Below are 230686 nucleotides of genomic sequence, written 5' to 3' on the forward strand. Positions count from 1 at the left end.
TCAGATGTTTTTTGAGATATTGCATTCATTGAGCTTGACATTTGCTCTACTGCAGCAGCAGATTCTTGAAGTGAGCTTGCTTGTACATTTGCGCCTTGAGTTAGTTCTTTCATTGACTGACTTAAAGCCTCAGCCTTTTCTTCTAGTACGTGGGCTTGATCTAAATTTGCCCTTAACATCTTGGCTATCTCTTCACCAAGAGCGTTTATACCAACCGCCATTTTACCATCATCTTCAAGCCTTTTAGTAAAGTCTTGTTTTTTAAAGCTTTCTAATAGATTTAACACATCATCGCCATTTTCCGCAATAGCATGTTTTAGTGCGATTTGTAAGTCTTTGAAAGTTTGTTTTAGCTGGCTAAGTGCAGGATTTGAAGTATCTGCGTTAAGCTGAGCTACGTAGTTACCTTTGCCAATTTGATTTACAAAAGTATTTGCTTCTTTAATGAAATTATTTTGCTCAGATAAATTTGCCTCGATTTGTTTGATATTCTCATTTATCAGTGCACTCATCTGTCCGATCTCGTCGCTACCACTACGATCTAAAAATTCAGCCTTATTAGATTTATAATTTAAGAAGTCAAAAAATCTAACTAAGCCATTTTTAGTCTGATCTATACCAGAGATCAAATTTTTACCTATCAATGTAGATACTAGCAACATAAGCAAAATACAAATCGCAATTACAATAGAACTTATAATAAGTTCGGTATTTGCATCACCCTTAATACTTCTTGCATCTTTTTGCATATTATCAAGTAGTTTAAGCTCAAGCTCTCTCAATGCATCTATTGAAATGCTTATCTTTGAAAACCAGTTCGCTGCATCATAAGATACATCTTCAGTGGCAACTACATTTTTAATAATATTCATCGCATCTATAAAATCAGCCTTTTTTCTAGCGATAGCATCAAATTCGTCACTAAATTCTTTTGGATTGTAATCGTAAAAATCCTGCATAAATTTATTTATAACGCTATTTAGTGCAACTACTTTATTGTAGTCCTCTTTGCTTATGCTCTTTTTAGTAAAAACCCCATTTAAAGTAGCACGCAAAATACCAAGAGACTCTTTTATCTCACCAACAATAATGATACGCTTTAGATCATCTACCAAGCTAGGCTCGAGCTTATCGCTATATCCATTTATAGCAATAACCTCTTTTCTTAAAATTTTTGTTATACGGCTAATTAGATCATTGCCACTTTTTTGATCTACATTTGAGCGGATACTATTTATCTCTGAAACTATTTCATTTTTCTCTTCAAGCTTATCAAGCGCAGCATCTACTTTTTTACGCTGCTCTAATAAATTTTTATTATCCCCTCCTGCTAGCACACCTGAGCTAAATCCGCGTTCTTTTTGCATCTCATGGATAAAATTATTTTGATTGATTATTGTATCCACGATTTTCTCGCTAAATTCTGCTTTTGAGCGAGTTTCTAAGATACCATTTAGCATGTATGCACTCATGATACCAAGGCCAATAAGACTGACGATAACTATCGCCATAATCTTAGATTTAATACCTAGATTATTCATTTTCTCTCCTTTTAGTTTTTCTTAATATCTGCTTCAAAAAATAAAGTCATACGACTTTAATACTTAAAATTTATCAACCAAAAAATACTTTTGGTTATTTTTATAAAAAATATCAATTAACGCATTTATGTAAAATTTTAATTTATATTTAGCTTTATTAAATAGTAGGAATTTTTTAACAAAGTTGTTATGCAAGTAAATAGAAAATAGCACATTTAAAATAAATGCCGTTCTCATCCTGAGAAGCTTCATTTTTTCTCCTTGAAAATAATTAAGTCATTTTATTAATTTTACTTTTAAAAGATGTTAAATTTTAAAAATTAGAAAAAAGTGAGTTTTTGCAGAGAATTCCTGCTTCTCTGCAAATTTTGTATTTAGATTTATTTCTTTAATCCATATTTATCTAGCATTTTGTCAAATTCGCCAGATTTTTGTAGCTCATTGATTGCTGCGTCTATCTTCTTGATAAGCTCAGTGTGTTTGCCTTTATCAAACGCCATCGCAAATCCTTCTGTGCCATCAGGAACTCTTAAAAATTCTTCCAAATCTGGATTTTGTTTTAAATACTCAACCCCTATCGGACTATCAGTTAGCACAACGTCGATTTTGCCAGCGTTTAGTGACATGATAGCAGCTGCTACATTTTCAGCAGGTATCGCCTTGGTAGTTATGCTTTTGGCTGCTTCTTCTTGCAATGTTCCAACTTGAGCTGAAATTTTCTTATCCTTAAGGTTGTCTTTATTTACATCTGAGCCTTTTTTGCGGATAAATAAATTTTCTGAAAAATAATATGGCTTGGTGAAATCAACCGATTTTCTTCTCTCATCAGTTGCACTCATTCCACTTATGGCAATATCAACTTTACCGGTTTTTAATGCTGATATCAGTCCATCAAAGCTCATATTTGCAACATCAAATTTTATTCCAGTTTTTTTGGTGATCTCATTTAATAAATCTATCTCAAAGCCAACAATTTTATTGTTTTCATCAAGATATTCAAAAGGTGGATAATCAGCACTCGAGCCAACTTTATAAACTACATTTTTACTAGCTTCTTCGGCATTATTTACTGCATTTTTTTTGTTAGCATCATCGCCACAACCTAGTAAAAATAAAACCAAGCTTGCCATCAAAAATTTTAAAATTTTACTCATTTTCTACTCCTTTAATGATTTAAAATTTTGCCTAAAAACTCTTTTAAGCGCTCATGTTGCGGATTTGTAAAGATATTTTTCGGTGTATCATCAACTGCGATTTTGCCTTTATCCATAAAGAAAATTCTATTTGCCACATTCCTTGCAAAGCCCATTTCATGGGTAACCACAAGCATCGTTATGCCCCTTGCAGCAACATCTTTCATAATATCAAGTACCTCTCCGATCATCTCAGGATCAAGCGCACTTGTCGGCTCATCAAAAAGTATCACTTCTGGCTCCATTGCTAGGCTTCTAGCGATCGCAATACGTTGCTTCTGTCCGCCTGAAAGCTTGTGCGGATAGGCAAATTTCTTATCACTTAGCCCAACACTTTTTAGCAACTCATCGGCTCTTTTTTCTGCGCTTGCTTTATCTAAAATTCCTGCTTTTATCGGAGCTAAAGTTAAATTTTGCAAGACGTTTTTATTTGCAAAAAGATTAAAGTGCTGAAAAACCATGCTCACTTTTTGGCGAATTTTATTTATGTCTGATTTTTTATCTAAAATATCTTCGCCATTTATCTTTATGTGTCCACTATCTGGCTCCTCAAGGCGGTTTATACAACGTAAAAACGTACTTTTACCGCCACCACTTGGACCAATTATCGCTATAACTTCACCCTTTTTTATATCTACGCTAATATCATTTAAAACTCGCAAATCGCCATAACTTTTGTTTAAATTTTTAATCTCAATCATGGCGATTTAATCTCCTCTCAAGTAATTTCACCAAAAAGGTGAAAAATTTAACACTCACATAGTAAACGATACCTGTAAAAATGACTGGCTCTGGGCTGTAAAATACCGCTTGAAGGCTCTTACTTTGCATTGTGATATCAACGACGCTTATATAGCCCACGACTGATGTTTCTTTAAAAAGTGAGATAAACTCATTTGCAAGTGCTGGTAAGATATTTTTTGTAGCTTGTGGAAAAACTATCTCGCGCATCGAAACATAGTAGTTTAGTCCCATCGCCCTAGCTGCCTCCATCTGCCCTTTATCAACGCTATTTATGCCACTTCTTACGATCTCAGCGACGTATGCTGAGCTATTTAGTCCAAGTGCGATGAGAGCTACATAAAAATTATCACTCCATGTTGCAAAAATGACAACTGAAAATATTAAAAGTTGAAGTATTACAGGTGTTCCACGTAAGATATCGATATATTCATCGATTATAAAATTTAAGACTTTGATATTCAAAAATTTAATAAACGCCAAGGTAAATCCAAGCGTTATGCCTATGGCAATACCGCCTATCGTGAGTCCTAAAGTCACTCCGTAACTTTTGATATAAGCGATCTCTTGAGCCTCACTAAGATCTCTTGGATAGAAAAAATATGCTCCAAGTGAGACGATTATCATAAAAAATAGAAATTTAGCTAAATTTTGAGCCTTCAACTTCGTCCTTCTCTTTAAAATATGGCTTTAAATAATACGAAAAAATTTATATCATTTTGCTTAAAAGCGTTTAAGGATCGGCGCTGAATGTTGTAATTTAAAAAAATTTATATTAACATAAGCCATTTATCTTAATTTGAAAGGAAATTTATGAGCTTTGGGTCTTATTTAGCCATCGCCATCTATTTTGGCTTTTTGCTCTTTATCGGACGATATTTCTACGATAAAAATGCAAGTATGAACGAGTATCTGCTAGATAACCGTCGAATGGGTCCAGTAGTTACTGCACTTAGTGCTGGTGCTTCTGATATGAGTGGTTGGATGCTACTTGGCGTGCCCGGAGCATTATACGCAACTGGCATAGCAAATGTGTGGATGATAATCGGTCTTATTATTGGAGCTTACTGCAACTATTTATTTTTAGCAAAGAGGCTTAGAATTTATACTGAGGTTGCGAGTGATAGCATCACGATACCAGACTTTTTAGAAAATCGCTTTAAAGATAGGACTAAAATTTTAAGAATTATCTCTGGTCTTATCATTTTGATCTTTTTCACACTTTATGTAAGTAGCGGCATTATCGCTGGCGGAAAGACATTTGAGAGCTTTTTTGGTTTAAAATTTGCCTACGGAGCGGTCTTTACACTTGTCATTGTGGTCTTTTACACATTTTTTGGTGGGTTTAAAGCAGTTAGTATAACTGACGCATTTCAGGGGCTTTTGATGTTTTGTGTCCTAGTCTCGATCCCAGTCGTGGCATATCTAAATTTAGACTTGCCAAGCGATACAAATTTACTAAAAGAGATAAGCAAGCTTGATGCAAATCACCTAAATCCATTTAGAGATCAAACTTTTTGGGGAATTTTAGGACTTATGGCTTGGGGATTTGGCTACTTTGGACAGCCACATATCATTGTTAGATTTATGGCGATACGCGACTCAAAAGAGCTTGCTAAAGCAAGAAGAATAGGCATTGGCTGGATGACGATCGGCCTACTAGGCGCAATTATGAGCGGACTTATCGGCTTTGTCTACTTTAGTCAAAGAGGCGGACTTAGCGATCCTGAGACTGTATTTTTAAAGCTTGGCGAGTTACTTTTCCCACCATTTTTTATAGGCATTATCATCTCAGCTGTGCTTTCAGCGATTATGAGTACTATCTCAAGTCAGCTTTTAGTTACATCTAGCTCGGTAACAAAAGACTTTATCTTTGCATTCTATAAAAAAGAGATTAGTCAAAATACACAAACGGCGATCAGTCGCTATGCTGTCGTAGTAGTGGCCATAGTTGCTACAATACTTGCCTTTATCTCGACAGATAATGTCCTAAACGTAGTTGGCAACGCTTGGGCTGGATTTGGTGCGAGCTTTGGACCAGTGCTACTTTTTAGCCTTTACTGGAAGCGCATGAGTGCACTTGGAGCACTTGCTGGCATGATAGCTGGAGGTGCAACCGTAATATTTTGGATCACTTCAGGACTAAATGTTTATGTTTATGAAATTTTGCCTGGCATCATAGCCTCTTGTATAGCGATCATTAGCGTAAGTATCTGGGGAGATGCGATAAATAAAATGACAAGCGAACCTCACGAGCAAGTCATAAAAGATGAATTTGAAAAGATGAAAACAAGGCTTTAGACCTAAACTTATAAGAAATTCCTGGTATCTTGTGCTAGGAATTTCTGCTAATTCTCTCTTAAAATTTTAATCCATTTTTCAGTTTTCTTATCAAAAACCTAGCTGGATGAAGCTCGTGAAATAGCGATCTTTCTATACAAAGTGGGCGAGCAAGCACAAGATCGGCTATCAAATTTGCTCCAAGTATCGCTGTGCCAAGACCTCGTGAGCCGTGGGCAAAATTCACAAAGACATTCTTTTCATAGTTTGCTTTTGGATTGTTATCTTTATTTTTGCTCCAAAATAGCCCTTTGTAGTTTTGCTTGTAAAATTCTTCATCATGCAAGGCGCCAATTATCGGAAACCTGTCTCCACTATAACTTCTATAGCCTACACGTGAGCCGATAATGGTGGCTTTTGTGGTGTCAAAAAACTCGCTTACATCGCTTAAATTTTTAGCATTATCCTCAACTTTAGGCGTATCGCAAATTTCATTTCTGGCATAAGTTGCACCGATAACTTGCAAACCTTTGACAGCTGGGCAGATGTAGCCTTTTGCGCTTAGCGGCATGGCATTTTTTAGCACTGGTTTTAAGTGGGTTACTTGGCCACGGACACTACTTATTTGCATATTGTAGCCATTAAAAATTTCACTGCTCTTACTGCCAGTGCAAAAGACCAAGATGTCAGCCTCCAAGCTTTTGTCGTTTTTAAATTTAACGCTGATCTTGCCATTTTGAAGGTGCTCTCTGCTCTCGTACTCATGGTTAAATAAAATTTCAAAGTTGCTTGAGAGAAATTTACAAATTTCTCTTGGCCTAGCGTATGCACCATCTTTTATAAATACCCCAGGATATGGCTTTAAGTTCTCATCAAATTTAAAAATATCCTCTATGCTTTGAGTTTGCCACGAGCCATATCTTTTAATAAGTTCATCATCAAATGCGTAGTCTATGCAGCCGTTAAATTTAATAAGGCTTTTTGGCAAAGTTGCCTTGTAAAATCTCACTGCTTGCAAAAATGCGTTTAAGTGCATGCGGCCTAAATTTACCCCGGGCTTTGTAACTAGTGGCATCAAGGCGCCACAGTGATTACCTGAGCCATTTGTAGCCACTTCGACCTTTGCCTCGGCGATCACCACTTTAAAGCCATTTTTGGCTAGCTCGCCAGCTGTTGCAAGTCCAGCCACGCCAGCTCCTATGATAAGCGCTGTTTTACCATTTACACTAGCAACTGGTTCGCATCTCACAAACCAAGCATCCTTTAAATTTTCATCCTTTTTCTCTAGCACGGCACTACTCATCTGACGTTTTCTAGCGTAACCCTCTTTTAGGCTTAGCAAAAAGCCAGCGCCCTTTAGCCCGTCTTTTACTATTTTTGCGCATGAATAGGTTCTAGCAATCGTACCAACCCTGCTTAGTCTTGCGATCTGTCTAAAAATTTCTTCGCTCCAGATCGAGTCATTTTTACTTGGAGCAAAGCCATCTAGAAACCAGATGTCAGCGCTAAAATCAAGCTCAGGTAAAATTTCTTTAGCCTCGCCGTAGCAAAGATCAAGTGTGATATTTGGGGCAAAATTTATACGGTGTATGCCCTCAATAAGAGGTGGATAGAGCGAAACCAGCTTTCTAGCATAAGCTTTAAAAATGCCTAAATTTTCATAAATTTTTAAAATATCTTCTTTTTTAATAGGGCTTTTTTCGATGCTAACAAAGTGAAGTTTTTTAGAACTATTTTTAAATTTCTTACAAAGTGTGAAGAAATTTAGCCCGGCACCAAATCCTGTCTCAGCGATGACGAAGCTATCTTTACTCTGCCAAATTTCATCAAGTGCACTTGCAAAGACAAATTCGCTCTCAAGCCAAGGTTTGTCGGTATTGAAATAGATATCGCCAAACTCCTCGTTAAATGGAATTTGCCCTTTAAAGCTTAAATTTGCATTTTTCATCTATTTTTTGCAAAATATCCATCTATGCCGTTTGCGATGCCGTTTGCAAGAGCGTTTTGGTAGGCATCATTAAAGAGCTTTTCGCCCTCGACTGGATGCGTGATATAGCCGATCTCAACAAGAACTGCTGGCATAAGGGCACCTACGAGTACCCAAAACGGCGCTTCTCTCACACTACCATCACTTGCAGCATAGACTTTTCTGGCACTTGCTAAAATTTCTTTTTGGATATCGATGCCAAGCTTGTTTGAGGCGATGATCTTCTCGCGGTTTAGCACATTTAAAAATGTCTGCTGCGAAAAGTAGTTCATCTCTTCTATATCTGATTTATTTTCAAGTGCGGCTGCGTTTTTACTACGTTCGCTTCTTGCAGGCGATAAGAAAAATGTCTCAATGCCGTGCATACTTTTTGCCTTTGTAGCATTTGGAGCGGCATTTGCGTGAATAGAAACAAAAAGATCAGCCATCTTATCATTTGCAAATTTTGTTCTTGTTCTTAAATTTATAAAGACATCGGTTGACCTGGTAAAAAAGACCTTGTAGCCACGCGCTTTTAGTATGTCACCAAGCTTTTTGGCTACGCCTAAAACGGCTGTTTTTTCTTGCAGTTTGCCATTTACTGCACCTGGATCAGTGCCACCATGACCCGGATCGATGACGATCGTTTTGTTGCGTGAAAATTTACTAGCCGTAACTGGTGGTAAAGGTGCTGCCGCTGGCTCACTTTGTGCTGGCTGCGGCTTTAAATTTGGCTCAGACTCTTTGTGTGGCACTTCTTCGTTTTTGTTTTTAGTTTTATGAAGTGGTGCTTTTACATTTTCGTTTGAGATAAAATTTTGTGTACTTATTATGAGTAGATCGCCTGTCGCATTTGCTTTTATAGTCTTTTGGATCTTATCAGAAAAAATAACTCTAACAGTGTTTTTATCATACTGCGAGATGTGAATATAATCAGATATAAAATTTTTATAAGTTAGCGAATTGCCATTTAATCTACCATCGATATCCATAATGTTTTTATATGTATTTTGCTGCTTCAAAAAGGATGTTTTTAGTTTTGCAGTATCAATTTTTGTATTAAACTTAAGTACTAAAGTGTCATTTACCTTGGTTGCACTAAGCAGAGTCAAAGTAGCAGTACTAGGCGTACTGGCGCTCTTTATGCCATTTAGTGCATTTAGATCTTTTATATACCCACTTGAATCAAAACCAAGCGATTTTGAGCTGGTTATAAGTCTTGTGAGTGCTTGTTTTTTTATATTTTTATCGTTTTTGATAATCGCGTCGACATATATATCTTTTATATCGTTGTGAAATTTAATCTTTGCACTTCTGCTTGAGCTAGCAAAATTTTTATCAAATTTTGCAAATATCTCAGAATTTGTCGCAGCAAAAAGAAAATTACAAACAATAAAAAAGAGGATTATCGCTCGTTTCATTCACCATGTACCAGCTTGTGCATTAGCTCTTTTACGCTTATTAGCTCTTTTAGTTTATACCCATTTGCTCCCGTGAAAAATAACCCAGTCTCTTTTTTGCCACTAAATGAGTCAAATAGTCTATCAGCGATGCAATATCCAACCTCTTTAGCTCCTTTGCCCCTTTGACAAGGGCTCACGCAGTTGCTTATACACTGAATCTTTGGCCCCATCCTTTTTTCTACCAAATTTATCAAATTTGTTCTAATCCCACGAGCCGGATAGCCAACTGGACTTTTTATAAGCTCTATGTCCTTTTCCTCGGCTGCTAGTATCACTTCTTTAAAGCCAATATCTGCGTCACACTCATGAGTGCCGATGAAGCGTGTACCCATTTGAACGCCATCTGCTCCAAGTGATATCGCTTTTTCTATATCATTTTTATCCCAAATTCCACCGGCTGCGATGAGCGGAAAGTCGCCCCACTCTTTTATCTCGGCCTTTACTTGTGGGATTAGATTAAATAGCGAAAACTCAGGATCAAGGCACTGCTCGTAAGTAAAGCCTTGGTGTCCGCCGCTTAGTGGCCCCTCAAGCACGACAGCATCTGGTAAGCGATCATATCTTTGTAGCCAACGTTTGCAGATGATCTTTAGTGCTTTTGCACTTGAGATAATAGGAACTAGCGCGACTTCTTTAAAATTTTGTGTAAATTCTGGCAAATTCGTAGGTAGTCCAGCACCTGATACGATGATATTTATACCGGCTTCACAAGCATCTTTTACCACTCTTGCGTAGTCATTTGCAGCATACATTATATTTACACCAAGTGGTAAATCTCCACAAATTTTTCGGGCATTCTCAATAATTGCTCTAAGACCTCTTGTTGAGTAGAAATTTTCACTTCCAAATGGCTTTGCATTTAGCTCTTTGTTTATAAATTTACGATTTTCATAATATCCTGTGCCAACTGAGCTGATTATTCCAAGACCGCCTTCAAGGCTGACGTTGCCAGCTAGTTTGTCCCAGCTGATACCAAGTCCCATACCGCCTTGAAATATCGGATACTTTATCTCATATTTTCCTATTTTTAATGGCTTTAACTCCATCTATTCAACCTTTACTTTTGCAAATTTACGCTTACCGACTTGCAAGATATATTCACCTGCCTCTAATTTTAACTGCTCATCACTGATCTTTTCTTGATTGACGCTAACCGCATTTGCCTTTATGTCGCGTCTTGCTTGAGAATTTGACTCACTTAACTCACACTGCGATAAAGCTTCCACGATCCAAACTGGTGCTTTTAGGCTAAATTCTTTGATATCAGTTGGGAGCTGATTTTGAGAGTGCACGCTATTAAACTCAGCCTTTGCAGCTTTTGCAGCTTCCTCGCCGTGATACCTTGCTGTTATCTCGTAAGCAAGGTCCTCTTTTGCTTTTTTTGGATGATACTTGCCGTTTTTTACATCGTTCATTAAATTTTCTATCTCGCCAAGGCTTTTTGTACTTAAAAGCTCGTACCAACGCCACATTAGCTCATCGCTTATACTAAGCGTTTTTGCAAACATATCATTTGCATTTTCAGTTACGCCGATATAATTTCCAAGACTTTTGCTCATCTTATTTACACCATCAAGCCCCTCAAGAAGTGGCATCATGATGACAGCTTGCTCTTTGCCGACGTTATAAGTTCTCTGCAAGGTTCTACCCATTAGAAGGTTGAATTTCTGATCCGTACCGCCCATCTCGATATCGCACTTCATCGCAACGCTATCATAACCTTGAAGAAGTGGATACATAAATTCACAAATTGAAATTGGACTGCCAGCTTTTATCCTTTTTTCAAAATCATCGCGCTCTAGCATTCTAGCGACTGAAAATGTGCTAGTTAGCTCTATCATTCCAGCAGCTCCAAGTTTATTTGACCATTTTGAGTTAAACATGATCACGGTCTTTTTTGGATCTAAAATTTTAAAAACTTGCTCTTCATAAGTTTTGGCATTTTTTAAAACAGTCTCTTGATCTAGCTTTTTTCTAGTAGCTGATTTGCCAGTTGGATCGCCTATTTGAGCAGTGAAGTCGCCTATTAAAAACTGCACGATCGCACCATGCTTTTGAAGTAGTGCCATCTTGCTTAAAACGACTGTGTGTCCTAAGTGAAGGTCTGGAGCAGTTGGATCAAAGCCAGCCTTTACATAGAAATTTTCACCTTTTTCATAATAGTTTTTTATTAAATTCTCAACTCTTTCAAAGTCAATAATCTCGGCAACACCGCGTTTTATCTCTTGTAAAATTTCAGCTATATCTTGCATTATCTTTCTCCTAGTTATGGTATGGATCGCTTTGCGAAACGAAATCTATAATCTTATATCTATCTTTGATCTTCTCTTTTAGCTCGTTTGCATCGATATTTTCAGCTATCTCAACACTTATTTCAAATGTATCACCGCTAAGGTCATTTGCTTCGTTTAGCGAGATTGTAGCCAAATTTACATCTAATCTAGCAAGATATGTTAAAAATTCAGCCAACACGCCTTTTCGGTTCTCAAGATTTAATAAAATTTTATATCTATGTGGGGCATTTCTAGTCCATTTGACAAAGATGATCTCATTGCCCTTATCCATAAGTTTCCCGGCACGCTCACAAAGCTTGTGATGCACTGTCACATTGTGTCCATTTTTAAAGCCAACTATACTATCGCCCCTTTTTGGGTTACAACAATAGTCAAACTCGACATTTGAAATTTTATGATTTGAATAGATTACGATATTTTCAAATTTTTGCTTTTTAACCTGATATTTGTCGCCCAAAGAGATCATAAAAGGACGCTCTTTTTTTATATACTTTTTAAGCATATTTACGACCTCTTGAAAAAAATCGCTCTCAGTTGCAGCACGAAAAACTTTTTTGCCTAAATTTTCATGCTCTATCCAGTCTAAGATTCTATCTTTCGAAACGCCAAAAACCGACTTTAAAATGTCAACTGCGATTTTATAATTTATATCTTTTATCTTTTGTTTGCAATATGTCCTTATCGTAGCTCTTGCTTTACCAGTTCGAACGCTATTTATCCATGAACAGCGAAATTTTGCCTCTTCGCCAGTTACAATCCTTACAATATCGCCGTTTTTTAGCTCTGTTAAAAGTGGCATTCTGACGCGATTTATATAAGCTTCTTTTGCGTAAAGTCCGATCTCTGTGTGAATCTCATAAGCATAATCAAGTGCGGTAGCCCCGCGTGGAAGCGTAAAAACCTCACCTTTTGGCGAATAGACCGCAATATCTTCTATGTAAAGACTATCTTTTGCATATTCATAAAGCTCTTCGACATTACTTTCAGCTTCATTATTTTGCATACCAATGTCGTTTAGCCAGTCAAGCTTTGGATTTAAAAGACTACCCTCGCCGTTTTTGTATTTCCAGTGAGCTGCGACACCATATTCAGCGGTTTTGTGCATATCGTAAGTACGAACTTGTGCCTCAAAAATACTCTTATTATCAAAAATAGTTGTATGTATCGTTTGATAGCCATTTTGCTTTGGAAGTGCAATATAATCCTTAAATCTCGAAATAAGAGGGTTAAAATTTATATGCAAATTTCCAAGCGCAAGGTAGCAATCAAGTGGCTTTTGCACAAGAATTCTAATAGCGAGCAAATCAAGTACCTCTTCAATCGAAATACCTTTTCTTTGCATTTTTAAATAAATCGAATAGTAATGTTTTATACGTTTTTGAATCTCGAAAGTGCCCTCAATAAAGCCATTTTCAAGCAAAATTTGATTTACTTTCTCGTAAAAAGCATTTAGTTTAAGGCTAAGCTGCTGCTTATTTTTATTTAAAAAGCTATCAATCTTGGCGTATTCTTCTGGCATCGCATATTTAAAGCTTAGATCTTCAAGTATGTTTTTAATCGATGAAATTCCAAGCCTATGAGCGATCGGAGCGTAGACCATAAGCGTCTCTTCAGCAATGCGTTTTTGTTTTTCTACTTTTAATGCATCAAGGGTTAGCATATTATGAAGCCTGTCACAAAGCTTAACCACAAGAACTCTAACATCCTCAATGGAGATTAAAAGCATTTTTCTAAAAGTTAGTGCCGAGCTTGCTAGTTTTTCATTACTACTCGAGCTTGCAAGCTTGTTTTCTCTTATAGCAACTATCTTTGTAAGCCCCTCAACCAGTTTTGCCACTTCATCACCAAATTCAGCCTGAACTTCGCTAAGTGTAACTTCAGTATCTTCAACTACATCGTGAAGTAGTGCAGCTATGACCATGCTCTCATCGCCACCCATATTTGCCACTATTGATGCTACCAAGATAGGATGAATTGCGTATGGCTCGCCACTTTTGCGGTATTGACCAGCATGAGATGTGACACAGTTATCTATAGCTTTGTCTAATTTCTCGCTTCGTTCGCAAAGAGAAAAGAGCAGCGTTATAGCTTCTGACACATTTTTACAAGGTAAAATTTGTTCTATTAGCTGCTCTAAAAAAAGACTATTTTCCTTCAACTATTGCCTCTAAGCCTATTTTGCCCTCAGCTACTTCAAGTAGCGCAATGTCAGCAAATTTCATCTTTGAAGTATCGGCTTCTACAAGCACTACTGCTCCATTTGCTAGTGCTTCTGCACGCTTTGCTACAATAAGTGAAAGTTTATATCTATCATCACCAACTTGCTTTAACGCTCTTGCTGTTATTTGTTCTGTTCTCATATTTATCCTTTTTAAAATTTATTTTACTACTGAGTATAGGGCTGCTTCTTCTTCATTTATTATTTTTAATAAATTTCCAGCCTTAAACATGTTACAAACCAAAATCGGCAGTGAATTATCTTTTGCTAAAGCTATGGCAGTATCGTCCATAACCTTGATATCATCGCTCATTGCCTTTTCATAGTTTAGTGACTTTAAAAGTTTTGCATCTTTGAATTTTTTAGGATCTTTATCATAAACGCCATCAACCTTTGTAGCTTTTATGATCATATCTGAGCCGATTTCAATAGCTCTTAACGTGGCTGCTGTATCAGTTGTAAAGAATGGATTACCAGTACCTGCAGCAAATATAACGACTCTGCCTTTTTCCAAATGGCGCTGCGCACGTCCAACGATGAAAGTCTCACAGATCGCCTCCATCTTGATCGCGCTTTGCACTCTTACCTCTAGCCCGCTTCTCTCTAAAGCTTCACGCATCGCGATTGAGTTGATAACAGTTGCTAGCATGCCCATGTGATCGCCACTCGTTCGTTTAATGATACCATCTTTTGCGGCACTCACACCGCGTATAATGTTGCCACCACCTATTACGATGCCAACCTCGATACCATTTTCGACAAGCTCTTTTATCTCATTTGCTATAAATTTAAGCACCGCCGTATCTATGCCAAAACCATTTTCTCCCGCTAAAGCTTCGCCTGAAAATTTAACCAATACGCGTTTTCTTTTACTCATTGTCATGCTCCTTGAAATTCACGCATTCTAGCCAAAAAGGCTTTAAATTTAGCTAATAATGCTTACAAAGTGGCTATTTTGAGATCATTTCAAGTGGATCAATGTGGTAGTTTCTTTGCGTTACTTCAAAGGTTAGATCGTTTCTTACTCTACCTATGACGTAGCCTTTTTGCACGACTGAGCCTACTTTGACTGTCGGTGCGATTTGGCTTAGGTGAGCATAGATCGTGTGTATACCATTTTCATTTTCTATAATGACTACATTTTCAAGCATTGGTGTCGCTTTTGCAAAGACCACTTTGCCATTTAGTACGCTTTTGACCTTGGCATCTGGCGTGGTTGAGCGAAGCGTGACTGACTCATTAAAAATTTTGATGTTATATATTGGATCTACGTAATTTCCAAATTTTTGCTTTACGGTGTAGCTATCAAGAGGAGCGATTGTCTTTTCACCTGAATATTTTTTTACCGAGCTTGTTTGATAGCCTCCACCCATTGGTTGGCTTTTTTCACCTTTTTTAGCACCTTTGCTTGCAGCTGCTTTTTCTTGTTTTTCTCTAGCAGCACGTGCGGCTTCATCTTCTTGTTTTTGCATGATAGCAAGCTGCTCTAGCGTCTTTCTTAGCTCATCTTGCTGAGCTTGAAGTTTGGCTAGCTTTTTACTATAAATTTCCTTATCTCGCTTGAGCCCATTTATAGTATTTTTTTGCGTACTTTCTAAATTTTGCAAGTCACTTTGCTTGCGTCTATAGTTTTTGATGCTTGAGTTTATCTCGCTTATTTTGTTTGATTTATTTTTTATCTTCTCAATCGTATCTTCATAGTTTTGGCTAAGTCTCTTAAAATCCTCTTTTGCAATGGCATTTAGCTTGGTTAAAATTTGAGACGAGATAATGCTCTCCTCGCTTTGCTTGCCCTCAGTTGCAGACATCAAAAGATCAAATGACAAATCTTCTGCGATGATTCTTATCATGTTTTGCTCAAGCTCTTTTTGCGTGCGTTCTAGCTCTTTGTTTTGTTTCGTTAGATCATCAAGCTCAACAAGTGCTTTTGAAGCATTTGTCTCAAGCACAGAAATTTGACCTTTTAAATTTGTGATATCACCACTTATACCTCGAAGTTTTTTCTCGCCACTTACGATGTCGCCAGCTAAATCATCTAGCTTTTTACTAAGCTGCTCGCTCATCGCCTGACTCGATCTTAGCGAGTTTTTAGAGTCTTTGATCTTCTCTTTGGTATTTGACGCAAAAGCTAGACTAAAAGCTAGCAAAAATGTAAAAATTCCCTTTCTCATATCGTGCTTTTTCTAGCCTTGCTCATCACCAAACTAACAGCAAAAATACTTAAAAACATAGCCACGCCAAATAAAATAAAAATATCCCTTGAAGGATCGAGACTAGGCAATACCACATCAATACTTGCGGCATTTTCTCTAAAAATTTCAATACTAGGCAAGAAAAAGAAGAATGCACCGACTGCAACGGTAGCAACTAGGCTATCAACCATAGCCGATTTGTAAAGCATAGCTGATTTTAGCCAAAATGGTGCTCCAAAAAGCGTCATAATCTCGATGCGCTCTCTGTGCTCAAATAGCCAAATTTTAGCCTGCTTTAGCATAAGCATAAGCCCTATTACGCAAAGTATCGCCATAAAAGCATACGATATACTTTTGGCTAAATTTAGTATTTTAAAGACCTTATCGTGAGTCTTTGAAAATGTCTCAACCTTTGTGATGCCATCAAATTTTAAAAGTTTTTGCTTTAGATCATCCATGTACTGCGGCGTCGGAAATTCGCTAAGTTTTAGTGAGTAAAATTTAGGTAGCGCATTTTGCAGTATGGATAAATTTTTAGCAGAGATATCATTTGAAAGGCGGTCAATTATCTTTTGCGGACTTAGTGGCTCGAGGCTAGATAGATTGCTAACCACAGGCTTTAAAATAGCATCACTAAGCTCTTTGCTTGAAACTATGACGATGTTGTAGTCATTTCCCATGAGTCTTTCATAATCTCTCACAACCTTATCAGCAGTTAGACTAAACTGCACTGAAAACAAAAGTGCGATCAGTGGCAAGATAAATCCAAGATGATTCTTAAGCGATCTCATACACGCCTCCATTTTCTATGACGAAGTGACGGTATGGGATACGAAGTGTAGATGGGATGTGGTGCGTGACAACAACCACGCTCGTGCCTAAAAATTCCCTAGCTGATTTTAGAAGCGACCAGATAACATCGCTTGAGTACTCGTCTAAATTTCCAGTTGGCTCGTCGCATAAAAGCAAATTTGGATTATGTGCCAGTGCCCTTGCCATCGCTACTCTTTGCTGCTCACCACCGCTTAGCTCCATTGGATATTTGTCAGCTTTATGAAGCATATTTACATGCTTTAAAAGCTTTGCTACTTGCTTTTTACTCACATTTTGATTGATGCCTTTGATGATGAGGGGCAACATGACGTTTCTTTCGACATTCCATTCATTTATCAAACGATAATTTTGAAAAATAATGCCAACTCGTTGCCTAAGCTCACAAAGTCTTTTATCATCGATGTCATCCATTTGTGTCATGCATACATTTAGCTCTCCAGCAAGGGGTGAAATTTCTCCGTAAAATGATTTTAAAAGCGTGCTTTTTCCACTTCCACTCTTGCCTGTGATAAAGACAAAATCATTTGCATAAATATCTAAATTTACGCTATTAATTACGATTTCATCGCGCTCATAAGCTAGGCTCAAATTTCTTGCACTAATTATCTCTTGCATCAGCCAAATACTCCTTCAAAAGCTCGTGTGCAGCTAAACTCTCACGAATTAAGATCGGTTTTTTTATAAAATATTCGCTTTTTTCATCGCTTATTTTGATAAAACATTGCTCAGGTTTATTGAATGCTCCAAAAGCAACTTTTAGCAAAATTTCATCTTCATTTATGATGTAAATTTCTTCAAAATGTAAAAAATAGTCTTCTTTTTTGATGATAAAATTTTTAAAATTTTTAATAATATTTTTTACGCTTGTCTTTTCTTTAAAGGTAAAATCTCCAGCCAAAATACTCTCGCCACTTTCAATCTCACAAGTATAAACAACATCGTAAATATCCTTGTCTTGACGTCTCCATCGGTCTTCATACTTACTAGTTACTTCTAAATTTCTATTTTTAAAAGCTTCTATTTTTGAGTTTGTAGGCTCTAAAAATTTACTTAAGCTAAAGTCGCAATACTCCTTACTATCAGTCCTTAGCTCAAATTTACCACCCACTTTTAGTATCCTCTCGCACTCAAGTGCAAACGCCGATGAAACCACACGTCTATGCTCTGCTTTATCCCATGGCACTGGAAAATGCAAAAATACCCTATCAACTAAATTTGAGCCAACGAGAGAGAGTAAAAGTCTGGCGTCGGTATTTATTAGACGCACGTTTTCTAGGTCATTTGCCTTGGCTAGCTTTGCTACTTGCTCGATACTTGGCTTATACACCTCTATGCCTATAACCAAAGCTTTTGGATTGTTTTTGGCTTGATAGAGCAAGTGTCTACCAGAACCAAAGCCGATCTCTATAAAAATTTGATCAAATTTATCTTTTAGCTCGCAAAATGCTGACACAAATTCTTCAAGGCTTAAAATTTCACTCACTTTTTTAGTCAAATTTGTCTTTTTTACAGCAAATGCTTGACTGATTACGTCATTGCAATTTTGCTCCTTAAAAAGCTCCAGCGCCTCTTGTAAAAGACCAACTTTAGCTGGCTTTGTAAGCTTTTCTCCCTTTACGACGATACCTTTTTTACCATCTTTTACGACTAGAAAAAAACTCTCTTCTTCATTTTTTGTGTAGATGAGCCTCTCGTTTCGTCCATTTGCCTGCCAAAGAAATTTGACCTTGTCATTTCCAAAAGGAAATGAGATATCTTTTAGAGATGAAGTTATAAAATTTGGCATTATTTTATGCTAACTTCTGCTTTTGATGATTTATCAGAAGCAATTCCGTATTCATCGATAGCTACGACACTATAAGAGTAGCTTGCCCCTGCTTGCACGCTATTATCATATAAACTATTTTCGCTTATGCCGCTAAAAATTTTCTCGCTTGCACCGCTTCTATAGACCGTGTACGAACTAGCTCTATCTACTGCACTCCAGCTTACATTTACGCCACTTCCATCATATTTCGCACTAATATTTGGAGTCTTTGGTGCACCAAGCGTACTACCAACGATTGGCTCTTCTTGTTTTAAGCTCTCAAGGCCGTCTTTATCAACAGCCGTAACTCTATAATACCTTGTTGCCGCATTTGTATTTATGAGATCTTCATAGGTATTACTAGTAGTTTTTGCTAGATACGTATAAGGTAAAAATTTACTAGTCGTTCTATAAACTTTATAGTACGAAAAATCCTCAGCCGGCATATAATCCCACGTTAGGATTATCTTTTTTGGTGCATTCTTTGTTGCCTGAAGATTCGTTACTGGTTTAGGGTAACTCCTTTGTTGTTGCACTGATATTTTGGCTTGGTTTTGAGACAACGCCTGAAGATGTTTTTACTAAAATTCTATACTCATAAGAACTTCCAGCTTTTACGTCAGTATCGATATACTCGGCATTTAGCCTGCCATTTATCTCTGCTATTTGGCTAAATTTATTACGTCCTGCATCGCTTCTTTGGATGATATAGCTTGCTACAGTATTGTCAGGATGTGGTCTCCACACTATTTTTACACGTCCAGGAAGTCCTGTGATGGCTTGCGAAAACGGTACCGAGTCAAGCAATGGCCTTGTAGTTGCAGTTGCGATTGTGCCTGGTTGAGAGATGGCGTTGCTTGAGTAGGTCCTCATCTGGTATGAGTATGTGGTCTCCGGTGCTAAGTTGCGGTCTACATAGTGCGTTGCAAAGCGGTCTTTGATGTCTGCAACTAGCTGCATTTTTGAGTTGGCATCATTTGGATTTGAGCGGTAGAGATAGTATCCAACAACGCTTTCATCGGTTACTGGATTCCATTCAAAACCAACTTCTGTCATGTCTGAAATGGTTTTTAAGCTTGTGATAGTTGGTAGCGACATGCTTTGCTGAGTAGGTACGCTAGAGCCGCATCCCGCCAAGAAAGCTGCTAAAAATGGTGTCAATATGCGTAGGGCAAATTTTTTCATCAAAAATCTCCTTGGGAATTTTTTTGTAAATTATCTGGTTAAAGTCATCATACGTTTTTGCGATAAATTCCACCCTTTTGCCAGTTCGTGGATGGATAAAATAAAGCATATAAGCGTGAAGCATAACTCTGCTTATTTTATCGCCTTGGCTCTTAAATCCGTATAAATCATCGCCTAAAATATGGCGGTTTATGCTAGATAGATGCACTCTTATCTGATGAGTCCTGCCTGTAAAAAGTTTTGCTGCTATTAAATTTATGCCATTTTCGCTTAGTAAATTTACAAAGGCACTTTTTGCAAATTTAGCGTCCGCGACGATCGCCTTTTTTAGACGATTGTTTGGGTTCCTGCCAATTGGCTTTTCGATGATGACGTCCTCTTTTAGCGACAGATCTGTAAGTGCTAGATAAATTCGCCCCATGCTCTTATCACTTAGCTGCTCGCTAAGTTTTGCGTGAGCAAAGTTGTTTTTAGCAACGACGATAGCACCACTTGTGCCTTTGTCTAGGCGGTGGACAATACCAGCTCTTACGTCGCCATTTAAATTTGAGAGCATAAATCCTTTTTTATTTAGCCACTCAACGAGCGTGGCCTCTTTGACGCTTGGGGCTTGGTGAACGACGATTTGTGGGGGCTTATTTAGCACTATTAGATCATCATCTTCGTAGATGATTGGGATATCAAAATTTACTTCATACTCATTTTGTACCTCTTTTTTTGGGGGAAAATTTACGCAAACTTCATCATTTTCGCTTAAAACAAAACTTGGTTTTGAGACTGGTTTTAAATTTACGCTTACGAGAGAATCTTTTATCAAATTTAAAGCTTGATTGCGTGAAATTTGAAGTTCCTGCGCTACTGCAACGTCTAGTCTTGAGCTATTTAAAACATTAAATTTAACCAAAATCAAAGCCTTGTTTGTGATATAATCTAGCCCAAAAATTAAGGTTTGCTTCTTGATAAAACTAGATCGGCGTATTTTAACACATTTTGATTTTATTCAGCCGTTTTTAATAATCCCAATCATAGCCATCTCTTACATCCTAGTTTCCGAAGCAAACGACGTCTTAGCAAACAAACAGCTTGTATATTTTGGCATTGGTTTTATTTCATTTTGTGTAGCATTTTTACTGCCCATTAGGCGTATCGACTGGATCATTCCGATGTTTTACTGGGTCTGCATCGTGCTACTTTTAAGCGTTGATCTCTTTGGCGTTAGCAAACTAGGAGCTAGGCGCTGGCTAGAAATTCCCTTCGTTCACTTCACACTTCAGCCATCAGAGCTGATGAAGCCAGCCTTTTTGCTGATGCTAGCCTATCTCATTAAACAGCGTCCTCCAGAAGCTAATGGATACGGAGTAAAAGATTTTTTAAGACTTAGTTTTTATATACTTTTACCATTTGTGCTCATCATGAAAGAGCCTGATCTTGGCACTGCACTCATACTTTTGATAGTTGGCTACACTATTCTTTTTGTCATCGGCGTAAATAAGAAAATTTGGATAACTATCATCCTTGCGATAGGCTTTTTGGTACCAGTTTTGTATGAAAATTTACATGACTATCAAAAAAAAAGAATTCACGATTTCATCGCTGAAGAGCCAAGCTATCACGTCAAACAAAGCATCATCGCCATAGGTAGCGGCGGACTCAAAGGCAAGCCAAAAGATGAGGCAACTCAGACGCACTTTAAATTTTTGCCAATCGCCACTAGTGATTTCATCTTTGCCTACAATATCGAGCGTTTTGGTTTTTATGGTGGATTGTTTCTACTTGGGCTTTATGGAGCACTTATAACACATCTTTTAAGTTTAAATTACGGCCTAAAAAACGACTATTTTACACAAGTTACCACCACGGGGATTGCTGCGCTAATCTTCGTTTACGTTGGTGTAAATGTCTCGATGACGATCGGTTTTGCACCAGTTGTGGGCGTGCCACTGCCATTTTTTAGTTACGGCGGAAGTAGCTTTGTTACATTTATGGTGCTTTTTGGGATTTTGCAAAATTTGCTAACTTTTAGATTTGATAGAACTTATAGCTTTATAAAAATTCACTTCTAAAATTTTCTCCACAAGTATTAAATATATAGTTTTTACTCTATCTTTTTTTGTATTTTTTGATGCAAGAATTTATGGCATTTATAAGATATTTTATATCCTCTTTTGTATGCGTGTAGTGAATGCTAACACGTACCCAGCCAGGTTTTTCGTCAAAAATAGTATTATCTTTTAAATTAAGCAAATCATGTCCATACGGCCCAGCACAATCACAGCCTGCACGTGTTTGGATACCAAAATCACTACTTAAACTAGCAGCAAAATCATAAGGCGAAATGCCTTTTACATTAAATGCAAAAATGGGCAATCTATCTAAATTTTCAGGGCAATAATTTATCACCTCATCTATCTTTTCTAGCTCTTTGCAAAACATCTCGCCTAGCTCACATTCAGCTGCTTTTATATTATTAAGTCCGATTTCATTTCTTAGCTTGTAGGCTAAATTTGCACGCATTAGTTGCACTATCGGTGGCGTGCCGCCCTCTTCTAAATTTTCAACTTCACTAGTAAAAATATGTGATGTCCTGCTTACATACTTGACTGTGCCTCCAGCTGCAAATGTAGGCAAATTTTTACAAAGCTCTTTTTTGATAGCCAAAAGCCCGCAACTCCCAACTCCGCCAAGTAGCTTGTGAGGCGAGAGAAACAGTGCGTCAAAATATCTGCAATCAACATTTTCATAAGCACTAAGAGTGGCCACGTCAAGAGCCAAAACGCCATTATATTTTTTAATCAGCGAGTAAATTTTTTTATAATCAGTTTTAACGCCAGTGACGTTTGAGGCGGCACTAAAGCTAGCTATTATCTTTCTTTTTGCATTTTGCTTTAATGTGTTCTCAAGCATCGCATAATCTATCTCATTATTTTCATCAAGCTCTATACGTTTTATATCACAAAGCCCTTCTCTTAAGCTAACTTCAACAGAGTGATGCTCATAAGGGCCAATGATCGCTAATGGCAAGTTTAAATTTCTTAAATTTGCTTCACCGATCAAGGCTCTTGTAGCTGGTGAGATATAAATTCCCACTATCTCCTGAAATTTCTTTATCGCAGCCGTTGCTCCTTGACCAGTCGCGATAAGATAAAAACTATCGTCAAGGCCCAATAAGCTTTTTAACTCAGCTCTTGCGTTTTCATAGCATTTTTGCGTTAACGCTGCGCTTGAACTACTATCAGAGTGAGTGTTTGCGTAGGTTTTTAAAAATTTTAAAATTTCATCTTCAATGGGCTTGTAAGCAAGACCTGAAGCCGTGTAGTCAAAATAGTAAAGGCCTTCTTTTAAAATGATATTTTTTCTTACTTCATCGATATTTAGCAATGTTTTCCTTTTTTTAAAGTAGGGATTATAATGAAATTTTCATAAAAAAGCTTGCAAAGCGAGTGTCTTTTAAAGTAATAATTTTCTTTGTAAATTTTCTATATTTTTCTTTATCGTGCCATCTTTATAGATAGCAGATATTAAGGCGATCATGTCTGGTTTTACTTTAGCAACACTTGCAATGTTGCTAGAGTTTATGCCGCCTATTACGCAAACATTCATTCCCATTTCTTTTGCTTGTGATATAGTTTGAGCCTTGCAAAGTGGCGCATTTGGTTTTGTTGGGCTTTTAAACATCGCTCCAAAAGCCATATAGCTAGCACCATTTTGTTTTGCCCTAATGGCAAGCTCCAAGCTATCATAGCAGCTAACTCCCACGTAAGCATCATCTCCTAAAATTTCAAACGCCTCTTTTATGCTCGCATCATCTTTTCCCAAATGCACGGACTTTGCCCCTATATGAGCAGCAAATAAAATATCATCATTTACGATAAATCTAGCTCCAAATTTTTCGCATAGGTTGAAAATTTCACTAGCTAGCCTCTTATCTTTGGGTATTTTTTTAGAGCGAAATTGAAAAAATTTCACCCCACACTCTAAAATTTCTTTAGTGTATTGCAAGGCTAAATTTTCAGGCATCAGCACATCGTCGCTAATCGCGTAAATTTCAATCACTTATGCCAACTTTATGATTTAGTAGACGTTTGCCAAATTTTGTCGTAATTGCATTTTTAATAGCATTTAAAATGTATCTTTTGGCTAGTTTTATGGCCTCTTCTTTGGTGTGTCCATTTGCCAGCAAGCAGGCCAGCGCACTTGCAAAGCTACATCCAGCCCCGTGCATGATCTCTGGTTTTATCAAAGGTTCGTTAAATTTAAGCACATCACCATTTTTTTTAAAAAGAGTATCTTCGCAAATTTCTGCAACCATGCTTCGCTTTAAGATCATATCGCAAGGCAAATTTTTGCTATCAAGCTCTAAAACTTTAGCTTCATCGATATTTGGTGTGATGATATCTGCAAATTTAAAAAGCTCTTTTAAGCTTACTATCGCATCGTCTTCGAGAAGTTTTGAGCCTGATTTTGCTACGCAAACTGGGTCTATTACTATTTTGATGCCTTGCTTATGAAATTTTTCAAGCCAAAAACCAACGCAGGATATAAGCTCTTTATTAAAAAGCATTCCAACCTTGATAGCGTCTATATTTAGCTCCTCGTCTACCATTTTGATCTGTTCATTTAGATTTGTAACATTTGTAGCAAAGATATTGCTAACGCCATTTGTATTTTGTGCCGTAAGAGCCGTAATAGCTGTCGCTGCGTAGCAAGAAAATGCCTCGCATGTCTTAATATCAGCCTGCACGCCAGCACCACCAACACTATCACTTCCTGCAATAATTAATATATTTTTCATCTATCTCCCATACAACCTGAAATTTTATCAACACTAAAAGGATCATCGACTTTCCAAATGCTTGAATACTTCTTAATGCTATTTTTTAATGCATCCACTAGATAATTCACCTCTTCTAACGTATGCGTATAGTGAAGTCCGGCCCTTACCCAGCCTGGCTTATGGGTAAATAGTGCATCTTCTTTTAAATGAAGCAAATCATGCCCATACGGTCCAGCACAAGAACATCCTGCACGCGTTTGAATGCCATATTCTTTGCTTAAAACTTTGGCTAGTTCATAAGGTGAAACACCATTCACATTAAAAGCAAATATCGGCAAACGCTTTATGTTGTTTGGATGATAGCACGTAAGCTCAGAAATTTCTGCTAGTCTTTTCTCAAAATACTCTCCAAGCTCGCTCTCGTTTTCATATATTGTCCCAAACCCTATCTCATTTCTCAGCCTATAAGCCAAATTTGCTCTTATGAGTCCTAGAATAGGCGGTGTACCAGCCTCTTCTAGCTGTTCGCTATCTTTTACAAATATAGCATAGTTTTTGCTAACATAACTTACCGTTCCACCGCCAGCAAACGTCGGTTCATCTGAGTTTGCAAGTATCTTTTTTATAGCAAGTAGCCCACAACTTCCTACTCCACCAAGCAATTTATGTGGCGATAAAAAAAGAGCATCAAAATAGTCGCAATCAATATTTCCATAAGCACTAAAGCTTGCCGCATCAAATGCCACAATGCCACCATAAGACTTTACAAGAGTATAAATTTTTCTATAATCACTTAAAACCCCTGTCACATTTGAAGCCACACTAAAGGTTGCGATGATCTCACGACCGACATTTATCCTTAAAATTTGCTCCAAATGATTAAAATCTATTTCTCCATTTTTATCAAGCCTGATACGCTCAACCTCGCAAAGTGCTTGCCTAAAGCTTATCTCATTTGAATGGTGCTCATAAGGCCCAAGCACTACGAGCGGAGAATTTTCATTTGGCTTTAACGCATATCTTTTTTTTAATGCTGGTGATGCATAAATGCCTAAAATTTCTTGGAATTTCTTTATCGCACCGGTAGCTCCATTGCCACAAGTAAAAAGATAAAAGCTCTCATCAAGTCCTAGCAAGCTTTTTAATTCACGTCTTGAATCTTCATAAGTTTGAGCGGTTTTATAGGCGTTTGATGAGCTGATAGAGTGCGTATTTGCGTATGTTTGGAGTATTTTTGCCATCTCATCTTCGATAGGTTTATAAGCTAGCCCTGAAGCTGTAAAGTCAAAATAATAAATACCATTTTTTAAAATTATATTTTCTCTAATATGCTCTAAATTTACCAAATCACAACCCTTGTTTTTTGCGTAGCATTATAGATTACTTTAGCTAAAATATACTACAATGCCCAAATAAAGGAGCCAATATAAAAGCTTTAAAATCAACATTTGAGCGAATGAAACACCTTGATATAAATGAACTTATTAAATTTCATCTCGTCTTTGATGAGTTTGATTTAAAGCACTCATATTATGATGTTTTTGAAGCGATCGAGGCTGAAATTTTAAATAACTTCTTAGCCTTGATGCCAAAATTTTACTTCGAATCCGATACAAACGATGCTATAAAATCTGCCCTCATAAAACTCGCACGAAGCGATAGAAAAAAATTTAGCGTACATAAAATTTTACCTCAAAGCCTAGCTAGCAAAGTCTATGCAAAGCTTTTTGAAAAAAATTTTTTACTGCTTGAAAAAAGCAGAGAAGTACTTCCAAAAAGATCAAAAAACCAAATGCTAAAAAAAGAAGAAAGGGGCTATAAAGTTGAGGATAAAATACATTTTAATAGCCATTTTTCAAGGTTTTGGTTTAGATTTATAGAGCCAAATTTAAGCTTGCTAAAAGCTGGCAAAAATGATGAAATTTTAACCATCATAAAAAAGGAATTTGACGAATATGCAAGCCTTGGATTTGAAATTTTATGCGGTGAACTTATGGCAAAAAAATTTCTGATTAATGGCGTATTTTTAAGTAGCTTTTGGAGCAGGAATATAGAGCTTGATATGCTGTTAAATATAGGTGGCAAGATCATAGTCGGCGAGGCAAAATACAAAGAGAGAAAAGTTTGTAAAAACGTGCTAAATTTACTATTGAAAAAATGTGAAAAACTAAATATCAAGCCAGATATTATTGCTCTTTTTTCGAAGAGTGGATTTAGTAGCGAGCTAAGAAATCTAAAGGATGAAAGGCTAAGGCTTTATGAAATTAGCGATTTTGAGGAACTTTTAAAATGAACGAACACGATATCCAAGCTGGCTTAAAAAGCCTGATAGAGCAGACTTATCTGATAGAAAACGAATATAAAAATTTAACATCATCTTACGCAAACTTGCAAAATTTCATTAAAGATATCGTGGAAATTTTGCCAAATGCTATCTGGGTGTTAGATGAAAATGATGAGATTTTTTTACAAAACTCAGAAGCAGTAAGACTTGGTAAAATTTTTAAAGAGATACCAAAAAAAGAGGGCGAGATAAATGTAGATGGGCAAATTTATCTTTTTAAAACAAGCTCTAAAGACAATAAACTAATAATCTCTGCAACAAACATAACAGTAGAAAAACGCACCGAGCGTCTTGCCTCAATGGGTCAAGTAGCAGCTCACTTAGCCCACGAGATCAGAAATCCGGTAGGCTCTATCTCGCTTTTAGCTTCGACACTGCTTAAAAGAGCCGATGAACGCATACAACCTATCGTAAATCAAATACAAAAAGCTACATGGCGAGTCGAACGCATAATAAAAGCTACACTACTTTTTACAAAAGGTCTTAACATAAATGCACAAATTTTTGACTTTTCGCAACTTAAAAAAGAGTGCGAAGAGGCTATAAATTTTTATGACTATTCAAAGGATATTAAATTTAGCCTAGAATTTCCAGATGGCAAATATACGGGCGATCTTAATCTACTAGCCATCGTCTTTCAAAATATTTTATTTAACGCTATTGATGCCATCGAAGAGAGCGATGATGATGAAGGAGAGATCATTTTAAGCTACGAAAAAACACCAAGTGAGCATAAATTTATCGTTTACGATAGTGGCGAGCCTATCAAAGACAAAGCCATAGTCTTTGAGCCATTTAAAAGTAGCAAGCTAAAAGGAAACGGCCTTGGACTACATCTTTGCTTACAGATCATAGAGGCTCACAAAGGCAGTATCGAGATCACACTAAATCCAAAAACATTTTGCATAAATTTACCAATAAAGGAGAAAGAATGAACATACAAAACGAACTTGAGGCTTTTAAAAAATCTCTTCAAACGCTTGATTTAAGAGAAATTTCAAACGATGGAGCAAAAAATGTTGCATTTATCTGTATCGATATGATAGAAGCATTTGCTGGCAGTGGTGCGCTCGCCAGTCAAAGAGTAGCCGCCTTATCAAAAGGGATCGCGACACTTTTTGATAGAGCGTGGAGAGATTTTGGTTTTAGAAATTTTATCCTTATAGAAGATAGGCACACCAGTGATTCAAAAGAATTTGAGAATTTTCTACCACATGCCATACTTGATACAAATGAGATAAAAACCGTAAAAGAGATAGAAAATCTAAGCTTTTTTAAAGAGTTCAAGACATTTTATAAAAACTCTTTAAGCATTGCGTTTAATAAAAAATTTGAGAAATTTTTAGAGCAAAACCCACAAATTGACACTTTTGTTATTACTGGAGATTGCACTGATATGTGCGTTTATCAGTGTGTTAGTTATCTTAAACTACGAGCCAATGAATACAATAAAAAAGCAAGACTTATCGTACCGTTTGATCTTACGCAAACGTACGATATACCAGGACACAATGGCGATTTTTACCACGAGATGTTTTCTCTTCATATGAAGCTAGCACTTGGCGCTGATGTGGTAAAGAGTATTAAATTTTAAAGCTTGCTTGAAATATTTATGAGCCTGTTTAGCTCGTCAAATTTAAAGCTAAGCTCGTATTTATCCGATACGATTTCATTAGGACTTTCGCTAAATTTCATATCACAGCTTAGCAAAAGTCCTTTTATAAAGATTTTATGATCCAGCTCGTAACTGCTTAAACACTCATTTACTACGCTCAAAATCTCATTTGCTAGCACTGGCTCTTCAAAGACTATATCCGCTCTAAATGCCACATACGCCGCTCCTCCCTCGTACTCTATCCTATAATAATTTTGCTCATCAAAAGCGGTGCAAAGAACCATACTAATCGTGTGACCATTAAAATTTTCATCCAGCTCAAATCGTGGCGTGCTAAATGCACTAAGTCCAAATTTCTCGCCAAACTCCCGTGCTTTATTTGCAAGCTCGAGCAAACGCTCATCAAAGCCATTTATATTTTCATAACCCCAAAGCCACGTATTTGACGAGAAGCTTTCAGAGCCAATAAACTGCATGTCAAACTCACGCCCATCAAAGTAAATTTTGCCACTATCAAAATCAACCTGCCAGTTGCTACCTTCAACAAGTAGCTTAAATGCACGTTTTTGAAGTAATGTCGATTTGCCGACACATGCGCTAAAAAGCTCGCTCCAGTTACTTTTATCTATGCCAAGCTTATCTAAAAACATCGCTTCTCCAGGCATTAGCAAGCTATTGCTTGAAGTGCTTTTTCTTTAAAGCTGTCATTTACAACAAATTTTGTCTTATAGACAAAAATTTGAGCCGTATTTTCATTTTTTATCTTAATAACAAGGCGTTTATCGTTGTGTGTGCCACTTTTTATATGTTCGTTATAGCCAAGATTATAAAGATTAGTGATCTTATCTTTGCTAAGCTCACTAAGGCATAAAAGTACCTCTAGCTCAGCATACTCTCTTGCTTTTTGAGGGGCGCTCGCCTCTTCATTTTTAGAAAATTTAGAGTTTTGTTTTAGCTTTCTTGTTTTAAAGTCTAAATTTTGCGCATCTTCTAGGCTATAAACCTCGTTTAAATTTGTCCTTACAAATTGATCATCTTTTGTGATATTTATCCTAAAAGCATAAGGTAGGTCGCGTTTTGCTTCATCTTTTACTATATCTTCGATGTTGCCAAGCTCTCTTTCAAAGACTGCGATCTCGATATTTCCGTGAAAATCAAGCACGTTTATAGTGCCCATTTTCTTGCCACTTTTGGTTATCCTTGTGCTAAAGTCCTCGATCTTACCAACGACTAAAATTTCAGCGCTTTGCGGCAAGCTCTCAAATTCTGAGCTTAGAGTGTATTTTATCTTGTTGATCTCGTCTTTATAATCATCAAGCGGATGGCCTGAGAGGTAGATACCAACGCTCTCTTGTTCAAATTTTAAAATTTGTTTGATGTCAAATTCATCATTTATAGTGACAAAATTTATCCTCACATCGTTCATGCTCTCATCTTCGCCGAATAAACTCTCAACTGCATTTTTACGGATCTGCGCAGCACTTTTGCAAGCTTCTATGATATTTTCTACATTTTGCATAAGCATCTTACGACTAAAGCCAAACTCATCAAAACATCCAGCTTTTATAAGGCTTTCAAAGACCTTTTTATTTACTTTAAAAGGATCTATCCTTGAAACAAAGTCATCCATACTCTTAAATTCGCCATTTGCTTCACGCTCAGTGATAATATTTTCAATAGCCGCTCCACCAACGCCTTTAATCGCGCCAAGCCCAAATATAATGCCGTCGTGACCCTCATTTTTCACGACGCTAAATTCCTTGCTTGATTTATTGATAGATGGCGGCAAAATTTCTATATTTATGCGCTTGATCTCATCGATATAACGCACAATCTTATCGACGTTGCTCTCTTCGCTTGTAAGAAGTGCAGCCATAAATTCAGCCGGGTAATAAGCCTTAAGATAAGCCGTTTGAAATGTGACGTAGGCGTAGGCGGCGGAGTGAGATTTATTAAAGCCATATCCTGCAAATTTTACAATTAGCTCGAAAAGATCGTCTGCTTTTTGTCCATTTAGCCCTTTTGCCTCAGCGCCTTTTACAAACTCGCCCTTTAGCCTGTCCATCTCTTCTTTGATCTTTTTACCCATCGCACGGCGTACAAGGTCCGCCCCGCCAAGGCTAAAGCCGCCTATGGCTTGAACGATTTGCATAACTTGTTCTTGATAGACGATCACGCCGTATGTTGGCGCAAGGATCGGCTCAAGCTCTTTAAATGAGTAGGTTATCTCCGCCTCACCATGTTTTCTTTTGACGAAGTCATCAAGCATACCACTTTCCATCGGTCCTGGGCGGTAGAGCGCTAGCATCGCGACGATATCCTCGAAGCAGTCCGGACGCAAGCTAGTTCCTAGCTTTCTCATGCCCTCGCCCTCGATTTGGAAAATTCCTATCGCTTGGCCGCTTTGTATCATTTTATAAACATTAGAATCGTTTTTATCGATCTGCTCCCAAATAATATCCTTGCTAGTTCGTTGTTTTACTAGCTTTATGGCATTATCGATAACCGTTAGCGTTTTTAGTCCAAGAAAGTCAAATTTAATTAAATCAACATCCTCAAGATATTTAAGGCTATACTGCGTAACATAGCGATCTTCTGGGCTGTTTGGCTGACGAAATAGCGGAGTTTTGTTCCATAACTCCTCATTTGAGATAACGACACCTGCTGCGTGCTGGCCGGCATTTCTATTTAGTCCCTCAAGGTCAAGTGCAAATTTCCAAATTTTAGCTGCCTTTGGATTTTGACTTATTAGTTCAGCTATCTTTGGCTCTTTTTCATAAGCATCTTTTAGCGTAATGCCTAGTTCATCAGGTATTAACTTTGCCATCGCATCAGCTTCGGCGTAAGGCATATCACAAACCCTAGCAACGTCTCTAATGACACCTTTTGCGAGCAATTTACCAAAGGTAATAACGCCAGCAACGTTAAATTTTCCATATTTTTGCGTAACATAGTCAATTATCTCGCCGCGTCTACTTTGACAAAAATCCACGTCAATATCTGGCATGCTAACACGCTCTGGGTTTAGAAATCTCTCAAAAAGTAGGTTGTATGGGATCGGATCAAGGTCAGTGATCTTTAGTGAATAAGCGACCAAGCTGCCAGCCGCAGAACCACGTCCTGGACCAACTGGCACACCTCTACTTTTAGCCTCATTTATGAAGTCCCAAACGATCATCATATAGCCTGGGAAATTCATTTTATTTATGATGCCAATCTCTATCTCAAGGCGCTTTTTGTATTCGTCATGTAAATTTTCAGGGACAAATTTTAGCCTCTCTTCAAGCCCCTTTCTACATTCATATTCAAAAAATACAGCATCATTTTTAAAACTATATCTATTTTTAGGCTCTGGAAGTGTTAAATTTCTCTCCTTGGAGCACTCAAGTGTAAATTTAAAATTTGGCGGAGTTGGGTTGCCAAGTTTGATCTCAAGATTGCACTTATCCACGATCTCTTGGGTATTTTCTATCACTTCAGGGATATCTAAAAATAGCTCACTCATCTGCTCTTTGCTCTTAACAAAAAACTCATGAACGCTGTGACGAAGTCGGTTTGGATCATCTAAAGTTTTGTTCATCGCGATACACATAAAAACCTCATGCGCGTCAGCTCGCTCTTTAAAAGTGTAGTGAGTATCGTTTGTGGCGATGACCTTTATGCCAGTCTCTTTGGCGATGCGCAAAATATCATCATCAATGCGTTTTTGATCGCCGATGCCATGACGCATGATCTCAAGATAAAAGTCATCTCCAAAAATTTCTTTATACTCAAGCGCGACCTCTTTTGCTCTCTCATAGCCCTTTGCGCCAAATTTGACGTTACGATCGCTTAAATTTAAGTGCCAACTCACCTCACCCTGCAAGCAAGCAGAGCTACAAACCAAGCCCTCGCTATGCTCTTTTAATATCTTTTTATTAATGCGAGGATAGTAGTAAAAGCCCTCGATGTAGCTCATGGAGCTAAGATACATCAAATTTTTATAGCCAGTCTCGTTTTTGGCGATTAGTATAAGGTGAAAACGCTGCTTGGTGCTCTTATCATCAAGCTGCTCGCCGTTATGCACGTAGGCTTCGATGCCAATTAGCGGTTTTATCCCCTCTTTTTTCATCGCCTTGTAAAAATCTATCGCTCCAAACATATTGCCGTGATCAGTAATCGCCGCTGCTGTGTCGCCTCTATCATGAAGTACGTGGGCTAGCTCTTTTATCTTGTTCGCTCCGTCAAGAAGGGAGTATTCGGTGTGTAAATGCAGGTGTGTAAAGCTAGAATTTTCACTCATTTTTTATCCTTTTTTAATGAGTGGATTTTACAAAATTTTGGCTAATAAGGTGCTTGATGAAAACTTAATGGGAGCTTTAAAATTTATAGAATTTGTAGTTTGTGGCTAAGAACGAAGCGCGCTATCATCTGACACACTATGCTATTAAGGTCTTGTAAATTTTAAAATTTATGAACGAGTAATTTCAACTCTAAAATTTTAGTTAAGCGGTCAGTGAAGCCAAAATTTAGTAGTCAAATCTTGCGAGTGAGTGGAATTTTAAAATCTATAAAGTGAAAAAGAATTAGATCGCGGACTAAGCCGCAATCCATTATAAATAAACTGGGATATTTGTGTGTTCTAAGAAAAATCTCGAAGTGCCACCAAGCACCATTTCCATAAGACCATTTTCACCATATCTGCTAGCAACGATTAGATCAGCATTTCTATCAATAGCTGCTTTTAAAAGTGCTTCACCAGGTATCATCGTGGTAGCGATCACTTCAAAAGTGGCTGATATGCCATGAATTTTGAAGTACTCTTCAAGCTTTTTAAGATTTAGCTCGGCATTATCACCAAGGCTTGCTTTTGAGGTAATGCACTGAACCTTTTTTGCCTTTTTTAAAAGATCGATCGAGCCTGTTAATGCTCTTGAGCTTTGTGTCGTACCAGTCCAGCTTACAAGGATATTATCGGCTTTAAACTCACGCATTTTTCTAGGGATTACAATCGCATTTTTACCGCTTTTTAAAACAGCTGACTCAAATGTGCCAGTGATCTTTCCATCAAGTGGCACAGCAGCCACCACTAGATCGCAAAATTTACTCTCTTGCTCCACTATCGCGCTTCTTTTGCCACTATGAATAGTAAAATTTGCAGTGCAAACATCTTCAATGATTTCACTAGTTACTTTTATGCCAAGCTCAGCACAAATTTTATTGAAAATTTTCTCATTCTCTTCATGCTCGACAGCTAGTTCAGATTTAGCTGATTTTAGAAATTCTTCAAAAAGCACTCCTCCACGAAGCGTCATTTTCATATTATAAACTACGCTTGGGTCAAGCTGACAAGTCATAATTTCCATATGTGTGTTAAACCACTGAGCAACCTTTAGGGCACCATAAATTCTTGGCTCGATATCGTCTCCAGCTCCTATTGGAAAAAGCAACTTTTTGTATTTCATCATCTGTCCTTTAAAATTTATTCAACCAAAGAGAGCGAAATTTTATTTCCTTTTTGCTCGCTCACACATACTTTGACCTGATCACCTACATTTAATGGAGCTTTTATCTTCGAGATATGAAGCAAGCCATCAATGCCATCTTTTAGCTCGATAAACACACCAAAATCAACCACACTCTTTACAGTTCCAAAAAACTCATCACCGATATTAAAATTTGGTTTTGAACGCTCTTTGTCGTGTTTAAACGGCTTTTTGCCAAATGAACGTCCATTGTCTTTTGAAGTGATAGAGATGATGTAATCTTTTGCGGCATCGACATTTTTCTTTGCTCCACCAGCGATTTTTACCTCGCCTTTTTCTCTATCAAGATCGATTGAAACTTCAAATTTTTCAATGATCTCTTTTATGGTTTTTCCAGCTTGTCCGATGATGTCTACAATTTTGCTTGGATCAACACTAAATAGCTCAAGCTTTGGAAGCACATCTTCATTTATTTCTATATTTTTATCAGCTTCTGTCATCAAAGATAAGATATGCTCTCTACCACGTTTTGCTTGATAAAGTGCCTCTTTTAGCACTTCTAAACTAATGCCACCAAGCTTAATATCCATCTGAAGTGCTGTGATACCATCGCTTGTACCTGCTACTTTAAAGTCCATATCGCCATCGTGATCTTCAAGTCCCATGATATCTGTTAGCACTGCGTGTTTATCGCCTTCAAATATTAATCCCATAGCGACACCAGCGACAAGTTTTAAAGTATTTACGCCAGCTGCTCTAAGTGCAAGCGAGCCACCGCAAACGCTAGCCATAGAGCTTGAGCCGTTACTCTCTAAAATTTCTGAAACGACTCTTATTGTGTATGGCGAAGCTAGATCGATACTTGGCGCAAGGGCACGTTTGGCTAAATTTCCATGTCCAAGCTCACGTCTACCAGGAGCTTTTAGTGGACTTGCCTCACCTACGCTAAAGCCTGGAAAGTTGTAGTTAAACATAAATTTCTCTACAAAAGGTACTTTTTCAGTTAGGATGTCATACATTTGAGCGTCACTGTCAGTGCCAAGAGTAGTGACAACTAGGGCTTGTGTCTGTCCTCTTGTAAAGAGGCATGAGCCATGTGCATTTGGAAGCACATTTGTTTCGATACTAATAGGCCTAACCTCTTCAAGACCACGTCCATCGGCCCTTACACCCTCGTTTATGATCTGCTCTCTAACGATTTTCTTTTTATATTTGCCAAGGACATTTGTGATGACAGCCTCATCCCAGCCCTCTTTTTGAGCGACCTCATCGCTTGAAATTTGTTTCGCGATCTTGCTAAGTTCGCTCGCGCGCTCGCTTTTTGCCATTTGATTGATAGCATTTTTGACTTCAGCTTTATAAAATTTATCGATGTAAATAGCGATATTTTCATTTTCTATCTCAGGTTTTAGCTCAAGCGCAGCGTCCTCTTTCTTATGCTCTTTGAAAGCTTCTTCGTAAGCACTGCTAGCTCTTAGTATCGCCTTACCAGCAAAATCAATCGCCTCAACCATCATATCTTCGCTAAATTCATTCATCAGCTGTTTTTGAGCCATACTATCACTTAAGCTTGGATCTATCATCGGCTCGATCGCAACCATCGGGATAAGCTGCGTAGTTTGCTGAGGCAAGCTTCTCATCTCGATCATCAAAAGCTCACCTTTTGTGCCAGCTACATAAAGATCTATCGCACTTTGTTTTAGTTCAGAGTTGCTTGGATTGATCACAAATTTTTCATCTATGTAACCAACTCTAACACCACATACTGGGCGATTTACTGGGATGTCGCTAAGATATAGTGCAACTGAAGCCGCATTTAGACTTACAACTTGTAAATCAACCTCAGGATCGGCTGAAAGTACCATTACAACTATTTGAGTTGGATAAGCATAACCTTTTGGAAAGAGCGGTCTAAGAGATCTATCGATGATGCGAGCTGTTAGCGTTTCAAAGTCGCCTGGCTTTGTCTCGCGCTTAACATAACCGCCAGGAATTTTACCAGCGGCGTAAGCTTTTTCGATGTACTGCACCGTTAGAGGTAAAAAATCCTCCTCAACTTGTGTGTCTTCTCTGGCAACAGTTGCTAAAACGACGGTATTTTTTACCCTTAAAAGCACTGCTCCGCTAGCTTGTTTTGCTACTTTATTAAGATCAAAAATTTCAACCTGATTATTGACTTCTATACTATATTGCATTATTTTTATCTCCTTGTTGTTTTTGTAACGGCAAATAATGAGGGCTCTCTTCTAATATTGACATGATACGCTCACTCGTAGCTTCGATCTTTTTCTCGTAATACGAATCCACATCGATAAAATCGACTATCTTATTTATCGTGTAAATTTCATCGACCATATCATTTAAATTTGTAAAGACATCAGTAGCAATCACTGGCGTCGCGTATGAGATGGATTTTACCTTCACATCAAGCAACGTCTTTATGCAAATGAGTGCCGTCATACCAGTCTCGCACCCCTCATCGATTAGTAAAATATTTTTATCTTTTAGCTCTCCTATCAAATTTCCTTTTCGGTATTTATAAACGTTTTTTAAAATTTTTTCTTCATATTTTCTATGCGCTTCGCCATAAATATAGTCATAGCTTATATTAAAAGCTTTTATAAGCTTATCGTTTAATACTATATCTTCTGTCTCACTAACTATTGCAACGTCGCATTCGCTATTATTTGGCGCAGGTATTGGCTCGCTAAAGAGCATCTCGTAGCTTAAATTTAAACTTCTACAAACTGCATCTGTGAGTATAACTGACTCAAGAGACATACAAACAACTATCGTCTTTTTATCTACGAGCTCTTTTTTTGGCAAAATTTCAATTAGCTTGCTAGCTGCCTCTAATTGATCCTTAAATTTAGCCGTTATCATTTAGTTGGCACTCGATTTTGTACTGCTTTGCGAAAAGTCATAGTGCAAACCGCCCATTGGATAGAAATTTATCGTGAAATAAATACCATTTTTTCTAGTTGATGCTGAGCCGTTTATTGTTGTTGTTGGCTCGACATCTTGTTGATAAATTATCCCGTAATTCCAGCATTTTCTTTGATGAAGCACGCCAACTCTCCAGCTTTTTGTGTAGCTTCGCTCAATATCATATTGCCAGCCGCCAATAAGGCTGTATTGATGAGGTAATTTTACTCCAAGACCACTGGTAAAATAGCTATCTTTTGTTGCACTATTTTTTATTTTGCTATCATTTTTCTTCATCGTATGAAGCATATTTAGCCAAAATAAATCATTTGTGTATGAAAATCCGCTTTGTACCTTTTTAAGCTCTTTACTCTTGTGTGAATACTCAAGCTTATTATAAAGGCTTAAATTTTCAAATGGATATAGATAGATAGCATTTTTTAAATTCGAATATTCATCTTCTTTTGTGTAATATCCTTGAGAAATACTATGTTTTATAATCTTTCTACCATTAGAGTTAAAGAAATACTGAGTCAGATAACCAGAAATTTCTTCCTTGCTCTGCCCTTGAGTCAAGAAATTTTCATACTCATTTAGATTTTTATCATAGATAAACTCATCATCTAAATTTCCTTTTCTATAGCCTGGCAGTAGGTATTCAGCTCCAAAATTTAAAGTGTGATAAAAGCTTTCATACGCTTTTGCAAGATCAGTGTGAATGGTAAATTTGTGGTAATTATTTACAAAATTTGTATGCTTATCTTCTCTTTTATCATCAAATGAATTTATCTTATTCTCGTAATTTATTCTTGAAGCGTATAGATACTCATAAAATGAAAATGTTAAGCTATCATCAAGCAGTGGCACATGCACTGAAGCTGGAAGTGTAAATTCATACTGAGTCGCTCTAACGCCTATCTTTCTATCATATCTATGTGACTGAAGATCGAGTGAATATAAGATATTTGGCAAGACAATATTATCTGTAAATTTATGATACTGAAGCGATGGAAGCTCTTGAAGCGTGTCTTTGTTCTCATTTTTTGAGCCAATCTTTTCAGTGTCTATGTAGTATTTTGCATAAGCACCAAAATAATGATCGTCATTTGCGATGAAGTAGTTAAATTTAGAAGTTACAAGCGAATCATAATCATCATCCCTGCCCTTTAAATTTAAATAATCTATATCATTTAGCTTCGTTGCATCTATCCAAATTCCCTCTTGTAAATCAGCTTCACTAAGGTATCTTATAAGCTTATCTCTTTCGTATTTTAGTCCAATGCCTTTATGTGTTTTATTTTTTAGTTCAGCTTTATTTGAAGTCTCTCCTTTTTGCTTGGCTTGGTAGCTGTTTTTATCAGTAAATGAGCCAAAGCTGATTTCGCCCCTTGAATCAGGCGACTCAGTAAATCTAAACGCACCATAAATTCCAGCACCTCTGTTTGTTCTTATCTGCGGATCAAGCTCGAAGTCCCACTCATTATAAGGTGCAAAATAAATCGGCTGCTTGTAATAAAAACCTTCAGATTTTCCGTATCCAAGCTCAGGCGGCAAAAGACCTGTTCTTCTTGTGGTATCTGTTGAAAAACCAAAATATGGCAAATAAAAAACTGGCACATTAGCTATACGAAAGACTGGGTTAAAAAGATGTAAAAATTTGCTTTGTTTATTTAGCATAGCTGAGCTTGAAGTGATACTCCAGTCAGGATCTTGGACATTACAGCTTGAAACCATCGCTTTTTTAACTCTATAGTACTCACTATCAGAGCTACTTTCATTGCTTCTCATCCATACTTCCATGTCTTTATTCATCATAAAAAGCGACTCAAAAGCAGTGTCATTATTTTTTAAATTTAGCTTTGCATAGTTTGAGCGAGAGACTTCACTCTTGCCCTTCATCATGTTGACGTTACCAAATAGCTCGATAACCGAATCATTTTGATCATAAACTGCACAATCAGCTGTCACAAGGTAATCTTGTGAATACACAACAACATTTTTATTGGCCGTGACAATGCCTTTATCTTGCTTCACATCATCAGCTAATAGCTGCACATCTTGCACTGCTGCACTTAGATTTAAAATACAAACCGGAACTAAAAATAAAATTTTACGCATTTATCACCACTGTTTTTGCTATTTTGTCTTGCCAAGTCTGCCTAGCTGGATTTGCAAATGCCCATGCAAAACCAAGATAAAAACAAGCTTCACTAACTAACCTAAAAATCGCCCTTACTAGGCTTGAAATAAAATTTGGTCTATCTAAAATTTCTACATTAATACACATCGTCTTTGTTAGCATTTGCCCAAGACTCGCACCATAATACCAAACAAAAAATGCATGATAAATAATCTTTAGTGAGACTATTTGCCAAAAGAAATTTAAGGTCAAATTTCTGGCTTCATCATAGCTCATAACCGACAAAAAGGCATCCCAGTAAATGATCAAAAACAAAAAAGAAACAATACATTCATCAATTGAGTAAGCTAGCACTCTTTTTGAAAATGGCGCTAGCGAAATTTCTTCTTTTTCAAGTTTTTCAATTATCTGCATACTCATTTTAATGCCTGCCAGGCAATATCTTTTCTATAATGTGCTCCGTCAAATTTTACATTTTCGCAAAGCTCATAAGCTCTATCACGTGCCTCTTTTATGCTCTTCGCAGTGGCCACGCAGACTAATACTCTGCCACCATCTGCATAAATTTCTCCATTTTGCTCGCTAACACCAGCATAAGCGATGTGAACATCTTTTACATCATTTAAAACTGAAATTTTAGCTTTTGGACTACTTTTATACGGATAGTCCTTACTAGCCATTACGACACCAACTGCAAATTCATCTTTTAAGCTAATAGGCTTTAGCTCGCCCTTTGCAGCATTTAGTAAAATTTCGCTTAGATTTCCGTCAATTAATGGCATCAATACTTCGCACTCAGGATCGCCAAATCTGACGTTAAACTCAAGCACATAAGGCTCATTTTTCACGATCATCAGTCCCACAAAAAGTACTCCACAAAACGGACTGCCCTCGTTTTTCATTCCTTTTAAAGTTGGCTTTACAACCTCTTCTTCGACCCTTTTTATCAGCTCTTTTGAAGCAAGTGGACTTGGAGCATAAGCACCCATGCCACCAGTATTTGGACCTTCATCGTTGTCAAGTAGGCGTTTGTGGTCTTGTGCCACTGGCAAGCTTACAAAATTTTCGCCATCGCAAATGGCAAAAAAGCTTAGTTCAAAGCCGTCCAAAAACTCTTCAACTACCACAAATTTACCAGCATCACCAAAGCTAGCTCCGCTTAGCATGTCACTAACTGCCTCTTTGGCTTCCTCTTTAGAATTTGCGATTATAACGCCTTTTCCAGCGCAAAGTCCGTCAGCTTTTACGACCATCGGCGCGCTTAAGGTATCAATAAATTTAAATGCTTTTTCTTTATCATCTGTGTTTAAATATCTTGCGGTTTTTATATTATTTCTAGCTAAAAAATCCTTCATATACGCCTTGCTAGCCTCAAGTCTAGCAGCTGCCTTGCTTGGTCCAAATATAAGCAAGCCCTCTTTTTTAAAGATATCCACTACGCCTTCACTAAGCGGTGCTTCAGGCCCTACGATAGTTAGGGCAATATCATTTTGTTTAGCAAATTTTGCAAGCTCATAAAAGTCTTTTATCTTTAAATTCTCGCCAAGGCGTGAGGTCGCACCATTTCCCGGTGCAAAGTATAAATTTATATTTTTTTCTTTTTTTAGTTTTAGAGCAATGGCGTATTCGCGGCCGCCACTTCCTATTATGAGAATATTCATTTCATCTCCGTAAATTTAAAAACCCGAGTGGGCGTCGCATAGAAGAGTGGCCCATAAACAAAGCCAATCTTGCAAATAGATGGATACCAAACGGTTGCAACTTCTCGCCTTTTCAGACTCAAACGAAGCCACATCACAAGGCACCCATACCTTTTCGCTAACAAAAAAGTGTTGGACCCCGTAAAATGCTGACTCGCTTCACTCAGGCAATAAAATTATATAAATTCTTTGCTTAAAGTAATGTTTTGGCAAGCGCGATACAGGCGTTTATATCTTGACTTTGGCTCACTATTGGCTCGGTAAATTTTAGCTCTTTTGCAGTGACCTTTCCAATGCTTATCGCTTGATAGCTCTCATCCCAACCAAAATTATTAAGAAAATTTTTGACATTTAGCGGAGAAGCAAAGATCAAAATGCTATTTTTTGGTGGTTTTAGCTCCATTTTGCAAGGATTTAAGACATTTTCATAGGCGACAATCGCTTTTATATTTACGCCGCCATTTTGCAAAATTTCTAAGAAATTTGAAGCACTATCTTTACCTTTTAGATAAAGAACTTTTTTGCCTTTTAAAAGTAGCAAAATTTCTCTTGCGAAGTCATCTCCGTGAGCGTTCTTTCCGGTATAAATTTCACTAAATCCAAACTCTCTTGCGGCTGCCGCACAACTATTTGCGATGGCAAAGACTGGCAAATTTATAGCTTTTATATTGTTAAATTTTAATGCATTAAAAGCATTTTTAGAAGTGGCTACCAGCACGTCATAGCCGCTTAAATTTAGTTCAAATTTTAAAAACTCTATCTTGCTAACGCTTAAATTTACAATGCTCTCATCAGTCGTTTTTGTATTTGAAATAAGATAAATTTTACGCAACTCTTTTTAACCTAAAAAATGATATCAACGCAAGTAATGTGCAAGCTAAAATAACAATAGAAGTCGAATAAAATATATCACCAAGCCCAACTAGCGGAGAGACTACGCCACCTAAAAAAAATGGGCAAAATCCAAGTATCGCTGAGGCTGAGCCTGCGTATTCTCTGCCTTCATTCATGGCTAGCGATGAAGCAGTTGGCAAGACAAATCCTGTAAAAAGAAGTAATAAGAAAAATGCGATAATGATGCCGATCACTTCAAATTTAAAACAAAGCATGAAAGCAATAAAAACGCTAGCAAACAAGGTGCCAAAAAGTCCAGTTTTGAGCGCTTTTCTCTCATTTAAAAGACTAGCAAGCCTTGCTCCTATAACAAGTCCTAAACCATTTGAAGCAAAGCAAAAGCTATAGCTTACTGGACTTAAAGAATAAAATTCTTGAAATATAAACGAAGATGACGCTATATAGGCAAACATCGCACCCATCGCAAATGTCTGAATGCTTACAAAAAGCATAAATTTTTTCTTTCTTAAAATTTTGCCAAAAACACTATAAGTCACTAGCAAAGGCATTTTTAAGCGATTTGACTGACTTAAGCTCTCTTTGAAATAAAAATTTGCTATAAAAAGCAAAATACCAATGATAGTAAGTGCCATAAAGATACCACGCCAGTCGGTAAATTTAAGTAGCAAGCTGCCACCAATTGGCGAGAGTATCGGAGCAAGACCATTTACAACCATCATAAGACTAAAAAATTTAGTCATTTCATGACCCTTATAAAGATCACTCACAACAGCCCTTGAGATGACTAAGCTGCCGGCACTTGCAAGCCCTTGAATAATTCTCATAAAGATAAAAAACTGGATATTTTGTGCAAAAAATATAAAAATAGTGCTTATAGTATAGACGATGAGCGAGATGGTAAGGGGCAATTTTCGGCCAAATTTATCGCTTATTGGACCAACTATGAGCTGACCTATGGCTAAGCCTGCCATCGATGTCGTGATCGTTAATTGTGTAGCTGTAACGCTTGTTTTAAACCACTCAGTAATAGCCGGAAGTGCTGGCAAATAAAGATCTGTCACAAATGGTCCAAAGGCAGAGAGAGCACCTAAAAATAGCAATAAAAATAGTTTGGAATTTTCTTTTTTCATAGTTTTTCTTTAAATTTTAAAAGAGATTATATTATGACTTTGCTTTTTGGGTTATTAAGGGTAAATTTAACGTGATTTATAAAATATAAAAGCCCCAAAATTAGGGCTTAGTATTACATTTTGTCTTTAGTAACGATTAAGAGCATTTTAAATTTATCTTTTATCTTTAATCCGTGTGGTATTTTGCCTGGAAGCACTATGGTATCGCCTTTTTTGATATCAAAATGTTCATCACCAATAGTTAGCTTCATCTCGCCATCAAGTGCGATAAGTAGTGCATCGCCTGGAGCTGCGTGAGTTGAGAGCTCTTGGTCTGTGTCAAAACTAAGTAATGACATTGAGCCGTTTTCGTTCTTTACGAGCGTTTTGCTCACGATTTTGCCTTTTTCGTATTCCACTGCATCAACTAAGCTAAAAATAGCTGCCTTAGGTAAATGATCTATCATTAAATCCTCCTTAAAATCAATTGAAATATATTTCGTTGGTTCGTTAAAAACTAGCTTGCGCCACACTTTTTTCTCTATCAGGCAAGCTTGCTCATTGCATATATGTATCTGCTTTTCGCCGTAGTATAGGCTAGCACCACCCTCCACAACCCATGCGAGGCTGTCGCAAAACAGCATCTCATGATCTAGCTCCTCGTCCTCGTCAAATGCGTATATATCGACGCTTGCGTTTTTGTTTTGAAAGAGCCTTTTACTAACGACGCTTTTTTCTACTATACTTGTGTCTTTGTCTAGACTATAGATTTGACTCATTTTATATCCTTTTTTTGCAAAATTATAAAAGGTTAAGAGCCAAATTTCATTGACCAATGTTAATAAAAAGAGAAAATATATCCTAATTAAAACTAGTGCATATCAAGAAGTTCCCTTTACAGAAAATTCCATAAAGGAATTTGGCCACTCAATAATTACCATATCATATTTGTTTCTTTGATTCTATAACGGTATCTTTTTAGTTTCTGTTTTTAATATGCATAGCCCGGCTTCCTTGCCGTAGTTTCGTAAGCTTCGTTAAGTACTGATCCAATACCCATTTGATGGAATTTTTTATGCCAATTACAAAAAATATCTGCACAATCCTTGCTGGTTGAGGTTAATACAACAAAACCAACCGACTCATCATTTTATATGACAAGCAAGAAAATATTTTTCTGTGAATCACAAATATACTCTTCTGTGCTTTCCGGCATTCCAAACCATTCTGAAAGGTCATATAATATCTCTCTTGATGCACCTTCCTTTTCCAGTTCATCTTCAACTTTTTTTATTTTTATATCAATTTGCTCTTCCACAACTTCTATACTTTTAAATGTATACCTTTATTTCTTAAATTTTCTATGCAATCAGCCAGATATTCAATATTATGCTCTTTGTAAATTGGACTGCTTATAATTTCCTCTTTAAGATTATTGTACTTTTCTGCCGTCCTTCCTCTATAATTTTTATCTTTCCATTCCACAGAAACATTATATCCCCTTTTTTCCATCTCCTCCATAACCAATACATGGTAAATAAAAAGATGATACGGGGAATATGTAAACACATAGTCCACAGTTTTATGTTTCTTTTTCCATCCATTGCCCCTCAAAGCACAACATTCCCTATGTTGTCCAAGCAGCTGACTTTTGGGCAATAAGTGGATAAGTTTTTCATGCCATAGTCTCATATTTTTCTCCTGTTAAGAAGGTTGATTTTTCTAAATATTCATTAGGGTATCTTTTTAGTAAAGTGTTAATGTATTCAATTACAACATCTTGATTATTTTTCCCCTCCATATATTCATTTAATATATCAAATAATGCCTGTTTTTCAACTGTACTTGCATTTTTTTTGAAATATCCCCATATGTGAAGAATGGCATTACTAAAATCTTTTTTACTCTCCTTCATATCTCTTGTTTCCTGTATTTTTTTATTTATCCATAAAACATCCGGTTCTTTTTCCCTCAAATACGCCCTTATCTCCAAATATGCTTTATGCGATTTGCTTAGTACAAAATATTTATTTTTTGCCCATAACTCTTCACATTCTATTTTTGTATCTTTGTGTCTCATATTGACACCTCTTTAAAAATATTCAAACTAAAATAAATCCCATATAATGTACCACCATTTAAGCATTTATTAATAGCATTTAAATTTTTATTTAGGTCAGGTATAAATGAATATCCCGCATTACTGTATGTTAAAGTGGTCTCCGATGCAAAGAAGTTTCATTGCTATAACCTCTTCAAATTCAAATTTATCAACCGCTGTTTCCACAAAAGCCTCCCAGCAAAATAATGGAAGGCTTTCTAAACAATTTATCTAAATTTAAAACTCCCTCTTAAACCTACTTTTTCTCATTTTTAGTATCAAAACAGTATCACTAAGGAGCTTTTTGCTTCAATAAACCGTTGCAATATTGTATTTTCAACGGTTTTACAGCAAAAATATTTTTACTCTATTCCCACTCAATAGTTGCAGGTGGCTTGCTTGAGATATCGTAAACTACGCGGTTTATACCGTTTACCTCGTTTATGATGCGGCGGCTTACGTTTTCAAGTAGATCATAAGGAAGCCTTGAAAAGCTTGCAGTCATGCCATCACTCGCATCTACCACGCGCACGCAAACAGCGTTTTCATAGGTGCGGTTATCGCCCATTACTCCGACAGAATTTACATTTAAAAGTACGCAGAAAGCCTGCCAAGTTTTGTTATACCAACCAGTACTTTTTAGCTCATCACGCAAGATCACATCAGCTTTGCGAAGTAGCTCTAGGCTTGGTTTATTTACTTCGCCCATGATGCGGATAGCAAGGCCAGGTCCCGGAAAAGGGTGGCGGAAGACTAGATCCCGGCTTAGTCCAAGCTCAAGACCTAGCTTTCTAACCTCGTCTTTAAAAATTTCTCTTAGCGGTTCTATAAGCTCAAATGTCATCCAATCAGGCAAGCCTCCAACGTTGTGGTGGCTCTTTATCGTCTTGCTTGATCCAACTACGGAGCTTTCGATGATATCAGTATAAAGAGTGCCTTGAGCTAAAAATTTCACATCGCCATGCTTCTTAGCCTCTTGTTCAAAAATTTCTATAAAGGTCTCACCTATGATCTTGCGCTTTTTCTCAGGATCAACTACACCAGCTAAGCGACCAAGGAAGGTCTCGCTCGCATCTATGCTAACTAGCTCAACGCCAAGCTTTGTTCTAAATGTAGCTTCAACTTGCTCTCTTTCGTTTGTTCTAAGAAGTCCGTTATCAACAAAGACAAGGATCAAATTTTCAGGCACGGCGGCCGCTAAAAGTGCCGCAGTCACGGAGCTATCCACGCCACCGCTAACTGCACAAAGTACCTTATGAGTGCCTACTGTTTTTCTTATCTCTTCTATCTTATTTTTAGCGAAGCTTCCCATATTCCAAGTGCTCTCGCAACCGCAGATATATTTAGCGAAATTCTTTAGAATTTGCGTGCCATATTCGCTGTGTTGCACCTCTGCGTGAAACTGGATTGCATAAAATTTACGTTTATCATCGCCAAAAGCACAATAAGGCGAATTTTCACTAATAGCGATCACTTCAAAACCTTCTGGCAAGTCCTTTACGTAGTCACTATGGCTCATCCATACGATTTGTTTTGAAGGTGTATCTTTAAATAGCTCATGCTCTTTAATAACGTTAAGCTCGGCCTTGCCATACTCTTTTTGATCAGCCGCTAAAACCTCAGCCCCATGTGTGTGAGCAAGTAGCTGCATACCGTAGCAAACGCCAAGTATAGGGATGTTTAGCTCAAAGACACCACTATCACAAAAATAAGCATCTTTAGCATAAACACTAGCTGGGCCGCCACTTAAAATGATACCTTTTGGCTCTTTCGCCTTTATCTCACTAAGCTTTGCATTAAATGGCAAAATTTCAGTGTAGACGCCCTCTTCTCTTAGCCTTCTAGCTATTAGCTGAGTGTATTGCGAACCAAAATCCAAAACTATAATCGTATTGTTCATTTATAACCTTTTAAAAATAGATATGAAAAATTTCAAACTGCACATACCAAACAATGATCGATACGATATATCCTAGAACCACCATCCAAGCGTATTTCATATGTGCGCCAAAGGTATAAATTCCTTTTAATTTACCCATTACTCCAACACCAGCTGCTGAACCAAAGCTGATCATCGAACCGCCAATACCAGCAGTTAGTGTCACTAATAGCCACTGACTCATTGCCTCGCCTGCATCAGCTCCCATTGCTGGATTTGCTTTCAAAACAGCTGACATAACTGGAACATTATCAACGATCGCTGAAAGGAAGCCAACGCCGATATTTACAGCAGTTGAGCCAAATTTATCATAAAGTGATACAGCGTAATTTAAAAATCCAGCAAAATGAAGAGCGCCAACTGCAGCTAAAATTCCAAAGAAGAAAAATAGTGTATTGTTTTCGATCTTTGACATATAGTGAAATACATGCATTGGCTCTTCGCTTTTGTGAGCTTTTTTAAAATAGTAAGTATAAAGACTAAGTAGTGAGAAGCCAAACATCATTCCCCACATCGCTGGTAAGTGAAAAAGCTGGTGCATCATAACAGCACAAAAGATAGTAAATGCACCTATAAAAATAACCGCTTTACCGCCCTTTTTCATAACCACTTTTGGCTCGTTTGCTACGTCAAAATGCGGTGCAGTACTTGGCACCACGCGAGAAAGTAAAAATGCCGTTACAAACCAACCTACGATAGATGCTGGAAAAAGTGCGAAAAAGTCGACAAATGGTGCTTTTCCAGCAGCCCAAGCCATAAGCGTAGTGATATCGCCAAACGGACTCCATGCTCCACCTGCATTTGCTGCAACGACAATGTTTATCGCACCAGCAACTAAAAAATTTGTATTATTTCTATCTATTGTTAGAAGAACGGTTGAAAGAATAAGCGCTGTTGTTAGGTTATCAGCTACTGGGCTTATAAAAAATGCCAAAATACCAGTTAGCCAAAACAGCTTTCTATAAGTATAGCCTTTTGATACGAGATTATATTTAAGTGCATTAAATACATCTCTTTCGATAAGTGCTTCGATAAAAGTCATCGCCACCATCAAGAAAAATACAATCTGAGCGATCTCTAAAATCAGGTGATTTACCTCATGTTCAAGCGAATGCACATCCATGCCATTTATAAGCATATAAACGCCGATAAGCAGGAACATAAACGTACCGATAAAGATAGCAGGTTTTGCTTTGTCGATATGGAAATTTTCTTCTGCTGCTATGAAAAAATATCCAACAATAAAAATTATAAGTGATAAAATTCCTGCCCACGTAGTAGTTAAGTCAATAGCTGCGGTTTCTCCATCAGCACCAAAAGCCATCGCGAAAAACAAGCCTAGAAGTCCAAAAAACCTCATTATACTCTCCTTGTAGAATAAAAAATCTTGGTATATTACTTAAATGAGCCTAAAAATTAGGTTAGTTAAAATTATTAAGCTTACATTACATTTTTATTTAAATACGAAAATTTTACTAGATTTTGTTTATCTTATCAGTTTTCTTTTCTTTTACGGGAGCATTTCCATAAAATGGATCATCTTTATAGCCACAACCGCTAAATGCAAAAAGAGTAAAAATTAAAATAAAAGATGATAAGATAAGCCCATGAAAAACGCTAAATTTTTGATAAATACTATTCACGAAAATCCTTTGTATAAAGAAAAATTAAGCATGGCAAATGAGTGCCAACAGCTTTTAGAGCTTATGGGGAAAGCAAAACGATTTTATATAGCTTTTTGCTACGTTAGAGAAGGTGTTTTGACCTTTGTTCTTACTCATCCCACTGGGCTTTTAGAGCTTAGGCGTGATAGTAGTATAAATGATATAAAAAGGTTATTAAAAACCTTTTGCAATTTTAATAAAAATAGCGTTTTTAACAGCATTCTTACTCCAAAACCTCTTAACGAAATCAACTATACAAAAAATAAAAAAGAAGAAAATATAAGATTTGTCGTGAGCAAATTTTTAAAATTTTTTAATCAAAAAGAGCAAAGTGCCATCTTTTATGCGCCAGCTAGCAAAGGTAATTTTAAAAATTTAGCAAAAGACGAGCAAATACACCAAAAATTTGAAGAGCTAAGAGAAATTTTGCTCAAGAAAAATGAGCAGGCAAGATGCTAATAGACGAGATCAGAACGCTTCCAAACGAGCCTGGCGTATACCAGTATTTTGACGCACAAAATAGACTCTTATACGTTGGCAAGGCCAAAATTTTAAAAAATAGGGTCAAAAGCTACTTTAAATTTACCCCAAGCCTAGCTCCGGCTGAAAAACTAAGCCCAAGAATTTCAAAGATGATAAGCGAGGCGGTGCATCTTGAATACATTGTCACACCAAGCGAAGCAGACGCGCTGATACTTGAAAATTCATTCATCAAGCAGCTTAAGCCAAAATACAACATCTTGCTTCGTGACGACAAGACCTACCCTTATATCTTTATAAATTTAAATGATGATTTTCCAAGATTTGAGATCACTAGAAAGGTGGTAAAAGGCTCAAATATCCGCTATTTTGGGCCATATTTTAGTGGAGCTAGCGAGCTACTTGAGGCACTTTATCTAAATTACAATCTCGTTCAGAAAAAGTCCTGCATCAAAGGCAAAAAAGCTTGCCTTTTTTATCAGCTAAAACGCTGCTACGCCCCGTGTGAAGGCAAAATTTCAAAAGAAAACTACGCTAAGATCGTAAATGAGGCTATCGCGGCCTTACAAAATCCAAATTTACTCATCACTCGCCTTGAAGAGCTCATGCTAAACTACGCCAAAGCCGAAGACTACGAGCAAGCAGCCGCGACTAGAGATAAGATACAAACACTTAAAAATATGCAAACAAAGGTTGAAGTTGATCTTGCTAAACTTGAGGACTTTGAAGCCTACTCGGTCGCTTGTGTGCACGATATGATCTGCGCGGTGAGATTTAGCGTGCAAAGCGGCAAGATAACAGGCGTAAAAACCGATATCACGCAGGCTAAAAACGCTCAAAAAGACGAGATAAACGAGGCTTATAAGCAGGCTATTTTAAAAAGCTTTATCGCTGGTCAGCCAATAATCAGCACCAAAATTTACGTCCATGAGGACTTTGAAGATAGCGAGCTGGTGGAGGAAATTTTAAACGAGAGATTTGGGCGTAAATTTAGCATCACTTGCCCAAAAATAGGCGATAAGCGTAAAATTTGCGAGATAGCTACAAAAAACGCTGAAGTTAGCATCGAAAAATACCTAAAAACGCACGATAACGAGCTATTAAACGAGATAAAAGAGTACTTTGACCTAGCTCACACGCCTTACGTGGTCGAGGCTTACGACAACTCGCACCTTTTTGGCGAGGCAAGTGTCGGAGCGATGGTGCGCTACGAGCATGGCGAGTGGGCAAAGCAAAACTACCGCCACATGCACTTAAACTCCAAAAACGACTACGATCAGATGAAAGAGAGTTTGACAGCCAGAGCACTTAGATTTGACAAGCTTAGCCCGCCTGATCTTTGGGTGATTGACGGGGGCGAAGTGCTTTTAAATTTAGCCTGTGAAATTTTAGCAAGCAGTGGCGCAAACGTAGATGTGATAGCCATTTCAAAAGAGAAGATCGATGCCAAAGCTCACCGCGCAAAAGGCGAGGCGAAAGATAAAATTTACACAAAAAATGGCAGCTTTAGCCTAAGCACGAGCGATAAAAAGCTTCAGTTTTTCCAAAAAATGCGTGACGAAAGCCATAGATTTGTCATCAGCTTTCACAGAAAAATAAGGCAGAAAAATGATATGCAAAGATCAATTCTAAAGCAAGCTGGCGTATCTGAAGGAAGTATCGCGAAATTAATCAGCTTTTACGGAAGTTTTGATAAAATCAGCGAAGCGAATTTAGACGAAGTGGCAAAAATAACAAATAAAAGCGTAGCAGAAAAGCTTGCAGTGCTCAAAGAAGGAAATTTGAAGTGATAATATATGATGAAAATTTAAAAATATCTGCGATAACGCAAGATTCACTTGAGCTATTGGGTTTTGATAGTCTAGATGATTTTTTATCGCAATACAAAGATATAAGTGAGCTAGTCATAACAAGCCAAAAAAGTCCAAACTACAGCTTCTTGGAATTTTTACAAAATACGAAAGATAATAGTGCTAGAGTAAATTTAAAAAGAAAAGATGGTGGTGCGATCTTACTGGAAGCGAGATTGCAAAATGCCATTTTAAAAAATGGTGAGAAATTTTTTATCGTGCTTTTAGAGAAGCAAGACATAATAAACAACCAAAATCTAATAGCAGCAGTAAAAGTAAAACCTACATTAAGACTACCTGTTTTTAAACTAAACGCATGGTATCTTTTTGACACACAGACACAATCACTTATCGATGATTCCTGGTTTGAAACATCGCTTAAAATACTAAATTTAAATAAAAAAGATTTTGCATCCTATTTAAATATCTTTTTGCACAACGCAAGAGAAATTCTTATCCAGATCCAATCAGCCATAATCGCAAAAGACGAGATAATGCTCAAAAAATACGTAGATGAGATAAGGGAAGCTGCATTAAATTTAAAGCTTAATAATCTTGCAAATGAGCTTAATGCTCTTTTAGATAACAATCAAAATGGGAAGATGAAAGAGATGTCTCTTTTTACCAAAAGACTAATTGAGATAGAAAATATCGTCAAAAAATATAGCAAAAAGAGTGTCTATGAAAAATAATAAATTTTATATATTACTAGCGCCAATAATAATTTCAGCGATCTTTTGCGCATATAGCGGAAATGAAAGCTATAAAAAATTTACAGAACTAAAAGATCTAAATGAGAAACTATATAAACAATCCTTGGTATTTCAAACTATAAAATCCGTAATACAAGAGCACGATACTCTAATAGGCAAAAGCCAAGAAGATATAAAAAGGTTGCGGGATAACACCTTAAAAAATACACAAAAATTTATAAATTCTATAAGAAAAGACGATCGTATCGAGATACGAAATATAAATAAATTAAAAGAATTGCTAGCAAATATAAATCAAAATGATAAATTTGATGAACTATTTTATGAATTTTTCCAAAATATAAATGGAGAAATAGATAGCGATTTTAAACAGGACTTAGACCGAAACTTTCCGCTTATAATAAAAGCTTATGCCGCAACTTTAAGTAAAATTTACAATCAACTCTCTTTAGCAAACAACACAAAATACTACGTAAAAAATATCTTTATAAATGGTCCTTTATTTTCAATAAACAGTAATGTGAGAGAAAATATATATTCCGTAAAGGACAACACGCCAAATCTTGATATGCTTCCAAAAAGTGAGCTAAAAGAGAATATTTACAAAGACTTTAACCAGTTTGAAGCCAACTATCAAACTAAAAAGATAAGAGAAGTTAAAGCCAAGATCGCATTTTCTGAGAAGCTAAACATCGAAGATATTATCTTAATCAAACAGTATGAAGATGATAAATTTATACTTTTATTAGATAGTGCCATAAACATAAAAAATGAGCTACTAGAACTTACCGAGAGTGAAAAAATAAGCTTTGGCATAAAGACCTTTTTCGAGTTTTTGCTTTGTGGCTTGCTCATTTTATCTTTGCTTGGCATTTCTGCTAGGTTGAAATTTTTAAAGGTGCTTATCGATAAGTCAAAATACATATCGAGTTATATCCTATCATCAAAAGAGGCAAGTGCGGATAATGCGATATCAAAACTCATAAAAACTTATGAAGATCTAAAAGAAACCTATATAAAAGATAGCAGCTTTTTTCAGATAAAAGATAGATATATTTTATCAGTTAGCAAGAAGCTAGAGTCTATCAATAAAGAAATTTTTACATCGACCGCGGCTTTAAAAATAGAAACAAATAATAGCAAAAAGCAAGTATTTATAGACACGATAGAAAAAAATGCAAATATCATGACCTCGCTTTATAACAATGCTAAAAATATCTCAAATGTTAAAAAATATAGCGAATGCAATAAAACCGAGATATTTGATCCTCAAAAAAGCTTTGAAGAAATTTTGCAAGCAAATATCGTCTATTCGCAAAGCAAAAAGATAAATTTTATAAGCTACCTTGATCCAAGCCTTACAAATGAACTAGAAGGAAATCTAAATTCATTAAAAACCGCATTTAACTCTATCTTTTTGGCATCTTTATCAATGTCTTTAAGACATCAAAATATTATCATCGCTATCAAAAAAGTTCAAAAAGAGTTTGATAGAAGCGGACTTTGTTCTGTAAGCTTTAGCATAAAAAATAGCTCGGCTGCCATGAGCGAAAAGCAAATTTCAGATATATTTTCAGATGATGAGAATAGCTTAAATAATGATGAGAGCGAGTTTTATCTAAAAATCGCTCAAATTTATTTAAAAAATTTAGAAAGCAAGCTGGAGATTAATTCGTTTCCAAGTATTGGCAATGAGTTTAAATTTGTAGTCATTTTTAAAACAACATCAAACTATAAAGACTTTGATATAAAATGCGATCATAAACTAGCATTCTTACAAGATATAAATGTCGCTTACAACGAAGCTTTTGAGCAGACTACAAAGGACCTTGGGCTCAAAGTGGATATGCTAACAAGCACTAGCCCATCTATTACAAAAAATTATGATGCTATATTTTTAAGAAATACCAATAAGCAAGGCCAAGATATTAAAAATCCGCTCATTTTAAAAGACCCGCTAACTCCATTAAGCATCACAAGACTACTTTGCTTAGGTGAAGCTGATATTATGAATAAAAATTTAAACGATAAACCAAAAATTTTAATCTGCGATACTAATGAAATTTACATAGATATAACAGCAAGTGGTTTTAGTAAATTTAACTGCGAGGTTGTGGGGGTTTGTAATAAAAAAGATCTAAAACAAGCCATAAAGCAAGGCGATTTTGACCTTATATTTGTTGGCTCGAAATTTTTCGAAGCTGAAAAAAATAGCCTTCAAAAAAATCTTGATCTTATAAAAACAGCTATACAAAATGCGAAAATTCCAATTATACTAATGCTTTCAAATACTTCAAATATAGATGGAGAGAGCGTCAAAGAATACTTCAATGCCTATATAAAAACGCCAATAAATAGCGACGAACTGGCTCAAATTTTTAGAAAATTTTTGCCAAATTTTGGCGAGATTGCAATAGACGAAAGCTATCTAGCAAAAAGCGAAAATATTATTTTATTTAAGAAATCGCCAATGGAAAATAAAATATTTAGCTCAGCTTTAGGAGAATTTTACAACACACTTGAAACCACAAATAGCTTTGATGAGCTACTAACAAAAATAAAAAATAAAACTTATGGCATCGTTCTTATAGATGAAAACGTAAAAGACTTCAACTACGAAGAGCTAACAAGAGTTGTTGATAAGATAAGACAAAGCCAAAAGGTTGATACAAGAGTGCTGATATTTGGCGCACAAGAAAAAAGTGAATTTTCTTTTGTAAAAGTGCTAGCCAAAAATATCACAAAAGCAGAGCTTTCAGCTACCGTAAGAGAGCAAATCGATTCTATGGGCACTAGCTACGCTAAAAGCTCTTATGAATTTATTAAGTTTAACGCCTAAAACTCTTTTGCGTTATTTTTAAATACATTTAGTACGCTTGCTCGCTTATGACAAATTTCGGCGTATTCTCTTTCGCTCTTTGAGTCATAAACTATACCAGCTCCAGCCCCCACAAATACATCACTAAAGCCATTTTTACCTGGCACAAAGATGGCTGAGCGAATAAGAATAGCAACCTGAGCATCGCCATTAAAATGTAAAAATCCAATACCGCCGCCATAGATATTTCGCTCAGAAATTTCAAGCTCGTTTATGATCTGCATCGCTCTGATCTTTGGCGCACCGCTAAGCGTGCCAGCTGGGAAGATGCTAGCTAAGACATCAAAAAGATCAAGCCCCTTGGCGCACTTGCCATAGACATCACTTACGATATGAATTACTTTTTCATATTTTTGGATATGCATCGCATTTTTTACGGATACACTTTTTGGTTCTGAAACCCTGCCGATGTCATTTCTAGCAAGATCGATTAGCATCTTGTGCTCAGCTAGCTCCTTTTCGTCACTTAATAGCTCATTTTCAAGTGCCGCATCAGCATTTGCATCACTTCCTCTAGGCCTTGTGCCTGCGATCGGAGCTACAAAAATTTGCTCACTTTTCATCTCAAAAACAAGCTCTGGCGAAGAGCCAACTACATCGCCATAAGGTGTAGGAAAATGAAACATATATGGGCTTGGATTTGTAAGTGAGAGCTTTTTATAAAAGTCTAGACTACTCATATTCGTTAAAATTTCAAGTAATTCACCAAGCACCACCTGAAAGACATCGCCACTTCTTATATACTCTTTTGCTAACTCAACCATATCCTCAAAGTGTTTCTTTTCTTTACTAAGATCAGTTCTTATACTAAATTTACTCTGCTCTTTATTTTTGCATTCAACTTTCGCATCAAGCAAAAAGTCATAATATTTATTCTTATCTCCATAAAATGTATAAATTTTACTCATCTTGTCAAAGTGTAGATAAGCTTTTGCATCGGCATAGATAAATTTTGGAAATTCGTACTTTTTAGCTTTCTCTTCTCCGATATATTCAAAATATCTCACACCATCATAAGCAAAAACACCAAATAGACCCGCAAATGGAGCTAATGATTTATTACGATTTGTATCAAAATAACTTCTAAGTCCATAAAAATCCATATCCTTTTCATCTATATAATCGCAATCAATGCCGATTATCGTCTGTGTCTTGTCTTCAGCTAAATAGCTATTTTTAAATTTTTCTCTAATCGCTTCATAATAAAAAAGCGGCTGTTCTAAAAGCATTTTTTCCCTTTTTAATTTTTGGGTGATTATAAAGAAAAATCGCTTTTAGTTTTTAAAATTTTTATCAAATTTCTAAATTTATGCCCAAATTTCACTTTTTTACTATTTTTTTAACACCGCTTGGCTAAAATTTGGCACTCGTAAAAGGAAATTTATGCTTTTTGTTGAACTTTTTATAATTGGTATCGGCGTTGGATACATCGCTGGCTTTTTTGGTATCGGTGGCGGCACAGTCGTTGTTCCTATAATGGTCGCCTTTGGATATGACATAAAAACCGCTATTGGCATAAGCATCATGCAAATGATCTTTAGCGCGACGTTTGGCTCGTATCTAAACTACAAAGCTGGGCTTTTAAAACTAAATCGCGGTGTATTTTTAGGTCTTGGAGGTCTAGTAGGAGCCAGCTTTAGTGGCATAATCGTATCTCATGCACCTGATCTCTTACTCGAACTGCTCTTGCTTGCAACTTTTATCTTTTCACTCATAAAACTATACTTCACGCCAAATAGTGATGGTACAAATGCGAACAACTCAGTGTTTTTGCTATTTCTAGTTGGTTTTTTCATAGGTGCACTTGCCATTAGTATAGGCATAGGTGGTGGGGTTTTTATAGCTCCTATTTTAGTTGGCTTTTTGCGCTATGATATAAAAAAAGCCGTTTCAATGGGTGTATTTTTCGTGATGTTTGCAGCCATCGCTGGCTTCATCTCACTCTCACTAAATGGTCATATCTCATATGCTGAGGGCGCATTTTTAGGTCTTGGCTCGCTAATAGGCGCATACTTTGGCACCAAAAAAACGCAAAATACCGACAAAAAAACACTTAAAAAATGGTTTTTGGTCTTTTACATAGCGATGATATGTTTGATATTAAAAGATATGTTTTTTGAGTAAGAGCATGGCTAAATTTGCCACGCTCTTTTTTTAAATTTCCTCAAAAAAGTAGGCTTCGCTTAATTTAAAAGCAAGCTTATCTAGTTCGTCTTTACTTAAATTTACGCTCTTTGCGATATCTTTTAAACTAGCTTTGCCATCAAATTTTAAGGCGATTTTGATCTCTTCATGGCTTAAGCTTAGCTTGCCATTTAGCTCATTTGCCAAAGAGATAACTGGTGAGCTAGCATTTAAAAAATACTTAAGATACGCAGCAACTCTAGGCTTTAGTTTGGTTTTACTAGGCTCATATGTGAGTGCTTTGAGTTTTGAGGAAGAAATTTTAGTATTTTGATCGTTTAAAATTTCAAGTAGTCCCACAAAAGCTTCATTTGCATTCTCGCCAAGTGCCACCTTTACTTCACTTAAATTTAAGCTTTGTGGATAGCTTTTGCTTAAAATTTCTTGCGTTTTTGTCCTTGGCTGCTCGCTAAAATATGAAAAATAAATTCTATCGAGCTCGCTCTCTCCAAGTACCGCATCAAAGTCCTCAGCACCGCCAAGCCTCTCCTTGTGAGCGATGAGGCTTTTTCTAAATGATCTATTAAATAAAAAATCGTTTAGTTGCTCTTTTTTGATGCGAGAGTTGTAATTTTGCTCGATATGTGCGTCAAAGCGGTAAATTCCAGTTGAGCTTGCAAAGATATCATTTAGCGAAGCGTCTATGACGTAGCAAAGTCCATGCTTATCGATATGTTTAGCAAATTTATGAAAGTAGATTGGCTCGTTGCTAGCCTCCAAAAAATCATGCAATATATAATAATCATTGCCTTTTGCAATGATGCTTTGTAAGAAATTTAGCTGTGTTAAAAGCAACTTCATGCTATCTTTGTATACGACATCGCTTTGGTTTTGCAGGCTAAATTTCAAATAATCCTGTAAGAAATTTAACTCGCTTTTTACGTGAGCAAGTGCTTCTTTGCTGTCGTTGCCTGAGCTAACAAAAAGCATAAAATCTCTTAAAATATCAAGGCTCTTCCAGCCAGGATAGGTATTATACGAAACATAAGCGATACCATCCTTGCTAAGTAGTGCCTTAATCGTGGCAAGCAGCGCATCTCTTACATTTGGGCTCACCCAGCTATAAACGCCGTGGGCAATGATGTAGTCAAATTCCCCAAGCTCTTTTATATCGCTTTCGTTCATGTGCAAAAAATTTCGCTCAAGCAGAGTAAAATTTTCTAAACCTATCTGCTTTGCTACCTTGTTACCTTCAGCCACTTGATGGCTTGAGATATCGATACCAACGACTTTTACGTTTTTATGCGAAATAGCAAATGGCAAGATATTGCCACCATATGATGAGCCAAGCTCAAGCACTCTAGTCTCTTTTAAGCTAGCTACTTTAAGCCCCAGAAATTTAGCAACCGCTTCTATCCTAACTGGCGAGCAGTCGCTAAATGCAGCCGAGAAATAAGGAATTTCATCATAAGCTTTCTTTGTTTTATTCATCAGCTATGTTTTCTTGCAAATTCTCTCATAAACTCGCCAAGTTTTTCAACATCACTTTGGCTAACGGCATTGTAGATAGAGGCTCTTATGCCACCAAGATGTCTGTGACCTTTTAGCCCTAGCATGCCCTCTTTTAGCGCTTCTTCGACAAAAACTGGTTCAAGCGCATGATCTTTTGGTATCGTAAAGCTCACATTCATATCTGATCTGCTTGATTTTTTAGCGTGACCTAGATAAAAGCCGTTTGAGCTGTCTATAATGTCGTAAAGCGTGCTTGCTTTTTTGGCATTTATCTTCTCAACCTCAGCAAGTCCGCCAAGATCAAGCAGATGCTGCATGGTTAAATTTAAAAGATAAATTCCAAAAGTTGGCGGTGTGTTATAGAGTGAGTTTGCCTCTACGTGCGTTTTGTAGCGCAAAAACATAGGGACATTTTGACTGCTCACGCGATCAACTAAGTCTTTTCTTAAAATAACGATAGTCACGCCACTTGGACCTGCATTTTTCTGAGCGCCACCGTAAAGCAAGCCGATACTGCTAAAATCAAGCGGTCTAGCGAAAAAGTCGCTCGAAGCATCAACAACAAGGGGCGATTTGGTCTTTGGCATAGCCCTATACTGCGTGCCATAAATCGTGTTGTTTGAGCAGATGTAGGCGTAGTCGGCGTCATTACTAAATTTTACCTCTGGGATGTAAGAGAAATTTTCATCCTCGCTACTTGCGACGACATCCACATTTACGCCAAGCACTTTTGCCTCTTTGATGGCTTTGTTTGTCCAAACGCCGGTGTTTGCGTACTGCGCCTTGCCGCCTTGATATAAATTCATTGGTATCATGCTAAATTGCAAGTGTGCGCCACCTTGCAAAAATAAAATTTCATACTCATCGCCGATTCCATAAAGCTTTCTTATCTTATCCATCGCGCCAAAGTGGATCTCCTCAAAGGTCTTGCTTCTGTGGCTGATCTCCATGATCGAGTAGCCTTCACCTCTGTAGTCGGTAAATTCGGCTTTTGCATGCTCTAAAACGTCTAATGGTATCGCGCTTGGGCCTGCGCTAAAGTTGATTTTTCTACTCATTTTTACTCCTTGATTATTGCTTTTTTATGTGTATTTTGTGAGATGAGCTCGATCTCATCATTGAAATTTAAATCCCTAAGATCGGCTCTCTTACCATCTTTTCTAACCTCGATAAGCCCTTTTGTGCTCTCAAAAAAGAACTCTCTCATCTCATAAGCCTTCTCTAGCGAGCCAAGTGCCGAGCCAAGGACTAAAATTTTTCTTTGCACAGCGTTTGCTAGGGCGTTTTGCTTATTTGCCACCTCGCTAAATTTTAGCTCGATCCTAGCTTTTAGAGCGTTTGATGAAAATTTAGAAAGAAGAACATTTAGCAAATTTTGCTTTTTGGTGATCTTGAAGCTTAAAGCGCTATCAAGATCGTCGCTGAGCCTATCAAGATACTGAAAAAAGGCCTCTTCATCAGGCAAAAGATCAAGCATAGCTGCACTTGGCGTAAGCGACCTGCGGTCTGCTACAAAGTCGCTTATAACATAGTCGATCTCATGTCCGATAGCGCTTATGACTGGCGTTTTTGTAGCGTAAATTTCACGAGCCAAGCCCTCATCGTTAAAGCACCAAAGATCTTCTTTGCTGCCGCCTCCACGAGCCAAAACGATCACATCTACGCCGTATTTATCGGCTCTTTTTAAAGCTTTTGTGAGCGAGCTTGGAGCATTTTCACCTTGAGTTAAAGCATCAAAGATATAAATTTCGCTTAGTTTCCAACGGCTCGTCACGACCTTTAGCATATCCTGAAGTGCTGCCGAAGTGGCGCTTGTGACAAGGGCTATTTTCTTAGGTAAATTTGGTATCTCTTTTTTTGCAGCAATGTCAAAAAGGCCCTCATTTTCGAGCTTTTCTTTAAGCTGTCTAAACGCAAGCTCAAGCTCACCCTCGCCATCAGGCAGCATCGCACTAGCCACTAGCTGATACGACCCACTTGGCGAATAAATGGTCACTTTGCCATAAATTTTTACTTTTAGGCCATCTTTTGGTAAGAATTTCACCTTTTGGTTGTTCATGCGATACATCACGGCTGAAATGCTTGACTTTTCGTCCTTTAGCGTGAAGTACCAGTGCCCAGAAGCGTGCTTAGTAAGGCGCGAAATTTCTCCACTTACCTCGACATAGTCAAGTGTGGCTTCAAGTAGTGCCTTTGCTTTCTCATTTAGCTCAGAAACACTAAGCATTGATTTCTCTTACTTTTTTAGCGATAAATAGCGTCGAGATATCCATGCTAAAGCCCTTGCAAAGTTCTATCTCAAAGCCAGCTTCGACTAGTTCATCACAAAAGCTCTTTGCGTCCAAGAAATTTTCGATCGAGCTTGGCAGATACTCGTATGCCTCTTTATTTTTTGAGATAAAGCCACCAATTTTTGGCAAAATTTTACTTAGGTAAAAATCCCTTAGTGAGGTTATAAGCCCCTTTTTCTGGCGTTTAGTAAATTCAAGCACGACTACGTAGCCATTTAAAGCAAGCACTCTATTAAACTCCCTAAGTGCCGCCTTTCGCTCGACCACATTTCTTATGCCGTAGCTTATGCTTAAAATTTGAGCCTCACCACTTGCGAGCGTCGTGTTGTCAGCATAGGCCTCTATAAATTTAAAATTTGGAAATTTCGCCCTAGCCTCTTTTAGCATACCACTTGAGGGATCGATGCCAGTAAGGCTTTTTATCTGCACGCCAAATTCTTTTGAAATTTCACTCCAAAGCCCCATCATATCGCCAGTACCACAAGCCACGTCTACAATATTTATGCTTCTTTCTTTAAAAATTTCTAGCATATATCTGCAGGCAAATTTCCTCCAACTCACGTCCACACCAAGACTTAGCACTCTGTTTGCGACGTCATAAGTCGGAGCGATCTGGTTAAACATATCAACGATTTTTTCTTGTTTTTGCATAAATTTGCCCTTTTATATGTAGTAAATTTTTAAATTTCTTGAAATTTTGCGAGTTGCTTTTATAAATTTAAGACGCTTTTTTAGTATCTCTTCTCTACTTTTATAAATTTGCTTGTAAATTTTACTCTCAAGCCTCTCTTTATCTGGCATTTCTGGAAGCCTTTTAAGGATACCGAGCCAGACGTCATAGTCTTGAAGATTGCCAAAAATTTCTTGCATCTGCTTTAGCTTCTCTTCATACTTTTTAAACCCTTCAAAATAGAAAATTTCACATAAAAACTCATATATGTATCTCATCTTTTTAAGCTCTATTCTAAGATCATGAAAGCTCTCATTTGGGCAGTCTTGATTAAGGCCTTTTAGCCTTTTTTGAGCTAAAACCAAAAGCGTTCTAAGCTTAAACGAACCAAGGCGCGAAAGGCTTACGTCAAAGAGTTTTGACTTATAAAATTCACCCTCATTTAAAAATATCTCCCACTCTTTTAAAAATGCGTAGTTTTCTTCGTCGCCAAGATAGCTTTTTACATTTTCATACTCTAAATCTAGAGCCTTTCGCACAAAATAGATAGGCTCGTTTGCATGTTTTTGCTCGTTTAAAAAGCTCAAAAATACATCCAAATCTCGCTTTTTGTTTGTCGAGTTTGCAAGCATTTTAAAATTCTCACCAAAAAAAAGTGTCACTTTCTCATCGAAAACGCCACTAAAAATTTTAAGGATCGATCTAACCTTTCTTAAATTTACGCGAAGCTCATGCAAAACTTCTTCATCTTTATCTATCAAATACTGGCTTTTTAGCCTTTTTATTACTTTAAAAATACTAACAAAAAGGACTCTTAGCGCCTCACCACTTTTTAGATTTGCAGCAAAATTTGGTAAAATTTCTTTTTCTTTTATGATCTTATAGGCTCTTTTGTAGTCAATTTGTTCATTTTCATTAGCATGGATGGCAAGAAATTTGTTTTTATATCTTTTATCGCAAGTTACGTCACTTAGGCAAAAATTTTCTAAAAATGGTGGCAGTTTGAAAAAGACGGCCTCATTTTCATCGCTAAATTCGATTTCAAATGTACAAAGCCCGTTTAATTCATTTTTAAAAATATCGATATTGCAAGGATTGTTATTTAGTTTAAAAATATATCTATCTTTTAAGATGACGCTACCAATACGGCTTTTAAGAGCCTTTTTAAACTCCGCTTTTTCACAAAATTCTTCATTTTCTTCTCTGATTAGACCTTTGCCGATCTTTACAGTTTTTATAAATTTATCTTCTTCACTTCGAAAGCGGATCTCTTTATTTTGCGTTATCTTGGTATAAAATTGAGAAATTTCAAGATGTTTAAAGACTACTCCAGCTTCTTTTAAAAAATCTAGAATTTGAGAATTTTTGAGTAAAAATTTACGCTCTATCTCCAAACTCACATTTTTCTCCAAAATTTTTTGTTCATTTTAGCAAGTTAGTGCTTAAAACAATGAGAAAAATGCTAAATTTAGGCTTATTTTAAAAGTATTTTTATAAGAAAAAAGATGGAATTTATGCTGCTAAATAGCAACATAAATTTTATTTACAGTGTTTACAGCTTTTTACGCTAGCAACGATATTTAGGCGCTCGATGATATTTCCGATCTTTTTTTCAAGCGCCTCTTGGTATTTGCCAAGCTCTGAGTCATCATAGCTCATATCCTCGACGCTACCGCAGTTCTCGCAAACCACGTGGATGTGCGGATGCTCGTAAATGTCGTATCTCGCCTTTTGATTTACGATATTTACTTCAACCACAAGACCCTCATCTTTTAGAGTGTTTAGGTTTTTATAAACAGTTGCGAGCGAAACTGATGGATTTTCTTTCAAAATTTCATCATAAAGCTCATCGATCGTTGGATGTGTGTGACGATCAAGAATTCTCAAAACGCTAAGACGCTGCGGCGTTACTTTAAGCCCAGACTGTTTTAGCAACGATACATATTGCATAATTTTCCCCTATACAAATTTTTACTTTATGCTAGCAAAAGTAATATTAAACGTTTCTTTATTAAATGATATTAATTATTCTCTAGTAATTTTTGGGTAATTTGCACAACGCTTATGCCAAGGCTCTTTTCGACCTCTGATGTCGAGCCATGCTGGATAAATTTATCATCATACTCAAAGCTAACAACGCTTACATTTGATATGCCATTTTCTTGTAAAAAGGCACTTACGATCTCGCCAACACCGCCTTTTTTAGCGCTATCACTAAAGATATACCACTTTTTGGTGCGTTTTGCAAGACCTAGTAAAAGCTCACTGTCAAGTGGTTTTACAAAGACTAGATCAACAAGGATAGCTTCGAGCTTGCCAGCTAATAAATTTCTAACCAAATTTGCCTTGCCAACACCGTTGCCATAGCCTAAAAACGCGATGTCACTCTTTGCGTCAGCTAAAATTTCACCCTTGCCAAACTCAAGTGGCTTAGCTTTAAACTCATCTCTTAAGATAAACGCCCCACGCGGATATCTAAACGCACTCACACCCTTGTAAGAGTAGGCAAATTCCATAACATTTTTCAAGCTCTCTTCGCACCTTGGAGCAAAAAGAACCATGTTTGGCACAGCGTTTAAAAAGCTAATGTCAAAAGCACCCTGATGCGTCTCGCCGTCCTCACCCACGATGCCCGCCCTATCCATCGCAAAAGTTATGTTTAAATTTAGTATAGAAGCGTCGTGAATGACCTGATCGTAGGCTCTTTGCATAAAGGTCGAGTATATCGCAACAAATGGCTTAAAACCCTCTTTTGCCATGGCTGACATAGATGTAACTGCATGCTGCTCGGCTATCGCCACGTCCCAAAAGCGGTCTGGAAACTCATGTATGAGTGCGTCCATGCCAGTGCCTGTTGGCATCGCAGCCGTTACGCCAACGATATCGCTGTGCTCTCTTGCCATCTTTAAAAGTTGCTCGCTAAAGATCGCCGTGGCTGACTTGTTTGACTGTCTTTTGATAAATTCGCCACTTTTTAGATCAAATGGCCCAACTCCGTGCCAATTTTCATAGTAACCCTCGGCAAATTCATACCCTTTGCCCTTTAGCGTCTGCACATGCACGATGACTGGCTTTTTCATGTTTTTGGCTGTTTCAAATGTGCTAAGAAGTGCTGAAAGGTCGTGTCCATCGACTGGGCCTATGTACTCAAGCCCAAGCTCTTCAAAAAACATGCCAGGAGTGATGAGTCTGATGCCCTCCTCCATGCGTCTAGCCATATAAGCTGCCGAGTCTGGCATGTAGCTTAAAAAGCGCTCAACCCTGCCTTTAAATTTTTGATAAAACTGCCCCGCCATCATCTGACTTAGATACTTGCTAAGTGCGCCTATTGGCTTACTTATGCTCATCTCATTGTCATTTAGGATGATGACGCAAGGATATTTTCTGTCTCCCAGCTCATTTAGCGCCTCGTACGCCATACCGCCACTTAACGAGCCATCACCTATGACAGCCACTGGCAAGCGGTCTTCATTTTTTAGTTTTATTGCCTTTGCAGCACCAACTGCAAGCGATATAGATGTCGAACTATGCCCGGCTACAAAGTAGTCAAATTTACTCTCACTTGGCTTTGTATAGCCGCTGATACCATTAAATTTTCTAAGCGTATCAAAGCTCTCCCAGCGTCCAGTTAGTAGCTTGTGTGCGTAGCTTTGGTGGCTTACATCGAAGATAAATGGATCTTTTGTCACATCAAAAATTTTATGCATTGCTACAATGATCTCAACTGCACCGATATTTGAGCTAAGATGACCGCCATTTTTGCTAACAGTGGCTAAAATTTTATCCCTGATGTCATGACAAAGCGCGTTTAGTTCATCAACATCTAAACTTTTAACGTCTTTATTCATTATTTACCAGCATTTTTAGTTTTTCTAGCCTTGTTTGCATAGTCGCATCAATATTGCCACCATCACTTATAATAACCACACCACCTTTACTTATAGCATCATCAGCGCTTATCTTGACGTGTTCATTCTTGCTAAATTGCTCTTTTATATATTCGCTATCTTCGGGATTTACGCGAATTTCTATATTTTTAACATTACTTAGCTCTTTTATAAGAGAGCTTGCTAGATGATGAGCGATCTGATTTGAAGAGGTTGAAATTTCTTTATCGATTACTTCTTTTGCGATTTTTATAGCAGTTTGTCCAAGCTCTTCTTCGATCTTCTTTAAAAACTCATCAAATTTAATATATTGCTCTTCAAGTTTTGCAGCTGAAGTGCTAAATCTAGCCTCTAACTCATTTATCCTTGCTTCATTTGCCGCATTTGCTTGGGCGATACCCTCATTTTTGCCATCCTCTTTTGCACGAGAAATTTCAGACTCAAGGCGTTTAGCAAATTCGCTCTCTTGATTTTCTATTTGCATTTGAAGTTTGATGATGTTGCTACTTAGCTCATCTGTTTTTTTAAGTAACTCTTCAACAAAGTTCGACTCGCCTCCTTGCTGTATTTGTGGACTTTGAGTCTGAGAAGCAAAGTGGTTTTGCGGGCTTGCTTGCGTTTGGTGGCTAGCTTGAGGAATGAAATTTTCACCCTTTTGCCCAAAATTTTGCTCGCTTAGCTCTTCACTAAGATTATTTTCTTCTATCAATACAGGAGCACTATCTGCGGCTCGCTCTCCAACTCCAAGCACCTTAAATCTGTAATTTTCTATAAAGTGAGCTGGAGAAGTCTCACTGGTTATTACGCTGCTTTTCATTCTATCATCTCATCTGCTTCGCCGACTTGGAATACACCTTGATCAGCTAGAGTTTGCACTGTCTCTACTATGCGTCTTTGAGCCTCTTCAACATCTTTTACACGCACCGCGCCAAGATATTGCATCTCCTCTTTGAAGGCTTCTGCTGCACGTTGAGACATATTTGATAAAAATTTATCCTTTATGCCGTCGCTTGAGCCCTTAAACGCGACCATAAGGTCTTTTTTATCGACATTTTTAAGAATTTCTCTAATCGCAGTTGCATTAAGATTGATAATATCTTCAAAGGTAAACATAAGCTCTTTAATCGTTGTTGCGAGCTTATCATCGCTTTGTTCAATGCGTTCAATCGTGCTTTTGCTGGCTTTTTGTCCAAGTCTATTAAGCACTTCTGCCACAGCTCTTGGACCGCCAACTTCGACTTTATAAGATGTAAGACTTTCAAGCTTGCCTTCAAGTACAGTTGAAACACGCTTAATTACCGATGGGCTAATATCACCAAGATTTGCCATTCTAATGACAACTTCGCTTCTTAACTCATCTGAGAAAAAGCTAAGCGTTTCAGCAGCACTTGTTGAGTCCATGTGAGCTAGTATTAGCGCTATGGTTTGAGGGTGCTCTTTTATGATAAAGTCTGCAAGCTGTTGTGGTTTTATCTTATCAAGATAGCCAAAGCTTTTTGAGTTTTCCATGCTTTTTGCAAGCTTGTCTAAAATTTTCTGAGCAGCCTCTGGACCAAATGTGCGGTAAAGAATTTCTTTTGCGTACTCTAAACCACCACTTCTCATATATTGATTTGACTGCATTAGCGCGTAAAATTCTTCTAGTACGGCACTTGCGACTTGTTTGTCTATGTTTTTTGCGGTTGCGATATAGCCTGAAATTTCAGTGATGACATCAACATCCATGTGAGAAAATATAAGAGCAGTTGCCTCTTCGCCAAGCTGGATCAGCAAAATAGCAATCTTTTCAGGCATCGATAGATCATCATAAATCATTTTTTGCTTATCATTTAGCTTTATTGACATCAAATTTCCTTACGCATATTAAAGTCGCTGTCATTTTTTACCATATCTTGAAGTAGCATTGCTATCTCTTCATTTCTTTCTGTGATGACCGCTCTCATTTTCTCAAGTAAAACATCATATTTTAGTTCATCTTCATTAAACTCGCCACTAAGTCCTAGTTGCTCTTCGACCTTTTTGCGAGCAGCTTTAAATTTCTCAAGCGTATCTTCAGCATCTACCTCAATATCTTCAAGGCCATCTTGAACTTGCTCTTCTTCTTCTTTTGTCTCTTCAAGCATCTTTTGCATAAATGGCACAATGACTTTTTTGTAGAAGATGTAGAGCAACAATGCTGCAAAAATATATTTTAGTAGCGGCATAAATGGCACTACATAGTTATTCACAAAGCCATCCATCTTCTCACTAGTGCTTATATCTTTGCCAGTTTTAAACTCAAAGTTATCTAAGCTTACTTCATCGCCTCTATTTTGGTTATAGCCGATTGATTGTTTGATTAAATTTGTGATTGACTCTCTTTGCTCTTTGGTAAGTGGGGCAAATTCAAGCTCGCCAGTTGGCTTGCCGTCTTTGTCTTTTTTACTCTGATAAAGTCCGTCTATAACGACAGCCGCACTCACTCTATTTATGCTAGCAAACTGCCCTTTGACATTTGTTACTTTCTTTGAAATTTCGTAGTTTGTCTGCTGCGAGCTTTTGTTGTACTGCTCTTTTAAAGTGCTGTCATCTAGCCCTTGAACAGGGCCTATGTTGCTAACCGCACCTGGTACGCCGCCCACTTCATTTGGAGCTGAGCCTTGGCGTTTTTCCTCGATATTGCTTTCACTTCTTACGACGTTATTTGGGTCATAAACTTCACTTTTTGTATCTTTTTTGTCAAAGTCAAAGTCGATATTTACCTTTGCTACGACCTTATCTGCTCCGCCCACGATAGGAGCTAGTACATTTACGATCTTTTGCTCGTAATTATTTTCAAACTCACGTTTATAGCGTATCTGCTGGGCTATAGCGTCACTATCAAACTCACCATCTTCATCGCCAAGTGCGACGCCGTCTTGATTTACGATTTTTACATTTTCTGTGCTTAAGTTTGTAACAGAAGCAGCGACAAGGTTTTTAATACCAAAAATTTGCTTTGCGTTTAGGCTAACGCCTGGCTTTAACTCAACAACGATAGAAGCTGTTGGAAGTGCTTGACGTTCAGTAAAGACACTCTCTTTGGGGATAGCGATACGCACGGTCGCTTTTTGGATGGACGAGAGACTCTCGATCGTTCTAGCCAGCTCACCTTCTAGTGCTCTTTGAAATTTTACCCTTTGCTCGGCATCAGTCGCACCAAATTCTTGCTTATCAAAAATTTCAAAGCCGATTTTACTCTCTTTTGGTATTCCAAGCGTTGCAACAGCGATACGCTCTTTATAGACATCGCTCGTTGGCACAAGGATAGTGCCTTCGTTTGCTAATTTATATTTAATGCCATCTTTGTTTAGCTGATCGACTATTAAGGCTGAGTCGCTTGGGCTTATGTTTTCAAAAAGGACGCTGTAGCCTGCAAAATTTTCATTTTTGCTTTTATACAGTGTTAAAAATACCAAAAATGCCACGACCAAGACGATCGAGCTAGCTGCAACGATTTTTTGCTTTAATGAAAGCTTTTGATAAATTTGACTTATTTGATGAAGTAATGCCTTAAAATCCATATCCCTACTTTAAAATTTGCTTTAACTCTTCAAAAACCCTATCGTTTTGCCATGCCTGACCGATGGTGATTCTCACCGCATTTAAAGCGTAGCTTTTTAGATCTCGTAAAATTATACCTTTTTTTAGCATCTTTTCGCATATCTGGCTTGATTTTGGCTCGTTAAATTTAAAAGTGATGAAATTTGTGTAGCTTGGGATAAACTCAATGCCATTTTGCTTTGCAAATTCTTCATATCTCTTCATTTGCTCGAAGTTATTTTGCATGGTTTGCTGCACAAACTCATCATCACCAAGTGCTACTATCGCAGCTCTTAGGCTTGGAGTTGTGATGTTAAACGGAGCTCTTAGTTTTGAGAGAGCGCCTATGATCTCTTCATTTGCCACGCCGTATCCAACGCGCATGCCACCAAGTGCATAAGCTTTAGAAAATGTTCCAAGATAGATGACATTTTTAAATTTCACCACCTCGCTTGATTTTATCTCTTTTTTGCTATCTTTAAATTTAGCAAATTCATTGTAAGCACAATCAAGCACAATAAGCGTGTTTTCATCAATGTTTTTTATAAATTTATAGACCTCATCTGCGTCCAAACACTCACCTAATGGGTTATTCGGCAAGCAAAGAAAGATTACTGAAATTTCATCTTTATGCGCATTATAAATTTCTAAAAACTCGCTCAAATTATGCTCCACGCTCTTTGTGCGGTAAATTTTAGCTCCAGTTTGCTTTGCATAAATTTCATACATTGCAAATGTCACGCCAGCCATCAAAACACCACTTTGCTTATTTGCCTTTGCATGAAGCGCATACTCTATGATCTGGTCACTTCCAGAGCCGATGATTAAATTTTTACTAGTTACGCCAAATTTCTTAGCCAGTCCTTCTTTTAGCTCAAAGTAGCTATCATCTGGATAGAGATGTGCTTTTTTAGCGACCTCTTTTAGCGCCTCCTCTACGCGTTTGCTCGTGCCAAAAGGGTTTTCGTTGCTAGCTAGCTTGATCACATCTTTTGCTTCGATACCAAATTCTCTAACTACAAGCTCGATTGGCTTTCCAGCCTCGTAATTTACTAGATCATCTAAAAAATTATTAAATTTCATCACTCATCTCCATTTAAATAGCTTCCCAGCCACGTTATCTCAGCACCGCTCTCTTTTGCAAGCTCAAAGGCGTTTTGCACCTTCTCATCGTCGATATGCCCTTCAAAGTCAAGATAAAAAATTGACTTAAATTCGCGCTGTTTGATAGGACGTGACTCAAGTTTTGTGATATTGATATTTTCATTTTTAAAGATAGAAAGCAGATCCGCAAGGCGTCCTGGGCTGTGATCAGTCTTTGCTAGGATCGAAGTTTTCGAGTTTTCAACCTTGGCATTTTTAAAATCACTTAAAATCAAAAATCTCGTTCTATTTGCCATATTATCTTCGATCGTCTCATAGACGATTGGCACATTGTAAATTTTAGCTGCAATTTTTGAGCAAATGGCGGCCGATTCTCTATCCATTGATGCCATATATGCAGCTGCGGCGGTTGATTTGGCTGGGATAAACTCAACCTCATTTAGCATATGATCTTCCAAAAATTTACGGCACTGGTTGTAACCTTGCGGATGCGAGTAAATTCGCTTTATCTCTTTTAAATTTTCATTTATGCTAACAAAGCTGTGATGGATATCCACATAAAGCTCAGCAACTATTTTTATATCACTAAATTTACTCAAACAATCAAGCGTAGCGCCAACAGCACCTTCAGTGTTGTTTTCGATAGGTACGACGCCGTATTTCGCCTCTTTTTGAGCTAGCTTCGTAAAAACTGCCTCGATAGTAGCAAGTGGCAAATATGCACTCATCGCACCAAATCTACTCTGAGCCGCCTGATGCGTGTAAGTGCCTTCAGGCCCTAGATATACGATCTTTTGAGGCATTTCTAAATTTCTACTTACAGCAAAAATTTCAAGATAAATGGCTTCAATAGCGGCTTTATTTAAAGCTTTGTCTTTGCTAAGACTAGTTAGTCGGTTTATGATAGCTCGCTCACGCTCAGGACGATATATAGGCGTTCCGCTAGTTTGTTTTAGCTTGCCGATTTGTTCAACTAAAATCATTCTTTCATTTAGTTTATTTAAGATGAGATCATCAATCGCATCGATCTCTTTTCTAAGCTCATTTAGCTCTTGCATCAGCGCTCTCCAAAAATTCTCTCTCAAGTGCCACGACATCTTCAAAGCTCTCACGTCTTCTTATAAGCCTATCTTTGCCATCAAGCACGCAAACTTCAGCAGCTCTGTTTCTTGTGTTGTAGTTTGAACTCATACTAAAACCATAAGCTCCAGCACCTTTTACCACGATGATATCGCCACTATCGCACTCTGGCAGCTCTATATCTTTTGCTAAAAAGTCGCCACTTTCGCAAACTGGACCAACCACATCACATGGGCCTAAATTTTTATCCTTGCCATAAACAAAAATTTCATGATGAGCACCATAAAGGCTTGGTCTAATAAGATCATTCATCGCACCATCAATTATGACAAATCTCTTTTTGCCATTAAATTTTTCATATAAAACGCTTGCAACAAAATAGCCAGCATTACCTACGATAAAGCGTCCTGGCTCGCATACGATGGTCACATCTTGACCTTTTAGTGCGCCTAAAATTCCTTGTGCGTAGTCGTATAAATTTATCTCTTTTTCGTCGTTATAGATGATGCCAAGTCCGCCGCCAACGTCAAAAAATTTGATATCAATTTCAAGCGCTCTTAGCTCTCTTAAAAGCTCGCTAACAATATTTGCAGCATCGATTATCGGGCTAAGTGATGTTAGCTGCGAGCCGATATGAAAATGTATACCAGTTGGTTCAAGAGAGTCTGAAGCTTTAGCGTGGATGTACATTCTTTTGGCTGTTTCAGCATCAACGCCAAATTTATTTTCATTTAGCCCTGTTGAAATGTAAGGGTGAGTTTTTGCATCAACGCCTGGATTTACCCTGATACTAATTCTTGCCTTTAAGTTTAGCTCTTTTGCGATCTTTTCAAGCCTTAAAAGTTCAGCAAAACTCTCGACATTTATGAGTAAAATTTCATTTTTCAAAGCCTCTTTTAGCTCATCATCGCTCTTGCCAACGCCACTAAAAATGATCTGATACCTCTTCGCGCCTGCTAAAAGCGCTCTTTTTACTTCGCCAATACTAACACAATCAAATCCAGCTCCAAGATCAGCTAGAAATTTTAAAACACTTAAATTTGAGTTTGCTTTCACTGCATAACAAATGAGAGATTTTCTAGCAAAAAATGCATTCTTTAGTGCTTCATAGCGGTTTTTTATGTGGTTAAAATCATAAATGTAAAGTGGGGTTTTGTATCTATTTGCAAGCTCTTTAAAATCCATAAAATAGCCTTTTTTAAAATGGCTTGATTTTACAAAAAGCTTGCCAAAATTTGGCTTAACGATGCGATTTTATGAGATAAATGGCGTATGCAAAAAGTAAAATGACCGGTAAAACTATACCAATCTCTGGCAAGATTACAGAAGTTTGTGCAAATTTTGCAAGAATAAAGAGAAGCCCCCAAACGACAAGAGTTATCACAACAAAGATAAAAGTCGAAAGTGCAAGATTAAAAAATCTACCAGTTACAGGCAAATGATAGTAAAAAATGAGCAACAAAAATGGTGCAAAAAATGGTGCAATAGCAAGGTTGTAAAAAGCTGTTTTTGCGCCATCAAGGCCGATACCTTCATTTTTAAATGTTTTTATAAAATTTATCGCATCTGGGATATTAAATTTTGAGTTTTCAACACTAACAGCGCTTTCAATACTCTTTGGCTTAAAGCCTTTTAGTGCATCTAAATTCTCGCTTTGTATTTTATTAAAACCAGCCTCACCAAGCTCTAAAATTTGCGGCAAAAGGGTTTGATTAACATCTTTTAAAATCCACTCATTGTCTTTAAAATTAGCATAATTTGCAAATGTAGTTGAAAGTAAATTTGTGCCATTTATCTCAAAAATTCTAACATCATTTGCTATTTGATTCACAGAATTTAGCTCTTTTATGTAGATAAATTTGCCTTCAAATTTTAAAAACGAATCAGTCGTGCTTTTTGAGAAAGCCGTATTTTTAGCGATACTTTTTTGATAGTCGTGCGCATAGGCAAATGGAGTAAAATTTAAGCCAACATAAAAAATAGTTATAAAAAGTGCAATAAAAAATGGTGGAAAAATTAAGCTATTTTTACTAATGCCAAGCGCATAAAAACTGATTAGCTCATTTGATCTGACCATATTTACATGTAAAATAATGAGTGCAAAAATAAGCGAAAGTGGCAAAACATAACCAATAGCGCTAAGTGATGTAAGCCCAACATAAAGGAGCTGAAGGTTAGCAGATGGTGGCAGATCTTTTAAATTTGTAAGCAGATCAATGCCTACATAAAATAGTTCAAGTGCTAAAAATACGACAAGAAAAGATTTTATATAGACCCAGCCAACGTATCTGGCGTATAGTTTCATTTGATAAGACCTTTTTTTATCGTAAATTTTTGCGAAATTTCATTGATGTCACTCTTTAGTAGCTCGCAAACTGCATTTTTTGTGTAGGCTAAAATTTCATCTAAAGCCTTTTTCTCCTCATCACTAAACTCTCCAAGAACAAAATTTTTAGCATCACCAAGGTGCCCAATGCCAACACGCACCCTTTCGTAGTCGTTGCCAATTAATCCATCGATTGATTTTATACCATTATGCCCGCCACTACTGCCGCCTTTTTTAAATTTAACAGAACCAAAACTAAGATCAAGATCATCATGTATTACGATTATTCTATCTGGTTTATAAAAATCTTTGACTGCTTTTACACTTTGTCCCGAGAGGTTCATAAAAGTTGTTGGTTTTAGCAAGATAATGTCATTGAATTTAAAAACTTCGCCTTGAAATTTGGCTGAGCTAACATCTTTGTAATTTGAGTCTTTTAGGAGATCTATAAGCATAAAGCCTATATTATGTCTAGTGTTTTCATATTTGGAGCCAGGATTTCCCAGCCCCGCTATTAGTGTCACAAAAGCCCTTTTTATTTAGCTTTAATAACCCCAAGTACCGCAACACGGTCAGCGTCTACAATAGTAACGCCTTTAGGAGCTGTGATGTCACGAACCAAAATAGTATCGTCGATGTCAAGTTTGCTTACATCAACGTCAAATGAATTTGGTAAATTTTCAGCTGTGCATTTTACACAAAGACGTCTTTTTGATTGGATCAAAACACCCTTATTTTTAAGACCAATAGGTGTTCCAACTGGCTTAACTGGGATCATATATTTTGATAAAACGCCTGGAAGTGCTACTTTTAGATCTACGTGTTTAAGATCACTTGTAACAACATCTCTTTGGTAATCAACAATAACGACATTATAAACTTTTCCGCCTACTTTTACATCAAAAGCAAGGCTCTCTTTTTTGCGTGCTTCTTTAATAAAGTCATTTACTTTAAAAGCAGCTGCAACATTCTCTAATCCCTTGCCATAAATGTTGGCGATTAGATAACCATCTCTTCTCAAAGCCTTTGCAGACTTCTTACCGATACTCTCTCTAACGATTCCTTCTAACATCGTTTTCCTTTCATAAAAAAATAGGTGCTGATTTTATCCAATGCTTTATAAATTTCACATAAAGCTTATTTAAGAATGATCACTTTTACTGTTTGTGTATTAGCTTGGACTTCTTTGTCTAAAGTGATTTCATAATATCATCAAATGCTGACACAAACTGCTTTAAGCCATCGCTTAATAAATCTTTATAAACGACATTTATATCTATATCATTATTTTTTATAATCTGAAAAAAGCTTGAGATATTTTCTCTACTAGGTACATTTTTTGCCTCTGCTTTTTCTTTTATAAATTCTTTTATTGTCTCTATTGGCGCTGTATTTATAGAATTTTTATACATTAGCTCTCTAACGTAATAATCCTCTCTTAAACCACCACCTTTTACACCTGTGCTTGCAAAAAGCGTTCTTACATTTTCTAGTCCAAAATCTTCAATTAGGTGGTATATATTTGCAGCATTCATTATGCCAATTTGTCCCATTGGCAAACTCTTTGCAGCCATAGCTTCATCAAGCTTTCTATCAAATCTACTTACAAAAACACTTATCACACCTTTTGGCATAGTAGTATCTATAAAGCGACTTGCATAAGCTTTACTGCCTTCTTTAAAAGCTTCAAGGCAGTTTTTGGCCTGATCTGGTGAGAATATAAGCGTAGCATTTACGCTAATCCCCCTTGCCATAAGCGCGCTCATCGCCTCATAGCCATCTTTTGTAGCTGGAATTTTTATCATAACATTTGGCATTGATATTAGATTATAAAGCCTAATACCTTCTTCTATCGTTGCGGCTGTATCGTCACTTAAATTTGGATCAACCTCAATGCTTACAAAGCCATCATCGCCATTTGCATAATTTTTTAACATTTTACATGCGGCGATTTTTATATCTTGAGTAGCCAAAATTTCATAAATATCTTTTGGGTGGCGTTTATTGCTAGTTTCTATGATCTTTTTATAAGCAGGTGAAGCAAATGCTGTTTTAAAAATAGCTGGGTTGCTTGTAGCACCGTTTATAACATTGTTTTTCAATAAAGAGTTAAAGTCGCTTTGTAAAAAATTTCTCTCTATAAAATCACACCAAAGAGAGAATTTAGCTTCGTTGTCATACATTAATTTCTACCTTATAAATTTTAAAATTTCACGCAAGTCTTTAACATCAACACAATGTGTCGCTTCTTTTTTTAAGATATCTTTTGCACAAAATGCAATGCTAAGGTCGCACTTTCTAAACATCGATATGTCATTGGCCCCGTCCCCAACACACATTATCTCGTCCTTGCCTAAATTTAATAGTCCACACAAGCGGTCAATCATATCTCCCTTTGAACTACTAAACATCATTTCTCCGCCAACTTCACCACTTAAAATTCCATCTTTATGATGCAAGATATTTGCAAAATTTGCATCAAAATTAAGTTTTTTTTGCATTACATCGGTTGCATTGTGAAATCCACCGCTAAAAACCACGACTTTGATACCTTTTTGCTTTAAAGCTTCTATTAGCTCGCCAGCTCCTGGCATAATGGGTAAATTTTTGCAAATTTCATTTACTTTTAAAAGTGGCAATCCTTTTAAAAATTTTACTCTTTTTGTAAGACTTTCAAAAAAATCAAGCTCACCGTTCATCGAACGCTTAGTTATATTAGCTACTTCTTCACTAGCATTATTAGCGGCGGCGAGAATATCTATCGTCTCGCCGTCCATTATTGTAGAGTCAAAATCAAAAACACAAAGTTTTATCAAGCTATACCCTAAAAATCACGTTTCAAAAGACTTTCGACCTTCAAGATCGTAAGGATATTTTGATCGCGCTTACCAATACCATAAATCATGCCTTTGTCTTTTACTAAAGTCTCTGGTGGCGGATCGATCCTATTACGGTCTATTCTGATAGCCTCCGTCAAGCGGTCTATCACAAAGCCAGCGATATTATCCGCATCTTTCATAACGATATATCTTGTGCTTGGGCTTTGTTTTGTGACATTTAGTGAAAAACGCTTACGCAAATCAATAAGCGGAATAACATTTCCACGTAGGTTAAACACGCCAAGAACGTAATCAGGCACACTAGGAACACGTGTATATTCAATAGGTTTGATTATCTCTTGGATATTTAAAATAGGTATTGCGTACTCTTCCTCACCGACAACAAATCCTACTAGCTGAACTATATCCTCATTATTTTTTAACTCAGGACCATTCATTTGCTGTTTTTGTTTGCTTAAAACTTGATTTAGTTTATTATTCATCCCTTACCCCTAAGCTAATTTTATATTCTTTCTAACGACATTTTCTAAGTACTCGGCTGAATATGGTTTTGTAATATACTCAGTCATTCCAACTTCTACACCACGCAATCTATCTGTTTTTGACGTCCTTGATGTAACAGCAATAAGTGGTAAATTTCTATACTTAGAGTATTTTCTAATTTCGCCAGCTAGTGTATATCCATCCATTCTTGGCATCTCAATATCTATCAAGATCGCATCAAAGGAGTGCTCTCCAGATTTTACGATATTTAATGCCTCAACACCGTTTGTGGCTTCTATTATTGTTACCCCGGTTGGTTCAAGTGCTTTTTGCATGATAGTTCTATCCATTTTTGAGTCATCAACTATCAAGACTTTGTAATCGCTTGGTTTTTCCTTTGCTTTTGTACTATCTTCTATTTCGGCTCTAATGTCTACCTTGATATCTTTTGCCATCTCCATCATAGCGCCAACATCGATAATCAATGTCACACGGCCATCACCTCTAATAGTGGCACCGGCAATACCTGGGATATTTTGTAGATAATCACCCATTGATTTAATAACAATCTCTTCTTGTCCAACCAAAGTATCAACTATGATGCCTAGTTTTGCTTCGGCGACACCGATTATTACGACATAGGTTTGCTCTCCACTATCAAATGCCTTTTCAACACCAAATACGTCAGAAAGTCTAACAAGAGATAAAACTTCATCTCTTAGCCTTAGTACATTTTTGCCATCGATCGTGTAGATATCATCAATTGGCACGCGAACAGTTTCAAGAACACTAGCAAGTGGAATAGCATAAAATTCTTCTTGTGTTCCAACAAGTAGCGATTGAATAATCGCGAGTGTAAGTGGAATTTTAAGCTTCATAACTGTGCCTTTTCCAACTTCACTTTCAATATCAATGATACCGTTTAGTTTTTCGATATTAGTCTTAACAACGTCCATACCAACACCGCGACCAGATACGTTTGTAACTTTTGCCGCAGTTGAAAATCCTGGTCTAAAAATAAGTCCAAATGCCTCTTTTTCGCTCATCGCATCAGCTTCGCGCTCAGTGATGATGCCTTTTTCTATCGATTTAGATTTAAGCATATCAGCATCTAGACCCTTACCATCATCAACTATCTCAACAACAATATGATTGCCTTCATTGTAAGCTTTTAGCTGAACAAGGCCTTTTTCAGGCTTACCTGCTGCCTTTCTTGTCTCAGGATCCTCGATACCGTGATCGCATGAATTTCTGATGATGTGAACTAGTGGATCGCCGATCTCTTCTACGATTGACTTATCAAGCTCAGTCTCTTCACCTGAAATTTCAAGATCGATTTGCTTACCAAGGTCGCGGCTAAGATCACGTATCATACGTGGGAATTTATTAAAGACTTTTGCTATTGGAAGCATTCTTGTCTTCATAACGGCAAGCTGAATATCAGTCGTAACTAGACTTAGGCTTGAGACTACTTGATTTAACTCTTCAAGGAATTTCTCACCCTCATATCTCTCTTCCACGTCATCATAAATTTTTAATAAGCGGTTTTTACCAAGAACAAGCTCACCGATTAGATTCATCAAATGATCAAGTCTTTTTACTTCAACGCGTATAGTTTGTTCCTGCGCTACTGCACCGCTGCTTGCTGCTGGGACCTTTTTATCTCCGTCTTTTTCTTTACTCTCTGCTTTTGCAGCTGGAGCTGAAGTGCTACTTGCAGCCGGAGCTATCTCGCTAGGAGATTTTGGAGCTATACCTTTTGAAGCACGCCTTGCTTGATCCTCAGCCTTTCTAACTTTTAAGAGTCTTTCTATTTCTGCTTCAACTTCTGAATCACTTAGCTTTGAAAGCTCGGCATCACTTATCTCTGGTGCTTCTTCAGTAGGTGCAGCTGGTTCTGGCTCTTTTGCTGGCTCTGGCACTGGCTCAGCTACTGGTGTAATAGGAGCTTCAGGAGCTGCTGCTGGGGCCTCGCCTTCAGAAATTTGAGTAAGTCTTGCACAAATGTTTTTAATATCAATACCAGCAGCTGTATCATTTCCATGATCTCTAATGCTACTTAACAAGCCTTTCATCATATCAACTGACTCAAGAACTACGTCCATAATGTCTGGAGTGATCTTTAGCTCGCCTTTTCTAGCTTTATTTAAAACATCCTCCATATGATGAGTAAGCTCTGTTAAAACATCAAAATTTAAAAAGCTTGAACTACCTTTTACTGTGTGAGCAACACGGAAAATTCTATTTAATAGTTCCAAATCTTCAGGGTTTGACTCAAGCTCAACAAGGTCGTGATCTATCTGCTCAATAAGTTCGAAGGCCTCTATTAAAAAGTCTTCCATTATTTCTTTCATATCATCCATGTTTCACCTCATTTTGCAGATTTAGAATGTGCTTCAATGACTTTTAGCACTTCTTGATAAAATATACTCGCATCAAATTTAGTAAGATACGCAGCACCACCAGCTTCTTTGCTCTTGATTTCGCTAAAATCATTACTCAATGAGGAGTTAAATACTATTGGTACTTCTTTAAATCTTTCATCGTTTTTAAGAGTTGAAGCAAAGCGGTATCCATCCATCTGTGGCATTTCGATATCACTTAAGATAACTCTAAGCTCTCTTGATAGGTTATCTCCATATCTTTGATAAAGCTCTTCCATTCTCTCCAAGCCCTCAACACCATTTTTGGCCTCAACTACGCTAAGTCCCATCTTCTCAAGTGCGTCTTTTACTAGTTTTCTAGCAGTCGAGCTATCATCTAAAACTAAAGAAACACCTTTTAATTTTTGATCGTCTGTTACATCAAATTCGATCTTTGGTGAGTAAATTCCAAGCTCTTCTACTATGCTTTCAAGATCAAGAATAAGCAAAACTTCATCATTTTCTATTCTTGTTACGCCTGTTATTTTGCCTTTATCTAAAGCCCCAGAACCTGAAGCAAAATTTGCAGGTTCGATATCTTTCCAGCTTATACGTCTGATTCTTTTTGCCTCATGAACGATAAAACCGATCAAAATACCGCTAAACTCAGCAATAATAACACGTGGCTTTATAACTACGCCTTCGGTTGGCTCGATAATATTCATCCATCTTGCCAAATTTATGACAGGGATCACCACGCCCCTTAAATCAAAAATTCCCTCGATATACTCGGGAACGCCAGGAAGCTCTGTAAGATTTGGCATCTTAATGATCTCCCGCACCTTTGCGACATTGACTCCGTATATTCCTTCATATACTTTGTTTTCGGTCTTTTTAAAGATACGAAAATCAACAAGTTCCATCTCGTTTGAGTCCGTTTTTAGTACGTTATCTCCAAACATCAATGTCCTTTCAAACTCATTTTGAGCAAATTTAATTTTTGCTGGGCGTATTCTACAACAAAATAACTTTGCTCGCATGCAAAACAAGGTAAATTTATATAAAATCTATCATAAATATTAAATTGCCTACCTTGATGATAGTGCCCTTCTATTATTATATTGGCGTTGTAGCCGCTTAAATGCCTGCTCATCAACTCTTCAAAATTAGGAATTTTGTAGTCTAAATTTTTCTTAGTAAGTCTAGCTAGTATTGCTTTTGATATTTTAAAATGCAAAAATTTATCCAAAGCATTCATAAATTTTAAAAACCATCTTACACGTAAAAATCTAAGTGCGTATTTATCTATAAAAGGTAAAAATATATCACCATGTGCGATCTGGACGCGCTCTTCATTGATTGTCTTAAAATTTGCAGGCTGTGCAGAAATGTCATAGATTTTTACATTTTTATAGCTTTGCACCTCATGCCCATCCCAAAAATCTCTTGTTTTATTAAATAAATTTGAAAGTCTAAAGTCGTGATTGCCTTCAAAATAAAAGATCTCTATCTTTTCTGAAATTTTATTTATAAGTCTCAAATGCTCGGCGTATAAATTTATAGTGAATTCGCTCTCGCCACTTAAAAAATCAAACATATCGCCTAGTAAAAAAATTTGTGGTGGCTCAGGGATTTTTCCGCTATCAATGGCGTGCAAAAATTTTAAAAAACCATCTCGATTTACATTTTCGTGTGCGTCGCCTATGAAAATCGCACCATATTTAATAACGGGTGTGTATAAATATTCACTCAAATTTGGCCTTAACTAAAAGATATAAATTTAATCCATTTATGAGTCAAAAGCTTGCATACTGGCTATTATCAAGCATGACTTTTGACTCTAGTGATATCACTTTTTAAGATTTTTAATTAAATTTTATAGGCTTGTAGCAGATCTTTACGATCTCAACGTCGCTTCTGCCTTTTGGTAAATTTAGCACCACTTCATCGCCCTCAGCCTTGCCCAAAAGTTGCTTTGCAAGTGGTGAATTTATAGAGATATAGCCTTTGTCAATGTCACTTTCACTAATACCAACTATCGTGTAGGTATGTTCTATTTCAGTTTCCTCGTCCATTATCGTAACACTTGAGCCAAACCTAACTCTATCATGCTCGTAGCTACTTGGATCTATCACTTCTGCGTTTGCCAAAAGCGCGCTAAGCTCAGCGATCCTAGCGTCGATAAAAGCTTGCTTTTCTTTAGCAGCATGGTACTCGGCGTTTTCTTTTAGGTCGCCGTGGCTTCTTGCGATATCTATCTCAGTTACGATTTGAGGACGTTGCACGAGTCTTAAATCCTTTAGTTCACCTTCTATTTTTTCATATCCGTATATTGTCATTGGTTCACTCATTTTTTACTCCATATTCTTTAAAATTTTTACTACATTTTTACTGCTACCATGTGACAAATACGCTCTTAACTCGTCACAGCCTTTTAAAAATTTCTGCCTATCACAGCTCTCATAAGCTCTTAGTAAATTTTCAACTGTCGCAAATTCTTGGATAAATTCCTCATGAAGTGGCTCTTTGCCCATGAAGTCAAACATTATATTTGCAAGTCCTGCGTGCTTGATCTTTACAAATTTTCTAGCGATGAAGACATCTATCGCTTTTGCTTTGTAAGCTAGCACAAATGGTGTGCCAATGAGTGCCGCTTCGAGCGTAGCCGTGCCTGAGCAAACAAAAGCAAAATCGCTCTCATACAAAGCTTCAGGCGTGTTTGAGATGATCTCAAAATCGCTCACATCACCATAAATTTCGCCCACTTTATCAAGCAAAAATGGCGGCACGACAAGCAGCCTTGTAGCCTCTATCTTTTTAGCAAGCTCTCTATAGACTGGCATAAGTCTTGAAATTTCAGACCTTCTTGAGCCTGGCAGAAAAGCCACTTTGCCACTGCTACTTAGACTAGTTTTCTTAAGCTTTATCTCATCCATCAAAGGATGTCCCACGTAGGTCGAGCGGCTATAAAATTTCGCATCAAATGGCAGGATCGAAGCTAGGTTGTCACAATACCTCTCAACCACGCTCACTCTTTTTGGCTTCCACGCCCAAACTTGAGGCAATATGTAGTATGTCAGGGCTGCTTTTGCGCCGGCCTCTTTTATCGCCTTTGCAAGCGGCAGGTTAAAGGCTGGACTGTCTATTAGCAGCACTGCATCAGCCTCTTTTGCCATCTGGCTCATCACTTTCATCGCCTTTTTTGCCTTAAAAATGAGTGGCAAAACCTCGACAAAGCCCATCGCTGAAAACTCGCTACTTTTCATATATGGCGTGCCAAGCTCTTCGCTAAAAATTCCCATTAGCTCAAATTCGCCATCGAAATTTTTCAAAATTTCTTTTAAATGCAAATTTGCCGATGGCTCAAGAGCGGAGACTAAAATTTTCATTTTCACACTTTCATCAGGTCTTTTTTGGGGGCATTATACGCAAAAATTCTTTAAAATTTTAAGAAAGCTGTGATAAAATCCAACCCTTTAAAGGATAAAATTTGAAAGAAATTTTGATAACAAATGACGATGGATTTGAGGCGACTGGACTGCTTGCTTTAAAAGAAGCTTTGAGTGAATTAAAAGACGTAAATGTCACGATTGTAGCTCCAAGCTCAGAAAAGTCAGCCTGCGCTCACTCGCTAACTCTCACAAGACCGCTTAGGTTTATCAAGCTTGATGATAACTTTTTTAAACTCGATGACGCTACGCCAAGTGATTGCGTCTATCTCGCACTTCACGCACTTTATAACAAAAAACCAGACCTAGTGATAAGTGGTATAAATCACGGAGCAAATTTAGGCGAAGATATCACCTACTCTGGCACGTGTGGAGCGGCGATGGAGGGGGTTTTGCAGGGCATTAGAAGTATCGCCTTTTCGCAGTTTTATACCAACAACTCACTAAATGAACTTGGCTTTAATCTAGCAAAAGAGGTTGTAAAATTTATCGTGCCAAAGGTGTTAGAGGGTGAAATTTCGCTAAATCAAAGAGAATTTTTAAATGTAAATATCCCAGCCACAACTAGTAAAAATTTTAAAGGCTACTCCGTAGTACCAGCTGGCAAACGCACCTACGCCACGCATGCTACGCTTAATCGCAACCCAAGAGGTATCGAGTACTACTGGCTTGGAAACGCTGCGCTTGAATACGAAAAAGGCGAGCCAAGTGACATCAGCAAGGTAAATGAGGGCTTTACCACGATAACGCCCATAAAACTAAATATGACTTCGTATGAAAGTTTGGAGGGCTTAAAAGGGAAATTTGATGCAAAATGATAGATTTACAAGGATAAGATGGCTCTTTGGTGATGATGGATTTGAAAAGCTTCAGCACTCAAACGTCCTAGTTTGCGGAGCTGGTGGTGTTGGTGGGATCTGTGTGGACGCGCTTGCTAGAAGTGGAGTTGGACATATCACATTAATCGACAAAGACACCTTTGACGTGACAAATCAAAATCGCCAAATTTATAGCGAAAATACCGGAAGCGTAAAGGTAGATGAATTTGCAAAGGTTTATCCTTGTATAACGCCTATTCAGACGCTAATCACGCCAGAATTTATTGCTAGCTTTGACTTTGGTAAATTTGATGTGGTTATAGATGCGATAGATGATATAACAGCCAAGATCGCCCTTGCAAATGCGGTAGACCCTAGCAAATTTATAGCCTCTATGGGTGGGGCAAAAAGGGTTGATCCAACCAAGATAAAGGTGGCTAGCGTGTGGAAAACCTCGGTCGATCCACTAGCTAGAAAATATAGATATGAGCTCAAAAAATCAGGCTTTAGCGGTAAATTCGATGTGGTCTTTTCAACAGAAGAGCCACGTTGCAAGCCGCTTGGAAGCTTCATGGGCGTGACTGCTTGCTTTGGGCTAAATTTAGCTTCACTAGCTGTTAAAAAGATAGTTGGGTAGTAAGTCAAAAATTTACTCTCTGAGCAAAATTTCAAATTAAAGCTGGTATTTTTTGGATATAAATTTAATAGCCAGCTCTACAAAACACGAATTTAACAATCCAAGATGAGAATCTAGCAAATTTTAAAATTTATGAGCGAGTAATTTCGGCTCTAAAATTTGAGATAAGCGGTAAGCGAAGCCAAATTTTAGTAATCAATTCTTGCGAGTGAATGAAAGTTTAAAATTTACAAAATGGCTTGATTAAATTTGTAAATTTTTTATTCAAAAGGGAGGCAAGTGGACTTAATTTTTTTACTTCTCAGGCTAGCAACTGCATGACAGACACGAAGTCCATCCCCCTTATCCCCCCGCCCCTTTTTTTAATCCACCCCCCCTCGCACATTTAAGGGGCATGCGCTAGTACTTCGCAATGCATGCGGTATAAACTCTATCAAATTTTAAAATTTATGAGCGAGTATATCACACTTCTAAATTTAGTGGCGAATGTTTATGAGCCCTAAAATTAGTAAGTTGCTAAGGTTAGTGAGTAAGATTTTAAAATTTGTAAAGATAGTAAAATTCTATTTTTTTAAATAAAGACTTTGAATTTTAAAAATTTATATATTTTTTGGATTAAATTTAAAGTAGCCAGCTGCAAATTCAGCAGCCAGCTAAAAATTTAGTTTTTATGTATGCGAAAGTAGCTATTTAGTGCGCCAACATAGGCTTTTGCGCTTGCCATCATTGTGTCGATATCAAGTCCGTGACCCATTACGGCTGTTTTGCCCTCAAATTCAACTTTTACATCGACCTTTGCAAGAGCGTCCTTACCCTGAGAGACAGCTGTAACCTTATAGTCTTTGAGCGTGCCATTTATGCCACTAATGCGATCAACTACCTTAAATATTGCATCAGCAGTGCCATTGCCAAGAGCTGAGTCGCTAACGATCTCGTCGTTGTGCCTGATGCTCATAGAAGCACTTGCTAAGCTGCCACCGCTACTTTGAAGAAGAGCCGTGATCTCATAAGCTTGTGGAATTTTTGTAATCTCTTCAGCCACAAGAGCTCTGATATCATCATCAAATATCTCTTTTTTCTTATCAGCTAGCTCTTTAAATTTTTCAAAAGCCTTATTAAGAGCATCGCTATCAAGGCCAAATCCAAGGCTAGCAAGCTTATCTTTAAATGCGTGGCGACCGCTATGCTTACCTAAAACAAGAGAATTTTTCTCAAGGCCTATACTCTCAGCGCTAATTATCTCATAGGTCTCTTTGTGTTTTAGCACGCCGTCTTGATGTATGCCACTCTCGTGCGCAAAGGCGTTTTTACCAACGATAGCTTTGTTTGGTTGAGGCTCAATGCCTATAATACTAGCGATCAGTCTTGAAGTTGGATAAATTTCTTTTGAGATAATGTCTGTATAAAGTGGAGCAAAGACGTCTTGGCGAGTTTTGATAGCCATCACGATCTCTTCAAGTGCAGCATTTCCGGCACGCTCACCTATGCCATTTATCGTACCTTCAACCTGCCTTGCACCAGCTTTTATAGCCGCTAACGAATTTGCTGTAGCCATGCCTAAGTCATTGTGATTATGCACAGAGATTATTGCCCTATCGCCTACAAATTTTACTATTTCACTAATGCGAGTAGTTATCTCTTCAGGATATAAATAACCAACCGTATCAGGGATATTTAAAGTTTTTGCACCCGCATTTATGGCAGCATCACAAATTTCTTTTAAAAAGCTCATTTCACTTCTACAAGCGTCCTCGCAGCTAAACTCTACATCATCGCAAAATGTTTTTGCGTATTTTATAGACTCTATTGCACGTTTTATTACTTCATCTGGGCTCATTTTTAGCTTGTACTGCATATGGATCGGACTTGTTGCTATGAAGGTGTGAATTCTCTTATTTTTTGCAGGAGCTAATGCCTCGCCAGCTGCCTTGATATCACGCTCAACTGCGCGTGCAAGAGAGCAAACCATGATATTTGAGGCTTGCTTTGCTATTTGATTTACCGCATCAAAATCCCCTGGGCTTGCTGCTGCAAATCCCGCCTCCATAACATCCACACCAAGCCTTTCGAGCTGAAGTGCGATCTGTAATTTTTCAGCTGTATTCATCGATGCACCAGGGCTTTGCTCACCATCTCTTAAAGTCGTATCAAAGATTATAATTTTATTCTTATCCATTTTTGTCCTTTTTTATTTTTTATATTTAAATTTGATGAGTTAAATAAAGAGAAATTTGCTACCTAAGTAGCAGCAGTAGAGAGTTTTTGATTTCGATTTTTGGTAAAAATTTACGTGATTTTATGACGCCATTTTCGCTCATTCGCTCTCCTTTTTTTTGGAATTTTTACTAAACATTATAGTGGCTCTTACTATACCATAAAGCATATAGATGCTCATAACCAAAGTCGCACTTTCAAATGGATATAGATAAAGCATCGAAAACGCAACGACAAGAGCTACTAAAATTCTTATCACATGGGTTTGTTTTAAATTTATTTTTTTAAAACTTGGATAGCGTATGTTGCTAACCATTAAAGCTGCCAAAGTAGCTTCAAGTAGCATCAAGCACCACTCAAATCCCTCTAAAAAAGTATAGTCGATATAAATTCCAACCCAAAGTACGCTCACAATAGCTGCTGATGGTATAGGAAGTCCGATAAAAACATTTGGCTCATATGTACCAGTAGTGACATTGAAGCGAGCAAGCCTGATAGCTCCAAAAACCACAAACATAGCAGCTATAAGCGCTCCAAATCTGCCAAAATTTTTACCAATAGTCAAATAAAATAAAATCGCTGGCGCTACACCAAAAGCAACAAGATCTGCAAGACTATCAAACTCTACTCCAAATTTACTAGTTGTCTTTGTAAGTCTAGCCACACGTCCATCAAGTCCATCTAAAATAAGCGATAAGATTATATAAATAATGGCTTTAAAATAGTTACCTTGAATAGATGAAATAATACTAATAACACCCAAAAAAGCACTAGCTGCTGTAAATAAATTTGGCAAGATATACATTAGTTGCATCTTTTGTATGTTATTCATCTCTTTTTCCCTCTTCAAAATATCCCAAAAGTGAAGCAGCCTCTACGCTTTCTCCAACGCTTACACATATTTTAGTCTCTCTTGGTAAGTATAAAATCACCTCACCACTTCCTAAAAAACCAAATTTTCTAGATGCTTTTAGGCTAGTAACATTTGAAATTTCTAAACTTCGACTGAAAGCTCCAGCTATAATTTTCATGGCAAATCTAATATTTTCTTTTTCAAAACGAATAATCGCTCTTTCGTTTAATATCTCTGAAATTTTTATTGCTTGACATAAAAATAGTCCGTGTCTTCTTTTGATATCAGCGATTTTAGAGTCACTAACCGCCCTTAGTGTACCTACACCAAAAAATGTCTTTTGTATGACTATTTTGGCGACCTCATTATCATCAAATTTTGAAATACTAATCTCTTTTATCTTGCCATCTATCGGTGAAAGCAAAGCTAGCCTGTCGTCTGCAAATGGCTCCCTTTCAGGATCTCTAAAAAAATATAGAAAAAATAAAAACAAAAATGTAAAAAGAAGCGGCAATATCCCAAACAGCAAAGACAAAACAAACAAAATCAAAAAGATAAATATATATTTATACCCTGCTTTTGCGATATAACCGTTCATTTTTATTCCTCTTTTTTGCCTTTTTCGTCTTCTTCATGCTCTACAAGCCTACTCTCAAGACCATTTTCTTCTTCATAATTTCTAATTATCTCTCTAACTCTTTTTCCTTCGATCGTCTCTTCTTCATAAAGAGCTGAAACCATATTTTCAATAGCACCTTTATAAATTTCTAGCAAACCAAGTACGGCTGTATATCTTTCATGAAGCAATGTTTTTACAAAGTCATCGACTTTCTCAGCCATTTTATCACTATAGTCTTTTATGCTCTGTCCGCCATTTAAAAATGTCGCACGTTGCTTTTCAAGCACCATAAGACCAGCAACATCACTCATACCGTACATACTAACCATAGCTTTTATGATATCAGTTGCACGCTCTAGGTCGTTACTAGCCCCAGTTGAAATTTCCTTTATAAACACCTCTTCAGCCGCTCTACCAGCTAAAAGCACATCCACTTCAGCTAAAAGCTCGTGCTTTTGCATCATAAATTTATTCTCTTCAGGTGTATTTAAAGTATAACCAAGTGCTGCAAGGCCACGTGGTACGACAGAAACCTTTGTAACTCTCTTTGCACCTTTTGTCACTTCAGCTATCAAGGCGTGTCCGCACTCGTGATATGTGACTATCTTTTTCTCTTTTGGATTTACACGACGAGACTTTTTCTCAAGTCCAGCTATTGATCTCTCGACAGCCTCAACTAGATCAGCCTGCTCAACAAATACCTTTGACTTGCGTCCTGCAAGAAGCGCAGCCTCGTTTATGATATTTTCAAGATCAGCTCCGGCTAAACCAGTAGTTAGCCTTGCTATGTCTTCGATGCTTACATCTTTGTCAATCTTAACATCTTTCATATGAACTTTTAAAATATCACAACGTCCTTTAAAGTCAGGCTTATCTACAAGAACTTGCCTGTCAAATCTACCCGGTCTTAAAAGCGCAGCGTCCAAAACCTCAGGTCTGTTTGTAGCAGCTACAACGATGACTGGCGACTTATCCGCGTCAAATCCGTCCATCTCAGAAAGAAGCTGGTTTAGCGTCTGCTCCCTCTCGTCATTTCCGCCCATTGGGCCAGAATTTCTGCTTTTACCAATTGCATCAATCTCATCTATAAAGACGATTGCTGGAGCTTCTTTTTTAGCATTTTCAAAAAGATCCCTAACCCTACTTGCACCAACACCGACAAACATCTCGATAAAGCTTGATGCTGACATAGAGAAAAATGGCACACTAGCCTCGCCTGCAACTGCTCTTGCAAGAAGTGTTTTACCTGTACCTGGAGGGCCAACTAGTAAAATTCCTTTTGGAATTTTTGCCCCAAGTCTTAGATATTTATCGGGACTTTTTAAGTAATCAACTATCTCCTGAACCTCTTCTTTTGCCTCTTCAACGCCTGCGACGTCATCAAATTTAACTTTTGGCTTTTCAGAATTTATAAGCTTTTTTGCACTTCCTATGCCAAGTATGCCGCCGCCAATATTCTTTTGCATACGACTAGCAATAAACATCCAAATGGCAAAAAATATAAATACTGGGATGATCCATGAAAATATAAGATCACCAAACCAGCTATTTTCACTATAAACACTATAAGTTATGCCATTTTGCTCAAGTATGCCAATGAGCGTTGGATCATTTATACGTTTTGCAAGATAGATAGTTTTGTCACTACCTATGCCTTTTATTGTAGTTTCTGAGATAGCAACCTCATTTAGTTGCTTATTTTTTAACATATCTTTAAACTCAGAATAAGCTACCATTTTACTCTGAGCATTACTATTTAGCCCAAAAGAGCCACCTAGTCCGTCTCCACTAAAGCTTCTAAAAGCTAAAACTATAACTATTGCAAAAATGGCAAAAATAAAAATAGGATTTTTATTAAAAAAACCGTTATTGTTGCCATTGTTTTGGTTATTATTTTGGTTATTCATCTATTTCCTTATAAACAAAGCTACTCCAATCGTTACTCTGTTTTATCTCAATTAGCTCCAAATCCTTAAACGTATCTTTAATTCTATCTTCGTATTTGTTTAAAATTCCTGACAATACCAAGTAGCCGCCTTTTTTGAGCGATTTTTTTAAGTCATTTGAGAGCATAAAAATGACATCAGCAATGATATTTGCCACTACGATGTCATATTTTTGTTCTAAATTTGCGATAGAGCCTGTCCAAATTTTATTAAATTTAACCTCATTTAACTTGGCATTACTAAGTGAGCTTTGTGTGGCTTGTTCATCAGTGTCGCAAGCATCTACTATACAACCAAGCTTCGATAAAGCAATGCTTAATATCCCACTTCCACAACCTACATCTAAAGCAGTATTGCCACTTTTTGCATATTTTTGTAAAAGTTGCAAACAAGAATTTGTGCTTTCGTGGTGCCCTGAGCCAAAGGCTAGAGCTGGGTCGATTATGATATTTGTTACGCCATTAAGTGGCTCTTCCCAACTAGGTCTAACATAAATTTTATCAACCAAAATAGGCTTAACTGCCTTTTTATATTCGCCTAGCCAGTCTTTATTTTCTTTTAAATTAAGAGAAATTTTTAAATCATTTGAAATTTTACGAACACTAGAGAGCCCTTTTGCATACTCTTCGATACCCCAAGCTATATCTTTTAGATCATACTCTTCCCTGATGATGATCTCGTGATCTAGCTCTTCAACACAGGTAACTCCAAAAGAGAAAACTAGCTCTAAAATTTCATCATAAAAATTTGATGTTTTTATGCTTAATTCGTAGAATTTATCTTTCATTAACCAAGAACGTCTTCAAGCTTCTCTTTTAAAACTTGTGGCGTAAAAGGTTTAACGATGTAATTATTAACACCTGCTTTTAAAGCTGTTATAACTTCGGCTTTTCCGCCTTCTGTTGTTACCATTATGATAGGCATATCAACATACTTTTGCTCAGCTCTTACCTTTTTAACAAGCTCAAGGCCATTCATCTCAGGCATGTTCCAATCAGTGATAAGAACTTCGATACCTTCATTTTGAGTTAAGATATTCCAGGCCTCAAGACCGTGCTCAGCCTCAAGAATTTCTTGATGTCCTAACCTTTGTAAAGTATTTTTTATGATTCTTCTCATTGTTGAACTGTCATCTACAACCAAAATCTTCACATAATATCCTTTTAGTAAAAATTGCCCTATTCTAGCTAATTTAAATTTATAAAAGCTTTAACGCTATCTAAGTATTTTAAAGGCCTCTTTTAGGTCAAGCAACCCTTCATAGTAGGCTTTCCCAACTATTACGCCACTAATCTCATTTGTGGCTTTTAGCATCAAAATATCATTTATATCACTCACGCCACCACTTGCTATTGTTTCAAGCTTGCTATTTCTAGCTATTTGCAAGCTAAACTCAACATTGACTCCGCCAAGCATTCCATCCTTGTTAATATCGGTGCAAATCACAGCCTCCACGCCGACATCTGCAAATTTTCTTGCAAGATCAACTGCTTTTATATTTGAGATCTCACCCCAACCTTGCACGGCCACATAGCCATCTTTTGCGTCAATGCCAACTACAACTCTATAAATTTCAGCCATTTTTGCTGTAAATTCTGGATCTCTAAGAGCTACTGAGCCAAGGATCACTCTGCTAACTCCAAGGTCCAAATAGCGCTTTATACGATCTTCATCTCTTATGCCACCACCCACTTGGACGCTTAAATTTGTAGCCTTTGTAATTTTTTCAATTGTTTTAAAATTTATCGTCTCTCCAGCAAATGCACCATCCAAATCAACCACATGAAGCCATTTTGCGCCATAATCTTCAAATTTCTTAGCAAGTTCACTTGGCTCGTTGCTATAAATTTTTGCACTTTGCATAAGACCTTTGCTAAGTCTAACCGCTTGCCCCTCTTTTAAATCAATCGCTGGAAAAATTTCCATCACAACCTCGCAAAATTCTCTAAAATTTTAAGTCCAGCTTCATGACTTTTTTCTGGATGAGGCTGAAAGCCAAAGATATTTTCATGCCAAACCGCACTTGTAAATTCATATCCATAAGTCGTCTTTGCCAGTGCAAATTTATCATCACAAACCACGTGATAGCTGTGTACAAAATATAAATACTCAAGCTTTTTTATTCCTAAATTTAATGGGCTATTTTGCTTAAATTCCAAAGCGTTCCAGCCAATGTGAGGTATTTTTAATGGCTTATCGAAATTAGTTTCATTAAATTTTACGACCTCGCCGGGCAAAAGAGAAAGTCCCTTATGCTCGCCAAACTCGAAGCTTCGCTCAAATAAAAGCTGCACACCAAGACAAATGCCAATAAAAGCTTTGCCACTTTTTACAGCCTCTTTTATTGCTTCATCCATGCCGTTATTTTTTAGCTTTGTCATCGCCTCACCAAAAGCTCCAACGCCTGGCAAAACAATGTGCGAATACTCCTTTAAATTTTCAGGCTTACTTACTAAGGCACATTTTTTGTCAAGAAAATCAAAAGCATTTATCACGCTTTTGATGTTTCCAGCTCCATAGTCAATTATCGCTATCATTGTTCTTTGCCTCTAATTAGCCTTTTAGATTTAGTGCATGATTAAACTCAGGCACGATCACCTTAAGAGCAGGTGCTACCTCGTCATCTTCAAGCTGCAAAAGCCCATTTATCTGTGAATTTAAAAGAGTTAGGTCGTATGGCTGTGAGTGCGTCACAAAGATCGATTCATACTTAGTTTGAACGTCATCTTTGTTGATAAGCAGCTCCTCATAAAGCTTCTCGCCAGGTCTAAGCCCTACAAATTCGATACCCAGATGCTCTTTGTTTGAAAGCAGAAGCATCTTTTTAGCAAGATCAACGATCTTGATTGGCTCGCCCATATCAAGCACAAAAAGCTCTCCGCCTTTTGCGATAGAGGCTGCTTGAAGGACTAGCTGACACGCTTCAGATGTAAGCATAAAGTACCTTGTGATCTCTGGGTGAGTGACACTTAAAGGCTTGTTTGCAGCGATCTGCGCTTTAAATTTAGGTATGACAGATCCGCTTGAGCCAAGGACATTTCCAAAGCGCACGCAAACTATCTCACACACGCCAGCTTCATTTGAATTTAAAGCATAAAGCTCACAAACACGCTTAGTTGTGCCCATTATATTTGTTGGGCGTACGGCCTTGTCTGATGAGATCATGACAAATTTTTTAACACCATATTTTTTTGAAAGATCGACAGCATTTTTTGTGCCAAGGATATTGTTTTCGACAGCCGAGCGAGGGTTTAGTTCACAAAGCGGCACGTGTTTATATGCTGCTGCGTGGATAACAATCTCAGGTTTAAAGTCAGCAAAAACTTCTTCAAAGTCCTTTAAATTTGTGATGTTTACAAGCTTACTGATAGTCCTTTTATCTTTTGTATCTTCGCCTATTTTATAAAGGTTAAACTCACTGTGCTCAACCATTACAAGCTCGCTCACTCCAAATTTTAAGCACTGCTTACAAATTTCACTTCCTATGCTACCACCAGCTCCAGTGACAAGCACTCTTTTATCTTTTAAGAAATTTGAGATAGCTTCAGGATTTAGGTCTTTTGGCTTTCTAGCAAGCAAGTCTTCGATAGAGATATCCTTGATCGGCTCGTTTTCGATAAGTGAAAATAGCTTCATATCTCTTATGCCATATCCTGTTAGTTCATCAACTAAGGCTTGAAGTCCATCTTGATCAAGTGCAAGTGCGATAATAGCAGTCTTTACATCGTAATCTTTTATCAAATTTGGTATCTCTTTTTTATCTTGCACCAAAAATCCATCACAATAAGTGCCCACAAGATCACTCCTGCCATCTACCACGCCAACTGCGTAATAATCAAGATACCCTTGCTTTAAGCCACGTAAAACATGAAGTGCTTTTGAGGTAGCACCTATAACAACACAAGGCTCGCCTTTGTGAGGTTTGTTTGAAAAGTCAAGCACCATACGCTTTGAAATTCTCAAAAGTCCAATAAGTAGGCATGAAATTAGAAGATCAATGAAAATAACGCTTCTTGGGTATGGATTAAAGAAGTCTTGTATTATGAAAAATATGATCGTAAACAAAACCGCTGAGCAAACGTGAGCTAAGAAAATTTTGCGAGCTTCATTTAGCCCAAAAAATCTCCATGGCACCTTGTAAATTTTAAACATCCATAGAAAAAATAGCTTAAAAATAATCAAAAATCCAGCCGTTACAAAAAGGCCCTGAACGTAGATATCTGGGATATTTGCGTTAAATCTCAAAAGATAAGCCGCATATATCGAAAACGCAAATATAAAAACATCGCCAGTAAGGAAAAATATAAGCCTTTTTAACTTTGTTGCATGAAACATTTAGGCGTTTTCCTTGACTAGTTTGATCACTTTTGCTTGCGTTTCCTCGCTCATATCACTACCGCTTGGCAAGCAAATTCCTCTTGAAAATAGATCTTCGCTGCAACCATCAACAAAGCTTAGCGCGCCCTTAAATACAGGCTGTATATGCATAGGCTTCCAAAGTGGACGGCTCTCGATATTCTCATCAGCTAGAGCTTTTATCACCTTTAAATGTGCGTCTTTTTTAGCAAAAACGCCAGTTGTGAGCCATCTGTTGCCACGAGAATTTGCTAGCTCTGGCATAAATTCTAAAATACCGCCAAGCTCTTTTTCATAAATTTCAAATACTTTTCTCTTTTGCTCGACTCTTTTTTCTAAAACTTCCATCTGTGCCACGCCAATAGCGCCTAGAACGTTGCTTAAACGGTAGTTGTAGCCATACTCTTTGTGCTCGTAGTGAAGTAGCGGCTCTCTTGCTTGCGTGCTGTAAAATCTAGCTTTTTCGACAAATTCGCTATCTCCAACTAGCATACCGCCACCTGAAGTGGTGATGATCTTGTTGCCATTAAAACTATATGCACCCATCACACCAAACGTGCCAAGTGCCTTGCCAGCGTAAAACCCACCAAGTGCCTCAGCTGCGTCCTCGACCAAAGCGATACCCTCGTTTTGGCAAATTTCGCAAATTTCTTTCATCTTTGAAGCTTGGCCGTAAAGATGAGTAACGACTAACGCCTTTGGCTTTTTAGGTAAATTTGATATCGCTTTTTTAAGTAGCTCTGGGCTTAAATTCCAGCTCTCATCGCTATCTATAAAGACTGGTGTCGCTTTTTCGTAAAGTATAGGCGAGACCGAAGCCATAAATGTAAAGCTAGAAGCCAGTACAAAGTCGCCCTCTTTCACGCCAAGGACGCGAAATGCTAGGTGAAGTGCCGCAGTTCCTGCAGATAGTGCTAGCGCATCTTTTGCTCCAGTGTAGTTTTTTATACTTTCTTCAAATTTATTTACATACTCACCAAGTGGCGCTATATAGTTGCTTTCAAAAACTTTTTTTATATATTCCTGCTCTTTTCCACTCATGTTTGGCGGAGATAAAAAAACCCTATCCATGTTCATACCTTTCGTGATTTTTTAGCGATTTTAGCACTTATTTTTAAATTTTATATCTTAGCGCGCTCGCATGCTGGCACTCCGTACGCCTTTGTGCCATCTTTTATATCTCTAACAACGACGCTTCCAGCGCCGATGATACAGCTGCTGCCGATACTTATACCTTGAATGACGCTTGAGCCTATGCCAACATGCGTAAATTCGCCCACTCTAACGTTTCCAGCAAGGGCTGCATTTGGGCTGATGTGAGCAAATTTACCTATCACACACTCATGCTCTATTACCACACCAGAGTTTATTATAGCGCCCTCTTTTATGCAAGCTTTTGCGTTTATCACAGCATTTGGCATGACAACTACGCCTTTTTCTATCACAGCACTTTCGCTCACAACCGCGCTTTTATGGATCAAATTTACTATCTCAAAGCCAGCAGCCTCTACTTTTTGGCTGATCTTTTGCCTTATTTTGTTTTCGCCAATAGCTATTATGATATCGGCTTTTTCGAGCTCTGGGCTAAATTTGAACTCACTAGCATCGTCTAAAAAAACTATCTCATCATAGCCGTTGCTTCTAGCGATATCAGCGACCACAAGACCATGCCCACTCGCTCCGTAGATGTAAATTTTCTTAGTTTTTGCCATTAAATTTCTCCGTCGTCGCCTGCCCCTCTTTGCTGACGTCACTTCGTTTTAGTACCTTTTCGATAGTCTGTAAGGCAATCTTTACATCAAGCATAAAGCTTAAATTTTTAGCATAATAGACGTCGTACTCAAATTTTTTCTCCCAGCTTATGGCGTTTCTACCATTTACTTGCGCTAGGCCCGTGATACCAGGGCGCACGTCGTGGCGGTGCTTTTGTGTTTCGTTATAGATGGGTAGATACTCAACCAAGAGTGGCCTAGGACCTATGAAGCTCATGTCGCCCTTTAGCACGTTAAATAGCTGTGGTAGCTCATCAAGGCTAAGCGAGCGGATCAGTTTGCCAAATCTACCAAGACGCTGCTCATCTGGCAAAAGCTCGCCATTTGTGTCACGCTCATCGCTCATTGTCTTAAATTTATAAATTTTAAAAATTTTCTCATTAAAACCTGGTCTTTCCTGCGTAAAAATGACATCACGACTTACCTTAAAATAGACAAAGATCGCCGTTGCTATGATGATAGGTGACGTTAAAATGAGCAAAAACAAAGCCCCCAAAATATCAATCACCCTCTTTAAAAAATTTCTATACATCTATAAATTTCCTATAAATTTCTATATATCTTTTTGCGATTTGCTTCTCGTCAAACTCGCTAACCGCCCAGTTTCTGCCGTTTTGCCCAAGTCTATTACAAAGCGCTTCGTCATCAAGCAAAATTTTTATTTTACTGGCAAGATCGCTTGCATCTTTTACCTTGCATAAAAGTCCGTTGTAGCCCTCTTTTACAGCTTCATTGCAGCCTGTAACATCACTTGCAACGACTGCTTTAGCCATACTCATCGCCTCTAAAACCGTTCTTGGGAAGCCCTCTTTATAACTTGGCAAAGCTAGCAAATAAGAAGCCTTTAAAAGCTGCGGTATGTCGTTTCTAGCGCCAAGATACCGCACTTTGCCACCTTTTAAAAAGCTATCATCTGCGGTTGATTTATTGCCAGCAAAGCCCTCGCCCACAAAGATAAATTCGCAGTTTTTGTAGCCATTTAAAATTTCAGCTGCCTCGTAAAATTCGCGAACACCCTTGTGCCACATAGCTCTTGCGATCATTAAAATCACCTTTTTATCGCCAAGATCAGCCGCTTGCGTGATGGCTGGGTCAAATTTGATAGTATCCACGCCGACACTTTTTATACGGCATACTTTGCTTTTATCTATCAAATTACGAGAGATCATATAATCAGCATCCGAGTCGTTTACAAACACGCAAGCATCGGCCTTTGCGAATGAAAATTTATAAAGGCTCTCCATGACAAAACGCACTGCCTTTGTCTTAATATCATCATCGATATAAAAGCTACCAAGGCCTTCAACTAAATTTATCACATGCTTTATACCAGCGTTTTTAGCGGCAAATGTGCCAAATACATTTGACTTGTGAGCGCCAGTTTGCAGCAGATCCAAATTTAGCTCGCCCAAAATTTGAGATAGTTTTTTTGAGTTATTTATAATAGTTAGCGGATTTAGACTGGCCTTGTCAAGCTCGTATGTAACAGCGTGAAAGCTTTTAGCAAGCTCGTCAGTAAAGTCACCTTTTGGAGCGATAGCAAAAACTTCATGCCCCATATCTTTTAAAGCCTGCATAATAGGGCGTCTAAAAAAGTGTATGCTCATATCAGCGTGGCTCAAAAACCCTATCTTTGCCATTTTTACCTCTTTAGTTTATAAATTTTTGCCGCCCCATCAAGTATGACTGGCTCAAAGACCTTAGGATCGTACCTTTCAAGCACAAAAAGCTGTATATAAGTGCTATTTAAAATACTTTCATCAAGGATGATAAACCTACCATAATCTCTCATAAAAATGACAGAAATATTTGAGCTTTCGTTATTTTTATACTCTTTGACATTTAGCTTGCCAGCCTCGTTATAATCAGTCTCTATGAAAGATTTAAGAGGCAAGATATTGCCATCATAGATTAAATTTGTGACATCACTTGTGAGCGTAAATCCACCATTTAGTCTAATGCCATTTTCATTTTGAGAGATCGCTCTTGTGACGATAAAAAGGCCGTTGTTTAAATTTTTACCGCTTTTTAGATCGATCTTGCTAAATTGCAAAATGGTCGGAAAAATACCAAGCATCCTATCTGGAAGATAGTAATAAATATCCCTTGTCTTTGCTGGCAAGCTAAAATTTGCCTCTTTTATATCGCTAAAAAACTGATCGATGCTTGCATTTCTCTCTTTTAAAATTTGAGCCAAATTGCCATTAAATCTCTCTTTAAAATTTCTCTCTGTGTACTCAACATCAAGCCTTGCCATATTTGCTGAGCTTATCTCATCGCTTCCAAGCGCAAAACTCACGGCAAAATTTTCGCGTCCAAGGTGCTTTCCACCGTCAATGAGCGTCTTAACATCGCTGTAATATCTGATCGGATATCCATAGTCCCACCACGCAACCACGTAGTCCTCGCGTCCTGCGATACTTTTTAGCTTGTTTAAAATTTCAACCTCTTTGTGTACAAAAACCGGCTCAGCTTTGTAACCATAGATATGAATGAGCGCTGGAGTAAGAGCAAACACGGTTATAAAGGCTCTCGCAAGATTTAGCACCGCACCTTTTAGCTTTAAATTTGAAAGTATAAACTCCACCAAATAGCCAAATCCAAGCGCCATGATAGGCACAGCATAAATAGTAAATCTAAGGCCACTTTTAAATGCCAAAAAGCCAAGTGCCAGCATGCCAAGTGAGACGGCAAATGAGCGGTTTTTAAAGCAAAATAGAGCAACACCAGCAAGTGAGATCAAAAATGTGATGACATTTGCGCTGATCCTCTCGCAAAATAGCATAAAATCAACGATGCTTGACTCTTGGATGGTTTGATTGACATTAAAAAAGTGAAAGCTCATGCCTCCAACTTCAGGCGCATCTCTAAAAACGTAAAATTTAAGCTGAAAAATAATCGGATTTAGTCCGCCACGAATTACAAAAACAATAAAAACAACTGCCAAAATGCCAAAAGCAATTTTTAAATTTATCACCTCTTTTTTAAAGAGGCAAAGTGCATAAAATGCAAATATCACACCAAATTTAAGTGATAGATCAAGGTTTGAAATGGCAAGTAAAAGCAGTAAAATTTCAAGATAAAAAAGTGGATTTTTCCTATCAAAAATGAGCGTGTAAAGTAAAAATAGCCCAGTTAAAATACTAATAAGCGAAAACGCACTCGCATACCACCACATATAAATAAGCACGCTTAAGGGTGCGATTATTAGGCTCTTTGCGTCCTTTTTCTCAAGCACCCTAACAAGTCCCCAAACGACAAAGACGCTAAGTGGGATGATGAGCATATCAGTATCGTAGTAGCCTGCCATAGTGCGGTTGTAGTAGCTATTTGCGACCACTGCAAGAAGTGCGGCGATAAAGCCAGCAAATTTGAGCTTATACTCATTTGCGATCAAGATGACCGGCACAGCCACTAGCGATGAGAAAAATACGCTCATATAAATCATCGCCGTCTCAAGCTTGACGCCCAGAAATTTCACGATCCAGTAAGTAAGCGTCGAGAGCGGATAGCCGTAGTAGCTAAGGTCGTTTTCTTGGTGAAAGCCAGCCAGCATATCCCTTGCGCCCTCGGCAAATGCGTAGCCGTCGTTTGTGCTGATCATCAGCTCGTTGTTCCAGAAAAATATTGGATATTCGCTCGCCCAAAAGACCCAGTAAAGCCTACAAATCACACTAAAAAGGACTGCGATAAATATCATCAAGTATAAAGAGTAATTTTTAAAAAACAAATTTCTATTCATTAGGATTTTCCAAAAATTTTATAAGCTTGCTCGCTATATTTTCACTATCAAAAAATTTAGCCCGATTATACGCAATATTTTCAAAATTTTGCCTTATTTCAGGCGTATTAAGCACCTTTATCATCGCCTCTTTCATCGCATTTTCGTCATCAACTGGCACCAAAATGCCAAACTCACTCTCGCCCAAAAGCTCCTTTGCGCCGCTTTTATGCTCAGTCGAGATGATAGTTTTTTCACATGCAAGTGCCTCTAAAAGGACATTTGAAAAGCCCTCAAAACGCGAAGCGCAAAGTAAGCAAGAGGCGTTTTTTATGTGCCTAAAAGGATTTTTATCAGTGCCAAGGAGCTTTACTCGCTCACCCACGCCAAGCTTGTCGATTAAATTTTGTAGATCATCCTTTAAAGGCCCTTTCCCTAAAATGCCAAGCGTTGCACGAGGGTCATTAATAGAGGAGATTATTTTTATCAGCATGGCTTGATTTTTACCGCTATCAAGGCGACCTATGTTTATGAAAAATGGCTTAAAACCACTCTCAAGCGGCTCATCTTTTAGCAAATTTATAGTTTTTAGATCAAGGGCGTTATAAAGCACCTTTGTTTTTGCCTCGCTCATGCCAAAATTTCGCACCAGATCCTCTTTATTGCCAGCTGCATTTGCAAGAATTAGATCAGTTTTTTTATAAAGATGAGTGAGTAAAAATTTATTAACTCGCCCGCTTAGATCGTCTTTATATAAGATCGACGGACAGCTTCGCTCGCTGATAACTAGCCTTTTTTTAAAGCCCAAAATTCTAGCAAGCCCAGCAATATAACAAGGGCGGTTCATCAGCACAAACTGCGTGTCTATGCCTAAGTTTTGACAAAGCTTTTTATACTTAAAGGCAAGCATTGGCATCGCCAAAAAGAGCCTTGCAAGCTTTTTTAGCCCACTTTCATAAGGATCGCTATTTTCTATAAAGTGGATCTGCACCTCACTTGGGATCTCATAGGCGATGACCTTGCTCATTAGGATGAGATGAACTTCATAACGTTTGACCAAAAACGGCAGTAAATTTGCCACATTTCGCTCAGCCCCACCAGGCCCCATCGAGTATAAAAAAACGGCTAATTTCTTCACTTGCTAACAACCTTTTTTATAAATTCTCGCCACTGCTTAATGATATTTTCTTTGCTAAATAAATTTGCATTTTTACTGGCGTTTTTTGCTAATTTTTGCCTTAAATTTTCATCTTTTAAAAGCATCTCAAGCTTATCTTTTAGATCATCGCTGTTGCCATTTTTAAAGATAAGCCCGTCTATGCCGTCATTTATAAGCTCTCTTGCGCCCACGGTGTCGCTACTTAGCCTAGCGCAACCAAAAGCACCTGATTCGATTAGCACGTTTGAAAGCCCCTCGCTTCGTGAGCTAAGAGTAAAAATTTTTGCCTCATTATAAAGCTTTGTGACGTCGCTCATATGTCCTAAAAATTTGATGTTAAGCCCTAAATTTGACGCCATTTGCTTCAGTTCGGCCTCCTGCCTGCCAGTGCCTGCGATCTTTATCTCCCAGCCTTCAAGCAAACTCTTATCCACCTTGCTAAGCGCCTCAAAATAGACATCATAGCCCTTTACTGCCTCCAGCCTCGCCACGCTTAAGATGACGTTTTGCTTCTCGCAATTTTCAGGCACGTCGATAAAAAGTGGGTTGTGAATGACCTCGCAATTTTTAGCAAATTTATAGTAGTCGTAGTCGCTTTTGCTTAGCACGCTTAAGCCATCGACAAAGCGGTAGCTAAGATCACGCATAGCGCTTGCAATTTTGCTTTTTAAGTAGCTATGCTCGTGGTGCTCGGTTGCTATTAGTTTGCTTTTTAGCCCAGCATTTGCGATCGCGCAAGTGACGTTTGTCCAGTCGATAAAGCTCATTATTAGATCAGCCTTTTGCTCTTTAAAAAGAGCTCTAAGGGCGAGGATTTTCTTAAATTTTAAAGCCACACCTGAGCCAGTGACGTTAAGGTTTATGATATTTATCTTTTCACTAAATTTATAAAATCCAAAGTCCTCTTCAAGCAAGGCGATAGTGATCTCGTTGTCCCTGCAAAACTTATTTGCAAGCACATTTAGCACACGCTCGGCTCCACCATTTCTAAGTGCGGCGATGATAAAAAGAATTTTCACTTCACACCTCCAAGCCTTAAAAGCTCCAGCCATTTTTTATAAATTTGCTCCACGCTAAACTCATCAAGTCTAGCTCTTGCGTTTTTGCTAAATTCACTCATCTTTGCCTCGTCTTGCAGCAAATTTGCAAGTTTTTCGCTCATCTGCCTAGCATCATTTATCTCACAAAGCAAGCCATCAAAACCATCTTTTATAAGCTCTTTTGCCCCACTAGTCCTTGTCGCAACCCGCACGCAGTCATAGTTTATCGCCTCTATCAAGGTATTTCCAAGACCCTCGAAATTTGAGCAAGAAAGCAGCACCTTTGCCCTTTTATAAAGCGAGGCGATGTCGCTAACGTTGCCTAAAAACTCTACATCAGCGCCCAAGCTTTTGGCTAAATTTTCTAAATTTGCCCTCTCGCCACCATCTCCAGCGACAGCAAATTTATAGCCGCTTTGCTTTAAGCTTGCAGCCACTCTTACAAACATTTCGCAGTTTTTTATCTTATTTAGCCTGCCAACAAAGATGACTAAATTTTCTTTCGTAAAGCTCTCACTGCACATATCTTTAAAGAGTGGGTTGTAAATTTTCATCACATTTTTACAAAATTTAGAGTAGTAGCCAAGATCCTCGTCGCTTAAGACGCTAAGTGCATTTGCAAATGGGTAGCTTATGCGTCTTAGCACCTTAAAGATCGCCCTTTTTGGCGCAAGATAGTTTGTGTGCTCGCTTATGATTATAGGCGTTTTTAGCCCAGCTGAGCTAAAGAGTACCAAGGTATTTACGGCGTCTAAAAAAGATATCACAGCGTCAAATTTGCCCTCTCTTATGAGCGCTCTTAAAGCAAGCATCTTTGAAACTCTCTTTTTTAAATTTCCAAAAAAACCAAGCTCATCAGCCCCAACGCCTAAATTTATGAGCTCCACTCCACTTGCCAGCTCGTAAAATGGCTCATCTTTGTCAAATTTAACAAGGCTCACCTCATGATCCATACTAAATCGTGATGCGATCACCGCGCAAACTCGCTCCGCACCACCACTTCTAAGTGTTGATGTGACAAATAATATCTTCATATGCCAAACCTTTGCTTGACCTTTACACGTAGCTTTGAGAGTGCCGGTAAAATGCCACTTGGAAACGGACTAAGCAGCAAAAAAATAAACGCCTCTTTACTAAATTTAATGCTAAGACTTTTAAAGATACACCTTAGCATAAGGCCATATTCGCCTGCTATTTTGGCGTAGTAAGCGGCATTTTTATACTGGATAGCTAGAAATTTTGGCTCATTTTTTATAGCGATGTCGTAGTGCATATTTGCCGTTTTGATGTAAGCGTTTGCGACGCTTAACGCGTGTTTGCTGGCATTTAGCGTAGCACTATCGCTTCTTGCGATGCGGTAGATGTAAAGTGGCTTTTTAAGATAGAAGACATTTTTTTCAAAAAAGCGGATATAAAGCTCATTTTCGCCACCAAAACTGCTCTCATCAAATCTAAAGCCGTCTATAAATTCACGCGAAAAAAGCTTAAAATACTCGCCATTTATCCGCCCGCAGTGATAATCAACCTTACTCATCACCCCGCTTTGCTTATATGGACTCCTGCCAGCTATCACCTCAGTCATCACGCCATCTTTTTCGCAGATCGCGTCTGCAAAAACGCACGAATACTCGCCACTTTTTAAAATTTCATAGCACAAAGCAATCGCCTCTGGTAAAAGCTCATCGTCATCATCAAGCAAGCAGACAAACTCGCCTGTTGCGTTGTCAAAGCCGTTATTTTTGTTACCATTTGGGCTCTTTTTGTGAGTGGTGTTTTTTACAAATTTGATCCTTGCGTCGTTAAAACTCTTGCAAATTTCACTCGCACTCTCGTCATCGCCGTCATCTGTTACTATGATCTCTAAGTTTTTATAGCTTTGAGCTAGGGCGCTTTTTATGGCCTTTTTTAAAAGCTCCGGACGCTTATAAGTTGCGGTTACGATGCTGATTAATGGCTCGCTCATTTAGCCCCTTTTAAAAATTCTCTCATAGCCTTGAAGCTTTTCAAGCCGTGAGAAAAGTATAAATTTAATTGTCTTGATATAGGCCTTTAAATTTGCGCTATATCCTCTCTCAAGGCGCTCGCCCTCGATGTTTGAGCCACTTAGATCGGTTGGGTGCGCAAAAAGGTCGCAAAAATACATCTGCATATCATTAACGCCAAGCAAATAGTCCCAAACATCGGTCGTACAAAGCGCATTTTTGTGGATTTCAAGCAAATTTCTAGCGCTTTTTTTAGTTAGCACATAAGCCCCTGCTCTATAAATGCTCGAAAATGAGTGCTTTGAGACCTGCCAAAGCGGCCTACTTAGGCTAGCATCCACCTTTTTGCCAAAGGCGCTAAATCTGCCCTCTAGCCCATCTTGCATGCCACATATCAGCACGCTGTTTTCTGGCATCTTACTAGCTGCCAAAAAGGCCTCTTTTATGGCCTGATCATCTCCTATCACGTCATCTTCAAAGATGAGGGCAAATTTGGCTTCACTCGCCAAAAATGCCTCGTAGGCCTTAACATGCGAGAGCGAACAGCCAACCTCTGCTGGGCTTAAAACCTTGCCGTAAGCTTTAAATGATGGCGAAATGATCTTGTAATATTCTCTCGCGTTTAGTTCCCTACCATCAACTGCGTCTATTAGCTTAAAGCTATCATAAAATCCAAATTTCTGCTGTAAAAGCTCGCGCCTTTTGGTATCTTTTGCCAAAGAGATCAGATAAATTTCATCCATTTAAGACCTTTTAAATTTTTTTAAAATTTTACGCCAAACTATGCCTCTCTCGAAGCCATTAAAAAATAAGAAATATCCCAAAACATAAGCTGCGCTGGCGTAGATCGCAGCAAAGATAACAAATTTTAGCCAGTTATCTAAGCTCACAAAGTCCTTGCAGGCAAACATCGCAAGCACACAGAGCGCAAAAACGGCTAAATTTTTAAAATAAACTCCATAAAATGTGGTGAGCTTTACCTCTAAATTTAAAGCAGCGTTTATAAGGTCAAAGCCAAGAATTCTTATGCTATAAAAAATGGCTGCGACGATGACGATGCCATAAACGCCGTAGTCACTAAATTTAAGCAGTGCGATCTGTGCTATAATCGTGCTAACGCCAAGGATAGTGTTGGCAATGGCTGGTCGGCGAAGCTTGTTTGTCGCGCTATCAAGGTTAAAAAGCGAAAAAACAAAGCTTATAAACACAATCGGCACTAGCGTGATCATCGAGACGTTGTAGATAAATTTGACCTCATCTACGCTTTTAAAAGGTAGCCAAAGCGTGTAGAAATCCAGCCCAAAAACGACAAAAAATGCGGCTGGAGCGTTCATCACAAAGGCGATCACCTTCATTGAAAATTTAGCCTCTTTTATGAGGTCCGTGATCAAATTTTTAGAGTAAAGCTCGACAAATTTTGGCGCAAAGATACCGCTAAGCTGCGCTACAAAACTCTCAAGTATGATAGGAGCGGCCTTGGCAACTGAAAGAAGTCCTGTGGCGTTTGCATTTACGAAAATATTGCAAATAAATAGGTCCATGCCCGTTAAAAGTATGCGATTTAGCGCATTAAAGCTGTTCCAAATGCCAGAGCTTAGAAGCTCTTTTATCTTAGAAAAGTCAAATTTACTAAGGCTAAATTTTAGCTCTGGCGTGATGCGAGCTGACATAAAAATAGTGCTAAAAAAGACAAAAAGGCTAGCCACAAGCGCCGAAATAGCAATATATGAGATAAATGGCTTAAAAAAGAAAAAGAGCGCCACGATGAGGATCGCTAGGATCGCGCTAGAGATGGCGTTTCTAATGGAGAGTAGGTAGAGCTTATTTGTCACAAAAGCGCAGACCGTCAAAACGCCGTTAAATAGCCCAACGCAGAAATTTATAAAGTAAAAGACAAGGGTTATTCTCACATCAAATAGCAAATTTTCAGGGACATTTAAAAAGCTTTGCAAATTTAGTATGAAAATGGAGCTTAGCACCACAACAACGGCGCAAAAAAAGATATTTACAACAAGCACCGATGAGTAGTAGGTGTTTGCAAGGTTTAGATCCTTTTTGTGCCACGCATGAGCGACAAAGCGCCCGCTAACCGAGTTTATCGCCACACTTACGACCGCTGCGTAGCTAACGATGGCGTTGCTAAGACCTACAAAGCCAAATGCCTCGTTGCCAAGGCTTTTTAAGATAAATGGCGTAAGAAAGAAATTTATGCCCATAGATACGACAAAAACGACGATTGAGCTTATTAGATTGATTAGCATTAGACCTTTAACCTGTAAATTTTTACGCCACTTGAAATAATAAATGGCTCAAAGTATCGCTCATCAGCTTTCTCAAATATAAAAAGCTGTACAAAAGATGAGTTAAAAGCATTTTCATCAAGCAACAATATCCGCGCATAATCTTCCAAAAAAATGACATAAATTTTGGCGTTTTCGTCTATGATTTTTTCATCTATTCGCAAATCTCTTCCGGCACCTTTTACTTTATAAAATGATTTTACGGCTATTTTCTCACCGTTATGTATGATAAATTTTTGTTCATTTGTAGGCAAAGTATAGCCATCTCCAAGGTCGATACCAGCTTCGCTAACGCCATTTAATGCACTAACATGATAAAAATACTCTTTTTGCCTTTTACCAGTTGTAATATCGATATAGCTATATCTAAAGATATTTGGTACGATGTCAATCATATTTGGTACAAGATAGTAAAAAATATCTTTTTTTGCAGCTGGCAGAGTGAAATTTTCGCTTTCAAGCTGACTCAAAAAAGTATTTATATTGCTTGTGTTGTAGTCTTTTAAAATTTTATCTATTGGCCTTATATTTTGCTCAAGCGAGATGTCATTATACGTAACTGCCACTCTTGCAAGTCTAGCCAAAAATGCCTCATCTTTTCTCAAAGCAAGGCTAACAAAATAATTATTTTCGCCACCTTGTCTACCAGGATCGTTTAAAGTCATAACATCAGCAAAATATCTTATGGCATACCCGTAATCCCACCACGAAAATACATAATCATCGCGCTTTGTGACCTTTTTGAGTTCATCAAGCGCCACTGCTTCATCATGGTTAATCACAGTGTTTGGCCTATATAAATAAGCAAAATCTAAATTTATAGCAAGAGTGGCTACGACAAAAACCAAAAGTGATAAATTTTTAATAGAATTTCTAAGATCAAATAAATTTAAAAAAAAATGCAAAAAATACCCAAAACCAAGCGCAACAAGTGGTGTTACGTACATAACAAATCTAACTCCACCAAAGAAAGATAGGAGTCCAAGTCCAAGCATTGGCAATGTAAGTAAGAATGGACGAAATTTCAAGCAAAGTAGCAAGTATCCAATAATAGCTGCCAGCAATATAAGAATATTTCCCGACATGAAATAGATAAAATACAAAGGACTGGCACTTTTTACTTCGCTGATGAAATTATACTCATTTATAAAGTGAAATTTATCGCTAAGAATTTCATTGCCTTTAAAAACATAAATACCCATTTTTGAAGTAATGAAATCAAAACCACCAAAATAGATAAAAATAGCTAGCATTAAAGTAAGAAAAATGGCTAATTTTCTAGCTGAGAGTAAATTTTTATATTTGCAAAAAAGAGAGAAAAATAAGGCAATAACTGCTAAATTAAAAACCAAAATTTTATTTGCTATTAGTGGATCTTTAGTAAAAGCATTTGAGCTTACGATGCTTATAAACATAAAAAATATCGCTTGATAATTTTGCAATCTATCTCGCATAAAAACTAGCGTATATAGTAAAAACATAAAGAAAATACTTAAAATAAGTGCATATGAGCTTTGATACCACCAAAGATAAAGCGACACAAATACTCCAGGCAAAACAATAAATTTTTGTTCATTTGTGTTTAAAAGCCTGATCAAAAAATAGATAATAAAAAGCGCAAATGTGACATTTAACATGTCACTATCAAAATATCCAGGCGATGTCCTTGAAAGATAGCTTGGCAAGATAACACTCATAAACGCTGCCACAACCCCAGCTTTTAGCGCCTTAAGCTCATTTGATATCAAAACAACTGGAAGTGCGATAAGTGGAGCTAAAAAGACGCTCATGTAAAACATCACGCTTTCGATCTTAAAAGGTAAAATTTTGCAAATATAAAAAACTATAGTTGAGATTGGGTGATTAAAGGGGCTAAAGTCATTTTGCTGATGAAAGCCAGCCAGCATATCTCTAGCACCCTCTGCGTAATAGTATGCGTCATTTGTCGTAAGCATAAACTCGCCATTAAAGTAAAACTCTGGCATCTCCTTTGCCCACAATACCCAGAGTATCCTAGCCGCAAATCCAAACAGATAAGCAGCCAGAAATATAAGTAAAATTTTACAATTTACGCTTACTTTGTGCACTAAATTCCTTACAGCCTAGCGTCAGCCTCTGGGTAGATATTTTTTATATCGTAAACTAAATGACCTTTTAAATTTAGCTTTTTAAACTCATTGTGAGCTACGGCAATCACTATGCAGTCGTAGTCATCTAGATTATACTCTTTTACTAGATCAAAGCCGTACTCGTGTTTTACCTCAGCGCTATCAGCCCAAGGATCGGTCACATCAACCTTGCAGCCAAAGTCTTTTAGCTCATCAACTACGTCTATAACACGAGAATTTCTTATATCTGGGCAGTTTTCTTTAAATGTCATACCAAGGACAAGCACGCGTGCTTTGTTGATAAGCACGCCTTTTCTTATCATTAGTTTTATCACTTGATCAGCTGCGTATCTGCCCATATCATCGTTGATACGGCGGCCTGCTAGGATCATTTCAGGATGATAGCCTACCTCTTGAGCTTTGTGAGTGAGGTAGTATGGATCTACGCCGATGCAGTGACCACCAACTAGACCTGGGCGGAAATTTAAGAAATTCCATTTCGTGCCAGCAGCTTCAAGCACGTCAATGGTGTTGATATGAAGCTTTTCAAAAAGCATCGCAAGCTCGTTTATAAAGGCGATGTTTATATCACGCTGTGTGTTTTCGATGACCTTTGCAGCCTCGGCTACTTTGATACTTGAAGCTTTGTGAGTGCCAGCTGTGATGATCGAGCGATAAATTTCATCAACCTTGTCAGCGATCTCTGGAGTTGAGCCACTTGTGATCTTTTTGATCTTAGTTACAGTATGCTCTTTGTCACCTGGGTTTATACGCTCTGGTGAGTAGCCGCAGAAGAAATCTTTGTTAAATTTAAGCCCACTTTTTTCAAGAAGTGGTACGCAAATTTCTTCTGTAACGCCTGGATAAACGGTGCTTTCATAAACAACGATGTCACCTTTTTTAAGCACTTTTGCCACACTCTCAGTCGCTTTTACAACTGGAGTTAGATCAGGGCGTTTATTTTTATCTATCGGAGTCGGGACGGTCACGATGAAGAAGTTGCAACTTCTAATGTCATCTAAATTTAGGCTAAATTTCATGCCATTATCGATCGCTTTTTTCATCTGCTCATTGCTAAGTTCAAGCGTTCTATCGTAGCCACTTTTAAGCTCTTCTATACGTTTTGCATTCACATCAAAGCCCACTACTTCGTACTTCTCACTAAAAGCTGCTGCTAGTGGAAGTCCAACATATCCAAGTCCTACTACTGCTATTTTCATTTACTTTTTCCTTTCTTTTTTTGCTTCTATCTTTTTTACGCGTTCATACATTCTTATTTCCGCACTTACACCTTTTGGAGTTATGATTCTAATAGGGCTAACGCCTGGTAAAATTTTAGTAAATTCATAATAAACCCGCCTCTTTTTCTTTCCGTCCTTGCAGAGCATCATCGTTTGCGCTAGCTCGTCACCGCCGCTAAATTCATAGTAAATTCCGCGCGCGTCCTCTTTTTGTTTAAGCTTTCCGCCGAGCAAAAAGGCGAAGTTGCAGTCGATTTCTATCTCTTTAAAAAATGCGACTTCGTATTTAAAATAATCAGGCGGCATCTTTGAGATAGGTAGCTCAAAAATATTTTCCTCGATTTTCGCCGCATTTTCGTTCGCCAAAAGCGTAAACGGCAGCATACAAGCTGCGATAAAAAGTAAAATTTTTCTCATGCCTTTACTCCGATTTGGAAATATTTAAATCCGTGTTCGGTTAAAATTTTAGCATTGTATTGGTTGCGTCCGTCAAATATGACAGCATTTTTTAACCTTTGTTTAATCTCCATAAAATCAGGCGATCTAAACTCGCTCCACTCAGTCACAAGCACCATAGCATCGGCGTTATCAAGCGCATCGTACTTATTTTTAGCATATTTTATATCTAAATTTGGTATATATTTTTTAGCTTCTTCGCTTGATTTAGGATCATATGCCACCACTTTTGCGCCAGCTTCGTCTAAAAGCTTTATCAATGTTATCGAGCTAGCCTCGCGCATATCGTCTGTGTTTGGCTTAAACGCAAGCCCCCAAAACGCAATTGTCTTGCCCTTTAGATCGCCGCCAAAAAAGTTATAAATTTTCTCAAACAGCACTCTTTTTTGAGCCTTATTTCTTGACTCGACCGCATTTAAAAGCTCTGGCTCAAAGCCATTTTGTCTGGCGGTATAGATAAGCGCCTCGACGTCTTTTGGAAAGCAGCTACCGCCGTATCCGCAGCCGGGATATATAAAGCTATATCCGATCCTCGAGTCGCTGCCGATACCTTTTCTTACTAAATTTACATCAGCGCCCACGCGTTCACAGATATTTGCTATCTCGTTTATGAAGCTTATTTTGGTTGCCAGCATCGAATTTGCAGCGTATTTTGTCATCTCGGCTGACTTTACGTCCATACAAATGAGCCTGTCATGATTTTTCATAAATGGCTCATAAAGCTCTCTCATCACGCTAAAGCCCCACTCACTACTAGCCCCGATAACTACGCGATCTGGCTTTAAAAAGTCCTCAACTGCCGCACCCTCTTTTAAAAACTCTGGGTTTGAAACGACTTCAAATTTAACCTCTATATTTCTCTTTTTAAGCTCAGCCTCGATCACCTCATGCACCTTAGCTCCAGTGCCCACTGGAACGGTTGATTTATCGACTACGATTAGCGGTTTGCTTAAATTTTCTCCGATAGATTTTGCCACCGAGAGGACATATTTTAAATCCGCCTGTCCATCAGCGCCCATAGGAGTACCAACTGCGATAAATAGCACATCTGCATGCTCTAGCGCCTCAGTTATCTGCGTACTAAATTTAAGCGAACCATTTTTGTAGCACTCGCTCACGATATCAGCAAGGCCTGGCTCATATATAGGCACGACACCGTTTTTTAGTGCCTCGATCTTTTTTTCATCAACATCGACGCAGATCACGCTGTTGCCCATTTTAGCAAAGCATGCACCACTCACTAGTCCAACGTATCCGGTTCCAATCACAGCTACTTTCATGCTTATCCTTAAATTTTCTTTTCCCATTCAAGGGCGGTTTTTATGATGAGCGCTAGATCGTCTCTTTTTGGCTTCCAGCTTGTTAGCGAGCGCAGTTTACTTGCGTTTGAGATAAGGATAGCTGGGTCGCCATCCCTTCTTGGCGCATTTAGCACTTTAAAATTTACTCCGCTTACTTTTTTTGCAGTTTCGATGACCTCTTTTACGCTAAATCCTCTGCCATATCCCACGTTAAAAGTTTCGCTGCCATTTTTACCAATATACTCTAGTGCGCTAATGTGAGCATCTGCTAGGTCACTAACGTGAATGTAGTCTCTTACGCATGTGCCATCTTTTGTCGCGTAGTCATCACCAAAAATACCCATACTCTCGCGCTTGCCAAGTATAGTTTGCACAGCCACCTTGATAAGGTGCGTGGCATTTGGATAGTTTTGACCGATAAGCCCATCTTCGTCTGCGCCTGCCACGTTGAAATAACGTAAAATCGCAAATTTAAAATTTTTATTTGAAGCGGCGTAGTCTTTGATGATCTGCTCGCTCATAAGCTTGCTTCTGCCGTATGGATTTATCGGATTTGTAGGCGTTGTTTCGCTTACTTCTGCCACGTCTGGCTCGCCGTAAACTGCGGCAGTTGAGCTAAATATAAATTTATTTACATTGTAAGTTTTTGCGTATCTTAGTACTCTTGCGACGTTTGCGGTGTTATTTAGATAGTATTTTAGTGGCTCACTCATACTCTCAAAGACCTCGATAAACGCTGCAAAATGGATGATCGCATCAAATTTGCCGTTTGCAAAAATTTCGCTTAGATCATCCTCTAAATTTGCGTTTATAAATTTAAAATTTCCTATCTTTTTAAGTGCGTCAAGTGCTTTTTGTGAGCCTTTGCAGAGATTGTCGATGATGGTTATCTCATCCTTGCCTTGTTTTAAAAGTGCTTTTACTACGTGGCTGCCGATGTATCCAGCACCACCTGTTATTAAAATCTTCAAGTTTAAGCCTTTCATAAAAAGTGGTTAATTTTATCAAAAATAGGGTAAAGCAAAAGTAAAGCAAGCCTTTGAATGAAATTTAATCCTCTCTAACCCTCAAAAATATAGGAAATCTTGGCTTGCCATTAGAGGTTAAATTTTGAAATTTATATGTGATTATGGAGCCTATCTTTGGGGGATTTGTGCGTTGCTCGTCGCTTAGTCCTGAGCCTATTTTAAAGATAGTGCCAGCTTTTGGCTCGCCATCCTTGCCGCCAAGCGCCCTGCAAGTGAGCGAGCCAGCAAGATTAGCGTATTTGCCGCTGCCTTTATTTATGGAGACTACCTCGCACTCGGCGTCTGTAAATTTCTTAAATTTAAGTGCATTTTTGCTTCGTTTTCGCTCATACGGCGCATTTGGCTCACGCACGACTGCTCCCTCTCCACCCTTTACAATAATATCCTCTGTAAATTTTAAAAACTGGGCATTATCACGCATTTTTATCTGTTTTATGATGATCAAATTTTGATTTGGCTCATTTTTTAGAAATTTAGCCAAAACTTCAAGTCTGGTAAGCAAGCCACCACTCGCCTCAGGCACATCAAAAACGTGAAATTTTAGCCTGTTCCATGCCTTTTCGTCTGGCAGCTTATCCATCACGGTAGCTTGAATTTCTTCAAATTTAAGCTCTTTTGCGTAAAGCTCGCCATCAAGTGCAAATTTTGGGAAATTTTTAGTAAAACTTAGCGGTGCATTCAGTTTTTTACCCTGCCTTGAGAGTAAATTCTCTCCGTCCCAGTAGGCACGCACACCATCAAGCTTCTCGCTAGCCAGCCAGCCTGAGACGTTTTGCTCTTTATACTCGCTAAGGCGCAGCAAGTCAAGAGAAAATGCAAAATTTAAAAGGAGTAAAACCGCAAAAATTATTCTGATCAGGCTTTTACCTTGCAAAAACAATAGTCCAGATGATCGTCTACAACGCCCACACTTTGCAAAAAAGCATAGGTGCTAACAGAGCCTAAAAATTTAAACTCTCGCTTTTTTAGCTCCTTTGCCACAAAGTCCGACATAGGCGTAGTAGCTGGCACTTGTTTGACATCTTGATAGTGATTTATGATCTGTTTGCCGTCAAATTTGGGATCAAATTTTCTTAGCAAATGCCCCCACAGATACTCGTAAAAGCTGCCAAATTCTTTGGTTACGGATAAAAATGCAAGGGCGTTTACAGAAAGCGATTTTAGTTTTAAGCGGTTTCTGATCAACCTCTCATTTTGCATAAATTTCGCTATTTCGTCCTCACCGTAAAGCTTGATCTTCTCTGGATCAAAGCCATCAAACGCCTCTCTCATAGCCTCTCTTTTTTGAAGCACCCCATGCCACGAAAGTCCCGCCTGAAAGCCCTCCAGAACTATCATTTCGAAAAATTTTCTATCATCTTTTACGACTTTGCCCCACTCATTATCGTGGTAAGCTATGTCAGGCTCGCCTTTGGCCCATTCACATCGCCTCATCTGCTTTCCTTAAATTTTAACTCCGTAAAACTCGCAATACCACTCGACAAATTTAGCCACGCCGTCGTTTACTTTTGTATTTGGCTTGTAGTCAAAGTCAGCCACCAAATCACTCACATCAGCAAATGTTGCTGGCACGTCGCCTGCTTGAAGTGGGAGAAAATTTTTCTTGATCTCACGGCCGATCTTTATCTCAACTGCCTTGATGTAGTCCATGAGCTCGACTGGGCTATTGTTACCGATATTATAGACCTTAAAAGGCGCTTTTGAAGTGGCAGGATCTGGGTGTTTAGCATCCCAAGATGGATTTGGCTTAGCAGGGTTGTCTATGCATTTAATGATACCCTTTACGATGTCGTCCACGTAGGTAAAGTCGCGCTTCATCTTGCCGTAGTTGAAAACATCGATGCTCTTATCTTTAAGCGCAGCATCAACAAACAAAAATAGTGCCATATCAGGGCGTCCCCATGGTCCATACACCGTAAAAAAGCGAAGTCCGGTCGTTGGCACGTTAAATAGATGGCTATAAGTGTGTGCCATCATCTCGTTGCTCTTTTTAGTCGCTGCGTATAGGCTTATAGGGTGATTTACCGCCTCATGCGTAGAAAACGGCATGTTTTCATTTAGACCATAAACCGAGCTAGAGCTTGCATAGACTAAATTTTTGATCTCATTGTGACGGCAGCACTCGAGGATGTTCACAAAGCCCGTGATATTGCTATCAATGTAAGCTTTTGGGTTTATTAACGAGTAGCGAACGCCAGCTTGTGCGGCTAAATTTACCACTACGTCAAATTTCTCTTTGGCAAAAAGCTCTTTCATTGTCTTTTCATCAGCGAGATCTGCTTTTATAAATTTTAAATTTGGATGCGTTTTTGAGACGATAAGCTTGCCATAATCTATCTCGCTAGTCTCAAAGCCAGCCGTTTTTAGGCGCGCGAGCTTTAAATTTACGTCATAATAGTCATTTATCACGTCATATCCGACAACCTCGTCGCCCCTTTTTACTAGGGCATTTGCAAGGTGAAATCCTATAAATCCAGCTGTTCCAGTTACTAAAATTTTCATATTTTTCCTTTCATTTTTGGCTTATTTTAGTGCAAAAATATAAATTTACGTATTTAGATCAGGGTAGTCCCAAGCGTTAAATTCAGCTTTCAAATCGTCATTTTCCCAACCTTTGCAACATAACCACTCAAGCCCTGCACGTCTTTCCATAACGACCTCTTCGTCAAGTCCAGCAACCTTTTTACCGTTTATCCTTGCGTCCACACATGCCCAGTGGTAGCGATAAACTAGGTCAAGTTTGCTTAAAATTTCATCTAAACTGCGCAGTTTTGAGCGGTTTTTGAGCCCACCCTCTTTAAAGACATCCATTACAAAATCACAGTCGCAAATTTTATCCATTTCACCGATATCTTCAGCTATGCCAAGCGCCCAAAGCAAGATCCAAAGCGACTCATACTTCCAGCCCATATTTACGGCCAAATTTATATCAGCCCTGCCCTCTACGACCTCTTTTTCTTTTACACTTAGATTACCATAAAAATCGCCCAAAAAGTCTTTAGCCCAGGCTATCTCATCTTCACTTAGGTGGCCATTGTCGCGGATAGTGCAAGCACACATAATGGCCGTAAATGAGCAAACCGCACGAGCAATGATCTCATCAACGCTTCTTGGCGTAACTTCACTATTGTCATACCTTAGTGGCAGGCTCTCAAGCACAGCCACACCCTCTTTTTTTAAAATTTTTATACTCTCATCTTTTCTTTGTTGTGCTGTTTTTGGCATATCCGCACCTTTTTTAAAAATATCAAACACTCCCATTTTTATCCAAAAAACTCAGCGTTAAATTTCTCTTCGTTAAAATTTTTACCTAAAAATTTACAGGCTTCGATCATATCAGTTCTTGCTATTTCAAAGCAACTCGTAGCCCCAGGGCTTGGAGTCATATTAAAACTTATGCCCTCGCCTGTGCTTATCTTGCCCTCGCCAAGCTCAAGGCACTTTTTATTACGGTCAATAACTTGCGGTCTTACGCCGCCAAAATTTATAGCATAGCTCAGATCGTTTTCACTTAGGCTTGGCACGATCTTTCTAGCATCTTTTACAAATTCTTTTTTATTGATAAATGGCACTTCAAATAAGAAATTTCTTAAAATATAAGATCTGATGTCGCTATCTTTTAAGAGATTTGTAAAGACTTCAAAGACGTTTTTATCAAATTTTAGGCATTTACAAAAGTCAAAAAAGCTTGAACAGCCGTGGTATCTCTCTAGTTTTGGTATGACTAGAGCTGTTGGTCCAAAGCGAGTGTTGCCGTTAGCTAAGATATCTGGATCGCCATGAAGCGCGGCAAATGGTAGCTTATCGTTTTGCACCATATAAACTTTGCCGTTTAGCAGGCGTTTTTTTGCGAAATAAAAGCTTCCAGCAACGGGCAGCGTGCTAAGATGAAGCCCATAACCCATTTTGTGAGCCAAAAATAGCGAGTGTCCTCCAGCATCTACTACAACGTAGTTTGCAGTGATCACTTCGCCATCATTTATCTTTATGTGAAATGTATCGCCCGCCTTTTTTATATCAGTCACTTCTGAGTTTAGACTGATCTCATAGCCATCTGCGCCTAAATTTATGGCATTTTGCACAAGTGAGTTTGCTAAGCCACCAAAGTCCATTGTCGTAAACTGCCCATTTTGCGTGCCTATGGCGATGATGTTTTCTGGCCTCTCATTGCCATTTGCGTCAAAAACGACGTTTGGCTCGATCTGTTTTAACTTCTCTTTGTCATAAATTTCAAGGTAAGGAAAAAGCTCTTTAAAACTCTCATATCTCTCTTTCATGCGCTCTACTTCGGCATCTCCGATAGCTAGTGCCATTTTTTGATGAGCGAACATATATTTGCCATCAAGATTGTATTTTAGGGCATATTTTACTGGCATATTTGCCACACGAGAGACTTTTTTTGCTTTTTCTAGCGTGTAGTTTGTCTCGATATCGCCACAATGAATGGTTTGTGAGTTACCTTTGCCGTTTGAATTTAGAGTAGCTACGCCGTCATATTTTTCTAAAAGTGCAACCTTTTTTATATCACTAAATGCAGCCAACTCGTAAAAGAGCGCCGTTCCACTAATGCCTGCTCCGATAATTACCACTTCAAAGTGCTTCTGCCTCATTTTTTCTCCCAAAAAAGTTTAGTCGCCAAAATGATACTATATTAATTTTAAAACAAACAGCATGGTGAAAAAAGCTAGAATTTTTATATAAAAGAGAAATTTGGCAAGGCTTTCACCTTGCCTTGAAGTTAAAATTTATAAGATACGTTTACTTTGAAATTTCTACCCGGCTCCCAGTCTACATAGTCTGGATTGCCTGTATAATCAGCCATTCTTTGAGACTGCGAAGCATAAGTTTTATTAAAGAGGTTGTAAATTCCAGCATTTATCTCAAGTCCTTTAAATTTACCGCTACTTGGCGTATAGCTAGCGTAGATATCGCTAACTGCATAGCTTGGTATCTTGGCATTTTCATTATCGCTAGCTGATATGGTATTTTTTGAAGCGAAGTAGATTAGGTTGTAGCCTATTAGCGTATCAATGCTAGAAAATGCATACTCTGCATTAAATGTATATTTGTCGCCCTGATCGCGGTAGCCAATGACGTTTGAGGTATAGTAACTAGTGGCACTTTTAGCAACCCTATCTTTATATTTTACATTTTGATGAGTGTAGCTAGCAGCTAGGCTTAGTGCGTCTAAATTTAGCCTTGCAAGTAGCTCAACGCCACTTATATCAGCACCACCAGCGTTTTTTCTAGTCATGATCGGATTTGTTCTACCACCTGCTGCGTTGTTATCGACTATTAAATTTTTATATTTTGTCATGAAGTATTTTGCAGAGAGGCTGTATGAGCTAGCTTCACTTATATCCCCATGGTATTTAAGGCCAGTTTCATAGCTATTGCCAGTTGTAGGTTTCAGATCTTTGTTAGCTTCCCAGCTTCTGCTTCCGCCTGCCATCATAGACTCCATGACGTCAGGTCCTCTAAAGACCCTCGCATAGCTTGCAAACGCATGTAGCCCTTTAAGGATCTCATAGTCAAGCGCAAGCGCTGGGGTAAATTCGTTAAATTTATAGGTATAACTCTTTACATTTCCGGCTCTGCCGTCGTAACTTTTTAGCTCATGACGAGTGTATCTGATGCCTGGAGTAACAGTTAACGAACTAAAATTTAGCGCATCTTCTGCATAGATTGAGTAGTTATTTACCTTTTCAGGATAGTGATTATTTGGCTTGTTAAAATTTTTACTTTGGTAAAACTCAGCACCATATCTAAATGTCTGCGTCAAAGCGCCGGTCTCGACTATACTCTTAGCCTTTGCATTTATGCCGTTTGTCTTTACGCCTAAAATTTTTAAGACTGGGTCATCTTTTTTGTGCTCGGTGTTGTATACTGTTACATCTAAATTTAGAAGATCACTTGGTTTGTACTCATATTTTAGCGTTGTAGTATCACGTTCATATTTTCGGTTATCAACAGGAAATTGACCAGTGTACCAGCTGCCAAACTCGGCTCTCATAGGATACATGCCCTTAAATTCATTGTGCTCTCTTGAAATAGAAATTCTATGCGCATCAAGGAAGCTGTACCCAAGCTTTAAAAGATAGCTAAGGTCATTTCCGTCACCGCCTATCTTTCTTTTATTACCGCTTTTGCCGTAGTCGTAGCCCTTGTGATTAATAGCGGCTATAAAGTCGAGCCCATCAACTGGAGCCGTAAAGAGCATAAGACCTTGAGAAAATTCGCTGTTATTTGAGGCGTAGCCTGTCTTTATCTTTGCACCGATGATCTCACCACTTTCTAGCAAGTCTTTTGCGTCAACCGTTTTAAAGGCGACCGAGCCACCAAGTGCGCCTGAGCCATTTACTACTGACCTTGAGCCAACTTCGACATCAACGGCTTTTATAAGATCTGGATCGATTAGTAAGTCAGCGTTGTGGTGAAATGTATTTCCGTTTTGTTTAGCACCATCTATCGTGATATTTAGACCGCGGTCGCTAACGCCTCTCATGTAAATTTTTTGGTTCATGCCGTTTGTGCCGCCCACATAAACGCCAGGGATGTCTCTCATCACGTCTTTTGCTAGGCCAGCATTTCTGGTTGAAATTTTGATGTCATCAACGCCATATCCGCCACTGCTACTTGTTACCTCAACTCCGCTTAATACGCTCTCGTCTGCCCCATTTGCACAAACTGCTATGCTTGCTGCAAGAGAGAGTTTAAATAAGCTTTTAAATCTCATATTTCCTCCTATTTTGGTTATTAAAATTACTATTTCAATTTTATGGCATAATTTTGAGATTGAATATTATAATTTTAAGTATAAATTTTGGATAAATTTTTGAGTTTTTTGGTAAAAATATAAACTATTTTTAAATTTTAATTATCTAATAAATTAATTAAATATCGAGATAAACAGCTAAATTAAATAATTTTATCAAAGTAATAAATAAGGTTAATTTTTTTAATAGAAAAATTATTATAAGTATAAAAAAATTCTTAAATTTTTGTAGATAATTTTTTTATCAAGAGAGGCTTAAGAAATTTAAAAATAAATTTTTACTTTTTTAGCGCTCAGAATTGTTTTTATAAACACTCTTAAGTAGATTATGAAAAAATTTTATAAATTTTAAATAAGGTAGAGCGAAACTCTTGGATCTAATGGAAGCATCATATAAATTTATTAGACGCCCCTTGAAGGCAAAATTGAAATATTCATTCATGCAAATAATATCTTTTTTCATATCTTTTAGCCTTAGACTTATGTTGGTGTCTTGCCAAAGTATCGGCAGTAGTACAAATATCATCCTATCAAGGCTAAAATTTTTCACATCTTCACGCCAGTCATCCCAGTGGTAAAGCTCATAAAATTTCGATATTTCCCCACAAAGCGCTAAGTAAAAACCGCAAGTAGCTAAGCTGCGCATCTTCCCATTTGCCGCTTGTCTGGCACGCAGTAAAAGACGTTGCCAGCTTTGCCACCAAAGGCGACGCCATTTAGCAAGAAAAATTTATCCAAAATAACGTTTGTCACGAGTAAGTTGCTAGGCATATGCTCTTCTTCACTAAAGCTCTTTCAAGATTAAATCTATAAATTCCATACTTCATCTGCTCGCATCCTGAGCCAAGCATACACAGCCAACCTTCATCCATCACGATGCCACCGCACCCATAAACAAGCGCTCCCATCGGTGAGCAAGTAGCTACCTGAAGCCCTAAAAGCTCGCTTTGCGCCCTGCTCTCATCACGCAGTAAAATTTCACCCATTTTTAGCTTATTTAGCCGTTCTTCGACCAAGCTCCCAAGCCTGGCTCATTTGCATCTATAAGCTCATCTAAAGCTCTCATTGCGAATTCTTGCGATAAATTTGATTAAATTTAAAAGAAGATTTTGGCGAGTCACCCCGCCAAATTTGTATTAGAGGATTATTTTGCATCCCAAGCTAGGATCGTGTTGCCTTCGGCGTCGGTAGCCACATCGCCCATGCCCATGATGTTGTAGCCGCAGTCTACGTAGTGAACCTCGCCTGTTACGCCGCTAGCTAGGTCGCTAAGCAGATACATCGCGCTGTTACCGACGTCTTCGGTAGTAACGTTGCGTTTTAGCGGGCTATTTACTTCGTTGTAGCGTAAAATCATCCTAAAGTCGCCTATTCCGCTTGCGGCAAGTGTTTTGATAGGACCTGCACTGATCGCATTTACACGGATGTTTTTAGCGCCAAGGTCATGTGCTAGGTAGCGAACTGAGCTCTCAAGTGCTGCTTTGGCAACGCCCATTACGTTGTAGTGTGGCACAAATTTTGGTCCGCCAAGGTATGTAAGAGTTAGCACCGAACCGCCCTCTTTTAGCACTGGCAAAACCGCGCGAGTAAGGCTTAGTAGCGAATAAACACTAGTGCCCATCGCTATATCAAATGCCTCTTTTGTCGTATTTACAAACTCGCCTTCTAGCGCTTCTTTTGGTGCGTAAGCCACTGCATGCACGACGAAATCTATCTCGCCAAGGTCTGCTTTGATACGATCCGCAAGACCGTCAAGGTGAGCTGGGTTGTTTACGTCAAGCTCATAGACGAATTTGCTCCCAAACTCCTCCGCGATTGGCTCTACGCGCTTTTTAAGAGCGTCATTTAGATATGTAAACGCCATTTGCGCACCTTGATCGTAACAAGCTTTTGCGATGCCGTAAGCTATTGATTTAGCATTAGCAACGCCGACGATAAGGCCCTTTTTTCCTTTTAAAATCATTATTTCTCCTTTAAAATTTGCTTGGCTTTTGAGCGCTTTTTGGTAATTTTGTTAAAATTTTGCTTGGCAGACCATCCGTATAACCTACACAAATTTTAACTGCAAAGCCACAAAAATCAACTCAAAATCCTTCGCAATTTGAAATTTATAAATTTACAAAATTCAATAAAACACCAAATTTGATAGCGGCAGTATCGCGAAGCTAGACTAGGCGGCTTAAAATTTTGCGACGGGAGTTACCATATAGGTAATGACCGAGCAAAATTTTAAGACAACGAAGTATAGCGATGCGAGTGGGCGCGTATAAGCTCTAAAAACTTTGAGGCGTCCCAGCTTGCCGTACCCACTAACACCCCATCGCAACTCGCAATACTCGCTATCCCGCCGATATTTGCGACATTTACGCTTCCGCCGTAAAGTAGCGGCGCGCTCGTCTGCTCGCGGATGAAATTTAAAACTCCTTCAATCTGCTCCGCATTCGCACTCTTGCCCGTACCTATCGCCCACACGGGCTCGTAGGCGATCAGCAGCCGCTCGTAGCCAAGGTCGATATTTTTTAGCTGTTCCGCCAAAAACTCCTTCGTGCCGCCAGCTTCGTTCACGCTCAAATTTTCGCCAATGCAGTAGACGATCTGCCAGCCCGCCTTTACGGCAAAATCAAATTTAGCTCGCAAAAGCTCCTCACTCTCGCCAAGCTCGCGTCGTTCGGAGTGCCCGATCAGCACGCTTTTTACGCCAAACTCGTCCAGCATCGCCTTACCGATCTCTCCGGTGTGAGCGCCGCTTTCGCATGGGTAGAAATTTTGCGCGCCGAGTTTAAATTTATGAGCCGCGCCATCAAGCGCGCTAAACGGGGGGAATACCGTCACGTCGTCGTTTGCGCTTAAATTTGCGTCTAAAATTTCAGCGTATTTAGCAAAGCTAGCTCTCGTGTGATTGCACTTCAAATTTGCTAAAAACCTCACTCCGCAGCCTTTCTAAGCGGTTTTATGCCAGGTAGCTCCTTGCCCTCGATAAGCTCCAAGCTAGCACCTCCGCCCGTGGAGATAAAGGTCATCTCGTCGGCGTCTCCCGCGCGCTCGACGACGTCGGCCGTATCGCCACCGCCAACGACCGTAGTCGCGTGAGTGTCGATGATAGCGTGGCTCATTTTGATGCTACCTTTGCTAAATTTATCCATCTCAAAAACGCCCATCGGCCCGTTCCACCAGATGGTTTGCGCGTCGGCGATGACCTCTTTAAAGAGCCTAATCGACGCCGGTCCGATATCTAGCCCCATCCAGCCGCTAGGTATTTCTTGGGCAGGGACAAATTTCACGGCGCTTTCGGCCGAAAAGGTCTGAGCCGCGACGACGTCTACTGGCAGGTAAATTTTAACGCCGAGCTCCCTGCCCTTGCGTAAAATTTCGCGCGCGTCCTCGATGAGATCCTCTTCGAGCAGCGAATTTCCGATATTTTCACCCATTGATTTTAAAAACGTAAACGCCATACCGCCGCCGATTATCAGCTTATCCACGCGCGGAAGCAGGTTGTGCAGGGCTTGTAGCTTGCCGCTAACCTTACTACCGCCCACGACCGCCACAAACGGACGTGCCGGGTGTTTGATGAGATTTTGAGCGAAATTTATCTCTTTTTGTAGCAAAAATCCCGCCGCTTTGTGCTTCTCGTCGTAAAATTTAGTGATCGCCTCGACCGAGCTGTGAGCTCTGTGACAAACGCCAAACGCGTCGTTTATGTAAAATTCGCCGTATTTAGCGAGCTCGGCGGCTAACGCCTCGTCGTTTTTGGTTTCGCCCTTTTCAAAGCGCAAATTTTCAAGAAGTAAAATTTCGCCCGGTTTTAGCGCGGCGACTTTAGCTTTAGCATCCGCGCCGACGACGTCCTCGGCAAATATCACGTCTCTATCAAGCAGCCTTGAAAGCCTCTTTGCCACGCCTCGTAGCGAAAATTTCTCCTCAAAGCCGTTTTTAGGTCGCCCCAAGTGACTAGCCAAAACCACGCTGCAGCCGTTATCTAGGCAGTAGCGGATAGTAGGGATCGCCGAGCGGATACGGCGGTCGTCGGTGATGTTTAAAAACTCGTCCATCGGCACGTTAAAATCGCACCTTATAAAGACTTTTGCGCCGTTAAGCTCAAGGTCGTTTATCGATAAAATTTCACTCATTTTTCACCCTTTAAATTTACTTTGTAGCCACGATCTTAGCAAGATCTACAAGCCTTGTTGAGTAGCCCCACTCATTATCGTACCACGCAAAGACCTTCACCATATCATCAGCGATGACCTGCGTAGTGTCGCTCGCTACGATACTGCTGTATGCGCTCGTGCAAAAGTCGCTGCTAACTCTGTAATCGTCATCGACAAATAAAATGCCCTTTAAATTTGACTCCGCAGCCGCTCTAAACGCCTCGTTTATCTCCTCTTTGCTAGCAGGTCTTTTTAAAACCGCTGTTAGATCGACCATAGAGACGTTAGCGACCGGTACGCGCACGCTTTGTCCGTGCATCTTGCCGCTTAGCTCGGGAAGTACTTTTGCGATCGCCTTTGCGGCTCCGGTAGTTGTAGGCCCGATATTTAGGGCCGCAGCGCGCGAGCGGCGGAAGTCTTTAGCCTTTACGTCGACTAGGCTCTGACCGTTGGTGTAGGCATGGATCGTGGTCATGAGCCCTTTTACGATGCCGAATTTATCGTTTAGCACCTTTGCCACTGGAGCTAGGCCGTTTGTGGTGCAGCTTGCATTTGAGACGATCGCTTCGCCTGCGTATTTATCGTCGTTTACGCCGACTACAAACGTAGCCGTGTCGTCTTTTGCCGGAGCGCTCATGACGACTTTTTTGATGCCGCGAGCAAGATATGGCTCACATTTTTCAGTGGTCAAAAACTTACCCGTACACTCCAAAACCACGTCTGCGCCGTAATCTGCGTAGCTAAGCTCGTTTAGATCCCTTGTTGAAAAAACTCTTATCTTTTTGCCGTTTACTTCTATAAAATCATCGTTTATCACCTTAACGTCTTGCTTAAATTCGCCGTGTACGCTGTCGTATTTGAGCAGATAGCGCGTCATGTCGCGCGTCGCCGTGTCGTTGATAGCGACAAGCTCAACGTCGTTTCGCTCTAAAATAATACGAGCAGCGCACCTGCCGATACGCCCGAAGCCGTTTATTGCTACTTTAACTGACATCTTAGCTCCTTTTGATATAATTACGCCTAATTCTACAAAAAAGAATTTTAAAACAAATATAAACAAGGCACTTTAATAGATGAAGTTAGCACTTTTTGGCGGGAGCTTTGATCCGGTTCATTTAGGACATGATAGTATTGTGAAAATGGCACTAAGCGGCCTAGATATCGACAAGCTCATCATCATGCCAACTTTTATAAGTCCCTTTAAGAGCGAATTTTCAGCTCCACCAGAACTTCGCATAAAGTGGATAAGAGAAATTTGGGGCAGACTAGAGAAAGTTGAGATATCAGACTATGAGATAAATTTAGCTCGCCCGGTGCCTACCATAGAGACGGTCAAGTATTTGTATGAGAAATTCAAGATAGAAAAATTTTATCTCATAATAGGCGCGGACCACCTAGCCACGCTTGATAAGTGGCACGGCTACGAGGAGCTAAAAAACTTAGTGCAGTTTGTGATCGCCAAGCGCAATCACATAGAAATTCCACAAAATTTACAAAAAATGGACGTGCACGTGGATGTTAGCTCGTCGCAGATCAGGCATCAAAAAGGGTTTGATGAGCTGCCTAGCGAGATAAAAGATGAGATTATAAATTTTTACCAAGGATACAAAATGCAAGAGAGATCGATGCAAGAGCGCACCGAAAGTATAGTTAAGGTTTTAGACGCAAAAAAGGCTGAAGAGATACAAGTGTTTGATATGAGTGGAGATGATTATTTTGTAAAAACCGTAGTTATCGCTACAACGCTTGGCGAGAGGCACGCCTACTCGCTGGCTGAGGATCTAAAAGAGGAGCTTAAACCTATTGGAGAGAAATTTATAGGGACTGAGAGCTCGCCTGATTGGATCGTGATGGACCTTGGTGACATTTTGATACATCTTTTAAGCCCAGCTTACAGAGCAAAATACAACATCGAAGAGTTTTTGCAAAAGCTAAAAACTAGCAAAGAGTCTTAACAAAAACAAGCGAAGAGCAAATAAGCCATAAAAATATAAAAAATGCTAACAAAAATGGCTTTTTGCCAGTCGCTTTAAAAATGCTTCTATCTATCCCAAATCCCAAAGCACACATCGCAATGCAAAGGCAGATGCTAGCAACCAGCTTTAAAATTTGCACCAAATTTTCAGGGAAAAATGGCAAAGATCTAACGCAAATCGCCACTAGGAAAAACAGCGCAAACCATGGAATACTCTTTAGTTTTGAGCCACCGCTATTTTGGCTTAAATTTAAGAAATTTAGCAAAAACAAAAATGGCACAAGCATGATTACGCGAAGCATTTTTATGATGACGGCGGTGCTGCTTGCTGTGCCGTCAAATGCTGCTGAGGCTGCCACTACATGAGCTACTTCGTGAAGTGAGCCGCCGATAAAAAAGCCAGTTTGTTGCGGCGTGAGAGCTAGAAAATTGGCGATAAATGGATAGATAAGCATACCAATCGTCCCAAAAAGTACCACCGTACAAATGGCGATAGCAAGCTTGTTTGCGTCTGCTTTTATCTCATTTTGGGTAGCCATGACAGCAGCTGCGCCACATATGCTAGCCCCTGAGCCAATGAGCACAGCGCTATCCTTGCTAAGCCCCAAGGCTTTGGCGGTAAAAAGCGCAAAGCAAAAGGTCGCAAAAACCATAAAAGCTGCGTATATAACGCCAAGAGTGCCGACACTTGTGATCTCGCCAAGACTTATGTTAAAGCCAAAAAGTATGATACCAAGCCTTAAAATTTGCTTCCCAGCGATCGCTACGACGCCACTACTTTTTAAAATTTGAGTCTGTTTGGTAAAAAGATTTGCAAAAATGGCGCCTAAAATGATAGAGATGATGAGCGGGCTGGTATGAAATTTAGCTAAAAGTGTGTTTGAGAGTGCAAAAGAAATGATGCATATGAGCGCTAGAATAAGCACAGCAAGAAATTTATGAGACATATTTTAACCTTAATCTATTTTTTAAAAATGCAATTAGCACGTTTGGGTATAATTAGACGAATTTTATAATGCAAATTTAAAATAAAGATAAAGGGATAGGACTATGATCATCCTTGGCGAAAAATATGCTTTTACCAGCCTAGAACTAGAAAAGCTTAGAAAGAAATTTGGTCAAGTAAATTTTTTATCCCATGAAAATAGTGACGCAAAAGCCTTGCGAAGCGCACTAGAAAATCTCATAAAATCAGGTGATCAAAGGCTTACTTATTTACATCTTAATATAACATATAAATAAAAAATTTACCAAAAATTTTAACTCTCCTACATCTTATCTTTAGCTGTGATTCCCATTATGTTAAATGCTGTTTTTATCGAGATAGCGACAACTGCAAAAACTTTTAGCAAGCTATCTTCGTTTTCATTTCCAACCACACGGTTTTCATTATAAAATTTATGAAAACTAGCAGCTAGTGACTTCAAATAGTCTGGGATCTTTTGAAGCTGCCTTGAGATAAAAGCATCCTCTAAAATTTCAGGTAAGATTAGCGCTTCAAAAAGTAAATTTTTAGCATTTTCGTCTAGGTATTCGAAGTTTGCATTGATTACATCTTGAACATTTTTCCCAGCCTTTGCGAAGATTTGATTTATCCTAGCGTGAGCGTAGTTTATGTAAAAGATAGGATTTGAGCTATCCTCTTTTTTAAGCTCATCCACATCAAATTCCAAACTACTCGTATTTGCCTTGCTTATAAAGATAAATCTAAGCGCCTCAGCGCCGATCTCACTTACAATATCGCTCATTAGCACAGCATTACCAGCACGCTTGCTCATCTTGTATGGCTTGCCATCTTTTAGCAGACTAACCATCTGCATAAGTATCACTTCAAGCTTATTTTCATCGTATCCAAGGAAATTTATCGCAGCCTTAAGCCTTGCGATATATCCGTGATGGTCAGCACCCCAAATGTTTATATAGTGATCAAAATTTTTCTCAAATTTCGCGTTGTGATAGATGATATCGCCGGCTAGATATGTTGGCCTGCCGTCATTTCTAACCACAACCCTATCGTTATCGTCGCCAAGTGTGGTCGAAGCGATATAGGTTGCGCCATCTTTTTCATACATTTGATTTGAGCGTTTTAGTTTGTTTATAGTTGGCTCTAGGCCGTCATAAAGAGCCTTTTCGCTAGCCCAGCTCTCTATAAATATCCCAACGTCAGCCAAGTCTTTTTTGATGATCTCAAGCACGATATCCTTGCCAAACTCGGCAAGCTCGAGGTTTCTACTCTCATCATAAAAAATTTCCTTGCCAAATTTCTCATTTGCAAGTTTGGCAATATATAAAATATAATCGCCTCGGTAGTATTTCTCTGGATAGACGACGCTTTCGTTAAAAAGCTGCTCTTTTGCCGCAAGCGATATCGAAGTGCCAAGTAGATCGATTTGATTACCTGCATCGTTTATATAGTATTCTGTCGAGATAGCGTAGCCAAGTCTTTTACCAAGTCTTGCCAAAGTATCGCCATAAACTGCGCCTCTAACGTGTCCGATGTGAAGTGGTCCAGTTGGATTTGCACTGATATATTCTATTAAATAGCTATCTTTTTTCACATCTTCTTTTGCAAAATTTTCGCTGTCTAGCAAAATTTGCTTTGAAATTTCATCTAAAAACTCGCTTTTTAGCTTAAAATTTAAGTAGCCATTTACTGCACTAGCTTCAACTATTTTGCTATCACTAAATTTATCAGCAAACTCGCTAGCTATCATGGCTGGAGACTTCCTTAACTCCTTTGCAAGGCTAAAAAGTGGCGTAGCATAGTGGGCTAAATTTTTATCTTTTGGCTTTTCAAGCACAAATTCACGCTCTAAAACCTTTGAAATTTCAGCTTTTATTTTATTTTTCAACTCTAAAACCTATGCGTTTTTAGTTGTTTCTTCTATCTTTTGACTATCGGCATTCTCTTCTTTATGCTCGACTTTCTCACTTTTTTCAGGGGTTGTATCCTCCATCTCAGCCTTAAAAGTCTTTATACCTTTGCCTAGTCCTTTTGCAAGTTCTGGGATCTTCTTTGCTCCAAAAAGTAAAACAATAATCGCTAAAACAACTAGCCAGTGACCAATACTAAAAGAACCCATTTTTTCTCCTCAATAAATTTTTAAAAATGTTATCATAAATTCCTGAATTTCTAGCAATCTATCCACTCATCAATAACGCGTCTTAAGTCTATTTTCGTGCTTTTTAGCCTCATCGCTCTAAGAATTGATTTTAGGCCTTTATAACTCTTTTCAATGTCATCATTTACCAAAAAATAATCATATTCTAAGATGTGCTCCATCTCGCCAACCGCGTTCATTAGGCGATTTTCTATCGTTTCGTCGCTATCAGTTCCGCGGTTTTTCAAGCGTTTTTTAAGCTCTTTTTTATTTGCAGTTGTTATAAAAACCGAAGTTATGTAGCTTTTAAATTTTTCAAGTGCGATATGAAAGCCTTGCACATCGATATCAAATATCACTATCTTTCCAGCCTCAAGTGCTGCTAAAACAGGCTTTAGACTCGTGCCATAATAGTTTTTATGCACCTGTGCCCATTCTAAAAATTCACCCTTTTCTATGCCGCTTTTAAATTCATCTTCTTTTATAAAATAGTAATCCACTCCATCGACTTCGCCTTCTCTTTTTGCCCTTGTTGTGCTTGAAATAGAAAAATAAAGATCCTTCTCTTCCTTTAAAAGACGGCCCAAAAGAGTACTTTTCCCACTTCCGCTAGGCCCAGAAACTACTAAAATTTGTCCTTGCAACTACTTTTCCTCAAAACTTATATTTATCTTTATGTTCATATCTTTTAGCACATCTCTTAGCGAGCTTTCATTTAACGACTCATGGACGTGTTTTGTGATCTTTTTAGTTAGCTCTTCTTTATAGTCAGCATCGATTTTTGTTTCATCGTATAAGCTAGTTTGTGGCGCATTATTTAATCCAAATGCTGCTTGCATCGTATTTTCATCTATTTCTTCAATAGATGCTACATCAAAATTTGGGCTACCTAACGTCTCTTCTTTAAGGTTCTCTTCCTCAAACACCTCATCTACCATGCCTAGATCTTCTTGAGCAAGGACTTCTTCAGAAATTTCTTCATGATCTTCTTTAGTTGGCTCTTTTTCGGGGTCTATATCTTCGCCCAAAGAAATTTCCTCTGCTTCTTTAGTAGATTCTTCATCTATATCTTCCTCTAAATTTTGACTAGCTTCATCTATCAAATTTGCCTCATTACTTTCAGGCCCAAAATTTTCATCACTATCAAAATCAGTCTCTAGCTCATCAAAATTTTCGCTATCTTCGCTAGCTTCTTCGTTTAGCTCTTTATCCAAAGACTCGATCTCGCTGAGCTCTTTTTTACTTTGACTTATATCATCTACAAAATCTTCATTAAGCTCGGCAGTTTCTAAATTTTGAGAATTTTGCTCGACCATTTTATCAAGCTCGTTTTTAGCCTCTTCATCTGCCAAGTCGCTCTCACCCATATCATCTATCTCATCTACAAGCGAACTAAGCTCATCAAAGTCATCGCTATGCTCTTCTTTTGTCATAGGCGGCTCATTGTTTTGCTCTAATGATTTATCTATATCTTCTGAATCAGCCATATATTTGCTAGCTATGTCATTTATCATATCATCATCTATAAGTTCAGTATCTGTTTCATCAAAACTAATATCTTTATCCTTTAAATCCTCGGCCTCTAGTTCACTTAGCTCCTCTTTTAAAAACTCATCGTCTAAAGCCTCATTATCAAAATTCTCTGCTTCATCATCTTCTTTTGCTAAATTTTCAAGACCCATGTCAATTTCTGGAAGCTCAAAATTTTCTAAATCATCAAAGTTTTTATTGCTTTCGTCAAAGTCATTAAAATTTGCAGACTCATCTAGTCCAAGTTCAAGTTCTTTATCATTGTCAGTATCTTTGTTTTGTTCAAACAAACTAATAAATTCTGTTGGTAAAAAGGGCTTTTCAAGCATAACATCAGCAAAATCTGGCTTTTCACCGCCTCTAGGTGCTAGATACATTATCTTTTGATTTAAATTAACATCGCTGCTATCCATATCACTATCGATGATAATATAATCAAATTGATCTCCAACACTATTAACATCGTCAAATTCGCTATATTCTATGCCTAGCTTATTTAAACTTAACGTTATAAGGCGAGAAACTGCGGGGTTTTTGTTTACAAGTGCAACTTTCATGATCCCTCCTTGAAGAGCTTGAGGCTGTATTCTATGATAAATTTCATTGCTATTTACTTAAAAAAATAGTGCTGGCATATCGTTTAAAATCTGCACCATCATATCAGTTATGATTTTTATAATGCCAGCTAAAATAGCTATCAAAACCGAAAAGCCGATACTTACCTTAATAGGATAACCAACGACTAATAGGTTAAATTGTGGCATAGTTTTCATAAGCATGCCAAAAATAGCATCTGAAAGTATAGAAAGCGCGATAATAGGAAAAGCCAAAACAAATCCAAACATAAAAAGATTACCAAAGAGCTTTAGGGCGTAGCTCATCACACCGCTTCTTGGATAAAAATCTCCAAGCGGTATAGCAGAAAGTGAAGTGGAATAAAACTGTAATATCAAATGATGCCCATCAAGCATTAAAAATGCAAGAAGTGCGATGAAATTTAGAATATTTGCGATCACTGGCGAATTTGTACCAGTTTGCGGATCAAGCACTGAAGCCATCGAAAAACCCATAATCATAGATATCTGCTCGCCAGCCATTTGAAGTATGGCAAAAACGATATTTAGCAAAAGTCCAGCGCAAAGTCCGAGTATGGCCTCACTTAAAATTTCCATGATCAAAAAATTTATAGCATGCTCATGGGTGTGTGAGAGCGGAAAAAGCACAATACAAAGGGCAAAAACTAGCAAAGTTTTTACGCTAAGCGGGATTTGATTGTGAGAAAAAAATGGAAAAAATACAATAAGCCCACTAAGACGTGCAAAAAGGAGCATGAAGGTTATGACTTTATCAGCTCCAAAAAACTCGACTAGTTCCATTATTTTATATTAACGCCTCGTCCATCTCAGCTGGAATTTCAAGCCCCATGATCTTTAAAACACTAGGGGCGATATTGTTTAGACCGCCATTTTTTACTTTTTTTACGCCATCAGCCATCACAAAACAAAAGACATCATAAGTCGTGTGGTTTGTCAGTAGCTCACCGCTGCTATCGCGCATCTCTTCGCAGTTTCCGTGATCGCTCGTGATGATCATCGCGTAGTTTTTCTCTTTTGCTTTAGCGTAAATTTCTCCAAGAGCCCTATCTACCGCCCCTACCGCTTTGATCGCAGCCTCATAGTTGCCAGTGTGCCCTACCATATCGCCATTTGCGAAATTTACCACGATGAAGTCTTGTTCATCATCCATACCCTTTAGCACGGCTTTGCAAACCTCTGCAGCGCTCATCTCTGGCTTTTCGTCATAGGTCTTTACCTTTGGACTAGGGATTAGTACCCTCGTTTCATTGCTAGCTAACTCCTCGACGCCGCCATTAAAGAAAAATGTTACGTGGGCGTATTTTTCAGTCTCAGCCGTGTGAAGCTGCCTTAGACCAGCTGCTGCTATGACCTCGCTTAGGGTATTTTTTATCTTTTCATTTTTAAATAGCACTTCAAAATTAAAATTTGCGTCGTATTCGGTCATGGTGATTAGATTTTTGATAGCAAAAGGTCGCTCAAACTCGCTAAATTTCTCCTCGCCTAGAGCCTGGCAAATCTCTCTTGCTCTATCATTTCTAAAATTTATAAAGATCACGCCGTCATCTTTGCCTATGCCACTAAAGCCATTAAAGCTTGCTGGCTTTACAAACTCATCTGTCACGCCCTCATCGTAGTTTTTTTGTAGATACTCACTTGGCGTTAAGCTGCTTAAATTTGCTCCATTTACCAAGCTATCATAGGCCTCTTTTACGCGTTCCCAGCGTTTATCTCTATCCATCGCGTAAAATCTTCCACAAAGGGTCGCTACCTTAAATTTAGCTTCCAAGCTTTTTATGAAATTTAGACCGCTATTTGGACTAACGTCGCGTCCGTCGGTGATAGCGTGAGCAAAAACTTCGCAACCATTTTTGCTGGCAAGCTCGCACATACCATCAAAATGCTCCATATGTGAGTGCACGCCGCCGTCGCTATAAAGCCCTATGATATGAATCTTTTTGCACTTTTTAAAAAGAGCTTTTAGGGCTTCATTTTCTGCTATCGAGCCATCAGCGAAGCTGCGTGAAATTTTGACCAAATTTTGATACAAAACTCGCCCACTTCCTATACACATATGCCCTACTTCGCTGTTTCCCATCTGCCCTTCAGGTAGTCCCACAGCGTTTCCAGATGTCTTTATGAGCGAGTTTGGAATTTCTTTAAAAAATTTCTCGTAATTTGGCTTTTTAGCCGCCTCAAATGCGTTAAATTTACCGCTTTTATTAAATCCAATACCATCAGTTATTATTAAAATAGTTTTTTGACTCATTTTGAAAATTTATCCTTAATTTTAGATAATTTTTAAGGCCATTATACTAAAATTGCTTTTTTTAAAAATAAAGGCTCTCATGTTTTACTATATCTATGAAATTTTAAATTTTAATATCTTTCAATACATCACCGTCCGTGCTGGTATCGCTTTTTTCATCGCTTTTGCACTCACAGCTTATTTGATGCCCAAATTTATCACTTGGGCAAAGGCAAAAAACGCCGCCCAGCCTATCTACGAGCTTGCCCCACAAACTCACCAAAAAAAGGCCAAAACGCCGACCATGGGCGGACTTGTCTTTGTTTCTACAGCCGTGATCGCCACGATAATTTGTGCAAGGCTTGATAACGCATTTGTCTTAACATCGCTATTTTGCCTAGTTTGCTTTACGCTGCTTGGCTACAAGGACGATTACAGTAAAATTTTAGGAGCAAAAAACCACGCCGGCCTAAGCCCAAAAGCAAAGCTTTTTTTTCAGTTTTTAATAGCCTTTGTAATTTCTGTTTTTTTATATGCGAGTCACGAGCTTAGCACCGAGTTTTATCTACCTTTTTTTAAGCAACCTATTTTAGATTTAAAAATTTTTGCCGTTTTCTTTTGGACACTGGTCATAGTCGCAGCATCAAATGCCGTAAATTTAACAGACGGGCTTGACGGGCTAGCTACTGTGCCATCTATATTTTCGCTTCTGACACTTGGCGTTTTTGCTTATATCTGCGGACACGCTGTCTTTAGCTCATATTTACTCTTGCCAAAGATCATAGGCGTTGGCGAAAGCGTTGTTGTCTCTTCAGCCCTAATTGGCTCACTCATGGGCTTTTTATGGTTTAACTGCCATCCAGCCGAAGTCTTTATGGGCGATAGCGGTAGCTTAAGCGTGGGAGCATATATCGGTTTTATGGGCGTTGCGACCAAAAATGAAATCTTACTCATAATCATTGGCCTCATCTTTGTGGTTGAGACCCTAAGCGTCATCTTACAAGTGGGAAGCTTTAAAATTTTCAAACGCAGAATTTTTCTCATGGCGCCTATACATCACCATTTTGAGATAAAAGGCTGGGCGGAAAATAAGATCATCGTTCGCTTTTGGATCATCGCACTTTTAGCAAACCTAATCGCACTAACTGCGCTAAAGATCAGATAAGGAAAGCCATGAGAAAATCGCTATTTGGCTACGGTGGCACGATAAAGGCGATCGCAAAGAATTTCACAAAAGACGGTCTTTGGGATATCTATGATGATAAATTTAGTGAAATTTCAAAAGATGAGTTTGGCAACACTCTTTTGCCAGTTAGCGAATTTGACCCAGCAAAAAGCGGCCTAGAGATACCAAGCCCAGGTATTCCGCCTCATCACGAGCTTATTAAAAAAGCTAAGAATTTAGTTAGCGAATATGACTATTTTTATGAAATTTATAAAGAAAATCTGCCATTTAATATCTGGATAAGTGGCACAAACGGCAAGACTACGACCACAAAGATGACGCAGCACCTACTAGAGAGCAAGGGCTCAGTCATGGGCGGTAACGTTGGTATCGCGTTAGCAAATTTAGATCCGCACGCTAAAATTTGGATACTTGAGACTAGCTCATTTACTCTTCACTACACAAATCACGCCACACCGGGCATCTATGTGCTTTTGCCGATCACTCCAGATCATCTAAGCTGGCATGGCAACATGAGCGAGTACGAAAAGGCTAAGTTAAAGCCACTTGCTAACATGAGCGAAAGTAGCGTGGCGATAGTGCCTGAAATTTACGCCAATACGCCAACAAATGCAAAAGTAATCGCTTACAAAGATGAGAGCGATCTGGCTAAATTTTGCGGTGTAAGCGTAGATGATATAAATTTTAAAACGCCATTTTTGCTTGATGCGCTGCTAGCACTGGCAGTAGAGAAAATTTTATTTGACCGCTGCGACGTGGAGCTTTTAAATACCTTTGTCATCGAGGCAAACAAGCTTGAAGAATTTAGCGACAAAAATGGCAGAATCTGGGTCAATGACACAAAAGCGACCAATATCGACGCGAGTATACAGGCCGTTAAACGCTACAAAGATCATTTCATACATCTAATACTTGGTGGCGATGATAAGGGTGTTGACATGACGCCACTTTTTGAAGGCTTAAAGAGTTTAAGAGTAAAAATTTACGCCATTGGCTCAAATAGTGACAAACTCATGAAATTAGCGACTAAATTTGGCATACCAGCTTTGAAATGCGGCTTTTTGCAAAATGCTGTCAATGAGATAAATAAAGAGCTAAAGACTAGCGAGATAGCACTTCTAAGCCCGGCAGCTGCGAGCCTTGATCAGTTTAGGAGTTATGCCGAGCGAGGCGATAAATTTAAAGAGTTTATAAAGGCACTTTAAATTTACAAGCCATTTTAAGTAGCCTTATCAAACAATAAAAACACATAAATTTTTACTATAAAGTTTTATTGTTGAATACTTTTTAAGTTTGTGCTAATATTTAGCAAAAATTTCCAAGGAAGTTTAATGCCTCTAACGCCCAGAAATGATGTAAATTTTAAAAGAAATTTAATAGATATTATAAAATTTTCATATGACAATGACATAAGCAGACCATTTATATCTAACAACAAACTACTTATTGGATATGGCTTTAGCCTAAAAGATGATATAGAACTTATTTGTGCTCAAATTTATAAAAACAACAAATACAAAGTCATAAAAGATGTCAAGCAAACTATTGCTAACACCACGAGTAAGACTACCATAGAAAAGATAGATACAGATGAACTTTTTAAAAAGATAAATGATGCCGCAAAAGAGGCTTATGCAAAGTCTGGAGGTGCCGATACTTTACCTGAGTTTGAATTTAGTTCAGAAGATCAGCTAAATGCCATCTTGGAGCAAAAGCTTACGCCGCTAATCCAAGAGATAAATCAAAAATTAAACAACTCTCCACTTAAAAATTTACAAGCCGTTTCACTTACTTCAGATACACAAAATAACCAAATTTCAAGAGAGCATGTCGCGCTTTTAGCACTTCTTTATATCAGCAAGAAAAGTAATATTGATCCATCACTAGCAAGCTACATCAAAAGCAAAAATCGTTTTAAGGCCTGGTTTTGGCTAGCATATGAAAGCTTTGGTGATGAAGCAAGCAATAAAACATCTATTTTGCGAGAAAAAATTTCAAATCAGTTTGGCCTTTATGAAAGTGATGAACAAAATGTTAATTTTGCCGAGTGTATAGATGTTTTTAGCCATTTAAATATATCCAAAGCAAAATATAAATCAAAAAATCAAAACAATAAAGAGATCATCCAAAACGTCACTCATTTAGAATTTATGAAGCTTCAAGAAAATGGATCAAATTTAAATGCATCAGATGCATCAAAATGTGAGGCTTTATTTCAGCCATTTGTTACAAAGATAAATTCTTTATTAAGCACTCAAAGCACAAAGACCTTTAGCCTTGAAAACATATACTGCGTAAATTTAATCAGCTCAAATGCTTCAAACACTTCAAGAATAAATAAGCTCTTAAGGCAAAGAGAGGAGGAATTTTACAAACAAGAAAATATACTCTTGCTATGTCCAAGGAAGATGACAACTCCTGTTAGAGTCTTTCAACCTAAAAAGAGCGAATTTACCGTTGTTCTAGCTAGTCAGACTCCATTTGATTGCAGTGAGCTAAATCCAAAGGAGCTAAATTCTAGTAGGCCAAACTACGGCAAGGTAAATTTATGTGAGCTAATACTTACTGACTTTAAATTTGACTCTTATGAAGATAGTAAAAATGAAGAGATAAAATTTAAAAATGCAAAGAGCAAAGATACGGTAATACTCTATCAAGAAAACAAAAATGAAGAAGATAAGATAAATGGTGCTACCTTTACTAGCATAAAGCAAAATAGCGATGATATAGAGTATAAGCTAGAAGATGGCGTTATAAGCATGAAGTACTTTAAAGACCAAACGTCCAACAACAAACACCTAAATTTCTCTTTATTAAATTTCGCCAAAGAGAATAACTTTACCCTAAGGGATGATAAAGACTCAGCTATGTTTGATATAAAGCTTCGTCTAGCTCATGGCAATAATGTAGTGCCTACATCAGCATCAAGTTCAGGTCTTACTCTTACAATAAACAATCTCATCATTGAAAACGAAGATGGTAAGGCAAGTGAAGATATAGATAAGATATATCTTCATCACTGCTTTGATAAAAGTATATATGAGAGTATATCTTTAGTAAAAAATGAAGACTCAGATATCAAGAACTCATATACAGCTACATTTAATATCTCAATAGATAAAGAGAATAAAGGAGATACTAAATTTATACTTTATTCAAGTGATCTAAGTAAAGTTTATAGCACTAAAGATATTCATGCTCACACTGATACAGCTGTAATATCTTTAGGATATCAAGATAAGAGTAACTCTAACTTTTGCTATAGCAATAAGGTCTCGTTAAGAGATATAACAGATCATATAACAAATGTAATCTCTGATAGTGAGTATCCATTTAAGACAAATGAGACAATAAGCTTAAAGGCTATATATAAACAAGAAAAAGGTAGTAAGAGATATAAAGAGATACTTTGGGGATATAAGGTCATAAAAAGCAAAGAGTATGATGAGCTATCCAAATCAAATCCAAAAGATGTAGTAGCCTTAAAGGATCAAAAAGGTAAAGAGATAACATTTAAAATTTCAGATGTTATACAAAAAGATGATCTAGATAAGCTAAAGCAAGGTAGTCATACTATAGTATTTTTTGCATATCTTGAAGGTGATAAGAATAAATTTAAGTTTTATACAAGATATGGCAAAAATCATATAAGAATAGATATAAAGGTACCTTTATATATTAAATTTAAAGATGATAAGCTAGTTATATATGAGTTTGAGCATACCATAAAAGAGAAGGCATTTGATGCTAAATTAAAGCTTAGTGATAATAAAGACGATGCTTTAATAAAAAATGATAATTACTTATATATAAATAAAGATATCTCATCAAATGAGATAAATATCTATGAAGACGACAAGCTAAGCAAAGAGCTAAAAAGTGATGAGAAGACAAATAAGAGCTATCAAATTTATGCAAAAGAAGAGAGCTCTAGTAATAATCAGTCTAATGCAGATACATATGATAAGCTTGGTATAAATTTATTAAGTAAAGAGAATATGGATAAATTTATTAACTCTTTTAATGAATCAAAGAGTTTAACTAGAGTAGATAAAGGTATGTGGGAAGATGGGGATGAGGGGGTAAATGTTTTAATAGAGATTAAAGATTATCCATTTACACTAGATATGCTAAAACAAGTATTTACCAATATAAAAACAAATCAAGAATATATCTTGCAAGAGATGGTGGATGAGCTAAATAGAAGAGATGATGATGACGGAATTCAAATGTATGTAAAATATAAGCTTGATACTAGAAATAGATTAGAGCATTTTTTTGGGCAATGTGCGGTAGAGGTGGAAAGTAGCTTCCCAAAACTGACAGAGAGCTTAGATTATAGCGTGGAAGGTCTTATGGGGTCTAATATTGGCTATTTTAAAAATAATTATGATAGAAGTAAGGATATAGGAAGAATAAAAGACAAAAAAGGAAAAATAATTCAAAAAGCCAATCAAGAAGCCATAGCCAATCTAGGATATGCTGATGAAAATAGACCTAAGGACTTGCGACTTGGCAATACCGAAGAAGGTGACGGCTGGAAATATAGAGGTAGAGGGATAATACAAATAACTGGTAGAGAAATATATACTGAATTTAATAAATTCGCACACAAAGTTAAATTAGTAGGAGATGAAGTAAGCTTTGTGGATAATCCAGAACTGGTAGCTGAAAATAAAACCTTTGCTTTTGTGTCGGCTGCATTTTTCTGGGCTAAAAAAAAGAACATTTACGATAGAGCCGATAAAAGCAAGCCGGAATTAGACAATGAAGAAATAGTAAATAGAGTAACAGATTTAGTAAATGGCGGTGCAAATAAAGAAAGCAGAACAAAAAGAATAAACTCTTATAAACGTATAAGAGAAGCAAATATATTTAAGAAATTTAAATAAAGGGCTGAAGTATGAAATTTAAAACTATTTTATTAATAAATTTACTAATAAACTTAAATTTATATGCTTTTGAAGCTTTAATGCCTAGCCAAGCTACCAATAAAGCGATCGATAATTTTGAACAGATCGAAGACGAATTTTTTACCGGTGATGACTATTTTTCAAACGATTACAGTACTAATACATCTCCTAGTTTTAAGTGTTCTGATGCTAAGGGCAAATATAAATTTAAAGAGTACTCTTTAGAAGACTTTGTTTGTCAGTCCAAATTTCTTGCTTTTAGAGATAACTATTTTGCTGATCTTTATAATCTAATTGTAAAAGAAGCTCCAAATTTAAAAGAAAAAGCTCTAAAGATAGCAAGAGAGAGGATAGCTAAAACTCAAAAAGAGTGTATAGATGGGTATTCAAAATATTTTCAAGTACGGGTTAAATATAATTATAGCGTCGGCAATTCTATTCATTGCACTAGATCTTACTATAGAAACTCCACTGCAAAACTAGCTTTACTTCTTTATAAAAATAATAAAGAGCTATTTAAAAGAATTTACGGCGAAGATTATGAGAAATTTAAAGAGGTCTTTGAAGATACTTTAAAGTATGTGCCGATACTTTACTCTTTTAGAGATCTAAAAGACATAAAAAAAACAGATAAAAAGCCATATGCTGAGTTTTTAAGAAAATATGATGACTATACTGGCGATTATGACAATTATCGTATCCATGATCTAATTTATATAGTGTTAGTCCAATACTCCTTAATAGACAAAAATGGTCATTTGATTTTGCCTGAGAATAGAAAAGAGGAGTAGTATGACTACTTCTTGTAAAGAAAAGATATTAAAGCCAATCTAAGACATTATGATGTCTTGATAAATAAAAATATAGATCAAGCGTAGAATGTAAATATATATGAAGATGACAAGCTAAGCAAAAAAATATGAATAAATTTATTAGCTCTTTTAATGAATCAAAGAGTTTAACTAGAGTAGATAAAGGTATGTGGGAAGATGGGGATGAGGGGGTTGGGGGTTGCGCCATAAATGATAATATAATTTATATTACTAGAAAGTGGGAATATAAAGCATCCAGCCACTCATCTAGCTCTACAATAAGTGAATTTAAAATTAGCGATAGTGATTTAACAGGCTATATATTAGAACCATATGGCGAAAGCACAAAACAGTCTGATCAAGACAAAAGAATACCTACAGAAAAATATAATCTAGTATGGCATGTTTCTACAAAATATTCAAAAGACAAGTACTCCAAAAATAAGCGTGGAAATTTTTAGAAAATGGATTTCCAAAATTATATAATAATGATATTCCTAAAAGTAGAGCCATATTAATACATATTGGTAGCAAAGGGGAGCATTCTGAAGGATGTTTGCTGCCAGGGAGCGATATCGTTGTTGGTGAAATAAATGGAAAGAGATACGTTACAGCTGTTTCTGGCAGTATAAATAAATTCTATCAGCTTATAGAATATATCGAGAGCAATGGAATAGATAACGTTAAAGTTGTGATTGAGGAAAAATATGAAGATTATAAATAAAATAATTTTTTTATGGTTAATGGTGTTTGTGTCGCCAGCTCTTTTTGCAGAGCAAACCGCCGAGAAGTGTTTTAATGGCTTTTTAGATAATAAAGCACATTTTGCCAAACAAGACAAATTTGACGATTTTGATTTTTCTAACATTTTAGCTGACAAGCGTATAAAATTTTTGGGTTATATCGGAGCTGATTATCACAGACTACATATAAATTTTGATAGCATTAAAAAGATATCAAGGTCAAAATATATAGTATCTGGCAACTATAAAATATACAAATTTTAACTACGGTGTTGATGATTTTATGAAAGGCAAAATCAATGCCCAAGGCATAGCTTTAGCGACCTATTTTATAAAAGGCGAAACAGAAAAATTTCAAGCTAAAGGCTGTATGCTAACAAGATGGTACATTGACAACGATGAAAAATTGCTATACGACGATATATCAGAAGATGAGGATTTGTACGCAAATAATTTATTTTGTGGAGAGTGCAAGGTAGGCAAGGTACAAATAAAGCCATGCGCATGGGGTCATTACAGGATACCAAATAGCGACGATCTTGACATAGGGGCTGGGGAATTTAGTCCGAACCCAAAATATCTTGGCAACGGCTGGAGCGACTTTAATAAAGATGAATAAAATTGCAATGAAACACTTTTTAATACTATCTCTAATTTTAGGTTTTCTAAATTTAACAGCCAGTGAAAATTTACCACGCACAACAAGCATAGACAAAATCAAAGTAAGTAAAATTTTACCTACAAGTAATTTATCATCTAAAAAATTAAATATTTCTTAGACGGCGAAAAGGCAAACTTCATAAATTTATCAAGAACACAGATAATGACGCTCGATTTTTGTTGTGGTGGTAGCGGTGAGGTCCAAAGGATAAATGTCAAATTTTTTGATAAAAATTTGACTAAAGATTATATAAATTCCAGCAAAATAAAAGATTTCACTACAAATTCTGGCATCAAACTTGGTGACAAACAAGACCAAATTTTAAAGAAACTAGGTAAACCAAACGATCTACAAGAAGAAAACGCCATTTCTATCGTCACCTACATCACTGAGCAAAATGAAAGCAAACTCTTACAAGAATTTGATATGCCACTCTACTACGAGAAATTCATCTTTTCTAATGGAGTTTTAAAAGAGTATGAATTTGGATTTGAGTACCCGTGATATTCCGCGGATCAGGATATTAATTCCATAGAGTAGCAAAAGATATTTTACGGCCTAAAAGCGTAGAATTTTTACTCTTCGTCCAAATTTATTTCAGGTAGTTTCTCTTCAGCAAAACTCTTATCTTTTTTGGTAGCTGGTGTAACTTCGCTCGCTTTTTTTAAAAGCCCATCAAGCCCTTGTCTTGCCAAACGCTCATTTAGCTGCTCTGGCGTATCTTTCACACCATCAAGATCGCTTAAATCGTCAAATTCTTCATCGTCTTCTTTTTGGATCTTTATCTCGTAATCAAGCTTGCCATTAAGTCTAGCTAGCTCGTCGCTTATCGCAGCGCAAAAGACCTCAGTATATCCTCTGTGAGCGCAGTTTTTGGCTAGAAATTCACTCATCACGTTTAGGTGATTTATATAGTCATCTTGCAAGATATTTGCCTGTAAAAGCTCGAATTTTAAAAAGAGCCAGTAGGTATTAAGCACGTCACTTTCGCAGTACTCGTTGATCTTATCAAGCTCGTCTGCGTAGTAGAGCTCAAGCACCTGATCGCCGTGCACGTCGTATTTGCCAGGTAAATTTAAGCTAGCACAAAGTATATCAAGCTTTAGTCCTCTTACGCTTCCAAAATCGCTTATAAAATCAAGCAGATCAAGATGAAATTTAGGCGAATACCTTGCCCTATAATTTTCCCATTTATTTTTATTTAGCTCTTTGTTTTCGCTCTCGTAATATGCCGCCGCGTTTAGATTGTAGCGCATCGCACGTACCATTAACATCGGTAGGTCAAAGCCACGGCCGTTAAAGCTAACAAGCCTTGGGTTATAATCATTTATAAATTTTAAAAATTTAGCGATGATCTCGCGCTCGTCCTTGCCCTCCATCGTGCTAACCTTTAAAAATTTGCCGTACTCATCAGCCATTACAGCAGAGATCGCCACAACTCTATGAAACATCACAGGCAAAAACTCACTACCACTGGCCTCTTTTTGCAGCATCATCGCTTGTACGCTCACATCTTCATCGCTCCCATCAATACCATAAATTTTTCTTATCAAATTTGCATCAGGTATCGTTTCACAGTCAAAGACGCAGATGTAACTTTTCGCCATTTTAGCCCTTTTTTAAGCATTTTTTTTTAAAATCATACCAAAAATTTATATCTAAAGTGATCAATGCAAAACAAAAATCAACTAAAAATAGTCATCGTCAAACTCTCAGCTCTTGGGGATATCGTGCACGCAGCTATTGTACTTCAGTTTATCAAAAAGCACCACCCAAATGCCCATATCACGTGGCTAGTTGATGCTCGTTTTGCAAGCCTTTTAAAAGATCATCCGCTTATCAACGAGCTAGTCGTTTTACCACTTAAACAAAGTTTTAGACAAAGCTACAAGATACTAAAAACCCTTGGTAAATTTGACAAAGTGATCGATCTGCAAGGACTTTTTAAATCAGCCATCGTCGCAAAAATAATAGGCAAGCAAACTTATGGATTTAGTAGAGAGAGTGTCAAAGAAAAGATCGCAGCTAGGCTTTATAGGCATAAATTTAAAATTGATTACAACGAAAATATAATCATTAGAAATTTGGCACTTGTGGCTTTTGCTCTAAATTTTAGCTTTGAATCAAGTGAAATTTTAGAAAAAGTACCTTGCTTTGAAGCAAGTGAAATTTATAAAAATGAAAGTGGTAAAAAACGCGTTTTAATAGCCGCCTTTGCAAGCGAAGAGAGCAAAATTTATAACAAATTTAAAGACGTGATCAGACTACTTGATGGATGTGAAATTTACCTTTGCTACGGAAGTGAGAGCGAGAAAGTAAGGGCTGAGGCGATCATTTCAGGCACCAAAGCAAAGCTGCTTGAAAAACTAAGTATAAAAGAGATGATAGATTACATCGCAAGCTGTGATTTAGTAATTGGTAACGATAGCGGCTTAACGCACCTTGCTTGGGCGATAAATAGGCCTTCTATCACACTTTTTGGCAACCGTCCAAGCCACAGAAATGCTTACATCACGGATAAAAATTTAGTTATAGATATGGGTAAGCAAATAGATGCCAGAAGTATCGATAAAAACGACTTTTGCATAAGAGAAATTTTTCCAGAAACGGTTGCAAATTTCGCAAAAAGGCTGCTAAATGGATAGACTCTATCTGGCTGGCTTTTATACTTTAAAATTTTTTATATTTTTACTGCCTAGTTCACTTAGAGATTTGCTTGCCAAATTTTTAGCGTTTGCGTTTATGAAACTTAAAAAAAAGAGATTTCATATCGTGATGATAAATTTAAATCTTGCATTTGGTGAGTCAAAAACCAAGGAAGAGAAGCTTGAGATCGCCAAAAAATGCTACTACAACTTTGCAAAATACCTTGGTATAAATTTCATCCTCAATCAAAACACGACAAAGCAAAAAGTGCTTGAAAAAGTTAGCTTTAAAAATGAGCATAATCTGCTTGAAGCGCTTAAGCTTGATCGTCCGATTATCGTGACTACCGCTCATTTTGGGCAGTGGGAGCTTTTTAGCTTAGCAATGTCTGCTCGTTTTGGTGCAGTCTCAGTGCTTGGCAGAAAGCTTGATAGTAGCGTCATGGATAAAATTTTAAGAGCCAACAGAACGCAGTTTGACGTGGAGCTCATTGACAAAGATGGCGGCGCAAAAGATATCTTAAAAGCTCTAAAAGCTAGGCGAATAGTGGGAATTTTAGTCGATCAAAATACCGCTCCAAAAGATGGCATAAAGGTGAAATTTTTTGACAAAGATGTGCTTCACACGCCAGCTGCGAGCGTGCTAGCTCAAAAAACAAACGCCCTAATAATTAATGCATTTATCTATCAAAAAGATGAAAATATAAGTGAAATTTGCTTTTCGCCAGCCATTGATATAAATAAATTTGACAAAGAAGAGGTGGTGCAAAAAGTAACGCAAATGCAGTGTAGCGCGTGCGAAGAGATGGTTAGAGCAAGGCCTGAGGAATACTTTTGGTTTCACCAAAGATTTAAGAGATTTTACGAAAATGAGTATAAATGCTAAGTGTCGTCATCTTAACTTTTAACAGCCAAAAATATCTACAAAAAGTGCTAGAAAGTACAAATTTTGCAGATGAGGTCATCGTGGTTGATAGCGGTTCAAAAGATAGCACAAGGCAAATTTGTGATGGCTTTAGCAACGTGAGATTTCACGAGCAAGCTTGGCTGGGATTTGGCGCACAAAAGCAAAGAGGCGTGGATATAGCCAAAAATGAGTGGGTCTTTGTGCTTGATAGCGATGAGGTGATTACAGACGAGCTTAAAAATGAGATCATTAACACGCTAAAAGAGCCTAAATTTATGGCTTACAACGTTGCTAGGCTAAATTTTTTCTTTGGCAAAGCGATAAAAAACATGGGGCTCTATCCAGACTACACAGTGAGGCTTTTTAACAAAAATTTTGCCAAATTTGATGGCAGAGCTGTGCATGAAAAGGTCATTTTAAATGACGGCTCGCAAAAGCTTGGATCGCTTAAAAATCACTTCTTGCATTACGCATATGAGAGCATCGAGCAGTTTATCGCTAAGCAAAATCGCTACTCAAGTATGGGCGCAAAGAGAAATTTACTAAAGGCGCTTACAAGCCCAGCGTGGACATTTTTTAAGCTTTATGTGCTAAAAGGCGGCTTTAAAGAGGGCTTTACTGGCTACGTCATAGCCAGACTTTACGCTCAGTACACATTTTGGAAATATATAAAATGAAAATACTTGTAATTAAATTTAGAAACATCGGCGACGTGCTTTTAACAACACCGCTCATTGAAAATTTGCACCACTACTACCCAGATGCGACCATCGACTTTGCCCTAAACAAAGGCACAGAAGCGATGATCGAGGGAAATCCTCACATAAATAAAATTCACATTTACGATAGACAAAGTGCAAATTCTGGCTTTTTTAAAAAACTAATTACTGAGATAAAATTTATAAAAGCCATCAAAAAAGAGAAGTACGATATGGCGGTGCAAACAACCACGGGAGACCGCGGCATCATCATCTCAAAATATGCAAAGATCAAAAAAATAGTAGGCTTTCTTGGCAAAAATCAATCAATAAATAAACTTCTAAACGTCAAAGCAAAATACTATGAAAATTTTTCACATACGATCGATCATAATCTAAACGCTTTAAGGGCTTTGGGATTTGAACCAATTAGCAAAAAGGTGAGTGTATTTTCGGACGAGAGTGTGGAGCATCTAAATTTACCAAAACGCTTTGTACATATGCATCTTACAAGCCGCTGGATGTTTAAATGCGCAAATGATGAGAGCATGTCAGAGCTCATTGACTACTGCGAAAATGAGCTTGGGGTAAAGGTCGTGCTAACAAGCGACAATAAAGAAAATGAGCTAGAAAAGCTAGTAAGCGTACTAAAAATTTGCAAGAGTGAGCCTATAAATTTAGGCGGTAAGCTAAATTTGAAACAAACGATCGCCCTATCAAAGTGCTCAAGCCTTTTTATCGGAGTGGATACAGCTATAATGCACATCGCTGCGGCAAATGACGTGCCTGTGATCGCTTTTTTTGGTCCAAGCAATGCTTTTGAGTGGGGGCCTTGGGATAACTCACTCATGGAAAATGGCTACACAGCGCAAAATGGCATCCAAAGTATGGGCAAACACATCGTCTATCAAAAAGACTGGGACTTTGTACCTTGTGACAAAGAAGGTATAGCAAAGCATGGTGTAGAAAAAACGTTGATGGATTTTAGCGACGAAATGCCAAAAATAAAAGCCAAAATAAAAGAAATTTTAGGATAGGTAGATGAATATTCTTCACACGCAGACACTTTTTAACTGGGGTGGCGAGCAAAATAAGACGCTAAACGAGATGCGTTTTATGCGCAAGATAGGTCATAATGTCATACTTTTTTGCAACCCAAATTCTCAGATAGAAAGCATTGCAAAAGAAGAAGACTTTAGTGTTATAGCACAAGAGATGAATAAGAAAAATTTTCATAAAAGTGTACCAGTACTTTGCGAAGCTATAAGCTCAAACAAGATAGATATCGTAATCACACATGGCTCGACTGATAGCTGGGTTGGGGCCATAGCTGGGCTTTTTTACCGCAAAAGGGGCGTTAAATTTTACAAGGAAAGGCATAATCTTTTTCCTATAAAAGGCTTTCTTTCAAAACTAATGTACAAAAGACTATTTGATAAAATTTTATACATCTCAGATAGTGTCAAAGAGTACCTGCTAAGCATCGGCGTTAGCGAAGATAAGCTAGTTTTTATGCCAAGTACAGTCGATGTGGAGGCGATAGATGATACAAAAAGCACATTTAGAGATAAGTTTAATATATCTCAAGATGAGCTAGTTATCGGTACATTTACTTCGCTTTACCGCAAGAAAGGTGTCTACGACTTTGCAAATGCAGCAAAAGAGATTTTAAAAGAGAAGGACGCCACAATAGTTTTTGCAGGAAATATCAGCGAAAGCATAAAAAATGAGATTGCCTCGATTTTTAGCAAAAAAGATAAGATCATCTTCACTGGCTTTAGAAATGACGCGGCAAACGTTATAAAAAGCTTTGATATCTACGTATTTGCTTCGCACTCTGAGGGGCTTGGCACAGTTTTGCTTGAGGCGATGAGCTCAAAAGTGCCAGTTGTAGTCTATGATAACGCGCCGATGAACGTGCTAGTTAAAGATAAAGAGCGTGGGCTTTGTGCTAGAAATTTAGATGAAATTTCACTAAAAGAGTGCATTTTAGAGCTGATAAATGAGCCTGAAAAAGCCAAAATTTACTCACAAAACGCCTTTAAATTTGTGGATGAAAACTTTAGCCACAAGGCGCTAAAAGAAGCTATTAAAAATTTACTGGAGCAAAAATGAACTACCCAGTTTGCGTGCTAACGATGCACCACTGCAATAACAATGAAAATGACTTTGCCATTAAACCAGAGCTATTTAAAAAAGCGCTTCTTATGGCGCTTGATGAGGGCTATAAATTTATAAATTATGGCCAGTTTAAAGATATCGTTGCCAGCAGGTCAAAAGCCTCCAAAAAGAGCATTTTACTAACCTTTGATGATGGATATTTTGACAATTATAAATTTGCATTTCCTATCTTAAAAGAGCTAAATATCCCAGCCGTTTGCTTTTTGATAACAGATAAGATCAAGGATTTTAAAAGGCAAGACTACGACTTTGTATTTAAAAAACATAAAGAAATAGACTATGAAAAAGATGCGGAGTATTTTTTAAATTTAGACGAGATCAGACAGATGCAAGAGAGCGGACTTTTTGAGTTTGATAGCCATACAGCGAGCCACTTTTCTTGCAAGAGCAACGATGAAGTAAAATTAAGAGAGGAATTTTCTAGCTCGCTGGCTAAGATAAAAGAGCTATTTCCCGAAAAACAAGAATTTGGCTTTTGCTTTCCCAAAGGGCACTTTAACGAGCTTTCACTAAAAGTTGTAAGAGAGTATTATGACTTTGCTTTTAGTGTGATAGATGGTGGATTTTGCGTAGGAGATGATAAATTTAAGATAAGACGCATAGACATATCAAACAATGCAAAGAGCGAGAGTGACTACATTTTTAGGGTTAAAAAGAAGCTTTTTATATATTCAACGCCGGTGCTAGGAAATTTATATTCAAATTTTAGAAATAGAGGCTATAAATAATGCTTGGAGCATTAAACGAGGCTTGTAAAGAAATTTTAAAATATAAAAAACGAGTCTTAATCGCTCTTACTGGGCTTCACGGTAGTGGCAAAAGTACACTTGCAAAACAAATTAGAAAAAATGGATTTAAAAACTTTAAGCCTTATCAAATCGCTGTAATCGATGATGATGTAATGAGTCTAAATTTATTTATAGTTCGTCCAAAGATAAAAATCAAAAGCGATCATCAAGATGAGTTAAAGCCATTTTTTAAATTTATCATGCCGTTTGTAAAAGTCGTAATATACGTAAGCGCAAATCCACTCTTACGTATAAGTAAATGTGACATTCTTTGTATTTTAAACGCTGATGAAGAAGCTCGAATCGCTGGAATTTATAAAAGAAATTCTAGTGACGATTTAATCAAAACACAAAAACATATAAATAAAAAAGAGCTTGATCTAGCAGGCCTTACATATAAAGTCAAGTTAGAATTTGGCTTAAAAGTTGGAGCAAAAAATGAATAATCCCGTCTATGTAATATCATTAAAAAGAGATGAAGAGCGAAGAGAAAATTTACAAAGACAATTTAACAGATATGATGAATTTAAAATAATAGATGCGGTTGATGCTAAAATTTTAGTGTCAATGAGTATTACAGCGCCATGATAGATTGCTTGTTAAAATCTTGTGATGAAGATTATAAATTTAAAATACCGCCATTAATTGCGACACCAGGTGAGCTAGCATGCACAATGTCACACATAAAAGCTTATGAGGATTTTTTACAAGGCGACACAGAATTTACTTTAATATTAGAGGATGATGTTATTGGAAATGACGAATTAATAAATGAGGCCTTTTTGCTATGCAAAGATATAAGTAGTGATAGCATTTTGATATGCGGTGTGCAAGATGGATTAAATAGTAGATTTCGTGCTTTTGGCAAAAAAATAAAAGAAAATTTATATCTTATCTCACCATACTCATATAGCAGTATTTATAGGACAGCAGCCTATATCTTAACTAGAAAAAGTGCAAAATCTCTACTTGATTTTTATAAAGATGGTCTTTATGGGGCCGATAAATGGGAGGCTATTTTAAGAAATACGGGGCTTAAAATGTATTTTAGCAATATCTTTTCTCATCCAGACGAGCTTAACAACTCTACTTTAGAGATGCAAAGAAAGCAAAAAGATAGGATAAATTCTCTTTTTAAAAAATGTAATAAAGATTTCTCATACAAGATTTCAAGATTTTACGAAAAACATATTGCTAAAAATGAGAGAATTTTTACAAAATAAAAATTTCTCCTAAGATTTTAGTGTTGAATATAGTGAGCCTAAAAAGTCATTTTGATAGATAAATAGCGTCTTTTTTAGCCAGCTTGCATCTTTTTTTACAGCTATGCGCCTTATATCATCAAGTACACCGTCAGGTTTATTTATCCCACGCTTTGTTGTAAAAAAAACCTCATAGCCAACGCTTTTTGCCACATTTTTTAGCTCATCATTAAATTTACCTCTTGGCCAGCAAAGTAGCTTGTCATCAAAGCCAAAATTTTTATACATAAATTCTTTGCATTTTGTAAAATTTTCTTTCATCTCACAAATACCAAAATAATCATCAAAATGCGTATAAGTATGCGAGTGAAAGTCAAAGCACTCTTTCATCTTTGCTATTTCCTCGTAGTTTAAAAATACATCTTCAGGCCTAGTTAGTGCAGCATTTTTGTATTCGTTATGATCTAGCTCTATAAACTCGCCACCTTTTCTACTCGCCTGCTCTATCCAGCCAGCAACTAGAAAAATAGTCGCTTTAAGATTAAATTCCTTGATAATAGGATATGCGTAGACAAAATTATCCTTCCAGCCATCATCAAATGTGATAAAGACACTCTTTTTAGGCACGCTAAGCTCGCCTTTTTTATATGCAACAAACTCAGCCGAACTTAGCGATTTGTAGCCATTTTGAGCCAAAAATTTCATCTGATCTCTAAACTCATCTACACTACTTGCAATAAACCCGCTTTTTTTAAGCACATGATGATACATTAAAACTGTTACGCTCATTTTGCAAGTTCCATATATAAATTTTGCGTGTTTTCTATCATTTTTTCGATACTAAAAACCTCTTTTACGTACTCTCTGCCAAACTCACCCATCTGCTTTCTTAAATTTTCATCTAAAATGAGCCTTTCAAGCACTTTTTTTAGCCCCTCTTTATCGCCATTTTGAAATAAAAATCCACTTTTGCCATTACTCACAGCCTCGCCAAGACCGCCCACGTCGCTTCCGATGGTAGCCAGCTTACACGAAGATGCTTCAAGCAGCGCTCCGCCGATAGCCTCCATCTCTGAAGGCAATACACAAATATCAAGAGAGCCCAAAAAATCGCTCACATCGGTTCTGTTGCCAAGCATAAAGATATTTTTTTTATCTTTTATATATTCGTGTAAATTTTTATTTTGTGGGCCATCACCTACGATAAAAAGGGCTGATTTTTCTAAATTTAACTCGCTAAATGCATCGATTAATAGCTTATGATTTTTAGCTGCCCTTAACACTGCAACGATGCAAACTCCAACTACGTCGTCATTTAAGCCAAATTCTTTTTTCATATTTATCTTAAATTCTGGTGTGTACTTTTGCGTATCGATACCTGTATAAATTTTGAAGACTTTTTCCTTTTTCACGCCTCTTTTGATAAGATCAGCGCAAACTGAGTTGCAAACGCCGACTACTTTTGTACTTAGGTTGTAAGGTAAGGGCGATGTTATAGGTAGCTGCAAATGCCTAGTACGAACTACACTAACGCCACAAATTTTGCCCACGATAGCGCCTATGGTGCCGTCTTTGCCTGAGTGAGTCGAGATAATTTTTATATTATTTTGCTTTACAAATTTGCAAATTTTTAAAATTTCAAAGATATTAAAAGACTTTTTGAGATTAAACTCAACGAATTCACACTCTATTTGCTTCTCAAAACTTTTTGAGCCAGGATTTAGCCCATAAAAAACCTTAAATTTACTCTTATCTAGCCCATTTATCACACGCTGTGTACGGTGTTCTTGCCCACCAAATCCAAGAGAGCTTTCAAGCTCAAGTATATTTATCATTTTCTACTCTTTAAATTCTTTCATTTTTTTATTTGACAAAAAGCCATTTATTGTATTAAAGATTTTTAAAATTTTTGATACATTTTCGTACGATTTTATATTTTTTAGCACTTTAAGCAAAATTCTCTGCTTTAGTCTAAGCTTTGAAAAACCAGCTGAGTTTATGATACTATCAATATCTGCATAAAAAAGATCAAGTGCCTTTGCATAGCTACTATTTTTAAGATTTGGTCTTGCCAAAATGGCTGGCATATAGACGCTTTTTATCTTTCTAAGCTCTAGATCTGGCACCATTTCAAGAGCTAAATTTTTGTTTTTTAAAATTGAGATTATGTCATCATAAACAAATTTATGATCCATCACAGCTTTTAGCTTTTCAAAGCCAGCAGTGTTGTTGTCTCCTATCTTATAGCAATAAAAAGCCTTATTTAGCTTTATAAGAGTTTTTGAAGCGATAACATTTCTCACTACAGTGTGAAAATCTTCAGCTTGTGTGATCCCAACTGGAAATAAATTTTCTTTTAAAATTTTAGTCCTAATCGCCTTGTTTGCCGCATTATGCAAGACTTTGTTGTGCCTTGAGGCTAAAAGCCTTTTTAAATACTCGTTTTTATCGATTACGCCATCCTCTTTTGTCTCAAAATCCTTAAAAAGGAGCTTTTTATAATCATAGACCTTACACATATCTGTTATCACTATGTCGGCATCAAATTTTTCTGCGATATCATAAACGCATGAAGCATAATCTTTTTCCACATAGTCATCAGCATCTACGCAGATAGTATATTTGCCACTAGCTAGCAATATACCGTCATTTCTGGCAGCACTAACACCAGCATTGCTCTTTGTTTTTAATATTATTTTATCTTTATATTCTTCTAATATTTCTAGCGTATTATCAGTACTTCCATCATTAATAACTATAATCTCAATATCATCCATGTCTTGAGATATAAGCGAATTTAAACAATCCCTAATGTGCTCTTTTTTGTTAAAAACAGGCACTACAAAGCTTATTTTCACATCAGGCACGATATTTCCTTTTAATTTTTGTTTAATTGTATATTATTTTTAGTTCAGCAATGATAAAATGTCCACTTAAAATTTAAAGGATCTGCATGAAAAACGACATTGCCTCTAAGCTCTACAATCTCTTTTTAGTTATTGTCTTATTTACACTGCCAGTAACTGAGGGTTTAAAACAAATTTCACTTACACTTTTTGTCTTGGTTGGAATTTATATTTGCGTCAAAGAAAAAAAGCAATTTAAATTTGATCTCATAAATATCTCGCTTTTTATCTTTGTTTTGGCTACTTTTATAAGCTGCTTGATAAATGGAGTTTCTGCATCAAGAGCGCTTGATCCGCTAAGGTGTATGCTATTTTTCTTTGTAGCCAGAAGTGTTGGCATAGAAAAAATAAATTTTAAAATTTTATTTTTTGCCTTATTTGCTGGTTTGATTGCTGCATTTATCCCTGCTTGTGTAGAAAAATTCACTTCAAATGATCCTTTAGCACTTTTTGAGCTTAAATCAATAGGACACGTAAATCATAGCGCTATTTTTATGCTGCTAGTTTTTTGTGTAGCATTAGTTTCGATAAATAGCAAAGAAATTTTTGAAAAGTATATAGGCATAAGTGTTGCCGGAATTTGCGTCCTTGGAATAATGATAGCTGGCTCTAGAGCTACAATGTATCTTTTACCAATCATTATTTTTACTTACTTGCTTTTTGAAATTTTAAATAAACAGATAAAAATAAAATTTTTATTAGGCTTGATAATTTTGTTTAGCATAATAGCTATTTCTTATATATATATATCAACGAATATTACTCAAGATCAAAGATTCTATAGTCAACTAACAAAGGGGGTCACTGGATCAGAGACTAGATATCCAATCTTTGCTAGCGCATTTTATACATGGTTAGAATGTCCTTTGTTTGGGATAGGTTCTGGTGAATTTAGGATTATTGATATAACAAAATATTTTCCAGGCAATGTTGAAGTTCATGTTGGTCACGCACACAATACCTTTTTAACATTTTTAACAGAAAAGGGCATCGTTGCCTTGCTTTCATATTTGGTGTTTCAACTATCACTCTTTATAAAATTCATTAAAAATTTTAGACAAAATAGCATAGTTTTTCTTGCACTTTTAATGCTTATGGCTAATAATATAATTTCACTTGCAAATACAACATTTCACCATGAAAATGCCCTTTTAATGCTACTATTTTGGGCTCTGGCTTTAAGCACCATAGATAAGAAAGCAACATCAAAAATTAGTTAATACCACACTGTATATCAACCGTTTCAAATTTTATAAAGAAATGGTTGAGCCAAATTTTTACTTTTTCTTCATTTCCTCAAGCTCTTGTGCTAGAAATTCTCCAGTGTAGCTACCAGTTTTTTTATAATTTTTAGCTACTTCTTTTACACTGCCGCACGCTATCACTTTACCGCCCTTTGCACCGCCTTCTGGCCCCATATCGACGATATAGTCGCAGTTTTTGATAACATCCATATTATGCTCGATCACAAAGACTGAATTTCCAAGATCAACTAAGTGATTTAGCACCTTTACTAGCCTATCAACATCGGCAAAATGAAGCCCCGTCGTTGGTTCATCAAGGATGTAAAGTGTATTTCCGGTATCACTTCTACTAAGCTCTTTTGCTAGCTTCACGCGCTGCGCCTCGCCGCCACTAAGTGTGACTGCATTTTGTCCAAGCGTTATGTAGCCAAGCCCCACGTCTTGCAGCGTGGTGAGCTTTGAAGAGATCTTTGGCACAGCTTTGAAAAACTCAACCGCCTCATCTATACTCATATTTAGCACTTCGGCGATGTTTTTGCCTTTGTATAAAATTTCCAAAGTTTGAGCGTTATATCTAGCACCATTACAAACGTCACAAACCACGTTTATATCAGGTAAAAAGTGCATCTCAATAGTGATCTCGCCCTCACCTTGGCACTTCTCACAGCGCCCACCTTTGACATTGAAGCTAAAGCGCCCTATTTTATAGCCTCTAAGCTTTGCCTCTTTGGTCTGTGCAAACAAATTTCTTATCTCGTCCATCACGCCGGTATATGTCGCTGGATTTGATCGTGGAGTGCGGCCGATCGGGCTTTGATCGAGGTATATGACCTTGTCTAAATTCTCAAGTCCACTTAAATTTACCCCAGCTATTTTTTTCACTTTTTTGGCTCTATTTAGCTGCTCCTGCGCCTCTGGAAGCAAGGTCTGAAGTATTAGCGAGCTCTTGCCAGATCCTGAAACGCCTGTGACGCCTACAAGGTTTCTAAGCGGAAATTTAGTGGTTAAATTTGAGATGTTATTGATATTTACATTTGAAATTTCAAGCCACTTTTCAGCTTTTCTATTTTTTTGGTAGTCGATCTTTTTCTTACCATTTATATATAGGGCAGTCTGGGTGTTTGAGCCTAGAAGCTCTTTTGGGCTACCAGCAAAGATCACGTTACCGCCAAATTTACCAGCTCCAGGGCCGATATCTACGATATAGTCAGCCTCCTCTATCGTCTTTTTATCATGCTCGACGACGATTACGGAGTTGCCTTTGGCTTGTAAATTTCTAAGCGTTTTTATGAGTTTTAGAGTATCTCGCTCATGAAGGCCGATACTTGGCTCATCAAGCACGTACATGACGCCACTTAGCCCGCTTCCTATCTGGCTCGCTATCCTGATGCGCTGCGCCTCGCCGCCGCTGATCGTCCTAGCATCTCGCCCAAGCGACAAGTAGCCAAGTCCCACGTCGTATAAAAAGAAAAGCCTTTCGTTGATCTCTTTTAAGATAGGCTTTGCGATCGCCTTGTCGTAGTCGCTAAGATAGGTAAAATTTTTCTCGTTTGAGAAAAAAGCGGTGCAGTTTTCTATGCTCATATCCAAAATTTCACCAAGCCCAAGGCCAGCGACCTTGACCGCTAAGCTTTGAGGCTTTAGTCTATGTCCGTTACAAGCGTCACAAATTTTCTCACTCATATACTCGTCAAAGTCTTTGTAATCCTTCAAGAGCCCGTGTGAAATTTTAACCACACCATCAAATTTTCTAAGTAGTTTGTTTCTCTTCCAAAAAAACGAAACCTCCTTGACGTTGCCATATAAAACTAGCCTCTTTTCATCTTCACTAAGCTCGCAATATGGCTTTTTAATGTCGATCTCATTTTGCTCACAAAAAGCAAGTAAAAATTTATAGTAATAGCTCATATTGTAGCCGTAAAGTAGCTTGATCGCACCGTTTTCTATCGACTTTTCCTCGTCAATGATCTTGCTCATGTCTAGGCTATACCTTATGCCAAGTCCGTCGCAGTGCTCGCAAGCGCCCTTTGGCGAGTTAAAGCTAAAGCTTAGTGGCTCAAGCGGTGTAAATGAAATTTTGCAGTCAAAACAAGCCATGTGCTCGCTGTAATGTATAAAACTCTCTTTAAGTCCCAGCTCATCAGCATTTGCGATCTCTATCTCAACCTCTCCAAAGCTCTCATTTAGCGCCTTTTCCACGTCGCTTGCAAGGCGTTCGTGATTTTGCTCATCGATAGCGATCCTATCAACGATGACCTTTATCGTGTGTTTTTTTGTTTTTGCAAGCTCGATCTCTTCATCAAGCCTCACCACTACGCCATCTATCTGCGCTCTTACAAAGCCTTTTTGACGTAAATTTTCGATCAAGTCCGCCCATGTGCCCTTTTTCTCACGCACTAGCGGCGCATAAATGATTACTTTTGCGCCAAGCGGGAGTTTTGAAATTTCATTTATGATGTCACTCGCACTCATTTTTGAGATAGGTTTGCCACATTTATGGCAGTGTTGAACGCCGACCCTTGCGTATAAAAGCCTTAGATAGTCATAAATTTCAGTAATCGTACCAACCGTTGAGCGAGGGTTTTTAGAAGTCGTCTTTTGATCGATCGCGATAGCAGGCGTTAAACCCTCGATCTTATCGACGTCAGGCTTGCCAACGCGATCTAAAAACTGCCTAGCATAGCTGCTAAGGCTCTCCATATATCTTCTTTGCCCCTCAGCATAAAGCGTGTCAAAGGCTAGCGTACTTTTGCCGCTTCCGCTAAGACCGGTAAAAACCACTAATTTATTTTTAGGAATTTTAAGATTTATATTTTTTAAGTTATGTTCTCTTGCGCCAGTTATTTCAATAATATCGTTCATTAAATTTATACAACCTTTTTAAAATTTTAATCTGTAAATTTAGTCTAAAAGTGATAAAAGATTTATAAAGTAGTTTTTCTAAAATTTAAGATCGTAGTTAAATTTAAGGGCTTATTTATATCATTTTCAGCTTTTTTTGATATTCTACGCCAAATTTTAACCTAAGGAGAAAAAATGTCTGTAAAAATAACTGATATATGCATAAGCTGTGGTTCATGTATTGATGAATGCCCGGTTTCAGCCATCGTTGATGATAGCGACAACCCAACTGGAGCAGATACATACTATGTTTATTCAAATAAATGTGTTGAATGTGTAGGCTATAACGATGAGCCAGCCTGTGCATCTGCCTGTCCAACTGATGGTTGTATCGTATGGGACGCTGTTGTAGCAGGACAACCTTCGCGCGATCAGATCGGTGCTGATGCACGCAATGGCTCTATTCCAGTTATTCAATAAATTTATATTTATAAATTTTTAGGCTCAAATTGAGCCTATTTTATTTTTAAGCTTTATTTGATATAATTGCCAACTTCAATTTAAATAACCTAGATTTAAGGAAAAATTTATGCAAAGAACACTTTCTATTATTAAGCCTGATGCTGTTAAGAAAAATGTTGTTGGAAAAATTATAGATAGATTTGAAAGTAACGGCCTAAGGATCGCAGCTGCAAAGAAAATCCAACTTAGCAAATGCGACGCAAAAGCATTTTATGCAGTTCATAAAGATAGACCTTTCTTCAACGATCTAGTCGAATTTATGATAAGCGGGCCAGTTGTGGTTATGGTTTTAGAGGGCGACAATGCAGTTGCTAAAAACCGCGAGCTAATGGGTGCAACTAACCCAAAAGAAGCAGCTCCTGGCACTATAAGAGCTGATTTTGCTGATAGCATTGATGCAAATGCGGTTCACGGAAGTGATAGCCTAGAAAATGCTGTGAATGAAATAAATTTCTTCTTTGCTTCAAGAGAAATTTGCTAACTTTAGGTCAAGAAAATTGATTATATCTTTTTCTAAAATAGCAAACAAAGATATAAGCTTTGAGCTAGCAGGAAATGATAATTTAGTTTTTAGTGGAATTTTAAAAAGAAAAGACCCTTTTTTGGTAAAATGCCAAGGTAAGATAAAAGGGAATATAAATTATATTTGCGATCGATGTGGTGAAGTATTTATGCTACCTATTGATCAAGATGTAGAGCTAAATTTAAGCGATGGTATCTATAAAGATAGCGAAAATGAGCTTAGCGATACGATGGAATTTTTTGATGGCAATATTGATTTAAAAGAAGTCCTTGAGAGCGAGCTAGAAGCTTTTAAGAGTGATTATTTCTATTGTGAAAAATGTAAAAATTTATAAAGGAGAGTAAAAATGGCAGTACCAAAGCGAAGAGTGAGTCATTCTCGTGCAGCAAAACGCAGAACACATTATAAAGTTACACTTCCAGTACCTGTAAAAGACAAAGATGGTTCTTGGAAAATGCCTCACCGCATAAACAAAACTACAGGTGAATATTAAAATATGATTCGCATTGCTATCGATGCTATGGGTGGTGATTTTGGTGCAGATCCTATAATATCTGGTGTTATTGATGCACTAAAAGAGACAGAATTTAAAGCTGTATTAGTTGGCGATAGCAATGTCATCAAACCACTCATTCCACAGTCTTATTTAAAAAATATCGAATTTTTAGAAGCTAGCGAAGTTATCTCAATGGCAGATGGCGCAACTGATGCGCTTAAAAGAAAAGATAGTACGATCTACAAAGCAATTGAACTCTTAAAAAATAAGGAAGTTGATGCTGTAGTTTCTGCTGGTCATAGCGGTGCAACTATGAGCTTAGCTACTCTAAGAATTGGTAGACTAAAAAATATATCTCGTCCAGCAATTGCAACACTTATGCCAAATTCAAAAGAATCTGCGACTTTAGTTTTAGATGTTGGTGCAAATGTTGATTGTAGAAGTGAACATTTGTTTCAATTTGCCATAATGGGTGAAGCCTATGCAAAAGAAATTTTAGGTAGAAAAGAGCCAAAAGTTGGTCTCTTGTCAAATGGCGAAGAAGAGAGCAAAGGCAATGAAGTTAGTAAAGAAGCATTTAAATTAGTTTCTAGGCTTGATAGCTTTGTTGGCAATGCAGAAGGTAATCAAATTTTTGATGGCAGTATAGACGTAATGGTTTGTGATGGTTTTATGGGAAATATTCTTTTAAAAACTAGTGAAGGCGTTGCAGATGCTATAGGTAAAATTATCAAAAAACAAATTAGAAAATCACCTCTTGCTATAGCTGGCTCTGTACTCATGAGAAAAGTTTTTAAGACACTTAAAAAGCAGGTTAGCTATGACGAATATGGCGGTGCACCGCTTCTTGGTGTAAATGGTTGTGTTATCATAAGTCACGGCAAAAGCAATTCAAAAGCTATAAAGAATGCAATTTTTCAAGCAATAAAATTTGCTAATTCAAATATAAATAAAGTTATCGAAGAAGAACTTTCGCACTTTGCAAGGTAAAATATGCCAAAAGCTTCACTGATTTCTATCGCTTCTTACATTCCAGAAAAAATTCTAACAAATTTTGACTTTGAGAAAATGGTTGAAACAAGTGATGAATGGATAGTAAAGCGAACAGGTATCGAACAAAGGCATATTGCAACTAACAAAACAACAAGTGACCTTGGTACAAAGGCTGGTGAATTAGCCATAAAACGCTCAGGACTTGATAAATCTCAAATCGATGCAATCATCTGTGCTACAATATCTCCAGATCATCTTTGTATGCCATCTACCGCTTGCAAAATAGCTGCAAATTTGGGTTTAAATTATGGAGTTACAGCATTTGATATAAGTGCGGCTTGTACCGGTTTTATTTATCTTTTAGAGCTTGCAAATTCTCTCATTGTTAGCGGTGCCAAAAAAAACGTATTAATTATCGGAGCCGAAAAATTAAGCTCTATTGTTGACTATACAGATAGAAGCACTTGTATACTATTTGGTGATGGAGCAGGTGCAGCTGTAATTAGTAGTAGTAATGGTAATGAGATCATTGATATTCATACAGCAAGTGACGGCAAGCAAGCTGAACTTTTAATAACTCCAGGATGCGGGAGTGTATTTCCAGCCAGTGAGGAAACACTAAAAAAAAGGCTAAATTTTATCCATATGAGTGGAAATGAAGTTTTTAAAATAGCAGTTCAAACACTTAGCAAAAGCGTAATAGAAATTTTGCATGCAAACAAAATGCAAAGCGAAGATATTGATTTTTTTATACCTCATCAAGCAAATATAAGAATAATAGACGCAGTAAAAAATAGATTAAATTTTAAAGATGAGCAATGTGTCTTGACTGTTGCCAAATATGGCAATACAAGCTCTGCTTCAATTCCGATGGCTATAAATGATGCCTATGAAGACGGCCGTATCAAAAATGGTTCTATTTTACTTCTTGATGCATTTGGTGGCGGCTTTACATGGGGATCAGCGATTCTAAAATTTGGCGGAAAGAATTTTAGTGATTTATAACAATCGCAATAATTCATTTTCTAAATTTTTAGCAATGCTTTTACTAATTTCTTTCAAATACTCTCATTAATAAATTTTTAAAATTCAAATTTTTACAACTTTTAACAAAATCCATTTTCTATTTTTTCCAATAACACTAAATTTACTAAATAAAAATTTCTAAAATATGTTTAAACTAAATTTAATTTTGAATAGATATAATTTCGCAATCAATAAAATTTATTATTAAGGAGAACAAATGTTAGTAACAAAAAAAGCACCTGATTTTACAGCTGCAGCAGTTTTAGGAAACAATCAAATTGTAAATGATTTTAATCTTTATAAAAATATTGGCGAAAAAGGCGCGGTTGTATTTTTCTATCCAATGGATTTTACTTTTGTTTGTCCAAGCGAGATTATCGCATTTGATAAAAGATATGACGAGTTTAAGTCACGTGGTATCGAAGTTATCGCAGTTTCATGCGACAACCAATTTTCACATTTTGCATGGAAAGAGACTCCAGTAAACAAAGGCGGTATTGGCAAAGTTCGCTTCCCTATCGTAGCTGATATGACAAAATCAATCGCTCGCGGATTTGACGTACTTCTAGAAGATGCTGGTGTAGCACTTCGTGGCTCATTCTTGCTAGACAAAGATGGCACTGTTCGCCATGCAGTTATCAACGATCTTCCACTTGGCAGAAATATCGATGAGATGATAAGAATGGTTGATACTATGCTATTTACAAATGAGCACGGTGAAGTTTGCCCAGCTGGCTGGAATAAAGGTGATGCTGGTATGAAACCAAGCACTGAAGGTGTTGCTGACTACCTTTCACACAACGAAGGCAAACTATAATCAATAGAAATTTCTAGGTATCCTTTACCTAGAAATTTCTTCTCCAAATAAATTTAAATACTTTTTTAATATAACTTTTTATATCATAGCCTTGGCTTTAATCAATAACATTCCGGAGACTACATGGATTTTAAAGGTAGGCAAGAGCTTGTAATAAATTGCGAAGACAGCATACTTAAATTAAGAGATAAATTTATCGATGACGGTATCAAATTTTGTAGGCAGCTAACATTTATCGTGCCGCACGATCAGGTAAAAATTTGTCTTGAAAATATCTTTGATACACTGCTTATTCAAAAGCCAAATGCTACGCAGCTACAAGATGATTTAAATAATCTAATACCAAAATCAAACGCAAGAGACGAATTAATCAATTTTCTACTTTTAAATTTGACCTTAAATTTTAGTCACTCTTGCGACAACAGTACCTTCGTAGGTTATTTCGTAAATGCCGTTTCAAGAATCAAAGAAATTTTATGTGACGTTAAAGACCAGCAAGAAACAAATGCAAAAGAAATGATTGAAACCGGAACATTTTTTTATGAAGATCCGATCAATACATTCACTCGCATGAAAAAAGCCAAGGTAAGGCCTGAGCTTTTAAATTTATATGATGGATTAAATATAAAATATGAGGCTGAAATTTTAGAAGTTAAGGAAGATAGTGTCGTTTTTAGCGTGGATATGATGCAAATTTTAGCTATGAAGCAAGACGGTAAAGGTTTTATTTTGCCAAATAACTTTTTCTCAAAACCATTATGCGCTGATATTGTTAATTACAATATAGTCAATAAAGGTGTCACTCTTTCAAATTTCTTACGAAATACGACGATGTACGCATATAAAAGAAAATTCCAACGTATCTTGCCAAATCGTTTTACCAAAACTATTATCAAAGGCAAACAAGATAAGATCGAAGGTAGCCTTTATGATGTTTCTGAAGGTGGCATAAGCGTATTAAGCCCGCAAACTACAAATTTTCAAGATGGAGAAGAACTAGAAGCGACCTTTGAAATCTTAATTGCGCCAGATAAAGTAAAAAACGTGACTTTAAAGCTAAGACTTGTTACAGAGCTAGCATATAAAGGCTACATAAGATACTGTATGAAACTCATTGATGATGATGAAACGATAAAAGATTTTACGCAAAAGCGCATAAAAGAGACGCTTGACGAGCTTCGCTCACGTATAAATTTATACGAATAAGGCAGTTAGTGAAAACAATACAAGAAAATTTAAAACTTTTTTATATCGGACTAAAAGACAAAGAACCATTTTTTTATAAAAATAAGGATCTAACCACCCACGCAGCTATCATAGGTATGACAGGTAGCGGTAAAACAGGCCTTGGTATCACGCTTTTAGAAGAATCCTGCATAGACAATATCCCTTCTATCATCATCGATCCAAAGGGCGACATCACAAATTTAGCCCTCACTTTTCCGCAGATGAGAGCGGAGGATTTTTTACCATACATAGATGAAGCAGAAGCAGCTAACAAAGGTCAAAGTGTAGAGGAATTTGCCACCGCTCAGGCCGAGCTTTGGAGAAACGGCATAGAGTCGAGCTTTCAAGACCTTGAGCGCGTAAAAATTTTAAAAGATAGCGCTAGCTTTAATATCTACACGCCAAAAAGCTCAGCTGGCATAGGTGTGGCGCTACTTAGCGACTTTGCCTGCCCAAATATCACTGATGAAGAAATTTTTAGCAACTATATAAATTCGCTTGCAGCCTCGGTATTATCTCTTATTGGTATAAATTCTGAGGACATGAACTCAAAAGAACAGCTGCTCATCTCAACCATATTTGAGACTAAATTTAAAGAGCAAAAAGACGTCAGCATCGAAGAGCTCATAAATTTCATCGCAAATCCGCCTTTTAAAAAGATAGGCGTTTTTGACGTCGATACCTTCTATCCAAGCAGTGAGCGTCTAAAGCTTGCCATGAAGATAAACGCGCTCATCGCAAGCCCAAGCTTTAAGGGCTGGACGCAGGGCGTTAGACTAGAAATTTCAAAGATGCTATTTGATGAAAACGGCAAAGCAAAGTGCAATATCTTTACGATCTCACATCTAAATGATGCTGAGAGGATGTTTTTTGTCACCCTTTTGCTAAACGAGATCATCGCGTGGATGCGCGGCACAGAGGGCACTAGCTCACTTAGAGCGATCCTATATATGGATGAAATTTTTGGCTTCTTCCCGCCAAATGCAAACCCTCCATCAAAAACGCCTATGCTCACGCTTTTAAAACAAGCCCGTGCATTTGGTTTAGGCTGCGTATTAAGCACGCAAAACCCGGTTGATCTTGACTACAAAGGCCTTAGCAACATCGGCACTTGGTTCATCGGCCGCCTCCAAACAGCGCAGGATAAAGCCCGCGTGATCGACGGACTAAGCGGCATCTCAGGCTCAAGCTTAGACAAAGCCTCGCTTGAAAATCTCATATCAAATTTAGCCAAAAGAAATTTCTTACTCAAAAATATAAATGAGGACGGACTAAATGTCATCTCCACGCGCTGGGCACTTAGCTATCTAAAAGGCCCGCTAAGCCGTGAGCAAATTTCAAATTTGATGAAAGATAAAAAAGAAAATTTAAGCAGCCAAGGCGTAGATAAAAGTGAGATGAAATTTAGCGCAAAACCTATCATCTCAAGTGCGATCACACAGCTTTATGCTAACTCAAAAAGCCTCATGCCAAATTTACTAGCAAGTGCGAAGGTGAGAATTTATGACACCAAAAAAGGCATAGACAGCGTTTGTGAGGCAAGCTACCTTTACGAGCTTAGCGAAAATGATAAAGAGCCAAACTGGGATGAGGCTAGCGAAGGCATGCACGTTGATGCAAGCGAAAATGAGCCAAGCGGTGCAAGCTTTGCAGCCGTGCCAAATTTCATTTTAAAAGCTAAAAATTTTGACAATATCCAAAAAGATTTTAAAGAGTATCTGTATAGAAATTTCAAATTTAACACCTTTGAAGCATTGGGAATTTATTCAAAAAACAATGAAACAAAGGAGCAGTTTTATATTAGGCTTCAAGATAAGTGCAATGAAATTTTAGAAGAACAAACCGCAAAACTCACAGCAAAATTTGAAAAAGAGCGAAAAAGCTTACAAGACAAGCTAAACAAGGCTCTAGCAAAGCTTGATAAAGAGCAAAAAGAGATGACCACAAGTGGGCTTGATGCTGCCATAAATATAGGCGCTAGCATACTGGGAGCAATATTTGGCAACAAGCTTTTATCTCGTCAAAATGCGGGTAAAATCGCATCAAGCGCAAGAAGCGCAAATAGAGTCTTAAAAGAGCGAAGTGACGTCAAGCTTAGCGAGCAAAGTGTAAATGACATAAATTTAGCCATTAGCGAACTTGAAGAGAAATTTGCACAAGAGTGCGATGCGTTAAAAGAAGCAAATGATGTTAAAAACATCACGATAAACGAAACGCAAATTTCACCAAAGAAAAGCGATATCTATGACGAGAAAGTCGTACTTTTGTGGAGATGATTTATAAAACAATTAGTATTTTTTTACTATCATTTCTATTAAATTTAAAAGGTAAAATATGCAAAATTTAATACTTTATGCCATTAGTTATCTACTTGGAAGTATTCCGTCTGGTCTCATTCTTGCAAAAATTTTTGGGCATGTCGATATAAAAAATGAAGGTAGCAAGAGCATCGGTGCGACAAATGTTTTAAGAGTTTTAAAACAAAAAGATCCAAAACTAGCCAAGAAACTAGCCATTTTAACGATAGTTTGTGACGTGTTAAAAGGCGTTTTACCACTCATGGTCGCCTCTTCTATTGGTGCAAGCCAAAGCGTGCTTTGGACTATGGCGGTTTTAAGCGTGGCTGGACATTGTTTTTCTATATTTTTGGGCTTTCAAGGTGGCAAAGGCGTGGCAACTGGAGCTGGCGTGATAGCATTTTTCTTACCAGTTGAGATCATTATTGCTCTTGTCGTTTGGTTTGTGGTCGGAAAATTTTTAAAAATTAGCTCTCTTGCTTCACTTTGTGCGTTGATAGCTCTGATTGCATCAAGCTTTATAATCCACCCGGAGCTAGATGAAATTTACACACATGCTCCGATACTAATCATCGCATTTTTAGTAGTTTATAAACACATACCAAATATCGTTCGCCTGCTTTCAGGCAAGGAGAAAAAAGTCGTATGAAAAGCGAGATGACGACGATCATTAAAGATTATAAATTTGAAACAATCATCGGAATGCTTGATTTTGAGCGAGTCGCTAAGCAAGAAGTACAAATGAATCTAGAAATTTGCTCAACTAGCTTTATTGATTATGTTTTAATTATTGACTTTGTTAAAAATTTTTATAATGAAAGACAGTTCCAAAGCGTTGAAGAGTCTCTTGAAGAAACCAGTAAAGCGTTAAAAGAGAAATTTAGCTCACTAACTAGCCTTAAAATGGAAATTTTAAAAACTGAAATTTTACCAAATGCAGTTGTTGGAGCAAAAATAAACACTATTTTTTAAAAATTTATTAAACTATCTTGAAATATTGCTTAATTTATGATACAATCGCCCATAAATTTTAGTTTAAGGAAGCAAAATGCGTATTTTAATAGTTGAAGATGAAGTGACGCTAAATAAGACGATTGCTGAGGGCTTGCAGGAGTTTGGCTATCAAACTGATAGCTCTGAAAATTTTAAAGATGCTGAATACTATATAGGCATCAGAAATTACGATCTAGTTTTGACTGATTGGATGCTTCAAGATGGCGATGGCATAGATCTTATAAACATCATCAAACATAAATCTCCACGTACTTCAGTTGTAGTTCTTTCTGCAAAAGATGACAAAGAAAGCGAAATAAAAGCACTTAGAGCTGGTGCTGATGACTATATCAAAAAGCCATTTGATTTTGACATCTTAGTAGCTAGACTTGAAGCAAGACTACGCTTTGGCGGCACAAATATTATAAAAATCGATGAGCTCATCATCAATCCAGATGAAGAAAAAATCACATATTTGGGTCGTGATATTGAGCTTAAGGGCAAACCTTTTGAAGTCTTAACTCACCTTGCAAGACACTCAGATCAGATCGTATCTAAAGAGCAACTGCTTGATGCTATATGGGAAGAGCCAGAGCTTGTAACTCCAAACGTTATTGAAGTCGCTATCAACCAAATCCGCCAAAAAATGGATAAACCACTAAATATTTCAACAATTGAAACTGTTAGAAGACGCGGATATAGATTTTGTTTTCCCAAAAAAGCCTAAGGAATAGATTTATACTACAATTAGCATCTGGTGCTATGATGCTAATTGTAGTTATTTCGGTAATGCTTTATCACTATATAAGGGTTACTGTTTTTCAAAGTGTAGTTAATGAGCTAAACTATCAAGCAGAAGCTTATAAAAAAAATCCTCAGAATTTCAATCCTTTAAATTCAAAAACATTTACGATAGAAAATCCAAACAAAACCCTAGCAACGATAAAAACAGACGAGCCACAAGATAAAGAAACATATATCGTAACACAAAAATCAAAGGATCAAAGTAAAACTATTTTAATAACAAAACTTGATGAAAGCAGTTATTTAAGCCTAGAAAAAGATACTACACTTCAAGCTCATATAGTAGAAGAAATTTTTATAGATATTATAATCGTAAATGTGTCAGCGATACTTTTGGTGCTTTTTTATGCACTATTTTTATCAAGAATGCTTTTAATACCTATAAAAATTTTAAGTCACAAGCTTACAAATTTAGACGAAAAATTTCTTCATGAGATAGATATAAAAAGTCTACCAGATGAGTTTTTACCACTTGGACAGAGCATAAATAGGCTAATCTCTCGAATCCAAACATTTGTCTTATATCAAAAAGAACTTTTTGTAGGCGTGGCACATGAGTTAAAAACACCGCTGGCTGTAATGAAAACAAAAAATGAAGTTACACTTTTAAAGCCACGCGAGAGTGAAAAATATATCGAGGCTCTAAAATCAAACAATGAAGCTATAAACGGCATGAATGCGATGATAAGTTCTATACTTGAGATCGGTCGCCAAGAGGGAGCTCAGTTTGAAGAGCCAGTAAATACCGATGTCATAGGATTTTTAAAAAAACTTGCAAAAAACTATGAGATACTTGCGAAAAATGATGAAAAAAATATAAAACTAGACCTAAAACCAGAAATTTTAAATCTAAAAATACAAACTAGCTTACTAACCCACATTGTGCAAAATTTTGTTCAAAATGCCATTAAATTTTCACCAAAAAATAGCACCATTAAGATTAGCTCCAAGCTCATAAAAAATAAATTTATCGTCGAAGTAATAGATGAAGGAATAGGCATAGATGAGAGCAAAGATTTATTTGCCCCATTTAAAAGATATGGCGACAAAGGTGGTGCTGGACTTGGGTTGTTTCTAGCTAAAGGTGCGGCACAGGCTCTTGGTGGCGAAGTAGACATTAAAAATAGAAACGATAGAAGCGGTGCAGTCGCAAGCCTAGTTTTAAATATAAAAGGATAAAAATGGCAAAGAGAACCGCAGTAATCGACCTTGGCTCAAATTCTATGCGAATGGCGATATTTGAGAGAACGTCACGCTTAGCGTTTTTTATACTAGCTGAATATAAAACAAAAGTGCGTCTAGGTGAAGGCGGATATGGCTCAAACAATGAAATATCCGAAAGCTCAATGGAAAAAGCGCTAAAGGCCTTTAGCGAATTTTCAAATATCATAAAAAGCTACAAATGCAATAAAGTCTTATGTGTTGGAACTTCAGCGCTTAGGGACGCTCCAAACGCAAATGTTTTGATCTCTCTTTTAAGAAAAAAACTTGGCATAAATTTAAAAGTCATAGACGGCAAAGAAGAGGCTACTTTTGGTGCGATCGCAGCCAAAAATTTACTCCATAATATCGATGAATGCGTCACTATCGATATCGGTGGCGGATCAACTGAACTTGCCAGAATAAGCAAAGGCAAAATAATAGATACGCTCTCACTTGACATTGGCACAGTTAGGTTAAAAGAGCTTTTTTTTGATAAAAAAAACTTAAATAAATTACCAAAATTTCTAGAGCAAGTTACAAAACAGATAGATGAGCGATTTAAATGCCAAAATATAATCGCTATTGGTGGCTCTCTTAGAGCGATATCATCTGCCATAATGAGCAAAAATTTATATCCACTCTCATCACTGCATGGCTTTTGCTACAAGCTTAGCGATGAGCAAGCCTACATCGAGAGCATTGCAAATGTTAGCGTGCTTGAGCTAAATAAATTTCCTATAAAAAAAGATAGATACGACACCATTAGAGAGGGTGCACATATCTTTTTGGCCCTCGCCAAAGCTCTAAATGCCAAAAATATTATAACAAGTGGGGTTGGCGTAAGAGAGGGAGTGTTCTTAAAAGATTTTTTACGCCCTAGCCTTAAATTTCCGCAAAATTTTAATCCAAGTATCAAAAGTTTGCAAGATCGTTTTATATTATCATGCAATAAATCAGTCACAAGATATGCAAAAGATATATTTATGGTATTAAAAAAGCTTCACGGTCTAAGTAATAACTATCTTGAAGCGCTTTTAGTTGCTGCAAAACTTCACAATGTTGGTCAAGAGATTGGCTTTTATGGTGATCATAAAAACTCAGCCTATATAGTCTTAAATGCCTTAAATTATGGCTTTTCGCATGAACAAAAAGCATTGATTGCAGTAGTAATTGGCACAAACGGAAAGAAAAATATCTATGAATTTGAACGGTATAAAAATTTACTTCCAAAAGCCGAGTGTATAAGATGGCTGAGTTTTATACTCTCACTTGCAAAGGCACTTGATCTAACCTGTGAAAGGCTAAATTTAAACTTCGAATTTAGTGGACACACGCTAAAAATAGAAGGCGCAAAAGAATTTGCTATGGCAAAAGAAGAGATAAAAAAGATCACAAAGCCTGAAATTTTTGCTATTTCGTTTGTATAAATTTTGAAACTAGCTTTAACGCATAAAAATTTAAATTGGATGAGAATTTTAGCTAAAACTACTAAAATTCTCCGCTCATTTTATCTTTATAGTTACTTAAACTATTTTTTCGCTCTTCTAAAAATGAGCTTAGTTTTTTCTTGTTCTCTTCGAAAAATATAGCAAAATCTTGCTCATTTTGTATCTTGTCTTCACCAAAGCTATCAAGCATTACATTTGAGCTACCAACTATCACTAAATAACGTCTATTTTCATAGCTTAATAGCATTAGTTTATTCGTGCGATCAAGATACTTTTCATATATTATATTGACGTTACTATTTTGATTTTTAAGTAGCCAGTTCATTGATTTTGTATCATTTTGAGACTGATTTCTAGGTATTTTAAACCCGCTAAAATCACTACTCTTTGAAGTAATATATCTTTTAAATACATATAAAAATACAAGAAGCGCAATAAGCACACTTAAGACTATAAAATACCTTGAGTCTATATTCAGCATAGGCTCTTCATCTATCTTTGGAGTGCTAGGGCTCTCTATTTTTGCACTAGCTTGAGGCATATTTTGTATTTGAGGTTTTGTATTTTTTAGCGTTACACGAATGCGGAGTCCAAAGCTATCAGTTGTCTTTGAAGCGTTTACAATAATAGCATCGTTTGAGCGCAAATTTAAAACTAGCGAGTTTTGCTTTGGCTCTATCTCTAGCTCTTGAATGATTTTTGAGTTTATATCCTTGCTAGTACTTTGATCATAACTTAGCGAATTTAATATCAAAGATGTCGTATTTTTTTCACGTTTTTGGAAGATATTTCCCTCGTAAGGCGCATCAAAACTAAGCATAATATCAACTCTATCGTTACGTTCATAGATATTATAAGCTAGTAAGTTTGAAGCAAAAATTTGCGTTGTAAAAAAAAGCAAAGCTAATATAAATTTCATAAAAGCTCTTTTTTGAAGTACTGAATAACTGACTTTGAATCCAAAATTTCATTTATCCTGATGGCTAAATTTTTCTCATAAACCATTACTTCACCTTTTCCAAAAATTCTATTATTTATATATAGCTCCACGCTCTCACCAGCTGGCTTTTCGAGGTCTATGACCGAGCCAGCTTCGAATTTTAAAAGCTCATTTATGCTAACTGTGGTAGTTCCTAGCTCAGCTATAAAGTCAACACTGATATCCAAAAGCTCATCATAGCTCTTAAAAAGCCCTAACTGCTCTAGTGTCTCTATCGCACTTTCTTCGCTCATTGTATATCGTAGCCTATTTGAAATGTTCTATTTTTTATTTTATATATAAATTTCTCTTTTAGCTTTATGCCAAAATTTTCAACTTCACCCAAAAATTCAGGCGTTCCTAGTTTGTACGCATTTGGCTCTTTTTCATTTAGTAAATTTTTAGCTTTGCCGATGATTTGATTAGCTATCTCTTTGCAAAGATCGTCCAGATCGCCACCATCAACATCTTCGTGACCAAAAAAGGCATTCATGAAAATTTTCAAAGTATCTTTTTTAAAAAATAGGTAAAAATGATATTCGCTTTTACCCTTATAGACTGGTATGCTAGCTCCGTAAAATCCTTTGCCCAGACTCTTGCCAAACTCTAAATCTAGCCCTAAAGTATCCTTGCAAAGATAGCTTGTAGCTTCATCTATAACTTTTCTCATATCTCTTCCTTAAGACTTGAAATGCATTTTCAATTATACTTTGGCTTTACTAAATTAGCTATAAATTTATTAAGCATTTTAAAAGAGTTTATCTATCTCTTTTACTAGCTTTTCACCGCTAAATTCGGCACAAAGCTTAACTATTTGCGTACCTATTATCGCTCCGTCAGCATATTTTTTTACTTCATTAACATCATCTTTGTTTTTTATACCAAAGCCAACAGCTACTGGCAAATCGCTCTTTTTCTTAAGCTCTAGGACCAATTTTTTTATCCTATCTTCATCAGCCCTTTTTGAACCGCTAACGCCGATCGCGCCAAGAGCGTAGATAAATCCTGAGCCAAATTTTAAAATTCCATCCGCTCTACTACCAGATGTGACGCTGATAAGTGGTATCAGGCTTAAATTTAGCTCCTTGCACTTTAGAGCAAATTCCTCGCACTCCTCGCAAGGCAGATCCGGAACGATAAAGCCGCTAACTCCAGCCTCAACTGATCTTTTTAGAAATTTATCAACACCATAAGCAAAGATGATGTTGTAATAAACCAAAAAAACAAGTGGCTTTGTCACTTTTGCCTTGCAACTCTCAAGCATATCAAAGACAACGTCTGTATTTACTCCATTTTGCACCGTCTCAAAGCTAGCTTGCGCGATGAGTTTGCCATCAGCTAGCGGGTCAGAGTAAGGGATGCCGATCTCAACTAGATCTAGCGTGCTCTCATCTAAATTTTCTAAAAATTCCTTCGTTTTTTCTAAGCTTGGATATCCAGCCACGATGTAGCCGATGTTTGCTTTTTTGCCACTAAATGCGCTTTTAATCTTATCCATAAATTTTTCCTTTTTCGTAACCGATAACTGTGTTTATGTCTTTATCGCCCCTGCCTGAGACGTTTACGACTATGACACTTTTTTTATCTAGTTTTGGGCAAAGCTTCTCCAGATATGCCAGCGCGTGCGCGCTTTCGATGGCCGGGATGATGCCCTCCATTTTGCTTAAGAAATAAAGAGCGTTTATGCACTCATCGTCCGTTACGGCTTCGTATTTTACCCTTTTGATGTCGTTTAGGTGAGCATGCTCTGGTCCGATGCCTGGGTAGTCTAAGCCTGCTGAGATGCTATGCACTGGCAAGATCATACCGTACTCATCTTGCAAGACGGTTGTTTTCATGCCGTGGATAATGCCGGTTTTGCCTTTGCTAAGCGTAGCTGCGTGATAAGGCGTCTCTATGCCAAGGCCGCCAGCCTCGATACCTACTAAATTTACGCTCTCATCGTCCAAAAATGCGCTAAAAATTCCAATAGCATTACTGCCGCCTCCAACACAGGCGATGACGTAGTCGGCCTTTTTGCCATACTCTGCAAGCTGAGCCTTCGCCTCTGTGCCGATGATGCTTTGGAAGTCACGCACGATCTTTGGATATGGGTGTGGGCCAACGGCTGAGCCGATGACGTAAAATGCACTCTCTATCTCGTTTACCCACGCTTGTATGGCCGCCGTAGTCGCCTCTTTTAGCGTTTTTAGGCCGTCTTCTACGCTCACCACTTTTGCTCCAAGAAGCTGCATACGAAAGGCATTTAGCTGCTGTCTAGCCACGTCTGTTGCCCCCATATACACGTCGCACTCCAAGCCCAAAAGTGCCGCAGCAGTCGCTGTCGCCACGCCGTGCTGACCAGCTCCAGTTTCAGCTAAAATTTTCTTTTTGCCCATTTTTTTAGCAAGTAGCGCTTGAGCAAGAGCGTTATTTATCTTGTGCGCGCCAGTGTGGTTTAGATCCTCTCTTTTTAGGTAAATTTCATGTCCGTAGTGCTCACTCAGGCGCTTTGCAAAAAAGAGCGGACTAGGCCTACCCACATAATTTTTAAGCAGATCATCAAGCTCGTCTTTAAACTCTTTTGTCTTTGCGATGCTAGCATAGGCGCTTTCCAGCTCATCAAGGGCAAACATCACCGTCTCAGGCACGAACTGCCCGCCAAATTTTCCAAAATATGCTTTACTATTCATCTTCTACCTCACCTATGATCTTTAAAATTCTCTCTATCTTTTGCGCATCTTTTATGCCGTTTTCGTCCTCGACTTTTGAGTTGATATCGACTAGATATGGCTTAAATTTGAGCGCCTCTTTTATGTTGTGCTCGCCTATGCCCCCAGCCATGCCAAATTTAAATTTGACCTCTTTTAAAATTTCCCATTCAAAGCTAGTGCCATTTCCGCCGGCATTTTCGCCCTTGCAGTCAAAAAGCGCCATGTCAAAATGCTTAAAATCAACCTCTGGCAAGCTATCTTTCACGCTAAAAACCTGCCAGATCTCAAGCCCCATATCTTTTAAATTTGCCTCTAAATTTTCACTCACCACTCCATGCACCTGAGCGACGTCAAGCCCTGCAAACTGGCAAATTTCCATTATTTCACAGTCACTTTGCTCAGCAAAAACGCCAACTACTTTTTTGCCCTTGCTGTGAGCAAATTTAGCTATCTGCCTAGCCAAATTTAGCTCGACTCTTCTTTTGCTTTTGGCAAATATTAGTCCGATAAAATCAACATCCAAAGTGCAAACTTCGCTTGCCTCATCTAGCGTTTTGATGCCACAAATTTTAACTAGCGCCATTAGCCCCAGCCTTTATAAACTCTTCATAAAATTTATACGCCTTTCCAGAATTTATCGCCTCAAGCACCATTTTTTTGGCCTTGTCTGGGCTCTTTGCACCATCAGCCCCGTAAAGCGCAAACATCGCATTAAAGACCACGATGTCAAATTTTGCCCCCTGCTCCTCGCCTTTTAGCGTGCGGATCAAGGTTTTGGCGTTTTCTTCAGGCGTGCCGCCCTCGATATCGCTGTGAAGCGCTCTTTTAAAGCCAAACTGCTCTGGCGTGATGCTGTACTCAAAAATTTCTCCATTTTTTAGCTCAACAACGCTTGTTTCACTGCAAAGCGTGATCTCGTCTAATCCGTCATCACCTCGAACGACTAGAGCGTGCTTTCTGCCAAGGATTTTAAGCGTCTGGGCATAGAGTTTTAGCACTGGCTTGTGGTAGACACCAACTAGCTGATTTGTAAGGTTTAAATTTGGATTTAAAAGCGGTCCAAGCACGTTAAATACGGTCCTTATACCAAGTCTTTGTCGCACCTCTCTCACCTCACCAACTAGCGGGTGGAAAAATGGTGCGTGAAAAAAAGCTAAATTTTTACTAGCTAAATTTTCGCGCTGTTTTGCCAGTGATTTTTCACTTTTTACACCTAAAATTTCAAGCACATCAGAGCTGCCTGACTTGCTTGAAACTGCCTTATTGCCGTGTTTTGCGACCTTTACACCAAGACTTGCGAGGATAAATGCCACAGTTGTTGAGATATTTATCGTCTTAAAGCCATCACCGCCTGTGCCACAAAGATCGATCATAGGCGTGTCATCACGGTAAGTTTGCGAGTATTTTAGGATATTTTTTGCAAGCGCAGCGAGGCTTTTTGGATAGAGACTCTTTTCGCTAATGAGCACCAAAAGGGCTGAAAGCTGCACGATCTCGTACTCTTTACTGGCTATTATCTCGCAAATTTGCTCAAAGTCACTATCATCAAGCGGTATGCTCTCTTGAAGCTTGATAAGATATGGCTTAAGTGAGCGAATTTTTGGCTCTTTTACCTCTTCTTTTGCCTTATAATTTACAAAATTTTCAACGATCTTTTTGCCGTATTGTGTAAAGTAGCTCTCTGGGTGAAACTGGATACCAAATATCGGCTTATCTTTTACGCTAAGCGCCATAACTACGCCATCATCACTCACTGCATCAGCGCTTAAGCTAGCTGGGAGCTCATCGACATAAAGCGAATGGTAGCGCATAACCTCAAAGCGTTCAGGCAACCCTGCAAAGAGCGGCTCTTTGTTTTTCACATCAATAAACGAGGTCTTGCCGTGAAGTGGATCGTCTAGCCTTTTTATCTTTGCACCAAAACTAAGCCCTATAGCTTGGTGTCCAAGGCAAATTCCAAGCACTGGCACGCCAAGATCGGCTTTTAGAATTTCTAAACAAACTCCGCTATCTTTTGGGTGCTTTGGTCCTGGACTTAAAATGATCTTGCTTGGGTTTAGTTTTTTGATCTCATCAAGCGTGATCTTGTCATTTCTAACACATCTAACCTCTTCATCGGTAAGCTCTTTAACATACTGTTCAACATTAAAAACAAAACTATCGTAATTATCTATGAGTAAAATCAACCTATATCCTTTAAATTTAGCAGCGGTTGAGCCTTGGCTAAATTTCTACAAATTTAGGCAAAATTATAACTAAAAGAAAGTTTAATTAGGCTTTTGTACGGCTTTCGTAGGCTTTTAAAAGTGAAAGCATGTCGACGTTTTCTAAATTTACACCAGTTGGCACGCCTTGAGCGATCTTACTAAATGAAATTTCACTCATGCCAAGCTTATCCTCGACGTAAAGCATGAGCGCATCAGAATTTAGCCCTGGTGTAAAGGCAAAAACAACCTCTTTTGAGCCATTTTGCTTAATCGCACTTCGTAGCCTCTCTATGGCATCCTCGTCTATCTCATCAAGCACAAAATAAAGCCCATTATAAATTCCATTTTGCTCAAAGACCAGGATATCTTTTGGACTCTCAACCAGCAATATAACCTCACTATCCCTGCTCTCGTCGCTGCAAATGTCGCAAATTTCATTTTCACTTAGCCCACCGCAACGCTCACAACGTTTGATAAACCTCACCGCGTCTTCGATATTTTGAGCAAGTCTTAGCCCTGCAAAGCTATCTTGCATGCAGACAAAGTAGGCAAACCTTGCAGCTGATTTTTTACCGACACCAGGGAGCTTTGCAAAAGACTCAGTTAGCTCGTTAAATTTTTCTAAGCCTCTTTTCATGCTCGCTTCGCCTTTGATCTAAGTAAAATTTTAAATACATGATAGCCGTCTTCATAGTCATAGACAAGCTCAAATTTTTGCATCTGACAAATTTGCTCGATGATATAAAGTCCAAGCCCCATGCCACTCCCTGCGCTTACTTTATCGCCACGCACAAAGGCTTGTTTGTAGTAATCAATCGGATGATTTAGTTTTTTGCCTAAATTTTTAACCGCTATAAATTCGCTATCGCAGATCAAAATAGCCTTCTTATCATCTGCGTATTTTAGGGCATTGTCTATCAAATTTTTAATCGCTAAACTAAAAAGCTGAAAATCCACTCTTAAAATGACGTCATCTCTGATATCGCAGCTCACTCGCTCTTCAAATCTATCAAGCATGAGCATATCTTGCACTTGCTCTAAAATGAGCGAGAAATGACACTCTTGGTAGTTTAGAGCGTAGCTTTTAGAAAGGAGCTGCTCGACCTTGCTAAATTCATTTATCAGCATCTCAAGGCGCTCAAACACATTGATGAGCCTCATCTTTTGGGTCTCATTTACGACCATTTCAGAGACGATCCTACCCTTACCAATAGGAGTCTTTAACTCATGCATAATCGCACGTAAAAATAGCTGCCTTGAGCGGATGAGCTCTCTTATCTTGCAAACGGCGTTATCAAACTCCACTGCAACCTGCCCGATCTCATCTTGCTCAATTTCATTTAGCCTAGCCGTCATCGCCATTTCCATATTTCCACTGGCAAATTTTCTGATATCTTTACTAAGCCTTCTAAGCGGCGAAAGACTTCTAAGAACAGAAACATAAAGTGAGATGAGAAGGGCTGAAACTATCAAAAATGCGACCCAAAGTGGATCATTTACGTGTCTTGCGTCGTTACTTTCAAGAAGCAGCTGAAAAGACGGATTTTTAATAAGCAAATACAAATCGCCTTTATAATTAACCGATTGCACCACTCCAAGAGGCGTGTGCTGTGTAAAAACAACAGTTCCATTTGTAGCTATTGAAGTGGCTAAATTTTTATTTCCAACATACTCTAAATAAAAATTTTTAAAATAATGCTCTAAATCTCTTGGGGGATTTCCACGTTCATAGAGTGCGACAAGATAGTTCATCGCACTTATTTGTCTATCCTTTAGTTTTTCTAAAGCGCTTTCTTGCTGAATGTTTGCAAAAGTTACAAAGAGCAAGCACATCAGCGAGAAAGCTATGGCAAAGATAATAGTTATCTTCGTAGTTATGGAATATTTCATCCGATAAGCTTATATCCTATGCCTCTTACTGAAAATATATGTTTTGGGGCTTTTGAGCTATCACCGATTTTTGATCTAAGGCGTCCGATAATAACATCTAAGCTCTTTGAATCTTTATCTTTTAAGCTTTTGCAGTTATAAACCAACTGCTCACGAGAGACTGAAAAGCTATGCTGTTTGATGAGATAGGTTAAAATTTCATACTCAGCTGGTGTAAGAGCAAGGGCTTCATTATTAAAGTAAATTTCATGGCGCTTGTCGTCTATCCTAAATGCGCTATCAACGACCTCTTCTTGAACTTCGTTTGTCTTTTTATATCTTCTAATAAGACTTGTGATACGAGCATACATCTCTTTTGGATCGTATGGTTTTGGCAAATAATCATCCGCTCCAAGCTGAAGTCCAACGACCTTGTCGCTGATGTCACTGCGAGCCGAGCTTATGATGATAGGGATGTCGTATTTTTGGCGAATTTCTTTGCAAACTTCAAGGCCGTCTATGCCTGGCAAAGTAAGGTCAAGTATGAGCAGGTCATAGTTTTTTATGCCGGCACTTAGTCCTAGATATGGGTCTTCAAAGTTAGTCACTTTTATATTAAAACTATCAAGATATTCAGATAAAATTTGTGCAAATTCTGGATCGTCTTCTATCATTAAAACGTTAATCATAAATCATCCTTTTCATTGAAAAATAGTAGAGATTATACGGCAAAAATGTAAATTCTTTTTTAAATTTAAACTTTTTTGGATAAAATCTCACATTTAAAATAAGCTTAATAAACAAGGAAAAATGTGGAGTTTGATTATTACGAGATCCTTGAAATTTCAAGAAATGCAAGTGGCGACGAGATAAAAAAAGCCTTTAGAAAGCTCGCTTTAAAATACCATCCAGACAGAAACGCTGGCGACAAAGAGGCTGAGCAGAAATTTAAACAGATCAACGAAGCCTATCAGGTCTTAAGCGATGAGCAAAAGCGCTCAATATATGACAGATACGGCAAAGAAGGGCTTGAGGGTAGATTTGGCAGTGGCGGTGGCTTTAGCGCTGATTTTGACCTTTCAGACATTTTTGACTCGTTTTTTGGTGGCGGTTTTGGCGGTGGCTCTAGACAGAGAAAAAGACGAAGCGAAAAATACTCAGCAGATCTTGAAATTCCTATAAATTTAGAGTTTAATGAAGCTGTTTTTGGCTGCGAAAAAGAGATCAAATTTGATCAAAAAGTGCCTTGCCCAACATGCAACGCAACAGGCAGTAAAGATGGCAAAAACAAAACTTGCCAGCACTGCGGCGGAAGCGGCAGGATCACACGTGGAAATGGCTTTATGAATATCGTCCAAGAATGTCCATATTGTCACGGAAGTGGTGAAGTAATAAGTGAGCCTTGCCCTGATTGTAACACAAAAGCTTACAAAACCCAACAACAAACTGTAAAGATTACCATCCCTGAAGGCGTTGATAGCGGCATGAGAATGAGAGTAGCTGGCAAAGGCAATATCGGTACGAACGGCGTTCAAGGCGATCTTTATGTAAGCATAAACGTAAAAGAAGATAAGCATTTCATTCGCCACAACGACGATGTTTATCTAGAAATTCCTGTCTTTTTCACGCAAGCTATACTTGGCGAAAGCATAAAAATTCCAACTCTTCGAGGAGAAACTGAGCTAAAACTACCTGTTGGAGCAAAGGATAAGCAGCAATTTATCTTTGAAAATGAAGGTATTAAAAGCGTAAATTCGCGTAAAAAAGGTAGGCTTGTAGCGCAAATTTCTATTCAAACGCCTGAAAAACTAAGCGATGAGCAAAAAGAGCTTTTAAATAAGCTTCAATCTAGCTTTGGTATAGAATCAGGCAAATCAAATACCGATGAAAGCGTCTTTGATAAGATAAAAAGCTGGTTTAAAGGCGATGAGCCAAAAGGCAAAAAGAAAAAATAAATTTAGATTTGTGACGTCAAATTTAACGTCACAAATTCTTTCAAAATAAATTTTATATATCCTAATTTTTACAAATAAATTTCACACAAATTTTAAAATTTCATGAGTGAGTAATTTCGGCTATAAAATTTGAGCTAAGCAAAAAGCAAAGACAAATCTTAGCAGTCAATTCTTACGAGCAAGCAAAATTTTAAAATTTGCAAGAGAGTATAAATTTACTCAGTTGCAAGCTCCAAATAATAATCAAGCTGATCGCGTCTGATGATACGTATAAGGTTTGTGCTACCCTCAACGCCCGTAGGGTGACCGGCTGTGACAAGATAGGTCTTGTCGTGTTCAACATATCCCTCTTCATACGCCTTTTTCATGACATTTGCTAAAAGTGAGCTAAGCTTTGTTTTTTCTAATACAAGCGCTGGTGTAACACCCCAAGCAAGGGTAAGCATATGTGCTGTTTGCTCATCGTGAGCGGCTGCGATGATATCGATATTTGTGCGGTTTCTAGCTAATTTTATAGCCGATTTTCCTGAGCCAGTGATTGAGATTAAAGCATCTGCTTTTATGCGAACAGCAAGAGATGCGGCACTACTTGCCACCATATCAGTCTCGTCAAAAAAGTCAAACTCATCAAATTTATTATATGGATAGATGCTTTGAGTTTGGATGATCGTTTTACTCATCGCCTCAACGACCGCGACTGGGTTTTTACCGATCGCACTCTCTTCACTTAGCATAACAGCATCAGTGCCATCTAATACAGCATTTGCTACGTCGCTGATCTCCGCTCTTGTGGCAGTCTCATGCTCTGCCATGCTTAGCATCATCTGGGTTGCTGTGATGACTGGCTTGCTTGCTGCATTTGCTTTTTTGATGATGAGCTTTTGGATAGTTGGAACCTTATAAAATGGCACTTCTATGCCAAGATCGCCACGAGCTACCATGATACCATCACTCTTTGCGATGATATCGTCTATATTTTCAACCGCGTCAAATTTCTCGATCTTAGATAAAACGGCAGCTCTTGAGCCAAATTCTTTTAAGATATTTTTTGCCTTTATTACGTCATTTGCATCTTGCACGAAGCTAATGGCGACAAAATTTACGCCATGCTTTGCGCCAAATTTCATATCTTCTTTATCTTTTGGTGTGATGATCTCGATACCAAGGGCTGTATTTGGGAAATTTACGCCTTTGTTTGAGTTTAAAATTCCATCATTTTCAATGATAGTTTTTACTATTTCTTTACCTTCGCTGACAACCTTTGCTCTTATAGAGCCGTCATAGAGATAGACATACTCGCCAACCTTTAGCATAGGCAAAATTTGAGGCTGGTTTAGGCTTACTTTATAAATTCCTTTTCCCACTTTTTCACCAATAATCTCATCAGCATGGATACTAAGTTCATCACCAGCCTTTAGATAAAATGGCTCACTAAGCTTGCCAACTCTGATCTTTGGCCCACAAATATCTTGTAAAATGCCTATTCTTTTATTTAGCTTTTTTTCGATATTTCTTATCTTGTCAATGTTTGATTTATGGTATTCGTGTGTCCCATGGCTAAAATTTAAACGAAAGACATTAACACCCGCTTTTACCATCGCCTCCATTGTCTCTTCATTATCACTTGCTGGCCCCAAAGTAGCTACGATTTTCGTCTTTTTTATCATTTTATGCCCCATAAATTTGATTTTTGCGATTATAACACATTTTAATAATGTAATTTTTTGTATAATAGGCAAAATTTTAAAGGAGAAGATATGAATAAATTTTTATTAGCGTCTCTTGGTCTAGCAGCTGTTGCTTGCGTTGCTATGGGAGATGATAAAGTTTATAAGCTAAAGCTTGCTAGCTCATGGGAGAGCACTATGCCAGTGCTTGGCGATGTACCAAAAGAGCTAAAGGACAAAGTTGAAAAGATGAGTAATGGCAGACTTGAGCTAAGGATTGATTATCCATCAAAGCATAAATCGCCTTTTGCGATGCTTGATTTTGCTAAAAGCGGTCAATACGACATTACCTACACAAGTAGCTATTATTATAAAGGCAAAGATGCTAAAACTATATTTTTTACAGCAACTCCATTTATGATGAATACTGATGAGCAAACAGCTTGGTATGAATTTGGCGGTGGTAAGGAGCTTGAGGCAAAAGTTTACGATCCATACAATATCAAAATTTTTAGAGCTGGAAATACCGGCATGCAAATGGGTGGCTGGTTTAAAAAAGAGATAAAATCATTAGATGATATCAAAGGCTTAAAGATAAGAATTCCGGGCTTTGGTGGTGAAATTTACGCTAAACTTGGCGCTAACATCAATACTATCCCAACTGGTGAGCTTTACATGGCTCTTGAGATGGGAACGATCGACTCAGTCGAATGGGTAAGCCCAGCTTATGACATGGCACTTGGCTTTCACAAAGTAGCAAAATACTACTACACAGGCTGGCAAGAGCCAAACGGTGAAACTCAATTTTTCTTTAATAAAAAATCATACGAAAAACTTCCAGATGACCTAAAAGCGATCTTTGAAGCAGCTGCAGCTGAAGTAGCAAGAGATGCAAATACAAAAGTATTTTATTCAAACGTCGAGTACTGGGATAAAATGAAGAGTGAATATCCAGACATCCAAGTAAAATCTTTCCCTCCAGAAGTAATTGCAGCTCTTAAAAAAGCCACAAATGAGCTTCTTGATGAAGAGAGTGCTAAAGATCCGTTATTTAAAGAGATCGTTGAGTCTCAAAGAGCTTTCCTTAAAAAAGCAAGAGAATGGACTAAAATTTCAGACTACGCTTATATCAAAACAAACGAATAGTAAAATTTAGCAGGGATATTCCCTGCTTTTTATATTTATTCTAATTACTTTCAATAAAAATTTTAATCAAAATGTTTTTATACAAGCCATAAATTTTTACAAAAATAAATACTGGTGGCTATTATAGATAGAAAATTTCTCTCATTGAGCGCTCTATCTTTGACTCATCGAGTGTATTGTGAAAAAATAAATTTAGTGCTAAAACCGCTTGATATAAAAGCATATCGGCACCATCTTTTACGCCAAGGCTGCTTTGCTTGGCCATTTCTAAAAATGGTGTTTGCTTACCATAAATCACATCAAATGCGAATTTAGCATCTTTAAAAATGCTTTTTAAAATTTCTTTAGGTGCTGGTAAAAAATCATCCTTTAAGCCAGCAGAGGTCGAGTTAATGACTAGATCAAATTTTTGCTCTTCGTAGTTATCCCAACTAAAGCATTTGTACTCATCTTTAAATTTCTCAAGCCTATCTTTACTTCTATTTAGTATGCAAACATCAACGCCTTGTTCTTTTAATGCATAAGTTATGGCATTTGCAGTACCGCCAGCTCCAAGAACAATAGCTTTTTTTACATCTTTAAAATTTTTTATTGCCTTTAAAAACCCAGGCGCATCTGTATTGTATGCATAAATTTTGTCATTTTTAAGCACAAGCGTATTTGCAGAGCCTATTTTGCGAGCTATATCTGAAGCTTCATCGGCTAAATTTAAAGCCCACTCTTTATGTGGAAGCGTTACGTTTGCACCATTTAATTTTAAGGATTTAAATTTATTGATTAATTCGCTACCATCTTTTAGCAAGACTCTTGTGTAAAGTGCTTTTAAGCCCAGGTCTGCAATGGCTTTATTGTGCAGCCTCGGAGATACCGAGTGAGCTATTGGATCTCCAAAGACTGCGAATGTTTTCATTTTGCTCTAAAGATAAAAGCGTCTTTATTGATATCTTTTCTAATATCGCCTACTACTTTTTGAAGCGTTTTTTCATCAAATGGACCAACTAAAATTTTAGTCAGTTCACCAACTTTTATAGTCTTGTAACTATATCCCTTAGCAGCGATCTTCTTCATATATTCAGCATTTGGATTAAATTTACTAGTCACAAACACTTGAACGTAAGAGCCTTTTGTGGCAGGTTCACTTTTAGCTACTTCAGCTTTTTTGTCCGTTTTTTCTATTTTAGTTTCAGCCTTTTTTTCAACCTTTTTATCTACTTTATTTTCAGTCTTAGCTGGTTTTGCCTCACTCTTTTTATCAGTAGCTGCTACTTTTTCGACTTTTTTAACTGGAGTATCTACCTTTGTCTCAGCTTTTTTTGCTGGTATTTCAGCAGGCTTTTCGATAGGCTTAACTATCTCTTTTGGCTCTTCAGTTTTAGAAACAGGCTTATTATTTTCTTTATCCTTTAGCTTTTTGATCATATCTTCAAATTCGTCTTGTTGCTTATTTTCAGGCACGATCGGTACTTGCTCAAAAAGCTGTGTATCGCCTTTTTTATTGTCTGAATTTGTATCAGCTATCGGAGCTTGTCTATCTACTGGCTGCTCAGCTGGTACTGGAGGAAGCACTAGTCTTGAATCAGCTTCATTTTGAGCTTGTGAAGGATCGCTTGAATTTACTAGCTTCATAGCCACTACAATGATCAAAAAAAGTATAATAAGAGCTGCTATAAATATCAGAAGTTTTTTTAGCTTCAATCCTCTTGCGTCATCATCTCTTTCTAAAAGAATATCTTTTAACTCATCGTTTTCCACTTTTTATCCTTAATTACATATATTTTGACCAACTTGCCCCGCGCTCTTTTTGATAGAGCTTATAAGGTAAAGTTAGTATGTTAAATTCTTTTGGCATATCGATATTTGGAAACATTCTCCACTCTTTAGGTAGCTTCTGTGAAAGCTTTGCGTTGAGCATATTTGCTAGCTGACAAGCCTCATTTAGCGTAGTATGACCTTTATGCACGTAAAGGTGCAGATGTCCTGGCGTCTTACTCTCGTAGGCTGTAAAATTTATAAACCCCTCTTCTCTTAAAAGAAGCTGTGCTTTATGCCAAAATCTATCTGGGGTTCTGCCGTTATAGTCAAAGACTATATTCTCAACTTTATCGTATGCATTTATTAAAGAGTGTGCAATAACAGCCTTGCCCTCTTCATGCTCTTTCATAATATTATAGGTCAGTGGCTCATTTATCTTTTCAAATTTATCAAAGAAAATTTTACCTCTGTATTCTATTTTATTAACGATCGTATCACGCTTGATATAGTAGTGAGTTGTAATAATCTTTATAAGTGCCGTATCAATACTTTGCATCAAAATGTCGCTTTATCATAGATTATAAATTTGTGAGCAAGTTCAACTAGCTCAGCTTTTGTCTTCTCTTGTAAAGATGTGTTGTTTATGTCGCTTAGCACGTCAGCTATTTTGTTTGCTATTAGTTCAAACTCAGCTTCTTTCATGCCACGAGCCGTAAGCGCAGGACTACCAACACGTATACCACTTGTGATAAATGGGCTTCTTGTCTCACCTGGAACCGTATTTTTATTTACTGTTATGCCTGCATTTCCAAGAGCGATATCAGCGTCTTTACCACTAAAATCTCTATTTAAAAAGCTCATTAAAATTAGATGGTTATCAGTGCCACCACTTACTAGATCAAAGCCTCTTTTTATTAGCACTTCGCCTAATTTTTTAGCGTTTGCTTTTACTTGTTTAGCATAAATTTTCCACTCAGGACTAAGGTTGTGCTTAAAGCCAACTGCCTTTGCTGCGATGACATGAACTAGTGGTCCGCCCTGGATACCTGGGAAAATAGAAGCATTTATCTTCTTAGCATACTCTTCGTTATTTGTCATAATGATACCGCCTCTTGGGCCTCTTAATGTTTTATGCGTAGTTGAGCTTACGACATCACAGTATGGGAAAGGACTTTGATGCTCGCCAGCAACAACAAGACCAGCAATGTGAGCAACATCTGCAAAAAGTATCGCACCAACAGCATCGGCTATCTCACGAAATTTTTTAAACTCGATCTCTCTTGTGTATGCGCTTGCGCCACAAACGATCATTTTTGGTTTTACTATCTTTGCGATATCCATGACTCTATCGTAGTTTATGCGGCCATCAAGCTCGACGCCATAGAAAAAGCTCTCATACATCTTGCCAGAGCTGCTAACCTTTGCGCCGTGTGTTAAGTGTCCACCATGGCTTAGATCCATGCCTAAAATTTTATCGCCTGGATTAAGTAAAGCGCCATAAACACCTTGGTTTGCCTGAGAGCCTGAGTTTGGTTGAACGTTTGCAAATTCACATCCAAAAAGCTCTTTACATCTATCGATCGCGATTTGCTCGATCTCATCTACAAATTCGCAGCCACCATAATATCTCTTGCCAGGATAGCCTTCAGCGTATTTGTTTGTTAGGATTGAGCCCATTACTTCCATAACTTCTGGATATGTAAAATTTTCACTAGCGATCATCTCAAGGTGATCACATTGGCGTTTTAGCTCTAAATTTACTAGATCGTAAATGTCCTTATCGTAGCTTTGCAAACTCATTTTTCATTCTCCTTTATCTCATTTTTAAGTGGCCTCATCGCTGGGAAGAGCACAACATCACGTATTGATTTTTTATCCGTTAAAAGCATCACGAGCCTATCTATGCCTATACCCTCACCTGCAACTGGTGGCATGCCGTATCCTAGGGCTTTTACATAGTCCTCGTCCATCTCATGTGCCTCGTCATCGCCTGCGTTTTTAGCATCGATTTGCGCTTTAAAGCGGTTGTATTGATCAATTGGATCATTTAGCTCGTTAAAGCCATTTGCTAGCTCACGACCAGCGATAAATAGCTCAAACCTCTCAGCCACATCAGGATTTGCGTCACTTCTTCTTGAAAGTGGACTGATCGAAATCGGATAATCAATAACAAAAGTTGGGTGTATAAGCTTACTCTCTACGTAGTTATCAAATAACTCAGCCTGTAAGTGACCAAGATCAAGCTTCTCATTTGCTTCAAGGCCATCAGCTCTTAGTTTTGCTAAAATTTTATCTTTGTCGTTTATGATATTATCATCTAGTTCGCCGATTTCAACTAGAGCTTTTTTGTAGCTTATTCGCTTAAATGGCTTGCTAAAATCAATCTCCATGCCATCAAAATTTACAACTTTTTCCATATCTAGCTTGTCTAAAATGACATTAAAAAGATCCTCTGTGATACCCATTAAATCGTGGTAGTTGTGGTATGCCCAGTAAAACTCTATACTTGTAAACTCAGGATTGTGAGTAAGATCCATACCTTCGTTTCTAAAATTTCTATTCATCTCATAAACAGCCTCAAAGCCACCTACTATAAGGCGTTTGAGGTATAGCTCAGGTGCGATCCTTAGATATCTCTCTACTCCAAGGGCATTGTGAAAAGTGATAAATGGCTTGGCGTTTGCACCGCCTGCTATTGGGTGTAGCATCGGAGTTTCAACTTCTAAAAAGCCTTTTTCTTCAAAAAATCTTCTAATCGTACTTATAATCACTGAGCGTCTTTTAAAATCAGCTCTAACTTCAGGATTCATTATCATATCAAGATATCTTTGGCGATATCTTGTCTCAACATCAACTAGACCATGATACTTCTCAGGAAGTGGACTTATCGACTTTGAAGCAAGGCTAAGCTCGCTTACATGCATGGAAAATTCGCCAGTTCTTGTTATAAATGCATAACCTCTGACATAGACGATATCGCCTATCTCTACGTATTTTTTAACGATTTTAAACCACTCTGGATCAAGCGTTTTATTGCTAAAGTAAATTTGTAAATTTCCATCTTCATCTTCGATATTTGCAAAAACCGCTTTTCCAGCATCACGAATTAGTTTTATTCTACCTGCAAGACCTACTAGCTGACCCTCGGCCTTTTTTTCTTCTGTATCATTAATGTAGTTAAATTTTAGTCTAAATTTAGAGATATTCATATCTCTTCTAAGAAAATGCGGATATGGATTAATACCTAAATTTCTTAGCTCGTCTATGCTTTGTAGTCGTTGAATCTCATGTTGGTTGTCAAATATCACCTTACTTTCCCTTTATATTATTTTTTGAGCATTTTTCACAAATTCCATAAAGCTGCATCATATGGCCAGTTAGTTTAAAGCCATGATCTTTTGCGATACTGATTTGTCTTTTTTCTATCATTGGATCTTCAAATTCTATGATAAGGCCGCACTTTCTGCATATCATATGGTCGTGATGTGGCTTTGTGGCAAGCTCAAATTTTTTGCCTTGTGAACCAAAGCTGATTGATGTCACCATTTCTGATTCTTCAAGTAGATTTAGTGTTCTATAAACAGTTGCGATACCAATATTTAGCTCAGGGTGTGTCTCTTTTATAAAAAGATAAAGTCTTTCTGGAGTAAAGTGTTCGCCATTGTTATATAGCGTTTTTAGTAAAATTTCACGCTGTTTCGTGTATTTTAAACCATTGTCGCGAAGCACTCTTTTGAATTTCTCAAGCAACGCATCATATTCTAAATTTTCTATCATTTTATTCCCCTTTTGTGATATTAGAGTCGGTATTTACACTAGCATTTGCATCCATTGAGATAAATGCATCAGTTTTATTTGTATCCATTGGTCTTGCCACTATCTCATCTAACTCACTTTTGATATTTTTTACATCAAGATTTGTTATCCATTTGCCAGTTTCTATCAAAACCGGATAAACTTTACTGTTCGCAAAATAAGGAGCAATTATATTATTTAGCGAAGTGCCAGATACTACAGCAACTACTGCAGAAAATGTTAAGAAAATTTTTCCACTTCCCATAACAAATCCACCAAGTCTATCCAAAAAACCAAGTCCGCTTACTGAAACTATTTTTGATAAAAATTTACCAACTAGTAAGCAAACTAGCCAAAAAACTAGCCAAAGAGAGATAAATGCAACAAACTGTAAAAATGAAGGATTTTCAAATTTATATATATTTTTAGTTATAAACTCACCAGATAGATCTGAAAACCTGCTAGCTATAATTAAGCCGCCGATAAGTCCAATAAGTCCGAAAGCTTCTTTTATAAGTCCATTTAATATGCCTTTTATGCCAAGCATCAAGACAAGAGCAATAATAATAATATCAAACCACGTTACTAAATCCATTATATAGTTCCTATTAAATTTTGAAGTTCTTGCTGGCTAGTTGAATAAGCTAGCGCATTTTCTTTTGTAATCTTACCCTCTTTTAGTACTTTCATCAAAGCCTGGGTTTGCGTACTCATACCAGTTTGTTGTTGATTTAGCTGCATCTGAGAGTAAATTTGATGTATTTTGTTTTCACGTATCAAGTTTGAGATAGCCATATTGTTTATTAAAATTTCATGCACCGCGCATCTTCCACCGCCTATCTTTGGGATCAGGCTTTGTGAAACGACAGCAGTTAGCGAAACACTAAGCATATTTCTTACTTGTAATTGCTCGCTCCCATCGAAACTATCAACGATCCTATTTATAGTTTGAATGGCTGAATTTGTGTGAAGCGTACCAAAGACTAAGTGTCCGGTCTCAGCCGCCGTAATAGCCGTTGAAATCGTTTCCCTATCTCTCATCTCGCCTACAAGTATGATATCTGGATCTTCACGAACCGCAGATTTTAGAGCCCTTGAGTAAGAAGTTGCGTCAGTGCCGATATTTCTATGAGAAAATAGAGCTTTTTTATTGTTATGCACAAACTCGACTGGATCCTCAATTGTAATAATATGCTTTCTATAATTTAAATTTATCTCATTAAGCATGGCTGCGAGAGTTGTTGATTTACCACTTCCTGTCGGTCCAGTAACCAAAATAAGACCTTTTTCACGCTTAATAATGTGTTTAAAAATTTGTGGGGCATTTAACTCATCAAGAGATGGGATATTGATTGGGATTATACGAAAAGCAGCAGCTAAATCACCATTCATGGTATAGTAATAGTTGCCACGAAAGCGACCAATATCTGGAAGCTCGATCGCAAAGTCAAGCTCTTTATTATTCTCAAGTTCACTTTTTTGTTCATCAGTAATCAAAGCAAAACATAAATTCTCTATATCCTTGCCTCTTAGCACGCCAAAATCAATAGGCTTTAAAGCACCATCTACTCTTATTTGCGGCTCAGATCTTGAAACAAGGTGAAGATCGCTTGCCTTATCACTCACAACAGTTTTTAAAAGTGTTTTTATATCGCCAGCAAGATTATTAAGGCTATTATCTTCTGGTATTTTTACACTTAAATTCTTTGCCTGAAGCTGTTCGATTAGATCCATATTTTTACCATTATTCTATTATTTTTGGTACAGCAAAAAAATGCCCTTCACGCGAAGGAGCGTATTTCAAGATCGTATCAATCACATCGCTTGGTCTTGGCTCATCTTCTCTTAAAGGTGTGCCACCTTTTATAGAGCTAACTACAGCTTCATCGCTGCTTAGATCAAGTTCGTTTAAAATATCAACAAAAGATACAATCTCACTTAGTTGTTTTTTTACTTCTTCTCTTTTTTCATCACTGATTTGTAAGGCAGAAAGTTTTTCTAATTTATTTAAAAGAGTATCATCTATTTGCATTATATAAGTAACCTTATTAATTAATTTTGAGCCATTATATCACATTCAAGCTTTAATTTTGGGATAGTTTTAATTTAATTATGTTAAAATCTGCGAATTAAAATTTTTTAAAAATAAAGGAAAAGCGTTGGCTATAAAAGAAGATCTAACACAGATAAAACAAGAGATTGGTGCTCAAGAACAGTTTTTAGAAAGCATGATCAAAGGTGAGCGTTTCTTTAGAAAGTATAAAAAATTTATGATAATTGCCATTATCGTTGCCGTCATTGCAATTATTGGATTTTATTCGAACAAAATAATAAATGATAATAGAATTGAAGATGCAAATTTGGCTTACTCAAAGCTCATTTTAAATCCAAACGATGCAAATGCCTTAAGCATTTTAAAAGAAAAAGAACCAAATTTATATGCACTTTTTTCACTTCAGCAAAAGCTTGATAAAAATGAGACAAATGGCATTAGTGAACTTGCAAATTTAAAAGTAAATCCTATAGTAAAAGATATCATTCTTTCACAAAATGGTAATGCAAACACTCAGATTTTAAGCGAATATAGCACACTTTTAAAAGGTTTTGAGCTTTTAAAACAAAACAAAATCAAAGAAGCAAATGATGAGTTTAATAAAATTTCACTCGACTCTCAACTTCAAACTTTAGTTAAAAATTTAAAACACTATCAGGGAATAAAATAATGAAAAAAATTACTCTTTTCTTGGCTTTTGCCTTGGCTTTAGTTTTAAGCGGATGTGGCACAAAAAGACAATATTTCGAGCCAGCTCAAACCTCTGGCAAAATTTCTTTGTCAAAAGATATGCCATCTTATATCAAATCAGCAAATGCAAATGGCGCCACTCTTGACAACGGCAATATCATCACCAAAAACGGTCTAAATACAAACATCAAGTTGCCTGAAAATTTTAATTTCTTAAATGAAAACAACGGCTTTATCATATCAGCTAGTATAAATGGCGATCTAAATGTGACAGATCCTAACGGACGCAGCGTTTATAGCAATAAATTTCCAACAGCAATTGTTGCTGCTTCTCTTGATCAAAACCTATTAGCAGCTATCAGCGCGGCAAACCACATCTATCTAATAGACATAAATACCGCAACAACAATAATGGAATATAGCTCGTCTAATATAGCAGCAGTTGATTCAAGGATCGTAGCACCATTTTTTATGAGCTCGCTTATCGTTTATCCAGCATTAGATGGCAAAATTTACATAGTACAAAAAGAGACTGGTAGAATTTTACGTGACGTGGTCGTAAGCTCTGAAAATTTCTTTAATAACATCATATTCTTAGGCGTTGAGGGTGATAACCTAATAGCAGCTACAGCAAAAAAACTTATCGTCATCAACCCAAGCCAAACAGTCTATTATGATGGCGAGATCAAAGATGTATTAGTTAATAACGATGAAATTTATATCTTTAAAAAAGATGGTACGATCGTAAGAACAAATCTTATGCTAAAAGAGCAAAATAAAGTAAATTTCAAATTTGCCATCTTCTCAGCAGCCACTATTATCAATAATAAGCTCTACGTAATCGAAAAAACAGGCTACGTTATAAAAACAAATTTAGACCTCAGTGGAGCTGAAATTTATGAATTTAGCGATGAGATAAAAGATAAAAGCTTTATGGGCAATGGTGCCTTTTATTATGATAATGAACTTGTTAATTTAGGGCAATGAACCAAAAAATTTGGGAGCTTTTTGAAGCCAAAAAAATCCTTTTAAAAGATATCAAAGCACTTAATACAAGTGAATTTAGCACAAAAAAGACGCTTGATATCTTTTGGGGAGTGGACAATAAGAGCTTTTACAATCTTGTCTTTTTAAGAACAGCAAAAAGTAGATTACTACGCAAAGAGGCTTTGGAGCTTGAAGAAATTTCTAAAAAAATAGAGATGAAATTCCAAACAAGCCTAAGAAAAAAAACTATATTTTATAGCTCAGAAATTTGTTCTAAAGCCTTAAAAGAACTACAAGATAATAATTGGCGATGTTATGATTTTGTGTAATATAGGCAATACTAACGCTACATTTTTAGAAGATGGCAAAATCTCACGTATGAAAATTTCTGAGTTTAAAAGCTATAAGCCAGAAAAAAAAGTATATTTTATATCCGTGAATGATGAAATTTTAAATATTTTAAAAGATAATAAGATGTTTGTGGATCTAGAACCATTTTTTACTATTGATACGATATATCAGGGTCTAGGAGTAGATAGAATCGCAGCATGTTACTCTATAAATAATGGCGTAATCGTTGATGCTGGAAGCGCCATAACAGTTGACATTATGGCAAATTCTATCCATCTTGGAGGATATATCTTGCCAGGCATTTCAAGTATGCTAAACGCCTACAAAAGTATCTCGCCACGACTTGATATTACTATAAATTCACAAATTGACATAGATGCACTACCACAAAAAACAGCTGATGCTGTAAGTTATGGCATTATTAAACCAATAATAACTCTACTAGATAAACTAGCCGGTGACAAAAAAGTCTATTTTACTGGTGGAGATGGCGACTTTTTGTCCAAATTTTTTAAAAATGCTATTTGTGACAAGATGCTAGTTTTTCGTGCCATGCAAAAGCTAATAACCGAAAAGAAAGATATGATAATATGATAACAGTAGCATTACCAAAGGGAAGAATAGCCGAAGCAACGCTGGAAATTTTTAGAAAAATTTTTGGTTCAAGTTTTTTATTTGAAGACAGAAAACTAATCCTTGAAGAAGGAAATTTTAGATTTTTAATGGTTCGCAACCAAGATATCCCGACTTATGTCACTGAAGGTGCAGTTGATATTGGTGTGGTGGGACTTGATGTACTTGAAGAGCACAAGCCAAACGTTGTGAGACTACTAGATTTAAAAATTGGACAGTGCAAAGTTTGCATCGGCATAAAAAATGACTCTGAGCTAGACCTAAACCAACCAGAGCTAAAAATAGCTACAAAAATGCCAAATATAACAAGGAATTATTTTACAAATCAAGCTGTAGCTGTAAAGATCATCAAACTTTATGGCTCGATCGAACTTGCACCATTAGTTGGCTTAAGCGACGCGATAGTTGATGTGGTCGAGACTGGCTCAACTATGAAACAAAATGGACTAAAGATCGCTGGTGATATCATGCAAAGCTCGGCTTATCTAGTAGCAAATAAAAATAGTTTTATCATTAAAAAAGATGAGATTTTAGAGCTTTATAAAAAAATCAAAGAAGAGATTTAAGGTCCTTCTCTATTATCATAAAGTACAAAATTTCTCTAATTATAAAGTCCGACTATTCGCTTATAAATTCTTTTGGAATAATGCATTGGTAGTCACTGACACACTTTTTATATTAATTTATCTTAATAGATTGGACTTATCCAAAGAGTGTATAAATATTACAAAGATAGTAGTTTCTGACGAGCTAAGAGCTAATCATAAGCTAAAGCCTTATTACGAATATCTAAGCTTTGATTGTATTGATTGCCATCAAAATCAAGGCGATAATCCTAGCAAATTTAAAGAGATCGGTGATAATGGCTGTACTAGTTGCCATACAAATGTGATAGATAGTAACAAAACATTAGCACAAGCTCAAAATATGCATGCCCACTAAAACCTCTTAGCAGTGATAAAGAGCTAAAATATGTAAGCTGTAACTATGGATGTAGGACATAGCGCTAGCTTTATAAATTACCTTGAATACTGGAAGCCAACATATAAAATTTATAAGAAGAAGATGCTGGAGCAAAAAAATCAATACTAAGAAAAAATTCTTCAAAGATGAGTATAAACCTACAAAATAGAAAGAGAAATTTTTAAAATAAAAGGCCGATAAGAATAATACAAAACCTGTTGGTAGTTTTTGACGGGATAAGTCTAAACTTTCTTATTAATCAGGCAAGTAATTTAAGCTTGCCTGATTTTACTTCTTAGGAAAAGTTTTAATATAAATTTACACTACAAAGATCGAGCTAGGCTTAGCTAGTCAAATTTATAAAAATATCAAAAGATAAAATAGTAAATTTTAGTTTTAAGAAACTAAGAAATTTGTATAAGTTCTTTATTTTCAAGCTTGTATGAGTTATTGCATTTAGCTGCTAGATCGTTGTCGTGGGTGATTAGAACAAGAGCAGCGTTGTTTTTATTTATATAGTCAAACAAAACTTGCATCACTTCATTTGCCGTTTGCTTGTCAAGGTTGCCCGTTGGCTCGTCTGCAAAGATGATCTTTGGCTTTTTAGTAAGCACTCTAGCGATACTCACACGCTGTTGCTGACCACCACTTAACTCACCAACTTTTTGGTTTATAACGCTTAAAATTTTAAGTGCCTCAAGCTCTTTTTTCTCTATATTTTCTCCAGATAGAATGCTTGCAAGCTCGATATTTTCATAAGCGCTAAATCCTTTAAAAAGATAGTGCGACTGAAAAATGATGCCAAAATGAAGTCTTCTAATAGCCAAAAGCTCGTTTTGAGAAAGCTCATAGATCGATCTATCTTGATAGATGACCTCACCAAAATTTGGTTTCAAAAGCGTTGAAAGTATATGTAAAAGTGTTGATTTTCCACAACCGCTAACGCCGGTTATCGCAATGCTTTGTTTTTGATTGAGAGTTAAATTTATATTGTTAAAGAGCGTATAATCATACGCAAAGCCTAGATTAGACGCTCTTAAAATTTCCATTAGCCTATTTGAGCAGCAACTTCTGCAGCAAAGTCATCTACTTTCTTTTCTAAGCCTTCGCCAAGTTCAAAACGAACGTATTTTACGATCTCGATCTTGCCACCAAGCTCTTTGCTTTTCTCTTCGATAACTTGTTCTATAGTCTTTTTATCGTCCATTACATAAAACTGGCCTAAAAGTGTAAGGCGTTGGTCAAGCACTGTGTTATCAGCGTAAAATCTCTCGATCTTGCCAGGAATGATCTTATCCCAAATTTTCTCAGGCTTGCCCTCAGCTTTTAGCTCTTCTTCGATCGCTTTTGTAGCTTTTGCAAGCTCAGCCTCGCCTATCTGGCAGCGACTAGCATACTCAGGGATGTGGTGAAGTGGCTTGCCTAGGCGTTTTAGCTCTTCATTGTCTTTTTCAAGCTCAGCGCGAAGTGCGATAAATTCTTTCTCAACGAACTCTTTATCAAGATCTTTATAGCTTATAACGCTTGGCTTCATAGCAGCTGCGTGCATACATAAATTTCTTATAAATTCTGCTGCCTTGTTTGCAACTTCAGCACTTTCGCAAGCTGCACCGATAAGTACGCCAACGCGGCCATTTGAGTGAACGTAGCCATTTACCACACCCTTATCATCAGCGCTAATAGTCTCAAAGCGGCGTACTACAAGATTTTCACCGATAGTTGCGATCTGAGTCTTGAAGTAATCTTCAAATTTAACACCATTTAAAGTGCTCGCATTTAGCTCTTCAACTGTTTTTATGCCGCTTGATTGGATGTGAGCTGTTGCGTCTTTTGCAAGTGCTTGAAACTGTGGATTTCTAGCAACGAAGTCAGTTTCAGAGTTGATCTCGCTAATAGTTGCTTTTTTGCATTTTGAGCAAACTTCAACGCTTACTAAGCCCTCGCTTGCAAGGCGATCAGCCTTTTTAGCAGCTTGACCAAGACCCTTTTCACGAAGGATATCAACAGCTTTTTCCATGTCACCATTTGCTTCGCCAAGTGCCTTTTTGCAGTCCATCATGCCAGCTCCGGTTGATTCGCGGAGCTCTTTTACCATTTGTGCAGTTATTTCCATTATTCTTCGTCCTCGCCAAAGTCTTCTTCGCTTATAGCCTCAGCTACAACTGCGTCTTTCTCACCTTGGCTTACTTCTTCGCCAGCAACTTGCTCGCCACCATCTTGTTCAAGAAGTGATTTACCTTCGTTGATCGCCTCAGCCATCTCTTGGCAGAAAAGCTGAACAGAGCGGATCGCGTCGTCGTTTCCTGGGATCGGATAGTCAACAACGTCAGGATCGCAGTTCGTATCGATCGGTGCTACAACTGGGATCTTTAGACGGTTTGCCTCTTGAACAGCGATCTTTTCTTTAACTGTATCAACAACAAATATCATATCAGGTAGGCTTTTCATATTGCGGATACCGCCAAGAGTTGCGATAAGCTTCTCTTTTTTGCGGCGAAGCATCAAAGCCTCTTTTTTAGTTAGTAAATTTATCGAACCGTCTTCTTCCATAGTTTCGATGACTTCAAGTTTGCGGATAGACTGGCGGATAGTACCAAAGTTTGTCATCATACCACCTAACCAGCGGTGATTTACATAAGGCATTCCACATTTTTCAGCGTACTCTTTGATAGCGTCAATAGCTTGTTTTTTAGTGCCAACAAATAGCACTGACTTGCCCTCAGCAGCTGCGTCACGAACGATGTTGTAAGTGTAGCGGAAGTAGCGGATAGTCTTTTGTAGATCTATAATATAGATGCCTTTTCTCTCGCCAAAGATAAATTTTTTCATCTTTGGATTCCAGCGGCGTGTTTGGTGACCAAAATGTACGCCACACTCTAATAAATCTCTCATAGTTACCATGAGTTTCTCCTTGTTTTAGGCATTTTGCCTTGAATTTAGTTTTATCCTCCACGACCATTAATGCTTTCGCACAACCAAATTTAGGATTGTCGTGTGTGAAATAAAGCTTGGATTATATTGAAACTTGGCTTTATTGAAGCTAAATTTAAAGATTTCTTTAGCTACAAATAAAGCTCAAATTTCTTTAAATTTACTCGAAAAAGCCTTTTTTAACGACCTTTTCATCCTTGACACAAAACTCGCCTTTTGCGATCACGTCGTATAAATTTAGCTCCTCATCAAAGACACAAAGATCAGCATCATTGCCCACTTTTATCTCGCCTTTTTTGGCTTAAATTTAGATATTTCGCCACGTTTTTACTCATCAAAGCCAAAGTATCCTCTATATTTAAAATTTTATTTCTTACCAAAGCTTGCAATACCTCTAAATTTGACGCACATGAGGCACAGCCATATCCCACTAGCTCGCCATTTTCCTTAAATTTAGGCACGCTACCGTTTCCGTCTGAGCTCATCGTTAGGCGCTCTAAATTTAGCCCATTTTCAAGGCCGTAAGCCACCACCTCATGAAGTGGGGCAAATTTACTTCCACCGCTTGTGATATCGATGTTTCCGCCCATTTTTTGAAATTTCAAAGCCTCGTTAAATAGGTCTTTTGTCCTAGCGCAGTGTGTCAGCGAGAAGTAATGAACTGGGAATTCGTAGTATTTTATCACCTTAAAGACGTTGTCAAATTTCTCACTCAGCCCTCCCATGTGCATGTGAAGCACGCCGCCTTTTTTAGAGACCATGCCGCCTATGCGTATCTTGCTTAGGATCTTGATGAGCTCCTCTTTTGAGACGTAGCTGCCGCGGTTATCGGTTAGTGCGATCTTTACGCCGATCGCTTTGTCGATTAGTATGATATCCTTTGCGATGTCGCCGGTAAATGTCACACAAGGGCTTGCGTATGAGCCAGTGTGGATGAAGGTTGAGATGCCCTCAAACTCGAGCGCTTTTGCTTTTGAGTAGAGATTTTCCAAGCTTCTAGTAACCACGTCAGTCCCCAAAACGCCAACAAGAGTCGTCGTGCCATATTTTACGATCTGACTAAGCGTGATCTCAGGCGTTCTTGAGTGATATCCTGCCTAGCCGCCGCCACCCGTGATATGCACGTGCTGATCAATGAGGCCCGGGGCTAAAATTTTGCCTTTTAGGTCGTAAATTTCAAGCCCTTCTACGCTAAAGCTTAGCCCATCACCGATGGCTAAAATTTTACTACCACCTACTAAAACATCGCATTTGCCAAGAAATTTTGGCGTGTATAGATTAGCATTTTTAAGCAAAAGCATATTTTCTCCTTTATTTGCTAAGTTGTACTTTTTCCTCTATCTCCATCAGTTTTATAAAAATTTGCTCGATATTTTCCCTATCCACGGCGCTTAGCTCCATCTTTTTTGAGCTAAGTAGCATCTGTACAAACTCTTCATTCATAAGCTGCTCAAAGCCTAAATTTCTAGCGTTTTGAGCTATTTTTGCCACTAGTGGATTTTTAAAGCTCTCATATCCCATTTTTATCCTTAAATTTGACCGCAAATCCGCAAAATCTACCGCACACGCCGTCTCTTCGGTATGAAAAATATCTCTCGTCGCAGTGCGTACAGACCTCACTAAAGTTTAAATTTTTAACCCCAAGTGCCTTAAATTCATCTCTCAAGGCCGCGTTCATATCAAAATTTCTACCTATTTTATATGCGTTAAATTCCCCAAGATCAAGCTCGCCCACCTCGTAGCAGCTGCCTTTTATATTTGCCCCGATAAAGACACTGATGTCGCCCGCTCTTGAGCCAAATTTCTCGCTCATAAGCGTAACTGCTTTTGTGCAAATTTTTAGCATCACGCCAGCTCTGCCTGCATGAGCCACGCAGATAGCGCCCTGCCTCTCATCTATCATCACAACAGGCGAGCAGTCCGCCACCAAGACGCAGATGCCAACATCACTTAAATTTGTGATCACAGCGTCACACTCTGGTAGCTCGTCTTTTTCATCTTCAAGGATAAAAACCTTGTCCGAGTGGATCTGCTTCATAAATTTAAGCTTTTTCACGCCTAAATTTTGAGCTAAAATTTCTCTATTTTTGATGACGTCTGCTAGGTTGTCACCCACGTGATCGCCTAAATTTAACGAGTTAAATTTACCCTCACTCACGCCGCCAAGCCTGTTTGTAAAGCCAGCAGTGATGCCATTTTTATCAAAAACGATCTCTAAATTTTCACGCATCTTCGCTCGCTTAGTAAAGACTTGAAATTCTCTCGACCTCGTCCCAGCTAAGGCCGCCATTTTGCTTAGTCTCAAGCATCCTAGCCACGTAGCGAGCCAGCAAGTCGCTCTCGATATTTACGCGTCTGCCGACCTTGAAAGTGCCAAAAAGGCTATCTCTAAACGTGATGGGAATGATCGTGAGCCTGATACCTTTTGGCAAAATTTCATTTATCGTAAGGCTCACGCCCTCAACGCCAATCGAGCCCTTGTTTGCCATGAGAGCCATCGCCTCACGTGGCAAGTCTATGTAAAAATCAACGCCGTTTTCATGCTTTTTTATAGCCGAGATCACGCCGATAAAGTCGATGTGTCCTTGCATCAAATGCCCATCCACGCGCTCGCCAAGCTTCATCGCAGGCTCGATATGCACCAAGCCACTTAAATTTTCAACCGCGACATTTGCCCTGCTCTCTGCGCTTAGCTCCACGCTAAAGCCATCATCATATAGTTTGGTTACACTTAAGCATGCGCCATTTACTGCTATGCTGTCGCCTAAATTTGGGCGGAATTTAGCCTTTAGCCGTAAAACATTTTGCGAGTAGCTAATGACATCGGCAAGCTCTCTGATTAAGCCATTAAACATATTTTGCCTTTAAATTTTTTAAGGATTTTACTAAAATTTGCCTAAATTTGGGCATCGATAAGCTTGGTATTTTATAAAAAGAAAAAATAAATTTAAAGCCTTGATGGGCAAAAATGCTAGTAAAATTTAGCTTCAAGCTACTCATTTGAAGTGGCTTGCTTGGTATAAATTTAGATCAAATTTGCAATCTCAATGAGCCAGTTTGCCAGCCCTTTTGGCTTTGAGATCATCAAAATATGTCCGCTATCAAGCTCTTTTGTCTTTGCATTTATCTACTTTGTAAAACGCTGCTGCAAGCGAAGTTAGCGGATTTTGCACGGCAACAGCGTTAATGCCAGCTTCTTACAAGTGGCGGATCAACTCAGCGTAGCAAGAGCCATCGACAAATGTGCCATGAACTAAAACAATATTTTTAATCATCTTTTTTAAATTTGTTTGGTTTTGACCTTTTGCAGGCGATGTTTAAGCAAAAGTAGGCAAAATGGCACTTACTGCAAGCAAAGCAGTCGTAGCAAGAAAGTGCGTACGTGATGAAATTTTAGGTATAAATCCCTTTAAAAGGATTGTCAATGATACAAAAAACAAGCGATCTTAATAAATTTTCATAATTAGCTTGTCTGCAAAACTAGCCACGTCTTGCTAAAGTCGCGCGCCGTCAGGTCGTTCCTCTTTATCCACAGATAAATTCTGCCCTCTCCGTCCCAGTCCATGTCGCTCTCCCAGTCGCTATCTATCTGCAAAAGCAGCCGCCACTGGACAGCGTTTTTCTCAAACTCAGCGATATTTTGGTGGTGATAAGCGCTACCATCGCCGCAGTCAAGGCCATTTGCCACGAGCTCACACTCTAGCTCCATGCCGTCTTGGATGTTGTCAGAGTGACCAAGTAGCTTGTTTTCTTTGACCTGCCAGCTTGGCTCGATGACCTCGTGATAGGCATCCCACTCCTCCTCGCTAAATTTACCAAATGGCACGAGCGAGCTTTGCAAACTTGGCAAATTTAGCTCGTTTTTAAAGCTAAGAAAGCGTGCGCCAAATGTGAAATTCACGCCACCCATATTTTGGCGAGCAAGCTGGTCTTGAGCTGCCTCGGCAAAGATCACGGCAAAGCCCTTTTTATCTGTAGGGTCGTAGCCCCAAATGCGTAAATTTATATCATAAAAAAGATAGAGCATACCACTTTTTGGTAGTAACCCGTCGGTGTCAAATTTGCTAACTTCAGCAAAATTTATCTGTGCCACAAAGCTAAGCGCGCCGTTTTCATTTGACGGCCAAGGCACGCTAGCTGGCAGATCAGGCTGTCCGCCAAATTTAGACGTTCCAATGGCGATATCACCGTCATCTTTAGCCTGCGCGTCTATCTTTATAGCATTTTTAGCCATTGGCTTTAAAAACTCAAAAAGCCCCTCCAGACCGCGCTCTTTGCAGCCTTTATAAATTTCATTTAGATCCATATTTTACCTTTCTAGCAAGCATCGATGTAGATGTGATACTTTTTGCAGTGCAAGCAACGAAACAAATATCCAGCAAAGTCGCCGCCCGCTACGAGCACCTCGCGCGCCATTTTGACGTCATACTCGTCTCTTTTTGCGTAGTCATCAAAAACCTCGTCTGCGATGCCAAGCTCTAAAAGCTCCTTCGTACCCACATCGCCCAAAAAATGCGTAATAATCATCACAGCACACGACCCAGTGCTCGCCCTGCCAGCTCTCATAGCCAGGTGTTCTTCTAAAAAGCTCCTCATCTTTTTTGGCGTCATCAGTGGCGAGTTGGTCGGCGTCTTGCACAAAAGTAGCGTCAAATTTCTTAGCAGCTGCGCCATTTGAGACGCAAGCTGGGCAAAGATAGGTGACGTCTTGCTCGCTGTATATGCCGTTATCATAGTAAATTTCAGTGTTTTCGCCGCAGCACTCACAAGTGACACTCATATCATCTTTAAATGCCCCAGTTTTTAAAGGCTCTGAGTGATAGCAAAATTTTGGCAAGGTGGCAGCCTTTGCCTTTTGGGCTAAAATTTGCTCTTTACTCTTTGGTCTTGGCACCGCCCATTTGTCGCCCTCATCCATAAACTGCGCAAGATAGCCAAGCGTTTTTAGCTGCTTTTTGTCGTTTCTATCGTGTATCTTTAAAAGTAACTCATAAGCGCTCTTTTGCATAGACAAAAGCTGATAAATATCTACTAAAACGTGTTTTGCCTGCGGCTCCTCGCTTGCTTCAAGCTCTTCTTTAAACTGATACAAAGCCTCTACGCTTACTGCATTGCCCTTATTTTTGTAGTAATCTTTTGAAAGTTTTATATATTTTTCTTGAAATTTATCCACAAATGACCTTTGTTTAAATTTGCTAAGAATTTTAGCCTTAAACACTTAAAAGTCGCATAGATGAGTTATTAAAATTTAGAAGATTGCGATAAAAATATAAAATTATTTCATTTTTTAAAATTAAAAAAGCGTATTAAATTTAATGCAAAGGAGAGTCACAAGCAAATTTACTTAAATTTCAACTCACTTGTGACTATAAATTTTACTCCTCGTAAGCTCCGATAGAGAGGATTTTGTCTATTCTTTTTGCGACAAGCTCGTTTATATCAAGCTTCTCAAGCTCGGCTAGCTCTGAGATGAAGTAGTTTGCAAGTGCTTTTGCAGCGCCGTCTTTATCTCTGTGCGCTCCATTTATAGGCTCGTCTATCACAGCATCGACTAACGACAAATGCTTTAGATCATCAGCCGTTATCTTCATAGATTTTGTAGCTTGCTCTTGTTTAGCTGGGTCGTTCCAAAGTATCGCAGCACAACCCTCTGGTGAGATGACTGAAAAGACAGAGTTTTTCATCATAGCAAGTCTATCAGCCACGCCAATAGCTAAAGCACCGCCGCTTCCACCTTCGCCGATAACGACAGCTATTATTGGAGTTTTTAAATTTGCAAATTCAAATAAATTTCTAGCTATGGCCTCGCTTTGACCTCGCTCTTCAGCGCCAACGCCAGGATACGCACCTGGAGTGTCTATCAAAAATAAGATAGGTAGGTTAAATTTTTCAGCCAATTTTGCTACGCGTAAAGCCTTTCGGTAGCCCTCCGGATGAGGCATACCAAAATTTCTTTTTAGTTTATTTTTAGTGCCACGACCTTTTTGCTCGCCTATAACGACAGTCTTTTTGCCTCCGATATAGCCGATGTAGCAGACTATTGCTGGGTCATCGCGAAATGCCCTGTCGCCATGGATCTCATAGCCATCAACTAAAAATGAATTTATATAGTCAATAGCATATGGTCTATCTGGATGACGAGCAAGTTGCAAACGTTGATATTCGTTTAAATTTTTATATACTTTTGATATTTCTTTAGATAGGTTTTTATTTAAAATTTCAACAGCATGTTCATCGCCTCTGATCTTAGCATTTGCTATATCTTCATCAATTTGCTTTATGCTCTTTTCAAAATCTAAATAATTTGACATCTTAATCCAACTTTTTAAATATCACGACGCCGTTTGTTCCGCCAAAGCCAAATGAGTTACTCATAACAGCTTTTATGTCAGCTTTTCTAGCTTTATTTGGAACGTAGTCTAGATCGCACTCTGGATCAGGAGTTTCGTAGTTTATCGTTGGAGGGATAATGCCGTCTCTCATTGCCATTATAGATATAACAGCCTCGATCGCACCAGCACCACCTAGACAGTGTCCGGTTTGACCTTTTGTTGAGCTAACTGGTGGACATTTATCACCAAAAACTGCTTTTAGTGCCGCAGTCTCATTCTTATCATTTACAGGTGTTGAAGTACCGTGCGCATTTACATAATCTATCTTTACACCTTTTGCCATATCAAGTGCTTGTTTCATCGCACTTAATGGGCCTTCAAGTGTTGGCGATGTGATATGGTGTGCATCTCCGCTCTCACCAAATCCAACTACTTCAGCGTAAATTTTAGCACCTCTTGCAACAGCCGACTCATACTCTTCAAGTACAAGCGCACCGGCTCCTTCACCCATTACGAAACCATCGCGATTTGCGTCAAATGGCCTCGATGCCTTACTTGGTTCATCATTTCTAGTTGAGAGAGCTTTCATTGCTGCAAAGCCGCCTATACCTACACCACAAATAGTAGACTCAGCACCGATAACTAGCATATTTGTAGCTTGACCGATCATTATACATTTTACAGCTTGCGATATCGCATGAGTGCTTGCTGCACATGCTGTTACACTAGACAAATTTGGACCTTTAAGTCCGTGGTTTATAGAAACTATGCCACCTAACATATTTACAAGTGCCGATGGAATGAAAAATGGCGAAATTCTCTTTACGCCTTTTTCAAAATATGTAATCGAGTTTTTCTCAATATTTGGCAAACCACCTATGCCAGCTGCCGAGCTAACGCCAAATTTATGAGTATCAAACTCTTTAAAATTTGCATCAGCCATAGCTTCATTAGATGCTTTTATGCCAAGCTGTATGAAACGATCTACTTTTTTCACCTCTTTGCCATCTAAAATGCTATTTGGATCAAAATCAGTTATCTCGGCAGCAATTTTAACAGGGAAGTCACTTACATCAAAACTCGTGATCTCTTTCACGCCTGTTTTACCCTCGCAAATAGCCTTAAAAGAACTCTCTTTGTCAAGACCAAGTGCGTTTATCATGCCTATACCAGTTACAACGACTCGTTTCAATACATCTCCTTAAATCAAACTATGCAAATTTAAATTATTTGCCTAGTTTTTCTATATAATTTACAACGTCTTGAATGCTTACTAATTTCTCTGCTTCGCTATCAGGAATTTCTACTTCAAATTTTTCTTCTAAAGCCATAACTAGCTCTACAACGTCAAGTGAATCTGCACCTAGGTCTTCAATGATTTTAGACTCTAGTTTTACTGCTTGTGGATCTACACTTAGTTGCTCTACAACTACGTCTCTTACGTCTTCAAATACTGCCATTTTAAGGTCTCCTTATAAAAAATGTCTGTTATCTTATAATATTTACGCTTTTATTTATTTTAAATTTCAGAACTTATCTGAAATTTACCTACATATAAAGTCCGCCGTTTATTTTTAGCGTCTCTCCAGTTACGTAGCTTGCGTAATCACTTAGTAAAAACGCTACTGCCTCAGCCACCTCGCTAGCGCTACCGAAACGTTTTAACGGGATATTATCACTATAAGTTTTTTTCACCTCATCACTTAGGCCATGCGTCATATCAGTCTCGATAAAGCCCGGAGTTACGCTGTTAAAGCGTATATTTCTGCTTGCACCCTCTTTTGCAAAGCTCTTGCTCATCGCGATTAGTCCGCCTTTGCTAGCTGAATAGTTTACCTGTCCTGCATTTCCCATCTCACCAACGATAGATGCGACGTTTACAACCGCTCCAAAGCGCTTTTTACTCATCGCTTTTAAAGCCTCTCTACATCCTATGAAAGCTGAAGTCAAATTTGCATTTATCACATCTGTAAATTCGCTGGTTTTCATGCGAAGCGCTAGTTTGTCATTTGTGATACCAGCGTTATTTACAAGGTAACTTAGCTCGCCGTCGCTATCGACTATCAAATTTATACCTTTTATAAATTCATCTTCGTCTGTTGCGTCAAATTTTATCACTGCAGCCTTGCCGCCATTTTGCTCGATCTCAGCCTGCAAAGCGTCTGCTATCTCAGGCTTTGAGCGGTAGTTTATCCACACTTTTAAGCCCATATTTGCAAGCGTCTTTGCGATCTGTGCACCGATACCTCTGCTTGCACCTGTTATTAGCACGTTTTTTCCGCTAAATTTCATAAATTCTCCTTATTTTTTTCTAATTTTTCAATGATTGTAGCTTATATAAGCTTAACGTCTAAATTTTATCGCTTCTTTCCCACTTTATCTTTTTGCCAAAACCTAGAGTGTTGCTAGTAAATTTAAGCTTTTCAAGATTTATGCACCAAATTTTTGGATCCATCGCTTTTGCATAAAAAAATCTTTTAAAGTAAATTTCTCGCTCACTTGCGCTAGCCTCGCTCATCACTCCTTGAAACTGTACGCCCTCTATCTTGCCAACGATCTTTGTATCAAGAGCGACCGTACCAGCAACAAGCTTTGAGTTTTTTAAAAATTTAACATGTGAGCTATCATCAGAGCTAGCTAACAAAAGGCTAAAATTTAGCTCATCAAAGGTATAAAATGCACTAAAAGCGTAAGGCTGCCCATCATCATCGATGGCGCAAACACTTGCAAGATGCATCTTTTTTAAAAATTTTACTATCCTCTCATCCATCTAAATTACCCTAAAAATGTCAAGAATGGCTTGAAATTTAAAGATGACTACGGCGATTATCAGCACCCAAAGCGTAAAAATAATAAGCTCTATTAGAGTAAATTTATCTTTTGCAACTTTTTTAAAAACAAACATCGTTAAAAATGCTCCTAAAAAGCCACCAATTAGCGAAAAATAGTGGATCGCATTTACCTTTACAAAGCTTGGCAAAAGTCCTTTAAAAAATAATGAAAACATCAAAATGGCAAGCAAATTTGCAAGTATCAAGTAGTAGCCAACGACTGGCAAAACTGGGCAAACTCTAGCAAAAACGAAGCTTAAAACAGTGATAAGCATCAGCAAAAAGATCCTAGTCCCAAAACAACACATCGCCCGTCCTTTTTTGACGCATTTTACAAAATTTTGCTTTATGAAATTAAAATTTTGCCGATTTAGCCTCAAAAGGATTTAAAAATGCAAACAAATTTCTACTCTCAAGGAAGCTACAACAACATGAGCTTTTCGATGAAGACTAGCTCGGGCGATGAGATAAGCTTTTCGATGTATGACAACAAAAGTTTGGAGTTTTCAAGCCAGAAAGATGGTACTTCAAGCCAAAGAAGTCTTACTCTCACGCACGAATATGGCTATGAGTTTTTATATAAAGGAAACGGCATAGACGAGCAAGATATGAAAGAGATCGAAGAGGCGATGAAGCAAATTCGCCCACAAGTTGATGAATTTATGAAAAACGTCAAAGAGGGCGACAAGATCGCGGGTAGCAGCCAAAGCATAAGTGATCTTTCAAACAAGATCAAGCAGATGTTGCCTGACGCAAAAGATCTAAATCACAAAAATTTCATAAATGACAATATGCTAAAGATGTTTGACGAGCTTCTGGCTAAAAATGATGCTAATAAAAATCTACTAAGTGCCACAAAAAGGCTATTTGATACCTTACTTGACGAGAGCAACAAAGTATCTTACTATGCGTAAATTTAGGGCCTTTTGGCTCTAAATTTTTATAAGTGCTTCTTTCTCAAAAAAGAGGTGCGACAAGACTATCACGAAATAAAGCTGAAAAAATAGTCCCACAAGTGGCACAAGCGAGATGAGATAAAACAAAAGCGTAAAAGCTATAAATTTTATCCCGCCACCTTCAAGCAGTGCTAGCTCAAATTTATCACTATCAAGAGTGTTTGAGCCAACGTCTATCAGTAAAAGTTTGTAATAGATATAAAAAAATGGCACGTTGATGATGAAAAAATTTAAGACTGGTACAAATAAAAGAGGTAGGCAAACGAGCAATATCACAAGAAATTTCATGATCTCAATCATCATCACCTTTAGCACTCTAGCCGTGCTAGCCTCGCTTTTAAACACGTGGTTGTAGTGCCTTTTGTTTATCTCTTTAGTAACAACTGGAGTTAAAAAGCTAGCTACGACTAGAGCGATCACGATGCTAATGATGATCGTTAAAAAGGTGCTCAAAATATAAAAAAGTATGCTAACTATCCATTTTGTGGCGCTAAAGCTTAAAATTTTAATAGCGATAAAAGAGAGCGCCGAGTTTGGCTCTAAAAAGGCAAAATTTTCGTTTTTAGCGCTATCACTTAAAAGGTCAAATATCTCACCGCCGCCCCAGATGCTAAGCCAAGCTAGGCAGACGATGCTAAGGAGAAGCGGCAAGATGGATAGCGCTATAAATTTGGCTGTAAAAAAGTCTTTAAAACCAAGGCGAAGAAGGTTTATCATTTCACCTTTTTATATTCAAGCTCAAGTGCGGCGTAAATTTCACCTATCTTACTAACGCCATTTGACAAAATTTCACTCATCACTTCATTATCTTCGCGTCCGTTCCAATTTTTCTTATAGCTGCCTTCTTTGTAGCCATTATTTTGACGGAAGCGATTTAGCACATTTTTAGCGATGTAGCACTCATAAAGTGAGTATAAATTTACGCCACATTTTAAAGACATAGAGAAGTAAATTTTTAAAATATCAAATATATCGTAGTCAAACCCGCTGCACTCATGTATGAGCATTTCAACGTCATTCATTATCTCATAAATGCTCTCGTCTTCGATCTTTAGTGGCTCTTTACAAAACTCACTAAAACCGCTTGATTGACAAATATCATCAGCTAAAGTTTCTATGTCTCCAAGCTGTTTTGATTTATAAATTTGCAAAGCCAGACTCATTATAAAGTGCCAGATATCAACAACTTCTATGCGTAAATTTTGCTCATCAGTCTTAGCATCGATGCTCTTCCAGTGCTTCCAAGCAAAGCTATCTATAAGCTCAGCGCACTCCATATAAATGCAACGCCTCCAGCTGATTAGTTTATTTTTATTAGTATAACCATTTTCCCAGCCAAGCCCATTTGTCTCGTCATTTAGGCTCTGCTGCATCTTTAACATCTCTAAAATAATCGTTCTTTCATTCATTTTAGGCCTTTTAAAATTTTAAAGGATTATAACAAAAAATTATTAAATGCCACGAGGCAAGCTTGACTTAAATCATTTTATGTATAAAATTTAGGAGCTAAAATAAGCAAAAATTTCAAAGGAGAAAAAATGAGAGAAAAAGATCTAGTGGTTTGCAATGTTTGCGGGCTAAAAAGCAGTGATGATACAAATGCAGTTTTTATCCACGCTCATAAAAATGGCGAAGAAGTTGATATCTGCACCAGTTGTGTTCCAAGCGTAATCCATGGCTCAGGTATGGTCGTAAAATCAAACGAAGAGATAAAGGCTGAAATTTAAACTTTAGCTATCATTTGAGGATCTTGTCTTACAAGGTCTTCAAATTCTTCTGCACTCATAGGACGAGATAGGAAAAGTCCTTGCACTTCATTACAATCAAGCTCTTTTAAGAAATGAATATCTTCTTCTTTTTCTACGCCTTTTGCGCCAACTTTTATCTTCATTGCCTTTGCTAAATCAATAATTGCAGATACGATTTGTGCATCTATTTTGCTATTTGATGCTTGAGCAACAAATTCACTTGCTATTTTTATACGCTTAACACCGTACTTTCTAATATAAATAAATGAAGTATATCCAGAGCCAAAATTATCTATACAAACATCTATATTATTTTCTTTAAGAATAGAAAAAATTTTATCGAGCGTCTTAGTATTATTTGTCCATATTTCTTCGCCAAATTCTATTTCAAAAAGCTCCGGGCTTATATGATACGAGCGTAAGCTAGAAATAAAATCTAAAACAAATTTTTCTGATTTACTTTGAATCTGTGCAACATTTATACTTATTTTTGGTATCAAGAGTTTTTCTTTTTGCCATCTATCTACATACTCTATGGTCTTTGAAACTAAAAGCGAGCAAATATCGTTTAAAATATCGCTATTTACATTTACCTCTTTCATAAATTTGCTTGCTTCCATCAAGCCAAATTTTTCTGATTTCCAATATAAAAAAATCTCCGCGTAGATCATTTTTTCGATTTTTAGATCAAATATTGGTTGAAAATACACATGAAGGTCTTCTTGCAAATTAGCTTTTTTAAGCGCGATCTCGATACTTGAGCTTAAGTGCATTTCATTGCTAATTTTATCGCTATAAACCATAGGATTTAAAGCTGGATTTTTCTTGGCGTAATACATTGCCATATCTGCATTTTTTATAATATTTCTTGGATTTGCCGTGCTATTTTTTGTTGCTACGTCTATGCCTATTATGCACTTAAGCCCAAAGTGATATCTATCTATTTGAATTGGTTTTTCAATAGCATCTTTTAAGGCAATACCAAGATTTACGCGTTTTGTATGACTATTTACCTCCATTTTTGCTAATACGATAAATTCGTCCGCACTAATCCTTGCTATGGCCTCTTGTCTATTGCAAACTTCAAGTATCCTTTTTGCAACTAATTTTAAAATTCTATCGCCTATTTCGTGCCCGTAAGATGTATTTATGCTTTTAAAACGGCTTAAATTTATATAATAAACCGCGATTTCCTCATCTTCAGAGATGCTTTTGCACATTCTTTCAAGCTCATTTACTATAAAATTTCTATTGCCAAGATCTGTTAGATAGTCTTTCTCAGACATATCTTGAAGTCTTAAATTTGCGAGCATAAGTTCATTGGTTCGCTCATGCATCGACTTTTCCATCTCTCTATGAAGATTTCTCTCATAATCTAATATTTTTCTACTTGCGATAGAGCTTTTAACGTAGTAATTAACAATAGCGTTTACAACCAAGATAAATAGTGAGATAAGTGCGCTAAAAGATGTTAGATCTTCTTGTAATAGCAAAGGTAAAACTATTATTATTGGTAGCCATTTTGATCCTATTGAGATATCTTTATCGGTATTTGTAACATATTCGTTTTGGGCTTTTAAATGAAAAGCTCCTATCATCAAGAAAAAGAATGGAACGATATATAAAAAATCTATTTTATGGCCAAAATTTACATTTGAGATCTGACTATAGAAAATAAATAAATTTAGCATCGTAAATAAAATGCTAGCTGATATAAGGTAAAAGCCACTAATTTTTATATGAAGCAAGCTGCTTGTAAAAATCTCACTTAAAGTGATAAAAAGTATAAGAAAATTTATGGCTACAATAGAGAGAAAAACGATATTTGATCTATTATTTATCATCGATAAGATATCTACTTCATCAAAAATACCATATATTAAAATTACTATTAAAAAAAAGACACTTATGCTATCCATAATGATGGCTAATTTCTCTTGACTGGCTGCAAATTTTGAATACAAAAATATACTAACGCCAGCTAAAATAGATATCATCGGCAACATAAAAAACACATCAAGATATGCATAAGAACTATGAGCCCGCAATAGTATATCTTGATTTAACACCATTAATGCATCGCAAATAGACCATAAAAAAACACCAAAACATATTGCAAGCCAATGCGTTATTTTGGTTTTTACTTTATCCATTGAAGTATAAATGCCAAAAGTTATCATAAAGAAACTAAGCAAAATAGATATTTTTCCAATTAGATTATAGTCTAGTAAAGATGCTAATAGTGCAAATACGAATAGCGCTACAACTGCAACTAAGATCCATTTTCGCATGCCAGTTATAGATGATTTTGATATTAAAAAAATAGTGTCCCTCTCCTAAGAAATAGTCCAAATTATACAAAAATTGACTTTGCTTTTGGTTATAATTTCCCAAAAAATTTTAAAATTCACAAAGGTATCTTATGAAGTGCAATATCGTCATAAATGGACAAAATTTAATAGATTATAAATCTTTTATCTTATTTTTCTCAAAGGCGGCAAGAAAGCAGTATTTTATAAACACTTTTATGATATTTACTGAAGCCATCATAGCTGGTTTTGTTGCTGATATGCTATTAAAAAGTAAAATTTTTACTGTTATCGGAGCTGTTTTTGCTATATTTTGGATCATTTTTTATCCTATTTTTTTAAAAAGAAGTCGCATAGCTGCATTAAAAAGAATTGAAATTTCATATGTTCAAAAGCAAATGAATTTTGAAGTAAATGAGAAATTTCTGGCTTACTATGAAAACAAACCCAAAGAAAATGAAAAATTTGACCTAAATAAAGTTAGTGAAATTTATGAACTCAAAAATATTTTTATCATTTTTTTAGAAGAAAAAATTCATCTAATAATCCCAAAAGATGAAACTAGTTCAAAAATGATAAATGAGCTGGCTAAACTTTGCCATAAAGATATTTTGAAATTTGAAAATTTTAGCGCAAATAGTGTGCTTAAATAGCGCTTATTATAAGCTTTTCAAAATCCTCTGCACTCATTGGCTTGCCCCAAAGATACCCTTGCACCTCATCGCATCCAAGCTCTCTTAAAATTTCAAGCTGGGTTTCATCTTCGACGCCTTCAGCAATAGTCTTTAGCTCCACATTTTTAGCCAAAGCTATAACGCTTTTTACCACGTCTTTATCTATATCATTTTTAGCAATATTATCTATCAGCTCTTTAGCGATCTTTAGGCGACTCATAGGATATTTTTTGATGTAACTCATCGATGAAAAGCCTGTGCCAAAATCATCTATTGAGATACAAATTCCTCTATTTGAAAGCTCAGATAACGCACTTTGCATCATCTCTTCGGCATTTACAAGGCTAGCCTCAGTGATCTCAACATCTACACAAGATGGATCGATGCCGTATCTATCTATATAGCTTAAAAATTTAGATGCAAAATTTATATTATCAATCTGTTTTGGTGAGATATTTATGCCTATTTTTAGGTTTGTATTATATTTCTCATTCCAAAAGGCCATTTGTTTTATAGCATTTTTTGCCACCCATTTTCCTATCGCATTGATAATAGAACTTTGTTCAGCTATTGGGATAAATTTTGATTGATCTACCGAACCTTTTATAGGAGAGTTCCACCTAACAAGAGCCTCTGCTCCTACTATTTTTTTACCTTCTATTAGATACTGGGGCTGAAATTTTAGCTCAAATTCTTCATCAAAGCTTATGCTATTTAGCAATATTTCTATGTAGTTTCTATCCTGAATAATGCTTTTTATATCACTATAAAAAACATACTTTTCAGATGCATCTTTCTTTGCTGCTTCTAGTGCTGCTTCTGATTGCATGATAAAATCATCAGCCAAAATTTCACTAGTTTGTGTCGAGCTAATCCCTATTTTCGCATCAAGTACAATTTTATAATCATCTATAACTATTGGCTCTGAAATAGATTTTAGTAGATAATGCAAAAATTCTCTGCAATGTACATTTTCATTTTGCTTGACAACAACGATGAAGTCATCTCCACCAGACCTTGCAAATAAGGAATCGTTTGGTGGCAATATTGACTCAATATTTGAAGCGAACTTTGCTATTACATCATCGCCGATATAATGCCCATACGAGTCATTTATCGCTTTAAAATGGTTTATGTCAATACTATAAATATCTATCTTTTCGCCAAGTGCCTTTGACTTTATCATCTCTTCAAGCCTTGCAATAAAATACTGGCGATTTAGAGCATTTGTCAAATAATCATATTTACTGATCCTTTGTAGGTGCCTATTTGTCTCTTCAAGCTCTTTTACTTTACTTTCTATCTGATTATTTAATACTTTTTTGATATGTATTTCACGTTTAATTAAAATATCCATCTTTCTAACGTTAGAAAATGTATAAGATAATGCCCCGTATGCAAGCAAAGTAACTAAAATAGAAAATAACCATGTCAAATTTATCTTCCAAGAGTACAAGATCATAATCGTCAAAAATGCAGCGAAAACAAATAGCTTTTGTATTAAAATTTTATCAAAATCATTTCTGAGCGCCCTAAATTTTAGATTTGCCTCACCCTCTCTTAAATGAAGCGTAGCAACAAACAACATAAAAAATGAACTCTTAAATACAATGTCGTATCCAAAAAAGGATATTTCATCTATCCAAAAATCCATTGTAGTGGTAAAAATATCATAAGTGCTTATTGCAATAAGCGCTATCAAGCATAAAAGTATAGATAGTCTTCTTTTTGAAAATTTAAGTGAAAAAAATGCAATAAATGAACTACAAAACATAAATAAATCTATGGCGATGTAACTTAGATTAAAAAAATCTTTTTGGCTTAAAACTTGAGTTAAATTTCTATTAAAAATCATAAACCACATAAAACTAAAATATATTGCAGAAATAGAAACTGAGTCCACAAACACTTGCATTAAAAATAAATTTTTCAAATTTTTGATCAAAATGTAAAAAGCAGAAAATGCAAACATAAAATATGAGACTACGTATGAAATTTGTATAAAATTGACTTTAGAAAGAAATTGTTTAAGAAAATCAACCTTATCATATAGCATCCACATAGTGTCTGATGCTACCCAACAAGTAAGGCCTATTAATATATATATCCAATATGTTTTTAAATTTCTTGTCTCTTTTAGCTTTAAAAAGATAAATAATGTGATCATAAAATCAAATAGAGTAGTAATTATGTCTTCATAAAAACCACTAGCAATAAAATAACTAACAACATATACACAAAAAAGTATCAACATAAATACAAAAGATACTTGATTTTCGTTGCTTATTTTACTTATCATGTTCCGTCTTTATATATCTTTCTCTACCTTTTTGGCTAAACTTTGCCATCTTTGCCACTCGCCACTATCATCGACGTCGTTGCCGATAGCTTCGTATCTAGCGTAAAAATGCTCAACAAATTTCTTGCACTCTTCATCTTTTGGTAGATAGCTTAGTTCATCTTTTTGGCAAAATTTCTCCAAAAACGTGCTCGCATCAACTTTTTTAGCGTATGTTTGCGCTAGATCGTAGTAGTTTTCTAAGCAAATTTCTTTAAATTTAGCGTAAGCTTGCTCGCTCATATCCACGCTTAGCTTGCCGTCAAATTTAAGCACGCCAGCCCTAAAAAGCAAGCTAAGATGTATGAGTCCCTCGCAGTAATAAGCCCTCACCTCATCGACCTTTCGCCACGCGATAAGCCCAACAGCACGAGCTATTAGCTCATGAAAGACGGCCATTTTATACTCCGCCTCTTCGTGCAAGAAAAAATTTACTAGCCCGCCAGTCGTCGCCTTATACTCTTCTATAAATTTAAAAACACCGCTTTTATTCATACTCATCTCAGTATCAAGTCCGATAAAGAGAATGTGCCCAAACTCATGGCCGATCGTTGAAATTTCATATACTTTTTTCCAAATTTTTGGCTTTAAAAATAAAATTTCCCTACCAAAATCCAAAAATTCCCTACTAAAAATTTCAGCCCCAAGCTTCATAAAAGGCTTTGCTTTTGCCCCCTCATAGACGTGATTTACAAAGGCAAAAATTTTCTTACCACATTTTGCACTCACACTTTCATCGTTTGGCACGACTTGAGCGCTAAAAAGTCCGTTTAGCTCCGCTGCGTAATAGATCATCGGCACGCTTATATAAAGCTGCGTTCTAGCAATATTTTCACTAACTGCCTTATTTGTCTCGGCGTTATCAAATTTGACCTTTTCGCAAACGCTCTTATAAGTTTTTGCCACTTTTTCTTTAAATTTAAGCTCATCTATGCCCTCGCTATCAACCAGCCTAATATCCCACTCAAGCGCGACTGCGTGCGTGTAGGCATCCTCGTAGTACTCTAGCGGATGGCCTGGCTGAAGTGCGCCTTTTACATCCATCCACGCTATCTCGGCTTCTTGCCAAGCATTTATCACCTTTGCATTATCCTCTTCACAAAAGGCGTTTTGTAGCTTTTCGAGGTATTTTACGTAAGATTTTTGCTCATCGTTTTTGGCTAAATTTGTTAAAATTTCAAGATTTTTAGTAAAAACGCTTTTAAGCTCTCTCACCTCATCTTTAAAAGCAAGTGCGTAAGGCAAAAAGCTAAATTTATCACCTTCTTTTACTACCGCGCCATACGTTCTATCAGCCCTAGCGCCACTAGCGTCGCACTGAAATAAGCCGTTTTTAGTGATAAACTCATTTGCCTGGCTTAGATCTTTAAATTTAGCCTCAAACTCTTTGTTTGTAGTGTCGATAATACGATCCTGCCATGAAATTTGCCACGCATTTAGACTAAGTCCAAGCTCGTGCATAGCCTGCACAAAGGCTTGATTAAACTGATCTAAAATTTTCTCTTCTTTGGCCTTTTCTAAAAGCTTGGCGTGCAGATTTTCATATAAATTTCTAACGTAACCATACATTAAATTTAGCACTCGTTTTTGCTCGTCTTCGCCTAGATTTAGTTTTTTTAGCTCATTTTGAAGCGGATCTACTTTAAGATCTACTATCCTTCTTGCAAGAGCTAGTTTTTGGCTTGGTGTGCCAGCAAGAGCACCAATTTTAACAGCCTCGTTTATGATATCATCGTCTAAATTTTTATAAATAGCATTTAACTTATTTTTTTGCTCTTTTGTGAGTTCATTTAATCTTTTAAAATCGTTCATTTTTTCATCCCCTGAAGTTGCAAGATTTTAGCATAAAGCCTTAAAATTTGCTACAATCAACCAAAAATTTTAACATCTAAAAGGCAAAAAATGGATATTTTAAAGGATTTTGGTGAGCCACGCATAAAACAAGTTATGTTGCCAAAGGACACAAACTCAGCTGGAAATATTTTTGGTGGCTGGATAATGAGTCAGATCGACCTTGCAGGTGCACAAGCTGCAAGAGAAATTTCTCCTGAACGCGTTGTGACGATTTCTATGAAAGAGATCATTTTCAAGCAACCTGTCTTTGTTGGCGATGTGCTAAGCTGCTACGCAAAGATCATCGCAGTTGGCAAAACATCGATAACAACACAGATAGAAGTAACTGCGCTGAGGCTAAATGACGGTGGTTTTAGAGAGACTATACATGTCACAAGCGCCATCGCGACCTACGTCAGTGTAACAAAAGATGGACATAAAAAACTTATAGATGAAAATCTAAAAAAACTTCATGGTTTTTAAAAATTTGGTTGCATTTTATGCAATCTTCTTTTAAAAATTAATACTATTTTTAAAAATTATTGAAATTTAAAAATTAAAAAGCAAAAATTTCAACTTGATTAAATACTTTCTAAGATAAAATCCAAAACTACTTTTGGGAGAATCATGAAAAAGTCACGTTTAGGTCTTTTGCAAACACAAATTTTAGATATCCTAACTCAAGCCGAGCTTGATAAATTTGAGTACAAAAACCTTCCAAAAACAAGCATTATCTACGCAGAAGAGATCAAAATCATCATTTTAAAAAGTGGCTGTGCAAAGCTTTCGTTTTTTGAAGATGGGGAAGAATTTATCCTTTACCGTTTGGAAGCAAACAACATTGCTGTTCTTGATGATAATTGTGCTTTTGAAATTTTAGAAGACGCAAAAATTTACTCCATAAACTTAAGCAAAATAGGTGAAATTTTATCAAATGTAAATGTTGTAGATGAAATTTTAAAAGCGGCGTTAAACGCCATCATCGTGCAACGTCAGATCATAAAATCCATACTTTTTGAAGATGCAAAAGGCAGGATTGCAAATTTTTTGATCGAGCTTGCAAAGGAGCAGGATCTAAAACAAAATGGATATCACTACATATTTTTGCCATTTTCTCTAAAGGTACTCTCAAGCTTTGTGGGGCTCAAACGCCAAAGCGCTTCAACTGCATTTAATGAGCTTATAAAAGACGACATCATAAGAAAGATCACACCACACGAGTTTTTAATAATTGATTATGAAAAACTTGAAAGTTACACAAACTAAAAATCAAAAATTTTTATAATGACTAGTAAAGAGTAGCCTTAGAGGATTAGTCTTTGCCAAAAAAGCAAAGACTAAAAATTTTTAAGCTTTTTTCTTCATATCAAATTTATTAGCCATAAAGCCAACTAAACCAACAAAGAAAAGTCCGCCACAGATATTACCAAGTGTAACTGGAACTAAGTTTTTACCGATGAAATTTCCCCAGTTTAAAACTTCTAGTTTTTCAGCCGTAATGCCATGTCCTAGAGCCGTAGCCGCAGCAGCGATATCTCCGCCGTTTGCCGCTATATAGTGAGCTTTTGAGATGATGGCTTCAGTGATTATGAACATATTTGCCACGCAGTGCTCCATAGAGCAAGCCACAAATGCGCCGATCATCCACATAATGGCAAAGAATTTACCAGATAGATTGCTCTCGCTTGTCGCAGTCCAAATAGACATACAAACAAAGACATTACAAAAAATTCCGCGGATAAATAGCTCATGAAATGGTGCTGTGATCTTGCCAATACCAGCTGGTATAAAGTGCTGCAAGATGTAGCCATCATACTTTAGTGGCAAGCCTGAGTAGTAGTACATATACGCAATCAATGCGCCACCAACGAAGTTAAATATCCAAACGATAGCCCAGTATCCGATAGTCTTACCTAGTTTTAGCTTTCCTTCATATGCGCTAACACCACTTAAAACAGAGCTTGTAAAAAGATGTCCGCCATAAAAGACAACCATCATAAGACCACAGCTAAATGTGATACCGCCAATAAAATTTGAAAGTCCAATAGACTGATTTTCAGCCATACCAACTGTTGAGTGAGCCCAGAAAATATCACCCATAGCAATAGCAGCTCCAGCCATGATAGCAAGGAAGATAATACTAGTAAGCGGCATATGAGCCTTATGCTCCATAGAGCTTGAGACCGCTTGAGCGGTTTCTGCTGGATTTAACATCACATTCTCCTTTTTATTTTTAATCTCGCACATGAGCCAAGCTCATCTTTGCGACCAAAGTTTAACACTTTGCAAAATCACTAAAGTAAAATCAATGCTTGCGATTAAAAGCAAATTTTTGTCTTTAGTAACCAAAAAGACTAAATTTAGCCATTTGCTAAATTTAACCGACTAAATTTTTATCAATCTCTACAATTCTTAAAAAAGCTTTTCTGGCACTTTTTTTAGCCTGCTCACTTAGTCCTTCCTCGAAATTTAAGACATTTTCGAGCAAGACGCTAATGCCAAGAAAAAGCGTCTTTGGGCAAATTTTACGCAAATAGCTTAAAAGTACTGGAGTTGGTAGATTGTGAGTTGAGTAGATGTAGTCTCTATCGTCACTTAGGTCAAAAAACTCTATCTTATCCTCATCAAAGCCACTCATCGCATCAACCACTATCAAGATATCAGGTGCAAACTCTCTAATGGCCGAGAATTCATTCTCAGGCACATCTTGCCCAAAAAAGACCTTCCACTCTTTTAGCTCGTGCTCCACGATGCGGCCTACTTCATTACCCACATCATCATCGCCACGCATAGGATTACCGATGCAAAGGATGGCCTTTTTCATCAAAAATCCTTCCTAAGCACGACATATCCCTCTTTTAAATTTGCCAAAATTTCTTTAAGCTTACACTCACAAAGCTGCGGCAAGAGTTTAGCAATATGCTCGGCAAAAATTTCAACTTCAAAATATTTGCTTAAATTTCCGATTTTAAATTTCACGTATTCGCCTGAGTTTTTGATCATCTCGTCAAATTCCTCATCGCTTAGCTCTAAAATTTTCTCGCTAAAATCAATCGTGCCAACGCCATGTCCTACGCAAGTGGAGAAAATTTTTATCTCCTTTAGCTCGCGTGGAAGCTTATCGTTGTCGTCCATATGCCTTTTTGTAAGCTTATAAACTTGTATCATCTTTTACTCCAAACCTCACTATCAACGTCTATCGCAAAGCTTTTATCAGCTTTTGCATATTTTAGATAGACATCGTTGTGCAAAAGCCCCATGCACTCAGCATATCTAGGATCTTCCTCTTTTTTGATAGCTGTAAGCACAGCCTCTCTTGAGATGCTTGGATCATGGACATCTTTTGAACATTTGATAGCATTCATATATTTTTCAAAAAGGATTCTACCAAAGATATAGCTCATTAGTCTTCTACTTTCAGCTTGCAAGTCACGCTCGAATAAAATATCGCCTATGACTGACTTCTCAACTGAAGGTGGCAATGTATTATCTTCCTCATAGCTTTTTTTATGGAGTTTTTGATCGATGATACCAAGAGCCATGCCAAGGCCGTAAATAATACTTGCTGGGTGTGGAGGACAGCCTGGGATATAGACATCGACTGGAATTATCTTATCGATGCCACCCCAAACGCTATAAGCGTCGTGGAAAATTCCGCCACTGCTTCCGCATGCACCAAGAGCAACTACGATCTTAGGATCTGGAGTCGCCTCATAAGCACGAAGAAGTGGATAATACATCTGTCTTGTTACAGGACCGGTGCAAAGCAAAATATCAGCGTGTCTTGGGTTTGCAACAAGTTTAAAACCAAAACGCTCAGGATCCCACATCGGTGTAATAGCTGCAAAAATTTCTATCTCACAGCCGTTACAGCTTCCACAGTCGATCCTATAAACGCTAAAGCTTCTTTTGATATTTTTTAGATGCTCTAGCTTTGCAGTTAGATCATTTGCTGTTTTTATGTCCTCTGGGACTTGATATAGACTCATTTTATAGCCTCCTCAATGCCTTTTGTTAGCCTCTCAGCAGATTGATTTTTCTTGCACTCTGGGCAGATATAAAGGTAGTCTTTTGCCTCTTCAAGTCTGCCTGGGAGTAAATTTGCTGTGCCAAGCTTTTCAAGGGTGAAATTTATAAGCCTTTTTGGCGTAAATGGCTTACCACAGCATTTGCAAGTTTGCATCTCAAGCTCGCCCCTTTGTATAAGAGCGCTCTTGTCAAATTTAACCGCAAGCTCAAAGCTATCGCTAAGTCTTACAGCTCCAGTTGGGCAAACCTCATCGCAGCGCCCACAAAATATGCAGCGCCCACAGTCAAATTCCCAAACAAGCTTTGTTTGTTCCTCGTTCATCTTAAGCTCTATCGCGTTACTAGGGCAAGCGATACCGCAGGCTGCACAACCTATACAAAGATCGTATGTATAGTTTGGCTGACCACGGAAATTTTCAGGAACAATATATGGCTCAAATGGATAGGCGTATGTCGCCTTTCCATATTTTTCTGTGATGTCAAATAACTTCATCATCTTAAATCCTTTTTACTAACCCCGCCATCTTGACAGAATTTTTTAAGGTCTTTTTCTGTTAAAATTTTGCTCTTTTTAGTCCTTACATCGACTAATGTAACACGCTCTGTACATGAGTAGCAAGGGTCAAGTGAGCAAACGATAAGTGCTGCGTCACTTATGTTGTTTCCTCTAAATTGATATCTTAGGCTTGGCCAGTTGTTATAAGTAGCTGCCCTGCATCTCCAGCGATATACTTTTTGAGCGCTGCCCTGCATGATCCAGTGGACGTTCTCACCGCGTGGTGCTTCGTCGTGACCAAGTGCAAAATTTTCAGGTTTGATCATAGTCACAGGATCGATCATAATCGGAGTTTGAGGCATTAACTCAAAGCATTGGCGGATGATGTGGATAGAGCTTTTTAACTCTTTATATCTAACCATCTCGCGAGCAAAAACGTCGCAACCATGCTCAACTGCTACTTCAAATTCTATCTGTTTAAAGAAGTCGTATGGGTGATCGTAGCGGTTATCACGTTTAAAGCCAGAGCCTCTCATATTTGGACCAACTGGGCTAAAGTCACGTGCTATTTGGCGATCTAGGATTCCCACACCTTTCCAGCGTCCGATTTGGCGTTTATCCTCCATAACTGCGTCCCAAATTTCTGAAATTTGAACGTCAAGTTTATTTATGATCTCGATACCTTTTTTGATCTCTTGGTTTGTCATATCACGTCTTAAGCCGCCCATAACGACATTGCCGTATGTTTTACGTCCACCAGTTACAAGCTGAGCTAGCTCCATAGAGTACTCACGAACTCTAAAGATGTGCATGAAAGCGTTGTAGTTACCAGTGACCTCACAAGCTAGACCGATATTTAAAAGGTGGCTGTGAAGACGCTCGATCTCAAGACAGATGACGCGTATAGCTTGAGCCCTTAGTGGAATTTCAAGCTTGATAGCTTTTTCTGCTGCTTCGATACAAGCGATAGCGTGAGCATAACCACAAATTCCACAAACTCTCTCTGCAAGATAGCCCATTTGATCATAGTTCATTCTGTTTTCAGCGAGTTTTTCCATACCGCGGTGTTGATAGAACAAGCGGTAGTCAGCGTCGATGATCTCGTCGCCGTCGCAGAAAAGTCTAAAGTGACCAGGCTCATCAGATGTAACGTGTAATGGTCCAAGTGGTACGTCTACTACTGCATCGCCAGTTGGAAATAGAAATTCCGCATCTGGCTCATCTCTGTGATCAACCGGATCAGGGCGGTAACGATAATCCATCGCATCTTTTCTAAGTGGATGAAGTCCGTCTGGCCAGTCATCACTTAAAACTAGACGTCTTTTATCAGGCAAACCTTCGGCTACAAGACCAAACATATCATAAGCTTCTCTTTCGTACCAAACACAAGCTGGCACTAGCGGAGTAACAGACGGGAATGTTGGATCGCTTCCTGGGATAAGCGTTTTAATAGTGATAAAGCACTTATCCTCAGCTGCAAAATCATCCGCCTCAGTCATCTTGCTACCTTCCATTGAGATAGCGTAGTAAAGCGCATAGCTGCCATTTATCTGGCGCTCGTCGTTTGGTATCATAGTGCTTATAAAGCCGCCGATATCATAGTAAAGTGTTTTAACAGCCAGCGGAAGGTCGTTTCTATCGACTAAAACAGTGATCTGATCGTCAGCTTGACGAGTTACCTCTAAAATTTTTACTTTAGTTTTTAGGATTTCTACAAATTTATCGCCTCTCATTTTAAAGCTCCCATCATTATATTAACACCGTTATTTACTAGCGTATAAAAGCTATCTACGTGCCATACGCCAAAGATTATGATAAGGGCACAAAGTGCTATAAGAGGTAAATTCTCTAACAAACTCATCTCTTTGTTGTGAACGATCACACCTTTTGGCTCGCCAAAGCTTGCCATGTTAAAGTGTGCAAAGTCAGCTATGAAAATAACTGCAAGTGCAATAGCAAATAGTGCAACTGCGATGTATTGACCGCTTGTGATAGCTCCTACAAAGACATTATATTCGCTAACAAATATAGCAAACGCTGGAACACCAACAAGTGAGCAAACAGCCGCGCCAAACATTATAGTGGTGATCGGTGCGATCTTAACCATACCGCCCATCTTACTCATATCTTTGTGACCGTAAATTCTTGCGATATTGCCTGTTGAGCAAAATGCCAAAGCTTTCGTAAAGCTGTGAGCTAAGCAGTGGAATATCGCTGCAAATAAACCAAATTTACCGCCAACACCAAGTGCAAATGCGATAACACCCATGTGAACGATTGAGTGGTACGCAAACATTCTTTTTACGTTGTGTTGTCTGATTAGGAAAAATCCTGCTACAAAAAGAGTGATAGTTCCTGAAACGATCATTATGCCCTCAACAAAGCTAAATCCAACAGCTTGAGCTGTGATAGCGTAGTATCTTAAGAGTGCTAGCATCGCACATTTTAAAAGTACGCCTGAAAGCAAGGCTGAGATAGGTGCTGGACCTTCAGCGTGAACGTCTGGTAGCCAAGTGTGAGTTGGAGCAAGACCAGCTTTTGTACCAAAACCAATTAGAGCAAATACAAAGATAAGTTTTGCTGCATCTGGGTTTAAATTTTTAGCGTTAGCCATTATTCCAGAAAATAGCATAGAAGCCTCACCATCTCCTAGAGTACTAAATGTGGCTGAGTATAAAAGAACAGTCGCATAAAGTGCAAATGCTAGACCGATTGAGCAAAGAACGATGTATTTATAGCCACTTTCTGTTGATTTTTGATCTTTGTGGATAGCGACAAGAAATACTGAAGCAAGAGTTGTTGCCTCGATAGCAGCCCACATAAATGCAACGTTGTTACAAATAACGCTTAAAGTCATTGTAAAGATAAATACATGGCTTAGTGCGTAGTATTTTTTAAGATCGCTTAGATGGATGTGTCCATCTTCAAGCTCCCATCTCATGTAGTGGATAGAGTAGAAATTTACTATAAATCCGGTTACAGCAATAAGCACCAAGAAAACACAGCCCAAGCTATCTAAAAACAAAAATTTATCAAAACTATAAAAAGTTCCGCTACTTAAGACTTTAAGAACATTGTTAAGTAAAGCCACCGATGTCGCAGCAGAAAACAAAACATGAAGTCCGCTTAATACCGCATAATTTTTAGGACTCAAAAACAAGACCAAAGCACCAAGGAGCGGTAAGATAAGTATTAAAGCTAAACTATCCATCTCTAACCCCTTAAATTTGAAGCTTTAGAAGTATCTAAACTATCATAAGCTTTATAAAATCTAATCGCTAGAATACTCATGATGATAACGGCAAATATTGCATCTGTTAAAATTCCAAGCTCGACTAGCTCATGTGAGTTATAAGCCATTAGAGCAAGGCTTAGATGGATACCGTTTTCAAACAAGCAGTAAGCTAGAATTTGTTTTACAAATGAGTTTCTTAGCATGAAACCAAAAATTCCCATCATAAATACTGTTCCAGCTGCGATTAGCATGATCTCTTCTTTGATAAGAGAGAATTTTAAAAATATAGGGTGGATACTCATTGAAAGAGCTAGAGAAAATCCCATAGCAATAACAGGGCTTACAAAAAATCCACCAACTGGCTCATCTTCGCTAACTACGCCTAGCTTTTTAACAAGCCAGAACAAAATAGCTGGTACAAAAATAACTTTGGTAAAGAACGCAACGATCGCCCAAGTTGTGAGCTGTTCGGCATTAAATTTCTCAGCTAGCAAGAAAAATATGCTAACTAAAAGCAATGTCTCAACCGCATAAGCGATGATAGATAGCTTTAAATTTCTAAGACCAAAAACCGCAAGCGAAGTTACGATCATGCAAATGGCTAAAATATCAAGTGTTTGCATCTCACACTCCTACTACATAAAGTGTTAGTGCAACAAACGAGATAGCAAGTGCACCAAGCGCATTCTTGCGTAAAGATGAAGTCATTTTAAAGCGTGGGCCAAAGTTGTCTATAAAGACAGCTGCTACGTAAAATACTCCAGTTTTTATCACAAAAACGATGATAGCTAAGAAAGGATTGCTAAAATTCCATGGCTCAAATATAGTTAGGAAAAGTCCGATCATAGCAAACTGTTTTAATATAAGTGATGCTTGAACTAAACCAAGGTCGCTACCTGCGTACTCGCCAAGCAAGCCTTCTTGAAGCTCTTGTTCTGCTTCAGCTACGTCAAATGGTTTTCTGCCAGTCTCAACATACATGCACCATAAAAATGCGATAGAAGCTACGGCAAAACTTGGGATCTGATATCCGATAACACCGGTTTTTACCATCTCTTGGATCTCAATTAAATTTGATGTTTTAGCTGCAAGCATAACTACGATTAAGCACATAATCATAACTGGCTCAACATATACGCCCAGCATTTGCTCCCTGCCGCCGCCTGTTGCTGCAAATGGGTTGCCGCTATCCATTGAAGCTGCACCAAATACAAATCTAAGCAATGCGCCAAGATAAAGGATCACAAATATATCTGAATATGCTCCAAAAACAGTATCTTTGCTATATGTTATAGGTATAGCAGCTAGAACTGCAGCTGAAGTTGCAAAAAGAAAAAATGGAGCCCATCTAAATACCCAGTGAGAGCACTCAGGCACAGTTCTTCCTCTTCTAAAGAGTTTTATAATATCGCGATATGTTTGAAAGAAATCGCTACCTTGTTTTGATTGAAGTCTAGCCCTTAGTTTTCTTGCCATACCATCAAACAAAGGAGCTACCAAAACGATAACGACTACTTGAAATATCATTAAAAGTATAGTTTGCATTTTCGTCTCCTAAACTAAAAAGTAGCCCACAGCAAGTATGGCACATAAATAAACTAGAATATAAAGTGTATATATGTTTGTATATCCGCTTTGAACGATGCCTAGTTTATCAGCAAATTTCATACACCATTTAATGACTGGCTCATAAAACATTCCCCACCAGATATCTTTTGGATGGTTGTGATATTCAACCGCGTCAAAATAATTTCTAGTAACGATCTTTTTATCAGCTCTAAATAGCCATTGCATGATCTTTCTAAGATCGCCTGTAAATGGACCACCTGTCATTTGCATACGTGAACTATATTTAAAGCCGCAAGCCCATGGATCAGTTTCGCGTGGTTTATCTCTATTTGCTTTCATAACAGCAAGGATGATAAATGGCAAAATCATAGTCGCACATAGGACTAAAGCGATAAGTGGAGTTGAGATCATACTGCCTATTGGTGAAGTTACATTTATAGCTCCAAGGCTAGCCTTATAGTCGCTTATAGCGATAGAATTTACAGCTTGCATGATGTAATCAACTATGTAGTTTGCGCCAAGACCAAATCCAACGCAGCCTATCATTAGGATGATCATGCCAAGAACCATGCCTATTGGACTCTCTTTAGCATTTTCCCAAATTTTTTGATCTCTTGGAGTGCCTGCAAAGATAACAGCGTAAAGTTTGAGGTGCATACCAACCAAAACGCCAGTTAGTGCAAGAGCTACGACACCAAGAGTAAATGCATATCTAACTAATGTTCCTTCTCCCATTGCACCTTGAAGCATACCTTGATATGTAAACCACTCTGAAACAAAGCCATTTACTGGAGGTAAAGCTGCGATACCCATGATACCTATAAACATACCAAGGCTTGTCCATGGCATCTTTTTAGCAAGACCACCAAGGATGTCCATATTTTGTGTATGAGTAGCATGGATAACCGAACCAGCGCAAAGGAAAAGTAGGCCTTTAAATATAGCGTGGTTAACTACGTGGTAGCAACCTGCTAGAAAACCTACTGCTGCAAGTGTTAAATTCCCAGCTGCAACACCATAAATTCCTGTGCCAAGACCTAGCAAGATGATACCTATGTTCTCAACTGAGTGATAAGCAAGTAAAGCCTTGAAGTCGTGTTGGCAAAGAGCGTATAAAACACCAAATAGTGAGCTAGCTGCACCAAGAGCGAGTATCGTAAGACCAAAATATGTGCTAAGTGGTAAGTAAAGTGTAAATTTAACTAGTGTAAATAGAGCAACTTTGATCATAACGCCCGACATAAGGGCTGAAACGTTTGATGGGGCTGCTGGGTGAGCTTGTGGAAGCCAAACGTGAAATGGCCACATACCAGCTTTACTACCAAAGCCGACCAAAAATAGTGCAAATACGGCAGCAGAAGCACCAAATGGCATCTTAACGCCCATAAATGCGCTAAAGTCAAAGCTTCCTGCGTAGTAAGCTGTGATAAGCAAGCCACAGGTTATACAAAATGCTCCAATTTGTGCGATACCAAGATATACCATGACCGCTTTAAGTGTATTTTTGCCATCATTTACTATAATAAGGAACGATGAGATAAGAGTCATAAGCTCCCATAAAACGACAAAGCAAAATACATTATCAGCGCTAATTACTAGAAGCATTGAAAGGATAAATGTATTAAACAAACATGCAAACACGCCAACATTTGCTTTTTTGATATACTCATCTGCATAGCTCATACCATAAACGCTACTTGCAAATCCGATGAAAACAACGACAAAGCTAAAGAAATTTCCAAGTGGATTTAGCGCAAATTTTGGCGAATACAAAAAGCCATCCATAAGAGCAAAGCTATCGCTTACTCCCATATTTGCAACAAAGTGACACATCGCGTAAAAACAGCTTAAAGCGCTTAGTCCAAAACCAACCTTTACAGCGGCCTTTGGAGCACAATAAAGCAAAATGCTAACGACGGCACTTACAAGAAATAGCATATAAACCGTAGTCATCTTATGCTCCTTGTCCATTTAAAATTTTAGTAGCAAATTTATTCGCTGCTTCATAATCTATCCTCTTGCCAAGTTTATGTTTGCCCTCTTCTGGATCAATCATAACAAGAGCACTCGTTGGACAGACATCAACGCAAGCTGGTCCATTTTCACGACCAAAGCACATATCGCATTTAACAGCGATATTTTTTGCACCTGATTGTGACTCTACCTCAAGGTTATATTTTGGCTCGACAGCGTAATTTACTGAAGGCATAAGCTCCGCACTTGAGCTTATCGCACCGTAAGGACAAGCGATCGTGCACATCTTACAGCCTATACAAATTTCCTCGTGAAGCTCGATGCAATTATCATTAAATCGCAATGCCCCAGTTGGACACACATTCGCACAAGGACCATCGTCGCATTGTCTGCACTGAGTTGGCATAACGCCAGTAGCTTCTCTTAGCACACTTAGCCTTGCACGTGACAGCTTGCCGCGTTCATAAGCGCTCTTAAAACATGCAGCCATGCAGGTTGCACATCCTATACAGCGTTTATAATCGGCAATCACAAATTTATGTTTTTTCATAAATTCCTCCCATTAAACAAGGCTAAACTGCCCTGCTCACTTTTAAAGTGATGGTTAGTCACCAAAATAGAGATAGTTAAATTTTTATTTAACATCTCAAACGCTCCTTCCTAATTTTTGTAATAATTCTACAACTTACAATGAATAAATTCCGTCATCTATCTGACAAATTTTGTATTTTTGAAATTAAATTTTTATTTTATATATTTTTAAGATTATCTATTTAATATCGATTTTTAGGTGTATTTATTTGCTAAAGGATAATATTTATTAATAAAATTTTCCTATAAAGAGTAAAAATATCTTAATTAAGTTTAAATTTACAAGTTAATTATTTAAGCTCGTGTTAATTAAATAAAACTGAAATTTAAAAATCTAAAATATAATCCGACCTTTAAATTTAAAAGGCTTTTTATGGGAATTTTTATAGTTATAGTTTTGCTTATTGTCGCAGTGTTTCTTTTTATGAAATTTGCCCCAGTTTTTGGTGGCGTGCCAGACGCCAAGAGCCAAAAGCTCATAGAAGCTTCGCCAAATTTTAACGGCAAAGTTTTTATAAATTTAGAGCCCACTATTGATATGGTAAAGAATAATCCGCAAGCGTCTATGCTAAATTTCGTCCGTCAAGCGCTCTTCCCACCAAAAGGTAAGCTACCAAAGCGCCCTTTGCCAAATTTAAAATTTGACACAAATGCCCTCAAAAATGGCGAGTTTATCTGGCTTGGGCACGTTAGCCTCATATGCAACCTTGATGACAAAACCATCGTCACAGATCCAGTTTTGCACCGAGCATTCCCACTCCCACTTGGTGGCAAGCCCTTTGCCTACGAGCATGCTATCACCGCTAGCGACTACCCAGATGCGATCGATATCGCCCTCATCTCGCACGATCACTACGATCATCTTGATCATAAAACGATACTTGAGCTAAAGGATAGAATTTGTAAATTTCTAGTGCCGCTTGGCGTAAAAGCTCACCTTGTAAAATGGGGCGTTGATGAAGACAAAATTTATGAGTTTGACTGGTTTGGTGATCAAAAAATAGGAAATTTAAACTTCGCGTTTTGTCCTTCAAGGCACTTTAGTGGGCGCACATTTAAAAGAAATACGACGCTTTGGGGTGGCTGGGCGGTTAAAGAGGCTGGCTTTAGCTTTTATTTTAGCGGAGATGGCGGATATGGCAAGCACTTTAAGATGATAAATGAGAAATTTGGCGCCTTTGATCTAGTTTTTATAGAAAATGGCGCTTACGGCGATGGCTGGCCTTACGTGCATATGAAGCCAGAGGAGTCAGCGCAAGCACTAAAAGATCTTGGAGCTAAGCTTGGTATGCCGATGCACTGGGGCAAGTTTGATCTATCTTATCACGCTTGGGATGAGCCAATCAAACGTTTTGAAAAGGCAGCGACAAAACTCGAGCTAAACTACGCAACGCCGATGATCGGAGAAGTTTTCACCGCACAAAATCAGCCTAGGAAAAAGTGGTGGGAGAAAATTTAGGAATAAAATTTGCTGTAAATTTTAAAATCCAGAAGGAAATGCTGATGAAAATTTCTGAAAATTTAGCAAATCTAAAAAATGTCATCGATAAAGCCGCAAAAAACGATCTTGATATGAGTGCAACTGGAAGCTTTTTACAAAATTTAGAAAAAGCGAATAAAGAGACTGAAAAAATTTATAAACAGCTAGAAAAAGAGCTAAAAAGCGATGCGCAAATGTTTAAACAATTTGACTTCATGCAGATGATAACAAAGCTTCAATACGGCAACCTAAAGCCAAATGAACGTGAAAAACTGCTCAATAAAATGAGCAAGATCGCCAAGGAAATTTAATTTTAAATAGGCTTGATACGGAGCTAAATTTTTGCTATTTTTGTGAAATTTGGTGGGTTTTGGTGAGTGATTTTCTTAAAATATAAATTTATTTACCTGGGGTGACTTCTTGAACTCGTATATATTTCTATATTTCTACCAAAACGCTTATATATTCATAGCTCACATGGTAGCATAGACATACTACTGCTTTAGGTTTTTAGGCAAATTTTTAAAATTTCATAAACGAGTAATTTCAGCTCTAAAATTTGAGCTAAGCAGTAAGTGAAGCCAGATTTTAGTAGTCAATTCTTGCAAGTGAATGAAAGTTTTAAAATTTGCAAAATAGTAAATTTCTATTTTTAAAAATATAGACTTTAAATTTAAAAACTTTATTCGAAAGGGAGATAAGGGGACTTGAATTACGAAGCCGTACCCTTATCCACTCTTTTTAATCCCCCCCCCAAAAAAACCCTCGCACGTTAGAGAGCATGCGATAGCGCTTTGCGCCGCATGTATTTTACATCAAGCAAGTGTCAGGTAAATTTTAAAATTTATGAGCGAACATATCACGGCTCTAAATTTAGTGCTAAACGTAGTGCAGCCTAAATTTAGTAGTCTGCTAAGGCGAGTGAATAAGATTTTAAAATTTGTAAGAGTATTTTATCAAATTTACAAAAACGAATTTAAAGAGTACCTATTTATATATGTAAATTTACCAGAGAGGATTTAAGAGCCAAAAAAGGCTCTTAAATTTTAGTGTAGTTCGCTCCAAACTTTGCGTTTCCAAAGCCAAGCAAAAATTCCTAATATAAAGAAGTAGATCATGACATAAAGCCCTGTGCTCTCGCGCTCAGCCTTTTTCTTGTCGCCTACTTTTTGGATATAAGCTACCACATCGTCTTCAGCGGCTTTATTTAAACCAACTCTTGGCATAGCAGTGCCTGGAAGCATCTTTTGAGTATCGTTTATAAATTTATGCAGATACTCATCACCTTTTGAACGAATCATCATCGATAGATCAGGTGGGTTTGAGCCCATATAAGTAGCAAGGCTTACTTTGTTGCTAAATGCATATTTTTTGTCATATTTTATATCATGACATCTTTGACATGCATCAGCGAAAACCTTTTCTTCAGTAATCTTATTATTTGCCTTTTCATAATCAGCAGATACTTTTTTCAAATAAGCTACTATATCGGCAGTCTCAGCATTTATATCACCACCAGCACCCATAAATGCGGTCATCGGAAATGGATGCTCGTCGTTAAATTTATGAGTTAGCTTTAAAGCCATAGTTGGGTTTTTAATGAGTGCAGCTAAGAATTTATCGTCATAAATTTTACCAGCGGTACTAAGATCTGGTGGCACTACACCAAAGCTTTGACTAGCTGTCTCAGCATCCATACCAGCTGGCATACCTGCTGCTTCTATACCGTGACATCCTGTACATCCTGCTGCTACAAAAGTATCAGCACCCTTTGTAGCGTCACCTTTTGTAAGATCAATAGAGTTAATGTCATTCCAAAATGCCGTATAGTCATCAAGAATTTTTTGTGCTACTTCTACATCTTTTGTAGCCGCGTCTATACTTGCCTTATTTCCGCTAGCCTTAGCAGTCTCAAGAGCTGCCTTTTTTTGCTCTAAAAAGTGCTTTGCATAGTCAGTATCTTCTTTTGAAAAGTTATACTCAGCATTTGCAGTGTGTGGATGAAGCTTTGTGTGAGCATAAGGCTCGATACCCCAATATAAAACACCTGAAAGAATAACAACAATGGCAAAAATTTTAAGCTCTTTCATGATTAGCCCCTCTTTCTTTCAAGTATTGTTATAACTGGCAACGCAATTATAAATAAGAATAAGAATAGCAATGATGAATAAAATCCTATCCAGTCATTATAACCACCTGTTGGGAGCTTACCATATATAGATAAAACAATAAGATCGACAACTAAAACCCAAAACCATATAAAAAATAGTGATCTTTTGTGAGCTGGAGCTACAAGGTCGCTTCTATCAAAAAGTGGTATAAGCATAAATGCAACACCCGCAAACGCAAACGCTATAAGACCAATGTTATAAGCAGAAATTCCAGCTATATCAAAGAAGAAGCCACGTAAAATTTCATATTGCCACAAGAAATACCACTCTGGATAGATATGTGGTGGGGTTTTTAGTGGATTTGCTGGCTCAAAGTTGATAGGATCCATTGCAAAGTTAAAGTGATAGCAAACAAGATAGATGACAAATATCATAAAGAATGATACATACATAAAGTCTTTTGCCAAAAATCCTGGCCAAAATGGTATAACTTTAGATTTCGCTCTATCGCCGTGTAGATACTCTTGTGCCTCTACTTCAAAGTCGATATCTTCGCTTGTTAGGTTATTAACGTGTGGAACTCTTAAAGAGTAGAAGTGAATAACCAAAACAGCTATCGTTACAAGTGGCAATAGACAAACATGAAGCATAAAAAATCTAGTAAGTGTTGAGTCGCCAACTGCGTAATCACCTCTAATCCACTCAACTAAAGCGTCACCAATAACTGGCACACCGCCAAAAAGCTGAGTGATAACAGTCGCCGCCCAGTAGCTCATCTGTCCCCATGGGAGCATATAACCACTAAATGCCTCTGCTGAAAAACAGATAAATAGCACCATACCACTTATCCAAATGACCTCTCTGCCTCTTTTGTATGAACCATAGTAAAGTCCAGTAAGCAAGTGAATATACATAATAAGAAATATCGTAGAAGCTGAAACTGCGTGAATGTGACGCCAAAGCCAGCCATACTCGACCTCTTGCATGATAGTATAATTTACACTATCAAATGCCAAATTTACATCTGGTTTGTAATACATTAGAAGTAAAAAACCAGTAACAATTAAGAGCATAAAAAGCGTTGTTAAAATAACGCCCATTGCCCAAAGAAAATTTATATTTTTTGGAATCCAGTATTCGCTAACTAGAACCTTTATAAGTTTTGTAAAAGCTAGGCGTTGATCAAGCCAGTCAATAACGCCAGTTGATTTATGAGCTAAAGACATTGCTATCCTCCTAAGCTTTTGCTACTAATTTTTCGTATTCTGGGCTTGTTTCGCCTAGAACTAGCTTGGTTCCATCGATCTTAAATGGTGGTATATCAAGTGGTCTTGGAGGAGGTCCGTATGTTTGCATTCCGTCGGCATTAAATTCGCCGCCATGACAGGCACATACAAACATTTGTTTGCTTGCTTTATACTCAGGTATACAACCAAGATGCGTGCAAAGTCCGATAAGAACTACGTATCTAGCATCCCCTACGACAACATCTCTTTTGTCATTTTTAGCCATATCAGGACTTTTTTTGAGGATGAAAATAGGCTTTTTACGCCACTCAACCTGCCTCATTTCTC

General features: G+C 37.6%; 231 protein-coding genes and 2 pseudogenes (2 of these 233 cut by a window edge). 63 read left to right on the forward strand and 170 right to left on the reverse strand.

The features are described 5' to 3' along the window. From CVT15_RS06735 to CVT15_RS06750, 4 genes are all read right to left on the reverse strand, one after another. On the reverse strand, window positions 1–1541 hold the 5' portion of the coding sequence (locus CVT15_RS06735; protein WP_103576928.1) for a methyl-accepting chemotaxis protein. 412 nt of this gene lie to the left of the window's left edge; the window shows 1541 of its 1953 coding nt (coding positions 1–1541); it begins with the start codon at window positions 1539–1541; the stop codon falls past the left edge of the window. Window positions 1542–1921: 380 nt separating this feature from the next. After that, on the reverse strand, window positions 1922–2695 hold the full coding sequence (locus CVT15_RS06740; protein ID WP_103577439.1) for a basic amino acid ABC transporter substrate-binding protein: 774 nt from the start codon (window positions 2693–2695) through the stop codon (window positions 1922–1924). An 11-nt stretch (window positions 2696–2706) separates the two neighbouring features. After that, window positions 2707–3435, reverse strand: a complete 729-nt coding sequence (locus tag CVT15_RS06745; RefSeq protein ID WP_103577440.1) for an amino acid ABC transporter ATP-binding protein — start codon at window positions 3433–3435, stop codon at window positions 2707–2709. After that, entirely contained in the window at window positions 3428–4138 is a 711-nt protein-coding gene (locus CVT15_RS06750; protein ID WP_196373518.1) for an amino acid ABC transporter permease, read from the reverse strand. Before CVT15_RS06750 ends, CVT15_RS06745 begins: the two co-directional genes overlap by 8 nt. 150 nt (window positions 4139–4288) lie before the next feature. On the opposite strand from CVT15_RS06750, the gene putP reads away from it, so the two are divergent. Beyond that, window positions 4289–5776: a sodium/proline symporter PutP gene (putP, locus tag CVT15_RS06755; protein WP_103582237.1), complete on the forward strand. Its 1488-nt coding sequence runs from the start codon at window positions 4289–4291 to the stop codon at window positions 5774–5776. A gap of 58 nt (window positions 5777–5834) precedes the next feature. On the opposite strand, the gene mnmC is transcribed toward putP, so the two are convergent. The 14 genes from mnmC to CVT15_RS06825 all read right to left on the reverse strand — a co-directional run bounded on the left by mnmC (window position 5835) and on the right by CVT15_RS06825 (window position 20618). Beyond that, window positions 5835–7703 (reverse strand): bifunctional tRNA (5-methylaminomethyl-2-thiouridine)(34)-methyltransferase MnmD/FAD-dependent 5-carboxymethylaminomethyl-2-thiouridine(34) oxidoreductase MnmC, encoded by a 1869-nt coding sequence (mnmC, locus tag CVT15_RS06760; protein WP_107898166.1) that lies wholly within the window; start codon window positions 7701–7703, stop codon window positions 5835–5837. Beyond that, window positions 7700–9142, reverse strand: coding sequence for an N-acetylmuramoyl-L-alanine amidase family protein (locus CVT15_RS06765; protein WP_107898167.1), 1443 nt, complete (start codon window positions 9140–9142; stop codon window positions 7700–7702). Before CVT15_RS06765 ends, mnmC begins: the two co-directional genes overlap by 4 nt. Further along, complete coding sequence (locus tag CVT15_RS06770) at window positions 9139–10230, reverse strand: nitronate monooxygenase (protein ID WP_021091713.1); 1092 nt, start codon at window positions 10228–10230, stop codon at window positions 9139–9141. The genes CVT15_RS06765 and CVT15_RS06770 overlap by 4 nt, the downstream gene beginning before the upstream one ends. Beyond that, on the reverse strand, window positions 10231–11436 hold the full coding sequence (tyrS, locus tag CVT15_RS06775) for a tyrosine--tRNA ligase (protein ID WP_107898168.1): 1206 nt from the start codon (window positions 11434–11436) through the stop codon (window positions 10231–10233). A gap of 10 nt (window positions 11437–11446) precedes the next feature. After that, window positions 11447–13636, reverse strand: a complete 2190-nt coding sequence (locus CVT15_RS06780; RefSeq protein ID WP_103577446.1) for a RelA/SpoT family protein — start codon at window positions 13634–13636, stop codon at window positions 11447–11449. Beyond that, window positions 13623–13838: a DNA-directed RNA polymerase subunit omega gene (locus CVT15_RS06785; RefSeq protein WP_021091717.1), complete on the reverse strand. Its 216-nt coding sequence runs from the start codon at window positions 13836–13838 to the stop codon at window positions 13623–13625. The genes CVT15_RS06780 and CVT15_RS06785 overlap by 14 nt, the downstream gene beginning before the upstream one ends. An 18-nt stretch (window positions 13839–13856) precedes the next feature. Continuing rightward, a complete protein-coding gene (gene pyrH / locus CVT15_RS06790; protein WP_054196984.1) occupies window positions 13857–14573 on the reverse strand; it encodes a UMP kinase in 717 nt (238 codons plus the stop codon). A gap of 73 nt (window positions 14574–14646) precedes the next feature. Beyond that, on the reverse strand, window positions 14647–15867 hold the full coding sequence (locus CVT15_RS06795) for a murein hydrolase activator EnvC family protein (RefSeq protein WP_103577447.1): 1221 nt from the start codon (window positions 15865–15867) through the stop codon (window positions 14647–14649). Beyond that, on the reverse strand, window positions 15864–16679 hold the full coding sequence (locus tag CVT15_RS06800; RefSeq protein WP_087586257.1) for an FtsX-like permease family protein: 816 nt from the start codon (window positions 16677–16679) through the stop codon (window positions 15864–15866). Before CVT15_RS06800 ends, CVT15_RS06795 begins: the two co-directional genes overlap by 4 nt. After that, window positions 16666–17337, reverse strand: coding sequence for a cell division ATP-binding protein FtsE (locus CVT15_RS06805; protein ID WP_103577448.1), 672 nt, complete (start codon window positions 17335–17337; stop codon window positions 16666–16668). The genes CVT15_RS06800 and CVT15_RS06805 overlap by 14 nt, the downstream gene beginning before the upstream one ends. Beyond that, window positions 17321–18508 carry a tRNA (guanosine(46)-N7)-methyltransferase TrmB gene (gene trmB, locus CVT15_RS06810; protein ID WP_103577449.1) on the reverse strand — a complete coding sequence of 396 codons (1188 nt, stop codon included), beginning with the start codon at window positions 18506–18508 and terminating at the stop codon, window positions 17321–17323. The genes CVT15_RS06805 and trmB overlap by 17 nt, the downstream gene beginning before the upstream one ends. Continuing rightward, window positions 18508–18975 (reverse strand): hypothetical protein, encoded by a 468-nt coding sequence (locus CVT15_RS06815; RefSeq protein WP_103577450.1) that lies wholly within the window; start codon window positions 18973–18975, stop codon window positions 18508–18510. Before CVT15_RS06815 ends, trmB begins: the two co-directional genes overlap by 1 nt. Window positions 18976–19039: 64 nt before the next feature. Then, on the reverse strand, window positions 19040–19714 hold the full coding sequence (locus CVT15_RS06820) for a fibronectin type III domain-containing protein (RefSeq protein WP_180998562.1): 675 nt from the start codon (window positions 19712–19714) through the stop codon (window positions 19040–19042). Beyond that, complete coding sequence (locus CVT15_RS06825) at window positions 19647–20618, reverse strand: RluA family pseudouridine synthase (protein ID WP_103577451.1); 972 nt, start codon at window positions 20616–20618, stop codon at window positions 19647–19649. Before CVT15_RS06825 ends, CVT15_RS06820 begins: the two co-directional genes overlap by 68 nt. Window positions 20619–20670: 52 nt before the next feature. Here CVT15_RS06825 and CVT15_RS06830 point away from each other — a divergent pair, with 52 nt between their 5' ends. Beyond that, the gene (locus CVT15_RS06830) at window positions 20671–21777 is read left to right on the forward strand and encodes an FtsW/RodA/SpoVE family cell cycle protein (RefSeq protein ID WP_103577452.1); all 1107 of its coding nucleotides are present in this window, start codon (window positions 20671–20673) and stop codon (window positions 21775–21777) included. 37 nt (window positions 21778–21814) lie between these two features. On the opposite strand, the gene CVT15_RS06835 is transcribed toward CVT15_RS06830, so the two are convergent. From CVT15_RS06835 to CVT15_RS06850, 4 genes are all read right to left on the reverse strand, one after another. Continuing rightward, the gene (locus CVT15_RS06835; RefSeq protein ID WP_103600540.1) at window positions 21815–23092 is read right to left on the reverse strand and encodes an aminotransferase class V-fold PLP-dependent enzyme; all 1278 of its coding nucleotides are present in this window, start codon (window positions 23090–23092) and stop codon (window positions 21815–21817) included. A 69-nt stretch (window positions 23093–23161) separates the two neighbouring features. Then, a complete protein-coding gene (gene thiE / locus CVT15_RS06840; protein WP_107898169.1) occupies window positions 23162–23767 on the reverse strand; it encodes a thiamine phosphate synthase in 606 nt (201 codons plus the stop codon). Then, window positions 23760–24506 carry a hydroxymethylpyrimidine/phosphomethylpyrimidine kinase gene (locus CVT15_RS06845; protein ID WP_103577455.1) on the reverse strand — a complete coding sequence of 249 codons (747 nt, stop codon included), beginning with the start codon at window positions 24504–24506 and terminating at the stop codon, window positions 23760–23762. Before CVT15_RS06845 ends, thiE begins: the two co-directional genes overlap by 8 nt. Further along, entirely contained in the window at window positions 24503–25834 is a 1332-nt protein-coding gene (locus tag CVT15_RS06850) for an aminotransferase class V-fold PLP-dependent enzyme (RefSeq protein ID WP_103577456.1), read from the reverse strand. The genes CVT15_RS06845 and CVT15_RS06850 overlap by 4 nt, the downstream gene beginning before the upstream one ends. A 110-nt stretch (window positions 25835–25944) precedes the next feature. On the opposite strand from CVT15_RS06850, the gene CVT15_RS06855 reads away from it, so the two are divergent. From CVT15_RS06855 to CVT15_RS06865, 3 genes are read left to right on the forward strand one after another with little or no spacing between them, the layout of a single operon-like run. After that, window positions 25945–26781 (forward strand): DUF234 domain-containing protein, encoded by an 837-nt coding sequence (locus CVT15_RS06855; RefSeq protein ID WP_103577457.1) that lies wholly within the window; start codon window positions 25945–25947, stop codon window positions 26779–26781. Next, window positions 26778–27767, forward strand: coding sequence for a sensor histidine kinase (locus CVT15_RS06860; protein WP_103577458.1), 990 nt, complete (start codon window positions 26778–26780; stop codon window positions 27765–27767). Before CVT15_RS06855 ends, CVT15_RS06860 begins: the two co-directional genes overlap by 4 nt. Beyond that, entirely contained in the window at window positions 27764–28426 is a 663-nt protein-coding gene (locus tag CVT15_RS06865) for a cysteine hydrolase family protein (protein ID WP_103577459.1), read from the forward strand. The genes CVT15_RS06860 and CVT15_RS06865 overlap by 4 nt, the downstream gene beginning before the upstream one ends. On the opposite strand, the gene CVT15_RS06870 is transcribed toward CVT15_RS06865, so the two are convergent. From CVT15_RS06870 to CVT15_RS06950, 17 genes are all read right to left on the reverse strand, one after another. Then, on the reverse strand, window positions 28423–29097 hold the full coding sequence (locus tag CVT15_RS06870; protein WP_196087904.1) for a DUF6882 domain-containing protein: 675 nt from the start codon (window positions 29095–29097) through the stop codon (window positions 28423–28425). The two genes, CVT15_RS06865 and CVT15_RS06870, sit on opposite strands and share 4 nt — an antisense overlap. 14 nt (window positions 29098–29111) lie before the next feature. Next, on the reverse strand, window positions 29112–32729 hold the full coding sequence (gene dnaE / locus CVT15_RS06875; RefSeq protein ID WP_107898170.1) for a DNA polymerase III subunit alpha: 3618 nt from the start codon (window positions 32727–32729) through the stop codon (window positions 29112–29114). Window positions 32730–33039: 310 nt separating this feature from the next. Continuing rightward, window positions 33040–33891 carry a universal stress protein gene (locus tag CVT15_RS06880; protein ID WP_021091781.1) on the reverse strand — a complete coding sequence of 284 codons (852 nt, stop codon included), beginning with the start codon at window positions 33889–33891 and terminating at the stop codon, window positions 33040–33042. A gap of 17 nt (window positions 33892–33908) precedes the next feature. Beyond that, window positions 33909–36107 carry a polyribonucleotide nucleotidyltransferase gene (locus CVT15_RS06885; RefSeq protein ID WP_103577462.1) on the reverse strand — a complete coding sequence of 733 codons (2199 nt, stop codon included), beginning with the start codon at window positions 36105–36107 and terminating at the stop codon, window positions 33909–33911. Beyond that, window positions 36097–36795 (reverse strand): sodium:proton antiporter, encoded by a 699-nt coding sequence (locus tag CVT15_RS06890; protein WP_103577463.1) that lies wholly within the window; start codon window positions 36793–36795, stop codon window positions 36097–36099. The genes CVT15_RS06885 and CVT15_RS06890 overlap by 11 nt, the downstream gene beginning before the upstream one ends. Next, entirely contained in the window at window positions 36796–38955 is a 2160-nt protein-coding gene (locus tag CVT15_RS06895; protein WP_103577464.1) for an LPS-assembly protein LptD, read from the reverse strand. Next, a complete protein-coding gene (locus tag CVT15_RS06900; RefSeq protein ID WP_103577465.1) occupies window positions 38948–39397 on the reverse strand; it encodes an RDD family protein in 450 nt (149 codons plus the stop codon). The genes CVT15_RS06895 and CVT15_RS06900 overlap by 8 nt, the downstream gene beginning before the upstream one ends. Further along, a complete protein-coding gene (gene purD / locus CVT15_RS06905; protein ID WP_103577466.1) occupies window positions 39394–40638 on the reverse strand; it encodes a phosphoribosylamine--glycine ligase in 1245 nt (414 codons plus the stop codon). Before purD ends, CVT15_RS06900 begins: the two co-directional genes overlap by 4 nt. 232 nt (window positions 40639–40870) lie before the next feature. Further along, window positions 40871–41509, reverse strand: a complete 639-nt coding sequence (locus CVT15_RS06910) for a uroporphyrinogen-III synthase (protein WP_103577467.1) — start codon at window positions 41507–41509, stop codon at window positions 40871–40873. Continuing rightward, the gene (locus CVT15_RS06915; RefSeq protein ID WP_107898171.1) at window positions 41502–42662 is read right to left on the reverse strand and encodes a multidrug effflux MFS transporter; all 1161 of its coding nucleotides are present in this window, start codon (window positions 42660–42662) and stop codon (window positions 41502–41504) included. The genes CVT15_RS06910 and CVT15_RS06915 overlap by 8 nt, the downstream gene beginning before the upstream one ends. A gap of 113 nt (window positions 42663–42775) precedes the next feature. Then, entirely contained in the window at window positions 42776–43420 is a 645-nt protein-coding gene (locus tag CVT15_RS06920; protein ID WP_103577469.1) for a cupin domain-containing protein, read from the reverse strand. Between the two features lie 371 nt (window positions 43421–43791). Next, the gene (locus tag CVT15_RS10035; protein ID WP_198426208.1) at window positions 43792–43959 is read right to left on the reverse strand and encodes a hypothetical protein; all 168 of its coding nucleotides are present in this window, start codon (window positions 43957–43959) and stop codon (window positions 43792–43794) included. A 5-nt stretch (window positions 43960–43964) separates the two neighbouring features. After that, the gene (locus CVT15_RS06930; protein WP_103577470.1) at window positions 43965–44333 is read right to left on the reverse strand and encodes a TIGR02328 family protein; all 369 of its coding nucleotides are present in this window, start codon (window positions 44331–44333) and stop codon (window positions 43965–43967) included. Then, the gene (locus tag CVT15_RS06935; protein WP_103577471.1) at window positions 44317–44721 is read right to left on the reverse strand and encodes a YbgA family protein; all 405 of its coding nucleotides are present in this window, start codon (window positions 44719–44721) and stop codon (window positions 44317–44319) included. The genes CVT15_RS06930 and CVT15_RS06935 overlap by 17 nt, the downstream gene beginning before the upstream one ends. Window positions 44722–45109: 388 nt before the next feature. Continuing rightward, window positions 45110–46642: a glutamine-hydrolyzing GMP synthase gene (gene guaA, locus CVT15_RS06940; protein ID WP_103577190.1), complete on the reverse strand. Its 1533-nt coding sequence runs from the start codon at window positions 46640–46642 to the stop codon at window positions 45110–45112. A 10-nt stretch (window positions 46643–46652) separates the two neighbouring features. Further along, the gene (nhaD, locus tag CVT15_RS06945; RefSeq protein WP_103577191.1) at window positions 46653–48041 is read right to left on the reverse strand and encodes a sodium:proton antiporter NhaD; all 1389 of its coding nucleotides are present in this window, start codon (window positions 48039–48041) and stop codon (window positions 46653–46655) included. A gap of 115 nt (window positions 48042–48156) precedes the next feature. Continuing rightward, window positions 48157–48324 carry a hypothetical protein gene (locus tag CVT15_RS06950; protein ID WP_021091736.1) on the reverse strand — a complete coding sequence of 56 codons (168 nt, stop codon included), beginning with the start codon at window positions 48322–48324 and terminating at the stop codon, window positions 48157–48159. 9 nt (window positions 48325–48333) lie between these two features. Here CVT15_RS06950 and CVT15_RS06955 point away from each other — a divergent pair, with 9 nt between their 5' ends. The 4 genes from CVT15_RS06955 to CVT15_RS06970 are packed head-to-tail and all read left to right on the forward strand — an operon-like array spanning window position 48334 to window position 54227. After that, the gene (locus CVT15_RS06955) at window positions 48334–48804 is read left to right on the forward strand and encodes a hypothetical protein (protein ID WP_196373519.1); all 471 of its coding nucleotides are present in this window, start codon (window positions 48334–48336) and stop codon (window positions 48802–48804) included. Then, window positions 48798–50615, forward strand: coding sequence for an excinuclease ABC subunit UvrC (uvrC, locus tag CVT15_RS06960; protein WP_107898172.1), 1818 nt, complete (start codon window positions 48798–48800; stop codon window positions 50613–50615). Before CVT15_RS06955 ends, uvrC begins: the two co-directional genes overlap by 7 nt. Further along, window positions 50612–51367: a hypothetical protein gene (locus CVT15_RS06965; RefSeq protein ID WP_107898173.1), complete on the forward strand. Its 756-nt coding sequence runs from the start codon at window positions 50612–50614 to the stop codon at window positions 51365–51367. The genes uvrC and CVT15_RS06965 overlap by 4 nt, the downstream gene beginning before the upstream one ends. Further along, window positions 51357–54227, forward strand: a complete 2871-nt coding sequence (locus CVT15_RS06970; RefSeq protein ID WP_107898174.1) for a response regulator — start codon at window positions 51357–51359, stop codon at window positions 54225–54227. Before CVT15_RS06965 ends, CVT15_RS06970 begins: the two co-directional genes overlap by 11 nt. Here CVT15_RS06970 and CVT15_RS06975 read toward each other — a convergent pair. Further along, window positions 54224–55495 (reverse strand): anthranilate synthase component I family protein, encoded by a 1272-nt coding sequence (locus CVT15_RS06975; RefSeq protein WP_107898175.1) that lies wholly within the window; start codon window positions 55493–55495, stop codon window positions 54224–54226. The two genes, CVT15_RS06970 and CVT15_RS06975, sit on opposite strands and share 4 nt — an antisense overlap. A gap of 154 nt (window positions 55496–55649) precedes the next feature. Between CVT15_RS06975 and CVT15_RS06980 the strand changes: the two genes are divergently transcribed. Continuing rightward, window positions 55650–56390, forward strand: a complete 741-nt coding sequence (locus CVT15_RS06980) for a sulfite exporter TauE/SafE family protein (protein WP_103577314.1) — start codon at window positions 55650–55652, stop codon at window positions 56388–56390. A 30-nt stretch (window positions 56391–56420) separates the two neighbouring features. Here the strand turns inward: CVT15_RS06980 and CVT15_RS06985 are convergent, their stop codons facing one another. From CVT15_RS06985 to lpxB, 24 genes are all read right to left on the reverse strand, one after another. Then, a complete protein-coding gene (locus CVT15_RS06985) occupies window positions 56421–57881 on the reverse strand; it encodes a class I SAM-dependent methyltransferase (protein WP_103577313.1) in 1461 nt (486 codons plus the stop codon). Further along, window positions 57881–58960, reverse strand: a complete 1080-nt coding sequence (gene serC, locus CVT15_RS06990) for a phosphoserine transaminase (RefSeq protein WP_103577312.1) — start codon at window positions 58958–58960, stop codon at window positions 57881–57883. Before serC ends, CVT15_RS06985 begins: the two co-directional genes overlap by 1 nt. 2 nt (window positions 58961–58962) lie before the next feature. Further along, the gene (gene xseA / locus CVT15_RS06995; RefSeq protein ID WP_103577311.1) at window positions 58963–60129 is read right to left on the reverse strand and encodes an exodeoxyribonuclease VII large subunit; all 1167 of its coding nucleotides are present in this window, start codon (window positions 60127–60129) and stop codon (window positions 58963–58965) included. Further along, window positions 60122–60844 (reverse strand): bifunctional demethylmenaquinone methyltransferase/2-methoxy-6-polyprenyl-1,4-benzoquinol methylase UbiE, encoded by a 723-nt coding sequence (gene ubiE, locus CVT15_RS07000; RefSeq protein ID WP_087586225.1) that lies wholly within the window; start codon window positions 60842–60844, stop codon window positions 60122–60124. The genes xseA and ubiE overlap by 8 nt, the downstream gene beginning before the upstream one ends. Before the next feature lie 12 nt (window positions 60845–60856). Further along, window positions 60857–62263 carry a CHAD domain-containing protein gene (locus CVT15_RS07005; protein ID WP_230853910.1) on the reverse strand — a complete coding sequence of 469 codons (1407 nt, stop codon included), beginning with the start codon at window positions 62261–62263 and terminating at the stop codon, window positions 60857–60859. A 139-nt stretch (window positions 62264–62402) separates the two neighbouring features. Next, window positions 62403–62813, reverse strand: a complete 411-nt coding sequence (locus CVT15_RS07010; protein WP_107898176.1) for a Fur family transcriptional regulator — start codon at window positions 62811–62813, stop codon at window positions 62403–62405. 71 nt (window positions 62814–62884) lie between these two features. Further along, window positions 62885–64711 carry a 1-deoxy-D-xylulose-5-phosphate synthase gene (dxs, locus tag CVT15_RS07015; protein ID WP_103576692.1) on the reverse strand — a complete coding sequence of 609 codons (1827 nt, stop codon included), beginning with the start codon at window positions 64709–64711 and terminating at the stop codon, window positions 62885–62887. Then, window positions 64704–65567, reverse strand: a complete 864-nt coding sequence (gene fliH / locus CVT15_RS07020; protein ID WP_103576693.1) for a flagellar assembly protein FliH — start codon at window positions 65565–65567, stop codon at window positions 64704–64706. The genes dxs and fliH overlap by 8 nt, the downstream gene beginning before the upstream one ends. Further along, on the reverse strand, window positions 65564–66595 hold the full coding sequence (gene fliG / locus CVT15_RS07025) for a flagellar motor switch protein FliG (protein ID WP_021091747.1): 1032 nt from the start codon (window positions 66593–66595) through the stop codon (window positions 65564–65566). Before fliG ends, fliH begins: the two co-directional genes overlap by 4 nt. Further along, window positions 66595–68292, reverse strand: a complete 1698-nt coding sequence (fliF, locus tag CVT15_RS07030; protein ID WP_103576694.1) for a flagellar basal-body MS-ring/collar protein FliF — start codon at window positions 68290–68292, stop codon at window positions 66595–66597. Before fliF ends, fliG begins: the two co-directional genes overlap by 1 nt. Window positions 68293–68296: 4 nt before the next feature. Next, window positions 68297–69394: a histidinol-phosphate transaminase gene (gene hisC, locus CVT15_RS07035; RefSeq protein ID WP_103576695.1), complete on the reverse strand. Its 1098-nt coding sequence runs from the start codon at window positions 69392–69394 to the stop codon at window positions 68297–68299. After that, the gene (gene pheA, locus CVT15_RS07040) at window positions 69394–70473 is read right to left on the reverse strand and encodes a prephenate dehydratase (protein WP_103576696.1); all 1080 of its coding nucleotides are present in this window, start codon (window positions 70471–70473) and stop codon (window positions 69394–69396) included. Before pheA ends, hisC begins: the two co-directional genes overlap by 1 nt. Continuing rightward, on the reverse strand, window positions 70457–71680 hold the full coding sequence (lysA, locus tag CVT15_RS07045) for a diaminopimelate decarboxylase (protein ID WP_103576697.1): 1224 nt from the start codon (window positions 71678–71680) through the stop codon (window positions 70457–70459). The genes pheA and lysA overlap by 17 nt, the downstream gene beginning before the upstream one ends. A 55-nt stretch (window positions 71681–71735) precedes the next feature. Continuing rightward, the gene (locus CVT15_RS07050; protein ID WP_107898177.1) at window positions 71736–72800 is read right to left on the reverse strand and encodes an LptF/LptG family permease; all 1065 of its coding nucleotides are present in this window, start codon (window positions 72798–72800) and stop codon (window positions 71736–71738) included. Then, a complete protein-coding gene (pth, locus tag CVT15_RS07055; protein ID WP_103576699.1) occupies window positions 72797–73345 on the reverse strand; it encodes an aminoacyl-tRNA hydrolase in 549 nt (182 codons plus the stop codon). The genes CVT15_RS07050 and pth overlap by 4 nt, the downstream gene beginning before the upstream one ends. Before the next feature lie 11 nt (window positions 73346–73356). Further along, window positions 73357–73893 (reverse strand): 50S ribosomal protein L25/general stress protein Ctc, encoded by a 537-nt coding sequence (locus CVT15_RS07060; RefSeq protein WP_021091684.1) that lies wholly within the window; start codon window positions 73891–73893, stop codon window positions 73357–73359. A gap of 118 nt (window positions 73894–74011) precedes the next feature. Continuing rightward, on the reverse strand, window positions 74012–75004 hold the full coding sequence (locus CVT15_RS07065) for a transaldolase (RefSeq protein WP_103576700.1): 993 nt from the start codon (window positions 75002–75004) through the stop codon (window positions 74012–74014). A 6-nt stretch (window positions 75005–75010) separates the two neighbouring features. After that, complete coding sequence (gene serB, locus CVT15_RS07070; protein ID WP_103576701.1) at window positions 75011–75637, reverse strand: phosphoserine phosphatase SerB; 627 nt, start codon at window positions 75635–75637, stop codon at window positions 75011–75013. Between the two features lie 8 nt (window positions 75638–75645). Then, window positions 75646–76143 (reverse strand): chemotaxis protein CheW, encoded by a 498-nt coding sequence (locus CVT15_RS07075; RefSeq protein WP_072594427.1) that lies wholly within the window; start codon window positions 76141–76143, stop codon window positions 75646–75648. Window positions 76144–76152: 9 nt separating this feature from the next. After that, the gene (locus CVT15_RS07080; RefSeq protein WP_103576702.1) at window positions 76153–78507 is read right to left on the reverse strand and encodes a hybrid sensor histidine kinase/response regulator; all 2355 of its coding nucleotides are present in this window, start codon (window positions 78505–78507) and stop codon (window positions 76153–76155) included. Between the two features lie 8 nt (window positions 78508–78515). Then, complete coding sequence (locus CVT15_RS07085; protein WP_087577569.1) at window positions 78516–79469, reverse strand: chemotaxis protein; 954 nt, start codon at window positions 79467–79469, stop codon at window positions 78516–78518. Next, a complete protein-coding gene (locus tag CVT15_RS07090) occupies window positions 79469–80260 on the reverse strand; it encodes a UDP-2,3-diacylglucosamine diphosphatase (RefSeq protein ID WP_103576704.1) in 792 nt (263 codons plus the stop codon). Before CVT15_RS07090 ends, CVT15_RS07085 begins: the two co-directional genes overlap by 1 nt. Window positions 80261–80372: 112 nt before the next feature. Then, window positions 80373–80858: a transcription elongation factor GreA gene (greA, locus tag CVT15_RS07095; protein ID WP_103576705.1), complete on the reverse strand. Its 486-nt coding sequence runs from the start codon at window positions 80856–80858 to the stop codon at window positions 80373–80375. 3 nt (window positions 80859–80861) lie between these two features. Continuing rightward, window positions 80862–81896 (reverse strand): lipid-A-disaccharide synthase, encoded by a 1035-nt coding sequence (gene lpxB, locus CVT15_RS07100; protein WP_107898178.1) that lies wholly within the window; start codon window positions 81894–81896, stop codon window positions 80862–80864. A gap of 101 nt (window positions 81897–81997) precedes the next feature. Between lpxB and surE the strand changes: the two genes are divergently transcribed. Then, complete coding sequence (gene surE / locus CVT15_RS07105; protein ID WP_103576707.1) at window positions 81998–82774, forward strand: 5'/3'-nucleotidase SurE; 777 nt, start codon at window positions 81998–82000, stop codon at window positions 82772–82774. Next, window positions 82764–83411 carry a tRNA threonylcarbamoyladenosine dehydratase gene (locus CVT15_RS07110; RefSeq protein ID WP_103576708.1) on the forward strand — a complete coding sequence of 216 codons (648 nt, stop codon included), beginning with the start codon at window positions 82764–82766 and terminating at the stop codon, window positions 83409–83411. The genes surE and CVT15_RS07110 overlap by 11 nt, the downstream gene beginning before the upstream one ends. Before the next feature lie 661 nt (window positions 83412–84072). Here CVT15_RS07110 and CVT15_RS07115 read toward each other — a convergent pair. The 38 genes from CVT15_RS07115 to gap form a co-directional block, all read right to left on the reverse strand. Beyond that, complete coding sequence (locus CVT15_RS07115) at window positions 84073–85587, reverse strand: 2-isopropylmalate synthase (RefSeq protein ID WP_103577148.1); 1515 nt, start codon at window positions 85585–85587, stop codon at window positions 84073–84075. A 138-nt stretch (window positions 85588–85725) separates the two neighbouring features. After that, window positions 85726–86457 carry a CDP-diacylglycerol--serine O-phosphatidyltransferase gene (gene pssA / locus CVT15_RS07120; RefSeq protein WP_021091822.1) on the reverse strand — a complete coding sequence of 244 codons (732 nt, stop codon included), beginning with the start codon at window positions 86455–86457 and terminating at the stop codon, window positions 85726–85728. Continuing rightward, window positions 86450–87076, reverse strand: coding sequence for a phosphatidylserine decarboxylase (locus tag CVT15_RS07125; RefSeq protein WP_103577149.1), 627 nt, complete (start codon window positions 87074–87076; stop codon window positions 86450–86452). Before CVT15_RS07125 ends, pssA begins: the two co-directional genes overlap by 8 nt. A gap of 2 nt (window positions 87077–87078) precedes the next feature. After that, window positions 87079–89004 (reverse strand): ATP-dependent zinc metalloprotease FtsH, encoded by a 1926-nt coding sequence (ftsH, locus tag CVT15_RS07130; protein WP_103577150.1) that lies wholly within the window; start codon window positions 89002–89004, stop codon window positions 87079–87081. Next, window positions 88997–89830 (reverse strand): 50S ribosomal protein L11 methyltransferase, encoded by an 834-nt coding sequence (locus CVT15_RS07135; protein WP_087586207.1) that lies wholly within the window; start codon window positions 89828–89830, stop codon window positions 88997–88999. The genes ftsH and CVT15_RS07135 overlap by 8 nt, the downstream gene beginning before the upstream one ends. Next, window positions 89830–90195: a chemotaxis response regulator CheY gene (locus CVT15_RS07140; protein ID WP_002939933.1), complete on the reverse strand. Its 366-nt coding sequence runs from the start codon at window positions 90193–90195 to the stop codon at window positions 89830–89832. Before CVT15_RS07140 ends, CVT15_RS07135 begins: the two co-directional genes overlap by 1 nt. A gap of 63 nt (window positions 90196–90258) precedes the next feature. After that, window positions 90259–90969, reverse strand: a complete 711-nt coding sequence (gene hisA, locus CVT15_RS07145; RefSeq protein ID WP_087586206.1) for a 1-(5-phosphoribosyl)-5-[(5-phosphoribosylamino)methylideneamino]imidazole-4-carboxamide isomerase — start codon at window positions 90967–90969, stop codon at window positions 90259–90261. Beyond that, complete coding sequence (gene hisH / locus CVT15_RS07150; RefSeq protein ID WP_087586205.1) at window positions 90969–91580, reverse strand: imidazole glycerol phosphate synthase subunit HisH; 612 nt, start codon at window positions 91578–91580, stop codon at window positions 90969–90971. The genes hisA and hisH overlap by 1 nt, the downstream gene beginning before the upstream one ends. Window positions 91581–91596: 16 nt before the next feature. After that, a complete protein-coding gene (pglF, locus tag CVT15_RS07155) occupies window positions 91597–93378 on the reverse strand; it encodes a UDP-N-acetylglucosamine 4,6-dehydratase (configuration-retaining) (RefSeq protein ID WP_103577151.1) in 1782 nt (593 codons plus the stop codon). After that, the gene (pglE, locus tag CVT15_RS07160) at window positions 93379–94470 is read right to left on the reverse strand and encodes a UDP-N-acetylbacillosamine transaminase (protein WP_103577152.1); all 1092 of its coding nucleotides are present in this window, start codon (window positions 94468–94470) and stop codon (window positions 93379–93381) included. 50 nt (window positions 94471–94520) lie between these two features. Next, window positions 94521–95111: a UDP-N-acetylbacillosamine N-acetyltransferase gene (gene pglD / locus CVT15_RS07165; RefSeq protein WP_054197046.1), complete on the reverse strand. Its 591-nt coding sequence runs from the start codon at window positions 95109–95111 to the stop codon at window positions 94521–94523. Then, the gene (gene pglC, locus CVT15_RS07170) at window positions 95098–95703 is read right to left on the reverse strand and encodes an undecaprenyl phosphate N,N'-diacetylbacillosamine 1-phosphate transferase (RefSeq protein ID WP_107898310.1); all 606 of its coding nucleotides are present in this window, start codon (window positions 95701–95703) and stop codon (window positions 95098–95100) included. The genes pglD and pglC overlap by 14 nt, the downstream gene beginning before the upstream one ends. Next, a complete protein-coding gene (gene pglA / locus CVT15_RS07175) occupies window positions 95696–96811 on the reverse strand; it encodes a N,N'-diacetylbacillosaminyl-diphospho-undecaprenol alpha-1,3-N-acetylgalactosaminyltransferase (RefSeq protein WP_107898311.1) in 1116 nt (371 codons plus the stop codon). The genes pglC and pglA overlap by 8 nt, the downstream gene beginning before the upstream one ends. Window positions 96812–96813: 2 nt before the next feature. After that, complete coding sequence (locus CVT15_RS07180) at window positions 96814–98913, reverse strand: STT3 domain-containing protein (protein WP_107898312.1); 2100 nt, start codon at window positions 98911–98913, stop codon at window positions 96814–96816. Then, window positions 98906–100030, reverse strand: a complete 1125-nt coding sequence (pglJ, locus tag CVT15_RS07185; protein WP_103577156.1) for an N-acetylgalactosamine-N,N'-diacetylbacillosaminyl-diphospho-undecaprenol 4-alpha-N-acetylgalactosaminyltransferase — start codon at window positions 100028–100030, stop codon at window positions 98906–98908. The genes CVT15_RS07180 and pglJ overlap by 8 nt, the downstream gene beginning before the upstream one ends. Further along, complete coding sequence (locus CVT15_RS07190) at window positions 100027–101070, reverse strand: glycosyltransferase (protein WP_103577157.1); 1044 nt, start codon at window positions 101068–101070, stop codon at window positions 100027–100029. The genes pglJ and CVT15_RS07190 overlap by 4 nt, the downstream gene beginning before the upstream one ends. Continuing rightward, the gene (locus CVT15_RS07195) at window positions 101067–102125 is read right to left on the reverse strand and encodes a glycosyltransferase (RefSeq protein ID WP_103577158.1); all 1059 of its coding nucleotides are present in this window, start codon (window positions 102123–102125) and stop codon (window positions 101067–101069) included. The genes CVT15_RS07190 and CVT15_RS07195 overlap by 4 nt, the downstream gene beginning before the upstream one ends. Beyond that, window positions 102122–103054: a glycosyltransferase family 2 protein gene (locus CVT15_RS07200; protein ID WP_103577159.1), complete on the reverse strand. Its 933-nt coding sequence runs from the start codon at window positions 103052–103054 to the stop codon at window positions 102122–102124. The genes CVT15_RS07195 and CVT15_RS07200 overlap by 4 nt, the downstream gene beginning before the upstream one ends. Continuing rightward, window positions 103055–103816, reverse strand: a complete 762-nt coding sequence (locus CVT15_RS07205; RefSeq protein ID WP_103577160.1) for a glycosyltransferase family 25 protein — start codon at window positions 103814–103816, stop codon at window positions 103055–103057. It abuts the gene before it with no gap. Next, a complete protein-coding gene (locus CVT15_RS07210) occupies window positions 103817–105334 on the reverse strand; it encodes an MATE family efflux transporter (RefSeq protein WP_107898313.1) in 1518 nt (505 codons plus the stop codon). After that, on the reverse strand, window positions 105334–107460 hold the full coding sequence (locus CVT15_RS07215; protein ID WP_107898314.1) for an STT3 domain-containing protein: 2127 nt from the start codon (window positions 107458–107460) through the stop codon (window positions 105334–105336). Before CVT15_RS07215 ends, CVT15_RS07210 begins: the two co-directional genes overlap by 1 nt. Before the next feature lie 8 nt (window positions 107461–107468). After that, the gene (locus CVT15_RS07220) at window positions 107469–108701 is read right to left on the reverse strand and encodes a nucleotide sugar dehydrogenase (RefSeq protein ID WP_087577543.1); all 1233 of its coding nucleotides are present in this window, start codon (window positions 108699–108701) and stop codon (window positions 107469–107471) included. Continuing rightward, window positions 108702–109139, reverse strand: a complete 438-nt coding sequence (locus tag CVT15_RS07225; protein WP_087586190.1) for an ecotin family protein — start codon at window positions 109137–109139, stop codon at window positions 108702–108704. Next, the gene (locus tag CVT15_RS07230) at window positions 109136–110458 is read right to left on the reverse strand and encodes a UDP-glucose dehydrogenase family protein (RefSeq protein WP_103576927.1); all 1323 of its coding nucleotides are present in this window, start codon (window positions 110456–110458) and stop codon (window positions 109136–109138) included. The genes CVT15_RS07225 and CVT15_RS07230 overlap by 4 nt, the downstream gene beginning before the upstream one ends. An 8-nt stretch (window positions 110459–110466) precedes the next feature. Then, window positions 110467–111450, reverse strand: a complete 984-nt coding sequence (gene galE, locus CVT15_RS07235; protein WP_087586188.1) for a UDP-glucose 4-epimerase GalE — start codon at window positions 111448–111450, stop codon at window positions 110467–110469. Between the two features lie 79 nt (window positions 111451–111529). Next, entirely contained in the window at window positions 111530–112363 is an 834-nt protein-coding gene (locus CVT15_RS07240; protein ID WP_103576926.1) for a DNA ligase, read from the reverse strand. Continuing rightward, window positions 112363–112941: a DNA-3-methyladenine glycosylase I gene (locus CVT15_RS07245; RefSeq protein ID WP_103576925.1), complete on the reverse strand. Its 579-nt coding sequence runs from the start codon at window positions 112939–112941 to the stop codon at window positions 112363–112365. The genes CVT15_RS07240 and CVT15_RS07245 overlap by 1 nt, the downstream gene beginning before the upstream one ends. A 9-nt stretch (window positions 112942–112950) precedes the next feature. Beyond that, window positions 112951–114009 carry an NAD-dependent epimerase gene (locus CVT15_RS07250; protein WP_107898315.1) on the reverse strand — a complete coding sequence of 353 codons (1059 nt, stop codon included), beginning with the start codon at window positions 114007–114009 and terminating at the stop codon, window positions 112951–112953. A 45-nt stretch (window positions 114010–114054) separates the two neighbouring features. Beyond that, window positions 114055–114768 carry a DUF4272 domain-containing protein gene (locus tag CVT15_RS07255; protein WP_103576923.1) on the reverse strand — a complete coding sequence of 238 codons (714 nt, stop codon included), beginning with the start codon at window positions 114766–114768 and terminating at the stop codon, window positions 114055–114057. Between the two features lie 2 nt (window positions 114769–114770). Next, on the reverse strand, window positions 114771–116117 hold the full coding sequence (locus tag CVT15_RS07260) for an FAD-dependent oxidoreductase (protein ID WP_103576922.1): 1347 nt from the start codon (window positions 116115–116117) through the stop codon (window positions 114771–114773). Window positions 116118–116245: 128 nt separating this feature from the next. Next, the gene (locus tag CVT15_RS07265) at window positions 116246–118243 is read right to left on the reverse strand and encodes a TonB-dependent receptor domain-containing protein (RefSeq protein WP_103576921.1); all 1998 of its coding nucleotides are present in this window, start codon (window positions 118241–118243) and stop codon (window positions 116246–116248) included. Window positions 118244–118568: 325 nt separating this feature from the next. Next, the gene (locus tag CVT15_RS10040) at window positions 118569–118928 is read right to left on the reverse strand and encodes a DUF2625 family protein (protein ID WP_230853911.1); all 360 of its coding nucleotides are present in this window, start codon (window positions 118926–118928) and stop codon (window positions 118569–118571) included. Further along, complete coding sequence (locus tag CVT15_RS10045) at window positions 118916–119053, reverse strand: hypothetical protein (RefSeq protein WP_230853912.1); 138 nt, start codon at window positions 119051–119053, stop codon at window positions 118916–118918. The genes CVT15_RS10040 and CVT15_RS10045 overlap by 13 nt, the downstream gene beginning before the upstream one ends. Continuing rightward, on the reverse strand, window positions 119032–119298 hold the full coding sequence (locus CVT15_RS10050; RefSeq protein ID WP_230853913.1) for a DUF2625 family protein: 267 nt from the start codon (window positions 119296–119298) through the stop codon (window positions 119032–119034). The genes CVT15_RS10045 and CVT15_RS10050 overlap by 22 nt, the downstream gene beginning before the upstream one ends. Before the next feature lie 128 nt (window positions 119299–119426). Then, window positions 119427–120245 (reverse strand): enoyl-ACP reductase FabI, encoded by an 819-nt coding sequence (gene fabI / locus CVT15_RS07275; protein ID WP_103576401.1) that lies wholly within the window; start codon window positions 120243–120245, stop codon window positions 119427–119429. Window positions 120246–120511: 266 nt separating this feature from the next. Next, window positions 120512–121210 carry a triose-phosphate isomerase gene (locus CVT15_RS07280; RefSeq protein ID WP_103576402.1) on the reverse strand — a complete coding sequence of 233 codons (699 nt, stop codon included), beginning with the start codon at window positions 121208–121210 and terminating at the stop codon, window positions 120512–120514. Further along, window positions 121207–122409: a phosphoglycerate kinase gene (locus CVT15_RS07285; protein WP_103576403.1), complete on the reverse strand. Its 1203-nt coding sequence runs from the start codon at window positions 122407–122409 to the stop codon at window positions 121207–121209. The genes CVT15_RS07280 and CVT15_RS07285 overlap by 4 nt, the downstream gene beginning before the upstream one ends. A 16-nt stretch (window positions 122410–122425) precedes the next feature. Beyond that, window positions 122426–123424 carry a type I glyceraldehyde-3-phosphate dehydrogenase gene (gene gap, locus CVT15_RS07290; RefSeq protein WP_103576404.1) on the reverse strand — a complete coding sequence of 333 codons (999 nt, stop codon included), beginning with the start codon at window positions 123422–123424 and terminating at the stop codon, window positions 122426–122428. Between the two features lie 79 nt (window positions 123425–123503). On the opposite strand from gap, the gene nadD reads away from it, so the two are divergent. Further along, window positions 123504–124385, forward strand: coding sequence for a nicotinate (nicotinamide) nucleotide adenylyltransferase (gene nadD, locus CVT15_RS07295; RefSeq protein ID WP_103576405.1), 882 nt, complete (start codon window positions 123504–123506; stop codon window positions 124383–124385). Here nadD and CVT15_RS07300 read toward each other — a convergent pair. Further along, window positions 124369–125352, reverse strand: a complete 984-nt coding sequence (locus CVT15_RS07300; protein ID WP_103576406.1) for a YeiH family protein — start codon at window positions 125350–125352, stop codon at window positions 124369–124371. The two genes, nadD and CVT15_RS07300, sit on opposite strands and share 17 nt — an antisense overlap. A 103-nt stretch (window positions 125353–125455) precedes the next feature. Here CVT15_RS07300 and CVT15_RS07305 point away from each other — a divergent pair, with 103 nt between their 5' ends. Further along, entirely contained in the window at window positions 125456–125647 is a 192-nt protein-coding gene (locus tag CVT15_RS07305; RefSeq protein WP_230853914.1) for a hypothetical protein, read from the forward strand. A gap of 26 nt (window positions 125648–125673) precedes the next feature. On the opposite strand, the gene argS is transcribed toward CVT15_RS07305, so the two are convergent. From argS to gpmI, 6 genes are read right to left on the reverse strand one after another with little or no spacing between them, the layout of a single operon-like run. After that, window positions 125674–127257, reverse strand: a complete 1584-nt coding sequence (argS, locus tag CVT15_RS07310; RefSeq protein WP_103576407.1) for an arginine--tRNA ligase — start codon at window positions 127255–127257, stop codon at window positions 125674–125676. A 9-nt stretch (window positions 127258–127266) separates the two neighbouring features. Further along, on the reverse strand, window positions 127267–127488 hold the full coding sequence (gene tatA / locus CVT15_RS07315) for a twin-arginine translocase TatA/TatE family subunit (protein WP_021091616.1): 222 nt from the start codon (window positions 127486–127488) through the stop codon (window positions 127267–127269). Between the two features lie 50 nt (window positions 127489–127538). Continuing rightward, window positions 127539–128150 (reverse strand): guanylate kinase, encoded by a 612-nt coding sequence (gmk, locus tag CVT15_RS07320; RefSeq protein WP_084041149.1) that lies wholly within the window; start codon window positions 128148–128150, stop codon window positions 127539–127541. Then, window positions 128151–129593: a Highly acidic protein gene (locus CVT15_RS07325; RefSeq protein ID WP_103576408.1), complete on the reverse strand. Its 1443-nt coding sequence runs from the start codon at window positions 129591–129593 to the stop codon at window positions 128151–128153. 57 nt (window positions 129594–129650) lie between these two features. After that, a complete protein-coding gene (gene fliR, locus CVT15_RS07330) occupies window positions 129651–130412 on the reverse strand; it encodes a flagellar biosynthetic protein FliR (RefSeq protein ID WP_103576409.1) in 762 nt (253 codons plus the stop codon). Between the two features lie 4 nt (window positions 130413–130416). After that, window positions 130417–131880 (reverse strand): 2,3-bisphosphoglycerate-independent phosphoglycerate mutase, encoded by a 1464-nt coding sequence (gene gpmI / locus CVT15_RS07335; RefSeq protein ID WP_107898043.1) that lies wholly within the window; start codon window positions 131878–131880, stop codon window positions 130417–130419. Window positions 131881–131959: 79 nt separating this feature from the next. Here gpmI and mraY point away from each other — a divergent pair, with 79 nt between their 5' ends. The 9 genes and pseudogenes from mraY to CVT15_RS07380 all read left to right on the forward strand — a co-directional run bounded on the left by mraY (window position 131960) and on the right by CVT15_RS07380 (window position 140678). After that, entirely contained in the window at window positions 131960–133024 is a 1065-nt protein-coding gene (gene mraY, locus CVT15_RS07340) for a phospho-N-acetylmuramoyl-pentapeptide-transferase (RefSeq protein WP_103576642.1), read from the forward strand. 8 nt (window positions 133025–133032) lie between these two features. Continuing rightward, on the forward strand, window positions 133033–134250 hold the full coding sequence (gene murD, locus CVT15_RS07345) for a UDP-N-acetylmuramoyl-L-alanine--D-glutamate ligase (protein ID WP_103576641.1): 1218 nt from the start codon (window positions 133033–133035) through the stop codon (window positions 134248–134250). 126 nt (window positions 134251–134376) lie between these two features. Next, entirely contained in the window at window positions 134377–137937 is a 3561-nt protein-coding gene (locus tag CVT15_RS07350) for a glycoside hydrolase family 19 protein (protein WP_107898042.1), read from the forward strand. Window positions 137938–137948: 11 nt separating this feature from the next. After that, the gene (locus tag CVT15_RS07355) at window positions 137949–138749 is read left to right on the forward strand and encodes a hypothetical protein (RefSeq protein ID WP_084041576.1); all 801 of its coding nucleotides are present in this window, start codon (window positions 137949–137951) and stop codon (window positions 138747–138749) included. Window positions 138750–138877: 128 nt separating this feature from the next. Further along, window positions 138878–139231: a DUF5675 family protein gene (locus CVT15_RS07360; protein WP_107898041.1), complete on the forward strand. Its 354-nt coding sequence runs from the start codon at window positions 138878–138880 to the stop codon at window positions 139229–139231. Window positions 139232–139260: 29 nt separating this feature from the next. Then, a pseudogene (locus CVT15_RS07365) lies at window positions 139261–139494 on the forward strand (DUF5675 family protein); the annotation flags it as partial. A 19-nt stretch (window positions 139495–139513) separates the two neighbouring features. Then, window positions 139514–139777 carry a hypothetical protein gene (locus CVT15_RS07370; protein ID WP_141089731.1) on the forward strand — a complete coding sequence of 88 codons (264 nt, stop codon included), beginning with the start codon at window positions 139514–139516 and terminating at the stop codon, window positions 139775–139777. Between the two features lie 19 nt (window positions 139778–139796). Continuing rightward, on the forward strand, window positions 139797–140132 hold the full coding sequence (locus CVT15_RS07375; RefSeq protein WP_103576324.1) for a hypothetical protein: 336 nt from the start codon (window positions 139797–139799) through the stop codon (window positions 140130–140132). 204 nt (window positions 140133–140336) lie between these two features. After that, entirely contained in the window at window positions 140337–140678 is a 342-nt protein-coding gene (locus CVT15_RS07380; RefSeq protein WP_103576325.1) for a hypothetical protein, read from the forward strand. A 71-nt stretch (window positions 140679–140749) separates the two neighbouring features. On the opposite strand, the gene CVT15_RS07385 is transcribed toward CVT15_RS07380, so the two are convergent. Next, complete coding sequence (locus tag CVT15_RS07385) at window positions 140750–141781, reverse strand: 3'-5' exonuclease (protein WP_103576326.1); 1032 nt, start codon at window positions 141779–141781, stop codon at window positions 140750–140752. 63 nt (window positions 141782–141844) lie between these two features. Between CVT15_RS07385 and waaC the strand changes: the two genes are divergently transcribed. The 9 genes from waaC to CVT15_RS07425 are packed head-to-tail and all read left to right on the forward strand — an operon-like array spanning window position 141845 to window position 148616. After that, window positions 141845–142819 (forward strand): lipopolysaccharide heptosyltransferase I, encoded by a 975-nt coding sequence (waaC, locus tag CVT15_RS07390; protein WP_103576327.1) that lies wholly within the window; start codon window positions 141845–141847, stop codon window positions 142817–142819. Further along, on the forward strand, window positions 142812–143705 hold the full coding sequence (locus CVT15_RS07395; RefSeq protein WP_103576328.1) for a lipid A biosynthesis lauroyl acyltransferase: 894 nt from the start codon (window positions 142812–142814) through the stop codon (window positions 143703–143705). The genes waaC and CVT15_RS07395 overlap by 8 nt, the downstream gene beginning before the upstream one ends. Continuing rightward, complete coding sequence (locus CVT15_RS07400) at window positions 143699–144403, forward strand: glycosyltransferase family 2 protein (RefSeq protein WP_103576329.1); 705 nt, start codon at window positions 143699–143701, stop codon at window positions 144401–144403. Before CVT15_RS07395 ends, CVT15_RS07400 begins: the two co-directional genes overlap by 7 nt. Beyond that, a complete protein-coding gene (gene rfaQ, locus CVT15_RS07405; protein ID WP_103576330.1) occupies window positions 144400–145461 on the forward strand; it encodes a putative lipopolysaccharide heptosyltransferase III in 1062 nt (353 codons plus the stop codon). The genes CVT15_RS07400 and rfaQ overlap by 4 nt, the downstream gene beginning before the upstream one ends. Before the next feature lie 4 nt (window positions 145462–145465). Further along, complete coding sequence (locus CVT15_RS07410) at window positions 145466–146539, forward strand: glycosyltransferase family 4 protein (protein WP_103576331.1); 1074 nt, start codon at window positions 145466–145468, stop codon at window positions 146537–146539. Further along, window positions 146536–147333, forward strand: a complete 798-nt coding sequence (locus CVT15_RS07415; RefSeq protein ID WP_103576332.1) for a polysaccharide deacetylase family protein — start codon at window positions 146536–146538, stop codon at window positions 147331–147333. The genes CVT15_RS07410 and CVT15_RS07415 overlap by 4 nt, the downstream gene beginning before the upstream one ends. Continuing rightward, on the forward strand, window positions 147333–147839 hold the full coding sequence (locus CVT15_RS07420; protein WP_107898040.1) for a hypothetical protein: 507 nt from the start codon (window positions 147333–147335) through the stop codon (window positions 147837–147839). The genes CVT15_RS07415 and CVT15_RS07420 overlap by 1 nt, the downstream gene beginning before the upstream one ends. Next, on the forward strand, window positions 147832–147981 hold the full coding sequence (locus CVT15_RS10175; protein WP_198426209.1) for a glycosyltransferase family 25 protein: 150 nt from the start codon (window positions 147832–147834) through the stop codon (window positions 147979–147981). Before CVT15_RS07420 ends, CVT15_RS10175 begins: the two co-directional genes overlap by 8 nt. Next, complete coding sequence (locus tag CVT15_RS07425; RefSeq protein ID WP_198426210.1) at window positions 147978–148616, forward strand: glycosyltransferase family 25 protein; 639 nt, start codon at window positions 147978–147980, stop codon at window positions 148614–148616. The genes CVT15_RS10175 and CVT15_RS07425 overlap by 4 nt, the downstream gene beginning before the upstream one ends. Before the next feature lie 9 nt (window positions 148617–148625). On the opposite strand, the gene CVT15_RS07430 is transcribed toward CVT15_RS07425, so the two are convergent. From CVT15_RS07430 to CVT15_RS07440, 3 genes are read right to left on the reverse strand one after another with little or no spacing between them, the layout of a single operon-like run. Further along, on the reverse strand, window positions 148626–149384 hold the full coding sequence (locus CVT15_RS07430; RefSeq protein ID WP_103576334.1) for a polysaccharide deacetylase family protein: 759 nt from the start codon (window positions 149382–149384) through the stop codon (window positions 148626–148628). Then, window positions 149381–150430, reverse strand: a complete 1050-nt coding sequence (locus tag CVT15_RS07435; RefSeq protein ID WP_103576335.1) for a glycosyltransferase family 4 protein — start codon at window positions 150428–150430, stop codon at window positions 149381–149383. Before CVT15_RS07435 ends, CVT15_RS07430 begins: the two co-directional genes overlap by 4 nt. Window positions 150431–150433: 3 nt before the next feature. Then, window positions 150434–151462, reverse strand: coding sequence for a glycosyltransferase family 2 protein (locus CVT15_RS07440; RefSeq protein ID WP_159070241.1), 1029 nt, complete (start codon window positions 151460–151462; stop codon window positions 150434–150436). 296 nt (window positions 151463–151758) lie between these two features. Between CVT15_RS07440 and CVT15_RS07445 the strand changes: the two genes are divergently transcribed. Beyond that, a complete protein-coding gene (locus tag CVT15_RS07445) occupies window positions 151759–152721 on the forward strand; it encodes an O-antigen ligase family protein (protein ID WP_223154215.1) in 963 nt (320 codons plus the stop codon). A 57-nt stretch (window positions 152722–152778) separates the two neighbouring features. On the opposite strand, the gene uvrA is transcribed toward CVT15_RS07445, so the two are convergent. Next, window positions 152779–155607, reverse strand: a complete 2829-nt coding sequence (gene uvrA / locus CVT15_RS07450) for an excinuclease ABC subunit UvrA (RefSeq protein ID WP_107898039.1) — start codon at window positions 155605–155607, stop codon at window positions 152779–152781. A 174-nt stretch (window positions 155608–155781) separates the two neighbouring features. On the opposite strand from uvrA, the gene CVT15_RS07455 reads away from it, so the two are divergent. The 14 genes from CVT15_RS07455 (at window position 155782) to CVT15_RS07520 (ending at window position 167914) form a co-directional block, all read left to right on the forward strand. Next, window positions 155782–156066, forward strand: coding sequence for an NADH-quinone oxidoreductase subunit I (locus CVT15_RS07455; protein WP_021091598.1), 285 nt, complete (start codon window positions 155782–155784; stop codon window positions 156064–156066). 109 nt (window positions 156067–156175) lie between these two features. Then, window positions 156176–156589: a nucleoside-diphosphate kinase gene (ndk, locus tag CVT15_RS07460; protein WP_087577781.1), complete on the forward strand. Its 414-nt coding sequence runs from the start codon at window positions 156176–156178 to the stop codon at window positions 156587–156589. A gap of 16 nt (window positions 156590–156605) precedes the next feature. Then, window positions 156606–156965: a hypothetical protein gene (locus CVT15_RS07465; RefSeq protein ID WP_103576339.1), complete on the forward strand. Its 360-nt coding sequence runs from the start codon at window positions 156606–156608 to the stop codon at window positions 156963–156965. Between the two features lie 12 nt (window positions 156966–156977). Beyond that, window positions 156978–157124 (forward strand): 50S ribosomal protein L32, encoded by a 147-nt coding sequence (gene rpmF, locus CVT15_RS07470; RefSeq protein ID WP_002942540.1) that lies wholly within the window; start codon window positions 156978–156980, stop codon window positions 157122–157124. Between the two features lie 3 nt (window positions 157125–157127). Further along, window positions 157128–158117 (forward strand): phosphate acyltransferase PlsX, encoded by a 990-nt coding sequence (plsX, locus tag CVT15_RS07475; protein ID WP_103576340.1) that lies wholly within the window; start codon window positions 157128–157130, stop codon window positions 158115–158117. A gap of 3 nt (window positions 158118–158120) precedes the next feature. Continuing rightward, on the forward strand, window positions 158121–159125 hold the full coding sequence (locus tag CVT15_RS07480) for a beta-ketoacyl-ACP synthase III (RefSeq protein WP_107898038.1): 1005 nt from the start codon (window positions 158121–158123) through the stop codon (window positions 159123–159125). A gap of 238 nt (window positions 159126–159363) precedes the next feature. Further along, a complete protein-coding gene (locus tag CVT15_RS07485; protein ID WP_021091673.1) occupies window positions 159364–159963 on the forward strand; it encodes a peroxiredoxin in 600 nt (199 codons plus the stop codon). 123 nt (window positions 159964–160086) lie between these two features. Further along, window positions 160087–161169, forward strand: coding sequence for a PilZ domain-containing protein (locus CVT15_RS07490; RefSeq protein ID WP_103576987.1), 1083 nt, complete (start codon window positions 160087–160089; stop codon window positions 161167–161169). 8 nt (window positions 161170–161177) lie between these two features. Further along, window positions 161178–163466, forward strand: coding sequence for a helicase HerA domain-containing protein (locus tag CVT15_RS07495; RefSeq protein ID WP_103576988.1), 2289 nt, complete (start codon window positions 161178–161180; stop codon window positions 163464–163466). A gap of 58 nt (window positions 163467–163524) precedes the next feature. Beyond that, a complete protein-coding gene (gene plsY / locus CVT15_RS07500; protein ID WP_103576989.1) occupies window positions 163525–164136 on the forward strand; it encodes a glycerol-3-phosphate 1-O-acyltransferase PlsY in 612 nt (203 codons plus the stop codon). Beyond that, window positions 164133–164459, forward strand: a complete 327-nt coding sequence (locus tag CVT15_RS07505; protein WP_021091633.1) for a dihydroneopterin aldolase — start codon at window positions 164133–164135, stop codon at window positions 164457–164459. The genes plsY and CVT15_RS07505 overlap by 4 nt, the downstream gene beginning before the upstream one ends. A gap of 76 nt (window positions 164460–164535) precedes the next feature. Then, window positions 164536–165207: a homeostatic response regulator transcription factor HsrA gene (hsrA, locus tag CVT15_RS07510; RefSeq protein ID WP_021091657.1), complete on the forward strand. Its 672-nt coding sequence runs from the start codon at window positions 164536–164538 to the stop codon at window positions 165205–165207. Window positions 165208–165245: 38 nt separating this feature from the next. Continuing rightward, window positions 165246–166463 (forward strand): sensor histidine kinase, encoded by a 1218-nt coding sequence (locus CVT15_RS07515; protein ID WP_180998540.1) that lies wholly within the window; start codon window positions 165246–165248, stop codon window positions 166461–166463. 2 nt (window positions 166464–166465) lie between these two features. Then, window positions 166466–167914, forward strand: a complete 1449-nt coding sequence (locus CVT15_RS07520; RefSeq protein WP_103576990.1) for a Ppx/GppA phosphatase family protein — start codon at window positions 166466–166468, stop codon at window positions 167912–167914. 61 nt (window positions 167915–167975) lie between these two features. On the opposite strand, the gene CVT15_RS07525 is transcribed toward CVT15_RS07520, so the two are convergent. The 10 genes from CVT15_RS07525 to CVT15_RS07570 all read right to left on the reverse strand — a co-directional run bounded on the left by CVT15_RS07525 (window position 167976) and on the right by CVT15_RS07570 (window position 176372). Beyond that, window positions 167976–168854, reverse strand: a complete 879-nt coding sequence (locus CVT15_RS07525; RefSeq protein WP_103576991.1) for an excinuclease ABC subunit A — start codon at window positions 168852–168854, stop codon at window positions 167976–167978. Continuing rightward, window positions 168851–169168, reverse strand: a complete 318-nt coding sequence (fliN, locus tag CVT15_RS07530) for a flagellar motor switch protein FliN (RefSeq protein WP_087586144.1) — start codon at window positions 169166–169168, stop codon at window positions 168851–168853. The genes CVT15_RS07525 and fliN overlap by 4 nt, the downstream gene beginning before the upstream one ends. Next, window positions 169165–169584, reverse strand: a complete 420-nt coding sequence (locus tag CVT15_RS07535) for a chemotaxis protein CheX (protein WP_054197109.1) — start codon at window positions 169582–169584, stop codon at window positions 169165–169167. Before CVT15_RS07535 ends, fliN begins: the two co-directional genes overlap by 4 nt. Window positions 169585–169662: 78 nt before the next feature. Next, window positions 169663–170412, reverse strand: a complete 750-nt coding sequence (trpA, locus tag CVT15_RS07540; protein ID WP_103576992.1) for a tryptophan synthase subunit alpha — start codon at window positions 170410–170412, stop codon at window positions 169663–169665. Further along, on the reverse strand, window positions 170405–171586 hold the full coding sequence (trpB, locus tag CVT15_RS07545) for a tryptophan synthase subunit beta (RefSeq protein WP_107898037.1): 1182 nt from the start codon (window positions 171584–171586) through the stop codon (window positions 170405–170407). Before trpB ends, trpA begins: the two co-directional genes overlap by 8 nt. Then, window positions 171579–172190 (reverse strand): phosphoribosylanthranilate isomerase, encoded by a 612-nt coding sequence (locus tag CVT15_RS07550; protein WP_103576993.1) that lies wholly within the window; start codon window positions 172188–172190, stop codon window positions 171579–171581. The genes trpB and CVT15_RS07550 overlap by 8 nt, the downstream gene beginning before the upstream one ends. Beyond that, a complete protein-coding gene (gene trpD, locus CVT15_RS07555; RefSeq protein WP_103576994.1) occupies window positions 172177–173793 on the reverse strand; it encodes an anthranilate phosphoribosyltransferase in 1617 nt (538 codons plus the stop codon). Before trpD ends, CVT15_RS07550 begins: the two co-directional genes overlap by 14 nt. 85 nt (window positions 173794–173878) lie before the next feature. Beyond that, window positions 173879–174451 carry a recombination mediator RecR gene (gene recR, locus CVT15_RS07560; protein ID WP_009294391.1) on the reverse strand — a complete coding sequence of 191 codons (573 nt, stop codon included), beginning with the start codon at window positions 174449–174451 and terminating at the stop codon, window positions 173879–173881. Then, window positions 174448–175704, reverse strand: coding sequence for an ArsS family sensor histidine kinase (locus CVT15_RS07565; RefSeq protein ID WP_087586138.1), 1257 nt, complete (start codon window positions 175702–175704; stop codon window positions 174448–174450). The genes recR and CVT15_RS07565 overlap by 4 nt, the downstream gene beginning before the upstream one ends. Continuing rightward, window positions 175701–176372: a response regulator transcription factor gene (locus CVT15_RS07570; protein ID WP_107898036.1), complete on the reverse strand. Its 672-nt coding sequence runs from the start codon at window positions 176370–176372 to the stop codon at window positions 175701–175703. The genes CVT15_RS07565 and CVT15_RS07570 overlap by 4 nt, the downstream gene beginning before the upstream one ends. Before the next feature lie 123 nt (window positions 176373–176495). Here CVT15_RS07570 and dnaJ point away from each other — a divergent pair, with 123 nt between their 5' ends. After that, window positions 176496–177638: a molecular chaperone DnaJ gene (dnaJ, locus tag CVT15_RS07575; RefSeq protein ID WP_107898035.1), complete on the forward strand. Its 1143-nt coding sequence runs from the start codon at window positions 176496–176498 to the stop codon at window positions 177636–177638. 215 nt (window positions 177639–177853) lie between these two features. On the opposite strand, the gene pyk is transcribed toward dnaJ, so the two are convergent. Further along, the gene (gene pyk / locus CVT15_RS07580; protein ID WP_103576997.1) at window positions 177854–179305 is read right to left on the reverse strand and encodes a pyruvate kinase; all 1452 of its coding nucleotides are present in this window, start codon (window positions 179303–179305) and stop codon (window positions 177854–177856) included. A 90-nt stretch (window positions 179306–179395) separates the two neighbouring features. Here pyk and CVT15_RS07585 point away from each other — a divergent pair, with 90 nt between their 5' ends. Next, window positions 179396–180451: a TRAP transporter substrate-binding protein gene (locus CVT15_RS07585; RefSeq protein ID WP_021091622.1), complete on the forward strand. Its 1056-nt coding sequence runs from the start codon at window positions 179396–179398 to the stop codon at window positions 180449–180451. Window positions 180452–180572: 121 nt separating this feature from the next. On the opposite strand, the gene CVT15_RS07590 is transcribed toward CVT15_RS07585, so the two are convergent. Genes CVT15_RS07590 through gatC form a run of 9 tightly spaced genes read right to left on the reverse strand, consistent with a single transcriptional unit; the run spans window position 180573 to window position 188030 of the window. After that, window positions 180573–181361, reverse strand: a complete 789-nt coding sequence (locus CVT15_RS07590; protein WP_103576998.1) for a shikimate dehydrogenase — start codon at window positions 181359–181361, stop codon at window positions 180573–180575. Next, window positions 181358–182203, reverse strand: a complete 846-nt coding sequence (locus CVT15_RS07595) for an SPOR domain-containing protein (protein ID WP_087586134.1) — start codon at window positions 182201–182203, stop codon at window positions 181358–181360. Before CVT15_RS07595 ends, CVT15_RS07590 begins: the two co-directional genes overlap by 4 nt. A 13-nt stretch (window positions 182204–182216) precedes the next feature. After that, window positions 182217–182759 (reverse strand): DUF1882 domain-containing protein, encoded by a 543-nt coding sequence (locus CVT15_RS07600; protein WP_084041248.1) that lies wholly within the window; start codon window positions 182757–182759, stop codon window positions 182217–182219. Continuing rightward, window positions 182759–184003, reverse strand: coding sequence for a serine hydroxymethyltransferase (locus CVT15_RS07605; protein WP_084041231.1), 1245 nt, complete (start codon window positions 184001–184003; stop codon window positions 182759–182761). Before CVT15_RS07605 ends, CVT15_RS07600 begins: the two co-directional genes overlap by 1 nt. Beyond that, the gene (gene lysS / locus CVT15_RS07610; RefSeq protein ID WP_230853999.1) at window positions 184000–185508 is read right to left on the reverse strand and encodes a lysine--tRNA ligase; all 1509 of its coding nucleotides are present in this window, start codon (window positions 185506–185508) and stop codon (window positions 184000–184002) included. The genes CVT15_RS07605 and lysS overlap by 4 nt, the downstream gene beginning before the upstream one ends. A gap of 4 nt (window positions 185509–185512) precedes the next feature. Beyond that, entirely contained in the window at window positions 185513–185980 is a 468-nt protein-coding gene (locus tag CVT15_RS07615; protein ID WP_021091630.1) for a Fur family transcriptional regulator, read from the reverse strand. Between the two features lies 1 nt (window position 185981). Then, window positions 185982–186593 carry a CvpA family protein gene (locus CVT15_RS07620; RefSeq protein WP_103577000.1) on the reverse strand — a complete coding sequence of 204 codons (612 nt, stop codon included), beginning with the start codon at window positions 186591–186593 and terminating at the stop codon, window positions 185982–185984. After that, a complete protein-coding gene (locus CVT15_RS07625; RefSeq protein ID WP_103577001.1) occupies window positions 186593–187732 on the reverse strand; it encodes a type IV pilus twitching motility protein PilT in 1140 nt (379 codons plus the stop codon). The genes CVT15_RS07620 and CVT15_RS07625 overlap by 1 nt, the downstream gene beginning before the upstream one ends. A gap of 10 nt (window positions 187733–187742) precedes the next feature. Continuing rightward, a complete protein-coding gene (gene gatC, locus CVT15_RS07630) occupies window positions 187743–188030 on the reverse strand; it encodes an Asp-tRNA(Asn)/Glu-tRNA(Gln) amidotransferase subunit GatC (protein WP_072594515.1) in 288 nt (95 codons plus the stop codon). A 127-nt stretch (window positions 188031–188157) separates the two neighbouring features. Here gatC and CVT15_RS07635 point away from each other — a divergent pair, with 127 nt between their 5' ends. The 6 genes and pseudogenes from CVT15_RS07635 to CVT15_RS07660 all read left to right on the forward strand — a co-directional run. Continuing rightward, window positions 188158–188721, forward strand: a complete 564-nt coding sequence (locus CVT15_RS07635) for a hypothetical protein (RefSeq protein WP_087580345.1) — start codon at window positions 188158–188160, stop codon at window positions 188719–188721. After that, a complete protein-coding gene (locus CVT15_RS07640; protein ID WP_107788422.1) occupies window positions 188721–189728 on the forward strand; it encodes an L-seryl-tRNA selenium transferase in 1008 nt (335 codons plus the stop codon). The genes CVT15_RS07635 and CVT15_RS07640 overlap by 1 nt, the downstream gene beginning before the upstream one ends. Further along, window positions 189725–190057 (forward strand): hypothetical protein, encoded by a 333-nt coding sequence (locus CVT15_RS07645; RefSeq protein WP_103577002.1) that lies wholly within the window; start codon window positions 189725–189727, stop codon window positions 190055–190057. The genes CVT15_RS07640 and CVT15_RS07645 overlap by 4 nt, the downstream gene beginning before the upstream one ends. Further along, complete coding sequence (locus tag CVT15_RS07650) at window positions 190044–190673, forward strand: type III pantothenate kinase (protein WP_084041953.1); 630 nt, start codon at window positions 190044–190046, stop codon at window positions 190671–190673. The genes CVT15_RS07645 and CVT15_RS07650 overlap by 14 nt, the downstream gene beginning before the upstream one ends. Next, complete coding sequence (hisG, locus tag CVT15_RS07655; RefSeq protein ID WP_107898034.1) at window positions 190670–191278, forward strand: ATP phosphoribosyltransferase; 609 nt, start codon at window positions 190670–190672, stop codon at window positions 191276–191278. Before CVT15_RS07650 ends, hisG begins: the two co-directional genes overlap by 4 nt. 115 nt (window positions 191279–191393) lie before the next feature. Beyond that, window positions 191394–191594: pseudogene (locus tag CVT15_RS07660) on the forward strand (cytochrome c3 family protein); the annotation flags it as partial. Between the two features lie 485 nt (window positions 191595–192079). Here the strand turns inward: CVT15_RS07660 and CVT15_RS07665 are convergent. From CVT15_RS07665 to CVT15_RS07735, 17 genes are all read right to left on the reverse strand, one after another. Then, window positions 192080–192724, reverse strand: coding sequence for an ABC transporter ATP-binding protein (locus CVT15_RS07665; RefSeq protein WP_087586126.1), 645 nt, complete (start codon window positions 192722–192724; stop codon window positions 192080–192082). Next, on the reverse strand, window positions 192724–193788 hold the full coding sequence (gene tsf, locus CVT15_RS07670) for a translation elongation factor Ts (RefSeq protein WP_087586125.1): 1065 nt from the start codon (window positions 193786–193788) through the stop codon (window positions 192724–192726). The genes CVT15_RS07665 and tsf overlap by 1 nt, the downstream gene beginning before the upstream one ends. Next, the gene (gene rpsB, locus CVT15_RS07675; RefSeq protein WP_103576643.1) at window positions 193788–194576 is read right to left on the reverse strand and encodes a 30S ribosomal protein S2; all 789 of its coding nucleotides are present in this window, start codon (window positions 194574–194576) and stop codon (window positions 193788–193790) included. Before rpsB ends, tsf begins: the two co-directional genes overlap by 1 nt. Window positions 194577–194875: 299 nt before the next feature. Next, entirely contained in the window at window positions 194876–195625 is a 750-nt protein-coding gene (locus tag CVT15_RS07680) for a hypothetical protein (protein WP_230853916.1), read from the reverse strand. 78 nt (window positions 195626–195703) lie between these two features. Further along, complete coding sequence (locus CVT15_RS10055; RefSeq protein ID WP_230853917.1) at window positions 195704–195907, reverse strand: hypothetical protein; 204 nt, start codon at window positions 195905–195907, stop codon at window positions 195704–195706. Window positions 195908–195917: 10 nt separating this feature from the next. Next, window positions 195918–196127 carry an acetyltransferase gene (locus CVT15_RS07685; protein WP_087584152.1) on the reverse strand — a complete coding sequence of 70 codons (210 nt, stop codon included), beginning with the start codon at window positions 196125–196127 and terminating at the stop codon, window positions 195918–195920. Then, entirely contained in the window at window positions 196117–196836 is a 720-nt protein-coding gene (gene pgeF, locus CVT15_RS07690) for a peptidoglycan editing factor PgeF (protein WP_087586123.1), read from the reverse strand. The genes CVT15_RS07685 and pgeF overlap by 11 nt, the downstream gene beginning before the upstream one ends. A gap of 10 nt (window positions 196837–196846) precedes the next feature. Further along, window positions 196847–197461 carry a riboflavin synthase gene (locus CVT15_RS07695; protein ID WP_103576644.1) on the reverse strand — a complete coding sequence of 205 codons (615 nt, stop codon included), beginning with the start codon at window positions 197459–197461 and terminating at the stop codon, window positions 196847–196849. 608 nt (window positions 197462–198069) lie between these two features. Next, on the reverse strand, window positions 198070–198912 hold the full coding sequence (locus CVT15_RS07700) for a YwqG family protein (protein ID WP_103576645.1): 843 nt from the start codon (window positions 198910–198912) through the stop codon (window positions 198070–198072). An 11-nt stretch (window positions 198913–198923) separates the two neighbouring features. After that, entirely contained in the window at window positions 198924–199106 is a 183-nt protein-coding gene (locus CVT15_RS10060) for a CbrC family protein (RefSeq protein ID WP_230853918.1), read from the reverse strand. Continuing rightward, entirely contained in the window at window positions 199057–199824 is a 768-nt protein-coding gene (locus tag CVT15_RS07705; protein ID WP_230853919.1) for a CbrC family protein, read from the reverse strand. Before CVT15_RS07705 ends, CVT15_RS10060 begins: the two co-directional genes overlap by 50 nt. Window positions 199825–199981: 157 nt before the next feature. Then, window positions 199982–200917 (reverse strand): acetyl-CoA carboxylase carboxyl transferase subunit alpha, encoded by a 936-nt coding sequence (gene accA / locus CVT15_RS07710; RefSeq protein ID WP_087586120.1) that lies wholly within the window; start codon window positions 200915–200917, stop codon window positions 199982–199984. 1 nt (window position 200918) lies between these two features. Continuing rightward, window positions 200919–202130 (reverse strand): beta-ketoacyl-ACP synthase II, encoded by a 1212-nt coding sequence (locus tag CVT15_RS07715; RefSeq protein WP_103576646.1) that lies wholly within the window; start codon window positions 202128–202130, stop codon window positions 200919–200921. Between the two features lie 34 nt (window positions 202131–202164). Then, a complete protein-coding gene (gene acpP, locus CVT15_RS07720; protein ID WP_002941395.1) occupies window positions 202165–202398 on the reverse strand; it encodes an acyl carrier protein in 234 nt (77 codons plus the stop codon). 88 nt (window positions 202399–202486) lie between these two features. Then, window positions 202487–203230, reverse strand: coding sequence for a 3-oxoacyl-ACP reductase FabG (gene fabG, locus CVT15_RS07725; RefSeq protein WP_103576647.1), 744 nt, complete (start codon window positions 203228–203230; stop codon window positions 202487–202489). Window positions 203231–203288: 58 nt separating this feature from the next. Next, the gene (locus CVT15_RS07730; protein WP_107898033.1) at window positions 203289–203708 is read right to left on the reverse strand and encodes a pyridoxamine 5'-phosphate oxidase family protein; all 420 of its coding nucleotides are present in this window, start codon (window positions 203706–203708) and stop codon (window positions 203289–203291) included. Continuing rightward, complete coding sequence (locus CVT15_RS07735) at window positions 203709–204077, reverse strand: L-arabinose ABC transporter (RefSeq protein WP_230853920.1); 369 nt, start codon at window positions 204075–204077, stop codon at window positions 203709–203711. An 84-nt stretch (window positions 204078–204161) separates the two neighbouring features. Here CVT15_RS07735 and CVT15_RS07740 point away from each other — a divergent pair, with 84 nt between their 5' ends. Further along, entirely contained in the window at window positions 204162–204683 is a 522-nt protein-coding gene (locus CVT15_RS07740) for an ATP/GTP-binding protein (RefSeq protein WP_103576649.1), read from the forward strand. An 18-nt stretch (window positions 204684–204701) separates the two neighbouring features. On the opposite strand, the gene CVT15_RS07745 is transcribed toward CVT15_RS07740, so the two are convergent. Beyond that, on the reverse strand, window positions 204702–205442 hold the full coding sequence (locus CVT15_RS07745; RefSeq protein ID WP_103576650.1) for an EI24 domain-containing protein: 741 nt from the start codon (window positions 205440–205442) through the stop codon (window positions 204702–204704). Further along, window positions 205439–206134, reverse strand: a complete 696-nt coding sequence (gene dut / locus CVT15_RS07750) for a dUTPase (protein ID WP_103576651.1) — start codon at window positions 206132–206134, stop codon at window positions 205439–205441. Before dut ends, CVT15_RS07745 begins: the two co-directional genes overlap by 4 nt. 129 nt (window positions 206135–206263) lie before the next feature. On the opposite strand from dut, the gene CVT15_RS07755 reads away from it, so the two are divergent. Further along, window positions 206264–206452, forward strand: a complete 189-nt coding sequence (locus CVT15_RS07755; RefSeq protein ID WP_021091806.1) for a hypothetical protein — start codon at window positions 206264–206266, stop codon at window positions 206450–206452. Here the strand turns inward: CVT15_RS07755 and CVT15_RS07760 are convergent. Beyond that, window positions 206449–208626, reverse strand: coding sequence for an EAL domain-containing protein (locus tag CVT15_RS07760; RefSeq protein WP_230853921.1), 2178 nt, complete (start codon window positions 208624–208626; stop codon window positions 206449–206451). The genes CVT15_RS07755 and CVT15_RS07760 overlap by 4 nt on opposite strands. A gap of 269 nt (window positions 208627–208895) precedes the next feature. Between CVT15_RS07760 and CVT15_RS07765 the strand changes: the two genes are divergently transcribed. Further along, a complete protein-coding gene (locus tag CVT15_RS07765) occupies window positions 208896–209435 on the forward strand; it encodes a hypothetical protein (RefSeq protein ID WP_107898031.1) in 540 nt (179 codons plus the stop codon). Here the strand turns inward: CVT15_RS07765 and CVT15_RS07770 are convergent. Then, window positions 209428–211755 carry an EAL domain-containing protein gene (locus CVT15_RS07770; protein ID WP_107898030.1) on the reverse strand — a complete coding sequence of 776 codons (2328 nt, stop codon included), beginning with the start codon at window positions 211753–211755 and terminating at the stop codon, window positions 209428–209430. The two genes, CVT15_RS07765 and CVT15_RS07770, sit on opposite strands and share 8 nt — an antisense overlap. A gap of 9 nt (window positions 211756–211764) precedes the next feature. Further along, complete coding sequence (gene ciaB, locus CVT15_RS07775; protein WP_103576497.1) at window positions 211765–213606, reverse strand: invasion protein CiaB; 1842 nt, start codon at window positions 213604–213606, stop codon at window positions 211765–211767. 90 nt (window positions 213607–213696) lie between these two features. Between ciaB and CVT15_RS07780 the strand changes: the two genes are divergently transcribed. Further along, the gene (locus CVT15_RS07780) at window positions 213697–214110 is read left to right on the forward strand and encodes an acyl-CoA thioesterase (RefSeq protein ID WP_103576496.1); all 414 of its coding nucleotides are present in this window, start codon (window positions 213697–213699) and stop codon (window positions 214108–214110) included. Window positions 214111–214254: 144 nt separating this feature from the next. Next, window positions 214255–214893, forward strand: coding sequence for a Crp/Fnr family transcriptional regulator (locus CVT15_RS07785; protein WP_103577084.1), 639 nt, complete (start codon window positions 214255–214257; stop codon window positions 214891–214893). Between the two features lie 81 nt (window positions 214894–214974). Here CVT15_RS07785 and CVT15_RS07790 read toward each other — a convergent pair whose 3' ends face one another. From CVT15_RS07790 to CVT15_RS07840, 11 genes are all read right to left on the reverse strand, one after another. Next, complete coding sequence (locus CVT15_RS07790; RefSeq protein WP_107898029.1) at window positions 214975–215841, reverse strand: formate/nitrite transporter family protein; 867 nt, start codon at window positions 215839–215841, stop codon at window positions 214975–214977. 163 nt (window positions 215842–216004) lie between these two features. Further along, on the reverse strand, window positions 216005–216451 hold the full coding sequence (locus CVT15_RS07795; RefSeq protein ID WP_072594541.1) for a hydrogenase 3 maturation endopeptidase HyCI: 447 nt from the start codon (window positions 216449–216451) through the stop codon (window positions 216005–216007). Continuing rightward, window positions 216451–216795 carry a formate hydrogenlyase maturation HycH family protein gene (locus CVT15_RS07800; RefSeq protein WP_107898028.1) on the reverse strand — a complete coding sequence of 115 codons (345 nt, stop codon included), beginning with the start codon at window positions 216793–216795 and terminating at the stop codon, window positions 216451–216453. The genes CVT15_RS07795 and CVT15_RS07800 overlap by 1 nt, the downstream gene beginning before the upstream one ends. Next, window positions 216792–217616, reverse strand: a complete 825-nt coding sequence (locus tag CVT15_RS07805) for an NADH-quinone oxidoreductase subunit B family protein (RefSeq protein WP_021091627.1) — start codon at window positions 217614–217616, stop codon at window positions 216792–216794. The genes CVT15_RS07800 and CVT15_RS07805 overlap by 4 nt, the downstream gene beginning before the upstream one ends. Continuing rightward, window positions 217613–218152, reverse strand: coding sequence for a formate hydrogenlyase complex iron-sulfur subunit (locus CVT15_RS07810; RefSeq protein WP_054197155.1), 540 nt, complete (start codon window positions 218150–218152; stop codon window positions 217613–217615). The genes CVT15_RS07805 and CVT15_RS07810 overlap by 4 nt, the downstream gene beginning before the upstream one ends. Further along, window positions 218149–219885, reverse strand: a complete 1737-nt coding sequence (locus CVT15_RS07815; protein WP_103577083.1) for an NADH-quinone oxidoreductase subunit C — start codon at window positions 219883–219885, stop codon at window positions 218149–218151. The genes CVT15_RS07810 and CVT15_RS07815 overlap by 4 nt, the downstream gene beginning before the upstream one ends. Further along, window positions 219882–221363, reverse strand: a complete 1482-nt coding sequence (locus CVT15_RS07820) for a hydrogenase 4 subunit F (protein WP_107898027.1) — start codon at window positions 221361–221363, stop codon at window positions 219882–219884. Before CVT15_RS07820 ends, CVT15_RS07815 begins: the two co-directional genes overlap by 4 nt. A 2-nt stretch (window positions 221364–221365) precedes the next feature. After that, window positions 221366–222010: a hydrogenase 4 membrane subunit gene (gene hyfE, locus CVT15_RS07825; RefSeq protein WP_103577081.1), complete on the reverse strand. Its 645-nt coding sequence runs from the start codon at window positions 222008–222010 to the stop codon at window positions 221366–221368. Window position 222011: 1 nt separating this feature from the next. Beyond that, window positions 222012–222932: a respiratory chain complex I subunit 1 family protein gene (locus tag CVT15_RS07830; protein WP_084041928.1), complete on the reverse strand. Its 921-nt coding sequence runs from the start codon at window positions 222930–222932 to the stop codon at window positions 222012–222014. A 9-nt stretch (window positions 222933–222941) separates the two neighbouring features. Beyond that, window positions 222942–224909, reverse strand: coding sequence for a proton-conducting transporter membrane subunit (locus tag CVT15_RS07835; protein WP_087580376.1), 1968 nt, complete (start codon window positions 224907–224909; stop codon window positions 222942–222944). A gap of 1 nt (window position 224910) precedes the next feature. After that, entirely contained in the window at window positions 224911–225480 is a 570-nt protein-coding gene (locus CVT15_RS07840; RefSeq protein ID WP_103577080.1) for a 4Fe-4S dicluster domain-containing protein, read from the reverse strand. Window positions 225481–225894: 414 nt separating this feature from the next. Here CVT15_RS07840 and CVT15_RS07845 point away from each other — a divergent pair, with 414 nt between their 5' ends. From CVT15_RS07845 to CVT15_RS07855, 3 genes are all read left to right on the forward strand, one after another. Beyond that, a complete protein-coding gene (locus tag CVT15_RS07845; protein ID WP_103576518.1) occupies window positions 225895–226980 on the forward strand; it encodes an MBL fold metallo-hydrolase in 1086 nt (361 codons plus the stop codon). A gap of 44 nt (window positions 226981–227024) precedes the next feature. Continuing rightward, window positions 227025–227312, forward strand: coding sequence for a hypothetical protein (locus CVT15_RS07850; RefSeq protein WP_021091759.1), 288 nt, complete (start codon window positions 227025–227027; stop codon window positions 227310–227312). A 535-nt stretch (window positions 227313–227847) separates the two neighbouring features. Further along, window positions 227848–228024: a hypothetical protein gene (locus tag CVT15_RS07855; protein ID WP_180998526.1), complete on the forward strand. Its 177-nt coding sequence runs from the start codon at window positions 227848–227850 to the stop codon at window positions 228022–228024. Window positions 228025–228047: 23 nt separating this feature from the next. Here CVT15_RS07855 and CVT15_RS07860 read toward each other — a convergent pair whose 3' ends face one another. The 3 genes in view from CVT15_RS07860 to petA are tightly spaced (at most 10 nt apart) and all read right to left on the reverse strand, a layout consistent with a single transcriptional unit that may run on beyond the window. Next, complete coding sequence (locus CVT15_RS07860; protein WP_103576615.1) at window positions 228048–229091, reverse strand: c-type cytochrome; 1044 nt, start codon at window positions 229089–229091, stop codon at window positions 228048–228050. 2 nt (window positions 229092–229093) lie between these two features. Continuing rightward, window positions 229094–230338 (reverse strand): cytochrome b, encoded by a 1245-nt coding sequence (locus tag CVT15_RS07865; RefSeq protein WP_103576614.1) that lies wholly within the window; start codon window positions 230336–230338, stop codon window positions 229094–229096. A gap of 10 nt (window positions 230339–230348) precedes the next feature. Next, window positions 230349–230686 carry the 3' portion of a ubiquinol-cytochrome c reductase iron-sulfur subunit gene (petA, locus tag CVT15_RS07870; protein ID WP_021091707.1) on the reverse strand. It continues 166 nt past the right edge of the window, so the window shows 338 of its 504 coding nt (coding positions 167–504); the start codon falls outside the window, past its right edge — the gene reads right to left on this strand; the stop codon is at window positions 230349–230351.

The sequence above is a fragment of the Campylobacter concisus genome (assembly GCF_003048595.2).
GTDB classification, from domain to species: domain Bacteria; phylum Campylobacterota; class Campylobacteria; order Campylobacterales; family Campylobacteraceae; genus Campylobacter_A; species Campylobacter_A concisus_L.

What these genes read in the sequence shown, in the direction of transcription:
- CVT15_RS06740 (WP_103577439.1), bottom strand. Translation starts at nt 2,695, where the DNA reads ATGAGTAAAATTTTAAAATTTTTGATGGCAAGCTTGGTTTTATTTTTA.
- CVT15_RS06745 (WP_103577440.1), bottom strand. Translation starts at nt 3,435, where the DNA reads ATGATTGAGATTAAAAATTTAAACAAAAGTTATGGCGATTTGCGAGTT.
- putP (WP_103582237.1), top strand. Translation starts at nt 4,289, where the DNA reads ATGAGCTTTGGGTCTTATTTAGCCATCGCCATCTATTTTGGCTTTTTG.
- mnmC (WP_107898166.1), bottom strand. Translation starts at nt 7,703, where the DNA reads ATGAAAAATGCAAATTTAAGCTTTAAAGGGCAAATTCCATTTAACGAG.
- CVT15_RS06765 (WP_107898167.1), bottom strand. Translation starts at nt 9,142, where the DNA reads ATGAAACGAGCGATAATCCTCTTTTTTATTGTTTGTAATTTTCTTTTT.
- CVT15_RS06770 (WP_021091713.1), bottom strand. Translation starts at nt 10,230, where the DNA reads ATGGAGTTAAAGCCATTAAAAATAGGAAAATATGAGATAAAGTATCCG.
- tyrS (WP_107898168.1), bottom strand. Translation starts at nt 11,436, where the DNA reads ATGCAAGATATAGCTGAAATTTTACAAGAGATAAAACGCGGTGTTGCC.
- CVT15_RS06785 (WP_021091717.1), bottom strand. Translation starts at nt 13,838, where the DNA reads ATGAGAACAGAACAAATAACAGCAAGAGCGTTAAAGCAAGTTGGTGAT.
- pyrH (WP_054196984.1), bottom strand. Translation starts at nt 14,573, where the DNA reads ATGAGTAAAAGAAAACGCGTATTGGTTAAATTTTCAGGCGAAGCTTTA.
- CVT15_RS06795 (WP_103577447.1), bottom strand. Translation starts at nt 15,867, where the DNA reads ATGAGAAAGGGAATTTTTACATTTTTGCTAGCTTTTAGTCTAGCTTTT.
- CVT15_RS06800 (WP_087586257.1), bottom strand. Translation starts at nt 16,679, where the DNA reads ATGAGATCGCTTAAGAATCATCTTGGATTTATCTTGCCACTGATCGCA.
- CVT15_RS06805 (WP_103577448.1), bottom strand. Translation starts at nt 17,337, where the DNA reads ATGCAAGAGATAATTAGTGCAAGAAATTTGAGCCTAGCTTATGAGCGC.
- trmB (WP_103577449.1), bottom strand. Translation starts at nt 18,508, where the DNA reads ATGCCAAATTTTATAACTTCATCTCTAAAAGATATCTCATTTCCTTTT.
- CVT15_RS06815 (WP_103577450.1), bottom strand. Translation starts at nt 18,975, where the DNA reads ATGCCGGCTGAGGATTTTTCGTACTATAAAGTTTATAGAACGACTAGT.
- CVT15_RS06820 (WP_180998562.1), bottom strand. Translation starts at nt 19,714, where the DNA reads ATGAAAAAATTTGCCCTACGCATATTGACACCATTTTTAGCAGCTTTC.
- CVT15_RS06845 (WP_103577455.1), bottom strand. Translation starts at nt 24,506, where the DNA reads ATGAAAAATATATTAATTATTGCAGGAAGTGATAGTGTTGGTGGTGCT.
- CVT15_RS06855 (WP_103577457.1), top strand. Translation starts at nt 25,945, where the DNA reads ATGAAACACCTTGATATAAATGAACTTATTAAATTTCATCTCGTCTTT.
- CVT15_RS06860 (WP_103577458.1), top strand. Translation starts at nt 26,778, where the DNA reads ATGAACGAACACGATATCCAAGCTGGCTTAAAAAGCCTGATAGAGCAG.
- CVT15_RS06865 (WP_103577459.1), top strand. Translation starts at nt 27,764, where the DNA reads ATGAACATACAAAACGAACTTGAGGCTTTTAAAAAATCTCTTCAAACG.
- CVT15_RS06870 (WP_196087904.1), bottom strand. Translation starts at nt 29,097, where the DNA reads ATGTTTTTAGATAAGCTTGGCATAGATAAAAGTAACTGGAGCGAGCTT.
- dnaE (WP_107898170.1), bottom strand. Translation starts at nt 32,729, where the DNA reads ATGAGTGAAAATTCTAGCTTTACACACCTGCATTTACACACCGAATAC.
- CVT15_RS06880 (WP_021091781.1), bottom strand. Translation starts at nt 33,891, where the DNA reads ATGAAATACAAAAAGTTGCTTTTTCCAATAGGAGCTGGAGACGATATC.
- CVT15_RS06885 (WP_103577462.1), bottom strand. Translation starts at nt 36,107, where the DNA reads ATGCAATATAGTATAGAAGTCAATAATCAGGTTGAAATTTTTGATCTT.
- CVT15_RS06890 (WP_103577463.1), bottom strand. Translation starts at nt 36,795, where the DNA reads ATGATAACGGCTAAATTTAAGGATCAATTAGAGGCAGCTAGCAAGCTA.
- CVT15_RS06895 (WP_103577464.1), bottom strand. Translation starts at nt 38,955, where the DNA reads ATGCGTAAAATTTTATTTTTAGTTCCGGTTTGTATTTTAAATCTAAGT.
- CVT15_RS06900 (WP_103577465.1), bottom strand. Translation starts at nt 39,397, where the DNA reads ATGAGTATGCAGATAATTGAAAAACTTGAAAAAGAAGAAATTTCGCTA.
- purD (WP_103577466.1), bottom strand. Translation starts at nt 40,638, where the DNA reads ATGAATATTCTCATAATAGGAAGTGGCGGCCGCGAATACGCCATTGCT.
- CVT15_RS06915 (WP_107898171.1), bottom strand. Translation starts at nt 42,662, where the DNA reads ATGAAAAAAGAAAATTCCAAACTATTTTTATTGCTATTTTTAGGTGCT.
- CVT15_RS06920 (WP_103577469.1), bottom strand. Translation starts at nt 43,420, where the DNA reads ATGAGTCAAATCTATAGTCTAGACAAAGACACAAGTATAGTAGAAAAA.
- CVT15_RS06930 (WP_103577470.1), bottom strand. Translation starts at nt 44,333, where the DNA reads ATGAGACTATGGCATGAAAAACTTATCCACTTATTGCCCAAAAGTCAG.
- CVT15_RS06935 (WP_103577471.1), bottom strand. Translation starts at nt 44,721, where the DNA reads ATGAGACACAAAGATACAAAAATAGAATGTGAAGAGTTATGGGCAAAA.
- guaA (WP_103577190.1), bottom strand. Translation starts at nt 46,642, where the DNA reads ATGAACAATACGATTATAGTTTTGGATTTTGGTTCGCAATACACTCAG.
- nhaD (WP_103577191.1), bottom strand. Translation starts at nt 48,041, where the DNA reads ATGAGGTTTTTTGGACTTCTAGGCTTGTTTTTCGCGATGGCTTTTGGT.
- uvrC (WP_107898172.1), top strand. Translation starts at nt 48,798, where the DNA reads ATGCTAATAGACGAGATCAGAACGCTTCCAAACGAGCCTGGCGTATAC.
- CVT15_RS06970 (WP_107898174.1), top strand. Translation starts at nt 51,357, where the DNA reads ATGAAAAATAATAAATTTTATATATTACTAGCGCCAATAATAATTTCA.
- CVT15_RS06975 (WP_107898175.1), bottom strand. Translation starts at nt 55,495, where the DNA reads ATGCTTTTAGAACAGCCGCTTTTTTATTATGAAGCGATTAGAGAAAAA.
- CVT15_RS06980 (WP_103577314.1), top strand. Translation starts at nt 55,650, where the DNA reads ATGCTTTTTGTTGAACTTTTTATAATTGGTATCGGCGTTGGATACATC.
- CVT15_RS06985 (WP_103577313.1), bottom strand. Translation starts at nt 57,881, where the DNA reads ATGAATAAAACAAAGAAAGCTTATGATGAAATTCCTTATTTCTCGGCT.
- serC (WP_103577312.1), bottom strand. Translation starts at nt 58,960, where the DNA reads ATGAGTAGAAAAATCAACTTTAGCGCAGGCCCAAGCGCGATACCATTA.
- xseA (WP_103577311.1), bottom strand. Translation starts at nt 60,129, where the DNA reads ATGCTTAGTGTTTCTGAGCTAAATGAGAAAGCAAAGGCACTACTTGAA.
- ubiE (WP_087586225.1), bottom strand. Translation starts at nt 60,844, where the DNA reads ATGCAAAAACAAGAAAAAATCGTTGATATGTTTAACCAGATCGCTCCG.
- CVT15_RS07010 (WP_107898176.1), bottom strand. Translation starts at nt 62,813, where the DNA reads ATGCAATATGTATCGTTGCTAAAACAGTCTGGGCTTAAAGTAACGCCG.
- dxs (WP_103576692.1), bottom strand. Translation starts at nt 64,711, where the DNA reads ATGAATAAAGACGTTAAAAGTTTAGATGTTGATGAACTAAACGCGCTT.
- fliH (WP_103576693.1), bottom strand. Translation starts at nt 65,567, where the DNA reads ATGAAAAGCAGCGTAATAACCAGTGAGACTTCTCCAGCTCACTTTATA.
- fliG (WP_021091747.1), bottom strand. Translation starts at nt 66,595, where the DNA reads ATGTCAATAAAGCTAAATGATAAGCAAAAAATGATTTATGATGATCTA.
- fliF (WP_103576694.1), bottom strand. Translation starts at nt 68,292, where the DNA reads ATGGATTTTAAGGCATTACTTCATCAAATAAGTCAAATTTATCAAAAG.
- hisC (WP_103576695.1), bottom strand. Translation starts at nt 69,394, where the DNA reads ATGAAATTTAATAATTTTTTAGATGATCTAGTAAATTACGAGGCTGGA.
- pheA (WP_103576696.1), bottom strand. Translation starts at nt 70,473, where the DNA reads ATGCAAGAGCTAAATGAGCTTAGAAAAGAGATCGATGCGATTGATGAT.
- lysA (WP_103576697.1), bottom strand. Translation starts at nt 71,680, where the DNA reads ATGGATTTTAAAGAGCTTGCAAATAGATACAAAACCCCACTTTACATT.
- CVT15_RS07050 (WP_107898177.1), bottom strand. Translation starts at nt 72,800, where the DNA reads ATGAAACTATACGCCAGATACGTTGGCTGGGTCTATATAAAATCTTTT.
- CVT15_RS07060 (WP_021091684.1), bottom strand. Translation starts at nt 73,893, where the DNA reads ATGTTAGAAGGAATCGTTAGAGAGAGTATCGGTAAGAAGTCTGCAAAG.
- CVT15_RS07065 (WP_103576700.1), bottom strand. Translation starts at nt 75,004, where the DNA reads ATGTATGACAACGAAGCTAAATTCTCTCTTTGGTGTGATTTTATAGAG.
- CVT15_RS07075 (WP_072594427.1), bottom strand. Translation starts at nt 76,143, where the DNA reads ATGAATAATAAACTAAATCAAGTTTTAAGCAAACAAAAACAGCAAATG.
- CVT15_RS07080 (WP_103576702.1), bottom strand. Translation starts at nt 78,507, where the DNA reads ATGGATGATATGAAAGAAATAATGGAAGACTTTTTAATAGAGGCCTTC.
- CVT15_RS07085 (WP_087577569.1), bottom strand. Translation starts at nt 79,469, where the DNA reads ATGTTTGGAGATAACGTACTAAAAACGGACTCAAACGAGATGGAACTT.
- greA (WP_103576705.1), bottom strand. Translation starts at nt 80,858, where the DNA reads ATGAGTGAACCAATGACAATATACGGATATGAAAAAATAGAAGGTGAA.
- lpxB (WP_107898178.1), bottom strand. Translation starts at nt 81,896, where the DNA reads ATGAAAATTTTAGTCTCCGCTCTTGAGCCATCGGCAAATTTGCATTTA.
- CVT15_RS07110 (WP_103576708.1), top strand. Translation starts at nt 82,764, where the DNA reads ATGCAAAATGATAGATTTACAAGGATAAGATGGCTCTTTGGTGATGAT.
- CVT15_RS07115 (WP_103577148.1), bottom strand. Translation starts at nt 85,587, where the DNA reads ATGGATAAGAATAAAATTATAATCTTTGATACGACTTTAAGAGATGGT.
- pssA (WP_021091822.1), bottom strand. Translation starts at nt 86,457, where the DNA reads ATGAATAACATACAAAAGATGCAACTAATGTATATCTTGCCAAATTTA.
- CVT15_RS07125 (WP_103577149.1), bottom strand. Translation starts at nt 87,076, where the DNA reads ATGAACGGTTATATCGCAAAAGCAGGGTATAAATATATATTTATCTTT.
- ftsH (WP_103577150.1), bottom strand. Translation starts at nt 89,004, where the DNA reads ATGAATAACCAAAATAATAACCAAAACAATGGCAACAATAACGGTTTT.
- CVT15_RS07135 (WP_087586207.1), bottom strand. Translation starts at nt 89,830, where the DNA reads ATGAAAGATAAATTCTACGAATTAAGCATAAAAACATCAAATTTTTAT.
- hisA (WP_087586206.1), bottom strand. Translation starts at nt 90,969, where the DNA reads ATGGAAATTTTTCCAGCGATTGATTTAAAAGAGGGGCAAGCGGTTAGA.
- hisH (WP_087586205.1), bottom strand. Translation starts at nt 91,580, where the DNA reads ATGATAGCGATAATTGACTATGGAGCTGGAAACATCAAAAGCGTGATA.
- pglF (WP_103577151.1), bottom strand. Translation starts at nt 93,378, where the DNA reads ATGTTTCATGCAACAAAGTTAAAAAGGCTTATATTTTTCCTTACTGGC.
- pglE (WP_103577152.1), bottom strand. Translation starts at nt 94,470, where the DNA reads ATGGATAGGGTTTTTTTATCTCCGCCAAACATGAGTGGAAAAGAGCAG.
- pglD (WP_054197046.1), bottom strand. Translation starts at nt 95,111, where the DNA reads ATGGCAAAAACTAAGAAAATTTACATCTACGGAGCGAGTGGGCATGGT.
- pglC (WP_107898310.1), bottom strand. Translation starts at nt 95,703, where the DNA reads ATGTATAGAAATTTTTTAAAGAGGGTGATTGATATTTTGGGGGCTTTG.
- pglA (WP_107898311.1), bottom strand. Translation starts at nt 96,811, where the DNA reads ATGGCAAAGATAGGGTTTTTGAGCCACGCTGATATGAGCATACACTTT.
- CVT15_RS07180 (WP_107898312.1), bottom strand. Translation starts at nt 98,913, where the DNA reads ATGAATAGAAATTTGTTTTTTAAAAATTACTCTTTATACTTGATGATA.
- CVT15_RS07195 (WP_103577158.1), bottom strand. Translation starts at nt 102,125, where the DNA reads ATGAAGATATTATTTGTCACATCAACACTTAGAAGTGGTGGTGCGGAG.
- CVT15_RS07200 (WP_103577159.1), bottom strand. Translation starts at nt 103,054, where the DNA reads ATGAGCGAGCCATTAATCAGCATCGTAACCGCAACTTATAAGCGTCCG.
- CVT15_RS07205 (WP_103577160.1), bottom strand. Translation starts at nt 103,816, where the DNA reads ATGGATGAAATTTATCTGATCTCTTTGGCAAAAGATACCAAAAGGCGC.
- CVT15_RS07210 (WP_107898313.1), bottom strand. Translation starts at nt 105,334, where the DNA reads ATGCTAATCAATCTAATAAGCTCAATCGTCGTTTTTGTCGTATCTATG.
- CVT15_RS07220 (WP_087577543.1), bottom strand. Translation starts at nt 108,701, where the DNA reads ATGAAAATAGCAGTAGTAGGACTTGGATATGTTGGACTTCCACTAGCA.
- CVT15_RS07225 (WP_087586190.1), bottom strand. Translation starts at nt 109,139, where the DNA reads ATGAGAAAAATTTTACTTTTTATCGCAGCTTGTATGCTGCCGTTTACG.
- CVT15_RS07230 (WP_103576927.1), bottom strand. Translation starts at nt 110,458, where the DNA reads ATGAAAGTAGCTGTGATTGGAACCGGATACGTTGGACTAGTGAGTGGT.
- CVT15_RS07245 (WP_103576925.1), bottom strand. Translation starts at nt 112,941, where the DNA reads ATGAGGCGATGTGAATGGGCCAAAGGCGAGCCTGACATAGCTTACCAC.
- CVT15_RS07250 (WP_107898315.1), bottom strand. Translation starts at nt 114,009, where the DNA reads ATGAAAATTTTAGTAACTGGAACAGCTGGATTTATAGGATTTCACCTT.
- CVT15_RS07255 (WP_103576923.1), bottom strand. Translation starts at nt 114,768, where the DNA reads ATGGGAGTGTTTGATATTTTTAAAAAAGGTGCGGATATGCCAAAAACA.
- CVT15_RS07260 (WP_103576922.1), bottom strand. Translation starts at nt 116,117, where the DNA reads ATGAGGCAGAAGCACTTTGAAGTGGTAATTATCGGAGCAGGCATTAGT.
- CVT15_RS07265 (WP_103576921.1), bottom strand. Translation starts at nt 118,243, where the DNA reads ATGAGATTTAAAAGCTTATTTAAACTCTCTCTTGCAGCAAGCATAGCA.
- CVT15_RS10040 (WP_230853911.1), bottom strand. Translation starts at nt 118,928, where the DNA reads ATGCGCAGCTTAGCTACTTGCGGTTTTTACTTAGCGCTTTGTGGGGAA.
- CVT15_RS10045 (WP_230853912.1), bottom strand. Translation starts at nt 119,053, where the DNA reads ATGCCTAGCAACTTACTCGTGACAAACGTTATTTTGGATAAATTTTTC.
- fabI (WP_103576401.1), bottom strand. Translation starts at nt 120,245, where the DNA reads ATGATTTTAAAAGGAAAAAAGGGCCTTATCGTCGGCGTTGCTAATGCT.
- CVT15_RS07285 (WP_103576403.1), bottom strand. Translation starts at nt 122,409, where the DNA reads ATGAGTGAAATTTTATCGATAAACGACCTTGAGCTTAACGGCGCAAAA.
- gap (WP_103576404.1), bottom strand. Translation starts at nt 123,424, where the DNA reads ATGTCAGTTAAAGTAGCAATAAACGGCTTCGGGCGTATCGGCAGGTGC.
- nadD (WP_103576405.1), top strand. Translation starts at nt 123,504, where the DNA reads ATGAAGTTAGCACTTTTTGGCGGGAGCTTTGATCCGGTTCATTTAGGA.
- CVT15_RS07300 (WP_103576406.1), bottom strand. Translation starts at nt 125,352, where the DNA reads ATGTCTCATAAATTTCTTGCTGTGCTTATTCTAGCGCTCATATGCATC.
- CVT15_RS07305 (WP_230853914.1), top strand. Translation starts at nt 125,456, where the DNA reads ATGATCATCCTTGGCGAAAAATATGCTTTTACCAGCCTAGAACTAGAA.
- tatA (WP_021091616.1), bottom strand. Translation starts at nt 127,488, where the DNA reads ATGGGTTCTTTTAGTATTGGTCACTGGCTAGTTGTTTTAGCGATTATT.
- CVT15_RS07325 (WP_103576408.1), bottom strand. Translation starts at nt 129,593, where the DNA reads ATGAAAGTTGCACTTGTAAACAAAAACCCCGCAGTTTCTCGCCTTATA.
- fliR (WP_103576409.1), bottom strand. Translation starts at nt 130,412, where the DNA reads ATGGAACTAGTCGAGTTTTTTGGAGCTGATAAAGTCATAACCTTCATG.
- gpmI (WP_107898043.1), bottom strand. Translation starts at nt 131,880, where the DNA reads ATGAGTCAAAAAACTATTTTAATAATAACTGATGGTATTGGATTTAAT.
- mraY (WP_103576642.1), top strand. Translation starts at nt 131,960, where the DNA reads ATGTTTTACTATATCTATGAAATTTTAAATTTTAATATCTTTCAATAC.
- murD (WP_103576641.1), top strand. Translation starts at nt 133,033, where the DNA reads ATGAGAAAATCGCTATTTGGCTACGGTGGCACGATAAAGGCGATCGCA.
- CVT15_RS07350 (WP_107898042.1), top strand. Translation starts at nt 134,377, where the DNA reads ATGCCTCTAACGCCCAGAAATGATGTAAATTTTAAAAGAAATTTAATA.
- CVT15_RS07355 (WP_084041576.1), top strand. Translation starts at nt 137,949, where the DNA reads ATGAAATTTAAAACTATTTTATTAATAAATTTACTAATAAACTTAAAT.
- CVT15_RS07360 (WP_107898041.1), top strand. Translation starts at nt 138,878, where the DNA reads ATGAATAAATTTATTAGCTCTTTTAATGAATCAAAGAGTTTAACTAGA.
- CVT15_RS07370 (WP_141089731.1), top strand. Translation starts at nt 139,514, where the DNA reads ATGGTGTTTGTGTCGCCAGCTCTTTTTGCAGAGCAAACCGCCGAGAAG.
- CVT15_RS07375 (WP_103576324.1), top strand. Translation starts at nt 139,797, where the DNA reads ATGAAAGGCAAAATCAATGCCCAAGGCATAGCTTTAGCGACCTATTTT.
- CVT15_RS07380 (WP_103576325.1), top strand. Translation starts at nt 140,337, where the DNA reads ATGACGCTCGATTTTTGTTGTGGTGGTAGCGGTGAGGTCCAAAGGATA.
- CVT15_RS07385 (WP_103576326.1), bottom strand. Translation starts at nt 141,781, where the DNA reads ATGGCGAAAAGTTACATCTGCGTCTTTGACTGTGAAACGATACCTGAT.
- waaC (WP_103576327.1), top strand. Translation starts at nt 141,845, where the DNA reads ATGCAAAACAAAAATCAACTAAAAATAGTCATCGTCAAACTCTCAGCT.
- CVT15_RS07395 (WP_103576328.1), top strand. Translation starts at nt 142,812, where the DNA reads ATGGATAGACTCTATCTGGCTGGCTTTTATACTTTAAAATTTTTTATA.
- CVT15_RS07400 (WP_103576329.1), top strand. Translation starts at nt 143,699, where the DNA reads ATGCTAAGTGTCGTCATCTTAACTTTTAACAGCCAAAAATATCTACAA.
- rfaQ (WP_103576330.1), top strand. Translation starts at nt 144,400, where the DNA reads ATGAAAATACTTGTAATTAAATTTAGAAACATCGGCGACGTGCTTTTA.
- CVT15_RS07410 (WP_103576331.1), top strand. Translation starts at nt 145,466, where the DNA reads ATGAATATTCTTCACACGCAGACACTTTTTAACTGGGGTGGCGAGCAA.
- CVT15_RS07415 (WP_103576332.1), top strand. Translation starts at nt 146,536, where the DNA reads ATGAACTACCCAGTTTGCGTGCTAACGATGCACCACTGCAATAACAAT.
- CVT15_RS07420 (WP_107898040.1), top strand. Translation starts at nt 147,333, where the DNA reads ATGCTTGGAGCATTAAACGAGGCTTGTAAAGAAATTTTAAAATATAAA.
- CVT15_RS10175 (WP_198426209.1), top strand. Translation starts at nt 147,832, where the DNA reads ATGAATAATCCCGTCTATGTAATATCATTAAAAAGAGATGAAGAGCGA.
- CVT15_RS07425 (WP_198426210.1), top strand. Translation starts at nt 147,978, where the DNA reads ATGATAGATTGCTTGTTAAAATCTTGTGATGAAGATTATAAATTTAAA.
- CVT15_RS07430 (WP_103576334.1), bottom strand. Translation starts at nt 149,384, where the DNA reads ATGAGCGTAACAGTTTTAATGTATCATCATGTGCTTAAAAAAAGCGGG.
- CVT15_RS07435 (WP_103576335.1), bottom strand. Translation starts at nt 150,430, where the DNA reads ATGATAAATATACTTGAGCTTGAAAGCTCTCTTGGATTTGGTGGGCAA.
- uvrA (WP_107898039.1), bottom strand. Translation starts at nt 155,607, where the DNA reads ATGAACGATATTATTGAAATAACTGGCGCAAGAGAACATAACTTAAAA.
- CVT15_RS07455 (WP_021091598.1), top strand. Translation starts at nt 155,782, where the DNA reads ATGTCTGTAAAAATAACTGATATATGCATAAGCTGTGGTTCATGTATT.
- ndk (WP_087577781.1), top strand. Translation starts at nt 156,176, where the DNA reads ATGCAAAGAACACTTTCTATTATTAAGCCTGATGCTGTTAAGAAAAAT.
- rpmF (WP_002942540.1), top strand. Translation starts at nt 156,978, where the DNA reads ATGGCAGTACCAAAGCGAAGAGTGAGTCATTCTCGTGCAGCAAAACGC.
- plsX (WP_103576340.1), top strand. Translation starts at nt 157,128, where the DNA reads ATGATTCGCATTGCTATCGATGCTATGGGTGGTGATTTTGGTGCAGAT.
- CVT15_RS07480 (WP_107898038.1), top strand. Translation starts at nt 158,121, where the DNA reads ATGCCAAAAGCTTCACTGATTTCTATCGCTTCTTACATTCCAGAAAAA.
- CVT15_RS07485 (WP_021091673.1), top strand. Translation starts at nt 159,364, where the DNA reads ATGTTAGTAACAAAAAAAGCACCTGATTTTACAGCTGCAGCAGTTTTA.
- CVT15_RS07490 (WP_103576987.1), top strand. Translation starts at nt 160,087, where the DNA reads ATGGATTTTAAAGGTAGGCAAGAGCTTGTAATAAATTGCGAAGACAGC.
- plsY (WP_103576989.1), top strand. Translation starts at nt 163,525, where the DNA reads ATGCAAAATTTAATACTTTATGCCATTAGTTATCTACTTGGAAGTATT.
- CVT15_RS07505 (WP_021091633.1), top strand. Translation starts at nt 164,133, where the DNA reads ATGAAAAGCGAGATGACGACGATCATTAAAGATTATAAATTTGAAACA.
- hsrA (WP_021091657.1), top strand. Translation starts at nt 164,536, where the DNA reads ATGCGTATTTTAATAGTTGAAGATGAAGTGACGCTAAATAAGACGATT.
- CVT15_RS07515 (WP_180998540.1), top strand. Translation starts at nt 165,246, where the DNA reads ATGCTAATTGTAGTTATTTCGGTAATGCTTTATCACTATATAAGGGTT.
- CVT15_RS07520 (WP_103576990.1), top strand. Translation starts at nt 166,466, where the DNA reads ATGGCAAAGAGAACCGCAGTAATCGACCTTGGCTCAAATTCTATGCGA.
- CVT15_RS07525 (WP_103576991.1), bottom strand. Translation starts at nt 168,854, where the DNA reads ATGAAATTTATATTAGCTTTGCTTTTTTTTACAACGCAAATTTTTGCT.
- fliN (WP_087586144.1), bottom strand. Translation starts at nt 169,168, where the DNA reads ATGAGCGAAGAAAGTGCGATAGAGACACTAGAGCAGTTAGGGCTTTTT.
- CVT15_RS07535 (WP_054197109.1), bottom strand. Translation starts at nt 169,584, where the DNA reads ATGAGAAAAGTTATAGATGAAGCTACAAGCTATCTTTGCAAGGATACT.
- trpA (WP_103576992.1), bottom strand. Translation starts at nt 170,412, where the DNA reads ATGGATAAGATTAAAAGCGCATTTAGTGGCAAAAAAGCAAACATCGGC.
- trpB (WP_107898037.1), bottom strand. Translation starts at nt 171,586, where the DNA reads ATGAATAGTAAAGCATATTTTGGAAAATTTGGCGGGCAGTTCGTGCCT.
- CVT15_RS07550 (WP_103576993.1), bottom strand. Translation starts at nt 172,190, where the DNA reads ATGGCGCTAGTTAAAATTTGTGGCATCAAAACGCTAGATGAGGCAAGC.
- recR (WP_009294391.1), bottom strand. Translation starts at nt 174,451, where the DNA reads ATGAAAAGAGGCTTAGAAAAATTTAACGAGCTAACTGAGTCTTTTGCA.
- CVT15_RS07565 (WP_087586138.1), bottom strand. Translation starts at nt 175,704, where the DNA reads ATGAAATATTCCATAACTACGAAGATAACTATTATCTTTGCCATAGCT.
- CVT15_RS07570 (WP_107898036.1), bottom strand. Translation starts at nt 176,372, where the DNA reads ATGATTAACGTTTTAATGATAGAAGACGATCCAGAATTTGCACAAATT.
- pyk (WP_103576997.1), bottom strand. Translation starts at nt 179,305, where the DNA reads ATGATAAAAAAGACGAAAATCGTAGCTACTTTGGGGCCAGCAAGTGAT.
- CVT15_RS07585 (WP_021091622.1), top strand. Translation starts at nt 179,396, where the DNA reads ATGAATAAATTTTTATTAGCGTCTCTTGGTCTAGCAGCTGTTGCTTGC.
- CVT15_RS07590 (WP_103576998.1), bottom strand. Translation starts at nt 181,361, where the DNA reads ATGAAAACATTCGCAGTCTTTGGAGATCCAATAGCTCACTCGGTATCT.
- CVT15_RS07600 (WP_084041248.1), bottom strand. Translation starts at nt 182,759, where the DNA reads ATGCAAAGTATTGATACGGCACTTATAAAGATTATTACAACTCACTAC.
- CVT15_RS07605 (WP_084041231.1), bottom strand. Translation starts at nt 184,003, where the DNA reads ATGAGTTTGCAAAGCTACGATAAGGACATTTACGATCTAGTAAATTTA.
- CVT15_RS07615 (WP_021091630.1), bottom strand. Translation starts at nt 185,980, where the DNA reads ATGATAGAAAATTTAGAATATGATGCGTTGCTTGAGAAATTCAAAAGA.
- CVT15_RS07620 (WP_103577000.1), bottom strand. Translation starts at nt 186,593, where the DNA reads ATGGATTTAGTAACGTGGTTTGATATTATTATTATTGCTCTTGTCTTG.
- CVT15_RS07625 (WP_103577001.1), bottom strand. Translation starts at nt 187,732, where the DNA reads ATGGATCTAATCGAACAGCTTCAGGCAAAGAATTTAAGTGTAAAAATA.
- gatC (WP_072594515.1), bottom strand. Translation starts at nt 188,030, where the DNA reads ATGCAAATAGATGATACTCTTTTAAATAAATTAGAAAAACTTTCTGCC.
- CVT15_RS07640 (WP_107788422.1), top strand. Translation starts at nt 188,721, where the DNA reads ATGAAAAAAATTACTCTTTTCTTGGCTTTTGCCTTGGCTTTAGTTTTA.
- CVT15_RS07645 (WP_103577002.1), top strand. Translation starts at nt 189,725, where the DNA reads ATGAACCAAAAAATTTGGGAGCTTTTTGAAGCCAAAAAAATCCTTTTA.
- CVT15_RS07650 (WP_084041953.1), top strand. Translation starts at nt 190,044, where the DNA reads ATGATTTTGTGTAATATAGGCAATACTAACGCTACATTTTTAGAAGAT.
- hisG (WP_107898034.1), top strand. Translation starts at nt 190,670, where the DNA reads ATGATAACAGTAGCATTACCAAAGGGAAGAATAGCCGAAGCAACGCTG.
- CVT15_RS07665 (WP_087586126.1), bottom strand. Translation starts at nt 192,724, where the DNA reads ATGGAAATTTTAAGAGCGTCTAATCTAGGCTTTGCGTATGATTATACG.
- tsf (WP_087586125.1), bottom strand. Translation starts at nt 193,788, where the DNA reads ATGGAAATAACTGCACAAATGGTAAAAGAGCTCCGCGAATCAACCGGA.
- rpsB (WP_103576643.1), bottom strand. Translation starts at nt 194,576, where the DNA reads ATGGTAACTATGAGAGATTTATTAGAGTGTGGCGTACATTTTGGTCAC.
- CVT15_RS10055 (WP_230853917.1), bottom strand. Translation starts at nt 195,907, where the DNA reads ATGCTTTTGCTTAAAAATGCTAATCTATACACGCCAAAATTTCTTGGC.
- CVT15_RS07685 (WP_087584152.1), bottom strand. Translation starts at nt 196,127, where the DNA reads ATGGGATATGAGAGCTTTAAAAATCCACTAGTGGCAAAAATAGCTCAA.
- pgeF (WP_087586123.1), bottom strand. Translation starts at nt 196,836, where the DNA reads ATGCGTGAAAATTTAGAGATCGTTTTTGATAAAAATGGCATCACTGCT.
- CVT15_RS07695 (WP_103576644.1), bottom strand. Translation starts at nt 197,461, where the DNA reads ATGTTTAATGGCTTAATCAGAGAGCTTGCCGATGTCATTAGCTACTCG.
- CVT15_RS07700 (WP_103576645.1), bottom strand. Translation starts at nt 198,912, where the DNA reads ATGGATCTAAATGAAATTTATAAAGGCTGCAAAGAGCGCGGTCTGGAG.
- accA (WP_087586120.1), bottom strand. Translation starts at nt 200,917, where the DNA reads ATGTCAAATTATTTAGATTTTGAAAAGAGCATAAAGCAAATTGATGAA.
- acpP (WP_002941395.1), bottom strand. Translation starts at nt 202,398, where the DNA reads ATGGCAGTATTTGAAGACGTAAGAGACGTAGTTGTAGAGCAACTAAGT.
- fabG (WP_103576647.1), bottom strand. Translation starts at nt 203,230, where the DNA reads ATGAAATTTAGCGGAAAAAACGTGCTAATAACAGGTGCAAGCAGAGGT.
- CVT15_RS07730 (WP_107898033.1), bottom strand. Translation starts at nt 203,708, where the DNA reads ATGGATGAGAGGATAGTAAAATTTTTAAAAAAGATGCATCTTGCAAGT.
- CVT15_RS07735 (WP_230853920.1), bottom strand. Translation starts at nt 204,077, where the DNA reads ATGTGTTGTTTTGGGACTAGGATCTTTTTGCTGATGCTTATCACTGTT.
- CVT15_RS07740 (WP_103576649.1), top strand. Translation starts at nt 204,162, where the DNA reads ATGCAAACAAATTTCTACTCTCAAGGAAGCTACAACAACATGAGCTTT.
- CVT15_RS07745 (WP_103576650.1), bottom strand. Translation starts at nt 205,442, where the DNA reads ATGATAAACCTTCTTCGCCTTGGTTTTAAAGACTTTTTTACAGCCAAA.
- dut (WP_103576651.1), bottom strand. Translation starts at nt 206,134, where the DNA reads ATGAATGAAAGAACGATTATTTTAGAGATGTTAAAGATGCAGCAGAGC.
- CVT15_RS07755 (WP_021091806.1), top strand. Translation starts at nt 206,264, where the DNA reads ATGAGAGAAAAAGATCTAGTGGTTTGCAATGTTTGCGGGCTAAAAAGC.
- CVT15_RS07760 (WP_230853921.1), bottom strand. Translation starts at nt 208,626, where the DNA reads ATGGATAAAGTAAAAACCAAAATAACGCATTGGCTTGCAATATGTTTT.
- CVT15_RS07765 (WP_107898031.1), top strand. Translation starts at nt 208,896, where the DNA reads ATGAAGTGCAATATCGTCATAAATGGACAAAATTTAATAGATTATAAA.
- CVT15_RS07770 (WP_107898030.1), bottom strand. Translation starts at nt 211,755, where the DNA reads ATGATAAGTAAAATAAGCAACGAAAATCAAGTATCTTTTGTATTTATG.
- ciaB (WP_103576497.1), bottom strand. Translation starts at nt 213,606, where the DNA reads ATGAACGATTTTAAAAGATTAAATGAACTCACAAAAGAGCAAAAAAAT.
- CVT15_RS07780 (WP_103576496.1), top strand. Translation starts at nt 213,697, where the DNA reads ATGGATATTTTAAAGGATTTTGGTGAGCCACGCATAAAACAAGTTATG.
- CVT15_RS07785 (WP_103577084.1), top strand. Translation starts at nt 214,255, where the DNA reads ATGAAAAAGTCACGTTTAGGTCTTTTGCAAACACAAATTTTAGATATC.
- CVT15_RS07790 (WP_107898029.1), bottom strand. Translation starts at nt 215,841, where the DNA reads ATGTTAAATCCAGCAGAAACCGCTCAAGCGGTCTCAAGCTCTATGGAG.
- CVT15_RS07795 (WP_072594541.1), bottom strand. Translation starts at nt 216,451, where the DNA reads ATGAAAAAGGCCATCCTTTGCATCGGTAATCCTATGCGTGGCGATGAT.
- CVT15_RS07800 (WP_107898028.1), bottom strand. Translation starts at nt 216,795, where the DNA reads ATGATACAAGTTTATAAGCTTACAAAAAGGCATATGGACGACAACGAT.
- CVT15_RS07805 (WP_021091627.1), bottom strand. Translation starts at nt 217,616, where the DNA reads ATGAGTCTATATCAAGTCCCAGAGGACATAAAAACAGCAAATGATCTA.
- CVT15_RS07810 (WP_054197155.1), bottom strand. Translation starts at nt 218,152, where the DNA reads ATGATGAAGTTATTTGACATCACAGAAAAATATGGAAAGGCGACATAC.
- CVT15_RS07815 (WP_103577083.1), bottom strand. Translation starts at nt 219,885, where the DNA reads ATGAGAGGCGATAAATTTGTAGAAATCCTAAAAACTAAAGTAAAAATT.
- CVT15_RS07820 (WP_107898027.1), bottom strand. Translation starts at nt 221,363, where the DNA reads ATGGATAGTTTAGCTTTAATACTTATCTTACCGCTCCTTGGTGCTTTG.
- hyfE (WP_103577081.1), bottom strand. Translation starts at nt 222,010, where the DNA reads ATGCAAACACTTGATATTTTAGCCATTTGCATGATCGTAACTTCGCTT.
- CVT15_RS07830 (WP_084041928.1), bottom strand. Translation starts at nt 222,932, where the DNA reads ATGCAAACTATACTTTTAATGATATTTCAAGTAGTCGTTATCGTTTTG.
- CVT15_RS07835 (WP_087580376.1), bottom strand. Translation starts at nt 224,909, where the DNA reads ATGACTACGGTTTATATGCTATTTCTTGTAAGTGCCGTCGTTAGCATT.
- CVT15_RS07840 (WP_103577080.1), bottom strand. Translation starts at nt 225,480, where the DNA reads ATGAAAAAACATAAATTTGTGATTGCCGATTATAAACGCTGTATAGGA.
- CVT15_RS07845 (WP_103576518.1), top strand. Translation starts at nt 225,895, where the DNA reads ATGGGAATTTTTATAGTTATAGTTTTGCTTATTGTCGCAGTGTTTCTT.
- CVT15_RS07850 (WP_021091759.1), top strand. Translation starts at nt 227,025, where the DNA reads ATGAAAATTTCTGAAAATTTAGCAAATCTAAAAAATGTCATCGATAAA.
- CVT15_RS07855 (WP_180998526.1), top strand. Translation starts at nt 227,848, where the DNA reads ATGAGCGAACATATCACGGCTCTAAATTTAGTGCTAAACGTAGTGCAG.
- CVT15_RS07860 (WP_103576615.1), bottom strand. Translation starts at nt 229,091, where the DNA reads ATGAAAGAGCTTAAAATTTTTGCCATTGTTGTTATTCTTTCAGGTGTT.
- CVT15_RS07865 (WP_103576614.1), bottom strand. Translation starts at nt 230,338, where the DNA reads ATGTCTTTAGCTCATAAATCAACTGGCGTTATTGACTGGCTTGATCAA.